At 70.3% G+C, this 230686-nt stretch carries 174 protein-coding genes, 2 tRNA genes and 1 pseudogene (2 of these 177 cut by a window edge); 91 read left to right on the top strand and 86 right to left on the bottom strand.

Annotated features, from left to right (window positions below):
* Both ACX9TP_RS35460 and ACX9TP_RS35455 read right to left on the bottom strand, forming a co-directional pair.
* Nucleotides 1-193: the start of an ARPP-1 family domain-containing protein gene (locus ACX9TP_RS35460; RefSeq protein ID WP_482975074.1), read on the bottom strand. It extends 764 nt beyond the left edge of the window; only the first 193 of its 957 coding nucleotides appear in the window; its start codon is at nt 191-193; its stop codon lies off the left edge, out of view.
* A 125-nt stretch (nt 194-318) separates the two neighbouring features.
* Nucleotides 319-1125: a phosphodiester glycosidase family protein gene (locus ACX9TP_RS35455; protein WP_482975073.1), complete on the bottom strand. Its 807-nt coding sequence runs from the start codon at nt 1123-1125 to the stop codon at nt 319-321.
* Between the two features lie 184 nt (nt 1126-1309).
* On the opposite strand from ACX9TP_RS35455, the gene ACX9TP_RS35450 reads away from it, so the two are divergent.
* On the top strand, nt 1310-3775 hold the full coding sequence (locus ACX9TP_RS35450; RefSeq protein ID WP_482975072.1) for an ABC transporter permease: 2466 nt from the start codon (nt 1310-1312) through the stop codon (nt 3773-3775).
* Nucleotides 3776-3841: 66 nt separating this feature from the next.
* Here ACX9TP_RS35450 and ACX9TP_RS35445 read toward each other — a convergent pair whose 3' ends face one another.
* The 6 genes from ACX9TP_RS35445 to tnpA all read right to left on the bottom strand — a co-directional run bounded on the left by ACX9TP_RS35445 (nt 3842) and on the right by tnpA (nt 10991).
* Nucleotides 3842-4288: a phosphatase domain-containing protein gene (locus ACX9TP_RS35445; RefSeq protein ID WP_482975071.1), complete on the bottom strand. Its 447-nt coding sequence runs from the start codon at nt 4286-4288 to the stop codon at nt 3842-3844.
* A 1696-nt stretch (nt 4289-5984) separates the two neighbouring features.
* The gene (locus tag ACX9TP_RS35440) at nt 5985-7646 is read right to left on the bottom strand and encodes an HNH endonuclease signature motif containing protein (RefSeq protein ID WP_482975070.1); all 1662 of its coding nucleotides are present in this window, start codon (nt 7644-7646) and stop codon (nt 5985-5987) included.
* A 283-nt stretch (nt 7647-7929) separates the two neighbouring features.
* Nucleotides 7930-8379 (bottom strand): restriction endonuclease, encoded by a 450-nt coding sequence (locus tag ACX9TP_RS35435; protein ID WP_482975069.1) that lies wholly within the window; start codon nt 8377-8379, stop codon nt 7930-7932.
* Nucleotides 8380-8510: 131 nt separating this feature from the next.
* Nucleotides 8511-10226, bottom strand: a complete 1716-nt coding sequence (gene tnpC, locus ACX9TP_RS35430; protein WP_482974509.1) for an IS66 family transposase — start codon at nt 10224-10226, stop codon at nt 8511-8513.
* 91 nt (nt 10227-10317) lie between these two features.
* Nucleotides 10318-10659, bottom strand: coding sequence for an IS66 family insertion sequence element accessory protein TnpB (tnpB, locus tag ACX9TP_RS35425; RefSeq protein ID WP_482974510.1), 342 nt, complete (start codon nt 10657-10659; stop codon nt 10318-10320).
* Nucleotides 10656-10991: an IS66 family insertion sequence element accessory protein TnpA gene (gene tnpA / locus ACX9TP_RS35420; RefSeq protein ID WP_482974511.1), complete on the bottom strand. Its 336-nt coding sequence runs from the start codon at nt 10989-10991 to the stop codon at nt 10656-10658. The genes tnpB and tnpA overlap by 4 nt, the downstream gene beginning before the upstream one ends.
* A gap of 499 nt (nt 10992-11490) precedes the next feature.
* Here tnpA and ACX9TP_RS35415 point away from each other — a divergent pair, with 499 nt between their 5' ends.
* Nucleotides 11491-12408: an RluA family pseudouridine synthase gene (locus ACX9TP_RS35415; protein ID WP_482975068.1), complete on the top strand. Its 918-nt coding sequence runs from the start codon at nt 11491-11493 to the stop codon at nt 12406-12408.
* A 159-nt stretch (nt 12409-12567) separates the two neighbouring features.
* Complete coding sequence (locus tag ACX9TP_RS35410; protein WP_482975067.1) at nt 12568-13893, top strand: hypothetical protein; 1326 nt, start codon at nt 12568-12570, stop codon at nt 13891-13893.
* A gap of 65 nt (nt 13894-13958) precedes the next feature.
* Here the strand turns inward: ACX9TP_RS35410 and ACX9TP_RS35405 are convergent, their stop codons facing one another.
* The gene (locus ACX9TP_RS35405) at nt 13959-14795 is read right to left on the bottom strand and encodes a ChaN family lipoprotein (RefSeq protein WP_482975066.1); all 837 of its coding nucleotides are present in this window, start codon (nt 14793-14795) and stop codon (nt 13959-13961) included.
* Nucleotides 14796-15357: 562 nt separating this feature from the next.
* Between ACX9TP_RS35405 and ACX9TP_RS35400 the strand changes: the two genes are divergently transcribed.
* Nucleotides 15358-17901 (top strand): hypothetical protein, encoded by a 2544-nt coding sequence (locus ACX9TP_RS35400; RefSeq protein WP_482975065.1) that lies wholly within the window; start codon nt 15358-15360, stop codon nt 17899-17901.
* A 106-nt stretch (nt 17902-18007) separates the two neighbouring features.
* On the opposite strand, the gene ACX9TP_RS35395 is transcribed toward ACX9TP_RS35400, so the two are convergent.
* On the bottom strand, nt 18008-18493 hold the full coding sequence (locus ACX9TP_RS35395; RefSeq protein ID WP_482975064.1) for a hypothetical protein: 486 nt from the start codon (nt 18491-18493) through the stop codon (nt 18008-18010).
* Between the two features lie 207 nt (nt 18494-18700).
* On the opposite strand from ACX9TP_RS35395, the gene ACX9TP_RS35390 reads away from it, so the two are divergent.
* The 5 genes from ACX9TP_RS35390 (at nt 18701) to ACX9TP_RS35370 (ending at nt 23790) form a co-directional block, all read left to right on the top strand.
* Complete coding sequence (locus tag ACX9TP_RS35390) at nt 18701-19435, top strand: TadE/TadG family type IV pilus assembly protein (RefSeq protein WP_482975063.1); 735 nt, start codon at nt 18701-18703, stop codon at nt 19433-19435.
* Entirely contained in the window at nt 19432-21438 is a 2007-nt protein-coding gene (locus ACX9TP_RS35385) for a hypothetical protein (protein WP_482975062.1), read from the top strand. The genes ACX9TP_RS35390 and ACX9TP_RS35385 overlap by 4 nt, the downstream gene beginning before the upstream one ends.
* A complete protein-coding gene (locus ACX9TP_RS35380; RefSeq protein WP_482975061.1) occupies nt 21438-22511 on the top strand; it encodes a TadE/TadG family type IV pilus assembly protein in 1074 nt (357 codons plus the stop codon). The genes ACX9TP_RS35385 and ACX9TP_RS35380 overlap by 1 nt, the downstream gene beginning before the upstream one ends.
* Nucleotides 22508-23446 carry a hypothetical protein gene (locus ACX9TP_RS35375; protein ID WP_482975060.1) on the top strand — a complete coding sequence of 313 codons (939 nt, stop codon included), beginning with the start codon at nt 22508-22510 and terminating at the stop codon, nt 23444-23446. Before ACX9TP_RS35380 ends, ACX9TP_RS35375 begins: the two co-directional genes overlap by 4 nt.
* A 158-nt stretch (nt 23447-23604) precedes the next feature.
* Nucleotides 23605-23790: a hypothetical protein gene (locus ACX9TP_RS35370; RefSeq protein WP_482975059.1), complete on the top strand. Its 186-nt coding sequence runs from the start codon at nt 23605-23607 to the stop codon at nt 23788-23790.
* Nucleotides 23791-23799: 9 nt separating this feature from the next.
* Here ACX9TP_RS35370 and ACX9TP_RS35365 read toward each other — a convergent pair whose 3' ends face one another.
* From ACX9TP_RS35365 to ACX9TP_RS35340, 6 genes are all read right to left on the bottom strand, one after another.
* The gene (locus tag ACX9TP_RS35365) at nt 23800-25854 is read right to left on the bottom strand and encodes a hypothetical protein (RefSeq protein WP_482975058.1); all 2055 of its coding nucleotides are present in this window, start codon (nt 25852-25854) and stop codon (nt 23800-23802) included.
* Nucleotides 25841-26965, bottom strand: coding sequence for a DUF3142 domain-containing protein (locus tag ACX9TP_RS35360; protein WP_482975057.1), 1125 nt, complete (start codon nt 26963-26965; stop codon nt 25841-25843). Before ACX9TP_RS35360 ends, ACX9TP_RS35365 begins: the two co-directional genes overlap by 14 nt.
* A gap of 164 nt (nt 26966-27129) precedes the next feature.
* Nucleotides 27130-27750 carry a hypothetical protein gene (locus tag ACX9TP_RS35355; protein ID WP_482975056.1) on the bottom strand — a complete coding sequence of 207 codons (621 nt, stop codon included), beginning with the start codon at nt 27748-27750 and terminating at the stop codon, nt 27130-27132.
* A 34-nt stretch (nt 27751-27784) separates the two neighbouring features.
* Complete coding sequence (locus tag ACX9TP_RS35350) at nt 27785-28483, bottom strand: hypothetical protein (protein ID WP_482975055.1); 699 nt, start codon at nt 28481-28483, stop codon at nt 27785-27787.
* 50 nt (nt 28484-28533) lie between these two features.
* Nucleotides 28534-30576 (bottom strand): YgiQ family radical SAM protein, encoded by a 2043-nt coding sequence (locus tag ACX9TP_RS35345; RefSeq protein ID WP_482975054.1) that lies wholly within the window; start codon nt 30574-30576, stop codon nt 28534-28536.
* Between the two features lie 118 nt (nt 30577-30694).
* The gene (locus ACX9TP_RS35340; RefSeq protein ID WP_482975053.1) at nt 30695-31510 is read right to left on the bottom strand and encodes an EcsC family protein; all 816 of its coding nucleotides are present in this window, start codon (nt 31508-31510) and stop codon (nt 30695-30697) included.
* Between the two features lie 204 nt (nt 31511-31714).
* On the opposite strand from ACX9TP_RS35340, the gene ACX9TP_RS35335 reads away from it, so the two are divergent.
* The gene (locus ACX9TP_RS35335; RefSeq protein WP_482975052.1) at nt 31715-35362 is read left to right on the top strand and encodes an AAA family ATPase; all 3648 of its coding nucleotides are present in this window, start codon (nt 31715-31717) and stop codon (nt 35360-35362) included.
* Between the two features lie 10 nt (nt 35363-35372).
* Here the strand turns inward: ACX9TP_RS35335 and ACX9TP_RS35330 are convergent, their stop codons facing one another.
* The 4 genes from ACX9TP_RS35330 to ACX9TP_RS35315 form a co-directional block, all read right to left on the bottom strand.
* Nucleotides 35373-35903: a hypothetical protein gene (locus ACX9TP_RS35330; RefSeq protein WP_482975051.1), complete on the bottom strand. Its 531-nt coding sequence runs from the start codon at nt 35901-35903 to the stop codon at nt 35373-35375.
* A 30-nt stretch (nt 35904-35933) separates the two neighbouring features.
* Nucleotides 35934-38876: a CHAT domain-containing protein gene (locus ACX9TP_RS35325; RefSeq protein WP_482975050.1), complete on the bottom strand. Its 2943-nt coding sequence runs from the start codon at nt 38874-38876 to the stop codon at nt 35934-35936.
* Nucleotides 38873-39451: an RNA polymerase sigma factor gene (locus ACX9TP_RS35320; RefSeq protein ID WP_482975049.1), complete on the bottom strand. Its 579-nt coding sequence runs from the start codon at nt 39449-39451 to the stop codon at nt 38873-38875. Before ACX9TP_RS35320 ends, ACX9TP_RS35325 begins: the two co-directional genes overlap by 4 nt.
* 136 nt (nt 39452-39587) lie before the next feature.
* Nucleotides 39588-40790, bottom strand: coding sequence for an alanyl-tRNA editing protein (locus ACX9TP_RS35315; RefSeq protein WP_482975048.1), 1203 nt, complete (start codon nt 40788-40790; stop codon nt 39588-39590).
* A 147-nt stretch (nt 40791-40937) separates the two neighbouring features.
* Between ACX9TP_RS35315 and ACX9TP_RS35310 the strand changes: the two genes are divergently transcribed.
* Nucleotides 40938-41582, top strand: a complete 645-nt coding sequence (locus tag ACX9TP_RS35310; protein WP_482975047.1) for a DsbA family protein — start codon at nt 40938-40940, stop codon at nt 41580-41582.
* Between the two features lie 46 nt (nt 41583-41628).
* On the opposite strand, the gene ACX9TP_RS35305 is transcribed toward ACX9TP_RS35310, so the two are convergent.
* On the bottom strand, nt 41629-42969 hold the full coding sequence (locus tag ACX9TP_RS35305) for a sensor histidine kinase (RefSeq protein WP_482975046.1): 1341 nt from the start codon (nt 42967-42969) through the stop codon (nt 41629-41631).
* Nucleotides 42966-43661, bottom strand: a complete 696-nt coding sequence (locus ACX9TP_RS35300) for a response regulator (protein ID WP_482975045.1) — start codon at nt 43659-43661, stop codon at nt 42966-42968. Before ACX9TP_RS35300 ends, ACX9TP_RS35305 begins: the two co-directional genes overlap by 4 nt.
* Nucleotides 43662-43931: 270 nt before the next feature.
* Between ACX9TP_RS35300 and ACX9TP_RS35295 the strand changes: the two genes are divergently transcribed.
* From ACX9TP_RS35295 to ACX9TP_RS35275, 5 genes are all read left to right on the top strand, one after another.
* The gene (locus ACX9TP_RS35295) at nt 43932-44174 is read left to right on the top strand and encodes a helix-turn-helix domain-containing protein (protein WP_482975044.1); all 243 of its coding nucleotides are present in this window, start codon (nt 43932-43934) and stop codon (nt 44172-44174) included.
* 61 nt (nt 44175-44235) lie between these two features.
* Nucleotides 44236-45735, top strand: coding sequence for an ABC transporter substrate-binding protein/permease (locus ACX9TP_RS35290; RefSeq protein WP_482975043.1), 1500 nt, complete (start codon nt 44236-44238; stop codon nt 45733-45735).
* Complete coding sequence (locus ACX9TP_RS35285; RefSeq protein ID WP_482975042.1) at nt 45732-46496, top strand: amino acid ABC transporter ATP-binding protein; 765 nt, start codon at nt 45732-45734, stop codon at nt 46494-46496. The genes ACX9TP_RS35290 and ACX9TP_RS35285 overlap by 4 nt, the downstream gene beginning before the upstream one ends.
* A gap of 107 nt (nt 46497-46603) precedes the next feature.
* Nucleotides 46604-47389, top strand: coding sequence for an alpha/beta fold hydrolase (locus ACX9TP_RS35280; protein WP_482975041.1), 786 nt, complete (start codon nt 46604-46606; stop codon nt 47387-47389).
* 245 nt (nt 47390-47634) lie between these two features.
* Nucleotides 47635-48450, top strand: a complete 816-nt coding sequence (locus tag ACX9TP_RS35275) for an SGNH/GDSL hydrolase family protein (protein ID WP_482975040.1) — start codon at nt 47635-47637, stop codon at nt 48448-48450.
* Between the two features lie 78 nt (nt 48451-48528).
* Here ACX9TP_RS35275 and ACX9TP_RS35270 read toward each other — a convergent pair whose 3' ends face one another.
* From ACX9TP_RS35270 to ACX9TP_RS35255, 4 genes are all read right to left on the bottom strand, one after another.
* Nucleotides 48529-49704 carry a tetratricopeptide repeat protein gene (locus ACX9TP_RS35270; RefSeq protein ID WP_482975039.1) on the bottom strand — a complete coding sequence of 392 codons (1176 nt, stop codon included), beginning with the start codon at nt 49702-49704 and terminating at the stop codon, nt 48529-48531.
* A 60-nt stretch (nt 49705-49764) separates the two neighbouring features.
* Nucleotides 49765-50697: a Circumsporozoite protein gene (locus ACX9TP_RS35265; protein ID WP_482975038.1), complete on the bottom strand. Its 933-nt coding sequence runs from the start codon at nt 50695-50697 to the stop codon at nt 49765-49767.
* Nucleotides 50698-50849: 152 nt separating this feature from the next.
* Nucleotides 50850-51731 (bottom strand): GspE/PulE/PilB domain-containing protein, encoded by an 882-nt coding sequence (locus tag ACX9TP_RS35260; RefSeq protein ID WP_482975037.1) that lies wholly within the window; start codon nt 51729-51731, stop codon nt 50850-50852.
* Between the two features lie 88 nt (nt 51732-51819).
* Nucleotides 51820-52188 (bottom strand): Spx/MgsR family RNA polymerase-binding regulatory protein, encoded by a 369-nt coding sequence (locus ACX9TP_RS35255; protein ID WP_482975036.1) that lies wholly within the window; start codon nt 52186-52188, stop codon nt 51820-51822.
* Nucleotides 52189-52247: 59 nt separating this feature from the next.
* Here ACX9TP_RS35255 and ACX9TP_RS35250 point away from each other — a divergent pair, with 59 nt between their 5' ends.
* On the top strand, nt 52248-53588 hold the full coding sequence (locus ACX9TP_RS35250; RefSeq protein WP_482975035.1) for a right-handed parallel beta-helix repeat-containing protein: 1341 nt from the start codon (nt 52248-52250) through the stop codon (nt 53586-53588).
* Nucleotides 53589-53703: 115 nt separating this feature from the next.
* Here the strand turns inward: ACX9TP_RS35250 and ACX9TP_RS35245 are convergent, their stop codons facing one another.
* The gene (locus ACX9TP_RS35245) at nt 53704-54591 is read right to left on the bottom strand and encodes a LysR family transcriptional regulator (protein WP_482975034.1); all 888 of its coding nucleotides are present in this window, start codon (nt 54589-54591) and stop codon (nt 53704-53706) included.
* 212 nt (nt 54592-54803) lie between these two features.
* On the opposite strand from ACX9TP_RS35245, the gene ACX9TP_RS35240 reads away from it, so the two are divergent.
* The 5 genes from ACX9TP_RS35240 to ACX9TP_RS35220 all read left to right on the top strand — a co-directional run bounded on the left by ACX9TP_RS35240 (nt 54804) and on the right by ACX9TP_RS35220 (nt 62317).
* Nucleotides 54804-55562, top strand: coding sequence for an outer membrane beta-barrel protein (locus ACX9TP_RS35240; protein ID WP_482975033.1), 759 nt, complete (start codon nt 54804-54806; stop codon nt 55560-55562).
* Between the two features lie 328 nt (nt 55563-55890).
* Nucleotides 55891-57984, top strand: coding sequence for a vanadium-dependent haloperoxidase (locus ACX9TP_RS35235; protein ID WP_482975032.1), 2094 nt, complete (start codon nt 55891-55893; stop codon nt 57982-57984).
* Nucleotides 57985-58142: 158 nt separating this feature from the next.
* Complete coding sequence (gene rpiA / locus ACX9TP_RS35230) at nt 58143-58856, top strand: ribose-5-phosphate isomerase RpiA (protein ID WP_482975031.1); 714 nt, start codon at nt 58143-58145, stop codon at nt 58854-58856.
* Nucleotides 58857-59405: 549 nt separating this feature from the next.
* Nucleotides 59406-60845: a DUF1592 domain-containing protein gene (locus ACX9TP_RS35225; protein WP_482975030.1), complete on the top strand. Its 1440-nt coding sequence runs from the start codon at nt 59406-59408 to the stop codon at nt 60843-60845.
* 8 nt (nt 60846-60853) lie between these two features.
* Complete coding sequence (locus tag ACX9TP_RS35220) at nt 60854-62317, top strand: DUF1552 domain-containing protein (protein WP_482975029.1); 1464 nt, start codon at nt 60854-60856, stop codon at nt 62315-62317.
* Nucleotides 62318-62354: 37 nt separating this feature from the next.
* Here ACX9TP_RS35220 and ACX9TP_RS35215 read toward each other — a convergent pair whose 3' ends face one another.
* A complete protein-coding gene (locus ACX9TP_RS35215) occupies nt 62355-63386 on the bottom strand; it encodes a metal-dependent hydrolase (RefSeq protein ID WP_482975028.1) in 1032 nt (343 codons plus the stop codon).
* Between the two features lie 129 nt (nt 63387-63515).
* The gene (locus ACX9TP_RS35210) at nt 63516-64826 is read right to left on the bottom strand and encodes a pectin acetylesterase-family hydrolase (protein WP_482975027.1); all 1311 of its coding nucleotides are present in this window, start codon (nt 64824-64826) and stop codon (nt 63516-63518) included.
* Between the two features lie 235 nt (nt 64827-65061).
* Between ACX9TP_RS35210 and ACX9TP_RS35205 the strand changes: the two genes are divergently transcribed.
* Both ACX9TP_RS35205 and ACX9TP_RS35200 read left to right on the top strand, forming a co-directional pair.
* Nucleotides 65062-65721 carry a hypothetical protein gene (locus tag ACX9TP_RS35205; protein WP_482975026.1) on the top strand — a complete coding sequence of 220 codons (660 nt, stop codon included), beginning with the start codon at nt 65062-65064 and terminating at the stop codon, nt 65719-65721.
* 227 nt (nt 65722-65948) lie between these two features.
* Entirely contained in the window at nt 65949-67562 is a 1614-nt protein-coding gene (locus tag ACX9TP_RS35200; RefSeq protein ID WP_482975025.1) for a sensor histidine kinase, read from the top strand.
* Here ACX9TP_RS35200 and ACX9TP_RS35195 read toward each other — a convergent pair.
* Nucleotides 67525-69651: an ATP-binding domain-containing protein gene (locus ACX9TP_RS35195; RefSeq protein WP_482975024.1), complete on the bottom strand. Its 2127-nt coding sequence runs from the start codon at nt 69649-69651 to the stop codon at nt 67525-67527. The two genes, ACX9TP_RS35200 and ACX9TP_RS35195, sit on opposite strands and share 38 nt — an antisense overlap.
* 91 nt (nt 69652-69742) lie before the next feature.
* Here ACX9TP_RS35195 and ACX9TP_RS35190 point away from each other — a divergent pair, with 91 nt between their 5' ends.
* The 10 genes from ACX9TP_RS35190 (at nt 69743) to ACX9TP_RS35145 (ending at nt 80247) form a co-directional block, all read left to right on the top strand.
* Nucleotides 69743-70645: a spermidine synthase gene (locus tag ACX9TP_RS35190; RefSeq protein WP_482975023.1), complete on the top strand. Its 903-nt coding sequence runs from the start codon at nt 69743-69745 to the stop codon at nt 70643-70645.
* 5 nt (nt 70646-70650) lie between these two features.
* On the top strand, nt 70651-71427 hold the full coding sequence (locus ACX9TP_RS35185) for a helix-turn-helix transcriptional regulator (RefSeq protein WP_482975022.1): 777 nt from the start codon (nt 70651-70653) through the stop codon (nt 71425-71427).
* Nucleotides 71428-71492: 65 nt separating this feature from the next.
* On the top strand, nt 71493-71840 hold the full coding sequence (locus ACX9TP_RS35180) for a DUF3703 domain-containing protein (RefSeq protein ID WP_482975021.1): 348 nt from the start codon (nt 71493-71495) through the stop codon (nt 71838-71840).
* A gap of 284 nt (nt 71841-72124) precedes the next feature.
* Nucleotides 72125-72730: a hypothetical protein gene (locus tag ACX9TP_RS35175; protein WP_482975020.1), complete on the top strand. Its 606-nt coding sequence runs from the start codon at nt 72125-72127 to the stop codon at nt 72728-72730.
* Nucleotides 72727-74289, top strand: a complete 1563-nt coding sequence (locus ACX9TP_RS35170; RefSeq protein WP_482975019.1) for a GMC family oxidoreductase N-terminal domain-containing protein — start codon at nt 72727-72729, stop codon at nt 74287-74289. Before ACX9TP_RS35175 ends, ACX9TP_RS35170 begins: the two co-directional genes overlap by 4 nt.
* Before the next feature lie 190 nt (nt 74290-74479).
* Nucleotides 74480-77254 (top strand): M16 family metallopeptidase, encoded by a 2775-nt coding sequence (locus ACX9TP_RS35165; protein WP_482975018.1) that lies wholly within the window; start codon nt 74480-74482, stop codon nt 77252-77254.
* Nucleotides 77255-77381: 127 nt separating this feature from the next.
* Nucleotides 77382-78245, top strand: a complete 864-nt coding sequence (gene ypfJ, locus ACX9TP_RS35160; RefSeq protein ID WP_482975017.1) for a KPN_02809 family neutral zinc metallopeptidase — start codon at nt 77382-77384, stop codon at nt 78243-78245.
* 93 nt (nt 78246-78338) lie between these two features.
* Nucleotides 78339-79250 (top strand): hypothetical protein, encoded by a 912-nt coding sequence (locus ACX9TP_RS35155; protein ID WP_482975016.1) that lies wholly within the window; start codon nt 78339-78341, stop codon nt 79248-79250.
* Nucleotides 79251-79372: 122 nt separating this feature from the next.
* Nucleotides 79373-79504 (top strand): hypothetical protein, encoded by a 132-nt coding sequence (locus ACX9TP_RS35150; RefSeq protein WP_256445442.1) that lies wholly within the window; start codon nt 79373-79375, stop codon nt 79502-79504.
* Entirely contained in the window at nt 79501-80247 is a 747-nt protein-coding gene (locus tag ACX9TP_RS35145) for a helix-turn-helix domain-containing protein (RefSeq protein WP_482975015.1), read from the top strand. Before ACX9TP_RS35150 ends, ACX9TP_RS35145 begins: the two co-directional genes overlap by 4 nt.
* A gap of 10 nt (nt 80248-80257) precedes the next feature.
* Here ACX9TP_RS35145 and ACX9TP_RS35140 read toward each other — a convergent pair whose 3' ends face one another.
* The 3 genes from ACX9TP_RS35140 to ACX9TP_RS35130 all read right to left on the bottom strand — a co-directional run bounded on the left by ACX9TP_RS35140 (nt 80258) and on the right by ACX9TP_RS35130 (nt 82638).
* Nucleotides 80258-80710 carry a hypothetical protein gene (locus ACX9TP_RS35140; RefSeq protein ID WP_482975014.1) on the bottom strand — a complete coding sequence of 151 codons (453 nt, stop codon included), beginning with the start codon at nt 80708-80710 and terminating at the stop codon, nt 80258-80260.
* Between the two features lie 255 nt (nt 80711-80965).
* Nucleotides 80966-81949, bottom strand: coding sequence for a cation diffusion facilitator family transporter (locus tag ACX9TP_RS35135; RefSeq protein ID WP_482975013.1), 984 nt, complete (start codon nt 81947-81949; stop codon nt 80966-80968).
* Complete coding sequence (locus ACX9TP_RS35130; RefSeq protein ID WP_482975012.1) at nt 81946-82638, bottom strand: transporter substrate-binding domain-containing protein; 693 nt, start codon at nt 82636-82638, stop codon at nt 81946-81948. Before ACX9TP_RS35130 ends, ACX9TP_RS35135 begins: the two co-directional genes overlap by 4 nt.
* A 263-nt stretch (nt 82639-82901) precedes the next feature.
* On the opposite strand from ACX9TP_RS35130, the gene ACX9TP_RS35125 reads away from it, so the two are divergent.
* A complete protein-coding gene (locus tag ACX9TP_RS35125; protein ID WP_482982273.1) occupies nt 82902-84191 on the top strand; it encodes an AHH domain-containing protein in 1290 nt (429 codons plus the stop codon).
* Between the two features lie 20 nt (nt 84192-84211).
* Entirely contained in the window at nt 84212-84781 is a 570-nt protein-coding gene (locus tag ACX9TP_RS35120) for an imm11 family protein (RefSeq protein ID WP_482975011.1), read from the top strand.
* Nucleotides 84782-84790: 9 nt separating this feature from the next.
* Here ACX9TP_RS35120 and ACX9TP_RS35115 read toward each other — a convergent pair whose 3' ends face one another.
* Both ACX9TP_RS35115 and ACX9TP_RS35110 read right to left on the bottom strand, forming a co-directional pair.
* A complete protein-coding gene (locus tag ACX9TP_RS35115) occupies nt 84791-85132 on the bottom strand; it encodes a hypothetical protein (protein ID WP_482975010.1) in 342 nt (113 codons plus the stop codon).
* 18 nt (nt 85133-85150) lie between these two features.
* Nucleotides 85151-88876 (bottom strand): VIT domain-containing protein, encoded by a 3726-nt coding sequence (locus ACX9TP_RS35110; RefSeq protein ID WP_482975009.1) that lies wholly within the window; start codon nt 88874-88876, stop codon nt 85151-85153.
* A 158-nt stretch (nt 88877-89034) separates the two neighbouring features.
* Between ACX9TP_RS35110 and ACX9TP_RS35105 the strand changes: the two genes are divergently transcribed.
* Nucleotides 89035-90891, top strand: coding sequence for a glycoside hydrolase family 15 protein (locus ACX9TP_RS35105; RefSeq protein ID WP_482975008.1), 1857 nt, complete (start codon nt 89035-89037; stop codon nt 90889-90891).
* Nucleotides 90892-90911: 20 nt separating this feature from the next.
* On the opposite strand, the gene ACX9TP_RS35100 is transcribed toward ACX9TP_RS35105, so the two are convergent.
* The gene (locus ACX9TP_RS35100) at nt 90912-93020 is read right to left on the bottom strand and encodes a S9 family peptidase (protein ID WP_482975007.1); all 2109 of its coding nucleotides are present in this window, start codon (nt 93018-93020) and stop codon (nt 90912-90914) included.
* A 79-nt stretch (nt 93021-93099) separates the two neighbouring features.
* Entirely contained in the window at nt 93100-93486 is a 387-nt protein-coding gene (locus ACX9TP_RS35095) for a hypothetical protein (protein WP_482975006.1), read from the bottom strand.
* A gap of 64 nt (nt 93487-93550) precedes the next feature.
* On the opposite strand from ACX9TP_RS35095, the gene ACX9TP_RS35090 reads away from it, so the two are divergent.
* Entirely contained in the window at nt 93551-93739 is a 189-nt protein-coding gene (locus ACX9TP_RS35090) for a hypothetical protein (RefSeq protein ID WP_482975005.1), read from the top strand.
* 7 nt (nt 93740-93746) lie between these two features.
* Here ACX9TP_RS35090 and ACX9TP_RS35085 read toward each other — a convergent pair whose 3' ends face one another.
* Complete coding sequence (locus ACX9TP_RS35085; protein ID WP_482975004.1) at nt 93747-95036, bottom strand: MFS transporter; 1290 nt, start codon at nt 95034-95036, stop codon at nt 93747-93749.
* A 348-nt stretch (nt 95037-95384) separates the two neighbouring features.
* Between ACX9TP_RS35085 and ACX9TP_RS35080 the strand changes: the two genes are divergently transcribed.
* From ACX9TP_RS35080 to ACX9TP_RS35040, 9 genes are all read left to right on the top strand, one after another.
* A complete protein-coding gene (locus ACX9TP_RS35080) occupies nt 95385-98291 on the top strand; it encodes a CBM96 family carbohydrate-binding protein (protein WP_482975003.1) in 2907 nt (968 codons plus the stop codon).
* A 239-nt stretch (nt 98292-98530) separates the two neighbouring features.
* Complete coding sequence (locus tag ACX9TP_RS35075) at nt 98531-99394, top strand: 2-oxo acid dehydrogenase subunit E2 (RefSeq protein ID WP_164002269.1); 864 nt, start codon at nt 98531-98533, stop codon at nt 99392-99394.
* A 140-nt stretch (nt 99395-99534) separates the two neighbouring features.
* The gene (locus ACX9TP_RS35070) at nt 99535-100026 is read left to right on the top strand and encodes a GFA family protein (protein WP_482975002.1); all 492 of its coding nucleotides are present in this window, start codon (nt 99535-99537) and stop codon (nt 100024-100026) included.
* Nucleotides 100027-100174: 148 nt separating this feature from the next.
* Entirely contained in the window at nt 100175-100600 is a 426-nt protein-coding gene (locus ACX9TP_RS35065; protein ID WP_482975001.1) for a YciI family protein, read from the top strand.
* Between the two features lie 344 nt (nt 100601-100944).
* Nucleotides 100945-102465: an SDR family oxidoreductase gene (locus ACX9TP_RS35060; RefSeq protein WP_482975000.1), complete on the top strand. Its 1521-nt coding sequence runs from the start codon at nt 100945-100947 to the stop codon at nt 102463-102465.
* Between the two features lie 25 nt (nt 102466-102490).
* Complete coding sequence (locus ACX9TP_RS35055; RefSeq protein WP_482974999.1) at nt 102491-108901, top strand: SDR family NAD(P)-dependent oxidoreductase; 6411 nt, start codon at nt 102491-102493, stop codon at nt 108899-108901.
* 7 nt (nt 108902-108908) lie between these two features.
* Nucleotides 108909-110018, top strand: coding sequence for a fatty acid desaturase family protein (locus ACX9TP_RS35050; protein WP_482974998.1), 1110 nt, complete (start codon nt 108909-108911; stop codon nt 110016-110018).
* Nucleotides 110019-110304: 286 nt separating this feature from the next.
* Nucleotides 110305-110376, top strand: a tRNA-Val gene (locus ACX9TP_RS35045).
* A 7-nt stretch (nt 110377-110383) separates the two neighbouring features.
* Nucleotides 110384-110460: transfer RNA gene (locus tag ACX9TP_RS35040), tRNA-Asp, on the top strand.
* Between the two features lie 46 nt (nt 110461-110506).
* Here ACX9TP_RS35040 and ACX9TP_RS35035 read toward each other — a convergent pair.
* Together ACX9TP_RS35035 and ACX9TP_RS35030 are read right to left on the bottom strand one after the other, a co-directional pair.
* Nucleotides 110507-110872 (bottom strand): annotated as a pseudogene (locus ACX9TP_RS35035) (tyrosine-type recombinase/integrase); the annotation flags it as partial.
* 133 nt (nt 110873-111005) lie between these two features.
* The gene (locus tag ACX9TP_RS35030; RefSeq protein WP_482974997.1) at nt 111006-111872 is read right to left on the bottom strand and encodes an AraC family transcriptional regulator; all 867 of its coding nucleotides are present in this window, start codon (nt 111870-111872) and stop codon (nt 111006-111008) included.
* Nucleotides 111873-111976: 104 nt separating this feature from the next.
* On the opposite strand from ACX9TP_RS35030, the gene ACX9TP_RS35025 reads away from it, so the two are divergent.
* On the top strand, nt 111977-112765 hold the full coding sequence (locus ACX9TP_RS35025) for a glutathione binding-like protein (protein ID WP_482974996.1): 789 nt from the start codon (nt 111977-111979) through the stop codon (nt 112763-112765).
* A gap of 112 nt (nt 112766-112877) precedes the next feature.
* Nucleotides 112878-116981 (top strand): ELWxxDGT repeat protein, encoded by a 4104-nt coding sequence (locus tag ACX9TP_RS35020; protein WP_482974995.1) that lies wholly within the window; start codon nt 112878-112880, stop codon nt 116979-116981.
* Nucleotides 116982-117559: 578 nt separating this feature from the next.
* On the opposite strand, the gene ACX9TP_RS35015 is transcribed toward ACX9TP_RS35020, so the two are convergent.
* The 3 genes from ACX9TP_RS35015 to ACX9TP_RS35005 form a co-directional block, all read right to left on the bottom strand.
* Nucleotides 117560-119014 (bottom strand): DUF4397 domain-containing protein, encoded by a 1455-nt coding sequence (locus ACX9TP_RS35015; protein WP_482974994.1) that lies wholly within the window; start codon nt 119012-119014, stop codon nt 117560-117562.
* A gap of 510 nt (nt 119015-119524) precedes the next feature.
* Nucleotides 119525-122266 (bottom strand): Ig-like domain-containing protein, encoded by a 2742-nt coding sequence (locus tag ACX9TP_RS35010; protein WP_482974993.1) that lies wholly within the window; start codon nt 122264-122266, stop codon nt 119525-119527.
* Nucleotides 122267-122524: 258 nt separating this feature from the next.
* Nucleotides 122525-124648: a phosphatase PAP2 family protein gene (locus tag ACX9TP_RS35005; RefSeq protein ID WP_482974992.1), complete on the bottom strand. Its 2124-nt coding sequence runs from the start codon at nt 124646-124648 to the stop codon at nt 122525-122527.
* 208 nt (nt 124649-124856) lie between these two features.
* Here ACX9TP_RS35005 and ACX9TP_RS35000 point away from each other — a divergent pair, with 208 nt between their 5' ends.
* Nucleotides 124857-125111 carry a hypothetical protein gene (locus ACX9TP_RS35000; RefSeq protein ID WP_482974991.1) on the top strand — a complete coding sequence of 85 codons (255 nt, stop codon included), beginning with the start codon at nt 124857-124859 and terminating at the stop codon, nt 125109-125111.
* A 54-nt stretch (nt 125112-125165) separates the two neighbouring features.
* Here the strand turns inward: ACX9TP_RS35000 and ACX9TP_RS34995 are convergent, their stop codons facing one another.
* Entirely contained in the window at nt 125166-125411 is a 246-nt protein-coding gene (locus ACX9TP_RS34995; protein WP_482974990.1) for a hypothetical protein, read from the bottom strand.
* 76 nt (nt 125412-125487) lie between these two features.
* Nucleotides 125488-125922 carry a hypothetical protein gene (locus ACX9TP_RS34990; RefSeq protein ID WP_482974989.1) on the bottom strand — a complete coding sequence of 145 codons (435 nt, stop codon included), beginning with the start codon at nt 125920-125922 and terminating at the stop codon, nt 125488-125490.
* 272 nt (nt 125923-126194) lie between these two features.
* Between ACX9TP_RS34990 and ACX9TP_RS34985 the strand changes: the two genes are divergently transcribed.
* The gene (locus tag ACX9TP_RS34985; RefSeq protein WP_482974988.1) at nt 126195-126335 is read left to right on the top strand and encodes a hypothetical protein; all 141 of its coding nucleotides are present in this window, start codon (nt 126195-126197) and stop codon (nt 126333-126335) included.
* A gap of 105 nt (nt 126336-126440) precedes the next feature.
* Here the strand turns inward: ACX9TP_RS34985 and ACX9TP_RS34980 are convergent, their stop codons facing one another.
* Together ACX9TP_RS34980 and ACX9TP_RS34975 are read right to left on the bottom strand one after the other, a co-directional pair.
* The gene (locus tag ACX9TP_RS34980) at nt 126441-128861 is read right to left on the bottom strand and encodes an Ig-like domain-containing protein (RefSeq protein WP_482974987.1); all 2421 of its coding nucleotides are present in this window, start codon (nt 128859-128861) and stop codon (nt 126441-126443) included.
* A 503-nt stretch (nt 128862-129364) separates the two neighbouring features.
* A complete protein-coding gene (locus ACX9TP_RS34975) occupies nt 129365-129901 on the bottom strand; it encodes a carboxymuconolactone decarboxylase family protein (RefSeq protein ID WP_482974986.1) in 537 nt (178 codons plus the stop codon).
* Nucleotides 129902-130017: 116 nt separating this feature from the next.
* Here ACX9TP_RS34975 and ACX9TP_RS34970 point away from each other — a divergent pair, with 116 nt between their 5' ends.
* Nucleotides 130018-130584, top strand: coding sequence for a MarR family winged helix-turn-helix transcriptional regulator (locus ACX9TP_RS34970; RefSeq protein WP_482974985.1), 567 nt, complete (start codon nt 130018-130020; stop codon nt 130582-130584).
* Between the two features lie 61 nt (nt 130585-130645).
* On the opposite strand, the gene ACX9TP_RS34965 is transcribed toward ACX9TP_RS34970, so the two are convergent.
* The 4 genes from ACX9TP_RS34965 to ACX9TP_RS34950 form a co-directional block, all read right to left on the bottom strand.
* The gene (locus tag ACX9TP_RS34965; protein ID WP_482974984.1) at nt 130646-131089 is read right to left on the bottom strand and encodes a VOC family protein; all 444 of its coding nucleotides are present in this window, start codon (nt 131087-131089) and stop codon (nt 130646-130648) included.
* Between the two features lie 71 nt (nt 131090-131160).
* Nucleotides 131161-132006, bottom strand: a complete 846-nt coding sequence (locus tag ACX9TP_RS34960; RefSeq protein ID WP_482974983.1) for a DUF6597 domain-containing transcriptional factor — start codon at nt 132004-132006, stop codon at nt 131161-131163.
* Between the two features lie 48 nt (nt 132007-132054).
* Nucleotides 132055-133539 (bottom strand): hypothetical protein, encoded by a 1485-nt coding sequence (locus ACX9TP_RS34955; RefSeq protein WP_482974982.1) that lies wholly within the window; start codon nt 133537-133539, stop codon nt 132055-132057.
* 236 nt (nt 133540-133775) lie between these two features.
* On the bottom strand, nt 133776-134438 hold the full coding sequence (locus tag ACX9TP_RS34950; protein WP_482974981.1) for a TetR/AcrR family transcriptional regulator: 663 nt from the start codon (nt 134436-134438) through the stop codon (nt 133776-133778).
* A gap of 312 nt (nt 134439-134750) precedes the next feature.
* On the opposite strand from ACX9TP_RS34950, the gene ACX9TP_RS34945 reads away from it, so the two are divergent.
* From ACX9TP_RS34945 to ACX9TP_RS34935, 3 genes are all read left to right on the top strand, one after another.
* Nucleotides 134751-136994: an ATP-binding cassette domain-containing protein gene (locus ACX9TP_RS34945; RefSeq protein WP_482974980.1), complete on the top strand. Its 2244-nt coding sequence runs from the start codon at nt 134751-134753 to the stop codon at nt 136992-136994.
* A 107-nt stretch (nt 136995-137101) separates the two neighbouring features.
* Complete coding sequence (locus tag ACX9TP_RS34940; protein ID WP_482974979.1) at nt 137102-137872, top strand: M57 family metalloprotease; 771 nt, start codon at nt 137102-137104, stop codon at nt 137870-137872.
* 221 nt (nt 137873-138093) lie between these two features.
* Nucleotides 138094-138384: a DUF6289 family protein gene (locus tag ACX9TP_RS34935; RefSeq protein WP_482974978.1), complete on the top strand. Its 291-nt coding sequence runs from the start codon at nt 138094-138096 to the stop codon at nt 138382-138384.
* A gap of 90 nt (nt 138385-138474) precedes the next feature.
* Here ACX9TP_RS34935 and ACX9TP_RS34930 read toward each other — a convergent pair whose 3' ends face one another.
* The 11 genes from ACX9TP_RS34930 to ACX9TP_RS34880 form a co-directional block, all read right to left on the bottom strand.
* The gene (locus ACX9TP_RS34930; protein ID WP_482974977.1) at nt 138475-139917 is read right to left on the bottom strand and encodes a serine/threonine protein kinase; all 1443 of its coding nucleotides are present in this window, start codon (nt 139915-139917) and stop codon (nt 138475-138477) included.
* A 120-nt stretch (nt 139918-140037) separates the two neighbouring features.
* The gene (locus tag ACX9TP_RS34925) at nt 140038-140847 is read right to left on the bottom strand and encodes a hypothetical protein (protein ID WP_482974976.1); all 810 of its coding nucleotides are present in this window, start codon (nt 140845-140847) and stop codon (nt 140038-140040) included.
* Nucleotides 140848-140898: 51 nt separating this feature from the next.
* Nucleotides 140899-142530, bottom strand: coding sequence for a HEAT repeat domain-containing protein (locus ACX9TP_RS34920; protein ID WP_482974975.1), 1632 nt, complete (start codon nt 142528-142530; stop codon nt 140899-140901).
* A 395-nt stretch (nt 142531-142925) separates the two neighbouring features.
* Complete coding sequence (locus ACX9TP_RS34915; protein WP_482974974.1) at nt 142926-145427, bottom strand: AAA family ATPase; 2502 nt, start codon at nt 145425-145427, stop codon at nt 142926-142928.
* Nucleotides 145428-145755: 328 nt separating this feature from the next.
* Entirely contained in the window at nt 145756-146016 is a 261-nt protein-coding gene (locus ACX9TP_RS34910; RefSeq protein WP_482974973.1) for a hypothetical protein, read from the bottom strand.
* A 328-nt stretch (nt 146017-146344) separates the two neighbouring features.
* Nucleotides 146345-147217, bottom strand: a complete 873-nt coding sequence (locus ACX9TP_RS34905) for a glycoside hydrolase family 25 protein (RefSeq protein WP_482974972.1) — start codon at nt 147215-147217, stop codon at nt 146345-146347.
* Nucleotides 147218-147228: 11 nt separating this feature from the next.
* Nucleotides 147229-148239: a hypothetical protein gene (locus tag ACX9TP_RS34900; protein WP_482974971.1), complete on the bottom strand. Its 1011-nt coding sequence runs from the start codon at nt 148237-148239 to the stop codon at nt 147229-147231.
* A gap of 328 nt (nt 148240-148567) precedes the next feature.
* Nucleotides 148568-154465, bottom strand: coding sequence for an IPT/TIG domain-containing protein (locus tag ACX9TP_RS34895; RefSeq protein ID WP_482974970.1), 5898 nt, complete (start codon nt 154463-154465; stop codon nt 148568-148570).
* Between the two features lie 6 nt (nt 154466-154471).
* Complete coding sequence (locus tag ACX9TP_RS34890; RefSeq protein WP_482974969.1) at nt 154472-155320, bottom strand: sugar ABC transporter permease; 849 nt, start codon at nt 155318-155320, stop codon at nt 154472-154474.
* On the bottom strand, nt 155317-157485 hold the full coding sequence (locus ACX9TP_RS34885) for an extracellular solute-binding protein (protein ID WP_482974968.1): 2169 nt from the start codon (nt 157483-157485) through the stop codon (nt 155317-155319). Before ACX9TP_RS34885 ends, ACX9TP_RS34890 begins: the two co-directional genes overlap by 4 nt.
* Entirely contained in the window at nt 157482-158570 is a 1089-nt protein-coding gene (locus tag ACX9TP_RS34880) for an ABC transporter ATP-binding protein (protein ID WP_482974967.1), read from the bottom strand. Before ACX9TP_RS34880 ends, ACX9TP_RS34885 begins: the two co-directional genes overlap by 4 nt.
* A gap of 255 nt (nt 158571-158825) precedes the next feature.
* On the opposite strand from ACX9TP_RS34880, the gene ACX9TP_RS34875 reads away from it, so the two are divergent.
* The 4 genes from ACX9TP_RS34875 to hemE are packed head-to-tail and all read left to right on the top strand — an operon-like array spanning nt 158826 to nt 166265.
* Entirely contained in the window at nt 158826-161255 is a 2430-nt protein-coding gene (locus tag ACX9TP_RS34875) for a glycogen debranching protein (RefSeq protein ID WP_482974966.1), read from the top strand.
* A 39-nt stretch (nt 161256-161294) separates the two neighbouring features.
* Nucleotides 161295-162794 (top strand): hypothetical protein, encoded by a 1500-nt coding sequence (locus ACX9TP_RS34870; RefSeq protein WP_482974965.1) that lies wholly within the window; start codon nt 161295-161297, stop codon nt 162792-162794.
* Nucleotides 162785-165163 (top strand): alpha-amylase family glycosyl hydrolase, encoded by a 2379-nt coding sequence (locus tag ACX9TP_RS34865; RefSeq protein ID WP_482974964.1) that lies wholly within the window; start codon nt 162785-162787, stop codon nt 165161-165163. Before ACX9TP_RS34870 ends, ACX9TP_RS34865 begins: the two co-directional genes overlap by 10 nt.
* A gap of 55 nt (nt 165164-165218) precedes the next feature.
* Nucleotides 165219-166265: a uroporphyrinogen decarboxylase gene (hemE, locus tag ACX9TP_RS34860; protein WP_482974963.1), complete on the top strand. Its 1047-nt coding sequence runs from the start codon at nt 165219-165221 to the stop codon at nt 166263-166265.
* 4 nt (nt 166266-166269) lie between these two features.
* On the opposite strand, the gene ACX9TP_RS34855 is transcribed toward hemE, so the two are convergent.
* Nucleotides 166270-166647, bottom strand: a complete 378-nt coding sequence (locus tag ACX9TP_RS34855) for a hypothetical protein (RefSeq protein ID WP_482974962.1) — start codon at nt 166645-166647, stop codon at nt 166270-166272.
* Between the two features lie 179 nt (nt 166648-166826).
* On the opposite strand from ACX9TP_RS34855, the gene ACX9TP_RS34850 reads away from it, so the two are divergent.
* The 5 genes from ACX9TP_RS34850 (at nt 166827) to ACX9TP_RS34830 (ending at nt 173629) form a co-directional block, all read left to right on the top strand.
* Entirely contained in the window at nt 166827-168089 is a 1263-nt protein-coding gene (locus ACX9TP_RS34850; RefSeq protein WP_482974961.1) for a radical SAM protein, read from the top strand.
* A gap of 104 nt (nt 168090-168193) precedes the next feature.
* Nucleotides 168194-169495, top strand: coding sequence for an acetyl-CoA C-acyltransferase FadI (gene fadI, locus ACX9TP_RS34845; protein WP_482974960.1), 1302 nt, complete (start codon nt 168194-168196; stop codon nt 169493-169495).
* Nucleotides 169495-171735, top strand: a complete 2241-nt coding sequence (gene fadJ / locus ACX9TP_RS34840) for a fatty acid oxidation complex subunit alpha FadJ (RefSeq protein ID WP_482974959.1) — start codon at nt 169495-169497, stop codon at nt 171733-171735. The genes fadI and fadJ overlap by 1 nt, the downstream gene beginning before the upstream one ends.
* A 95-nt stretch (nt 171736-171830) precedes the next feature.
* A complete protein-coding gene (locus tag ACX9TP_RS34835) occupies nt 171831-172964 on the top strand; it encodes a mannosyltransferase family protein (protein WP_482974958.1) in 1134 nt (377 codons plus the stop codon).
* On the top strand, nt 172961-173629 hold the full coding sequence (locus ACX9TP_RS34830; protein ID WP_482974957.1) for a class I SAM-dependent methyltransferase: 669 nt from the start codon (nt 172961-172963) through the stop codon (nt 173627-173629). Before ACX9TP_RS34835 ends, ACX9TP_RS34830 begins: the two co-directional genes overlap by 4 nt.
* 6 nt (nt 173630-173635) lie before the next feature.
* Here the strand turns inward: ACX9TP_RS34830 and ACX9TP_RS34825 are convergent, their stop codons facing one another.
* Both ACX9TP_RS34825 and ACX9TP_RS34820 read right to left on the bottom strand, forming a co-directional pair.
* Nucleotides 173636-174484 (bottom strand): ChbG/HpnK family deacetylase, encoded by an 849-nt coding sequence (locus tag ACX9TP_RS34825; RefSeq protein WP_482974956.1) that lies wholly within the window; start codon nt 174482-174484, stop codon nt 173636-173638.
* Nucleotides 174485-174496: 12 nt separating this feature from the next.
* Nucleotides 174497-175291: a glycosyltransferase family 2 protein gene (locus ACX9TP_RS34820; protein ID WP_267860702.1), complete on the bottom strand. Its 795-nt coding sequence runs from the start codon at nt 175289-175291 to the stop codon at nt 174497-174499.
* Nucleotides 175292-175428: 137 nt separating this feature from the next.
* On the opposite strand from ACX9TP_RS34820, the gene ACX9TP_RS34815 reads away from it, so the two are divergent.
* The 3 genes from ACX9TP_RS34815 (at nt 175429) to ACX9TP_RS34805 (ending at nt 179579) form a co-directional block, all read left to right on the top strand.
* Nucleotides 175429-176361: a GGDEF domain-containing response regulator gene (locus ACX9TP_RS34815; protein WP_482974955.1), complete on the top strand. Its 933-nt coding sequence runs from the start codon at nt 175429-175431 to the stop codon at nt 176359-176361.
* A gap of 183 nt (nt 176362-176544) precedes the next feature.
* Nucleotides 176545-178125 (top strand): response regulator, encoded by a 1581-nt coding sequence (locus tag ACX9TP_RS34810; RefSeq protein ID WP_482974954.1) that lies wholly within the window; start codon nt 176545-176547, stop codon nt 178123-178125.
* Nucleotides 178122-179579 (top strand): sigma-54-dependent transcriptional regulator, encoded by a 1458-nt coding sequence (locus tag ACX9TP_RS34805; RefSeq protein ID WP_482974953.1) that lies wholly within the window; start codon nt 178122-178124, stop codon nt 179577-179579. Before ACX9TP_RS34810 ends, ACX9TP_RS34805 begins: the two co-directional genes overlap by 4 nt.
* A gap of 22 nt (nt 179580-179601) precedes the next feature.
* Here ACX9TP_RS34805 and ACX9TP_RS34800 read toward each other — a convergent pair whose 3' ends face one another.
* Entirely contained in the window at nt 179602-180936 is a 1335-nt protein-coding gene (locus tag ACX9TP_RS34800; RefSeq protein WP_482974952.1) for a replication-associated recombination protein A, read from the bottom strand.
* Between the two features lie 114 nt (nt 180937-181050).
* Between ACX9TP_RS34800 and ACX9TP_RS34795 the strand changes: the two genes are divergently transcribed.
* The gene (locus ACX9TP_RS34795) at nt 181051-181896 is read left to right on the top strand and encodes an NAD(+)/NADH kinase (RefSeq protein WP_482974951.1); all 846 of its coding nucleotides are present in this window, start codon (nt 181051-181053) and stop codon (nt 181894-181896) included.
* Between the two features lie 6 nt (nt 181897-181902).
* Complete coding sequence (locus ACX9TP_RS34790) at nt 181903-182676, top strand: YdcF family protein (protein WP_482974950.1); 774 nt, start codon at nt 181903-181905, stop codon at nt 182674-182676.
* Between the two features lie 3 nt (nt 182677-182679).
* Here the strand turns inward: ACX9TP_RS34790 and ACX9TP_RS34785 are convergent, their stop codons facing one another.
* Nucleotides 182680-184299 (bottom strand): bifunctional metallophosphatase/5'-nucleotidase, encoded by a 1620-nt coding sequence (locus tag ACX9TP_RS34785; RefSeq protein ID WP_482974949.1) that lies wholly within the window; start codon nt 184297-184299, stop codon nt 182680-182682.
* A 239-nt stretch (nt 184300-184538) separates the two neighbouring features.
* On the opposite strand from ACX9TP_RS34785, the gene ACX9TP_RS34780 reads away from it, so the two are divergent.
* Nucleotides 184539-186473, top strand: coding sequence for an alpha-amylase family glycosyl hydrolase (locus ACX9TP_RS34780; protein WP_482974948.1), 1935 nt, complete (start codon nt 184539-184541; stop codon nt 186471-186473).
* Nucleotides 186474-186528: 55 nt separating this feature from the next.
* On the opposite strand, the gene ACX9TP_RS34775 is transcribed toward ACX9TP_RS34780, so the two are convergent.
* The 7 genes from ACX9TP_RS34775 to ACX9TP_RS34745 form a co-directional block, all read right to left on the bottom strand.
* Entirely contained in the window at nt 186529-187275 is a 747-nt protein-coding gene (locus ACX9TP_RS34775; RefSeq protein WP_482974947.1) for an MBL fold metallo-hydrolase, read from the bottom strand.
* Nucleotides 187272-187769 (bottom strand): pantetheine-phosphate adenylyltransferase, encoded by a 498-nt coding sequence (gene coaD, locus ACX9TP_RS34770; protein ID WP_482974946.1) that lies wholly within the window; start codon nt 187767-187769, stop codon nt 187272-187274. The genes ACX9TP_RS34775 and coaD overlap by 4 nt, the downstream gene beginning before the upstream one ends.
* On the bottom strand, nt 187766-188980 hold the full coding sequence (locus ACX9TP_RS34765; protein ID WP_482974945.1) for an MFS transporter: 1215 nt from the start codon (nt 188978-188980) through the stop codon (nt 187766-187768). The genes coaD and ACX9TP_RS34765 overlap by 4 nt, the downstream gene beginning before the upstream one ends.
* Nucleotides 188977-189585: a TetR family transcriptional regulator gene (locus ACX9TP_RS34760; protein WP_482974944.1), complete on the bottom strand. Its 609-nt coding sequence runs from the start codon at nt 189583-189585 to the stop codon at nt 188977-188979. Before ACX9TP_RS34760 ends, ACX9TP_RS34765 begins: the two co-directional genes overlap by 4 nt.
* Before the next feature lie 128 nt (nt 189586-189713).
* Complete coding sequence (locus ACX9TP_RS34755; RefSeq protein WP_482974943.1) at nt 189714-190559, bottom strand: alpha/beta fold hydrolase; 846 nt, start codon at nt 190557-190559, stop codon at nt 189714-189716.
* Between the two features lie 115 nt (nt 190560-190674).
* The gene (locus tag ACX9TP_RS34750) at nt 190675-191229 is read right to left on the bottom strand and encodes an adenine phosphoribosyltransferase (protein WP_482974942.1); all 555 of its coding nucleotides are present in this window, start codon (nt 191227-191229) and stop codon (nt 190675-190677) included.
* Nucleotides 191226-192212 (bottom strand): 2-hydroxyacid dehydrogenase, encoded by a 987-nt coding sequence (locus ACX9TP_RS34745; RefSeq protein ID WP_482974941.1) that lies wholly within the window; start codon nt 192210-192212, stop codon nt 191226-191228. Before ACX9TP_RS34745 ends, ACX9TP_RS34750 begins: the two co-directional genes overlap by 4 nt.
* Nucleotides 192213-192357: 145 nt before the next feature.
* Here ACX9TP_RS34745 and ACX9TP_RS34740 point away from each other — a divergent pair, with 145 nt between their 5' ends.
* The 4 genes from ACX9TP_RS34740 to ACX9TP_RS34725 all read left to right on the top strand — a co-directional run bounded on the left by ACX9TP_RS34740 (nt 192358) and on the right by ACX9TP_RS34725 (nt 199512).
* A complete protein-coding gene (locus tag ACX9TP_RS34740; RefSeq protein WP_482974940.1) occupies nt 192358-195615 on the top strand; it encodes a DEAD/DEAH box helicase in 3258 nt (1085 codons plus the stop codon).
* Nucleotides 195616-195759: 144 nt separating this feature from the next.
* Entirely contained in the window at nt 195760-197508 is a 1749-nt protein-coding gene (gene recN, locus ACX9TP_RS34735; protein WP_482974939.1) for a DNA repair protein RecN, read from the top strand.
* 67 nt (nt 197509-197575) lie between these two features.
* Complete coding sequence (locus tag ACX9TP_RS34730) at nt 197576-198373, top strand: Stp1/IreP family PP2C-type Ser/Thr phosphatase (protein WP_482974938.1); 798 nt, start codon at nt 197576-197578, stop codon at nt 198371-198373.
* A gap of 221 nt (nt 198374-198594) precedes the next feature.
* Entirely contained in the window at nt 198595-199512 is a 918-nt protein-coding gene (locus ACX9TP_RS34725) for a M23 family metallopeptidase (protein ID WP_267860721.1), read from the top strand.
* A gap of 105 nt (nt 199513-199617) precedes the next feature.
* Here ACX9TP_RS34725 and ACX9TP_RS34720 read toward each other — a convergent pair whose 3' ends face one another.
* Together ACX9TP_RS34720 and rlmM are read right to left on the bottom strand one after the other, a co-directional pair.
* The gene (locus ACX9TP_RS34720; RefSeq protein ID WP_482974937.1) at nt 199618-200322 is read right to left on the bottom strand and encodes a nucleotidyl cyclase domain-containing protein; all 705 of its coding nucleotides are present in this window, start codon (nt 200320-200322) and stop codon (nt 199618-199620) included.
* Between the two features lie 43 nt (nt 200323-200365).
* Nucleotides 200366-201388: a 23S rRNA (cytidine(2498)-2'-O)-methyltransferase RlmM gene (gene rlmM / locus ACX9TP_RS34715; protein ID WP_482974936.1), complete on the bottom strand. Its 1023-nt coding sequence runs from the start codon at nt 201386-201388 to the stop codon at nt 200366-200368.
* A gap of 554 nt (nt 201389-201942) precedes the next feature.
* On the opposite strand from rlmM, the gene secA reads away from it, so the two are divergent.
* The 6 genes from secA to ACX9TP_RS34685 all read left to right on the top strand — a co-directional run bounded on the left by secA (nt 201943) and on the right by ACX9TP_RS34685 (nt 209834).
* Nucleotides 201943-204774: a preprotein translocase subunit SecA gene (gene secA / locus ACX9TP_RS34710; RefSeq protein ID WP_482974935.1), complete on the top strand. Its 2832-nt coding sequence runs from the start codon at nt 201943-201945 to the stop codon at nt 204772-204774.
* A 373-nt stretch (nt 204775-205147) separates the two neighbouring features.
* Nucleotides 205148-206140, top strand: coding sequence for a 30S ribosomal protein S2 (gene rpsB / locus ACX9TP_RS34705; RefSeq protein ID WP_482974934.1), 993 nt, complete (start codon nt 205148-205150; stop codon nt 206138-206140).
* Nucleotides 206141-206291: 151 nt separating this feature from the next.
* Nucleotides 206292-206945 (top strand): translation elongation factor Ts, encoded by a 654-nt coding sequence (gene tsf, locus ACX9TP_RS34700; RefSeq protein ID WP_482974933.1) that lies wholly within the window; start codon nt 206292-206294, stop codon nt 206943-206945.
* 206 nt (nt 206946-207151) lie between these two features.
* Nucleotides 207152-207904 (top strand): UMP kinase, encoded by a 753-nt coding sequence (gene pyrH, locus ACX9TP_RS34695; protein WP_482974932.1) that lies wholly within the window; start codon nt 207152-207154, stop codon nt 207902-207904.
* A 44-nt stretch (nt 207905-207948) separates the two neighbouring features.
* Nucleotides 207949-208506 carry a ribosome recycling factor gene (gene frr / locus ACX9TP_RS34690; protein WP_206725852.1) on the top strand — a complete coding sequence of 186 codons (558 nt, stop codon included), beginning with the start codon at nt 207949-207951 and terminating at the stop codon, nt 208504-208506.
* Entirely contained in the window at nt 208506-209834 is a 1329-nt protein-coding gene (locus tag ACX9TP_RS34685) for a diguanylate cyclase (protein ID WP_482974931.1), read from the top strand. The genes frr and ACX9TP_RS34685 overlap by 1 nt, the downstream gene beginning before the upstream one ends.
* Here ACX9TP_RS34685 and cyaY read toward each other — a convergent pair.
* The gene (gene cyaY / locus ACX9TP_RS34680) at nt 209822-210154 is read right to left on the bottom strand and encodes an iron donor protein CyaY (RefSeq protein WP_482974930.1); all 333 of its coding nucleotides are present in this window, start codon (nt 210152-210154) and stop codon (nt 209822-209824) included. The genes ACX9TP_RS34685 and cyaY overlap by 13 nt on opposite strands.
* A gap of 13 nt (nt 210155-210167) precedes the next feature.
* Nucleotides 210168-210662, bottom strand: a complete 495-nt coding sequence (locus ACX9TP_RS34675) for a SixA phosphatase family protein (protein ID WP_482974929.1) — start codon at nt 210660-210662, stop codon at nt 210168-210170.
* Nucleotides 210663-210847: 185 nt separating this feature from the next.
* Here ACX9TP_RS34675 and ACX9TP_RS34670 point away from each other — a divergent pair, with 185 nt between their 5' ends.
* Nucleotides 210848-211516, top strand: coding sequence for a hypothetical protein (locus tag ACX9TP_RS34670; protein ID WP_482974928.1), 669 nt, complete (start codon nt 210848-210850; stop codon nt 211514-211516).
* Nucleotides 211517-211540: 24 nt separating this feature from the next.
* Here ACX9TP_RS34670 and ACX9TP_RS34665 read toward each other — a convergent pair whose 3' ends face one another.
* Nucleotides 211541-215320 (bottom strand): FAD-dependent oxidoreductase, encoded by a 3780-nt coding sequence (locus ACX9TP_RS34665; RefSeq protein ID WP_482974927.1) that lies wholly within the window; start codon nt 215318-215320, stop codon nt 211541-211543.
* Nucleotides 215321-215570: 250 nt separating this feature from the next.
* Here ACX9TP_RS34665 and ACX9TP_RS34660 point away from each other — a divergent pair, with 250 nt between their 5' ends.
* Entirely contained in the window at nt 215571-216506 is a 936-nt protein-coding gene (locus tag ACX9TP_RS34660) for a class I SAM-dependent methyltransferase (protein WP_482974926.1), read from the top strand.
* A 12-nt stretch (nt 216507-216518) separates the two neighbouring features.
* Nucleotides 216519-218411 (top strand): hypothetical protein, encoded by a 1893-nt coding sequence (locus tag ACX9TP_RS34655; protein ID WP_482974925.1) that lies wholly within the window; start codon nt 216519-216521, stop codon nt 218409-218411.
* Here ACX9TP_RS34655 and ACX9TP_RS34650 read toward each other — a convergent pair.
* A complete protein-coding gene (locus ACX9TP_RS34650) occupies nt 218389-219228 on the bottom strand; it encodes a glycosyltransferase (protein ID WP_482974924.1) in 840 nt (279 codons plus the stop codon). The genes ACX9TP_RS34655 and ACX9TP_RS34650 overlap by 23 nt on opposite strands.
* 32 nt (nt 219229-219260) lie before the next feature.
* On the bottom strand, nt 219261-219668 hold the full coding sequence (locus ACX9TP_RS34645) for a DUF3253 domain-containing protein (RefSeq protein ID WP_482974923.1): 408 nt from the start codon (nt 219666-219668) through the stop codon (nt 219261-219263).
* Between the two features lie 141 nt (nt 219669-219809).
* Here ACX9TP_RS34645 and ACX9TP_RS34640 point away from each other — a divergent pair, with 141 nt between their 5' ends.
* Genes ACX9TP_RS34640 through ACX9TP_RS34630 form a run of 3 tightly spaced genes read left to right on the top strand, consistent with a single transcriptional unit; the run spans nt 219810 to nt 221802 of the window.
* Nucleotides 219810-220034 (top strand): hypothetical protein, encoded by a 225-nt coding sequence (locus ACX9TP_RS34640; RefSeq protein ID WP_482974922.1) that lies wholly within the window; start codon nt 219810-219812, stop codon nt 220032-220034.
* Nucleotides 220031-221452, top strand: a complete 1422-nt coding sequence (sitA5, locus tag ACX9TP_RS34635; RefSeq protein ID WP_482974921.1) for a SitA5 family polymorphic toxin — start codon at nt 220031-220033, stop codon at nt 221450-221452. The genes ACX9TP_RS34640 and sitA5 overlap by 4 nt, the downstream gene beginning before the upstream one ends.
* Nucleotides 221452-221802 (top strand): DUF2019 domain-containing protein, encoded by a 351-nt coding sequence (locus ACX9TP_RS34630; RefSeq protein WP_482974920.1) that lies wholly within the window; start codon nt 221452-221454, stop codon nt 221800-221802. Before sitA5 ends, ACX9TP_RS34630 begins: the two co-directional genes overlap by 1 nt.
* 73 nt (nt 221803-221875) lie before the next feature.
* Here the strand turns inward: ACX9TP_RS34630 and ACX9TP_RS34625 are convergent, their stop codons facing one another.
* Both ACX9TP_RS34625 and ACX9TP_RS34620 read right to left on the bottom strand, forming a co-directional pair.
* Complete coding sequence (locus ACX9TP_RS34625; protein ID WP_482974919.1) at nt 221876-222754, bottom strand: hypothetical protein; 879 nt, start codon at nt 222752-222754, stop codon at nt 221876-221878.
* Nucleotides 222751-224988: a glycosyltransferase family 4 protein gene (locus ACX9TP_RS34620; protein WP_482974918.1), complete on the bottom strand. Its 2238-nt coding sequence runs from the start codon at nt 224986-224988 to the stop codon at nt 222751-222753. Before ACX9TP_RS34620 ends, ACX9TP_RS34625 begins: the two co-directional genes overlap by 4 nt.
* A 30-nt stretch (nt 224989-225018) precedes the next feature.
* Here ACX9TP_RS34620 and ACX9TP_RS34615 point away from each other — a divergent pair, with 30 nt between their 5' ends.
* A complete protein-coding gene (locus tag ACX9TP_RS34615; protein WP_482974917.1) occupies nt 225019-226122 on the top strand; it encodes a glycosyltransferase family 4 protein in 1104 nt (367 codons plus the stop codon).
* A gap of 28 nt (nt 226123-226150) precedes the next feature.
* The gene (locus ACX9TP_RS34610) at nt 226151-226684 is read left to right on the top strand and encodes a hypothetical protein (RefSeq protein WP_482974916.1); all 534 of its coding nucleotides are present in this window, start codon (nt 226151-226153) and stop codon (nt 226682-226684) included.
* 15 nt (nt 226685-226699) lie between these two features.
* Here the strand turns inward: ACX9TP_RS34610 and ACX9TP_RS34605 are convergent, their stop codons facing one another.
* A complete protein-coding gene (locus ACX9TP_RS34605) occupies nt 226700-227221 on the bottom strand; it encodes an NADAR family protein (RefSeq protein WP_482974915.1) in 522 nt (173 codons plus the stop codon).
* An 83-nt stretch (nt 227222-227304) separates the two neighbouring features.
* On the opposite strand from ACX9TP_RS34605, the gene ACX9TP_RS34600 reads away from it, so the two are divergent.
* The 3 genes from ACX9TP_RS34600 (at nt 227305) to ACX9TP_RS34590 (ending at nt 229927) form a co-directional block, all read left to right on the top strand.
* A complete protein-coding gene (locus tag ACX9TP_RS34600) occupies nt 227305-228030 on the top strand; it encodes a hypothetical protein (RefSeq protein ID WP_482974914.1) in 726 nt (241 codons plus the stop codon).
* A 162-nt stretch (nt 228031-228192) separates the two neighbouring features.
* On the top strand, nt 228193-229344 hold the full coding sequence (locus ACX9TP_RS34595; protein ID WP_482974913.1) for a zinc-dependent alcohol dehydrogenase: 1152 nt from the start codon (nt 228193-228195) through the stop codon (nt 229342-229344).
* Nucleotides 229345-229357: 13 nt separating this feature from the next.
* Nucleotides 229358-229927, top strand: a complete 570-nt coding sequence (locus ACX9TP_RS34590; RefSeq protein WP_482974912.1) for a hypothetical protein — start codon at nt 229358-229360, stop codon at nt 229925-229927.
* Between the two features lie 58 nt (nt 229928-229985).
* Here the strand turns inward: ACX9TP_RS34590 and ACX9TP_RS34585 are convergent, their stop codons facing one another.
* Both ACX9TP_RS34585 and ACX9TP_RS34580 read right to left on the bottom strand, forming a co-directional pair.
* Complete coding sequence (locus ACX9TP_RS34585; RefSeq protein ID WP_482974911.1) at nt 229986-230645, bottom strand: glycosyltransferase family 2 protein; 660 nt, start codon at nt 230643-230645, stop codon at nt 229986-229988.
* Nucleotides 230642-230686 carry the final stretch of a class I SAM-dependent methyltransferase gene (locus ACX9TP_RS34580; RefSeq protein WP_482974910.1) on the bottom strand. The gene runs 444 nt beyond the window's last position, so only the last 45 of its 489 coding nucleotides appear in the window; the start codon falls outside the window, past its right edge; its stop codon occupies nt 230642-230644. Before ACX9TP_RS34580 ends, ACX9TP_RS34585 begins: the two co-directional genes overlap by 4 nt.

Here is a 230686-nt window from a genome sequence, read left to right as displayed (position 1 = left end):
CGGTGTAGTCGTCGTACGGCGGGCCCTTGCGCGTGTGCAGCGGCACCACCGCCAGGTTGTAGGCGAGCACGGGCTGGCCGACCTCGTAGTCGCCCAGGTCCAGGTCAGCGGCGGGGGACTTCTCCTGCGCCAGGGCCAGCGGCGCGGTGAGCAGGGCCACGAGGGCCGAAACGGCGGGCATGCGGAGCTTCATGGGTGGGACGCCTCCTGTGTATGCGGCGTCTCATTGCAAGGCCGCGTGCCAGGGCCCTCCTCCCGGGGGCCCCGGGCGGCGGCGTCACACGGCGTTACGAAGTGCAAAGCCGTGTGACACGGCCTTCAGGGCCGTGGGGCCTCCACGCCGAGCACGTTGGGCAGCGCCCAGTAACGGGTGTTGTCGTCGTTCTCGTTGAAGCCCGTTTCGTAGCTGCCCACCCGGCGCACGGTGCGTCCCGGCGCGGCGACGTGGAGCGACGCCTCCGGGCCGCCCTCCAGGTACATCAGCCGCTTCAGGCCCAGGGGCAGCCGCCGGAGGACCTCGATGAAGTCATGCGTGCGGTAGGGCGAGCGCGCATGGAACATCAGCAGCCGGCCCTGCCCGTCGATGCCGAGCGCGGCGGTGCTCCACTCGCGCGGCTGGGACTGCCACGTGTTGCGCCCCTTGCAGTCCACCATGCGCAGGGACTGGAGCACCGTGCCGTAGCGCGGCAGCAGGGACTGCACGTCGTCACAGGCCGTGTCGAGGAGCTGCACCGGCGGCAGCCCCTTCTCCCGGGGATGCAGCACCAGGAAGGTGCGGTAGTCCTTGCGGCGGGTGGGGTTGAGCTCGCGGCCTTCCGTGCGCGCCTGTCCCACGGGACTGCCGCCCGGATGGAACATGCCCGCGTTGGTGACGGCGATGAGGCCGTGCAGGGCCGCCCACCGCTCCGCCGTCGGCTCCGGCGCGTGGCCCTCCAGCGAGGCACTCAACAGCCGCACCGGCCGGCGCGCCACGTCCACCCGCACCACGGTGACGCGCGAGTCGCCCACCGACGACTTCAAATGGGCATCGAATTCCGCCAGCTCCAGCCCGGGGGCGAGCTTCTCCCACGGGGCGGCGAGGGCGGGCAGGGACAGGCAGACGAGCAGGACGGCGAAACGGCTCATGGCGGGCACCGGAATCCAGCGGGAGAGAGGGTTGCCCCGGCCGGACTGCAAGGCGCGAGCCTCGCGTGTCCGGGAATGGGAAGCGGCTTCCCAGGGGTGAACACGGGCCCCCGGGCGCTTCCGTCTGTTCCCGAGGGGTTGGCGTTGGAATGCGGTGGCTCGGTGATTGCTACCTTGAGCATCCATGCGCGATTTCCTCCAGGAGCTTCGCCACGCGGCGCGGATGCTCGCCAAGCACCCCGGCTTCACCGCAGTGGCCGTGCTCACGCTCGCGCTGGGCATCGCCGCCAACACGGCCATCTTCAGCGTCGCGGACGCGGTGCTCTTCTCGCCGCTGCCCTACGCGGCGCCGGACCGGCTGGTGATGGTGTGGGGGCTGAGTCCGGACCGGGCCCGGCAGACGGTGTCGCCCGCGAACTTCCTCGACTGGCGCGCGCAGGCCGCATCCTTCGACGGGCTGGCCGCCTTTTCCCACGTGCCCTTCAACCTGGCGGGTGACGGCACGCCCGAGGTCGTCCGCGGCGCCAGCGTGTCCGCCAACTTCTTCCAGGTGCTTGGCACCCCGGCGGCGCTCGGGACGACGTTCCTGCCGTCCGCGGAAGGCGCGGGTGCGCCGAACACGGTGGTGCTCGGCCACGGCCTGTGGAAGCGGCGCTTCGGCGGAGACCCTCGCGTGCTCGGCCGCATGCTGCGCCTCAACGACACGAGCTACGAAGTCGTGGGCGTCATGCCGGAGCACTTCGAGTGGCCGACCATCGTCCCCACGCACGCCTCCGCCGCGAACGCCCCGCAGCTCTTCGTGCCCGCCGTCCACCGGGACATCCCGCAGCTGGGCCCGGACACCACGCAGGACACGAGCGCGTGGCGCGACGGCAACTACCTGCGGGTGGTGGGGCGGCTGAAGGCCGGTGTCACGCTGGAGGGCGCAGGGCGGGAGCTGGACACCCTCGCCGCGCGGCTCGCCCGGGAGTACCCGGAGACGAACGCGAAGTCGGGCATCGGGCTGGTGCCTCTGCGGGAGCAGCTTGTCGGCAACGTGCGCTCGGCGCTGTGGGTGCTGCTGGCGGCGGTGGGGCTGGTGCTGGTGATTGCGTGCGCCAACGTCGCCAACCTCTTCCTCGCGCGGGCGTCCGCGCGGCGGCAGGAGCTGACGGTGCGGCTGGCGCTGGGGGCCCGCCGGGGCCAGCTGGTGCGGCAGCTCCTCACGGAGAGCGTGCTGCTGGCGCTGGTGGCGGGGGCGCTCGGGTTGCTGATGGCGCTGTGGGGCATGGACGCGCTGCTCGCGCTCGTGCCTCCGGAGCTGACCCGGCTGGGCGCTGTGGGCCTGGATGGGCGGGTGCTGGCCTTCACGCTGCTGACGTCGCTGGCCACGGGCGTGCTGTTCGGGCTCGTCCCGGCGCTGCAGGCCTCGAGGCCGGACTTGAATGGCGTGCTCCGGCAGGGCGGAGGGGGACGTTTCTCCGGCGCGGGCCAGCGCTCGCGCGGCGCGCTGGTGGTGGGCGAGGTGGCGCTGGCCGTGGTGCTGCTCATCAGCGCCGGGCTGCTCTTGCGCAGCCTCTGGAGCATGCAGGCGGTGGAGCTGGGCTTCCGCCACGACGGAGTGCTCACGTGGAATGTGTCGCTGCCCGCCGCGGAGTACCCGGACGACGCCCGGAAGGCGGCCTTCTTCATGCGGCTCCAGGAGCGCGTGGAGGCGCTGCCCGGCGTGAAGAGCGCGGGCGCGGTGTCGGACCTGCCCTCCAACGGCGCCAACATCTGGCGGCTCATGGACATCGAAGGGCAGCCGCGCCCCGAGGCCGGCGACGAGCGCTCCGTGGGCTTCCAGGTGGTGACGCCCGGCTACTTCCGCACGCTGGGCATTCCGCTGAAGCGGGGACGTGACGTCTCCTCTTCGGACCGCGCGGACACGCAGCAGGTGGTCCTGCTCAACGAGTCCGCTGTGCGCCAGTACTGGCCGGGCCAGGAGCCGCTGGGCCAGCGCATCCGTCTGGGCTCCGAGCCGGATGCCCCGTGGCGCACCGTCGTCGGCGTGGTGGGAGACGTGCGGCAGGGCGGCGCCCTCGAGGAGCCCCGGCCGGAGGTCTACGTCGCGGCCCTCCAGGACCCGTTCCACTTCATCCAGTTCACCGTCCGCGCGGAAGGAGACCCATCACGGCTGGTGGCCGGGGTGCGCGAGGCCGTGGCCGCGCTGGACTCGAACCTGGCCATCTCCCAGGTGCGGACGATGGACGAGGTCGTCGCCTCGGCGATGGCGCGCCCGCGCTTCCTCTCCACGCTGGTGACGCTGTTCGCCGCGCTGGCGCTGCTGCTGGCGGGCGTGGGCCTGTCCGGCGTCATCGCGTACATGGCCCGGCAGCGCACGCACGAGATTGGCATCCGCATGGCCCTGGGCGCGCGGCCCGTGGACGTGCTGCGGCTGGTGGTGGGCAGCGGCATGCGGTTGGCGCTGGCGGGCGTGGGGCTGGGACTGGCGGGGGCGTGGGCGGCCACGCGAGGCATGGCGAGCCAGCTCCACGGCGTGAGCGCCACGGACCCGCTCACCTTCGGCGGACTGGCGCTGGTGGTGATGGCGGTGACGCTGGTGGCCACGTGGCTGCCGGCGCGGCGGGCCACGCGGGTGGACCCGCTGGTGGCCATGCGGAGTGAGTAGCGCGGGGTGATGCGTGTCTTGATGGAGTGCGTGGGCCAGTCCCTGGAGCGCGCTTCTTCGCGGGAATCAGGAAGACGTGCCGTGCTGGAGTGCACCGGCCAGTTCCTTGATCGCGCGCTCCTGTGCCGGTGACAGACGCACGCCGGGGCGCACGCGCTGGATGCGGGCGAGCGCCGTGCGCGCATCCGGAGCCTGTCCCCGGGCGATGAGGAGCGCGGCGGCCATCATGCCCGTGCGGCCGTGGCCCTGCGCACAATGGACGACGTAGAGCGGCGCGGGCAGGGTGGCCAGTTCGCGGAGGACCAGGGCCACGCGCGCCAACGGAAGCGTCGAGGCGTCCAGCACGGGTAGGGACACGTAGCGGCAGGCCGTGCGGATTCCATGTGGCTCGATGAACTCCGAGGTCAGGTCCAGCACGGTGCCGGTGCCGGGAGGCAGTTCACCCGCCAGCAGCTGGCGTCCGACGAGGAGGCCCGGCACCACTTCCGCGTAGGCAGGCTTGCGGGAGAGCATCCGCGCGAGGTGCCAAGTGGCCCGCGTCAGGAGCAGGTAGGGCAGGAGTAAAAGGAGCGCTCCGGGCCGCATCCGTCCATCCGGCTGCTTCCCCGAAGATTCGTGGACCCGCCCCCGCGTAGGCGAGCGCCATCGCTCCGAAGCTCGCGGCCGGCCAGAGCAGGAGCCACCACGGCCCTCAAAGACAGGCCGTGGAGGCCCAAATACCAAAAAGAAAGGGTCCGCAAAGGACCCTGAGTTGTTTCTGCTCTGTGGAGAGTGAAAGCCCCCTGTTCTGCATCTAGGGCAGTTCCTGCTGTCTTCTCAAATTCCACCCCAGACTGGGACCTTGAACATTAGGGGGCGAACCCTGGGGGCACGGGGGAGACTGTAGTCCGCGAGAGTCACGATAGGCCCCGAGAAAATCTTCACAAAAACTCTGGGCAGGTTCCTAGAGGTGATGTTCATCAGAGAGACCTAGCGGTACGGCTCATGCACCGAGGCGGCGCTACGGTGCGCCCAACAAGCCCTTGATGGTTCCGACGCAGCACGGGTGCAATTCCTCACGGCCGATGCGGAGTACGTCGTAGCCGAGAATGAGGTCGCACATGTATGGCTCCGGCATACAGAACAACTTGAGTTGTCTCCAAGGCGGGAACACGCAGGTGGTTATATGGCTGCAGCCCGCATGTCAGATCCCCTGGGTAGGCTCGATAACGGTCACTCATGACCGGCAGTCTCAACCCGGAGTTCCTACCTCATGCCTACCGTCAAGGTCCCCATTCCCATCGAGCCAATGCTAGACTCGGAGGGATTCCTCAGCCGCGAGTGTCCAAACTCGGCCTGTCTCCGCCAGTTCAGGGCACATAACGAAGGGACGCCAGCCCAGAAAACCTATACCTGCCCGTACTGTGCACAGGAGTCTTCTAGTTCCTCATGGTGGACGCAGGAGCAGCTTCAGTTCCAGAAGCAGCTAGCCAAGAACGCTGCGGTGCGATGTTTGATGACATGCTGAAGGGGTTCGACAAGCGGATGACCGAACTGGCGCGTCGCAGCAGGGGAGCCCTGACCTACAAGAAGGGAAGTAGTCCTGCCCGGATGCGCACACCGGCCCCGCCCGCTCACGCTGAGGCTTCGCGCTTGGTGACGCCCTCTTGCCACCCAACAGCACTCCTCAAGGTCACTGATGACTGGCTCGGCCCCATCCACTGCTATGCCTGTGGATCGGCCGTCACAGTCTAGATCACTACCTACATCTCTCGTGATTGCCAAAGGAAGCACATTGGAACAGAAGTTCATGGGCGAGTACGAACACCCAGACTCCAAGAAGAAGTACCCGTACGAGGCAGTATGCAGGTTAGGCGATAGCCATGTGGTGGTCTGGGACGCAATCCTTCTGCACGATGATGGAGAGCGAGAACGTCTGACGGGGGGCGTGCTCGCAATCGTGCCTCCCTACAGCGCGTCCAGATTGGCCGAGTTTGAAGGTCTTGTACATGCGGCAGTCCGCGCGGAGATTGAGTCTGGTATCACTCGGCGGATAGAGCCCCCCTCACGCTGACTTAGCGCCCGTCGCGGTAGGCCTCATTCTTGGCAGACTGCTCCTCGGGCAAGGAGCAAGCAGGAAGCCCCACCGAAACTGGCTCTAAGGCCCGTGTAGTGCCCACTGGAGTAGTGAAGGGCCTTAGCCCATCCAAGCGCAGGTACACGTGCGCCGCTATTCTATTTGCTCCGCGCGCCAACGCGGCACAGTTCCCTTGCCATCGCAGGTCTCGCAGTGCTGACTCTTGTCGCCGCGACAGACAGGGCAGAGAACGTGCTTGTACTGCCAGAGGTCTACTTGGTCGGCTCGCTGGCGCGGTAGTTGGCCTTCGGCACCACATTCCGGGCAGTCGTCTCCGTCATACTGGCCACTGCCTTTGCAGAGTGGGCAATCAATAGTGTCGTATTGACGGAGTTCTACTCGCTCAGCATGGCGACGCTGCATCTGCCCTTCTCCGCCGCACTCCGGGCAGTTGTCTCCGTCGTACCGGCCACTGCCTTTGCAGAGCGGGCAATCGACGGTGTCGTATTGACGGAGTTCTACTCGCTCAGCATGGCGGCGCTGCATCTGCCCCTCGCCACCGCACTCCGGGCAGTTGTCTCCGTCGTACCGGCCACTGCCTTTGCAGAGCGGGCAATCGACGGTGTCGTATTGACGGAGTTCTACTTGCTCAGCATGGCGGCGCTGCACCTGCCCCTCGCCACCGCACTCCGGGCAGTTGTCTCCGTCGTACCGGCCACTGCCTTTGCAGAGCGGGCATCCTACTTCAGAGTAGTCGCTGACATTGACTTCCTCAGCGAAGCGACGCTCCAACTCCCCCGCGCCAGCGCAGACGGGGCAATCCTCGCCATTGAAGTGCTTCTCGCCTTCGCATAGCGGGCATGTGACGTTCTCATATTGCCCAAGGTCAACGTGCTTGGCGTAGTGCTCCCCGACTTCGCGATCCCCGTCGCAAACAGGGCAATCGTTGCCGTGATGGTATCCCTGCCCCTTGCAAAGTGGACAAGGGACGTAGCCTGCTGCAGCGACGAACTCAGTCCGCACTTCCTGAGCCAATTGGAAGGTGGCGGCGAGATCGGCTCCGGAGTTCGCCTTCTCAGCCAGTTTGTCTAGCTGGGGCTTTATCGCGACAAACGCGCTGTAGTTCGAGTCCTTCTTCGAAACAGGGGCCAACTGCGGGATCAGCTTCACGGTGTCTTTGGCAAGCTGCTCTACCGCTTGAGCCTGCTCAGTTGTCGTCGCGCTCTTGAGTTGCTTCTCAAGGGCGGCACACTGCGTTAATAGTGAGTACAATGCTCCACTAGCATCACCTTGCATTCGCCAAAGCTGCTTTTTGTAGGAGGCAAGAGAGCTTTTGAAGTGCACCACAAATTCTTTGTTTTCCTCTGTGGGGCCATATAACTCCTTGTCGTATTTAGTATGATGGTTTGAGCAGAGCCATAGTAAATTCTCAGGATGATTGTTCTTGGATGTGTGAACGGGGTCGAGGTGCGCTGCTTCACATGAGTCCGCGTGCGCGTGGCACATCGCACAATCACCGCCCGCCTCGACCTTGATCTCTTCTCGTATCTTGGTCGGAATATGGGGGCGCGAAGCCTTCGGCGGGACTGGCCAAGGGACCTTCAGCCAATTGTCGAATTCTATTAGCTGAGCACGGTCGAAGAAGAGCAGCCCGTTTTCCTCCTTGGAGATCTGCAACTTCCTTTGTGAGCCGTGCTTCGGAGCATGCTTTGTCAGCCAACGCAGCAACGCTGGGGACAGCCCCACAAGTGCAGCAGCCTCGTACTCATTCAGAAGATCTTGAGATGTAGGAGCGGACGATGTCACGCGCTGCATTTAGGTCCAGCTTCGTATCCATGTCCAGACGGTCTAGGCTTAGAGGGTGTTGGGAATGAGGCCTACTGAGACGGGCTCTTAAAGCCTATGGCCCTGCCCGCATCCAGGCAGCCCCGCCAGGGCCTAGGCGCCCCGCAGGGCCACAATCCACCCGTTCCACTAGGGGAGTAGCCAGCATGCCTTCCGTTGCTCCTGGGGCCTCCCAGGGCCGTCCCTGAGAGCGTAGAGGTATTAGGGTCTGCTAGCAGGCCCAGCCGCACTCTCTACACTGAGCCCTTGCTGCTCAAAGGCCTGGTGTGAAATCGCGGGTAAGATCATCGGCTGGTTCTTCGTCACTTGGCACGGGAGTTGGAGCCAACACCCACTCGCGGAACTCCTTGGGATTGCTGGAGCCAACTACGGCCCATGAACCGAGCGCATAGCGCATGAGGCACACGAGCTTCGGAACGAAGTCGGGTACTCTCTCGGGCGCGGTTGCGCTCCTAGTAAAGTACGTCACCCGGCCGTCGGCCAGTTGTACCAACGCGACACCATGCCTCTTTGCATACGTCACGGCTCCCTTTTGAAAGCCGGAAGTTGAGAAGAGCATGGCCTTGTGGGCGCCTAGATCTTGTGCCTTTGCATGGAGTGTCAGTACCAAATCCCGGTTAATAGGCTTCGTGTGGCACTTGCACTCGATGATGATTTTGATCTGCGCGCCACCGAACACCTCTAACTCGGCAGAAGCGTCCACCTCATATTCATCTTCCCCATCCCTTGCTTTGAGGGTGCGCTTACCAGTTACTTGCAAGGTATCCGCTGCACGAGCCCCGTCTTCCGTGAGCCGGGCGGCCGCATCATCCTGACAGGGTGAACAGGACTCTCTCAGCGCGGCGACGACTGCTCTTCGGACGGGGTCGCGAGCGGCTCAGGCACCGTGAGCTCGCCCACCTCGGCGTCGAGCTCGGCGGCCATGAGGCGGGCTCGCGTGGCGGCCCAGTACTTGGGAGCCAGTTCCAAGTAGCGCTCGCGGGGCCAGTGGGCCAGCACGCGCAAGAGGTCCCTCAGGTAGGCCTCGGGGTCAAGGCGGTGCAGCCGCGCGGTGGCGATGAGAGTGAAGAGGTGGCCAGCGCTCTGGGCATGGTCATCGCTGCCGACAAACAGCCACGCCTTTCTCCCGACGGCAATCCTCCGCAGTTCTCTCTCGGAGCGGTTGTTCTCCAGCAGCAGCCGTCCGTCCTCGAGGAAGCGTCGCAGGGCCTCGTGGTGGCGCACGGCGTAGCCGAGCGCCTTGCGCAACAGCCCGCGCTCGTCCCGCACCTTCTCGTGCTCCGCCTCGGCCCAGCTGAAGAAGGCGTCCACGTGCGGGCGCAGGTGCGCCAGCCGCAGCCGGTGAATCTCCTCCGCGGGCTTGTCCCGCCACGTCGCTTCCAGCTCGAAGATGCGGCCGATGCGCGCCAGGCCCTCGCGAGCCACGACGCTTTTGGCCACCGTCGCCTCCCAGAAACCTCTGCGGCAGTGCGCCCAGCACGCCACCTCGTGTCTCACCTCGGTCTCTCCGTCCGGCGGCGCGTCTTCGACGGGGCGGAAGAGGGCGTCGTAGACGCTCTTCGCGTCGGCCTGCACGTACCCGCTGAAGCCCTTGAAGAGCTCCTGCACCGCGGCGCTCGTCTCGCGCGGCGTGTACTCGAAGAAGACGGCGTCCTTGTCGGCCACCTGCACGAAGTAGTGGCCCCGTCGGCACGCCTGGCGCTGGCCTTCGACGGGCACCGGCAGCACCGCCACGCCCGTGGCATCCGTGGCCATGCAGAAGGCGGTGGCGAGCGCCTCGTCGCGCATGGCGGCCACCACGCTGGTGCCCACCGTCGCCCCCACGTCCTCCATCCACCGGGCCATTGTCCCCCGGTCCACCGGCACCCCGTCACGCGCGAAGCGCTGCTCCAGGCGGAACAGAGGCAGCCCCTCGCAGTACTTCCCAATCACCAGGTGGGCCAAGAGCGACGGCGCGGCCAGGCAGCGGAAGAAGAGCTCCGGGGGCGCCATCGCCGACGCCAGGAAGGCCTCACCGTCGCCGTCGACGGTGCGGTACTTCACCCGGGCGATGACGAGCCGGCGCATGCCGCCCCGCTGCCACGCCAGCTTGCAGCTCTCCTCGAAGCCGATTCGCTCCGCCTTGCCCTGGGCCACCAGCGCGTCGAAGACAGGGTCGGCAATCTCTACCCGCTTCTCTTGCAGCGGCAGGCTTTTCAAATCCCTCCGGCCCTTTGGCTTGCGCTTCTTCGTCTTCGCCCCTGCGTCGCCTGACGCCTCCCCCGAGGCCATGCCCAGCGTGCCGGCCACCTGCTCCAAGGCGCGCAGCTTCTGGGCGAACTCCAGTTCCAACTGCCGCGCGTCCACCCGCTCGGCCTTGGCCACGAAGAGACGTTGCTTGTGCAGCTCCAACTCCAGCCGCAGCCTCTCGTGGGAGGCTTTCAGCACGTCTCGCTCCTGCTCCAACTGCGCCGTGCGCTGCCTCTCGGCGGCCAGGGCTGCCCGCTCCGCCAGCAGGGCCGCCTCCAATTCGGCAATGCGCGCCTGGGTGTCGGACGGGGACTCGTGCATCGGCGGCGGCCTTGTAACCCCTCGCATCGGCGCTGTCGACACCCTCCTACCGGGTAGGGGCCACCGCATCCGCCGCGGGCCCCTGGGCTCCTCAATGCGGGCGAGGGCCTCGGCGCGGCGCCTCGACGCGCAGCCCGTCCAGCAACTCCTCCAGCACATGCTCCTCCACCGCGAGGCTTTGGGCGCCCTCTTCAAGTCCTTGCGGCACCTGGAAGCAGCCGGAGTCCAGGCGCTTGTAGAACAGGCATAACCCCGTGCCGTCGTAGAAGAGCACCTTGAGCGCGGTGCGTCGCTTGCCGAAGAAGACGAAGAGCGCGCCGCTGCGCGTCTGGCGGCCCAGGCGCTCCTCCACCAGCCCCGCCAGCCGCTCGAAGCCCCAACGCAGGTCAATCGGCTCCAGGCCGACGAAGATTTCGACGCCGTGCGGAATCATCGCCCCTCGCTCCGGCCCGCCACACCGAGCGCCTCCAGCACCACCCCCACCGTCGCGACGTCCGCGCCAGGCGGAACCAGGACACGTGCGCCTTGCACTTCGATGATGACCTGGGCGGTCCGCGGCGCGGTCTCGACGGCAGCCGGGGCCGTGACCAGCCGCACCATGGGCAGCACGGCGCTCGCCTCACCGCGCGATGTCTCCGCCAGACGACTGGACCATCGGTACAGCGGGCCCGTCGTGAACTCCTGTCCCTTGCAGTACTCCGCCGCGCTCAACCCGCTGGCGCGCCAGTCCGCAACTCGCTTCCTCCACAGCTCCGCCTTTGCCATGCGCGCCACCCTGCTCGCGCCGGCTCAGCTCTGCCAGACGGGGCTTATGCAGCGGATACCTTGCAAGTTCACCCTTCCACCTGCAGACGTCAGGACGTCCTGGACTTGTCTCTCGTATTCCTCCCAAGAGACCTTGGGATTGAGCTGCGGAAGGGGCGGCATCGCAGAGGGCGTGGTTACGCCTTGTGATGCGTCAGATGGAGGGGTGGAGTTTGCTTCGGGGGCTTTTTCTTGGGGCATATCCGGAAGCGAAGAGGGATAGGTGTTGCCGCAGACCTTCTGGGGAACTTGGAGAGCACCGGTTCTACTGCAACCCATTTGGGTCCTCACGGCCCGCCCTTGCTCCGAGCTGGACGGCCAGGAAGGTCAGCAGCACCGCGGCGGTGGAGAAGACGAGCGGGTACTTCATGGGGACTCGCACCGTACCTCGGTGGACGTCCGGGGATGGGGTCCGCGCGCGGACGTTGACTCGCCGCCCGCGTTGGGGGACGGGTGGGGCATGGCGCAGCAGAAGGTCCAGGTCCCTCGGGAGGCCGCGGGTGAGCGCCTCGACCGCTTCCTCTCGAAGCACGTTCCGGGCTTCACGCCGGAGCGGGCCCGCGCGCTTATCGACTCGGGGGCGGTGCGCATCCGGGGCAAGAAGTGCCAGCCCACGCGCAAGCTGTGGGGCGGAGAGGAAATCGAAATCGAGCGGCCGGAGCCCAGGGCCGCGCCCACTGTCTCCGCCGCCGGGCCCCTGCTGCCGGTGCTCCATGACGATGCGGCCATTGTCATCGTGGACAAGCCGTCCGGGCTCGTCGTGGAGCCGGAGGGGCGCATGGCCTCGGTGGTGGGATTGCTCGCCGCGCAGCGGCCTCCGTTCGACGTGGAGGGACTGGCGCAGCCCGGCGTGGTGCACCGGCTGGACCGCGAGACGAGCGGGTGTCTGGCCTTCGCGCGCACGGATGATGCCGCCGCTGCGATGCTGCGCGCGTTCCAGGAGAAGCAGGTGGACAAGCGCTACCGGACGCTCGTCCTGGGGAATCCGCCCGAGCAGGGCCGGCTGGAGGGGCCGTACTCGAGAGACCCGAAGGACCCGCGCCGCTTCACCACCCGCGTGCCATCCGCGCGCCGCGCCGCGCTCTCGTTCGAGGTGCGGGAGAGATTCCCCGGCGCCGCACTGCTGGAGGTGGACCTGGACACGGGCCGCACGCACCAGATTCGCGTGCAGCTCTCGGAGGCCGGCTTCCCGGTGCTCGGGGACTCGCTCTACGGCACCGAGGAGGTGCGCACCCATCCTGCCGCGCTGGCCCTGGGGCGGCAGGCGCTGCACGCATTCCGTCTGGAGATACCGAGCCCCTCTTCGGGACGGATGGTGCGCGTGGAGGCCCCTCTGCCCGAGGACTTCGAGCGAGCGTTGGCGGTGTTGCGCGGCTGAACGCGGAGGCCGCAGCGCAGCTGCTTGGACGCTGCAGTGCTGATGCCGCCGCGTGCGGTGCGCGTGGACGCGTGAGCGGCTCCGGACGAAGAGGCTCTTCTCCTCTCCCTGGCGCGATTTTCCCCGCGCCCGTGCCACCCTTAGAGTGCGCTTCACGCAATGACCGAGCGCAGCCGGACCCGCATCGCGGCACGGGAAGAGCACTCGTCCGAGGACGTCCGCCGCCGCCTGGAGGGTGGGGCGGAGGTGCTCGACGCCGCCCGTACGCGCCATGCCGCGCTGGAGGCGGTGCTGCGCAGCCGCCGGTGGATGCGCCGCCTGCGCGCGAGTCCGGAGCTGGTGCCCGAGTGGCGCAAGCACGAGTCGGAGGTGGCTGAGGCGCTGGAGCGCGCGAAGCGGCGCGCGCGGGCGGAAGACTGGCCGGAGGACACGCCGGTGTTGAGGACCCTCCGCGAACTGGAGGCGTGCAGGACCCGGCTCGAAGCCCTGGTGCGGCGGCGACTGAAGGCCCTCGCGCCCGTGCCCGAGCCCCCCTCCCTGGAGGCCGGCCTCGCGCGCCTGGATGCCCTGGCGCGGCGCAAGGTGTCACGCACCCCGGCGCCCGGTGAGGTGGTCGTCCTGAAGGGCTGGCAGAACGGGCGGGTCCTCTCCCGGGACTCGCAGCCGTGGAAGCTCCCCCTCTTCCTCCTGAGCTACGTCCTGTATCTCGTCTTGATGTTCCCGCTCGGGCGCCTGATGGGGGAATGGGCGTTGCTGGGGATTGCGGCATTCCTGGTCCTCCCCATCCTCTGGGGAGCGCTCCGCGTCCTGCCGAGGCTCGGGCGCTTCTGGCTGACGCGTGAGCGGCTGGTGTGGAAGCCCGTGCTCGGCGCGGCTGAAGCAATGCCCCTGAGCAGCATTCTCCCGGGAGGCGTCCACCTGGAGCTGGCCACGGGCAGCGTCCGCGTGGACGGGGAGGTCCGGGTCCACATGCACGACCTGCGCGATGCGACCCGTCTGGCGGTGCTCCTCGAGCTGCACCGTCAGCTCCCGCTGCCCGGGGCCGCGCGGGCCGCGAGCCCGGGGCCGTCCTTCATCCTCCCGGGGTCTCTGCAAGGCACGGGTGAATCGTGGGAGAGCGGCCAGGCCATCCTGCGTCCGGAGGGGGTTTCCTTCATTCCTGGTCGCAGCGGTGCCGCGGCGCTCCAGGTTCTCTCGGGGCAGCGCGCGGACCCGTCCGTGACGCTGGACCAGGTGCTGGAGCATCTGAGCGCGCTGCCGGAGGCGGAGTTCGGCGCCCGCGTGGCACGCCTCGCGGATGCCCTGGACGGGGTGAATTGGCCAGCAACGAAGGCGTCTCCCCGGGACGTGAGGTGGGAATGGGACAAGCTCCACGTCACCCGTGACGGGCGCTCGCTGGTGGTCTCCGTGGGCCTCTCCCAGCAGGCCGCCGTGGAGCGCGTGCTGCGCGCCTGGGGCCGCTTCCCCGGCGCGGGCAATGCGTAGGTCAAGAGGTAGATGGCCGCTGTTGCTGACCGAAGAGCATGTCTGCGGTGCCGCCCGTATTCGCCTCAGCGCTGGCGCTGCCGCAGCGGGGCGCACGGGTCTTCCTGAGGCGTCGCCGGGGTGAACCACACGTAGTCGAAGGGCAGGGCGCTCGCGGAGAACGAGGCTGCCATGTCCTTCGGCTCGGGAGCCTCGGGAGAGACCTCCAGGAGCCCCACGGAGACCGTCTTCTTCCCAGGCGCGCGGCGCGCCAGGTGCGCGGGCACGCCCCGGTCCGTCCGCGCGTGCCCGTTGCCGGTGATGAGGATGCCTCCTTCGCCGGTGTCCGCCGACAGCAGCCGGTCCGCGAGGTGTGCGTCCCGGGTGCGCTGTGCCTGCACCATGGGCCCGAGCATCTCGGCGGGAAGGTGTCCACAGTGCGCCTGGTCCTGCTCTTCGCGCATGTTCCGGGCGACGTCCTCGGGCAGTGGCCTGTCCAACCCCAGCCGTGCGCGCAGCGTCGCGGGCAGGGCCTCCGGTCCGCGCCTCACGATGTCCCGCACCTGCGTGCGTGGGAGGTTGGCGGCCACCACCGGCAGTCCCGTCTCCAGCCCCGCCGCGAACACCGGCCGGTAGAGCGTCCACTCCGGCCAGCCGCTGTGAGACCAGTCCACAGCGAGCGCCAGTGCATCCGCGTCCTTCGGTGCGCGGGCGAGCGACGCATCCACCGTGGGCTGCTGCTCCACGTCCAGCATCTCGAAGGCCAGTGCCGGCTTGCGCCCGCCGCTCGCCAGCGCCCGCACCAGCTTCGCCTGGAGCCGGTGGTGGTCCGGTTGGTCATGCCGCTCGCCCAGCACCACAAAGCGCGCGCTTCCGAGGGCGCGTAGCAATTCCGCCTCGTCCACGAAGCGGTTGCCTTTCACATCCCAGATGCGCCCGGCGAGCGGGTGCTCGCGGTAGAGCGGCGAGGTCCACCCACCGGGAAACGTTTCGTCTCCGGACAGCGCATCGGGACGCCGGGCGGTCCCGGTCCCCTGGGGAGGCGCCGCCGACGCGGACTCTCCCGGCGCGGGAACTGCCGCCGCAGACGTTCCCGGCGTGGGAGCCGCGGAAGCGGATGTTGCTGGCTCGGAAGCCGTCTGCTCGGGCGCCGCGGCAGCAGTCGCTGTCCCCACCGAGTCATCAGGGCGCGTGGCACCGGAGCGAGCACAGCCAACGACGAGGAGCAGCACCGAGGCAACGAAGTACGTACGCATCACGCCCACCACTCCGCCACAGCGCCGCCGCCGCGTGCCATCCCTTTTGACAGGGAGTGGTCGGCCCAGGACGCCCCGGTGTCCGAGACAGGTGTCCTCGGGGCGCAGCGCGGGTGGACGGACGTCGAGGCCATCGCCGACGGGAGGAACCGCACCCACCCTCGCGGGTGGATTGTCGTCCGACGCCGCTCGCCTGACCTTGCCGCAGTCGTTCCAGAGGGGGAGTCGCATGTATCAGACGGGTGGAGGGGCCGCGCGGGTCGCGCGGTGGGGAGGCGTGTTGCTCGGAGCGCTGCTGTTCGCGTGCGGGCCCGCGCCAGAGGACGGGGACGATGCGCGAGAGGCGACAGTCCCCGGGCCATCGGAAGAAGCAGTGCTCCCGCTGGCGCCGCACGAGAAGCCGGACGACCTGCGAGACGCCGCGGCAAAGAACTCCGGCGTCTCCAACCCCTTCGACGTGAGCCGCCCCTCCCTGAGAAGACAGCCCACCGCCAATGCCGGCGTGGGCGTGGCCTTCGACGGGAAGCAGTACTTCGTCGTCTGGGAGGACGACCGCGACGGCGGAGTCTTCGGCTCCCGGGTGAAGAATGGAAAGCTCCTGGACCCGGCGGGCATCCCCCTCAACCTGGGCACCGGCCTGGAGGGCGGCGAGCCCCGCGTGGCCTGGGACGGAAAGCAGTTCGTCGTCGTCTGGGTGAGCGGCAGCGGCGTCTTCGGCGCGCACGTGGAGTCGGATGGCGACGTGAAGCGCCACTTCATCCTCGCCTCCTCCGACGAGGTGTTCGGCCCCCCGGGCATCTCCTGCACGAAGGGCCTGTGTCTCGTGGCCTATGTCGTCTCCGGTGACGAGGAGGACCTCGTCGTCTTCGACCGGGTGGAGTCCGACGGCGACGTGAGGGACGGCGAAATCCTCTCCGAGCTCCCTGGCTTCGCCTTCCGCCCCGCGGTGGCCTGGGACGGCAAGCAGTTCGCCGTCGTCTGGCACGACAGGCGCGGAGGCGAGGACGCGGAGGACCTCTACGGCGCCCGCGTGAAGAAGGACGGCACCGTGCTGGACCCGGGCGGCGGCGTGCCCATCATCACCCTGCCCGGTGCACAGCGGAACCCGGACCTGACGTGGACCGGAGACCGCTTCCTCCTCGTGTGGCAGGACGACCGTGCCGGCACCGAGGACATCCAAGGTGCCCGCCTTCGACGGGAGCTGACCCTCTACGGGCCCGAGGGCTTCCCCATCTCCACCGGCCCCGGTGACCAGACGCTGCCCCACGTGGCGCCCAGCGGAAGCAAGTCGCTCGTCGTCTGGGACGACACGCGGATGGGGCCCCACCGGGTGCGAGGCGCCCGCGTGGGGGATGACGGCGTCGTGTGGGACGTCGCGGGCTTCACCATCTCCTCCGGCGACCAGGAGGAGGAGCTCCAGCCGGCGGTGGCGGTGGGAGACCACCAGTTCTTCGTCGCCTACGCGGGCGCGGAGTCGGGCACGCCGCTCTACGGGCCGCACCACATCCTGGGCACCCGCGTGCAGCACGACAAGACGGTGAAGGACTCGCCCGCGCTGCTCTTCACCCGCTCCGCGTTTCCCCAGGACCAGGCCGCTGCCGCGGAAGGCGGAGGCGTCTACCTGACGGTCTGGCGCGAGGTGCGCGACGGCGTGTCACGGCTGCTGGGCGCCCGTGTGCGCCCCGACGGCCGCGTGCTCGACGTGCCCTTCTCCTTCCCCGCGGGTCCGGACGCGCGCGAGCCCGCGGTGGCATGGGATGGCGACGTCTGGATGGTGGTCTGGGAGGAGGGCGACGAGTTCGGCGGTGGCACGGGCATCGACATCCGAGGCGCCCGGGTGAGCGGCTCGGGCGTGGTGCTGGACGCCGCCAGCCTGGACATCGCCAGCCTGCCGGATGACCAGTACCAGCCCGCGATTGCCTCCAACACGGATGACTTCTTCGTCGTCTGGACGGACCGGCGCGGCGCCTTCTTCGGCAACGTCTCCGACATCGTCGGCACCCGGGTGAGCTCCAGCGGCGTGGTGCTGGACCCCGGCGGCATCCCCATCTCCAGCGTCCCCTTCACCCAGCGGACGCCCTCCGTGGTGGCCACCGGGGACCTGCGCTACCTCGTCGCGTGGGTGCACATCGATTTCATCTCCGTACCCGCCGAAACGGAGCGCAGCATCCGCGGCGCGCGCGTGGACGCGGATGGCAACGTGCTGGACCTGCCAGAGCGCCTCTTCGCGGAAGGGCCGGCCTACACCGCGCCGCCCGGGCTCGCGTGGGACGGCACGAACACGCTGGTGGCCTGGACGAGCGAACCGGAAGGCAGCTTCGGCGCCCCGGGGCCGGCGGTGCTGGCCGTCCGGGTGGATGCCGACGGTGACGTCCTGGAGGCCATGCCCCGCGTCGTCGCCACCGGCGGCGGCAGCAACCGCCTCAACGTCACCGCGACGTTCGACGGGACGGACTTCTGGCTGGCGTGGGAGCAGCAGACCGACGTGCCGTCCTTCCCGGCGCTGGTGTTCCGCTCCGACGTGTACGGCGCACGCGTGCGCAGCAACGGCACCGTGAGGGACGCGGGCGGCAGGGTCATCGCCGCGCACCAGCCCGAGCCCGAGTCCGCGCCTGTGCTCGTCTCCGCCCTGGGCGGACGCGTGGCCGTCTTCTACACGGAGTTCGTTACCGAAGAGGACGTGATGAACCTGCGCATCCAGGGGCGCGTGCTCAGCGGGTTGGGCGCGTCCGCCATGGAGGTGGGGACACCCGCGCCCGCCGCGGCGCGCTGACGGCGTGAAACCCCGGCCCCACCGCGCGACGTGGGGCCGGAAGCACCGAAGGGCCCGTGGCTTCTCGCCTTCACGGCGGAGCACGCGGGCCCTTCGGGCGTGCGGGCTACTTCGCGTCCACCACCAGCACCGTCCACCGGTCCGTGGAGTGGTCGATGCGCACGTTGGCGGCACCGGCCTCCTGGAGCTGCTGCACGATGCCCTCCAGGAAGGTGAGGTGCTCCTTGGGCGCGTCCACGAAGATGTGTTTCGAGCCGGTGCCCTTCGCCTTGGGCTTCTTCGACGGAGCACCGGCAGCGCCGTTGAGCGCCTCCGGGGTGGCGACGGCCTTGAGCCGGGCCGCGGCGTCGTCCTCGGCGGCGGCCTCCGGCGCGCTCTCCGGCTCCTCGGCGGCGGGCGCGGGTGCGCCGGCCTCGGCCTCCTCCTCGGCCTGCTCGCGCAGCTGGTTGAAGGTCTTCAGGTTGATGGCCGCACCGAACTTCGACTTGAAGGACTCCAGCGCCTCCTTGGTGCTGATGTCCGGCTGCTGGCGGAAGAGTTCGAGCAGGTAGGCGTGGCGCTCCTGGGTCTGCTCCTGGGAAGTCCTCGGCATCGTCTTCAAGCTCCTCAAGAATGTTGCGAAACGGAAAGGCGGCGCACCCTAACCGAGCGTTCAGGTGGACGAAAGGTGGGGCCGTGTCGGCCACCTGACCGATGCCTTCCTTCGAATCTGGCAAGCTATCCCTGTATTCTTGCTTTCTAAGGTGTGTCGGGTTTGCTGCCGGAGCGTGACGGAGCGGACTCGGGGTGAGGCTCCGCCATGCGACGAAGCAACAGGCGCGACGGTGAGCGGGGGCAGGCCGCGGTGGAGACGGCCATCGTCCTGCCGATGATGGTGTTCCTGCTGCTGGGCACGCTGCAGATGAGCCTGGCGCACCAGGCGCGGCTCTTGAACGAGTACGCGGCCTTCAAGGTGGCGCGGGCGGCGAGCGTGTACCGGCTGGACTGCAAGCCGATGGTGCGCGCGGCGCTGATGGCGCTGATTCCGTCGATGAGCCGCACGGGCGTGAATCCGGACCTGCGCGCGCGCTTCACCGGCGTGGCGCGGCAGGTGCTGGGCGACAACCGGCCGCCGGGGTTCCGCTTCAACGGGCCAGGCGCCATTCCCCTGGTGCAGGTGGACTACTGGGTGAGCGACTTCAAGCGCAACGAGTCGTTCGACCTGCAGCTCGAGCCATGGCAGCGGCCGATGAAGGTCCACGTGCGGCTGGCCTACTTCTACGAGTACCGCATCCCCTTCGCGGGGTGGATCATCAGCCGGGTGTGGCTCGCGTCGCAGACGGGCCGGCAGTGGGCGACGGGGGCGGACCCGATAACGCCGGTGCGGCGGTGGGCGCGCCGGGTGACGCCGGCGGCGGAGCGCAGCCCGGACTGGGCCGTCGCGCAGCGCGGAATCGACCAGGGCTACTTCACGGTGCCGCTGGTCTCCACGTGGTCCATGCGGATGATGAGCGACCCGCTCCCGGACGTGGACCTGGAGGGGCAATGCCCGTGAGCGGACCCCGTTCCCGCCAGGCGCGGCGCGCGCGGGGCCAGTCCCTGGTGCTGGCCGTGCTGCTGATGCTGGTGGTGGTGGTGACGTCGTTCCTGACGTTCTCCATCGGCGCGCGCACGCGGCGGAAGATTCAGCTCCAGGCGCTGGCGGACACCACGGCGTACAGCCTGGCGGTGGCCGAGGCGCGCGCCTTCAACTTCTACGCGTGGAGCAACCGCGCGCTGGTGGCGCACCACGTGAGCATCCTCTCGGTGCACGCGCACCAGAGCTACTTCAGCTTCTACGAGGACATGCTCGGGGCCACGGGCGACAACTTCGACAAGATGGCCGAGCCGTACCGCGCCCCCTGCCGGCGAGGCTCGCGCCGGGCGTGCGAGACGCAGCAGCGGCTGGAGCGCATCCGGGACATCTACCTCTACAGCTACTTCGACCCGGCGGTGGAGTTCCCGGTGCCGTACTACTGCCGCTACACCAACGGCCTGGAGTCCTGCCAGGTGGACGGCGACTGCCAGCGGGGCGAGACGTGCGAGGACATGGACGTCCACCGCAAGCGCGGCGCCATCTGGTTCCACAAGGAGTGGCACGCCAAGGACAACAGCAACAGCTGCTTCCAGCTGGTGCAGGGCTCGCGCAGCCACTTCAAGAAGGTGGAGTACATCCGCTCGCGCCAGCTGATGGTGGAAGCCCAGCTGAAGATGATGATGACGGGCAACGAGGATGACGCCCGGCTGGTGGACGCCAACCAGCAGCAGGTGCTGGAGGCGAACACCGGGCAGCACGAGGCGCCGCTGCAGGGCTTCATGTACCGGCAGCCCGACGCGCAGCTGTCGCTCGCGGATGCCATGGTGAAGCTCACCGGCCCGGAGCTCGTCGCGAAGGAGAGCGCGGGGCGGCTGTCGCTGGGCTACTACCAGCGCGCGGTGAACAACGGCATGGAGCTGCGGCGGCACCGGGACTACGACGAGGTGCTGGCCGCCACGCGCTACCCGTCCTTCATCACCCAGCGGGACAGGACGTCGGACGACGAGGCGCTGCCCGCGGATCCGAACTGGGTGCGGCTGAACCGCGCGGCGCGGCGGGCGGGGCGCAACCACGGGACGCCCTTCACGGAGGTGAGCACCGCGGGCACCGCGCGCATGGTGAAGGTGGGCTCCAACGACGAGGACCCGGGCTCGCGCAACGGGAGCGACCCGGGGGAGACCCCGGGCTTCCCCGGCAGCTACAACCCCACCTTGCGGCCGTGGGCCGGACGCGAGCTGGCGGACGCCGCCCACCGGGGCCGCCACGGCGAGCCGTACGGCGCGGGTGAGGGCGACGGCGCGCTGGCGGAGGACCACGGCGTGGTGCGGAGCACCTATACGCTCGACTCCGGTGGGCAGCTGCGGCACACCACCCTCATCCGCCCCGGCCGCAACGGCGTGTGGGCGGACCCGCATGACCACGACGTGGACCGGCGGGGCGGACGGGTGCACAGCAACCACATCTTCCACGGCGACCTGATGGCGGTGGCCGGCCACGGCACGGGGTTCGGCGACTGCGACGGCCCGGACTGTGAGCGCAACCTCCGGCGGGGCCTGTACCGCGGGCACATGCGCTACCGGCTGGGCACGGACGACGCGCTGTGGAACATGCCGCGCACGGTGACGCTCATCACCCGGCCCTCGGGAGAGGCGCAGCGGATGCCGTGGGACTTCGACTTCCAGGCGCAGCTTCCCGGGCCGGTCCGGTTCACCACGCTGAACGCGCCAGGGGACGTGGCCTCGGGGCGCACCATGGCGGCGCTCGCCAGCGGGCTCGTCTACTTCCACAAGCCGCGCCTGCTCTACGGCGGGGGCACCGATGAGGAGTACGTCGAGCCGCCCAACCTGTGGAACCCCTTCTGGCGCGCGAAGCTCCACGCGGTGAGGCAGCCGGACGCCATCGCCGCCACGGCGGGAGGCGTCCACGACGCCACCCACCATGTGCTCACGGACCTGTATCGCTGGAACGCGGTGAACTACTGATGGCCACCTTCCGCTCGCGCACCTCCCGCAGGGCTCGCGGCGCCGCCACGGTGGAGCTGGCGCTGTCGCTGATGCTGCTCGTCCCCGTGCTGCTGTACGCCATCTACGCGGGGGAGGCCTTCCTCGCGGCGACACGGGCCCAGGAGGCGGAAATCTCCGCGGGCTGGGACATGACGGCGTACCGGATGCACGACTACATCACCGGCTACCGAGGGGGCCCGCGCGCGCAGTACGGCGACGGCGCGTCCGACACCCAGCGCCAGGTGGCCGCGACGGTGCCCCCGCGCGTGGCCCGGGAGCTGGGCGGCCTGGACAGCTACCGCCGGAACAACACCGCGCCCGCCGAGCGGAACCTCCTGTTGTCGCAGCAGCGGCTGCAGGGGCTCACCTGCCAGCCCTTCAACGTGCAGGGCATCTACCCGCTGCTCACCTTCGAAGGCATTCCGAACGGCGTGCGCGAGTACCTGCACCGGGGCAGCTACATGGCCTGCCGGGCGCGGGTGAACTTCCGCTCGCCCTACATGCCGCAGACGCTGCGGGATGGCTTCCACTCCCAGGTGGACCTGATTCACACCAGCCTGCGCGACGGCTTCACGCTGTGTGGCCTGGGGCGCTCGCTGCGCGGCTGCGAGCCCGGCGGGGGCTTCCTCGTGCTCACCGACGACTGGGGGCTGGAGGACGCGATGGAGAGCCCGGTGGCGCACTGGTGGTACGCCGACAACTGGGGCTATGCGAACGTGGGCAACTCCATCTACCACCGCGCCCCGGAGCCGGTGGTGGACGGGCACGGCTTCGAGGGCGGGGAGGGCGGCAAGCAGGTGCGCTTCGCCATGGACTTCCTCCTGGACACGCAGAAGGACTACGGCGACACGTCCGACTTCAAGTTCGGCTTCCGCAATCCCTCCTCGAAGCTGCAGAGGTTCCGGGTGGAGGGCGGGGGCATGGACGAGGGCCACCTGACGCCGTGGGACGACGGGGAGGGCGGCTTCCTGGGCGGCGAGCAGGTGGAGCGCGCGCGGCGCCACTACCTGGGGCACCCCGACGAGAACTACAACGCGGCCTATCTGCAATGAGCACCCCGTCTCCCAAGCTCAGGCGGATGCTGCTCGCCGTGGGGCTCGTGGCCAGCGCGGTGCTGGGCAGCGCACTGGGCCGCGCATACCAGGAACCTGCCGACGCTCCCTCCGCGCCTGAAGCGGCGGTGGACGCGGAGGAGATGGCGGAGGCGTTGGATTTGGAGCTGCCTCCAGCGCCACGGCGGGCCCGGCCGGACGCGGGGGCGGTGGCCACGTCCCCGGGCCGGGTGCGGCGCACGGGACAGGCGGCGCTCCGCTCCCGGATGCCGCTGCCGCCGCGCGCGGGAGCGCTGGTGTCCATCGGCCGCCAGCTGGACGCGCATGGGGTGCCCATGAACCTGGCGGCCTTCGAGACGGATGCGCCGGCGCGGGACGTGCTGGCCTTCTACGCGCGCCACTTCGAGTCGAAGGGCTGGCCGTACTCGGACGTGCCGGGAGCGCGGGAGCAGGTGCCCTACCGCGCGCTGAGCGCGACGCTGGTGGAGGAGGGCCTCCAGCTCACGGTGATGGTGATGCCGCACGACGATGACCGTGGGAACACCGTGGTGCTGGGGCTGGCGGACATGGAGGCGTGGGACGATGCCGCGCACGCGGAGGACACGGGAGACCTGCCCGTGTACCCGGGCACGCACCCCATGGCGGTGCGCTCGACCGGGGAGGGGCGCTCGGACTTGACGGTGAGCTTCGACACCGGTGATGCGCCCGCCACGGTGGAGGCGTTCTACCGGCGTGCCATGGCCGAGCGCGGCTACACCGAGGTCCCCGACGACGAGCTGCCCGCGGACTTCTCCGGGCCCGCGCGCCTGCTGCGCTTCGCCGGGCGGCAGGGCGGGATGTGGACCCTGGCCGTGTCCTCGGCCGAAGAGTCGCGAGGCACCGCCGTCACCGCTCAGGGCAGCGGACCCGACACGGTACCGGAGGGCAGGCCATGACGCCGACGCCGCGTCGCAGGGCCTCGCCGCGCGGTCAGGCCACTCAGCCGCGCCGCGGAGGCACTCCTGGGGGGCAGGCGATGCGGCCGCGTCGTGGAGCCGCGTCGCGCGGTCAGGCCACTCAGCCGCGCCGCGGAGGCACTCCTGGTGGTCAGGCGATGCGGCCGCGTCGCGGAGCCGCGTCGCGCGGTCAGGCGATGGTGGAGTACGCGCTCATCGTCACCCTGCTCATGGTGGGCACGGTGGTGGGCTTCGTGGGCTGGCCCTTCACCCGCCGGCTCTTCGAGGCGCTCCAGTCCTACGTGGACCTGTTCTTCTACGCGCTCAACCTCGCGGTGGGGTGAGGCGCGGCCTCAGGCCGGCTTGCGCTTGCGGCGCCGCAGGAGCGCGGCCCCCAGCGCCACCGGAATCAGCACCCCACCGCCCAGCGCCGCCAGCGTGCGGCGGCGCAGTCCCTTCCAGTTGAAGGACAGGGTCGGCTGCTGCGCTCGCGCCCGCTCGAAGTCCGGCTCCGGGCACTCATGGCCGAAGGACATCCATTCCCCGTCCTTGAGGTTGGCGCCGTTCTTCACATAGGTGCGCCACAGTCGCTGGACCCGCTCCGGCTCGGTGCTCGCGGTGTAGCGCGCCGCCCTGCAGAGCAGCACCGCGTAGGCCTGGCTGCGCTTGGGCAGCAGCTCCGCGGCCTGCTCGGCGAGGTCCGCCGCGGTGGAGCGGTAGTGGAAGCGCACCGCGTGCGGCGGCGCGTGGGCCTTCAGCCGCTGCTGCTCGGCCTCCGTGACGAGGGGCAGCTCCGCCATCTTCTTCCGCGTCTCCTCGACGTGGGGCGGCAGCTCGCCGTACTCGCCCTGGTCACCCATGTCGTACATTCCTTCGACCTGGGCCCAGTCCGGCGCGGCCTCGGTGCCCAGTACCTCCATGCCCACCGTGCGCGCGAGCCGCGAGGCGTCGTAGAGCGCCCGGGCCCGGTCCACCGCGTCGTCCGTCGCATCCGCGCGCTCGCGGGCCTCCACGTACTGCCGCGCGGGCTGCTCGAACTTCGTGCCAATGAAGTACTCCAGCGCCTTCGCGCCCGCGCCGTCGCGCAGGAGCCGCCGGCCGAGCAGCAGGCGCAGGCGCGCCTTCAGGGAGGTCGTCCCTTCGCGGACCTCGTCGTCCCAGCCCCAGATGAAGACTCGCGCGAGCTCGGGCCCGCACCGCTCCTCGTGAATGGAGGCGATGAAGCGCTGGAGCTCCTCCACCGTGAGCACGCGCTCGGCCACATAGGCGAGGTCCGGCCAGGAGCAGCTCGCCAACAGCCGCTCCGCGGACTGCGAGAAGTCGCCGCGCGTCAGCGCGAGCAGGGCGCGCTCGCCTTCCGCGCGCGTGCGGGGACGCAGGGTGCCGAGGGGCGACTCCCCGGCCCAGTCCTCCGCTTCCGGCAGCCCCTCCACGGCCTTCGCGAGGTGCTGCTCCGCCGTCGTCAGCTCTCCCCGGCGCAGCGCGAGCTTCGCCTTCACCCAGGCGGACAGCGGCGTGGGCTCCTGCCCGGCGAAGCGCTCCGCCAGGTCGAAGCGGCCCATGCTCCACGCTGCCGCCGCGAGCCGGTCCGCGCCCTCGGGCCCGGGCACGGCCGCGAGCGCCTCCAGCACGTTCCGCACCTGGCCCTCTCCGGCTTCGTCCTCCCACAGCCACTCCCGCCCGCGCGTCCAGACGTAGGTCGCCATCAGCCGCCAGGCCACCGGGTCCTTCAGGGCCTCGCGCAACCGGGCGTCGTCCCGGCGCAGGGCCCGCGCCACCAGGAGCAGGGACGTGTTCCCGCTGGAGCTGCCGTGAGCCGCCTGCTCCGCGTAGAGCCGGATGGCGCCCGCGTCATCTCCCTGCTGGAGCAGCAGGCGCGCCTCTTCACCGAGGCTCGCCACCGCCAGCCCCAGCGGGTCGTCGAAGCCCTGGCGGGCCAGCTCGCGCACCTCCGCGAAGCGGGGCCGCGCCTCGTGCTCCAGGCCCGCGCCCGCCGTGCGTGCCAGCATGAACGCGGCGAAGGTGGAGAAGTGGCGGCGCTCCTCCGCGGGCAGCGCGAGCACGTCCAGGAAGCGGGCGCGCGCCTTCTCGTAGTCCCCGGCATGGAAGGCCTTCGCGCCCGCGGCGTACAGCGCCGTCTCCCGGGCCCCGCCGCCCTCTCGCGCGCCCCGGGGCTCGCCCTGCTCGTCCGCGTCCTCCACGAACTCCATCACCTGGAAGGTGTCCGCGGGCTTCGGCAACAGCCGCCCGGCCTCGAGCGAGAAGGCACCCTCCGGCAACTGCGCGAGGGTGCCGGCCCTGTCGCTCAGCAGCTCGGGAGGGAAGTCGGGGCCGCACGCGCGCGCATCGCGCAGGGGCGCGAGCAGCATCAGGACGACCAGGGACGCGAAGAGGCTACGGCACGACAAGCGACACCTCGGTTCCCCGCACGAAGCCGACGACACGGCGCTCGCCGGCGCGCAGGCGGGGAGGCGTGCGCGCCACGAGGGAGGCCCCGTGCGGGGCATAGCCGCCCACGCCGTCCAGGACCTCCAGGTTTCCAGAAAGGGTGAGGCGCACGGGCGCATCCGCGTCCACGCGGCCGGTGTTCTCGATGACGATGTCCCGCGTCCCGCCGCCCACGTCCACCAGCCGGGGCGTGAAGCTCGGAGTCAGCGGCTCGCCGCGCACCACGGCCTCCAGCGTGGACGGGCTCCACGCATCCGGGTCGCCCCGGTGGCCGAGCCGGAACCAGATGACGCCCGTCACCCCGCGCACGGGCCGCTCGCGCAGCAGGGCCACGAAGCGCGAGACGTCGCGGGGCTCCGCGGACAGGCGCGTCCCGTCCTTCAGCCGCACGCGATAGGTGGGCACGGCGACGCGGAAGGCGCGGCCCGTGGCCCTGGACCAGGACTCGACGAAGCCCCGCGCTTCCTCCGGCGTGAAGAGCGTGGGCGCGCGCACCGCGTGGACCTGGAGGACGACGTCGTCGGGGATGGAGGCCAGCCGCTCCACTTCCGGCGACGCGGCCCAGGTGGGCAGGGCGGTGATGGAGAGCTTCAAGTCGGGCACGAGCGCCCGCTCACGCTCCAGCCAGTCCGCATAGCCGGTCAGCGCGGAGGTGGCGCAGTCATGGTCCACCTCGATGCCACGGACGCGGACTCCCCGGGCCTTCCAGGCACGGGCGTGCGTGGCGACCTCCGCCAGGGAGACGCCGTCGAGCGGCGCCGTGCCGTCCACCCGCAGCACCGCCACCACCTCCCGGCCGGAGCGGGCCAGGGCGTCCACGTCCACCGCCACGTCCACCGGTGTGCGACGGGCGCCGGAGCGCTCACGCGCGAGGACGCGAAGGGCACCGAATTCCGCGGGCGCCCGGGTGAGGGCGTCGCCCAACTCGGGGCTCCAGTCCCGCTGCCACACGTAGGCTTCGTGGGTGAGGGGGGCGGGAGTCCCGCGCGAGCAGGCGAGGCCGTGCGCGAGCAGCAGCACGCAGGCCCAGGCCAGGGAGTGGCGCCGTCGGAGCTGCTCGCGAGAGGTCATGGCCGGGGAGCCGCCCACCGTGGCGCGGAAGCCGCGTCACGGAAGCGGGAGGTGTGGTGCCATGGTGCCACACCCCGATGACTTCTGTTCCGCCATGGCATTGCCTGGCCGGCTGCTCCGGCCACGGCGGGTGCTGCCTTCGGTTTGAGTGCGTAGCACCGCGCTCAGTTCGGAGGCGGCGCCGCGCTGTGGTCGCAGTGCAGCAGCGGCTGCGGGTCGAAGCAGGTGAAGACGTCGTTGTCATCGATGCGGCACACCCCGTCCGGGGTGCTGGCGCACTGCACCTGCGTGCGCGTGGCCTTGCAGTCATAGCCGCAGCTCACCGTTTCGGACGCATTGAGGCAGCGGGGCCGGGCGGTGTCCGCGCCATACTGGTGGATGACGCTCTCCGGCGGGTCCCAGCAGACGAGCCGTGCGAAGTGCGTGGTGCACACCCCATAGGGCGTGTTGTTGCAGGCCACCTCGCCCTGGAAGAGCCGGCAGTTGTAGCCACACGCCACCTGGCCCCGGCTCTCCTTGCACTCGGGCTTCGCGCTCGAGTCCGGCGGGTGGTGGATGACGACGCGCGGCGGGTCCCAGCAGTGCACCCGGCCGGCCAATACCTGGCACACCCCGTAGGGCGTCCGGGCACAGGCCGTGCCCGCGTTGCTGGTCTTGCACTGGTACCCGCACACCGTCCTTCCCTGGGAAGACACACATTCGGGCGGTGGAGCGCGCGGCGGGGACGCCTTGGGAGCCTCCACGGGGGTGGAGGCCAACCACAACATCGCGAGCAGGGAGAGCATGGTGAGCCCCCCGACGAAATGGACGGGAAATTATTCACATGTGGGGCGGAATGACGAAGCGCCCGTCCTTCCCGAGGGGAAGCCGGGTGACGCGGCGCTGCCGGATGTCGAGGTACAGCTCCTTCCCCTTCGGGAAGAGTGTCACCGACGGGACGATGAGCTGGTGTTCCGGGGGGCTGCCCAATGCAATCCACATGCGATTGCCATCCGTGCCCAGTGTCACCCACCGCGCCTGCGGCCCATCCGGCGTCACCGACATCTCCATCCGCACCAGGAGGATGGCCAGCTTCCCATCCGGAGCGGTCCACGTATCGGCGAGCGACAGGCCCACCGGCGACGACTGCCAGGTGGACCAGGTGTTCACCACGCAGAAGCCGCCCGCGTGTGGGCGTGCCACCACCAGCGAGCCACCTCCCTCCGGGCCTCGGGTGCTGTGCTCCATCAAACCGAAGAGCTGCACCGGCCCCGCCGCGAGCGCCAGCTCCTGCTGGAAGGCCGGCTTCACCGCGTCGTTGGGTTTGAACCCGAGGTGCTCGAAGGTGAGCGCGGGCACCCAGGTCCGTGCGGCCAGCTCCGGCCGGAAGCCCAGCTCCAGGTTCAGCTCATCGGGGATGCTGTCCGGACAGGTGGGCTTCGGTGCCTGGGCCTGCTTCGACGCCGCGGGGTTCGACAGCGCGGCGCATCCACCCATCAGCCCCAACACACAGCCGAGCCCCAGCACCCTGCTGCTCACGTGACGCATCCACCCTCCCGGAAAAGAGGGTGGCGAGCATGCCACCTGCGTCAGCGGGTACCAGGGCCGGGGCCCCCGGGTCGGCGCGCACCGGGACGTCCGGGGCCGCTCCCTCCGGGACGGGGGCCGGAGTGCTGCCGGGGCGCCGGGGACCTCGGCTCGCGCGGGCCGTCCTCGTCGTCCCGCTGCTCGGCGCGCTGGCGGCGGGCGGCCTCGGCGGGTGTCTCCGGCGGCACCAGCGCATGCGGGCCCCGGCCGATGAGGTCGTCGCGGCCGGCCTGCTTCAGCGCCTCGCGCGCCAGCGGCCACTGCTCCGGGTTCCAGTAGAGCAGCAGCGCCTTCTGCAGCTTCTTCTCGCGCAGACCCTGGGCCGTGTACACGGGCTCCATCTTCAGCGGGTCCATGCCCGAGTAGTACATGGCGGTGGCCATGGCCATGGGCGTGGGGATGAAGTCCTGCACCTGGCGGGGCCGCTTCCCGTTCTTCTTCAGCCACAGCGCCAGCTCCACCATGTCCTCCAGCGTGGAGCCCGGGTGGCCGCTGATGAAGTAGGGGATGTCGTACTGCTCCTTGCCGGCCTCCTCGCTCGCGCAGGCGAACATGTTCTGGAAGCGCTCGAAGCTTTCGATGCCCGGCTTCTTCATCTTCTCCAGCACGCGCTTGGACACGTGCTCGGGAGCGACGGACAGCTGCCCGCCCACGTGGTGCGCGGCCAATTCCTTCACGTACTCCGGCGAGCGCTCCGCCAGGTCGTACCGCACGCCGCTGGCGATGAAGACGTGCTTGACGCCGTCCTCCTTGCGCACGTCCTGCATCAGGCTGATGAGCGGCCCGTGGTCCGTCTGGAGGTTTTCACAGACGCCCGGGTGGACGCAGGACAGCTTGCGGCACCGCTTCTCGATGTCCTCGCTCTTGCACTTGAGCTTGTACATGTTGGCGGTGGGGCCACCGAGGTCCGTAATCGTCCCCCGGAAGTCGCCCATGCGCCGCAGCGCGCGGACCTCGCGCAGCACGCTCTCCGCCGAGCGGCTCTGGATGACGCGGCCCTCGTGCTCCGTAATCGAGCAGAAGGTGCAGCCGCCGAAGCACCCGCGCATCAGCACGATGGAGTGCTTCACCGTCTCGTACGCGGGGATGCCCTCGTCCTTGTAGAGGGGGTGCGGGACGCGGTTGAAGGGCAAGTCGTACAGCTCGTCCATCGCCACCGAGCGCCCCTCGGCGCCGGCCTCGCCCACGCCGTCCTCCAGCGGGAGCGCGGGCGGGTTCATGTAGATGGCGCGGTTGCCGTGGCGCTGCGCGAGCGGCCGCGCGTTGCCCGGGTTGGTCTCCATCTGGAAGTCGCGGCTCATCACCGCGAAGGCCTGCTTGTCCGCGATGACCGTCTCGTACGGGGGCAGCACCACCGTCTTGCGGTCCGCGGCGCGCTTCGCCGGGTCCGCCTCGTGGGCGCGCATCTCCTCGTCGCTGATGGTGTACGCGGTGCCGCGCACGTCGCGGATGTCCTGGATGCGCTCGCCGCGGCGCATCCGGTCCGCCACCTCCATGATGGGGCGCTCGCCCATGCCGAAGACGAGCAGGTCCGCCTTGGAGTCGAAGAGGATGGAGCGGCGCACCTTGTCGCTCCAGTAGTCGTAGTGGGCGATGCGGCGGAGGCTGGCCTCGATGCCGCCCAGGATGATGGGCACCTCGGGGTAGGCCTCGCGGCAGCGCTGCGCGTAGACGATGGTGGCGCGGTCCGGCCGGCAGTTGGTGCGGCCCCCGGGGCTGTACTGGTCCTCGGAGCGGTTCTTCTTCTGGGCCGTCAGCCGGTTGAGCATCGAGTCCAGGTTGCCGGCGGCCACCCCGAAGAAGAGGCGCGGCGGGCCCAGGGCCTTGAAGGGCTCGGCCGAGTGCCAGTCCGGCTGGGGGATGAGCCCCACCTTGAAGCCCCGCCCTTCGAGGAAGCGGGCGATGAGCACCGGGCCAAAGGCCGGGTGGTCCACGTACGCGTCCCCCGTGACGATGATGATGTCGCACTGCTCCCAGCCCCGGGCCTGCATGTCGGCTCGGGTGATGGGCAGGAAGGGGTGGGCGTAGCGGCTCGGTGGGGGCATGGCGGTCAATCGGCTGCGAGTGGCTCTCCCCTAAACACTCCCAGGCCGCGGAAGCAAACCCGGCGTGGATGTGGGTGTCCTCGGCAGCGGACGCCATGCCCCTTTGCCGGGCAGCCGGTCAGGCCGTGCCGGACTTGCGGGTCCGGGGCTTCGCCGGGGCCTTGGCGGCCTTGGCCGGGGCCTTCTTCGGGGCTTTGGCGGCCTTCGCGGGAGCCTTGGCTGCCTTCCGAGGCTCCGCCGGGGCCTTGGCGGCCTTCGCGCTCCGGGGCGGGGACAGTTCGCGGCGCTTCTTCAATTCGCCCATGCAGCGCTCTCCCACGCGGTTGGTGAGCACCTTGTTCATGGACGAGCCCACGGCGATGCCCACCAGCGGCAGCGCGCGCAGCAGGCCCTTGGACACGGACAGGAGCGCAATCTTCGTCATCACGCTCACGAGCATCTTGGAGGCCTCGCGCGGCGCGTACTTCCAGAAGGCGATGCCCTGCGTCTCCGCGAGGTCGGCCACCGTGCCGCGCTCCCGCTTCGCGTCGTAGGTGCTCACCGAGGCGAGGAGGAACGCGAGCTGCCGTTCATGCTCGCCGGTGATGTCGTAGCCGTAGAGGTGGCTGAGCACGAGGGCCATCTCCACCTCGAACTTGAGCATGAAGCACATGTCCGCGAGCGTCCCGCCCAGCGCGGCCACCATCGTGCCGGCGCCTGGCACCAGGGCGGGGAGGGCGGCCAGTCCTCCGGAGACGGCGGAGCGGTTGGAGAAGTGGCGCACCACCTCCAGCGCCGCGGCGTCCCGCGTGGAGTCCTCGTCGGGCAGGCCCTTCCGTCGCGCCTTCTCCAGCTGCTGGTTCGACAGCGCGATGAGGCTGTCGGTGTCCGAGAGAATGCGCTCGACGGCCGTGAGGAGCTTGCGTCCCTGCTCCTGGTCCTCGACTTCCTTCATGGGAGTCCCCCTGTGTGCCTGACGGTCCGGGCTGCACACCCGGGCTCTCACACGACGCTGGCGGACGCCTGTCGCGGCTGTCAAGTCACGCACCGTGTGCACGGAGTGTGCCCGGGGGCGGACGCATTGACGTGGATCCATGCCTCCCCTACCTTCGCGCCCCCTGTGCCCGGCGAAGGGCCGAGGGAGTCCGAAGCCTTCCCGATGACGCACCGGATGCACGAGGCCGCCGAGGAGCGCGAAGCGCCGTCGACGGGCGACTCCAGCCGCGAGCTGCACGTCGAATACGACGATGCGCCCGTGGACGGCGCGGCCTTGCACTCCCGAGGCATGTCCCGCAAGCGGCTCGCGGAAGCGGAGGCGCTGGGACGCGGAGCGGCGGTGGCGTACCCGTCCGTCGACGCACCTCGCAACCGGCTCGCGGAAGCGGAGGCGCTGGGACGCGGTGAGGTGCCTTCGTCCCCGTCCGACAGTCCCCCGGCGCCCCCTTCGCTGAATCCGCAGCTTGTCCTGGCGCGGCTGCGAAGGGGCACGGCGGCCCCGGCGACGGTGGATCCGGACGACGTGCCCGTGGTGGACCTCGCCGCGCCCGCGGAGGCAACGAAGGCCGAGCGCGAGGCCATGCAGGCCACGGTGTCTGCGGGCAAGCGCCGCGAGGCGTGGACGCCCCCCGCGTACCTTCCGGAGGACCTGCGCGAGGCGCTCATGGCCGAGCGCAGTCAGTACCGCGCCCAGTTGCTGCAGGACGTGCGCGAGGTGAGCCTCCAGTCGCCCGCCGTCCTCTCGCTCATCCCCCGGCCGGCGGCGGACCCGGACTGGTCGGGCGGCTCCATCCTCGGCTTCCACGGCGAGGAGTGCGTCTTCGGTGGCGACGTCGTCCACCTGGACTTCGAGTCCGGTCGCGTCTTCGCGTCACCCGGGCATGGTGACGACGTGGACCGCCGCGCCCTGTCCGCGGAGCGCTGGTGCTACCGGCCCTATGACTTCGCGGAGGCGCTGTGCAAGGCCGCCTCGGCGTACGAGGAGCGGCAGCCCGCGCTCACCCAGGCCCTGCGCCGCGCCAGCGGCGAGGAGACCCCGCCCGAGCTCCAGCCGAAGGATGCGGAGCGGCTGCCGGTGGACCGGCTGTGGAGCCAGCCCTGGGGCTGCATCTGGGGCCCGCCGGGCACGGGCAAGACGACGGCCGTCGCGGACCTCATCGCCCGCAGCCTCCGCGCCTTCCCCAACGAGCGCATCCTCGCGGTGGCGCCCACCAACCGCGCCGCCGACGAATTGGTGATGCGCGTCAGCGCGCTGCTGGAGCGCGAGCCGATTCCCCTGCGCCCCCTGCGCAGCATCTTCCGCGGCGGCACCGGCGCGAGCGACGCGCTGGCGAAGCTGCCCACCGTCATCGTCGAGGACAGCCAGAAGGGCGGGAAGCTCCGCGCGAGCATCGACGAGCGCGAGCGGGAGCTCATGCTCCAGCGCGTGCGGGGCGGCCCCGCGCATGAGCTGGCGAAGCTCCAGGCGGAGCTGCGCGGCCTGCGCGGCAAGGTGAAGGACCCCACGCTCAAGGAGGCGGAGAAGGGCGACTGTCCGCTGATGGTGCTCACCGTGCACCGTGCCCTGCGGCTGGTGTCGGAGCTGGAGGGGAAGCAGACCTTCTCCCGGCTGGTGGTGGACGAGGCCGGCATGGTGACCCGGGCCGCCACCGCGCTGATGGCGCCGCTGGCGGAGCGGGTGACGCTCGCCGGAGACCCGAAGCAGATTGGCCCGGTGAGCCGCGCCGCGGAGGGCGCCGGGAAGGACACGCAGAAGTGGCTGCGCGCCAGCGGCCTGTCGCACCTGGAGGACGCGGTGAGGGACGCGGGGCGGCCGGACGTGCTGCTGCTGCGCACCCAGCACCGCATGCACCCGGACATCGCCCGGGTGGTGAGCCACTTCTGCTACGGCGGCGCCCTGGAGGACGGCGACATCGTCAAGGCTCGCGCGGAGCGGCCGGCCCCGGTGGCCGCCTTCGCCAGCACGCGCGCCGGCTGGGTGGTGCTGGACAGCCTCACGCGCGACGCGCGCCGCCTGACGCACGGGCGAGGGGAGACGGGCTCCGGCTACCAGCGCGAGCTGTCCGCGAATCTCGCCGTGTCCCTCGCGCGCGAGGCGGTGCGCTCGGGCTTGAGCGTGCTGTGTGTCACGCCGTACCGCGCGCAGGCCGCGCTGCTGCGCCGGCTGGGGAACTCCGCCGGCCTGCGCGGGGACGTGTTCAGCGCGTCCACCATCCACCGCCAGCAGGGGACCCAGTACGACGTGGTGCTGGTGGACACCGTGGCGGGAGGCCGGCCGTTTCCTCCGCACACGCTGGTGCCCATGCTCAACGTGGCCGCCAGCCGCGCGCGGGACTACCTGCTCGTGCTGTCCTCGCGCGACGAGGCGCGGGCCGCCACCATTCCGCAGCGCTTCCTCGCGCTGCTGCCGCGCCTGCGCGTGCTCTCCAGCGAGCCCCTGCGCCTGGAGCCGCTGCCGCTCCCGCAGAAGCCGCCGCCTCCTCCTCCGCCCGCGCCCGTCCCGCCCGCCAGCCTGGGCGGCGAAATCGAGGGTGCGCGTCCGGCCCGGCCGCTCTTCTCACATGAGCAGGTGTCCCTCTTCGAGCGGCGCTTCGACGACGGGCACCACCTGGTGCGCGGCGTGGCGGGCAGCGGCAAGACGTACGTGCTGGCGCACTGGGTGGCGCGCTACCTGCTGGAGCACGAGGAGGCGCAGGTGCTGGTCTCCTTCTTCAACCGGGCGCTGGTGCCGCTGGTGGACAAGCTGCTCACCGAGGCGCTGGTGCAGCGCGCGGGCCGCGAGCGGGTGCGCACGCTGCGCTCGCGGGTGACGGTGCGGCACGTGGGCGCGCTGCGCCGCCCGGAGCCCGGCAGCTTCGACGCCGTCTTCGTGGACGAGGCGCAGGACATGGACGCGAAGGCGCTGGCCACGCTCTACGGCCTCGTGCGCCCGTACCCGCTGCCGGACGGCCGGCAGGTGCGCTGCTTCCAGTTGTTCATGGACGACTCGCAGAACGTCTACGGGCAGATTCCCATCGACGCGCTGAAGGAGCAGCTCCCTGAGGGGCTGTCCTTCCGGGGCCGCACCCGCGTGCTGAAGGAGACGTTCCGCGCCACGCGCGACATCCTCGACGTGGCCTTCAACGTGGTGCTGGACCCGCTGCGCCAGCACCAGGCCGGCGAGCCCGGCATGCGCGAGTACATGAAGGTGGGCGAACTGGCCCGCGAGGGGCTCCTCTGGCTTCCGGAGGAGACGCTGGAAGGACTCTTCCGCGTCCAGTCCACCGAGCGCGGCGGCGTGCTGCCCTCGGTGCGCGGCTTCGCGTCCGGCGCCAGCGAGGCGCGGCAGGTGGCGAAGGAGATTGCGCGCCTCATCCGCGAGGAGGGGGTGCACCCGGGCGACATCCTGGTGGTGGCGCCCGTCATGCCCTCTCAATACACGGAGGCGCTCCAGCGCGCGGGAGTGCCCGCGGAGGCGTATGGCGGCAAGGGGGGCCGGGACGTGACGGACTTCCGCGTGAGCGGGGTGGACCACGTGCGCGCCACCACCGTCTTCTCATGCAAGGGGCACGAGTGCCCCATCGTCTTCTTCGCGGGGCTGGACGCGCTGGACACCGTGGAGAACTGGATGGCCGGCGCCCGGGAGCGCGCGCCCCGGGAGCTCGAGCGCATCCGCCGCGCCATGTTCTACGTGGGCTCCACCCGCGCCATGAAGCGGCAGTACCTCACGGGCGTGCGCGGCGCGCGCTTCCTCCGCGTGGCCGCGCACTACGTGACGACGCTCGCGGGGCTCGTCCCCTCCGCGCCCGGTGCCGAGGGCGCGAAGGAGTAGAGGCCCGGGCCTACCGGGGCGCCTGCTGGACGCCCTGGGTTCCCAGGTTGACGCCGGTGACGTGCGCCGCCTCGAGGAGGTTCACGGCGACCTGCGTGACGAACTTCTCCGTCAGCGCGAGGCGCGTCTTGTAATCCGAGGCCTTGAGGGGGTTGGGGTCGCCCGTCGTCTCATGCTTCGGGTCTGACGCGTACACGAGGCACCCGGGCTCGTCCTTCGTCTCCGGAGTCTCGGGGCACGGAACCTGGACGGCGGTGCTCACCGTCTGGGTGGAGACCGCTGCCTGCGCCGCCATGGACTGGGACTCCTGCTGCTGCTGAGCCCGTCTTCCGTCCTGCCGGTCGATGACGCGCCCGGCGCGGGGGTCCACGACGAACGTGGAGATGCGGCTGGGGTCGGTGACGTCCTGCAGGGTGACGCGGACGAGCGTCCCGGCGGGGATGTCTCGCGAGGGCTCCCATTCCGACTCCGGCGGGCGGTTGTTGCGCCAGCAGGCCGACAACGCGAGCAGGCAGGACAGTGGCAGGAGGAGTTTCTTCATGACGGTGTGGGCTCTGGTTGGGAGGTGGGACTATTCGAAGAGCAGCACCTGCTGCACCCACGTGCTGCCGCGGTGCCGCAGCCAGGACTGACGCTCATCCCGGAGCGCTTCGGCGGCGGACGCTCCGGACCGGATGCGCGCCAGCACCGGGTCGAAGAAGGCCGAGGCCTCCGCGTCGGGAATCTCCTGCGTGGCCGCGAGGACGGCCCGGGCGCCCGACTCGATGAAGGCCATGGGCAGCCCGAAGTTCTCATGGATGTACGCGCTGGTGTGCGCGGCGTAGCAGGCGGCGAGCACGACCACGGGGCTCCCGCGCAGCCGCTGCCCGCGCAGGTCCTCCGTGGTGAGCGCGAAGCGCCCCGTGTCACCCGTGGGAGAGAGCACGAGCACGGACGCATCCGCCACGCCGGGGTCGATGATGCCGTGCGCGTGGACCTGCACCTCCGTCGCGTCCCGCATCGCCTCCAGGACGCGGACGGGGGTGGCCGCCGAGCCGCGCAGCACGGTGAGCCGCGCGTCCTCGGGGCCCGGGGCGCTCCAGGAGCGCAGCGCGGGCAGGCGCAGCGACGCGGGGGCCCGCACATCGGTGACGACCAGCCGGCGCTCCTCGGGCTGGGTGGCCCGGGGCGCCGACGGAGGCCCGACGCGGTAGGCCCAGGCCAGCTCGGAGGGCAGCAGGCCCGCGCGGCCCTGGACGGGGGGACGCGCCAGGACGTCGACGCTCGGACAGGCGCGCAGCGCCTCCACCATGCTCACCGGCACCAGCCCCTCGATGCCGTCCAGGGGCGTCTTGCGGCCCGCGTCGTAGTGTCCGGTGACGCGGCCGGTGGCATCGCGCGCCACCACGAAGGTGCGCTCGTCGTCCACCGTGACGCCCAGCACGCACCGCTCCGGCGCGGACAGGCCACGCTCCTCCGCGAAGAGGGCGAGTCCCTGCTCCAGCTCACCGTGCCGGCCCGCGTCGAGGATGAGGGAGGTGTAGCTGTAGACGTGGGCCTTGCGGGCGCCCACGTCGGAGGCCAGGTGCTTCGCGGCTTCGTCCACCGTCTGGCGCAGCAGCTGCTGTCCCCGCGCGCGGTCCTGCTCGATGAAGTAGCGGCCCTCGAAGTGCCTCAGCATGGCCAGGTCTCCCGCGTCCAGGCCGCCGGAGGCGCGCAGCGAGGCCAGGCCGTCGACGAGCTGCTGGGTGTCCCCGGGCTGGTGCTGGTCCGTGCGGGCCAGCTCCGCGAGCAGGGAGATGCGGGCCATGCTGGGGCTCTGGCCGCAGCGTGAGGCCCGGTCCAGCTGCTGGCGCGCGCCCGCGAAGTCCAGGGCGCGGTGGTGGGCGATGGCCAGGTTGGTGAGGGCCACCTCCGAGTCGGCGCAGCTCTCGGGCGTCTGGGCCAGGAGCTCCTCCAGGTACGCCCGTGCCAGCACCAGGTCGTTGCGCGCCCGCGCCACCTGTCCCAGGTCCTGCAGGAGGTTGCGCTGCGTGCCCCACTCCTGGCTGCCGCGCGCCAGCTCCATGGCCTCGAGGAAGTGCGCGCTGGCCTCGACGAGGCGGCTCAGGCGCACGTTCACCAGGCCCAGCTCGCGCATCATCATCATGCAGCGGTAGAGCTGCCTCCCGTCCTTCCGGCAGGAGCGCACCGCCGCCTCGAGCCGCTCCTCGGCGGCATAGGGTTCCTCGCGCAGGGCCTCCGCCTTCGCCTGTCGCTCTTCCACGAGCAGCGCGAACCACGGGTCCCTCGTGCCCAGCGCCAGCGCGCGGTACTCATCCATGTGCTCCCGCGCGTCCGTGTACGCCAGCGCCCCCAAGAGCATGTCCTCCTGGCGGGCCTCGCGCAGCCGCACGAGGAAGGCCTCCAGCGCCGCGCCCTTCAGCGCACCCCGGGTGAGCCGGATGTAGTCCCGGGCGAGAGGCCCGCGGACGGAGAAGTCCTGCCGGGCGGCGCGGCGCAGGGCGTCCTCCAGGTGGGTGCCCCCCTGCTTCTCGTCCAGCTTCTCGGCCAGGGGGCGCAGGGCCTCCACGCGCTCGGCGGAGTCCGCGGTGCGCAGGGCGATGTAGATGCACACCCGCGCCAGGCCGGGCAGGGCGTCCGCCTGTGCGAGGGAGAGGGGCGCGCCGCCCTCCGCCATGCGCTGGCAGTCCTGCCGTGCGCCCTTCCAGTCCTTGCGCTCCGCCTCCGCCGCTCTTCGCAGCTCGAGGGCCTTCTGGGCCGCCTCTTCGCTCCAGCCAGGCTCCTTCAGCGCGGCCACCTGCTCGAAGGACTCCGCCGCCTGGTGCGGCAGGCCGAGCGCCCGGAAGCACAGCCCCCGGTTCCAGAGGGCCTGCGGGTGCTGGGGCCGTGCCTTCAGCGCACGCTCCAGCAGTTGCAGCGCCTCATGCCAGTCCTGCCGCTGCATGGCGAGCACGGCGAGGTCCGAGTCCAGGTCCGGCGAGGGAGGCAGCGTGCCCAGGTGCGCGGAGGCCTGGCCCACGTCTCCCCGCAGGAGGAAGGCCATGGCGACGCCGCGGTGGTCCCCGGCCTTCTCCAGTTGCGCCATCTCCCGCATCGGCAGCGGCCGCGGTGTCGGACCCTCGCTGCGCATCACCTCGTGGGGCCGGTGCCGGTCGGCGCCCGGATGCGTCAGCCGCGCCTCCAACGAGCGCGTGGGCGCCTGGGCGAGCCACAGCGCATTCGCGTCCGGCTGGGAGTCCGCGCGCGATACCAGCACCAGCGTGGCCAGGCCCGCGGCCAGCGTCAGGGGCACCATCATCAGCCACGTCTTGCGACGCCAGGAGGGCGGCGAGGGGGTGACGAGGTGGCCCATCGCGGGCGCCGCACCGGCGTCATTCACCGCGTCGTCGGCGAGCAGCTCCATGGCAAGGAGCTCCTTCATTCGCGACTCGCACGTGACGCAGCGGGTGAGGTGGTGGCGGAAGTTCTCCGCGTCCACGGGCGGCAGCTCCCCGTCGACGAAGCGCTCCAGCCTCTCACAGAGCTCGCTCATGACTCGACCCGGCCCTCGCGCGGCACATCGCCGGGCGTGAGCAGCTCCCGCAGGGCCTGCCGGGCCTCGGAGAGCCACCGGCCCACAGTGCCTTCCGGGGCGCGCAGCTGCTGGGCAATGGCCCGGTAGCGCAGCCCGGAGGCATGCAGCCGGTACGCCTCGCGCAGGTGCGCGGGCCGGAGCTGCTCAATCGCCCGCAGGAAGTCGGCGCTCGTCACGCGCTCCCACAGCTCGGCCGGCTCCGGCTCGCCCGTCACGTCATCCTGGACCACGCGCAGCGCCGGCGCGCCCAGGACTTCGGTGCGCCGCCGCCGGCAATGGTCCAGGAACCGATTGCTCAGCGTGGTGCTCAGCCACACGCTCACCGCGCCCGCGTTCTCGCCCACCAGCTTGTCGAAATGGCGGTACGCGCGCTCCAACGTCTCCTGCACGAGGTCCTCCGGATCAATGCCTCCCCCGGCACAGAGACGCCGGGCGACCCGCAACAGGCCCGGGCGCCTTGAGCGCGCGAATTCTTCGAACTGGCGGTGCAGCCCTGCCTCCATCGTCGCGCCGCCCCCTCCTCCCCTCGTCATCTGTCGTTCCACGCGTGGAGCGCCCCCTGCGCACGGGGGAGAACGTGCGCGGGGAATTCCCTTCGGTGGAATCGTATAGCACGGCGTGTCAGGAAGCCGGGCTGTCCTGACTCACTGGGAAGACGGGGATGTGGGCTCAGGTCGGCAGGGAGGCCACGAGCGCCGGCCAGTCGGTGCCGGGCGGGAGGCGTCCCTCGGCATGTTCGGGGCGGCCGCCGCCCCGGCCTCCGGCGGCCTCGGCGGCGCGCTTGAGGAAGGCGCCGCACCCGAAGGTGGAGCTGGCGCCGCGGGCGATGAGGACGGGCATGCCCTCCGGGAGGCGGCCGGCGAGCAGCACCACGGCCTCCGGCCGGGACGTGAGGCGCGCGGCCACGGCGCGCAACTGCTCCGGCCCGGCGCCGTCGAGCACCGCCACCACGCGCTTGTCCGCGGACGCGTCCAGGGCGGCGGCGAGCTCCCCGGCGGTGTGCTCGGCCAGCTTCGCGCGCGCGGCGCCCAGGGCCTCGCGGGCCTCGGTCAATTCGCGGCGCAGCTTGTCCACGGCGGTGGGCACCTCCGGCACGCCGCAGGTGAAGGCCCGGGCCATGGCGCGCAGGGTGCCGGCCTCCTCCCACAGCTCGCGCCGGGCGCGCGGGCCCGCGGAGAAGAGGACGCGGCCCTTGCCCTTGTAGCGCTCCACGCCCAGCACCCGTACCAGGCCCACCTGGCCGGTGCGCGTGCAGTGGGTGCCGCCGCAGGGGGACACGTCGAAGTCGCCAATCTGGATGACACGGATGTTGTCCGTCACCTTGGGAGCCCGGCGCAGCGGCAGCGCGGCCAGCTCCTCCGGCGTGGGGAAGAAGGCGCGGATGGGCACGTCATCGTCGATGATGGCGTTGACGCGTGCCTCCGCCTCGGCCACCTGCCGCTCGTCCAGCGTGTCCTGGTCCGTGTCGATGGTGCACAGCGACTCGCCCAGGCGGGAGGACACGGTGGCGGCGCCGGCCACGTCCACCAGCGCGCGCGACAGCATGTGCTGGCCGGTGTGCAGCGCCATGTTCGCGCGGCGGCGCGCCTTGTCCACCTCGCCCGTCAGCTCGGTGCCGGGCACGGGGAGCGCAGTGCCCGCCGGGGCATCCACCAGGTGGTGGACGGTGCCGGCGTCATCCACCTGCACGTCCTTCACGGGCAGCCCGCCGAGCACGCCACGGTCGCCCATCTGCCCGCCGGCCTCCGGGTAGAAGGCGGTGCGCTCGAGCACGAGGGAGGGGGCGCCGCCCCAATTCCCATGCGCGACGACGCGGGCGGTGAAGTGGTGGAGGAAGGGGTCTGCGTAGTAGAGGCGCTCGGTGGTGGACATGACGCCGGAAGGGATAACACGGGCGCGCTGAAACTCCCGCCGCGCTCCTGTCACTCCCTGGGGCGCGGGCCACGAAGCCCCGCGCCGCCGGCCTCCCCAGCGGGAGGCCCGGCGCCCGATTCCCAACCATCCGAAAGAGGTCTTCCCATGAAGCTCGTGGTCACCACCGCCATGGCCGCTGGCGCCCTGCTGGCGCTCTCCCTCCCCGCGTTCGCTGGCGACAAGCACTGTGACAAGGAGTGTCCGAAGGCGCATGCCCACGCCGAGAGCAAGCCCATTGCCGCCACGCCCCGCGCGGATGCCCCGTCCATTGGCGCCCGCGATGCGCGGGTGACGGTGGAGGTGTGGTCGGACTTCGAGTGCCCCTATTGCGCCAAGGGCGCCGCCATCATCGACGGGCTGCGCGAGAAGTACGGCAACCAGGTGCGCATCGTCTTCCGCCACTCCCCGCTGCCCATGCACGACAACGCGAAGCTCGCCGCCGTGGCTTCCATGGCCGCGAACGAGCAGGGCAAGTTCTGGGAGATGCATGACGTGCTCTTCGACAACCAGCGCTCGCTGGACCGTGCGTCACTGGAGGGCTACGCCAAGGGGCTGGGCCTGGACCTCGGCCGCTTCCGCCAGGCGCTCGACAGCGCCACGCTGGCCAACTACGTCGACGCGGACAGGGTGGAGGCGCAGAAGCGTGGCGTCACCGGTACGCCCACCTTCTTCATCAACGGCAAGCCGGTGATGGGCGCCCGCCCGCTGGCGGACTTCACCCAGCTCGTCGACGCCGAGCTGAAGCGCTGAGCACGGCGCACCGAGGGGCCCGGGCGCACGGTGGCCGCGCCCGGCCTCAGGTGGTGTCCGGGAGGGGCCGGGTGAACTCGGAGGGGGCGGAGAGCCCCAGCTCCAGCGGGGGAATCCGCGGCAGGTGGATGGTGAACGTCGTGCCCTTGCCGGGGGCGGTGTCCACGTGGATGCGCCCGCGGTGCGAGGTGACGATGCCATGCACCACGGCCATGCCCATGCCCGTGCCCTCGCCCGCGGGCTTGGTGGTGAAGAAGGGCTCGAACAGCTTCGCGCGCACCTCGGGCGTCATGCCCATGCCGCTGTCGCGCACCTCCAGCACGGCCTCCTCGCCCTCCATCCGCGTGGACAGGAAGATGCGCCCGCCGTCCGGCATGGCCTGGGCCGCGTTCATCAGCAGGTTGACCACCACCTGGGCGACCTGTCCCGGATGGCCGAACAGGTGTGGCAGGTCCTTGAGCTCCACGGCGACGTCGCACTGGGGGCCCAGCTGCCCGCGGGCGATGCGCAGCGCGACGGCCACCTCCTGGTTGAGGTCGTACTCCTCCATGGCCTCCGGGTCCCCGCGCGCGAAGCGGCGCAGGTCCGCGACGATGGCCGTCACCCGGCGGATGCCGTCCAGCGTGGCGGGCAGCACGTCGTCCACGTACTCGTGCAGCTCCGGCGGCAGCTGCCGGCACGCGCGCAGGTCCAGCAGCAGTGAGTTGACGTTGCTCTTCACGTAGCTCATCGGGTTGTTGATTTCGTGAGCCACGCCGGCCGCCATCATGCCCAGGCTGGACAGGCGCTCCTGCTCGCGGGAGCGCTGGTGGGCCCGGTCGAGCTTCAGGTGCGCCTGCGCCAGCTCCTCATGCTGCTGCGCCAGGCTGCGCAGCGCCTGGTGGGTGAGGAAGACGCGGCCCTCGGAGATGAAGTAGACGAGCAGCGACGCGAGCACGAAGCAGGCGGGCACCATGGGCGGGCACCCGTCCAGCAGGGCCACGCCCGCCACCAGCGCCAGCATCCACCCCAGGCGCCGGCGCGCGCCCGGGTCCGCGAAGCGGTCCACCCAGAGGGCGTTGAGCGGCAGGTACAGCCACATGGGCAGCGCCCAGTCGCTGGCGAGGCCGTAGACGATGGTGGCTCCCATGTTCATCAAGAACCGCACGGACTCCGCGGTGCGGGTGTGCTGGGAGAAGAAGCGGCGCGCCAGCACCATGTTGGTGCCCGTCACCAGCGCGAACGCCACCGTCACCACCGCGATGCGCCGCCACTGGCCCCAGAGGGCGTGGACGAGCAGCAGGTGGATGAGGATGCAGGCCCCCAGGGTGACGTGCTTGAGGCGGGTGTTCACCCACTTCGCATCGGCCTCGGGGTCGACGGGACTGAGGGACTGCCGCTGCCTCATGCGTTGCCTACACCGGGCCGCTCCGACGGCTGCGCCTCCTCCGCGCGCACCGGCAGCTCCAGCCGCAGCCGCTGGGGGCCACCCACCTCGGCGACGAAGGACAGCCGGCCGCCGTAGCGCTCCAGCAGGCCGCCCACCATCTTCAGGCTGTCCGCGGCCAGCACGCCGGCGAAGCGCTCGATGATGGACAGGGCCTGCTCCGCGGGGAAGGCCGGGTCCGACATCTGCACCTTCAGCACCATGGCGGCGTCGGACATGCCCACCTCCGCGCTCACGCCCGGCGGGGCCGCGCGGAAGGGCGCGTACAGCTGCGCCATCGTCTCGCGCTGGCGGAGCAGGGCCTTGAGGTACGTCACCAGCTCCGCGTCGTCCCACGGCTTGCTGATGAAGCGGCAGATTTCTCCGTCGTTCACCGACGCCACCACCGACTTGAAGTCCGCGTAGCCGGAGATGATGAGGCGCAGGGCGAGGGGATGGCTGCGCTTGACGCGCTGGAGCAGCTCGCTGCCGGTCATCCCCGGCATCCGGAAGTCCGTCAGGACGATGTCCGGGCTGAACTCCTTGAGCCGCTCCAGGGCCTCGCTCCCGTTGAAGGCGACCTGGACGTCGAAGCCCTCTCTCCGGAACAGCCGCCGCAGCGCGTGCGCCACCTGCGGTTCGTCGTCCACCACCAGCAGCTTGAAAGCTTCCATGACAGCGTCGGCTCCTCTGCGGCGCACTGTAACGGAGGCCCACGCGAATTGCCCTGGGTCCGTGACGGTGTCGCCGGGTCACTCTCGCATCTGCGACAGGGTGGGATTCAGCTCTCGGCCTTCCGAGCCCGTCCGGATGGAGAGGAGGCAGGAAGGCGCGGGGCGCTCCAGGGCCACGGTGTAGGTTCCCCTTCCCGAGGAGACCTCGAAGGGTGCCTGACAGCCGGAGAACCTCTGGGGTAGAACCTACGGTGTCAAAGGATGGTGTGGATGGACGAGACAGTGGGGATTCACGTCGGGAGCGGGCTGCGCACCGCGCGGCTGCGCGCGGGACTGACCCAGGCCGAGGTCGCGGAGGCGGCCCTGCTTCCTCCGGAGGCCTATGTGCGCATGGAGCGCGGGAAGCTGCTTCCCACCGTCGACACGCTCGTCGCGCTGTGCCGTGCGCTGCGCCTCAGCGCCGGGTGGCTGCGGCGAGATTCCGTGAGGACCACGCGCCCCGACCGCCGCTGACGTTCCGGCAGCGCGCTGGATGCCGGGCGGTACTTCGCCTATGTCGAGGGCCGGCATCCCCATGCGAGAGCTCCTGCCCCGGGCGCGAAGGCCCGCTTCCCTCTGGACCTGTGCGGTGGCGCTCCTGGCGCTCACCCTGCTGTCATGTGGCGCGAAGGAGGCCTCGGGGCTGGAGCGCGTCCGGCGCGCGGGCGTGCTGCGCTGGGGCGCGGACGCGCAGGGCGGAGAGCCCTACGCCATGGAGGACCCGGACGTGCCGGGCCGCATGCGCGGCTTCGAGGTGGAGCTGGCGGACGCCCTCGCGCGCGAGCTGGGCGTGCGCGCGCAGTTCGTCCAGAACGACTGGTCCAGCCTCATCCCCTCGCTGGAGCGGGGCTCGTTCGACGTGGCGCTCAACGGGATTGAAATCACCCCCGCCCGCACCGGCCGCATCCTCTTCACGCGCCCCTACTTCGTCTTCAACCTGCGGCTGCTGGCGCGCAAGGACGACGCGAGCGTCACCCAGCTGGAGTCGCTGAAGGGCCGGCGCGTGGGCACGCTCGCCAACTCCCAGGCGTGGGAGTCGCTCCTGCGCGTCGGGGCGCAGGCGGTGCCTTACGAGGGCGTGGAGGAGCCCTACATCGACCTGGAGCAGGGGCGGGTGGAGGGCGTGCTGATGGACGACCTCATCGCCCAGCGCTATGGCCAGCCGCGTCCCGGCCTGCGCGTGGTGGGTGACGTCGGCGAGGGCTACTACGCCATCGCCGTGCGGCCCGGCGAGGAGGACCTCCGCGCGGCGCTGGACGAGGCGCTCGTGCGCGTCGCCCGCTCGGGCGAGCTGCGCGCCATCTTCCGGCGCTGGGGCATCGACAGCGCCGCGCAGCAGCGCATGGTGGACTGGACGGACGCGCAGACGCGCGAGGTGCTCGCGGACACGCGCACCACGCACCTGGGCTGGGGGCAGCTCGTGCTGTTCCTCCAGGCCTCCCTCGTCACCCTGCTGGTGTCCGTGGGCGCCATGGCGCTCGCCATTCCCCTGGGCGTGGGGCTGGCGCTGGTGCGGCTGTACGGGCCCGCCTGGGCCGGCCGGCTGGCCACCGCCTATGTGGAGCTGTTCCGGGGGACCCCGGTGCTGCTGCAGCTCTATGTCCTCTACTACGGGCTCGCGGGCGTGCTGCGGCTGGACGCGCTCTCCGCGGCGGTGCTCGGGCTGGGGTTGAACTACGCGGCCTACGAGGCGGAGGTGTACCGCGCGGGCGTGCTGGCGGTGCCCAGAGGGCAGCTCGAGGCGGCCCTGTCGCTGGGCATGCCCCTGCGGCTGGCGCTGCGGCGGGTCATCATGCCGCAGGCGTTCCGGGTGGCGCTGCCGGGCGTCACCAACGACTTCATCGCGCTGCTCAAGGACAGCTCGCTGGTGTCGGTCATCTCCGTGGTGGAGCTGACCAAGCGGATGACGATTACCGCGGTGGACGTGCGCAGCTGGCTGCTGCCCGGAGCGCTGTGCGCGCTGCTGTACCTGGCGATGAGCTACCCCCTGTCCCGCCTGGCCCGGCGGCTGGAAGCGAGGCTTGCGCGCGGATGATTGAAGTGAAGGAGCTGTGCAAGCGCTACGAGGGCCGCACCGTGCTGGACGGCATCAGCGCGGCCTTCGGCCCCGGCGAGGTGGTGGCGCTGGTGGGCCCCTCGGGCGGCGGCAAGAGCACGCTCTTGCGGTGCCTCAACGGGCTGGAGCCCTTCGACGGCGGCACGGTGCGCGTGGGCGACGACGTGCTGGAGCCGGGCGACGCGCGCGCCCAGGGCGAGCGGCTGTGGCGCATCCGCCGCCGCGTGGGCTTCGTCTTCCAGCAGTGGCACCTGTTCGCGCACCGCACGGCGCTGGGCAACGTGACGGAGGCGCCCGTCCACGTGAAGGGCCTGGGCCGCGAGGAGGCCGCGGAGCAGGGCAGGGCGCTGCTGGCGAAGGTGGGGCTGTCCCACCGTGAGGGCGCCTACCCCTCCGAGCTGTCCGGCGGTGAGCAGCAGCGGGTGGCCATCGCCCGCGCGCTGGCGATGGAGCCGGAGGTGCTGCTGCTGGACGAGCCCACCAGCGCGTTGGACCCGGAGCGCGTCGGCGAGCTGGTGGACCTGCTGGCGCGGCTGCGCGGGGACGGGCTCACCCTGGTGGCGGTGACGCACGAGATGCGCTTCGCGCGCGAGCTGGCCTCGCGGATGCTGGTGTTGCATGGCGGGCGCATCATCGAGGAGGGCCCCCCCTCCCGGGTGCTCGCCAGTCCACAACACGCGCGCACCCGGGCCTTCCTCGGCCTGGACCGCGTGGCCGGCCTTCCACCCCTCGGGTCCTGAGGCCGGCGGACGGGTTGCGCCTGCCCGCCCGCGGTGCATGCTGACGGGTGGGCCGGGCAGAACCGGCGCGCTCGCGGTGTTCCTGGCCGCGTCCGCGAGGGAATGACATGCGTCGAGAGGTGCAGCTCACGGAGTTGGGGTGGGGCAGGGGGCCGAGGGTGCTCCTGCTTCCCGGGTTGGGGGCGCGAGGCTCCGGCTTCCGTGCGCTCGCCGAGCAACTCACTCCCATGGTCCGTCCCGTCCTGGTCGAGTACCCGGAGGGCGGGCATGCGGCCTGTGGCGCGGGTACCCTGGCGCGGCAGGTCCTCCAGGCCGCGGGGCACATCGACGCGGTGGTGGCCAGCTCCTTCGGGGGCATGGTGGCGGCGCACCTGGCGGCGGCCGGCGCGGCGCGGGGCGTGGCCTTCCTGGGCTCTTTCACCCGGCCTTCCCAGCTGGGCGCGCGCGGGCGGGTCATCGGGATGATGGGGCCCATCGCCCTGTGGGGCAGGCCCGGCATCGTCGCGGCGGGGCTGGCCGCGTGGAGGCCGGTGTCGCTCGACCGGGTCGCCGAGGTGGTGCCCACCACGAAGGTGGAGCGCAGCACGACGTGGCACCGCGCCCTGGCCATTGGCGACGAGGCGCCGCCGCCGGAGCTGCGCAGGCTTTCCGTCTCCTGTGTGTGCATCCAGGGGGACCGCGACGTGCTCGTGCCGCCGTCCACGCTGGAGCGGCTGGCCGCGTCGCTCCCGTCGGGGACGCCCCGGCACCTGCTGCGCGGCGCGGGCCATGTGCCCTACTTCACCCACCCCGAGGAGTGCGCCCGGCTGATGCGGCCCTGGCTGGAGGCGCTGACGCCCGCACAGCCCCTCACCGCACCCGCGTGGCCACGCGCGGCCGGCGGTGCCGCCTGATTCGCGACGCGTGGGCGGCCGGCACGGAGTGAGGCAACGGGGGCCGCCCCACCCGGTGGCCGGCAGCCCCGGAAGGAACCTTCATTCCACGAGTCCACTGCCCGAAGGGGTGGGGCGGAGTGCGGGTCCGCCCGCGTCGTGGAGGCGTCAGGCCGCCCGGCCCTTCACCCACCGTGTGCCACCCGCGCCACGCACCGGAAGGGGGATGTACCTGACCGCGTCCGGCCGGTAGCGTTCGGCCGGCAATGCGGAACCGTCTCGCTCGCGCGCTCACCCTCGTCCCCCTGCTCCTCGCCGCTCCCGTGCTGGCCGCGTCCGAACCGGATGCTGGCGCGCCACGCGAGGCGCTACACGCCGCGCCCGTGTTGCCGGCGTCTCCTCCAGCCGTGAGCCCGTCGCCCCCGGCGGCGGAGCGCTCGCACACCGTGCTGCTGCTGGGCGACAGCCTCATCGCCACCGGCTTTGGCGAGTACCTGCAAGCGCGGCTGGAGGCGCACCCGCGCATCCGCACCGCCCGGCGCGCGAAGTCCTCCACCGGGCTGGCCCGCCCGGACTTCTTCGACTGGATGGCGGTGGGACAGCAGGAGGTGCAGCGCCACCAGCCGGACGTCGTGGTGGTCATCATCGGGGGCAACGACGGGCAGTCGCTCAAGGACGGGAAGGGCGGCAAGCCCATCCACTGGGGCCGCCCCGAGTGGGAGGAGGCCTACCGCCAGCGGCTGGAGGACTTCGTGAAGGTCCTCTCCGCGCCGGGCCGGAAGATTGTCTGGCTGGAGCTGCCGGCCACCGGGCGCAAGCGCTTCGAGCAGAAGCTGACGCTCATCCGCGGCCTCCAGCGAGAGGTCGTCTCCTCTCACCAGGACGCCCTGCACCTGGAGACTCGCCCCTTCTTCACGGACGCGAAGGGGCGCGCCCTCGTCCAGACCCGCGTCGAGGGCTTCCGCAAGCCGATGCGCCTGCGCATGGAGGACGGCGTCCACTTCACCGTCGCGGGCGGCCGCTACTTCGCCAGCAAGGTGTACCCCGAGGTGCTGGGCCTGCTGGGCCTGGCGCCGGGGTAGCGCTTCACGCGCCCGTGTCCCCCGAGGTGCTGGGCCTGCAGGGCCCTCGCGCCGGGGTAGCGCCTCACGCGCCCGGCGTCACTTCGAGCCGAGCGCCGCGACGAGCCGGTCCGCCTGCTCGCGGATGTGGCGGTCGGCGCTGGCCTGGGCGCGCTGCGCGTGCGTGCGTGCCCGGGCCGCGTCGCTGTCCGCGAGGGCGAGCGCCATGTTGAGGTGCAGGCCCGCGTCGTCGGGGTGCGCCTTCAGGGCCTCGGTGAGCACCGCGCGGGCGCTGGCGGCGCCGCCGGGCTTCGACAGGTGCAGCACGGCGAGGTCATTGGCCGCCCCCACGTCGGAGGGCTCGGTGGCGAGGGCCGCCTCGAGGAGCTTCTGCGCCTCCGCGTCGTCTCCCAGCCGGCGCCGCACCTTGGCCAGCGCCACCCGCACCGGGGTGGAGTCCGGGGCCTTCACCAGCGCCTCGCGGAGGATGCGGTCGGCGTCCTCGTTCTTCCCGGCGACGAAGGCGGACAGGCCGTGGAGGTAGATGGCGTCCGCGCTCTCGGGCAGCTGCAGGCGCAGCTCGATGGCCGCGCGTATGGCCGCGTCGGGGGCGCCTGCGAAGAGGCACAGCGAGGCGAACTCGCGGAACAGCGACGCCTCCCTGGGCGCGCGGAGGATGGCCTGCCGCAGCGTCACCAGCGCCGCGCCCACATGGCCCTGGAGCACCTGCACGCGCGAGGCGAGCAGCAGCGGCAGGTGCTCGGTGCGGGTGGCCTCGGCGGCCTCCTGGTAGCGCTTCAGCGCCGCGTCCAGCTGGCGCTCGCCCTGGAGCGCCTGGCCCAGGTACGTCAGCGTCTGGGCGTTGCCGGGCTGCATGGAAAGGGCCCGCTCCAGCGCGGGCACCGCGGCGGCGTACTGCTCGTGCGCGAGCAGGGCCCGGCCGTGGTTGAGCACTTCGAAGTAGCCGGCCTTCGGCTGGGCGGCGAGCGCCTCGAGCAGCTCCAGCGCCCGCGCATCCCCCTTCTCGGCGTCGAGCCGGGCCACGTGGCTGAGCGCCTCGGGGTGGGTGGGGTGCTGGGCGATGAGCTGCTGGAGCACGGCGCGCGCGGCGGGCTCGTCATGCTGCGCGAGGCGCAGGCGTGCGAGCCCCAGCAGCGCGCTGGCATCCTTCGGGTCCTGGGAGATTGCGCGCTCGAACTCGCGGGCCGCCTCCTTGAGGAGGCCCTGCTTCATGAGGCGCGCGGCGGAGGATGCGAGCTTGGAGACGGCGGCCATGTCCACGCAGTCTAGCCCAGCCCCGTGAGGGGCCGGGCCTTTCCTGCCGGGGGGCGCTGCCTAGAAGACGGAGTTCCAGGCGTCGCTGGCCGCGTTGCCGATACCGCTGGCCACGTCGCCCAGGGCGCCGACCGCGCCGGAGAACACGTCGCCGGCCGCGTCCACCACCGCGCCGCCTGCGTTGATGGCGCCCTCGGCCACGTTCTCCAGAATCTCGCCGCCCGCCGCGGCGGCCGTCTCACCCACGGCCTTGAGCACGTTGCCGGGGTTGACGGAGCCTTCAATCTCTACGCCGAGGCCCAGACCCGCGGTGGCCTCCACGCCCACGTCGAACTCCAGGTTGCCGCCATTCAGGCCGATGTCGGCGTGGGCGTCACCGCTCACACCCGCGCTGGCGCTGGCGGTGATGCTGCCGGACGCGAGGGTGTCGCCCTCGTGCTTCAGCTCGATGGAGCCCGTGAGGCTCGCCTGCGCGCCGGCGAAGCCCGAGGCCGCGGCGTTGATGGACACGTTTCCATCCGTGCCCACGTGCAGGTCCAGGTTGATGTGCCCGTCGGCGCCGATGCGGCCCATCGCCTCGAGGTCCAGCTCCACCGAGTACTGCTCGCCGGCAACCTCGAACTCCACCGTCTTGCTGGCCCCGGCACCCGCCTCCACCGCCGTGGCGTCGATGTCCACGTCGAGGCTCACGTCGATACCGGACAGGCCGATGTCCGCGTCCACCCGCGCGTCCGCCGTCAGCGACGGCCCCTGCGCGTAGGCCCGCGTCTCGATGCCACCGGGGCCGGTGCCGCTCGTCTCCGCGCGGGCGCCGCCGGCCTGGAAGCTGGACTGGCCGCTCACGAGGTTGCTGCGAGGCCCTTCCACCGAGCCCTGCGCCTGCGTGTCCACGCGCGGGTTGCGCGCACCCTGCGGCTGGGCCGGGGGCTCGCGGCGCACCGGCGGCGGCGGGGGCGGAGGCGGGCGGCGGGTTCCGATGGGCGAGTAGGACATGGGGGGCTCCGGCGAGATGACACCGGGTGCCCGTGTGGGCACCCTTTGGTTCTCATTCTCCGAGAGCGCGGCCAGGAGTTGCTGGGTCCCCTCGCTTTTTTGTGGGTTTCGAGCTGCGGGCCTGGGCGGAGGTGGGTGTTTGGCCTGGTGCGTCAGTGGGACTGGGGCGCGGAGTCCGGCCCCCCGGGCAGGCCGGAGGTGCTGCCGTCCGGGCGGAGCCGGCGGATGGCGCGCAGCAGGAGCTGCTCGTCACGCGGGTTGGCCAGGAAGCCGCGCGCCCCGAGCTGCCGCGCCCGCTCGAAGCCCTCGTCGTCCGAGGTGCCGTGGACGATGAGCGAGCCGGCGATGCGCACCTCTCCGGCCAGCAGCCCCTCCATGGCCTGGATGGGGGCGAGCACGACGTCGTTGGGCCCGGTGTGCAGCACCTCCAGCGGCGTGGCCACCTTGGCGGAGATGCCGTGCCGCGCGAGCTGCCGGGAGATGAGGACGGCGGTGACGGGCGGCCAGCCGTAGAGCAGCAGGGGGCCACCGGGGGCCGGGGTGGGGCCGGCGGGGGGCTCGGCGGGCTCTTCGATGCCGTAGAGCGCGGCCAGCGCGCGCGCAATCGCCGGGTCCGACGCGACATGCGCCTCGACGCGGGGCTTGCCGGACACGGCGCGCACGGCGTCCACGGCTTCGAGCGACACCGGGGCGGGCAGGGCGATGTGGAGCACCTCGCGCTCGCCCTGCTCCAGCTGCACCATTTCAACGCGGAGCGGGACGGCGCGGTACTGCCGGGCGATGCGGGAGGGGATGAGAGAGGCCACGGCGCGTTCGGGCAGCGCGTGCTCCAGGTCCACGGCCTCCACGCCGAGCTGGGCGGCCAGGCCGCGCAGGACGTCGGCCTCGGTGCAGACGCCCTCGCGCACCAGCGCGCGGCCGAGCGGCACGTGGGTCTCGAAATGATGTACCAGCCCCACCCGGAGCTGGGCGCGGTTGAGCACGCCCAGTTCCAGGAGAATCTCCCCGAGCGGACGTCGCGCGCCGGTCTCCATGAAGCAAAGGAGTCTTCACTCCAGGTCCCAACGCGCGAGGGACGACACGCCGGGCGCCTGCTCCCTCGCCCGCTCCCACGGCGTGCCCTCAGCGGGCGCCGTCGAAGACCCGGGCGTACGCGTCCGGCTGGAAGCCGACGAGGACGGTGCTCGCGGTGACGAGCACCGGCCGCTTGACGAGCTTTCCGTCGGCGGCCAGCCAGGACACCAGCTCCGCGTCGGACGCGGCGTCCACCTTCGCCTTCCCCAACGCGCGGTAGCTCTGGCCGCTGGTGTTGAGCCACTTGCGGACGGACACGCCGCTGCGGGGAATCCACTGCCCCAGCTCCGCCACGGTGGGCGGCGCATCAACGATGGGGCGCACCTGGTGCGGGACACCGTGCGCCTCCAACCATTTCAGGGCCTTCCTGCACGTGTCACAGCCGGAGTACGTCAGGACGAGGACTTCGTTCGCCATGGGGTGCCGCTTCTAACAGAGGTTGGCGGGCTTCGAGCGGCGTGTTAGCGCGGCGGGACATGCGCTCCCTCGTCCCGCCCCGCTGGAAGCTGTCCCTTCCGCTCCTCGTCGTGGGTCTGCTCACCGCCGCCTGTTCGTCCGGTCCGGAAGCGAAGCCTCCGACGGTGGTGCAGGAGGAGGAGGACGCGGGCGCCGTCATGCCAGGGACGGATGCGGGCGGTGACGCGGGGACGGCGGACGGAGGCTGGGACGCGGGCACGTCGGATGGCGGCTCGGACGCGGGGCCCGTCATCCCCGTGCCGGCGGATGGCGGCACCGTCGTCACCGGCACGCTGTCGGGCCGGCTCACGGAGGCGGGCTCTCCGTACCGCGTCGTCGGGGATGCCAATGGTGTCGTCACCATTCCCAAGGGCCAGGTCCTCACGGTGGAGCCGGGCGTCATCCTCGACTTCCGCGGTCGCCCGGAGGTGACGGAGGCAGACGTGGATGCCGCCACGCCGGAGAGCGTGATGAACCACCAGAAGGGCCGGGTGGAGGTGCGGGTCTTCGGCGCCATCCACGTCCAGGGCACGGCGCAGAAGCCGGTGCTGCTCACGTCCACCAATCCGTACGGCTGGTGGGGGATGAACTTCCAGGGCCCCAACTCCGTGGGCGACGGCCACCCCCGCTTCGAGCACATGGTCTTCGAGAAGGTGCGCAAGAACCAGTACAACGGTGACCGCGACTGGACCCGCGGTGCGCTGTGGGCCTTCTACCCGGGCCCGGTGACGATTTCCCACTCGGTGTTCCGCGACAACGTGGCGTCCGCGCACTGCGCCGCGCTGGACCTGATGTACACCGACGGCTCTCGAATCGAGGACACCCTCTTCGAGGACAACCGCGTCATCGACATCGACCGCTTCGGGCAGCCGGGCACCTATGCCATGTCCGGTGGCGGAGCCGTGTGCATCACCCACGGCCGCAACTCGGTGGTGCGTGGCAGCACCTTCCGCGACAACGGCGTGGAGGCGTACCGCGGCTACCTCACCACGGAGCTGGTGCCCCGGCCGCTCCTCACGATGCCCAACCCGCAGAACATCGTCGACCTGGGCGGCGGCGGCGCCATCCACTACTTCCAGCCCGACAACGACCTGCTGGAGAACAACCTCTTCGAGGGCAACTTCGTGGTCCAGGGCCCCGGCTCGGCCATCTACGTGGAGCACCTGGGCGCGCGGGCCGTCACGCTGAAGGGCAACCGCTTCGTGAACAACCGGGGCGGCGCGGGAGGCGTCATCGTCTGCAACCGGGGCTCCGGCACCGCGGACCTGGTGCTGGCCACCGACAACGTCTTCACGGGCAACACGCTCGACGGGCAGCCCGCGTCCAACGTGACGGGCGGCTGCGGCACCGTCGCGCAGTAGCGCGCCGCCGCGCGCTCGCACCTGTCACGTCGCCCGCGCGCCCGTTACGCCGTTCGCGCACCTGTCACGCCTCCCGCGCGCCCGTTACGCCGCCCGCGCGCCCGTCACGTCGCCCTCACGACTCCGGCTCCGCGCCCGTGAGGAACTGCACCACGCGTCGGGCCGCGCGGCCCGGCTTCACGCTGGCGCGGTGGTACAGCTGCGGGTGGAACACGTGCGTGGCGCCCCGGGCCAGCTTCAGCGCCTTGAGCTCACCCCGGCGCAGCTCGCGCGCGGCCAGGTGCTCCGGCAGCCAGCCGTAGCCCAGCCCCTCCAGGATGGCGGCCTTCTTCGCGGCGAAGTCGTTGAGGTGCACCGTGGAGCGCGTCTCCAGCACACCGGTGCTCAGCTGCAGCCGGGGGTCCGAGCCGCGCACGGTGATGACCAGGTGCTCCGCCAGCTCCTCGTCCTTCAAGAGCCCGCGCCGCTTCGCCAGCGGGTGCCCGCGGTGGGCCACCAGCACCGCCTTCAGCTCCGGCAGCTTGTAGCCGCGCAGGCCCGGCAGCGTGGGCGGCAGCACGGACACCATCAGGTCCGCCTCCTCGCGCACGAAGGCCGCCTCCACGCCGGCGAGGAACTCCGCGGACACATGGAAGCGCGTGCCGGCCTCTTCCGCGCGCAGCTCCTTCACCACGCGCAGCAGGGGCTCGGCGGGGAAGATGCCGTCGAAGACGATGCGCAGCGACGGCTCCCAGCCGGCGCGAATCTCCGCGCACGCGGCCTCCAGCTCCCGCTCCGCCGCCAGCAGCTTGCGGCAGTGCTCCAGCACCCGCTCGCCCGCAGGCGTCAGCCGGGTGCGGTAGCCGCGCCTGTCCAGCAGCGTCAGCTCCGTCTGCTCCTCCAGCGTGCGCAGCGCGTACAGCACCGCGGTGTGTCCCTTGTGCAGGGCCCCCGCCGCCGCCGCGAAGGTGCCATGGCGGGCAAGGGCATCCAGCGCGCGGGCCTGCTCCAGGGTGACGTTCATGCGGACATTGTCTGCGCCCCTGACAGCCTCGCGCATCGGTTTGTCAATTTTCCATCCAGGGTCGAATACATCGCGCGAAGGCGGAAATCCCAGACAAACGCCACTGAGTTGCCCCCAGGTCCTGAATGACCGCTCATGTCACGACGCAGCGCACCTTACGCGAGTGGTGCAGGCTGTCATAAAGTGAAAGCTCACTTGTTGGGAGGGGATATATGACGGGAAGGCTGTTCAAGGCCCTTGCGGTAGCGACCACGCTCTTTTCCTCGGCTGCGATGGCGGAGGAGGTCGCGACGACGGGCTCCAGCGTCAAGAGTGGGCTGGAGCTCACCGTCGGGGTCGGCTTCCAGGCCGGCGCGGGCTACGTCTACAAGAACGGCCCGCGAGCTGACGGGACGGTCGGCGATGTGAAGCTCAGCGACGTCGCCAACGGTGGCCTCGCGGTCCTGCTGGACGTGGGTTATCGCATCAACCCGAACTGGTACATCGGTGCCTTCGGCCAGTACACGAAGGTGCTGACCAAGAACAACCCGTTCTCGTGCCCTGATACGTTCGACTGCGCGACCAGCTCGCTTCGCCTCGGTCCGAACGTGCAGTACCACTTCTCGCCCGAAGCCACCTTCGACCCCTTCGTGGGCCTGGGCTTCGGCATCGTCCTCCTGAACTCCACCATCGAGGGCTCGGCCCCCACGCCCGTGCCCGGCGCCAACGTGGCCCTGGATATCGACAGCAAGATCCGCGGCCCGGAGTTCGTGAACGTCACCGTCGGCGGCAAGTGGCGGCTGACCAACTCCCTGTCCTTCGGCCCGTACCTCACCGGCACCTACGCTCGCTACACCGTGCGCGCCGGCACCACGACGACGACCCTGCCCCCCGCGCTGGGTGGAACCACCACCGAGACGAACCTGGCCCCCGTGGATGACGGCCCGTACGGCCTCATCATCCTGGGCCTCCGCGGCACCTTCAACCTGTAGTCGTCCGGACCGGGGCCGCGCCTTCCGCGCGGCCCCGGTGGTGACACGCAAGCCCCCCGCTTCCGTGTCACCTGCCCGAAAGGCCCGCGAACCCGCGCTCCTGGCCCCGCCAGTCCCGAGCGCTTCGTGGCCGCAACGGGGTTGCAATCTTCTCCCGATGGCGTGACGGCCCGGTGGCATGCGTTGGCTGGCTGACGCTCGCTCGGGGCTTCCCGCGGTTCGCGTGCGATGCGCGGCGCACCGCTTCGTCTCCTCAGTGCCCGGGCCCCACCACGTGCCTTTCATCCTCGATGGCCCGGGTACCCCCATCACCGAGGAGCGCCCCACCATGACGATGAAGACTCCGACTCTCAGCGTGCCGCTGCTGCTGGCACTGTTGGCGCCGGCCGCCCAGGCGCAGAACGTCGCCCGGGCGGACCAGGCGAAGCAGCTTCGCGTGGACGCCGCGACATTCCAGCGCAACCAGCCGCTGCCCGTGCACCAGAACAACGGGGACGAGACGCTGTACCCCACCCGCTTCGCCAACTACTCGAAGGGCCTGTCACACAACGCGTTGGGAGAGCCCAACGTCACCACGTACGACGCGTGGGTCCAGGCGCTGCTCGCCAGCGGCAACACGGAGGGCATTCCCCTGGGCGGAGACCGCAAGTGGGTCAACCCGCAGGCGGGCTTCTCCTTCGCGCTGGAGGGCGCGGACCCGCAGGCCGTCACCATGGTTCCGGCGCCCACCTTCACCAGCGACGAGGTGTCGGGGGAGCTGGACGAGCTGTACTGGATGTCGCTCGTGCGCGACGTGCGCTTCGACCAGTACGCCACCGACGCCACCATCGCCCAGGCGGCCACGCGCCTGAGCGCGGTGCGCGAGTACCGCGGCGCCCGCAATCTCTCCACCGGCCTGGTGACGCCCGCCGTCATCTTCCGCGCGGACCTGCCCGGCGCCACCCAGGGCCCGTGGCTGTCGCAGTTCCTGCTCAAGGACATCCCCTTCACCACCGGGCCGCTGGCCATCTCCACGGACACCAACCCGGCGTCGGGCGTGGAGCCCACCGGCCTCCAGGTCATCAACCAGCGCAACCTCACCCGTCCCGCCGGGGATGACCGCGTCACGGCCTACGCCGAGTGGCTCAACATCCAGAACGGCGTCAGCCCGGCGGACCCGGTGGACACGCTGCAGGACTACGACTCGCAGCGCCGCTACATCCGCAACGGCCGCGACCTGGCGGAGTACGTCCACGCCGACTACCCCAGCAACGCGCCGCTGGCCGCCGCGCTGCTGCTGGCCCGCCAGACGGACTTCCTGAGCAACGGCAAGTATGACCCGGACCCCAAGGCGTCCGCGGCGGGGCATGACGTCCTCAATCCCTACCGGAGCTACGCGACGCAGGACCCGTTCGTCACCTTCGGCAACAGTGATGCACAGACGCTGGTGGGCCTGGTCACCAACACCGTGCTGCGCGCGCAGTGGTTCCAGAAGTGGCAGGTGCACCGGCGCCTGCGCCCGGAGGAGTACGGCGGCCGCGTCCACAACACGCTGACGGGCGCGCGCACCTACCCGGTGCCCGCGGAGCTGCTGGCCTCACCGGTGCTGCCGCTGGTGCTGGCGCGCACCGCCACGCTCAACGGGGGCACGGGCACGTACCTGCTGCCCCAGGCCTTCCCGGAAGGCAGCCCCACGCACCCGGCCTACGCGTCGGGCCACTCCACGTACATCGGCGCGGGCGTGGCCATGCTCAAGGCCTTCTACAACGACGCGCCCATCATCAACCCCCAGACTCCAGACTCCACGGGCACGTCGCTGGTGGCCTACGGCGGCGGCCCGCTGATGATGTTCGACGAGCTGGACAAGCTGGCCTCCAACATCGGCGTGGGGCGCCTCTTCGCGGGTGTGCACTGGCGCAGCGACCATGACCACGCCTCGCGCCTGGGCGAGCTGTCCGCGTACCGCACGCTGGTGGACTGGACGCGCCTGTACCCGGAGACCTTCGTGGGCTTCCAGGCGCGCCCCTTCCTCGCGGAGAACCCGCTGCTCATCAACCCGCAGACGGTGCTGCCCAACGCCGTCAGCAAGGTGCTGACCTTCTCGCTGGTGAATGCCTCCACGGGCGTCGTCATCCGCACGCTCGTCAACGGCTCGCTCGTGGACCTGAGCGACCTGGCGGCCCAGGGCCACACCTCCCTGGACATCCGCGCCGACGTGACGCCGGCCAACGTGGTGCAGAGCGTGCGCTTCTACTACGACAACGTCCCCTCCGAGATTGACAACACCGCCAACTACGAGATTGGCGACCAGGAGGACACCAACGGCCGCATCTTCTCGCTCATCGCCGGCACCCACGTGCTGCGCGCGCTGCCCTTCTCCGGGGACAACGCGGCCGGGCTGACGGGCGTGCCGCTCACCATCCGCTTCACCGTACAGAACTGAGCCGTCGCGGGCCGGGCGCCCTCCGTTCTGGGAGGGCCTCCGGCCCGTGCGCCCGTCCCCGGCGGGGCATCTCCAGGGCGTCGAGTGTCGGGCCCTTCACGCGGCGATGCCCCGCCCGGCGTCTCCCTCCCGCCGCGGGGAGGAGTAGCCTCCCGCGCATGAGCCACTCGGTGGTCGACGACACCTCCCGGTTGAAGCGCGAGGCCGCCACGTGGGCGGTGGATACGTTCTTCCGCGCGGGCATGCGGGTGGGCCTCGGCACGGGCAGCACCGCCGTGTTCGCCGTGCACCGGCTGGCGGAGCTGCGCGCGCAGGGGCAGCTCCTGGACGTGCTCGGCGTGCCCACCTCGCGCGAAACGGAAGCGCAGGCGCGCGCGCTGGGCGTGCCCCTCACCACGCTGGAGGAGCACCCGGACCTGGACGTCACCGTGGACGGCGCGGACGAGGTGGCTCCGGACCTGTCCCTCATCAAGGGCGGGGGCGGGGCGCTGCTGCGCGAGAAGATTGTCGCGCAGGCCAGCCGGCGCGTGGTCATCGTCGTGGACGCGTCCAAGCTGTCGCCGAAGCTCGGCACGCTCTGGCCCCTGCCGGTGGAGGTGCTGCCCTTCGGCTGGCGCTCGCAGGCGCTCTTCCTGGAGTCGCTCGGCGCCAGCGTCACCCCGCGGCGCGACGCGCGCGGCGAGCCCTTCCTCACGGACCAGGGCAACCGCGTGCTCGACTGCCGCTTCGGCCCCATCGACAACCCCGGGGAGCTCGCCGTGCGCCTGGGCTCGCGCGCGGGCGTGGTGGGCCACGGCCTGTTCCTCGGGCTGACGACGGACCTCGTGGTGGCCGGCGCCCAAGGCGTGGAGCACCGCGCCCGTCCGGCCTGACGCCGTCGCCCCGCGGCGCGCGCGTGCTCGCCCCCCTGCCCACCGAGCCAGTCATCCGCGCGGGCCTCCGGATGCGCGGAGCCTGGTGGTAGTTTCGCGCGCGTCGTGGCCGTGCGCGGGTGCTTCGCCTGCTGCCACTTCGCGGGTGGAAGTGGGTGGCTGTGGGGCGCAGGAACTCCGCAAATCTTGGACTCCAAGAAGAAGACCGGTCGCTTTCGTCCGCCGAGGCGAAACGCGCCAGTGGAACTGCAACGCGAGTGGCATTTGCACGCGGTCACGAAATCCTCACCAGTCGTGACGGAGTGAACGGTTAAAGTTGTCAACGCGCCAGCGCTCCAGAGGGGGTTTTCTGGGAGTCGTTGGTACGAGGGTGCCTTTCGTATGCGAATCATCCGTTTCTGCATTCCCGCGGCGCTGCTGCTGGCGGCCGCATCCTGCTCCGGCGACGAACCTGGAACCGAGAAGGAGCCTCCGGAGGTATCGGAAGCGTCTTCGGCGCGAGTGCGCCGCCTGACGCGGGTGGAGTACGACAACAGCCTCGCCGCCGTCGTGCCGGGGATATCTTCGCTGAGCGGCACCTTCGCCCCGGAAGACACCATCCTCGGCTTCAGCACGCACGACCGGCTCCAGGTGACGTCGCTGCTGGCGGACCAGGTGGACAACGCCGCGCTGACCGCGGCCCAGTTCGCGAAGAATCAGCTGAAGATTCACACCAGGTGCCCGGCGGACGCGAACGAGGAGAAGTGCACGACGGACATCCTGTTCGACGTGGCCAGCCGCGCCTTCCGCCGGCCCCTCACGACGGAGGACAGGGCGGAGTTGCTCGCCTTCTGGAAGGACGTCCGGAAGACGGCGGACCCGGAGACCGCGCACCGCATCTTCCTGCAGGGCCTCTTCGCGTCGGCCTCCTTCCTCTACCGCACGGAGCTGGGCGAGCAGGGTGAGTCCGGCAACCAGGTGGTGCGGATGACGCCGCACGAGGTCGCCTCGGCGCTCTCCTTCGCCATCACCGCCGCCCCGCCCGACGCGGCCTTGCTCGCCGCCGCGGAGGCCGGGGAGCTCAAGACGGCGGAGCAGCGTGAGGCGCACGCGCGCCGCCTGCTGGCCACCCCCGCCGCGCAGAAGCGCCTCGCCCACTTCATCCGCGAGTGGCTGGGCATCACCGGCCTGGCCAACCTCAACAAGAACAACCAGGTCTTCCCGGCCTTCAGCGCGGCGTTCAAGGACTCCAGCCAGGCCGAGACGCGGGCCTTCATCGACCACGTGATTGCCAACGAGGGCGGCTCCGTGAAGGAGCTGCTCAGCGCGAACTACACCTTCGCCGACGGCCGCATGTCGCAGTTCTACGGCACCACGAGCACGCCCAACGGCACGACTGGCAGGGTGCCGCTGCCGGCCGACCGCGCGGGTATCCTCACCCAGGCCAGCGTGCTGGCGACCTACGCCCTCTTCGACTCCAGCTCGCCCATCCGCCGCGGCAAGTTCGTCCTCACGCGCCTGCTGTGCCGCGACATCCCGCCCCCGCCGGCCACCATCGTCATCATCCCCCCCGCGCCCGCCGCGGACTCCACCACCCGCGCCCGCTTCGCCGCGCACACCGACAACCCCGCCTGCGCCGGCTGCCACCGGAGCATCGACCCCATCGGCTTCGGCTTCGAGAACTTCGACGGCCTGGGCAAGGCCCGCACGACGGAGAACGGCATCGCCATCGACGCCAAGGGCTCGGTGGACTACTCCACCGGCATCTTCCCCTTCACCGGCGGTGGCGAGCTGGCGCGCTCGCTCGCCACCAGCGAGGACGTGGCCGACTGCGTGCCCCTGCAGCTGTTCCGTTACGCCATGGGACGTGAAGAGGACACCGTCGACGAGCAGCTGCTCGCCGACATGCGTTCGGCCTTCAAGGCCAACCCGCGGCTCCAGCTGGGGGATGCGCTCGTCAGCCTCGTGCGCTCTCCCTACTTCACCCACCGGCGCACCCTTTCTCCGTGAGTCGCCCCATGCTCCGCCAACTCTCCCGTCGAAACCTGCTCAAGCTCCTGGGTGGCTCGGCCGCGGCGCTCCCGCTGGCCAACCTGCTCGGCACCTCCGACGCGCACGCGCAGACCACCGCGCCGCCGCTGCGCTTCGTCGCCATCTTCACGCCCCACGGGTGCCTTCCGGAGTTCTGGAACCCGCAGAGCACCGGCGCCACCGAGGCGGACTTCACGCTCGACTTCGCCAACTCCATGCTGCTGCCGCTCCAGCCGCACAAGTCCAAGCTGCTGGTGGTGGACGGCCTGGACTACCGCGTGCTGTACGAGCACGGCCTGACGGGCCACGAGGGCGCGCCCGTCACCTTCCTCACCGGCAGCAAGGTCAACACCGCCAGCGGTGACGACCTGCCGGAGAGCGCCTCGCTGGACCAGGTGCTGGGCAACGCCATCGGCGGCAGCACCAAGTTCCGCTCCATCCAGCTCAACGCCTGGGAGCAGTTCGGCGGCCAGCACGTCTACAACAGCATCAGCTTCACGGCGAACGGCTCGCGCGTGCCCTTCGAGCGCGACCCGGCCGCCGTGTACCAGCGCCTCTTCGGCAACGCGCCGCCGCCCGCCGCGGACCCGGCCGAGGCCGACCGGCTCATCGCACGCCGCAAGAGCCTGCTCGGCTTCCTCACCAAGGACGCGACGCGCCTTCGCGACAGGCTCGCGGGCGAGGAGCGCCAGAAGCTGGAGGCACACCTGGAGGCGCTCGCGGACATCGAGCGGCGCATCGGCTCGCTGAGCACCTCGCCCGGCCCGGCGCCCACCCCCGTGCCCTCCACGGAGGCGTGCAGCACCGGCGTCGTGCCGCCGCAGTACGGCCTGGACCAGCTGGGCAACCTCGCCCGGCTGCCCGAGCTGACGAAGCTGCACCTGGACATGATTACCCGCGCCTTCGCGTGCGACTTCACGCGGGTGGCGACCATCACCATCGGCGCGCCGTCCATGCCGTGGGTCACCGCCGCGGACGGGAGCAGGATTACCGAGGACGTGCACAACGACCTGGCGCACCGCCTGGACGTCACCACGGAGCCGCTGCGCACCCAGATTCGCACCAAGATGGTGGCGGTGCAGCGCTGGTACGCGGAGCAGGTGGCGTACCTCATGACGCAGCTGGCCTCCATCCAGGAGGGGAGCGGCACCGCCCTGGACAACACCATCATCCTCTGGGGCAACGAGCTGGGTGACGCCGCCGGCCACATGAATGTGCGCGTGCCCACCGTGCTCGCGGGTGGCGCGGGCGGCCGCTTCCGCATGGGCCGCTTCATCCGCGCGCGGCCCGCGGGCTCCAACCCGCTGTCCGGCTGGTCCGGCCCGGGCACGCCGCTGCCGGGCGCCGTGGCGCACAACAAGCTGCTGGTCTCCATCGCCCAGGCCTTCGGGGTGAACGTCAATACCTTCGGCCACCCGGACTACACCGGTCCGCTGGCCGGGCTGACCTGAGCCACGCCTCCGTGTGTCGGGGCCCTGGCGGAAGGAGTCACTCCTTCCGCTGGGGCCTCGTCGTTTCCGCGTCCGGGCCCCGCCACCGGCGCAGCAGCTCGCTTGCGCTGCCGCCGCGCTCCAGCCGTGTCTCCGCCACGTGGTCCTCCGCGTCCAGCCGGATGACGAAGCCCAGCGTGGGCTCGCCGCGCAGGTGGTAGCGCAAGTCCGAGATGCGCACCTCGCGTCCTCCGCCTTCGACGGGCGCCACCGTGACGACGGGAAAGCGGGCCCACGCGAGCGCCTCGCGCACCGGCCCCACCGCGCGCACGTCCGGGGGAAGCACGTCCACGGATGACTCCACCCGGCGCGCCTCGCGGGGTGCACCGGCCAGGGGCACCTCGCCCGCGGCGAGCACACCGCCCGGAAGCGTGGCCACGTACCGCCAGGTGCCCACGGAGAAGGGCAGGGGGAAGACGCGCACGGACCAGGCCGCCGCGTAGGCCGCCTCCACCCGCCGCGTCAGCACGCCCCAGGCCGCCACGCGCGCCCCCACGTAGCCGGCGGCCAGCGCCAGGCCCACCAGCAGCGCCCGGCGCCACGCCGCGCGCCGCCGCCGCCACGCCACCACGGCGCCCACCAGCAGCGGCAGCGTCACCCAGGGGTCCACCACCATCGTCCAGTCAAGGCTCAGGCGGGTGTCGGAGAATGGCAGCAGCAGCCGCGTGCCCCAGCCCGTCCACAAGTCGGGCAGCAGGTGCGCGAAGAGGACGGACGCGAGGCTGGCGAGGAAGACGGGGCGGGGCCTCGAGCCCCGGAAGACGGTGCACGCGGCCAGCGTGGCCCCGAACGCCACCACCGGGCTGAAGAGGAGCGAATGGGAGAGCCCCCGGTGCGCCTGGAGGGCCACCGTCACCGCGTCCCCGCGCGCCAGCAGCGTGTCCAGGTCCGGCAGCTCCGAGGCGAGCACGGCGCCCAGCAGCACCGCGCGGTCCGTGGGCGAGGCGCGCTCGCCCGTGCCGGGGCGCACGTCGGGCCTGCGCAGCGCGCCGAGGGCGAGCCCCAGCAGCCCGTGGGTGAGGTTGTCCATGGCGGGGCCCTCGTCTACCGCCCCCTCGCGAGCAACGCCAGGGCCGGCCCCTGAAACGACGAAGCGGGACGCCCGGCCCGAAGCCCGGCGTCCCGCTCCTTCAGACAGCTTCCGTCGCGACGACGGGGACTACCCGCCCAGCGCGCCGTTGATGAGCGGCGCGACAATCTGCATGCCGGGGTCCTCGTCGTTGTACTTGTTCGCCGGCTCGTAGATGCGGATGCGCTGGTTCTCGTTGATCCACCGCGAGAGGAACTTGTCCATGCCCACGAACTCGCTGTAGCACTTGTACGTCTGCGACTGCGGGAACTCGAGGTACTCGTACCAGTACCGCTTCTTCTCCATCTTCTGGCAGGCGTGCGCACCCATGAAGGTGATGATGGTGCTGCAGTGGCTGGCGTTGATGGGGCGGCTGTGGGGGATGAAGTAGCTGAAGTTGTTGTAGAGGTTCAGCTCCTGCACCAGCCGGTCCTGGTCCACCTTCCAGTAGCTGTGGATGGACTCCTTGTCGTTGGGCGTCTTGAAGCGCTCATAGGAGAAGCGCGAGTAGTTGTAGTCGCGCGTGTAGCCCGTGTACGCGAGCTGGTCGTTGGGGAACTCCTGCGCCACCATCTTGTTGATGGTGCCGAAGTCGTTGATGTTGAACGTGGCCGGCAGCAGCGAGAAGACCGAGTCCAGGTTCCACGACGAGCGGATCTTGTCGTGCAGCGGGCGCGAGAGGGAGGTGGAGTTCGGCGCCATGAAGATGGGGCCGGAGTCATTGAGCAGGTAGCCGCGCGCGGGGTTGATGGCCTTGCGCACGAAGTAGTAGCCGGCCGACGTCGCCGTGCCGCCCGCGCTGTAGCCCGTCATCAGGAGCTTCTGCACGCCGGTGAACTGCGTGCGCGCCCAGTTCGCCGCCGCAATCGTGTTGGTGTAGCCGGAGTGGTGCCAGGTCAGCGGCGGGTTCTGCCCCGTGGCGTCCACGTAGGTCTTCACGTTGTTGCCGATGTGCACGTCACCCGTGCAGTACGGCATGTAGACGATGTTCCAGTCCTTGGTGACCAGGTCCGTGCGGCTGCGCAGCGGCAGGCCCGGGTCGGCGCCGTTGACGATGGGCGACACGTACTTCGCCGTGAACTGGGTGATGTAGTCGTCGCTGATGCCGTTGGGGTTGGCCGCGCCCAGCACGCCCGCGCGCCCGCTGCACGTCTCGAAGTCCCAGCACGCGCCGCCGCCCTCGAGCATGAAGAGCAGGTTGGGCGAGCTGGTGCGGCGCACGAAGAACTTGTACTGCGAGCCGTTGCCGCACTTCGTCCCGGGCAACTCCACCTTCTCCCAGTTGTAGTTGTTACCGCCGTCCACGAGCACGCTGACGATGGAGGAGACGATGACCTCCGCGCGGGCCATGCCAGGCACCAGCGCTGCGGCCATGAGACAGGCCAGGAGTAGGCGCTTCATTCAGGAACCTCCGGGTTTGGTGGGAATTCCTGTCTATACAATGCAATTGCAACAGAGTCAGGCCCTTTGTGGCTGATTCATGTTTCATGGGCGACAGGGCTCGTGATGCGTCGCGGCAAATGCGAGGGCCGATTCGTTACGCGGCGCGGCAGATAGTCAGGTTTGCCAGGTGCGCGCGGCGCGCGGTATTCGGGTCTGCATGGCCGAGAATGCTCGCTGGAAGGGCCTCCCATGGGTGGTTGCCACGGGAGCCGTCGTGGGGCTCGTCGTCCTGCTCTGGGTGCTCCTGGCGCGCCCGGAAGCCTCCAGCCCTCCGGAGGCGGGGACCCCGGCGGCTGCGCCGGTGCCTGCGTCACCCGTGGCGGCGCCCGCGCCGGCGGCGACTCCGTCCGCGCCCGTGGCCGCGCAGCCGGGTGGGGGGACGGTGTCGCCCTACCTGCCCCAGCCTCCGTCCGTGCCGTCCGGCGACGACGCGCCCCAGTTTCATCCCGTGGACCTGCAGGCGCTGCGCGCGAAGCTCCCGGACAACGTCTACTGGACGCTGGGCGCGCCCACGGAGGACCCGGAGGTGCTCCAGCGGCGCGACGAGGAGACGCGGCGCTGGAATGACGTCTACGGCAAGGTGCTGTCGGGCATGGCCACCGAGGAGGAGGTCCGCCAGTACTACGCGCACCGCCGCCAGGTGTCCGAGGACATGGTGACCTTCGCGAGCACGGTGCTCGCGGACTATGGCGACCGGCTCCCCGAGCAGGAGCGGGGCCTGTACGAGCTGAGCATCGACATGCACCGCACGCGGCTGTCCGAGCTGCCCCGCCAGGAGCAGGAGGCGCTTGCCCGCCGCCTGGAGCAGGAGCAGCGCCGCGAGGCCTGGCGCCAGGGGCAACAGCGGCCCTGAGCGCGGACGCCCCGCCGGGTGACGGCCCGGCCGGCTGCTCACACCCTTGCCGGCCCGGCCCGCGAGTGTTGGGTGTCGAGCACATGTCCGGCTGGCTGGAGTGGGGCGTGCGGGACGGAAGTGTTAAGCGAAAGAACACGAACGCCGTGGCCCGCCCCTTCATCCAACGCGTGGAACATCCCCTGTCCGACCAGGGCCTAGCCAGCGCCGACTCCCCCGGGGCGGACATGGCGGGCATCGACACCGTCCTCCTCGACCAGCTCCCGGAGAGTGTCGCCGTCTGCGATGCGGACGCGGTGTGCCTGTACGTCAACCCCGCCATGGAGCGGGCCTTCGGCAGGCCCCGGGCGGACCTGCGGGGCCGCGTGCTGTGGGAGTGCTACCCGGACGTGCTGGGCGAAGGGTTCCAGGAGCGCTTCCACCGGGTGGCCCAGACGGGCCAGGCCGAGGAGTTCGAGTGCCACTTCGCGGCCCGGGAGCGCTGGTTCGTGAAGCGCCTCTTCCGGGGCCACGGGCGCGTCTATGTCTTCTCGCGGGAGATTACGGCCGAGAAGAAGCAGGAGGCGACGCTCCGGGGGCTGTACGACGAGACGCGGCGCGCGCAGCGCCACGCGGCCTTCCTCGCGCAGGCCAGCGCGGTGCTGACGTCGTCGCTGGACCACGACCAGATCCTCCAGCGCATGGCCCACCTGGCCATCCCCACGCTGGCGGACGGGTGCGCCGTGGACGTGCCCGGGCAGGACGGAGAGGTCCGTCGCGTCGCCGTGGCCCATGTGCGTCCGGGCATGGTGGAGCGCACCCAGGCCTTCCACGCCCGCTACCCCATCCGCATGGACGACGCGGGCGGTATCGGCCGGGTGCTGCGCGAGGGCGTCACGGAGTTCGTCCCGGAGCTGCCGCCCCTGTACGCGACGGAGCTGGCCGGCGACGCGGAGCGCCTCCGCGCCACGGAGGCGCTGGGCGTCCGGACGTTCATCTCCGTCCCGTTGATCAGCCGCGGCAAGGTGCTGGGGGCGCTCACGCTCGTCAACACCGAGTCCGGGCGGCGGTACACGCAGGCGGACGTGCGGCTCGCGGAGGACCTGGCCCGGCGCGCGGCCGCGTCGCTGGACAACGGGCGGCTCTACATGGAGGCGCAGGACGCCATCCGCGCGCGCGACACGTTCCTCTCCGTCGCGTCGCACGAGCTGAACACGCCCCTCACCTCGCTCACCCTCAACGTCCAGGCGCTGCGCAGGGACTTGGACGCGCGCGCTCCCGCCGCGCCGGACGCCCTGTCCACGAAGGTGGTGGCGGTGCAGCGGCAGTTGTCGCGCCTGTCGAGCCTGGTGCGTGAGCTGCTGGACGTGTCCCGCATCACCGCCGGCCGGCTGCGGCTGGAGCGCGAGGAGCTGGACCTGGCCGCGCTCGCGCGGGAGATGGTGCCGCGCTTCTCGGAAGACCTGGCGCGGGCGGGGTGCGAGCTGCGCCTGGACGCCCCGGGCCCCGCGCGGGGCCACTGGGACCGGCTGCGGCTGGAGCAGGTGCTGCAGAACCTGCTGTCCAACGCCATCAAGTACGGCCGGGGCCGCCCCATCGAGGTGCGGGTGGGCGCGGACGCGGAGCGGGCCTGGCTGACGGTGCGCGACGAGGGCATGGGCATCGCCCCGGAAGGGCAGGCGCGCCTGTTCCAGCGCTTCGAGCGGCTCGCCAGCGAGCGGCACTATGGCGGGCTGGGCCTGGGCCTCTGGATTGTGAAGCAGATTGTCGACGCGCTCGAGGGCCGCATCCTCGTGGAGAGCGCGCCCGGCCAGGGCTCCACCTTCACCGTGGAGCTGCCGCGCCAGCAGCGTCCGGGATGAGGTGGCTGCGCACGCCGGAGGACACCACCCAGAGCTGGTGGGACGTGCGCGTAATCGCCACGTGCAGGCGGCGGCGCGACTCGTCGTCCATGGGGTAGGCCCGCGCCGTCACGTCCGGGAGGATGACGTAGTCGAACTCCAGGCCCTTCACGCTGCCCACGTCGGTGACGTCCACGCCGGGCTCGAAGGTGAACTCGCCGTCGCTCACCCGGCGGGCCCAGGGCAGGTCGGCCACGACGCGGTAGACGGCCTCCGCGGACTCCGGGCTGCTGGCGATGACGCCCACCGACGCGTGGGGCTCGCGTGAGACGAGGTCCCTCAGCGCCTCACCGATGAAGAGCTGCGCCTGGGCCTCGTCCGGGAAGTGGTGGAAGCCCACCGGTGCGCCCGGGCGGCCCGCGTGCGCGGACGGTTCCGGGGCCTGGGTGCCCAGCACCTGCCGCGCCAGCTCCACCACCGGCCGCGGGCAGCGGTAGGACACCTGGAGCCGGCAGGTGGCGGCGTCGCGGATGTTCAGCTCGTTGAGGACGGCGGGCCACCCCGCGAAGCCGGCGTCCGTCTGCTGCATCTCGTCTCCGGCCAGCGTGCAGCTCTTGCCCTTGCCCAGCAGGCGCCCCACGACGAACAGCTCGAAGAGGGAGAAGTCCTCCGCCTCGTCGAGCACGACGTGCGCCAGCCGCTCCAGGCCCAGCGAGGTGTGCTGCGCCTTGAGGAACATCAGGATGGGCAGGTCGTCCAGGTCCACCGTGCCGGCCATGGCGTACGGCGTGTCGTCTTCAATCGCCTTCCCGTCCACGGTGACGAGCCGGTCCGGGTCGGTGATGTCCTTCAGCTCCCTGGCGAGCGGCGTGGCGTGCTGGAGGCGCGTGTGCTCCATCACCTCGTCGATGGCGGTGCGCGGCAGCTCGCCGTGGGCGGCGTTGACCACGGTGTCCAGGAAGCGCCGGTCGAAGTACGCGTCCGCCAGCCGCTTGCGCAGCCGCTCCAGCGTCACGCCGGCGGACGTCTTCGGCACGCCGATGCGGGCGGCCAGCGCGCGCCGCAGGGCGGGGTGGCGCTTGAGGCGCGACACCAGCGGCGGCGTGTCGTGCCACAGCTTGATGCCGGGCAAATCAAAGGCCTGCTTCGCCGTCGCCAGCAGCCAGGCGTCGCGCGTCTGCACGGCCACGCCGCCCAGTCCGAGCGGCGCCAGCAGGCGGCGGGACAGCCGGGCCAGGCCCTCCTCGGGGACGATGAGCTTCATCCGGGACTGGGGGTACGTCTGGGCGTCGTCGAAGGCAATCTTCGCCAGCCGGTGCAGGGCCACCGTCGTCTTCCCGCTGCCGGCGCTGCCCAGCACGAGCAGCGGCCGGTCCGGTCCGGTGCTGACGGCCTCGTACTGCTCCGAGTCCAGCAGCGCGGTGACGCCGAAGGCATCCTCGCTGCGCCGGGCGCCCTTGCCGGTGCCGAGGAACTCCGGCCGCGCGGCGGTGCCCGCGCCGCCCGACTGCAGCGTGGCGACGTCGAGCCCCACGCTGTGCCACTCGCCGTCCGGGGCGCGCTCCAGCACCAGCGTGCCGGAGATGATGCGCGTCAGCACGCCACGCTCGATGATGACGAGCCGGCGCGTCTGCACGGTGCCCTCCGCGAGCCGCTCGCCGAAGTACTCCTCGTAGGCATCGCCCTCCTCGTAGCAATAGAAGACGCGGGCCACGGGGGCGAAGCGCCAGTCGATGACGCGCACGCCGGCGCTCACGTCCGCGAAGGTGGTGCGGCCCAGGAGGTAGTCGCGGGGGCCGCCCGCGCCGTCCAGGCGCAGGTGCGCGAAGTAGGGGGCCTGGGAGTCCGGCAGGCGTGCGGTCTCCTGGCGCTCCATGAGGGAGCGCGCCTGGTTCATCTGTGCGAAGAGGTGCGGCAGGTCCGCGACGGCGGCGGTGGCCACGTCGTCGCGCAGCACCTGGAGCTGGGCGACCAGTCCCTGGGTGTCCGTCCCGCGGCCGGCCTTGCGCCGGGCTGCCTCCAGCGTGGCCTGCACGCGGGCGAGCAGTGCCTCCTCCTCGGCGATGATTTCGCGGGCGCCTTCCGGAAGGTTGCCATGGGGGTGGCTCATGCGCGGCAAGGTGAACCCTGGCGGCGTGCAGGTCAACCCGTTGTTCTTCCTGGGAAAGTTGCTACTTTAGGGGTGGCCGGAAGGAGCGCACATGCGGCGCATCACGCCTCGACTGGTGCTGGCGATGTGGGCGCTGCTGGCGTGCACCGCCGCCAGTCCCCGCACCGTCCTCTACGAGAAACAGTCGCCCTACACCTTCATCGCCGTGACGGAGGACGGTGAGGGCCTGCGGTATCTCCAGTTCGACCGGACCGGCTCGCTGCAGAGCGTGGTGCGGCCGGGGCATCCGTTGGCGCTCGAGCTGCCCTACACGCGGGTGTCGATGGTGGGGCTGGCCTTCGTGCCGGAGCCCAGGCGCATCCTGGTGGTGGGCCTGGGCGGCGGGGCGATGCCGATGTTCCTTCGCGCGGTGGTGCCCGGGGCCCACATCGACGTGGTGGACATCGACCCGGACGTGGTGGACGTGGCGAAGCGCTACTTCGGCTTCCGCGAGGATGACCACCTGCGCGCGCACGTCGCGGACGGGCGGCGCTTCGTGGAGACGAAGGGGCCGCCGTACGACCTCATCTTCCTGGACGCGTACGGCCCGGACAACATCCCCGAGCACCTGGCCACGGTGGAGTTCCTCACGGCGGTGCGGGCGCGGCTGGCGAAGGGGGGCGCGGTGGTGGGCAACGTCTGGGAGGACCCGCCCAATGCGCGCTTCGACGCGATGGTGCGCACGTGGCGGGCGGGCTTCACGCGGCTGTACACGTTCGACGTGCGGGGCAGCGGCAATCGCATCCTCGTGGGGCTGGCACGCCCGGAGAAGCAGTCGCGCGCGTCGCTGGAGTCCCGGGCGGAGAAGCTGGAGCGCGCGAAGTCCGTACCGTTCGACCTGAGCGCGCTGGTGGCGGAGGGCTACGAGGACGCAACGGAGCGCAAGCTTCGTGGCGAGGTCCTGAAGGACGCGGACCTTCCGAAGCCGGCCTCGGCTCCGGTACCCACGCCCTGAGCCCCGTGAGCAGGACCCACACCTGGAAGGGGCTGCTCTTCTTCGGACCCCGGCGCTTGCTGTACGCCGGGCCGCTCGGTGAGACGCGCCCGCACACGCACCACACCTTCCAGGTCCTCGTGTCGCTCGGCGAGCCGGTGTCGCTGAAGGACGCCCATCAGCAGATGGTCACCTGCCAGGCGGCCGTGACTCCGCCCGATGTCGAGCACACCATCGTCAGTCCCGGGTCGGCCGTGGTCATCCTGCACGTGAATCCGGATGACCTGGTGGGCCGCCAGCTGCGCACGCTGGGCATCGGCCCGGACGCGGAGGCGTGGCGGCGCGCGGGAGCGCCCCTGCTCACCGTGGGCACGAAGTCCCTGCCAGGGCGCTGGGCCGACGCGGAGCTCCTCGTGCACTCCCTGCTGCAAGCCCTGAGTGCCGACACGCGACAGGCCCCGCCGGCCCACCCCGCCGTGAAGAAGCTCCTGCGCCTCTTGCCGGACCTGCTGGAAGAGGACGTGCGCCTGTCCGCCCTCGCTTCCCGGGTGGGGCTCTCCGAGGGGCGGCTGTCGCACCTGTTCGGCCAGGAGGTGGGACTGCCCTTGCGGCCCTACATCCTCTGGCTGCGCCTGCAGCGCGCCGCGGGGTACCTCCAGCGAGGGGCCTCACTCACGCAGGCGGCGCATGCCGCGGGCTTCACCGACAGCGCGCACCTCAGCCATGCCTTTCGCCGCACCTTCGGGCTCTCCCCGTCGGAGATTGCAGGCGTGGTGGACTGGGTCCTCCCGCCTCCGGAGTAGCGAGTTCTTACAAGCCCGCGGACACCTCCCCGCGCGAGGGTGGCGTCACCCACGAGGAGGAAGTCATGCCCATGAAGCCGAAGCTGCGCGCCGCCCTGGAGGCGGAGCTGCGCGAGGCCGTCGAGGCCGAGGCTCGCAAGGAGATGCCGCGCGCCTGGCGCCACCTGGAGCGGGCGCACGTGTTGAGCCAGGCCCACGCGGGGCCGCATGTCCGCGTGCACTGCCGGATGTTCGCCTTCGGGTGGCGGCGCCGCGACGCGCGCGAGCTGCTGGGGCAGTTCGCGCGAATCCTCGTCGCCGGGCCGGGCTCGTGGCTGGGCCGGGCGCCGCTCGGCAACACCGGCGGCGCCAACGTGGGCATCCTCACGCCCATGCCCATCCCGGAGGACTTGCGGGCGCTGCTGGACGCGTGAGGGCGGCGTCAGCCGGCCACGGCGCGGGCGCGGGGGCGTGGAGCCCCCGGGCGAGTGTCACCTGCAGGGGCCCTGCGCACCGCCACCTGTCCGGACTGGGACGGGCGCGGTAGGCTCCGGCCCGATGTGCCGATGTCTCCGCGCACCTCGTGCTCGCGACGTCCACCGCGCTCACGGAGACACCGGACGTTTCGCCGCGCCCGGGCATCCCGACACCTCCACCTCGTATCGACGCGCGGACCCACGAGTCGAGCAATCCCGCGGTCGCGGAAGCGGAGGATGGAATGGACGTGTCGATGACCCGCCGGGGGCTCCTCAAGCGCGGGCTCTTCGGGGGCGCCCTGCTGGCGCTGGGCGGCAGCGCCCTGCTGGCCTCGCGCGAGGGACTGTTGCTGCCTCCTCCTCCGGAGGGGCTCCAGGTGCTGGGCCCGCGCGAGTACGCCACGCTCCAGGCGCTGGCGCGGCGGGCCTTCCCGGGGCGCCCGGGCTGGCCGGACGCGGACACGGCGCGCGTGGCCTTCACGGCGGACGGGCTGCTCGCGCGCGGGGACCCCTCCGTGGCGAAGGAGGTGAGGGAGCTGCTGGGCCTCTTCGACAACGCGCTCGCCGGCTTCCTCTTCAACGGGAGCATCACGCCCTTCTCGCGGCTGTCTCCCGACGCGCAGGACGCGGCCTTCGAGGACTGGCGCACCTCGCGACTGCTGCTGCGGCGCACGGGGCACCATGCGCTGCGCACGCTGGTCTACAGCGCCTATTACCTCCATCCGGCGGCGGTGGCGGCCGCGGGCTACGCGGTCCCCGAGGGCTTCCATGATGCGAGCGCGGTGCCCTGGAAGGGCGAGGGCCCCCGCCCCGCGCCGCTGACGCAGAAGGAGGGCTCCACGCCATGAGCGGCCGAATCTTCACCGGAGACGAGCTCACCGAGGACCGCACCATCACCTGTGACGTGTGCGTCGTGGGCAGCGGCGCGGGCGGCGGCGTGCTGGGGCACGAGCTGGCGCGGCGCGGCCTGGACGTGGTGATGCTGGAGGAGGGCAGCTACCGCACCCGCCGCGACTTCGACATGAAGGAGTCCACGGCGTACTCCACCCTGTACCAGGAGCTGGCCAACCGGGCGACGGATGACCTGGCCATCAGCATCCTCCAGGGCCGCGCCGTGGGCGGGGGCACCACCGTCAACTGGTGCGCCAGCTTCCGCACGCCGCCGGAAATCCTCCACCGCTGGCGCGACCTCCACGGCGTGCAGGGGCTGGACGAGCACACGCTGGCCCCGCACTGGGACTGGCTGGAGGAGCGGCTGCACATCCGCGACTGGCCCATCGAGCGGGCCAACCGCAACAACCAGCTCTTGTGGGAGGGGTTGGGGAAGCTCGGCTACAGCCGGGGCACGGTGAAGCGCAACGTGAAGAACTGCGCGGCCCTGGGCGCCTGCGGGCTGGGCTGCCCCACGGACGCGAAGCAGTCCACGCTGGTGACACTGATTCCGGACGCGGTGGAGCAGGGGATGCGCCTGTTCGCCAACGTCAGCGCGCGCAAGCTGGAAGTGGAGGGCATGCGCGTGGTGGCGGTGCACGCGGACGTGCTGGACCCGCGCACGGACCGGCCCACGGGTCGGCGGCTCACGGTGAAGCCGAAGGTGACGGCGGTGTGCGGCGGGGCCATCAACTCGCCGGCGCTGCTGTTGCGCAGCGGGCTCACGGCGCGGGGGCTCGTGGGCAAGCGCTTCTTCCTGCACCCGGTGGTCATCTCCACCGCCCGCTTCCGCGAGCGGGTGGAGGCCTTCTACGGCGCGCCCCTCACCGTCTACTCGCGCCAGTTCATCGACCGGGGGCCGGGGAAGCTGGGCTGGCTCATCGAGGTGCCTCCCATCCACCCCGTCCTCGCCTCGGTGACGCTGCCGGGCTTCGGCGCCGCGCATCAGGACCTGATGGCTCAATTGCCGTATGCCAATGCGGTCATCTCCATCACCCTGGACGGCGTGCACCCCGGGGACGAGGGCGGCACGGTAGGGCTGCGCGGCGAGGGCGAGTACACGCGGCTGAAGGTGGACTACCCGCTCACCGACTTCCATTGGGAGGGCTTCCGCGAGGCGCTGAAGGTGGCCGCGCGCCTGCAATTCGCAGCGGGCGCGGAGCAGGTGATCAGCCCGCACTCGTCGCCGGTGGTGATGCACGGCGAGAAGGACGTGGCGCTGCTGGACCGGGCCCCCTACGCGCCGCTGTTGTGCCGCGTGGCCAGCGCGCACCAGATGGGTGGCTGCGCCATGGGTGGCAGCCCGAAGACGAGCGTGGTGGACAGCACGCTGCGCTACTGGGACGCGGACAACCTCTTCGTGGTGGACGGCTCGGTGTTCCCCACCGCGCTGGGCGTCAACCCCATGGAGACCATCCTCGGCCTCGCGCGCTGGGGCAGCCAGCACGTCGCCAACGCCGTGGGCGGACGCGCCTGAGACTCCGGGCCTCTTGGCCTGGACCTCCTGTCGGTGCTATTCGCGCGCACCATGTCTGTCCTTGGCGCTGAAGCCTGAGCATTTGTCAGGATTTGCCGTCCTCGGCGGGCTGAAGCGAATCATTGTCACCCGGGGGAGGCATGGGGCCGTTTGGACCCGTCATGCGGCCTCCGGGCTCCGCCGGAGCACCATGCATACCCGACGCCGTCGCCAGTCCCGTCAGCCCCGTGCCATCACGGGGGCCCTCGTCCTGCTCACCCTGCTGCTGGGGGCGTGCACCACGCTGCCTCCCCGGGGGCAGGTGATGATGCGCGACGTGTCCTTCCCGCTGCGCGACTTCCGCATGGCCTCGGGGCTGCGTGTGGTGGTGGAGGAGGACCGCCGCTCGCCGGTGGTGGCGGTGGTGGCCGTCGTCGGCGCGGGCGGCTCCAGTGACCCGAGCGGCAAGGAGGGCCTGGCGCACGTGGTGGAGCACCTGGTCTTCCGCTCCCGTCACGCGGGCGGCCCGTCCATCCAGACGCGGCTGGAGGCGGCGGGCGTGGGCCACTCCAACGCGTCCACCAGCCTGGACTACACCGCCTACGAGGCGCTTGCGACTCGCGAGGCCCTGCCTGCGCTGCTGAAGATGCACGGCCAGTGGCTGGCCTCGCCCGTCGCGGGCATCACCCCGGAGGTGTTCTCGGTGGAGCGCGAGGTGGTGCGCAACGAATTGCGCCAGCGCAACGAGACGGGCTACGTGGGGCAGGTCTTCAGCTGGGTGAAGGCGGCCGCCTTCCCGGAGGGCCACCCCTACGCGCGCCCCGTCATCGGCACGCACTCGACGTTGACCGCGCTCACGCTGGCGGACGCGCAGCGCTTCGCGCGCGCCCACTACCGGCCGGACAACGTGACGCTGGTCATCTCCGGCGACGTGGACCTCGCCGCCGTGGAGCCGCTGCTGCGTGAGAGCCTCCCCGCCGCGTGGGTGGGCTCCGGCGCGCCGCTGGCCGTGGAGCCGCGCCTGTCCGCGAAGGTGGCCGAGCCTCCGACGACGCCCGAGCCGAAGTCGATGCCGGCGTACGAGGCGGCGGTGCCGACGCCGGAGCTGTACCTGTCCTGGGTGCTGCCGCGCGGCTTCGACGAGGCGGGCGCCGCGCAGGAGTTCGTCCGCGCCAGCCTTGCCCGGAACCTCTGGGGCGCGGTGCGCAACGACGGTGACATCGCCGGCATTGCCACGGACCTGGTGCCCGGCACGCGTGCGTCGCTGCTGGTGGTGCGGGTGCAGCTCAGCCGGGGAGACCACCCCCAGCGCTCGGCGGAGAAGGTCCTGGACCAGGTCCTCCAGGCCTGGTCCGGCGTCGGGCAGGAAGTGCAGGCCGCGGAGGCCGCGCAGGTGCTCGGCAAGGAGGCCGACTTCCAGGCCACGCGCCGCGGCGTCGTCACCGGCATGGTGTTGGAGTCGGAGGACCTCCTGTCGCGCACCCTGAGCCGCGCGCTGCTCACCCACTTCACGCTCGACGTGCGCTCGTACACGCGCTCGCAGATGGCGCTGATGGCGCTCGGCGGCAGCCAGGTGACGGACTTCGCGTACACGTGGCTTCAGCGGGACAGGGCGCGCATCATCTTCGTGCGCCCCGGTGAGAGTGGCACGACGGTGGCCGAGTCCGGCCCCGCGCAGCTGCAGGCCCAGCCCGAGCCCGCGCTGCCCGTGGAGCGCGCCACGCCGTCCATGGTGACGGCCCTCTCCGCGCCGGTGCACGTGCTCAAGCTGGACAACGGCATGGAGGTGCTGCTCGCCCCGCGCCCGGGCCTGCCGGTGGTGCGGGTGGGCGCCGCCATGGGGGGTGGCTCCGCGTACGGGGCGAAGCCCGGCGTGGCGGACCTGATGGGCTGGGGCGCGTTCCGCGAGTCCTGGTTCGAGGGCCGTCCCAGCGACTGGGGCCTGCACGACTCCGCGTCACTGGAACGCGACCACGTCCGCGTCGCGCTGTCCGGCACCGCCGGCAACCTGGGCAACATCCTGGCGATGCTGGCCGAGCAGCTCTCCACCACGCGCACGTCCGAGTACGTCGTGCGTCAGCTGCGCGAGCAGGTCCTGCCGTGGCGCGACGCGGTGGATGGTCGCCCCGAGGTGCAGGCGCACCGCGCGCTGCTGCGCGCGCTCTATGGCACGCACCCCTACGCCCACGAGGCGACGGGCGCGGAGATGGCCCAGGTGTCCTGGTCGGAGGCCCAGGACTGGATTGAGGACGTGTACCGGCCCGGCAACACGGTGGTGGTCATCGCGGGCGAGTTCGACATGAAGGAAGTGGAGGCCCTGGCGCGCAAGTACCTCGGTGGCTGGAGCCGGGGGGCGCCCCGGCCGGTGGACGTGGCGGCGGCGCCGGCACTGCCCGCGCCCTCCGCGCGTCCCAACACCCTGTTCACCTCGCGCCCGGGCGCCACCCAGGGCCAGGTCCACATGGCGTGCCGGCTGCCGGCGGCCACGCCAGAGGCCGAGGCGCGCTACTCGATGATGGCGGAGCTGATGTCGGTGCAGGCCTGGCACGACATGCGCTCCCAGCGCGGCGCGTCCTACGGCTTCCACGCCAGCACCTGGCTGGGGCGCGGCGGGGCGGCGCACCTGATGGTGCAGGGGATGGTGGACGCCCGTCGCATGAGCGAGGGCGTGGGCTCGGTGCGCCAGGCCCTCGCCGCGTTCGCGAAGACGGTGTCGGCCAGTGATTTGGAGCAGGCCCGCTCGAGGCTGCTCGCGCGTCAGGCGGTGTCCTTCACCTCCACGTCGGCCTGGGTGGACGCACTGCTGGACGCGCGCGTGCGGGGCTTCACGCCCGACGCGCTGGCACAGCGGCCCGCGCACCTCCAGGCGGTGACGTCCGAGGCGCTCCAGCGCGAGTTCGCCGGCTGCCTCGAGCGACTGGTGGTGGCCGTCACGGCCGACGAGGGCCAGGGCAAGGCCGCGCTGCAGGCCCTGTCGCAGCCGTAGCCACCGCCGCGCCCGCCTCCTCGCCTGGTGTCCGTTCATCCTGGCGAGGGGGTGAGGGGGCGGCCGCTACACCCTGGAGGACTGCCTACCTTCCCGCCAACGAGGAATCTTCAGGAGGGGTGGCCGCATGAGATGGCAGGGGGGACGTCGCAGCTCGAACATCGAGGACCGGCGGGGCAGTGGCCTGGGCCGTCCGCTGGCGGTAGGCGGTGGAGCCGCCTCCATCGTGGTGGCCCTGCTGGTGATGCTGCTCGGTGGAGACCCCTCGGACGTGCTGAACGGCGGGGGGCAGGCGCCGTCCGCGGGGACTGGCGGCTCCGGGCAGGCGGTGGACCCGCGGCAGGACGAGATGAAGGATTTCGTGGCCGTCATCCTGGCGGACACCGAGGACACCTGGCCCGGCCTCCTGGAGCCCGTGGGCGTGACGTACCAGCAGCCGCGCCTGGTGCTCTTCTCGGACATGGTGCAGTCCGCGTGCGGCACGCAGGACGCCGCGGTGGGGCCCTTCTATTGCCCGCCGGACCAGCGCGTGTACCTGGACCTCAACTTCTTCGACGAGCTGGACCGCCGCTTCGGCGCCCCGGGTGACTTCGCGCAGGCCTACGTGGTGGCGCACGAGGTGGGGCACCACGTGCAGAACCTCCTGGGCATCTCCGACCAGGTCCACTCGCAGCGCAGCCGCATGTCCGAGCGCGATGCCAACGCCCTGTCCGTGCTGACCGAGCTGCAGGCGGACTGCTTCGCCGGCATCTGGGCCCACCACGCGCAGAAGCAGCGCAAGGTGCTGGAGGAGGGCGACGTGGAGGAGGGCCTGGGCGCGGCGACGGCCATCGGCGACGACACGCTCCAGCGCCGCGCCCAGGGCCGCGTCGTCCCCGAGTCCTTCACCCACGGCTCCTCCGCGCAGCGCGTGCAGTGGTTCCGCCGGGGCCTGGAGCAGGGCACGCTGCAGGCGTGTGACACCTTCAACGCCGGCACGCGGGGCCGCTAGAGCCCCCGGGGCGGATGGCGTTTTCCTCCCCCTCCAGGCTTGAATGGCGGGTTGCGGACCTCGAAACCGCACCCACCACGCCGGGAGGGGGACATGTCAGCACCCAGGACCCTGTTGTCCGCGGCTCTCGCCGCCAGCCTCCTCTTCGCCCCCGGCGCGGACGCGCGCTTCGGCAAGCGCACCTCGTCGGACTCCTCGAAGGAGAAGCCCCACGAGGCCACCGCCATCGGCGCCGACGATGACGACGACGACGACGAGGAGGACGACGACGACGCGCCCGCGAAGTCGCAGGACATCCAGCCGTCGGACTCGGACGGCGGCGGGTGCTGTGGCGGGGGGGCGAACAGCCTCGGGGAGGAAATCGTGGGAGGCCTGTTCCGGCTGCTGCTGGAGGGGCTCATCTACGCAGTCGCCACCCACGGCACGCACCTGGACGGGGAGCCGAGTCCCGACTCGGAGGTGGCCCGGGAGCGCCGGCATGCCGCGCCACTGTCCATGCGCATGGGCGTGCAGGGCGTGTTGCCGGGAGAAGGCGCGAGCGCCCTGGATTTGTTCTTCGGCCTGGAGGAGCGGCGCCTCGGCGTGGTGGCGAACGTGGTCCGGCTGGCGCTGCCCACCGACGACGGGACGGAGGGGATGGACCGGCTCACGCTGGTGGAGGCGCACGTGAGCCATGCGCTCTACGTCCACCCGCGGGCCCGCGTCCGCGCCGAGGCGGGCGTGAGCACTGCGCGGGCGCCGGACGTCACCCTGGTGGGGCCCAGCGTGGCCGTCTCCGTCGAGGCCTGCCTGCTGGGGCCGCTGGACGTGGAGGCCCGCGCGCAGCTCACGCCGCTGCCCTACCGGCAGGTCGACGGCACGGCGGGCCTCGCGCTGCACCTGGGCGGCTTCGTGATGCGCGGGGGCTGGCGCGGCCTCTTCCTGGACGACCTGGGCGTGGTGGACGGCATCTCCCACCAGGACCGCCTGCACGGCCCCTACCTCGGCATGGGCTTCGCCTTCTGAGCGTCCCCTCGGGGGCTTCGCGGGAGGGGTGCGCTTTCCGTTGCCTTGACGGTTCGTCCGCCATAACAGATATTCCAGTCATCCGTTTTGACGGAAATCCGTCCGGTAACAAAGAGGCCCCCATGAGCGCAGCCGTCATCGACCTGCAGGACTTCCGCAAGAAGCGCGAGGCCGAGCAGTGTCAGATGATGCGCCCCGCGCCCGTGCGCCCCTGGATGCCCGTCTGGGTGTGGGTAGTAGTCTGGCCGGTATGAAGTCGGTTCGGGAGAACACGGGTCGGCGGGGCTCGGGCGCATCGGAGCGCAGGCGTCGCGAAGCGCGGGAGCCCGGCGTGGAGTCCACGCCACCCGCCGAGCCGGCGCCCCCTTCCCCGGATGCCTCCGCCGACACGGAGAAGGCGTGGTCCTACGAGGTCGCGCACCCCGACACGGACCAGGACCTGGCGCCCGTCGTGGGGAAGAACCTGCGCCGGCTGCGCAGCCAGCGCGGCCTGTCGCTGGAGCGGCTGGCGAAGGCCTCCGGCGTCAGCCGGGCCATGCTGGGGCAGATTGAGCTGGGGCAGAGCGCGCCCACCATCAACGTGCTGTGGAAGATTGCCCGCGCGCTGGACCTGCCGTTCTCCGCGCTCATCAGCATGACGGGCGGCGCGGGCACGCGGCTGATGCGGGCGCGGGAGGCCAAGCGGCTCACCTCGCACGACGGGCGCTTCGTGTCCCGGGCGCTCTTCCCGTTCGACGAGCCCCGGCGCGTGGAGTTCTACGAGCTGCAGCTCAAGGGCCACGGCGAGGAGCGCGCCGAGCCGCATCCTCCGGGCACGCTGGAGAACCTCATCGTCACGCGGGGCACGCTGGAGATGGAGGTCGGAACGGAGCGCCACCTGCTCGCCGCGGGTGACGCCATCCTGTTCGAGGCCGACAAGCCCCACGTCTACCGCAACGTGGGGCCGGACGACGTGCAGATGTACCTGGTGATGACGTACGCCGAGGAAGTCGGCTGAGGCGCGCGGGCTAGCGGGCCGTGCCCATCATCATCGGCATGCCGTTGCACATCATCATCACCGGCGCGCCCATGGTCATCATGGCGTTCATGGCGTCACAGCACTCCTTCACCATCGCCATGTCCTGACCTTCCATCGGCATCATCTTGCACACCATGCCGTCCTTGCCCATCTCACACGTCATCCGGACCATCATCGGCGCCATCTGACGCATCATCATGGGCATCATCATCGGCATCCCCATGCCCATGGGGTTCATGCCCATGCCGCCCATCATCATCGGGTTCATCGGCATGCCCATCATCATCGGGTTCGTCGGCATGCCCATGCCCATCATCGGGTTCATGCCCATGCCGCCCATCATCATCGGGTTCATCGGCATGCCCATCATCATCGGGTTCATGCCCATCATCGGCATGGAGGGGGCGGAGTTCGTCTGCATCGGGGTTGGGGCGGCCATCATGAAAGCTCCAGGTTCGGGTGGGCGAGGGGTGGGTGCGTACGGCAGTGCCCATGGAATAGAGACTCGCGTCCGCGCGCGGAATGTGACGGGAGGGCATGCGTGCGTTTTCGTCCGAGGCAGCGGAGGACCGGCTCGCCGTGACGGACGCGCTGCCGTGTGGAGCGGACGGCTCTCCGCTGGCGCGGAGGAAGTGTCCTCCGTGTCACTCCGGTGTGGGTGACGGCCTCCGCTGGGATTCGGACAGCGGCCTCGTCCTCAGGTGAGGCGCTCCACGGGGACGAGCAACACCTCGCGCAGCCGCCAGTCCAGGCGCTTGAGGTCCTCGGCGGCGCGGGCGAGGCGGGAGACGAGCTCCGGCCCGTGCTCGCGCGGCACCAGCCGCACGTCCGCGCAGAACACGTGGCCGTCCTCGCGCACGCGCACCTGGGCGGCCTCCACCCACTCCAGGCCGCACAGGGCTTCCTGGAGCTGGTGGGGGAGGGCCTCGTGGTGCTTTGCGTCGAGCGTGCGTGGGGCCCGGTCCATCAGGTCTCCCAGCGCGGTGCGCAGGTGCTTCTGTCCGTCCCAGGCGATGTCCACGGCGATGACGCCGCCGGCCAGGGCGTCCGCCCACCACCAGCCCAGGCCGATGCCCAGCACGCCGAGGATGGCGGCGGCGGCGGTGAGCCAGTCCGCCTTGTTCATCATCGCGTCGGCGTGCAGCACCTTGTCGTGGAGCGAATTGGCCAGCGGCAGCTTGGCTCGGCCGAGGAGGACGGAAGGCACGCCGGTCCACAGCAGGGCGGCAATCATGAGCCAGCCCATCCAGACGGTATGTCCGAACAGCTGCACGCTGCCAATGGATGGGTGCTCGGCGCGGACGAGCTTGAGCGAGGACTCGACGAGGAGCCACAGCCCCATGGACAGCAGCGTGACGGAGCCGACGAGGTAGGCCACGGTGGTGGCGCGGCGGTAGCCGTAGGGGTACTCGGCGGTGGCCTTGCGGTGGGCGACGCGGCTGCCGATGAGGAAGGACACGGGCGGGATGAGGCTGAGCAGGTCCTCCAGCCACGCGGCCTTCATCGCCTGGGAAGAGCCGAGCGTGAGGTAGACGAAGGTGATGGCGGTCGCGAGGTAGATGAGCGAGCCCACCTCCAGGCGCTGGGCGCGCTTGAGGACGCGCTTCTTCTCATCCGGCAGGTCCTGCCAGTCCGTCGGGTGGCCCGGATGGGTGCGGAGCTTCTTCGGAAGCAGGCTCATGGCCGTGCGTCCTCCGGAGCGCCAGGCATGGGGCCCGAGCGTGCGAGCGCGAGCAGTCCCTGCCGGATGTCGTCAGCGTGTTCGCTGACGAAGCGGTCCACGGTGAGCAGCCAGCGGTTTTCTCCGGAGGGGACGACCCAGATCCACTTCTCCTCGCGCAGGGGCTTGCCGCCAGGGACGTAGCCCCAGCCCTCCAGCTGCCAGTCCCACGCGGCGCGCAGGCCGGGTGCCTGGTGGAGTTGGGCGGCCTCGTGGACGTGGGCGCCTTCCTTCTCCAGCAGGGGACCGGCGACGCTGCCGGGGGCGACGGCCACGGAGGCGCCCTGGAGCTTCTCGGGCACGGACTGTCCGCGGGGTGCGCCCGTGAGCAGGCGCGTGGTGAGGAAGGGCCGTCCCGCGCCCAGCTCCTTCACCCAGGGTGACTTCGCGGACACGCCGCCTACCACGAGGTCCAGCGCGCGTTCCTTGAGGCCATGCACCAGCTCGGACTCGGGAGCCACCGTCCAGGCGACGCGCGCGCCGAGCCGGGCGGCGAGCTGCTCCACGGCTTCGACTTCGGGGCCGGCGGGCTGGCCGTTCTGGAGATAGGCCCAGGGCTCATGTCGCACGAGCCCGGCGCGCAGGATGCGTTCGTGCTGGATGCGCTCCTGGGTGCCTTCGGTGTCTCGCGGCAGGCCGCAGGCACCCATGCCGAGCACGAACAGGCTGGCTGCGAGCGCAACCGGCCTGAGCCTTTGTTGCCTCGTCCGTTGCAACGCGCTGTCCCTCCTCCTGTGCGCGGGTTGTTTCCGCGCGCTGTGCCCCTTGAGGTTGGGCACGTGACAAGCAGGGCGCCAGGAGGGTGGGGAATGCACTGTGCCCCCTTGGGTGTGGGGCTGCTCGCCTGCTTGGAATGTTGCGGCCATTGATTCTGGTTAATCTGGTTTGTACGGGTTGGGCCTATTCTGGCCGCATGCACGGGAGAATCTGGTGGGTGCTCGCATGGCTCCCCCTGGTGGTGGGCTGCGCCAGCACGCGTGTGGTGCGCCTCGATACGGGGGAGGGCCAGGTGGTGGAGCACGTGCCACGCATGTCAGGTGGCGCAGTCGACGTGAGCGAGGGCGATTTCGAGGAGGCGCTCGCGCGGCTGGTATTGGAGGTGCCGCTGTCTCTGCGCTCGACGGATGCAGGGTGGCTGGTACGTGCCTCGGCCCGAGGCCGCCATGTGGACAAGGCGCTGCAGGCGGCGCTGCGAAAGGGTTACGGCCGCTGGTGCCAGGCGCATGAGGGCCCCGGTGACTGCCTCTCGTTGTTGGAAGATGGCCTGGGCTTCAGCTCGACGGACAAGCTGAAGCTGGCGGTGGGCCTGTCACTGGACCCGATGCACGAGAGCATCGCGGACGCGGTGGAGCGCACCCTCAACCCGACCTTCTTCAAGACGGTGGTGGTGTCGGCGCTGGTGACGTGGGCGCTCCTGGCGGCCAATCCCGAGCCGGTGTTCACCAAGGCCGCCGCGACGGTGTCCATGCTGGTGCTGGCGTACGTGGGGATGGATTCCTTCCTCGCCATCGTGAAGGCCTGTCGCGAGCTGGCGCTCGCCGTGGACAACGCCACCACCTTCCAGGAGTTGGAGGAGGCCGGGATGCGCTTCGGCCAGGTGGTGGGCACCGAGGGCGCGCGCGTCTTCGTGATGGCGGTGGCACTGGTGGCGGGCAAGGGCGTGGTGGGCGGCGGCACATGGCTGGCCTCGCGACTGCCCCTGTTGCCGGGCTTCGGTGAAGCGGCGGCACTGAGCGCGTCACGGTTCGGCGTGAAGCTGCTGGCAGTCGAGCAGGTGAGCGCGGTGGCGGTGGTGGAGGGCGGGGTCGCCATCACGCTGGCACCCGGAGCGGTGGCCATGGTGGCCATGGGCGCGGGTGGCATCCAGGGGGACCCGGACGGGACGGTGCATCACATCTGCACGGACAAGAACACCGTGTCGGACGCAGAGGGTGGGCCGTGGACGCCGCTCTTCAGGGACGTCTTCAAGAAGGCCGACATGTCACTGAAGGACGACCCCGCGAACCTGATACGTATCCGGGGGCATGAGGGGCCTCACCCCAGGGCGTATCACGAGGAAGTCTTTCGGAGGGTGGCGGACGCGACGCGCAACTGTCGCGGTGTGGCGGGTTGTCGGGAGGCATTGACGGTTGAGCTTCAACGCATCGCGCGTGAGCTCACGACGCAAGGCAGTAGGTTGCGTCGGCTGCTCACGGATGACTGACGGATAGAGGGGCTAGCCCCATGCGCTACTTCGAATTGGACCAGGAACTCTACATCTCCGGGCGCTGGTATCTGGGCTGCCCCATTGATGGCCAAGGCCAGGAGGTCGGCAGTTGGCTCTTCCTGGAAGGCAAGCCGGTGTCCGTGCAGGAGCCTCTCAAGGTTGGGTTCTCGCAACCAGGCAAGCAGCTCGACTTCTCCCTTGCGGACGCGGGATCTGTCCCGGTCGTCCATTCCAAGATCGCCGCCGTGCTCACGTCCCTGGCCCCTGGAGACATCCAGACCTGGCCCATCCAGGTGGAAGGCCAGCCTGAGCCCTATGTCCTCATCAACGCCACGCGCCTGGTGGACTGCATCGACGACGAGGCCTCGGAGCACGTGGAGCGCTGGATACCAGAGGACGAAAACGACCAGCCCGAGCGTGCCGGCGAGTATCGCAACGTCGTCGGCATGCGCATCGACAAGGCACGTGTAGATGGCACGAAGGTCTTCCGCCCGTGGGGTTGGACCATCGTCCTCGTCGTCACCGAGGACATCAAAGAGGCCCTGGAGCGCACCGGCGCCACGGGCATGCGGTTCACGGAAGTTTGAGCGCCGCGCTCAGGGAATCCGTCCCTTCACCTTCCACCACAGCAGCCCGATGAACGACTCCGGCAGCGGCTCGGGAGGCGTCATCGCCTCCTCCTCGTCCTCCCGCCGTGTCGCCGGAGGCAGGGCCCGCCGGGGCGCGGGCAGTGGCAGCGGCTCCGCGCTGTGCAGTCCCCGCTCCGCCCGCTCCAGCGCTTCGGAGAAGGACCTCCGCCCGGCCTCACGCGCGTTGATGGCCGAGACCCCGGACACCCGCTCCGGGGCATGGATGCGGGGAACGGCATCCGCGCCCTCGACACGGCGGATGCCCTTCACACCTCCGATGGGCCCTCGCGACTTCCGTCCGTAGCTCATCGCGGACCTTCCTCCACCTCACTGCGGTGACTGCGTGGACACCGTGTCCTTCGAGCGCGCCACCAGCTCCTCGCGGCGCAGTAGCAGGCGCGCGTTGTCCTTCGGCAGGATGCGGAGCTGGAAGCGCCGCCGGTTCGAGTCCGCCTCACCGAACACGCCCCGGTCGCTCACCAGCAACAGCGCCGTGGGCACCACGAACCGCGATGAACGGTTGCCGTAGTAGTGCACCACCACGTGGTACGGCCCCGGCGCCGCCTTGCCCGTCTGGTACAACTCCGGCCCCAGGCCATCGGTGATGTCCCAGTACAGCTTCCCGCCCAGCCGCGTCTCCTTGTGCTGGTAGAAGCACTTCTCGCCGTTCGGCTCGATGACCCACAGGTCGATGTCCGTGCTGTCCGAGTTCCAGTGCGTCGTGAGCTGGTAGTCCATGGGCGCCAGGGAGATGAGCCCGGACACGTCCTCGTCGTCGTACTTGCCCGGCTTCTCGGACAGCTCTTTGAGTCGGGCCCGCAGCACGTCGGCCACGCCCTCCGCGCGCGGGTGGCGCACCAGCGACCACAGCATCCGCGCGTAGTGGTACGACGCCACCACGCGCAGCTCGGACGTGTGCCGCGCCCAGCTCCGCGCGAGGACGATTTCATAGTTCCGCGCCGCCTCCGCGTACCGGCCCGCCGCGTCCAGCGCGAGCGCCTCCTCCAGGAAGGCCTGTCCCTCGAACGGGCGGTTGAGCCGCACGTGCTCGAACAGCTCCGCCGCCGCGGGGTACTGCCCCATGGCCAGCAGCCCGTAGCCCACCAGCCGCAGCGCCTCCGCGTCCTTCGGGCGCAGCTCCACCGGAGAGGACAGCGCCCGCACCGCCCCCCACGTGTCACCCGAGAAGGCCCGCTTGCGCGCCACCGCCTCGTACACCATGACGTCGTCCCGGTTGGCACGGCGGGCCTGCCGGTACGCCAGCTCCGCCTGGAGCCGCTCCTCGCCACCGGCGTAGGGGGCCTCGCGCAAGGGCTGGCGCTTCAGCAGCGCGGACAGCGCCGTCCGCTTCTCCGTCAGCCCGCGCACGACGTCCTGCCCGGACTTGCGTACCTCGTCCATCGCGATGCCCTGGAGCTTGTCCCTCCGCTGGTCCTCCTCCTTGCGGCGCAGGGCCTCCAGGTCGTTCAGCTCCACGCGCTCGTCGCGGATGGCATAGCGCGTGTAGTCACCCTCGGACTCCAGCACGAGCATGGACGCGCGGGCGTTGGCCAGCCGGTAGTGCTGGCTGAGCGCCACCACCATCCGATCCAACCGCTCGTCGTCCAGGGACACCAGCCGCGCGACGAACAGCTCCGCCCACGCGCGGGGGGCGAAGGGGCTGTCGACGTCACGGGGCAGGGGGACGCGCAGGACGCGCTCCTCGCCATTGGCGCGCGTCACCACCTCCAGCTCGGCGGCGCCGTCCTCGGGCAGCCGTCCGGCCACCTGCAGCTCCTGCCCGGGGAAGACGAGGTGCGGCCGTCCCGCGACCACCAGGTCCTTCGCCGCCGCGCCCTTCACCTCCACACGCTCCAGCACCACGGCGGCGGCGCGGTGCGCCCGGGCCGCCGCCTCCACCTCGGAGCCGGACAGCACGTTCACCACCCGGCCGCCGCTGGCGCGGGCCAGCGCGTCGAACAGCTCCGCATTCACGGCGGCCTCGCCGAAGCGGTACGTCACCCAGCGCAGTGACTCGGCGCTGGAGTGCCGGGAGATGAGCGACTCCACGTTGCTCTGTCCCCAGGTGGCGTTGCCGTCGGACAGGAGGAAGGCCGTCACCTTCCCGCCGGGCTGCGAGGGCTTCAGCCACTCGCCGCCAGCGCGGTCCAGCTCCGTCAGCGCGCCGTCCACGTGGGAGGCGCCTTCCAGGAAGACGCGCTCCAGCTCGGAGAAGGTCTCCTTCCGGTGGCCGGCATCATTGGTGCGCCAGCCCGTCCCGTGCAGCCAGCGCGGGCGCACGTCGAAGAGGAGGACGGCGTACTCCTGGAGTGTCGTGTCCTTCTCCAGCAGGGCGCGCAGGGTGGCGGCCTGGAGCGCCCACGCGTTGCCGTCCTCGATGGACAGCGACGTGTCCACCACCAGCACCGCGCGCCCGGTGGGAGGCCCTTCCGCCTCCGAGGTGAGCCGCGCCGGCAGCCGCACGCGCGCGTGGAACGCCTGGCCCGGCAGGCCCGCCACGTCGCGGCCCACGAGCACGTCCGCCTCCGGGTGCTTCGGGGTGAGCGCCGCCGCGAGCGCCCCGTCCCCCTGCAGCTTCGCGAAGTCATACGTCCGCCACGGGCCCAGGGTGCGCGGCGCGGCGCCCTCGGGCTGTACCGTCACGGTCTCCGCCTGGCGCGGGTCCACGTGGAGTCGCGCGGAGACCTGCATGTCCTTGCCGGCGCCCGCAGGCAGCGGCCACGTGTAGCGCAGGTTCTTCCCGTCGAAGAGGAGCGTCTGCTCGTAGGCGATGACCACGCGCTTGAGCGACCTCGGCGGCAGGGGGAAGACGCGGGCGCTGAAGGTGGAGGCGCCCGCCCACTCCAGCAGCGCCGGGTCCACGTTGCGGCGGACAATCTCCTCATAGACTTCCCGGGCGCGCTTCTGCTCGACGACGCGGGCCTCCTGCCGCTCGCCCCAGGAGCGCTTCGCACCCTTCGGGCTGGGCGGCGCGGAGGCCCCCAGCTCCTCCACGCGCGCCGAGTCGTCACCCAGCGGCGGCAGCAGGTCCGGGGACTGGAAGAGGGAGGGCGTGTTGACGGAGACCGCGCCGGAGTAGAGCGCGAAGCCGGCCACGGCCGCGCCGCCGGGGAGCGGGTAGTAGAAGGTGCCTTCGAGGCTGCGGTTCGTGTCGTTCTCGAAGAGGTGGTCCACCACGGTGCGGGCGCGGGCGCCCTGGATGTACGTCACCACCCGGACGGCGCGCGTCTTGAGCGGCTGGTAGCGGCCGGCCTCGTCCATGACGAGCACCTTCGCCGCGCGGGGCGCCGCCTCCACCTTGGGCAGCACGGGGGTGGGGAGGTCCTCGGCCCCATCAGCAGAGTCCTTCGACGGCTTCGCCGCGGCGCCTCCCGCACTCCCGCCCTTGATGATCTGGATGACCTCCCGGCGCTTCTGCTCGAGCACCCGGGGCCTTGGCGCGCCCGTGGATGCAGGCCGCTCCGCCACTGCCCCGCCGAGCGTCCCCCCCAGGACGCCGCCCACCACGCCCCCGACGACTCCTCCTTGGACGCCACCCTCGATTGCCTCCTCCGCGGGGGCTTCGGCCGTGGGGGAGGGCGGATGCGGGGCGGCCTCTGCTACCGCGAGGTCGTCCCGAACCTCGCCCTCGTCGCGCTCCGGGTCGGGCTGGCTCTCACGCACGGCCTCGAGGCGCGTCTGCCGTTCCCGCTCGGCGAGCGCGGCGTTGCGCCGCTGGTCCTCGCGCTCCCGTTCGGAGAGCGCCGCGCGAAGCCGCTCCTCCTCGGCCTCCTGCCCGGAGCGGAGCAGCTTCGCTATCTGCTCCTCGCTGAGCACCTGCGGGTCGGCCACGGAGTCGCGCAGCTCCGCGAGGTCGACCGCGCCCGGGTCTGGCTGCCCCGGCACCGTGGTCGGCGCCAGGAGCCCGGCCTTCTCGAAGGGGGGCGTCAGCGCGGCCCGGGCAGGCGCCTCGGGTTCCGGTGCGGCGGGAGGCGTCGACGACGAGCCACGGTTGCAGCCCGCCACGACGAGGCACGTCAGCAGCACGGCGGTAGAGAGGCGCGTGAGGTGCATGGTGGAGGACGTTAGCCCAACGCACTTCGCCCCGTCGCCTGCCCCCCGGGCGTGCACTCCAGTCCCGGTCCGCGCGCCCGGTGGTGCTTGTGACCCGGGCCTCGAATCCCAACCGTGAGCAGGCAGGGAACTCCAACGAGGGGACGGCACCGCACCGCATGAGCACACTCTCCATCAGCGACTACGCCCTGCTGTCGGACTGCCGCACGGCGGCCCTGGTGAGTCGGATGGGCTCGGTGGACTGGCTCTGCTTCCCCCGCTTCGACGGGCCCTCCGTCTTCGCCAGGCTGCTCGACGCGAAGGCGGGCCACTTCTCGCTGCGCCCCGAGGGCGAGGCCCGGGCCACGCGCCGCTACCGCGAGCAGACGCTCGTGCTGGAGACCACCTTCCACACGCCGACGGGCACCGTGGTGCTGAGGGACGCCCTGGCGATGGGCAGCCACGAGCGCGGGCACGAGATGGGCCGCGCCTCGCCCGGGGTGCTGCTGCGCCACGTCACGTGCACGCAGGGGGAGGTCACGCTCGCGCTCGAGCTGAGCGCCCGGCCGGAGTACGGCCTCATCTCCCCGTCCCTCCGTCCGAAGGACGGCGGCGTGGAGTGCCGGGGCGGGGCGGAGGCGCTGCTGCTGGCCTCGGCGGTGCCGCTGCGCCTGGAGGGCTCGGACGTGCGCGCCACCTTCACCCTGCGCGCCGGCGAGTCCACCGGCTTCGCGGTGCAGCACCAGCTCTCGTGGTCGGAGCCGGTGGCGCTGTGGACGCAGGAGAAGATTGCCTGGCGCCTGGAGGACACGGCGGAGACGTGGCGCTCCTGGGCTGACGAGCACCAGAGCTACGAGGGCCCGTGGCGTGAGCTCGTCCACCACAGCGGCCGGGTGTTGCAGGGGCTGACCTTCCAGCCCACGGGCGCCGTCATCGCCGCGCCCACCACGTCGCTGCCGGAGGAGCTGGGCGGCGTGCGCAACTGGGACTACCGCTACACGTGGATGCGCGACGCCAGCTTCGTCCTGGACGCGCTGTGGGTGGCAGCCTGTCCGGACGAGGCGGAGCGCTACTTCCAGTTCCTCGCGGAGGCGGCGCAGTCGCAGCTCGCCAGCGGCCAGGAGCTGCAGGCCATGTTCGGCGTCGGCGGCGAGCATGACCTCACCGAGCGCAAGCTGTGCCACCTGTCCGGCTGGCGCGGCAGCACGCCGGTGCGCGTGGGCAACGACGCCTGGAAGCAGCGCCAGCTCGACGTCTATGGCGAGCTGCTGTGCTCCGTGGGCCGGCTGGAGGACATGCTGGAGAAGACGGACGGCACCTTCCGCCGCTTCCTCGTGGACGCAGCGGACATGGCTGCGAAGCGGTGGAAGGAGAAGGACCAGGGCCTCTGGGAGATGCGCTGCGAGCCGCGCCACTACGTCCATTCGAAGCTGATGTGCTGGGTGGCGCTGGACAGGGCCATCTGCCTGGCGGAGCGGCTGGAGGCGGGGGAGCACGTGGAGCGCTGGCGCCGCACGCGCGATGACATCCGCCAGGCATTGCTGGAGGAGGGCTGGAACGAGAAGGTGGGCGCCTTCACGCAGGCGTTCGGCTCGGAGGTGCTGGACGCCGCGTGCCTGATGATTCCCATCGTCGGCTTCCTGCCCGCGGACGACCCCCGCGTGCGCTCCACCGTGCGGGCCATCCAGGCGCACCTCACGGACCGCAATGGGCTCGTCCACCGCTACCGCATGGACGACGGCGTGGAAGGTGGGGAGGGCGCATTCCTCCTGTGCACCTTCTGGCTCGCGCAGGTGCAGGCGATGGCGGGCGAGCTGGAGGCGGCCACCGTCACCTTCACCCGCGCCGCGTCCTTCGCCAACGACGTGGGCCTGCTGGCGGAGGAGGTGGATGAGGAGCGGCGGGTGGTGCTCGGCAACTACCCGCAGGCCTTCAGCCACGTGGGGCTGGTGAACGCGGCCTGGGCCATCTCCCAGGCGCGTGAGCGCCCCGGCCGAACCGATGATTCGGCCGAGGCGGCGCCCGCCGCGGGCTGAGCGCTCCGGAAGGCGGCCGGCTACCTCGCGCCCACCTTGCCGGTGGGCGCAGTGTGGGCTTCCAGGAAGCGGGCCGCACGGGAGAGGAACTCGATGAGGTTCTCCCTGCGCGCGAGCGAGTGGCCCTCGTTGTCGGACACCATGTACTCGACGGGCACCTTGCGCTCGCGCAGGGCGCGGACGATGAGGTCCGACTCGCTGCGCGGCACGCGCGGGTCATTGGCCCCGGCGTAGACGAAGAGCGGGTCGACGATGCGGTCCACGTCCTTGAGCGGGGAGATGGACTCCATGAAGGCGGCGTCCTTGTCCGGGTCGCCGAACTCCACCAGGAAGATTTCTCGGATGAAGCCGCTGGTGGTGGCCATGAACGTCTTCAGGTCCGCCACGCCGAACAGGTCCACGCCCGCGCGCCACAGGTCCGGCATGCGGGTGAGCCCCACCAGCACCGTGTAGCCGCCATAGCTGCCGCCGAAGACGATGACGCGCTCCGGGTCCGCCCAGGGCTGGGACGCCGCCCACCGGCCGGTCGCCTCGATGTCCTTGAACGCCGCCAGGCGCGCCGGCCCGTTGTCGCCCTCCTCGAAGGCGCGGCCGAAGCCGCTGGAGCCGCGCACGTTGGGCTCCACCCACGCGTAGCCCTGGGACAGGAAGAACGCGGTGATGGGGGACCAGCGGATCTGCGAGCTGCCGGAAGGCCCGCCGTGGTAGCTGACGATGACGGGCAGCTTCCCGGTGCGCTGCTTCGGCAGGTAGACGTTGATGGGCAACTCCAGCCCGTCGTGCGCGCGGACGGAGGTGATGCTCACGTCGGCGGCGGGCACCTCCTTCAGGGACGGGCGCGGCTCGCGACGCAGCGGCGACACCTTGCCCGTCTTCGTGTCCACCACCCAGACGTCGGTGGGCGTGGTGGGCGTGGACCGGGTGACGGTGAGGCGCCGGCCGTCCTCGGAGAAGCGGCCCAGGCTGCCCTGGCCCAGCGGCAGGGAGATGCGGGCACGGGGCTTCAGCGTGCGCCCATCCAGCAGCCGCACCTCGCTCCGGTTGCCCGCCCGCACCGAGAGGCCGACGAGGCCGCCTGTCCTGGAGACCTCGACAGTGTCAATCATCGCGGTGGTGGGGGCCGTCTCCACGTACCGCGCCTTCTCCTCGCCGCTCTCCGCGTCCAGCGCCAGCAGCCACGCCTGCTCACCGCCGCCGTCGGTGGCCAGGTACACCGTCTTCCCGTCCGGGGAGAAGCGGGCGTCGAAGACGGTCACCTTGCCCTCGCGCGGGTAGAGCGGCCGCGTCTGGCCGGACGCGAGGTCCACGCGCACGAGGTAGTTCTCCGAGCCCGACGGGTAGCGCACGTAGAGGCCCGCCTTGCCGTCCCGGCTCACGTCGGTGAGGAAGCCCGGCAGGTCGTCGCGGTACACCGCCCGGGACGCGCCGCCGGAGACGGGCACCGCGTACACCGTGGTCTGCGCCGCGTTCATGGGCCGGCCGCTGAAGTACACGGTGTCCGGCGCCAGGTCGGGCAGGAGCGCGTTGTCGCGGTTGAGCTTCTCGCCCGCGGTGAGCTCCACCGGCGCGGAGCCGTCCAACCCCACCTTCCAGATGGACCAGTTCTCGTCGGCGCCGGTGTCGGAGAGGAACACCAGCGAGCGGCCATCTGGCGTCGTCGTGAGCTGTGCCACGCGCTCGCCCCACTCGAAGAGGCGCTTCGCGGGCGCGTCGGGACGCCGGGCGTCGGCCACGTAGACCTGGGGCAGGCCGTCGCGGCTGGAGATGAAGAGGGCCTGCTTGCCGTCGCGGGTGAGCTGGGGCTCGATGTTGACGAAGGCGTCCACCAGCGGCGTCGCCTTGCGCGCCAGGTCGGCGATGCGCGCCGCGTCCGCACCGGCGGGCACGTCCGGCATCACCTTGTCCGGCTTCACCTCCGCGTTCGCGGGAGCGGGGGCTCCGGACGTCGCGGGGCCCGCGCTGGCCTGCGCTCCATCCGCGGGGGCGGCACCCGGCATGCCCGTCGCGCCAGCCGGGGTGGTGGCGTCCGGCGCGGTGGCGGTGGGAGTGGCTTCCGGCGGCGGCTGCGGCTGCGGAGAGCTCGCGCAGGCAGTGAGCAGCGTGACGAGTGCGAACAGGAAGGAGCGCATGGCGCGGCAAGCTACAGCGCCGCGCAGGGGACTCCATTTTGGCATGCCGGCGTCTGTCAGGCCCCGTACAGGGCGCCGCTCAATCCAGGTAGCCCCAGCGGTCCTCCTCGAGGACGTAGAAGGGGCGGCCGAAGGGAATCACCTCCGTCCAGCCCAGCACGTGCCGCGTCGAGTCGCCGTTCGGCTCGTAGGTGAAGCCGAAGTGCGGTCCGTCGTACTTCGCGCGGGGGAGCTGCGGCAGGAAGTCGGGGACCAGCTCCGCCAGCGTGGCGGGGAACCGGCCGTGCTTCGCCTGGAAGGCCCGGCAGGCGGTAATGAGGACGTCCGCGTTCTTCCGGGCCCGCTCGCTCCCGGCACGGTCGGGCCGGAGGATGACGTACACCGTCATCAGCCCGCTCGCGATGTTCCCCACCAGCTGGCCCGTGGCGGCGAGGAGCCGGTGGACGGCTCCCTTCTTCGTGGACATGCGTGCCTCCGGCGCGAGTCCTCATCTTCCCATGGCTGACTATCTTCGCTGAAGGGAGGACCGCATGCCGGACATCGACGAAGGCCGGCGCATGGGCGAGCCAGAAGAGGACCTGCTGGAGCGCCAGGGCGCCTATGTGGAAGAAGAGCCCGGCCACACGCCGGGCTGTGCCGAGGGAGATGACGAGGAGGCGCCGCAACGGGCGCATCCCTGGCCGGACCCGGACAAGACGCCGGGGCGTGCGGAGGGCTGAGCGCGGCTCAGCTCTCCCGGGGGCCGGTGCGCTCCGCCGCGATGTCCATCCCCGTGGCCACCTCCGGGATGATGCCCAGTCGCTGGTAGATGGGGCGCACGTGCTCGCGCAGGCCCGGCAGCTTCGTGCGGAACCACGCGGCGCCCAGCAGGCACATGGCGCCGCCGATGGCGAGCGTCCGCGGCGCGCCCAGGTGCGTGGCCAGCACCCCCGCCAGGAGGCTCCCGAAGGGCGCGGTGCCCATGAACGCCATGGCGTAGAAGCTCATCACCCGGCCGCGCATCCGCTCCTCGACGATGGTCTGCAGCACGGTGTTGCTGGACGCCGTCGTCACCATCATCCCGAAGCCGCAGACCACCATGGTCACCATCGACAGGGCCAGGTACCGCGACGCGGAGAACGCCATGAGCCCCGCCCCGAAGAGCAGGGTGGTGGTGAAGATGACGCCGCCCAGCCCTCGCACGGAGCGCCGGGACGCCAGGAACACCGCGCCCGTCAGCGCGCCCAGGCCGGCCGCCGCCATCAGGAAGCCCAGCGTGTCGGGCCCGCCGTGCAGCACCTGGGACGCCATCACCGGCATCAGGGTGGTGAGGGGCATCCCCATCAGGCTCACCACGGCGATGAGCCCCAGCAGGGTGCGGATGGGCGGGAAGTGGAAGGCGTGCTGGAAGCCCTCCTTCAACTCCGTGAGGACATGCTGCGGGCCCTGCGTGCGGGGGCGCGGGGTGAGGCGCATGGCCAGCAGCGAGGCAATCACCGCCAGGTAGCTGAACGCGTCGATGAGGAAGCAGCCGCCCTCGCCCACGGTGGCGATGAGCGCGCCGGCCACGGACGGCCCCAGCAGCCGCGCTCCGTTGAAGATGGACGAGTTGAGGGCGATGGCGTTGGGCAGGTCCGCGCGGTCCTCCACCATCTCCACCACGAAGGACTGCCGCGCCGGCATGTCGAAGGCGTTGACGAATCCCTGGAACACCATCAGCGCGCCGACGTGCCACACGGCGATGTGGCCGCTGAGCGCCAGCACCGCGAGCGCGAGCGACTGGAGCATCGCCAGCACCTGCGTCACCACCAGCACCCGGTGCCGGTTCCACCGGTCCACCAGGACGCCCGCGAGGGGGCCCAGGAGGAAGGTGGGAATCTGCCCGCAGAAGCCGATGACCCCCAGGAGCAGCGCCGAGCCGGTGAGCCGGTACACCAGCCAGGCGGTCGCCACCCGCGTGAGCCACGTGCCGATGAGCGACACGCTCTGCCCCACGAAGAAGAGCCGGTAGTTGCGGGAGCCCAGGGCCCGGAGCACGAATCTCCAGCCTGCGCGTGGGCGCGGCGCCCCGGATGCTTGCTCCTCCATGACTAAGCGCCTGCTCCTTCCCGGATGTCCGCGTGACGGGCGCCTGCCGCGCGGCGTGCTGCCGGAAACCTGGGCACCGGAGGACGGGAGCCGCCATCGCCTGTCTGGAGGGCAGGCAGCCGTGGCTCCGCCGGCCGCCGCTCCTTCGCCGGGCTGGCGCACCTGTTGCTCACCTGCCGCTTCCGTGGGGCCAGAGGGAGGAAGCGTGTGAGAAGGTGGACAGGCGCGGTGGTGGGGTGGGGCATGGGTGTGGCGCTGGCGCTCCTCGCAGGGTGCGGCACAACCCAAGGCGAGGCAATGGATTCCACAACGGAGGCGGAAGGCCCGGGTACGAAGGGGGCGCCGCTGACGACGCAGACGGTGACGGTGGCGGCCGCCGCGGATGCGCACGTGGTGGCGACGGCGCCGACGACGAGCTACGGCTCCTCGCCCACGCTGGAGGTGGACCTCTCGCCCGAGTCCCAGGCCTATTTCAAGTTCCTGGTGCCAGATTTGCCGGGGACGGTGACGTCGGCGCGGCTGCGCCTGTACGCGGTGGACGGCTCCTCCAACGGGCCCTCCGTGTATGACCCGCCGGGCGTCCGCAGCTGGAACGAGACGGTGACGTGGAACACCCGCCCGACGTGGGACAACGGCTGGGTCGTCGCGAGCGCGGGGCCCGTGGCCAGCGGCACGTGGATGGAGCTGGATGTCTCGAGCATGTACGTCCACGAGGGCGGCTGGCTCGAAATCTACATGTCCGCAGACAGCACGGACGGCGTGACGCTGGCCTCCAGCGAGCACCCGGACACGACGCTCCGCCCGCAGCTCGTCCTCACGGTGGAGTCCGCCGAGGACAATCCGACGCCGGCCCCTCCGCCGCTCCGGGTGTCCGGCGCGCCGGTGGGCTTCTCGCCGAGCGCGGACACGTACGTCTCCGCGGACAGTCCGACGTCCGCCAGCGGCGGCGCCTCCGCGTCGCTGCTCGCGGACAACTCGCCTCAGCAGGAGGTGCACCTGCGCTTCGCGGTGCAGGGGCTGACGGAGACCGTGCAGCGCGCGGTGCTGCGCGTGCACGCCAGCGCCGGCACGGATGACGGCCCGGCCGTGTACGCGACGCAGGGGAGCTGGAGCGAGACCAGCGTCACCTGGAACACCCGCCCCGCGAAGGTGGGCACGGCGCTGGACGACTCGCAGGCCATCGCCGCGGGCACCTACGTGGACTACGACGTGACGGACCTGGTGCGCGGCAACGGCGACTACACGCTCGGGCTCTACGGGACCTCCACCGACGGGGTGACGTTCCTCTCGCGCGAGAGCGCGGACACCGCACGCCGCCCGAGGCTCCTCGTCTGGGCGGGCGCTCCCCGGGCCGCGCCCACGGACGCATGCCTGACGCGCACGGAGCTGTTCTCCACCGAGAGGGGCCCTGCACAGGACACGTACGTCGGCGAGGACACGCCGGACATGAAGCTCCACCACCAGGCGGCGCTGCGGGTGGACTCGGAGCCGCGCGCGGAGAGCTTCCTCGACTTCAATGTGGAGCTGGGCGCCGGCCAGGTACGCCGCGTGCTGCTGCGCATGTACTCGGTGGACGGGACGGGCAATGGGCCGCGGCTGTTTCGCGCGGCGCCCTTCGACGCGGCGGCGACGGACTGGAACCACCGCCCGGCGGTGACGGGAAGCGCCCTCGGTGATTTGGGCGCCGTCGCCCGGGACTCGTGGGTGGAGTACGACGTGACGGACGTGGTGACGGCGTCCGGCCGCTACACCTTCGCGCTGCTGCCGGACAGCACGGACGGCGCGCGCTTCGTCTCCTCGGAGGCGCAGGAGAAGGGCATCATCGGCGGCGCGCCCCGGCTCGTCGTCGTCTACGAGACGGACGCGTTCTGCTCGTACCGGGGCACGCAGCCCTCGGGCACCACCGCGTGGGCGCGCCAGTGGGGCGGCCCGCTCGCGGAGCACTCCGTGCACCTCGCTCCGGCGCCGGACGGGGGCTTCGCGGCCCTGAGCACGCTGGAGCAGACGCCGGACGCTCCCGGCTCCGCCGAGCAGACGGACGTCATCACCCTGCACCGCGCGGACGGGAGCGTGGCGTGGACGCGCTCCTTCACCCAGGCGGGGGTGCAGCTGAGCCGGGTGGCGGTGACGGCGCTGGGCAACGTCCTGGTGGCGGGCAGCTACACCGGGGCGCCGGACCTGGGGAAGGGGGCGCTTGCGCAGGGCTCGGGCATGGTGGTGGTGAAGCTTACGCCGTCGGGCGCGGTGGACTGGACGCGCGGCTTCACGGCGTGGTTCGACACCGGTGACGGGCGCGAGGACAACCCGATGACCGTGTATGACCTGGCCACGGACGCGCACGGCAGCGCCATCGTCGTGGGCACATTCTGGGGCTACACGGACTTCGGCGCTGGCCCGGTGTACTCGGGCAAGGCCTTCCCGTACGACGACACGTACCCGAACTCCTTCGTGCTGAAGCTCCAGTGGGACGGCGCGCACCTCTGGTCCCACGTGCTGGTGGGCAGCGGCCTGCGAGGGACGCAGGCGTCGAGCGTCGCCGTGGATGCCGCGGAGAACGTCACCGTCGGTGGCTGGTCCGGGGGCGACACGGACTTCGGCGCGGGCCCCATCCCCGGGCGTGGGCCCTTCGTGGCGAGGTGGACGGCGGCCGGTGCGCACGCCTGGTCCCGCGTCCTCCCCGTCCAGTGGAGCGGTCTGACGGGCGTGGGCGTGCTGCCCGACGGCCGCGTCGCGTTCGCCGCCAACTTCGGCGGCCGCTTCACGTTCGCCGGCCAGCAGTACGCCAGCAGCGACCCGGATGACTACGAGGGCGGGCCGCGCGACGGCGTGCTGGGGCTGCTCTCCAGCACGGGCGCGGACCTCGCGCTGCGCCAGTTCCCCCGGCGGTCCTTCGGAGACTTCGTCGTGGATGCGGCGGGCACCCTCCTCACCTCGCAGCGGGACGGGGGGGGCGAGCTCGGGCTGGGGCCGGTGGGCTGGGAGCTTCCGGACTCATCCGCTCCGACGCTGGCGGCGTTCGGCGCGGACCTGGGGACGCGCTGGGTGCGTGTCTTCGATGCAGGGGTCCGCTCGCTCCAGCTCGCGGCCACGCAGGACGGCGTCGTGGCGTCCGGGGACTTCACAGGCCCGTTCGAGCTGGATGGCACCTGGTACACGCCGCAGTCGCGGCGCTCGGACCTGGTGCGCTTCAAGCTGAAGCCGTAGTCAGCAGGACTGCGCGGGGCCGGGCATCGGCGGCCCCGCGCGCGGGCTCATCCCCAGGCGATGGCGGGGGCGCAGGTGGCCTCGCCCTTCAGCTGGCGGTTGTGGCGCGGGCCATCCGTGGCGCAGTGCGTCGAGCGAGGGCAGGCGGGCAGGCACCGGGGACCACCTTCCCTTTGGAGGGGTGAAGCCGCGACACTGCGCCTCCACCGCGAAGCCGTTCCGAAGGAGGGACTGCGGCCATGGCGCACCTGGAGTTGATTCCGAAGCGTGACCTGTCGAGCTTCCGCAAGCTGGCGATTGGAAGCTGGAAGACGGCGTACGACCCCACCGTCTACGGGACGCTGACCGTGCGCATGGACAAGGCGATGGCGTACATCGAGGCCTTCCGCCAGCGCACCGGCGTGCGGCTCACGGTGACGCACCTGGTGGCCAAGGCGATGGGCGAGGCGCTGCGCCGCTGCCCGGACGCCAACGCCATCCTCCGCTACAACCGCATCTACCTGCGCCAGCGGGTGACGCTCTCCACGCTGGTGGTCCAGACGGACGGCGGCAAGGTGGACCTCACCTCGGCGCGCATCGAGGACGCGGACAAGAAGAGCCTGCGCGAGATTGCAGGGGATTTGGAGGAGGCGGTGCGCCGCGTGCGCGAGCGCCGCGACGTGGCGCTGGAGAAGGGGAAGGGGACCATCCAGAAGATTCCCTACCTCTTCCTCAACACCTTCACCTGGCTGCTGTCCTTCTTCATGTACACGCTGAACCTGGACCTGAGCCGGTTCGGCATGCCGAAGGACGCGTTCGGCTCGGCCATCATCACCAACGTGGGCTCGCTGGGGCTGGACACGGCGTACGTGCCGCTGGCGCCGTACACCCGCGTGCCCATCTTCGTCGCGCCCGGCGCGGTGAAGGAGGTGCCGGTGGTGGAGGACGGCAAGGTGGTGCCGGGCAAGGTGATGAACATCAACGCCACCTTCGACCACCGCTTCATCGACGGGTTCCATGCGGGCGTGCTCGCCAACACCCTGCGGGAGATGCTGGAGAACCCCTTCGAGAGCTTCGACGCGCTCCCGGAGGCCGCCGAGGCCCCCGTGGCCGCGGTGGGATAGGCGGACAGGCAGGCGTAGAAGCCCCACCGACTCGCAGCTGGCCACCGTCACCGGCAACGCCACGGACGGTTATGTGGCGACGCTGACAGTGGCCATCGAAGTCCAGGCTGCGAGCGGCCCGGGCGTGCTCAGGTGCGCCCATGAAACTCGAGGGTTCCTGCCACTGCCGTGGGGTGCGCTTCACCGTGGAGACGAAGCACCCCCAGCCGTTCATGCGTTGCTACTGCTCCATCTGCCGCAAGACGCAGGGCGGCGGGGGCTACGCCATCAACCTGTCGGGTGACGCGGACTCGCTCGAGGTGCGCGGCAAGCAGCACCTGAAGGTGTACCGCGCCAGCATCAAGAACCCGGAGGACGAGCGGGCGCACAAGAGCACGGGCCAGCGCAACTTCTGCGGGCGGTGCGGCTCGGCGCTCTGGCTCTATGACCCGACGTGGCCGGAGCTCATCCACCCGTTCGCCTCCGCCATCGACACGCCCCTGCCGGTGCCGCCCGAGCTCGTGCACATCATGCTCGAGTTCAAGCCCGGCTGGGTCCCGGTCCACGCCAGCAAGGGGGACAAGAAGTTCAAGCGCTATCCCAAGGAGTCCATCGCGCAGTGGCACCAGCGCCACGGCGTGGAGGCTGACTGAGCGAGCAGGCGCTGGGCCCAAGGGATTTCAGGTGGTTGGCGGCACCGCCACGGAAAATAAATGCCGTGTCGAATTCGCCAGCGCTCGTTCGACGCATGGATAGAAGGCGGGGTGGCACTTCCGCCGCGAATCCACAGGAGCGACGACGATGCGATTCATGGTCATCATGTACCCGGGCCCCGCCGCCGAGACTGGCGCCCTGCCCGACGAGAAGATCCTGGCGGAGATGGGGAAGTTCAACGAGGAGCTGGTGAAGGCGGGCGTGCTCCTGGGCGGCGAGGGGCTTCAGCCCACCGCCAAGGGCGCGCGCATCCGCTTCCCCGCGGGCGGCAAGCCCACCGTGAGCGACGGCCCTTTCAGCGAGGCGAAGGAAATCGTCGGCGGCTTCTGGATGATTCAGGTGAAGTCGAAGCAGGAAGCCATCGAGTGGATGAAGCGCTGCCCCACCACCGGCGGCGAGATGCTCGAGCTGCGCCAGGTGTTCGAGGCGGAGGACTTCGCCCCCAGCGACCCGACGGGTGAGCTGCGTGCGGCGGAGGAGCGCCTGCGCGAGCAGGTGGCCGCGAAGAAGTAGTCGTCGCACGAGCAGTCGCGTGCCCGCACGTCCGGGCACGCGGTCACCCTCGAGATAGGTCCGATACCCGGTGGGCACACGCCCTCCCGGGATGTCTGTCATTGCCCGTGGCGTCTGTGACGCGCGCCCCCACGCGAGGGCCGTCCCGGAGTCACGAGCGTGTCTCATTCGACGCGGAAGCCCACCGCGCGCGCCATGGCCGCGCACACGTGAGCTGATTTGTCACACGTGTGTCCTGACAGGGCTGCCTTCCGTACGTCGAAAAACAGCTCAATCAGGGCGTGTCAGACCCCTGGTGCATTCATCACCGCGCAGCTCGAACAACGACGACGACGAAGGCACAAATGTCCTCACATCCATTTCAGCAGAGCGCTGGTGCGGCGGCGAAGGTCCTGGAGCAGATTCGCCACTGTGCTGCTTCCGTAACCCGATATCCCATTGACATCCTCACGGCGGATGCACAGCTCGAGGACGAGCTCGGCATCGACTCGGTGAAGCTCGCCGAGATTGCCGCCGTCGTCGGGCGTGAGTTCAACATTCCCCCGGAGCGGCTGCCCCGGGGAGGGAAGGCCCGGACGCTCGGCGCGATTGCGGAGATGGTGACGGGGTTGCTCGCGAGCTCGTCTCCCGCGCAGGCACCCACGCCCGTCGTGCAGGCCCCCGCGCCTGTCGCGACGCCTGCTTCCGGCCCGCGGGCCCTGCCGGACCTGGAGGCGCGGGTGCGCGCCGTGTTCGCCCGGGTGACGCGCTATCCCGAGGAGCTGCTGACGCTGGATGCGGACCTGGAGGACGAGCTCGGCATCGACTCCGTGAAGCAGGCGGAGGTCCTGGCGGTGCTCGTCAAGGAGCTCGGCCTGGCGAAGGGGCCGACGCCGTCCCAGCGGCTGAGGACCCTCGCGGCCATCTGCGAAGCCGCCCGGGCGCAGGGGGCCACGCAGGCCGCGCCCCAGGCGCAGGCGGTGGCACCGCCGCGCGAGACGCGCGCACCGGCGCCCGCCACGCTCCAGCCCGTCCTTCCCTTCGCGGGGAAGATTGCCCTCGTCACGGGCTCGGGGAAGGGCATCGGCAAGGTCATCGCCATGCGCCTCGCCCGGGCCGGTGCGACGGTGGTGGTGAACTCGTTCCACTCGCGGGAGGAGGGCGAGCGGACCGCGCAGGAGATTCTCGCGGAGGGCGGCAAGGCGCTGCACCTGTGGGGCTCCGTTGCCCAGGAGGAGCACCTGGAGCGGATGTTCGCCGCCATCGCGGACCAGCTCGGCGGGCTCGACTTCCTGGTGTGCAACGCGTCCAACGGGCTCATCGGGCCGTTCGACCGGATTACGCCACGTGACTGGGACAAGGCGTTCCGGACCTGCATCACCGGCACCTACGAGTGCGCCATGCGCGCGCGGCCGCTGATGGCCCGGCGGGGCGGCGGCAGCATCGTCACGATGTCCACCTCCATGTCCCAGCGCTACATGCACGACCTGGGCTGCCAGGGCGTGGTGAAGGCGGGCGTCGAGTCCCTCACGCGCTACCTGGCCGCGGAGCTGGCCCCCGAGGGCATCCGCACCAACTGCGTGTCCGCGGGGCCGGTGCACGGGGAGCTGCTCGGGATGTTCCCCGACGCGGCGGGGCGCGTGGCGCGCTGGGAGGCGGCCACGCCCGGCGGGCAGCTGTGCACCGCGGACGACGTCGCGGACGTGACGGAGCTGTTGTTGGGCGCGAAGACGCAGCGGGTGAACGGGGCCATCTGGGTGGTGGATGCCGGGCTCTCGGGGACGGTGGACGGGCTGTTGCCGGACGCGGCCGCGAAGGAGTCACACCCGGGTCACCGTCACACGAATGGTCACGACGTGCGGGCGCTCCTCGCCCTCGATTCCTGAGCCTTCCTCCACTGGAGCCCCTGCCATGAGATTCTTCGCCGTTCCGTACGACATCCACTTCGACGACACGATGGCGTACGGGAGCCATCACTTCCTCACCAACTTCAAGTTCCAGTGTGCCGGCCGCGAGCACCTGCTCTTCGGCCCGCACTTCTTCGACGTGCCGGAGCTGCGGCGCGACTTCGAGCAGGTGCTGCTGCTCACCTACGAAGGCTACTCGCGCAACCTGGCTCCGGCGGTGCTGGGAGACAGGCTGGTGGTGCTGACGTCGGTCGAGGAGCGGGGCGAGGTCTCCGTGCGCTTCTGCTTCCGGACCCTGAAGAGCGACGGCACTCCGGTGGCCTGCGGGTACCAGACCGTCCTGTGCGCTGACAGGGCGGGGGCCCTCCGTGCGTTCCCCGACGCCTTCCGGCGCTGCTTCGAGGCGATGCCGAGCATCCACGAGCCCGAGGCCGCGCGGAGCTTCCGGGAGCGCGCGCTGCTCGGGGGCAATGCCGTCAACGAGCTGTTCTCGGAGCCCATCCGGCAGCTGGCGAGGACGCTCCTGGCGGACCCCGCCTCGCTCGGTGCCTCGAAGCTGGTGGACATGGAGCCGGGGCTCTCGCCGAAGCCGGCGAGCGAGCCGCGACTGCCGCCCGGCTCCACCGCCTTCCTGTTCGCGGGGCAGGGGACGTTCCAGCCCGAGCTCTTCGTCCGGCTGAAGGCGCTGCACCCGGAGCTGCGGGACGAGCTCGCGGGCGTCGCGGCCGCGAGCCAGGCCATCGGGCTCGACGCGGCGCCGCTGCTCGCGGCCCGGGATGCCGACGACGTCACTCGGGCGCTCGAGCGCGCGCCCCAGCTCGACCAGCTCGGCATCTTCCTGTCCGGCGTGCTCGGTGCCCGGTGGCTGCGGAGCCAGGGCGTGCGTCCGGACGTGTTCGTGGGGCACAGCTTCGGTGAAATCGCCGCGATGACGGCGGCGGGGGCGCTGGACCTGCGCACGGGCGCCGAGGTGGTCTGCCAGCGCATCCGGGCGCTGCGCACGGTGCCGGATGACTTCGGGACGCTCGCGGCCGTCGCGCTCGGCGAGGCGGAGACGGCCCGGGCCATCGCGGACAGTGGTGCGGGGAGCCTGGAGCTGGCTGGCCGAAACCACGCCCGACAGACCGTGGTCGCGGGCCCGCGCGCGGAGCTGGAGCGGCTCCGTGTGCTGCTGGAGGGACGGGGGCAGGGGTTCACCTTCATCTCCAGCCGCTACCCCTTCCACCACCGGGGCCTGAAGCCGGCGGCGGAGGCGTTCCGCGCCGCGCTCGCGGGCGTGCCCATGCGCCCGCCGCAGGAGCCCCTCTACTCGCCCATCGAGGGGCGCATGTACACGGGCGGGCACGGTGAGCTGGCGAATGCGCTCGCCTCGCACCTGGTGCGCCCGTTCGACTTCCTCGGCGCGGTGGAGACGCTGTCTCGCGCGGGCTGCACCCGCTTCGTGGACTGCGGGACGGATGGGCGGCTGACGCGCATCGTCCAGCGAATCCTTCCGAAGGACGCGCCTGTCGAGCTGGCGACTGTCGCGGGCGTGCTCCCCGCTGGAGCGCCGCCGACGGTGTCCGAGGCTGCTCCCGGTGAGACGCCCGCGATTGCCGTGGTGTCCCTGGGGTGCATGCTCCCGGGCGGCGCGAAGGACCCGGAGGCGTACTGGCAGAACATCCGTCAGGGCATCAGCGGCATCGTCGACCAGGGCCAGCTCCACCCGGAGCTGGTGACGGACTTCGCGGGCCCCGCGGGCACGCCGGACCGGACGTATACGCTGCTCTCGGGAATGGTGCGGGACGCGGACCTCGTCGCACCCGCCGGGCTCGAGCCGGAGCGCTTCCGGGGGTATGTGCGGGAGCAGAAGCTGCTGGCCATCGCGCTCGCGCAGGCCATGCGCGGCCTGGAGGCGACGTCCATCTATTCCGCGGGACGCATCCAGTGCCTGCTCGGCTCCACCGCGGATGGGTCGGCCGAGTATGACGCCGCGCTGTGCCTGGAGGCCGGCGAGGCCCTGCTGCGCGCGAAGGGCGCGGGGCACTCGGACGTCGCGGTCCTGGCTCGTGCGGCGCGGGACGCGCTGGGAGTCGAGGCCCGCTCCGCCGACCTGGCGCCGCACCCGACGCTGCAGGCGGTGGTGACGGATGTGGTGGGACGCGGTGTCTCCACGATGCTGCTCGACGCGGCCTGTGCGTCCTCGCTCTACGCCATCGCACTGGGGATGAAGACGCTGGAGTCGGGCGAGGCGGACCTCGTCCTGGCGGGAGGTGTCTTCTCTCCAGGTCCGGGGAACAGCTGTCTGTTCTCCCAGTTCAAAGGGCTCTCGGCGAAGGGGAGCCGGCCCTTCGACGAGCGGGCGGATGGCGTCATCTTCGGAGAGGGCGCGGGCGTGGTCGGCCTGATGCGCCTGTCGGACGCAGCCGCCGCCGGCCTTCATGTGCACGCCATCATCCGGGGGGCGGGGCTCTCCAGTGACGGGCGGAGCAGCTCGGCGAACGTCCCGCGCTCGGAGGGGCAGGTGGCCGCGATGGAGGCGTGCTACGCGGCGGCCCACGTCGAGCCCACGAGCATCCAGTACCTCGAGGCGCACGGGACGGCCACGCCTGCCGGGGATGCCACCGAGCTCAAGTCCATTGCGCGGATGTTCGGCGGCAAGCGGAGCGGCCTCCAGCTCGCCAGCGTCAAGGCGCTGATTGGCCATGTCGGCTGGGCGGCGGGGGCGGCCTCGGTCATCAAGCTGTGCAAGGCGCTGGAGCACCGGCTCTTCCCGAAGCAGTCCAACTTCGACCAGCCGGGAGCCGAGCTGCGCGCGCTCGGGCCGGACTTCGAGGTGAGCACGCGCGAGCAGCCGTGGCCGGAGAACGGTGCGCACCCCCGTCGAGCCGCGACCAGCGGTTTCGGCTTCGGCGGCACGAATGCGCACCTGGTCCTCGAGGAGTACCGGGGCGGTGCGCCCGCCCGCCAGGCGGGGCTCCGTCCCGCCGCCATGAGCGAGCTGGTGGTGGTGGCCGCGGAAGGGTTGTTCCCGGATGCGCGAGGCGTTCCGGTGCCGGGCGCGCCCGCGGAGACGGGAGCGCGCTTCGACCCACGGGCCATCCGGCTCCCCTCGTCGGTCCGCCTGTTGCCGGACATCGCCGAGGACATGGATGCGACGCAGACGCTCGGGCTCGTCGTCGCGAGCGCGCTCGTCCAGAAGCTCGGCGCTTTCGACACGCTGCGCTCGGGCACGGCCCTGGTGCTCGGGCTCGAAGGGAAGACCCGCCGTGGCGTGGAGGCCACGCAGCGCGTGCTGGCCTCCTCCACGCGGCGCAAGCTGCGCGAGCTCGCCCGGCGCGCACCGGAGCATGCCGCGGTCCTGCCCCTGGCGGACCGTCTTCACGAGGTGGTGACGGACTCCCTGCGTCCCTCGGGCGCGTACACGCTGCAGGGGATGATGCCCAACGTCACGCCGGGCCGCATCGCGGGGGCGCTCGACCTCAAGGGCCCCAACTTCGTGGTGGACGCGGGAGGCGCCTCGCTGGCCGCGGCGCTCCGGGCCGCGCGGGGTGTGCTGGAGAGCGGATTCGAGTTGGTGCTCGTGGGGAGCACGCACGTCCTCCGGCCGGGTGAAGCGCCAGGCGCGTCCCAGCCGGACGAAGGGGGCGCGATGCTGGCGGTCACCACCGCCGAGACGGCGTCGCGGCGGGGTCTGAAGCCGCTGTGTCGTCTCCGGATGTCGGTCGACGCACAGGAGCACGGAGGAGCCCACCTGGAGCTTCCGCCCCACTCGGCACGGGAGGGGCTGGAGGTCCTCCGGTCGGTGCAGGCCGCCGGGGAGGGCCGCGCCACCACGCTGCGCTTCCACCCGGACGCCGCGACGGGGACCCGGCTCGACCTCCAACTGTTGCCGGTGGAGGGCGACCGCGCCGCTGTCTCCCAGCCGGAGGAAGTCCATGCGTCAGAGCCGTCGCGTGATGGCGCGGCGTCCATGCCTGCTGCTTCCGAAGCGTCGAGCGGCTTCGACCATGCGGCGGCCATCCGCTACCACGCGCCGGTGCTCGTCGAGCGCCCCGCGCGGCTGACGCGGACCGCGCACCTGCGGGGCCGGCGCGTGCTGTTCATCGCCCAGGATGAGGCCCTGGCCCGCGAGCTCGCGTCGCAGGCCGTCACGCTCTGCGGACCCGAGTACCGCATCCTCTGCGCCGGAGGCTCCGGACAGGAGGGCCGCGTCCACCGCGTCGACCTCACCCGTGAGGAGACGGCGGAGGCGGGCCTCGAAGCGCTCGGCTTCGAGCCGCAGGTCATCCTCGCGGTGTGCTGGCTGGAGCCCGGCGCGGGCGAGTCCGAGGTGGTCTCGGACACGGCCCTGCGGCACGAGGCGCTGGAACTGCTCTTCCTCGCCGCGCGGCGCGTCTACGAGCGACTGGCGGCGGGCGAGGTCGAGCTGGCGAGCCTGTGCATCGGCGGTGTCGGGCCGCGCCGGACGCTCCACCCGGTGACGGGCTTGTTCGCCGGGATGCTGAAGTCCATCGGCCGCGAAGTCCCCGCGCGCAATGTCCGCGCCATCTCCACCTCGCCGCTCTCTCTGACGGCCGCACTCGAAGTCGTCGCCACCGAGCTCGGCTCCGAGGAGGAAGCGGGGCCGTCGGTCGAGGTCTGCTTCGACGGACCGCGCCGCTGCGTCCGTCGGCTGCGACCCACGGACGTCACGGCCGAGCCCGCGCCCACGCTCGACGCTCACTCGGTGGTCCTGCTCACGGGAGGCGGGAGAGGGGTGACGGCGGTCCTCGCCGGAGCGCTCCTGAAGCGGTTCGGCTGCAAGGTCATCCTCGTGGGCCGGAGCGACCCGGCGGAGGCCCCCGAGCAGGTGCTCCAGGCACGCGATGAGGACCTCCCGCGCCTGGAGCGGGAGTTCTATGCCTCCGAGCTGGCTGGCAACCGCACCGCGCGGATGCCCGAATTGCGCAAGCGCTTCGAGCGATACCTGGCCGCGCGCGAGCTGCGGGCCACGCTGGAGGGACTCGCGAGGCTGCCCGGTCAGATGCTCTACCGGTCCGCGGACGTCACCCGTCCCGAGGACGTGGAGCGGGTGATGCAGGAGCTCGTCCAGGTCCACGGGCGGCTGGACCTGGTGGTCCACGGCGCCGGCACGCAGACCTCCAAGAAGCTCAACCGTCGGCGGCTCGCGGAGCTGCGGACGAACCTGGACACCAAGCTGCTCGGGCTGCGGAACCTCCGCGACGCCTGCGCGAGCCGCTTCGCGAGGCCGGTGCCCTTCCATGTCCTCACCTCCGCCTTCAGCTTCATCGGCAACGACGGGCAGGCGGACTACGGGGCGGCCAACGAGGCGCTGGACCGGCTCTGCGCCTGGGTGAGCGACGCCAGCCAGGAGGTCCGCTGGTGCAGTGTGGGCTGGCTGGCCTGGGACGGCATCGGGATGACGCGCGGCTCCGAGTACAAGGTGCTCGGCGCCAGCCGCCAGCTGCGCGGGATTCGCGCCGAGGAGGGGGAGGCCCTCTTCCTCCAGCTCGTCGACGGACGGCCGCGCGAGCCCATCAACGTGCAGCTCACCGACAGCGAGCGCGCGTTCTACGGGCTGGAGCTGCTGCCCACGGCCCGGCCCACCCGGCGGGAGCTGGTGGTGGACGCGGCGAACCTCCCCTGCCTCGAAGACCACCTCGTCCGTGGAACCCCGACGCTGCCCGGGGCCTGGGCGTTGGACCTGATGCTCCAGGCGGCGCTCGGTGACGGACGGCCGGAGCTGCGCACCGTCACCATCGAGGACGTCCGGTTCTCACGCTTCATCCGCGTCAGGCCCGGCGGACGGCAGGCCCTGCGCGCCGAGTGCACCCCCGTGGCCGACGAGCCCAGGCGCCTCTGCGTGCAGGTCAAGCTGACGGGTGACATCGTCCATGCGTCCGGAGTGGTGCTCGAAAAGGACCTCGTCTACGCCGAGGCCCGCTTCACCCTGACGGCCGAGCCACCCCGGGGCACTCCGCAGCTGGACGCGGCCACGTCGTCGGGAGGCGGGCTCTCCGTGCAGGACCCGCACTGCGCCGCCGGGTCCCCCATCGAGCTGCGGAAGATGTTCGACTGCCTGGAGGAAATCAGGCTCGAGCGGACGGCCCGCTTCGCGAAGCTCGGTGTTCCGCTGGAGCAGGCGGGGCGCAGTGTCCCCGCGCTCGCGCTGGACGCGGCGTGGCGGCTGAGCGCCATGCACGCGGACGGCGTGTCCGGTGCCGTGTTCGCGCCCATTCAGCTGCAGCGGGCCACGTTCGACCGGGGCCTGGTGGAAGGGAAGGGGAGCGGGCGGCTGCTCCAGCTCAACCTGAAGGCCCTCGCTCCTCGCGTGGAGGGAGACCTCGTTCAATGCGGCAGCGTCGCGGCCATCGACGATGCGGGACGGCTCCGGATGGTCATCGAGGGCGGCCTGGCCCGCCCCATGGCGTGAGGCAACCATGAGCTCCTCCATTCCTTCGACAGATTCGATTCCCGTCGATGACTTCCGGAAGCTCCGCACCGAATTGCGGCGTGCGATGCCTCCGGAGGCCTTCAAGCCCCAGCCGATGCGAGGCTTCATCGCGCTCGCCCTCGTGCCGGTGATGGTGGCCATGGCGTGGGCGGCGGCGAGTGGGCGGCTGCCCTGGTGGGCCTGCCTCCTCATCTCGTTCGCGCTCGGGCAGATGCTCATCACCGTCGGCTTCGCCGCGCACGAGGCGCTGCACCACTCGGTGTTCCGGAGCAGGGGGCTCGAGGACGTCCTCGGGTGGGTTGGCTTCAGCCCGTTCCTGGTGACGCCCGGCACGTGGCGCGCGTGGCATGTCCAGGCGCACCACAGCGCCGCGAACATCCACGTGAGGGACCCGGACATCCTCCCGCGCCAGCACGAGTGGCGGACCCAGTGGTTCTCCCGCGTGGTCCACGCGCTGTCGCCGGGCTCGGGCACGTGGCTGAGCTACATCAGCTTCACCTTCTTCTTCACGGCGCAGGGGCAGGCCTTCCTGTGGCACTACAGCGGCCAGCCCCAGCTCGAGAAGGTGCGCATGAACCGCTTCCGGGAGCGGGTCTTCACCGTGCTCCTCGCGCTGGGCTGGGGCGCGCTGGGCTGGGCCATGGGGCTGGAGGGGGCGTTCTACGCGCTCATCCTCCCGCACCTCTTCGGCAACATCACGCTGATGGTCTACATCGCCACCAACCACTGGCTGCAGCCGGCGTCCGAGAGCGTGGACAACCCCTTCGTGAACACGGCCAGCGTGGACACGCACCCGGTGATGGACCTCATCCACTGGAACTTCAGCTACCACCAGGAGCACCACATCTTCCCGGCGATGAGCCCGAAGTTCGCGCCGCTCCTGCGCGAGCACCTCCGGGTCCTCAACCCGGAGGCGTCCATCGTCTATCCGCACCTGCGCGCCCTGCGCATGTTGTTCCGGCGGCCGGCGCTGTACGCCGCGGATGGGCACACGCTCGTGGGCCCGGAAGGGACGCCCTCGGTGTCCACGGTGGACCTCCGCCGGAGGCTGGAGGGGCCGGGGGCGGTGCGCGTGGAGGCTCGGGGTACGGGCTGATGCGTCCACGGACCTGGCCACCCATGCTCACCTCGCGCCCATGGCTAGAAGTGAAGTCCGCTCAGCCTGGGAGTGCTCCGCCCACGCGTCTTCTGCCCCCTCATGGGACTGACGAAACCCTGGTCGCGTCGGCCTCTGGGCGGGCAGTCAGGCCACGGCCCGTCCGGGCGTCTTCACTCTACGAATGAGGCTCGGAGGAATGATCAGGGCCGCGAAAACGTATGCTTGACAGTGGGGAGCACGCTCTATAAAAGCCCCCCTCGTTGCAGCGCGGCGGACGCCTTCGGGGCGGATAGCTCAGCGGTAGAGCGTCGCCCTTACAAGGCGAGGGTCACAGGTTCAATCCCTGTTCCGCCCATGGTTGTGGGGAGTTAGTTCAGTTGGTTAGAACGCCGGCCTGTCACGCCGGAGGCCACGGGTTCAAGTCCCGTACTCCTCGCCATTGAGAGCCCAGCAATCCTCCGGGGTTGCTGGGCTTTTCTTTTTTCTCAGCCTCCTGATGTGACCCCAGTGTCCCCTCCGGCGTCGGAGGCCGGAGCGGCGTGAAGCTGGAGGGGCACCGGCCGGTCGAGCTGCTGCACCGCGCTCTCCCGGGCCTCCGACGCGAGGTGGGCGTAGCGCATCGTCATTTCGATGGTGGCGTGGCCCATCAGCTCCTGGATGACCTCGAGTGGGACATCCCGCCTGGCGAGGTGGCTGCCGTAGGTGTGGCGCAGGTCGTGCCAGGTGATGCGCCCCTGCTCGCGGCTGATGCCCGCCCGGCCCACCGCCCGCGATAGCCGGTGCTCCGTCATGCTCGCGGTGAGCGGCTGGCCGTCCGGCTGGCAGAATACGCAGGGGTCGCGCAGGTGCCGGCGATGTGGCCCCAGATGCGCGTCCGAGCCGTGCCAGGACGCCCTCCCACCAGGGGCCTGTCAGCTATACAAAAACGACCGGAGAGAGGCCGTGCATCTCGGGCACGACCTGCTGAACGGTCCGGAACAGCGCTCAACCTGCTGGGAGGTCGTGTTTCGGCGATGCGCCGAACTTGCGCGTGTAATCCCGGCTGAACTGTGCGGCGCTCTCGTAGCCGACTTCGAATGCCGCCGCGGAAACCGTGAGCGTGCCGGCGCGCAACAGGCGGCGGGCCTCGAGCAGTTGCAGGCCCTTTCGATACTGAAGCGGTGATGACGCCGTGATTGCCTTGAAGTGCTTGTGGAACGAAGACGCGCTCATCCCGACGCTGCGCGCGAGCTTGGGGATCTCTACGGGCGCTCGAAAGTCACGCCGCAGCTGTGCGATTGCTCGTGTGATCGCGCTGGCGTGGCTGTCATGGCGGAGCAGGTCGCGCAGCATGCCGCCGAACGGCGCCGTCGCGAGCCGGTAGTGGAGCTCGCGCGAGACGAGCGGCCCCAGCACCGCCGCATCCATCCGCGCACCCGCGAGTGCGAGATAGCGATGGAGCGCGTCGACGAGCCTGGCATCGCAGGGTTGGACCGAGAGCGAGCGCGGCTGCGCGGCGGAGGGAAGCGACTCGGCCATTGCCTCGTAAAGGTCTCGCAGCGTGTCCAGCTCCACATCGAAGAGCAGCGCGAGGTATGGAGCTTTCGTGACGCGTGCGATGACCGGCAGGTCGTGACTGACGAGCAGGCACTCGCCAGCGTCCATCGGAAACGAATCGGCTCCCAGTACCGTTTCTTTTCGTCCCTGGAGGACGAGGATGATGACCGGCTCGTAGATGGCGGCTTCGAACGATGTCGGCTGGTGGTGCCGGAGGATGCCGAGGTTCTTCAGCGGTCGCACGTACTGGCTCTCGCGGCCATTCGGGCGAGGGAGCTGGCGCGCAGCGAGCTCGGCGAGATCCGCGAGGTTCATGCGGCGAGCGTAGCACCCTCGCTTTTGTCTCCGGCGAGAGGAACGAGCAAGAAGCAGAGAGGTACAGGCAAGCATCCCGCGACGTGCAGCCGTACGTTGAGCTCATGACGAACAACCTGCTGACCGTGCATCACCTCGGGCGCTCCCAGTCGGAGCGGATTGTCTGGCTTTGCGAAGAACTCGAGCTCGAATATGAGCTGAAGCGGTATGCGCGCCGAAAGGACAACAAGCTGGCGCCGCCGGAATACAAGGCGCTGCACCCGATGGGGACGGCGCCAATCATCACCGATGGGCAATTGGTGCTCGGAGAATCCGGGGCAATTTCCGAATATCTGATTGCCACCCATGGCAACGGACGGCTCGCGGTGAAGCGCGGCCAGCCAGGATTCGCCGACTATCTCTACTGGTTCCACTTCGCCAACGGGACCTTGCAGCCGGTCGTCATGCAGGTGAGGTATCTGGAGCGCGTCGATCCGTCCGAGAAGAACGCGCCGCTGCAGGCGGCGAAGGAGCGGTTCAACCTGGTCTTCTCCACAGTGGAGAAGCGTCTGGGTGAGGCGCCCTATCTCGCGGGTCCGGAGCTGACGGCGGCGGACATCATGATGGTGTTCTCGCTGACCACCATGCGGCTGTTCAAGCCGTACAGTCTCTCGCCATGGCCGAACATCCTGGCCTATCTGCAGCGGATTGGCGCGCGCCCCGCGTATCAGCGCGCGATGCAGAAGGCGGATCCGGACATGACGCCGTTGTTGGAGGCCACTCCATCAATCGGTCGACGCAACAGGAGCTGCCCGTCGATAGGAGCTGTGCATGCCGAAGAGGCGCCAGGGCTTTTCTGCGGAGCAGAGGGCCGAAATTTGGACGCGGTGGAAGGCCGGGCAGTCGCTGAGTGACATCAGCCGGGCTCTCGGCCGTGTCGCCGGGACGACATGCCCCTGGGACACCGGGTACACTCCGCCCGCCATCGAGCGGGCTGGCATCCGCGCATCCGCTGTACGAGGGGACATGGAACACCTGGGGAACTTCCAACGGCGGCGGCTCTGGCTCGCCCTCACGCTGGCCCTGGCGGGCGGTTGCGCGGAGCCGGCGCCCCCGGAGCGCAAGAGCCCGCCCGGCACGTCCGCCTCCGCGCTCGAAGTCACGGGGCCCGTGCTCGTCGCGGACCCGCCCGCCCCGCGGTCCCTCAACTCGACCAGCAGCGCTCCGTCCGGTTTCACCGCCCTGGGCAAGTCGGTCCTTTTCGCCGCGCAGGAGGCCGGCAGCGGGCGCGAGCTCTGGTCGACGGATGGCACCAGGGCCGGTACCAGGCTCGTCCGGGACATCCGGCCCGGCCTCCAGAACTCGGGCCCCGCCGACCTCATCGGCCTGGGAGGGCTCGTCCTCTTCACCGCCCATGACGACAGCCGGGGGCGCGAGCTGTGGCGGACCGACGGGACCGCGGAGGGCACCGTGGTCCTCAAGGACATCCACCCCGGCCCGGGCGCTTCCAACCCCGGCCACTTCAGGCTCTTCAACGGCTTTCTCTATTTCTCCGCGACGAGCGGCGGCGCCGGGCAGGGCGTCGAGCTGTGGCGGACCGATGGCACCTCCACGGGCACGGTGCTCGTGAAGGACATCGTCCCGGGCCCCGGCAGCGGTGCCCCGGAGTGGCTCACCGTCGTGGGCAACCAGCTCTTCTTCACCGCCACCACGCCGGACACGGGCCGCGAGCTGTGGAAGAGCGATGGCACCTCCACGGGCACGGTGCTCGCCGTGGACCTCGCCCCGGGCCCCGCGGACGCAAGCCCCATCTCGCTGGTCGGCGTGGGCAACCGGGTCTTCTTCGTCGGCACCGAGCCCTCGGCCGGCCGCGCGCTCTGGAGCAGCGACGGCACCGTGGAGGGCACCCGGCTCGCCCATGACCCGAAGCCGAGCGACCCGTACGGCGAAATCATCGGGACGCTCACGGAGATGGACGGGAAGGTCTACTTCCCGTCGACGGGCCAGACCGGTGGCGACCCTGCCGGCCTGGAGCTGTGGGCAAGCGATGGAACCTCGGCCTGGCTGGTGAAGGACATCCTTCCCGGCGTCAAGGGCAGCTTTCCGAACGAGCTCGTGGCCGTGGGGAAGACGCTCTACTTCGCCGCGCAAGAGGACAGCACCGGCGCCGAGCTCTGGAAGAGCGACGGCACGACGGCGGGCACGCAGCGCGTGGCCGACCTCCGGCCGGGCTGGAGCGGCTCCCTGCCCCTGAAGCTGACCCACCTCAACGGCATGCTCTACTTCGTCGCGGACGACGGCACCTCGGGCCGCGAGCTGTGGAGGAGCGACGGCAGCGTCATCCAGCAGGTGAGGGACGTGAGTCCGGGGGCGCGCAGCTCCGACCCCGAGGGGATGGCCGCCGTCGGCTCCCGCATCTACTTCTCCGCGAACGATGGCACCTGGGGCATCGAGCCGTGGTGGACCGACGGCACGAGCGCCAACACGTCCCTGCTGGCCGACCTCTACGTCGCGACCAGCGACTCGGAGCCGCGGGACCTCACGGTGTTCCGTGATGAGCTCTACTTCACCGCGGAGACGGTGGATTTCGGCCGTGAGCCCTGGGTGACGGGTGTCTCCGGAACCCGGCCCCTCCTGGACATCATTCCAGGCCTGCAGGGCTCCACCCCCGGCCCCTTCGTCGAGCTGAATGGCGCCCTGTTCTTCTCGGCCCACACCAGCTTCGCCGGCCAGGAGCTGTGGACGAGCGATGGCTCCGGCGCGGGGACCCGGCTCCTCAAGGACATCCGTCCGGGCACCCACAACTCCGGCGCTCCCTCGGCCCTGAAGGGGGTGGGGGGCCGGCTCTACTTCGTCGCGAACGACGGCCAGACGGGCAACGAGCCGTGGACGAGTGACGGCACCCCCGAGGGGACCGGGCTCCTCAAGGACATCCGGGCCGCGAGCGGGTGGAGCATCTCCTCGAAGCAGGGCTTCGTCGGGTTCCAGGACCGCGCCTTCTTCGAGGCCTCGAGCGGCCCGGGCACCGCCGCCGTGGGCCTGTGGGGGACGGATGGAACGACGGACGGAACGGTGCTCGTCCGGGGCGTCGAGCCCTTCTTCGAGCGCGCCTCCGCCGTCACGTCCGGCGCCTTCTACTTCCCCGGTACGTCGAGCGGGATGAGCGACATGGAGCTGTGGAAGAGTGACGGCACCACCGCCGGCACCCAGCTCGTGAAGAACATCCACCCGGAGGGCTCCAGCCACCCGGATGACTTCGTGGTGATGGATGACGTGCTGTACTTCACCGCCACCCAGACCGGCACGGGCCGCGGGCTATGGCGCAGTGATGGCACGGAGGCCGGCACCCGGGAGGTGATGAACCTTCCCCTGGAAGGGACGGGCATCCAGCCGCGGCAGCTCACGGTGGCCAACCGCGTCCTGTTCTTCCAGGCGTTCGACTGGCAGGCGGGCTACGAGCTGTGGCGGAGCGACGGCACGCGGGAGGGCACCTGGCGCGTGAAGGACCTCCACCCCGGCGCTGTCGGAGGCATGGCGGACGAGCCGATGCTCACCCTGGAGCCGGAAGGGCTGGTGGTGTTCACCGCCTCGGACGGCAGCTCGGGCATGGAGCCTTGGGTTTCGGACGGCACCGAGGAGGGGACGCAGCGCCTCGCGGACATCGCTGCCGGGGCCTACTCGTCCAACCCGCGACTGCTCACGCGCAAGGGGCGCGAGCTGTACTTCGTCGCCAACGACGGCACGACCGGCTTCGAGCTGTGGCGCCTGGGGTTCACCCTCCCTGCGGACACCACGCCGCCCACCGTCACCTGTCCGGCCCCGCTGAGCGCGGAGGCCCAGAGCGCGGAGGGCTCCGAGGTGAGCTATCCGGCGGCGACCGTCAGCGACAACACGCCAGGCAGGCCCGTGCTGGTCTACAGCCAGGCCTCGGAGACGGTGTTCCCGCTGGGGACGACGCGCGTGACGGCCACGGCGACGGATGCATACGGCAACACGTCCTCGTGTTCCTTCACCGTGACGGTGGAGGACACCGTGCCGCCCACGCTGAGCTGCCCGGCGGATGTCACGGCCGAGGCCACCGACAGCAGGGGGGCCGTCGTGAGCTACCCGGCCGCGACTGTCTCGGATGCCAGCGAGACGCAGGTCACCTCCAGCCACGCGTCGGGGTCGCTGTTCCCGCCAGGCACCACGGCCGTCACCGTCACCGCGACGGATTCGGGCGGGCGGACGGGCACGTGCAGCTTCAACGTCACCGTGCGGGACGCCGCGAAGCCGGAGGTGACGTGTCCCACGAGCGTCACCGTCGAGGCCACCAGCGCCTCGGGCGCCACGGTCAGCTACCCGCCCGCGACGGTCTCCGAGACGACGAATCCGCCGGTGACGCTGGACTACAGCCAGGCTTCCGGGACGGTGTTCCCGCTGGGCGTGACGACGGTCACCGTCACCGCGACGGATGCGGTGGGCAACCGCTCCACGTGCGGCTTCTCGGTGACGGTGCGCGACACCACGGCCCCGGCCGTGGGCTGCGCGGCGGACCTCACCGTGGAGGCCGAGGGCGCCGACGGTGCCTCCGTCGCCTTCGAGCTCGCCCAGCCGCTGGACGCCGTCACCCGCGCGCCGTCGGTGTCGTCCAGTCACGCCTCCGGCAGCCGCTTCCCGGCAGGTACGACGGTCGTCACCGTGACGGCGCGAGACGACGCCGACAACGGCGCGTCCTGCACCTTCTCCATCACCGTGCGGGACACCACGGCGCCCACGCTCGTCTGCCCCGCGGACCTGACGGCCGTGCTCGGTGACGCCGAGGGCGTGGCCGTCACCTTCAGCGCCACGGCCACCGACGGGGTGACGGCCTCGCCGGAAGTAACGTACAGCCACGCGCCCGGCAGCCTCTTCCCGCAGGGCACCACGCCCGTGACGGTGACGGCAAAGGACGGGGCGGGCCTCACGGCCGAGTGCTCCTTCCAGGTGACGGTGCGCAAGCCCGTTTCCGTGCCAGCACCTGAGGAGGCAGAGGCTCGCGGCTTCGGGTGCTCGACGGGCGCTTCGGGCGGAAGCGGCCCGGGCACCTGGCTCCTGCTGCTGGGCGGCGTCCTCTGGTTCCAGCGGCGCACGCGCTCCCGCGTGCACTGAGCCATCGCTGTCAGGGAGCGGAGCTCGGCGGCGGTCGCCCGCCGAGCTCTCCGGGGCACAGGCTCCCACCTCCCGCGTGCGGGCCATCGGTGTGAGCCACGATGACCCTCAAGGTGCCGTAGCGGCCGGGGCTTCGGATGGCCCTCGTGCCGGGGCCCACCTCGCACCTGCCGTGGGCAAGCCCAGGTGCTCCCCAATCGCCCGCACCTCGGGGGCCCCTTCACGTACGCCAAGAGCCTCGAGCCTGTCTCCACACCTCACGCAGGCGAACACGTCGAAGTCGAACGCTCTCCTGAGCACCTCGGTGAAAGTCCACTCGCGGTGTCCTCTGCGGCATCCGCTCCTTCCTGGCCGCTGCCTCGAGCCCCGTGCTCGCCTCCTCCGCACCTGCTTGTGGGAGCAGAAGTGGCCGCAGTCTGGCGCCTGGAGCGAAGACGCCGTGGAACCTGCGCCCTGCCAGCGAGGCCCGGGCCCGATTCCGCGCGCTTGCGCGGACGCACGGCCCGGGTGTCAACGCCGTACACAGCGCGCCGCACATGGCGTGGACGGGGCGGCCTCGCGGGCCGCCCCGCCCGGAGCTACGGCTGCGGCTGCACCGGCTGGACTTCCCAGGGCGTCTCGGAGGTGTCCACCACGAGGAGCTGGAAGCCGGGCTGGTTGTTGCCGGAGGGCGTCAGGACGCCGGCGGCCACCGCGAACACGCCGTCGCCGATGAAGGGCGTCGAGTCCAGGCTGAACTGGGCGATGGGCGTGCGGTCCGAGGCGCCTGCGGGCACCACGCCCAGGTCCACCGTGTCGGGTGGAAGCGGCAGGCCCTCGGGCGGCGTGGCCTGGGAGAAGGCCAGGTTGCTCACGGGCGCGCCGGCCGGCACGGTGCCGTCCTCGCCCACCGGGCCCGCGTCCACTGGTGGTGCGCCCGGAGCCGCGTGCACCACCCGCACCCTCGCGGAGGCGGGGTCCTCCACGAAGGCCTCCGCGAAGGGCAGCAGCGTGAAGCCCGGCGCGCCGCTCTCGGGGGCGAGGAAGCCGGAGGCCACCACGAGGTAGCGCTCGCCCGCGACGAGCTCCGGCGTGCCGCTGCTGGCGGCGGGAGCGCCGGACGGGCGGTTGCCTCCGGGCGCGGCGGCGAAGAAGTCCAGCGTGTACGTCCCCGGCGGCACCTGGATGGGCTCGGACAGGTCGCCGAAGGACAGCTCATCGGCCAGCTCGGTGTCACCCGCGAAGATGTCCACCTCCGGCGCGTCCGGCGACGCGTGCAGCGCGTACACCACCGGGTTCTGCCGAATGAGCGGCAGCCCGCCCTCCGGCCCCGCCGCCACCAGGACGAAGCCCTGCTCCTCGCGAGGCTTGCGCTCCAGCAGGCCGGTGGCCACCACGAAGACCTCCACACCCTCGGGCAGCGGTGGCACGGTGAAGGCCGTCACCGACTCATCCTCATCTCCGGCGGTGATGCCCACCTGCAGGGCCGTGCCCGCCGGGACGAGCACGCCGGTCTCGCCCGTGTCCGAGAAGCGCTCCAGGTCGTCCACCTCCACGGAGCCGTCATTGCCCAGGTCGATGCCCACCGTGGGCGCGTCCGGCGAGGCATGGACGATGCGCACGTGGGCCTGTCCGGCCTGGTCCTCTCCGAAGTCCTCGCGCAGCGCCAGCACGCGGAACGTCTCGTCGGTGTCATCTTCATTCAGCAGGCCCGCGGCGATGACCGTCACCTGCCCTCCCTGCGTCAGAGTGAGCGTGTCCGAGGTGAAGACCGGAGGGGTTTCGGGCGGCGCGCCCGCGGGACGGATGTCCATCGCGACGTCGCCGGCCTCCAGGTCGAGGTACGCCGTCGTGGTGCCATACGCCACGTTGGTGACCAGCGGTGTCGTGCTGCCCGCCGCATAGATGTCCACAGCGGGAGCGTCCGGAGACGCGTGGATGACGCGCAGCCGCGCGCCCTGTTGCGGCCGCTCCTCCGGCGGAGGCGGGGGGTTGTCGTCATCGTCATCGCAGCCCGGTGCGAGCACGGTGAGACCCGCCATCAGTACGGCCATCCATGGCTTCCAACGCGTTCGGTGCATCATGTGTCCCCCTCGGGTGAGGCCCGCCCGCCAAGCGCGGGGGGCTCGTTCTGGCGGAGGCTAGGGAGGCAGGTTCGCGCCTGGAGGGGGGACCCGGGGGCCCCTTGCGTGATGGCTCGCGACGCTGTGCGGAGGTGCGCCGTGCAATCGGGCGCGGCACCGTGTGCTCGAGGGTCGTGTGTCCTCGGAGAGACACCCCGCGCGGCCGGGGCTCGTCAGGACGGCGGCCCGGCCTCGCGGGGTGGGATCAGCGCTCCAGCCCCAGCAGCAGACCCGGGCCCAGGTCCAGCGGCGGCCGTCATCCACGCGCACGCCATCCAGGTCCAGCCCCAGTGCTCCGCGCAGCGCGAAGTCTCCCGCCTTCCGTGTGCCGGGACCAAAGACAGACAGGGTCCCGGCGCACTCCCAGGAGGGCTCACGCGGCCGGTGAATGTTCGACACACACCGGACAGGCAGCCCGTACTGACGTCCCAATGACGGGCGCTACTTCACCGACACGTCATCCACCCGGAAGACGGTGATGAGCGAGCCACTCTGGTAGGTGCTGAAGCGCAGCCGCACCGTCCGTCCCGCGTACGAGGCCAGGCTGTAGGAGTACTGCACGTAGCCGCTTCCCTTGTGGAGGTTGCTGCGGCTCGCCAGCGTCGCAATCACCGAGCCCGAGGTGTCCACGAGCTCCACGAAGAGCCGGTCACTGTGGAAGACGGTCGTGGTCTCGCTGCTGGTGATGTACAGCCAGAAGGACAGCGTCGGCGCGCTGCCGGCCGGGAGGAAGAAGGACTGCTCGGCGCCGCCAAACAACCCGGCGGCACGACCCAGCTCCAGGTTGCCGGTGCCGCCGTGCGGCGTGGAGCCGCTGGTCATCCAGAAGGCCTGGCCGCTCAGCGTCCACGGACTGGAAGAGCCCTCGAAACCTCCGTTGAGGACGAGGTCATTGGTCACCGTCACGGTGACGCCCGAGGAGGTGGTGGCATTGCCCGAGGTGTCGAAGGCCTTGCTCGTCAGCGTGTAGCTCCCGTTGGCGACGGTGGTGGTGTCCCACGTCACGCTGTACGGCGCGGTGTCGTCCGAGCCCAGCAGCGTGGCGCCCCGGTAGAGCTCCACCCTGGCCACCGCCACGTTGTCGGACGCGCTCGCGGACACGGTGACGCCGCCGCTCAGCGTGGCCCCGGCCAAGGGGGCGGTGACGCTGGTGGTGGGCGGGGTGAAGTCGTTGTTCACCGTGACGTTGACGGCCGCGGAGGTGGTGGTGTTGCGTGCCGCGTCGTAGGCCTTCGCGGTGAGCGTGTACGCGCCATTGGCCACGGTGCGCGTGTCCCACGTCACGCTGTATGGCGCGGAGGCGTCCGTCGCGATGAGGGTGCTGCCCCGGTAGAGCTCCACGCGGGTGACACCCACGTTGTCCGTCGCAGCCGCCGTCAGCGTGACGGTGCCGAGCAGCACGGCGCCCGGGGCGGGCGCGGTGATGGCGACGGTGGGGGGCACCGTTTCATTGGCCACCGTGACGGCCACGCTGGCGGAGTCCGTCACGTTGCCCGTGGTGTCGATGGCCTTCGCGGTGAGCGTGTACGCGCCATTGGCCACCAGCGTCGTGTCCCAGCTCAGGCTGTAGGGAGCGTAGGCGTCGGAGCCCAGCAACGTGGTGCCCTGGTAAAACTCGACGCGAGCCACGCCCACGTTGTCGGACGCGGTCGCCGTCAGGGTGGCCGTCAGGCTCAGCACGGTCCCCGCCGTGGGCGAGGTGAGGCTGACGGTGGGCGGCGTGAGGTCGTTGTCCACGGTGATGCTCACGCTCGTGGACGTGGCCTGGCCCGCGGCATCCCGGGCGGTGGCCGACACCGTGTGGGCGCCATTGGCCACCGACGCGGTGTTCCAGGAGAGCGTGTAGAAGGTCGGGTCCGAGGTGGGAGAGGGCTGGGAGGCAGTGCCGATGAGGGCGCCGTCCACATAGAGCTGCACCGAGGTGACGTTCACGTTGTCGGACGCGCTGACGGCCAGGGTGTAGCTCTGCTTGATGGTGGACCCGGCGGAGGGGAACAGCATCGTGCACGTGGGAGGTGTCGTGTCCGGCCCGTCCTTGATGATTTCCGCGCTGTTCAGCGCAGAGCCGGAGGAGGCCCCTCCGGCCACGAGGACCCGCGGCGGCGTGCCGGTCAGCAGCGTGGCGGAGTGCGCGCTGCGCCCGGTGTGCATCGAGCCGAAGGTGCTCCAGGTGTCGGTGGCGATGTCGTAGGTCTCGACGGAGGACAGGTTGCTGATGCCGGAGCTGCCGCTGCCGCCCACCGCGAGGATGCGCGTGGAGTCGAGGGAGACCAGCGCGAATTCGGAGCGGCCCTGCGCCATCGGGTTGATGGTCTGGGAGGTCTGCGTCGCCGGGTTGTAGATTTCCGCGGAGCTCAGCGTCCCCCAGCCGCCCGCTCCGAGGATGCGTCCGTCGGGAAGCCCCACGAAGCCCGCCTGATGGCGGCTGGCGTTGAGCGAGCCCGCCGTGCTGAAGGTGTTCGTCCCGGGGGCGAACAGCTCCACCCGGGTGGAGACATCCGTGGTGCCGGAGAAGGCCTGCCCGCCCAGTACCGCCACCCGGCCATCCGGCAGCAGAATGGTTGAGGCGCCCATCCGCGCGGCGGACAAGCCCGAGCCCGCGTAGGTCCACGTGCCCGTGGCGGGGTCATAGAGCTCCGCCGACGCGAGGTAGGTGTCGTTGAGGTTGTAGAGGCCGCCCACGACGAGCACCTTGCCGTTGTTCAGCTTCACGGCCGCGTGGTAGCGGCGGCGCTGGTTGAGCGAGCCGGTCGCCGTCCAGGTGCCCGTGGCCGGGTTGTAGATTTCCGCGCTGGAGTGGTTGGTGGAGCTGTTGTTGCCGCCCATGACGAGGACGCGGCCATCGTCGAGCAGCACGGCGCGGTGCATGGTGCGCGCGGCACTCATGGAGCCCGTGGCCGTCCAGGTGCCCGTGGCCGGGTTGTAGAGAGAGGCCGAGCTGTACGCGCCGGTCGACGTCTCACCGCCGGCCACGAGCACCCTCCCGTCCGCGAGCCGCGTAGCGGTGTGGTTCCAGCGGCCCGCAGGCAGGTTGCCCGTCCACTCGATGACCTCCTGCAGCGCTTCGCCCATGGGCGCCGACCCGGACTGCGCTCCGCCCTGCTCCGAACCACAGCCAGCGCTCAGCGCCACGAGTGTGAGCAGCCACAGTGATACAAATTGTTTCGCTTTGATGACGTGCATGGTGTCTCCGGCCCGTTGCTCTACCGCTCGCGCAATATTCGCGAGCGGTGAGAGGTCACCTCGGTGCGAGCCGTGTGCCAGTGCTCCTTCAGACGGGAAACGCTCGAAAAAGAGGGGGCTCCCGTCCAGATTGGATAGCCCGCGCGCTCCAGATTGGAGCGGAGTGCGCCATCTTGGCTCAGGCCACGGCGGTAGGCCCCCACCGCCCCGCGAGACGCTGAACGTCGGCTCAATCGCGATGAGTCGCAGCGTCTTCCGCTACTCTTGGATGACGACGGCGACGGAGAGTGGCACGCCTCCAACGTTGCCTGCGCCCGCTGCGCTGAAGGGCGTGGCCTTCAGGGTCAGGCTTCCCCGAAAGGTCTTGAGCGACTGTGAGTCATTCACGTCGTTGACAAGGTCATACGGCCAGGTGTTCCGGACGCGGACCTGGTCCCAGTAATCGAAGCGCACGCTGCCCACGGCTTGCGGATAGGTGGTGGCACGCACGGCGAAGTTGGCATGGCCCTGCGCCGCCAGGTCGCTCAGGTCGATGACGGCGTGGTTGTAGAGGGGCGCATACCCGGGGATGGGCTGCCCCGTGTCCGCGTTGATGAGCATGAGGCCCTCCACGCGGCTCACCGTATTGGGCAGCGCCGGGCTGGTGGCATTGACGGTCAGCGTGTTGCCACCGAGCGTGCGCACCTTGAAGCCCTGGAAGGGCGTGCCGTCCGGCAGCCGCTCCGGGTACAGCCGCGCCCAGTCCTGGAGCGTGCGCAGCGCGTACAGCTCGCCAAGACGCACCCCGTTGTCGTGGTCGCTGCGGTAGTGCACGCCCGCGAAGAGCCGCGCCATGCCCACGTTGGAGGCCAGCTTGTCCAGCTCGTTGAACATCGTCAGCGTCCCGGCGTACGGCAGCAGCGCCGTGCCTTCGGTATTGGGCACCTGCGGGTTGATGATGGGGAAGTCCGCGTAGAAGGCCTTGAGCACCGTGACGCCCGCGCCGATGTACGTGGAGTGGCCGGAGGCATAGGCCGGGTGGAGGGGGCTGCCCTCGGGGAAGGTCTGCGGCAGCAGGTACGTGCCCGGGCCCAGGTTGCGCGCGGCATTCTTCTGCGCGTTGCGCAGGAAGATCTCCGGCAGCACCGGTGAGCTCAGCAGCTCGGCGGCCACCGGGTAGTTGACCCCGTTGACGAGGCGGTTGTGGATTCGGCCGCCGTACTCCTCGGGGCGCAGCCGCCGGTGCACCTGCCACTTCTGGAACCATTGCGCGCGCAGCACCGTGTTCGTCACCAGCGTCGTCACCGACTGCGCGTCGCTGTTGCCGAACGTCACGAAGGCTTCCTGCTTCTGGTAGACGCGGTAGGGGTTGTTCTCGTCCTCCGCGCGAGGCGAGGACTTGGGGTCCGGGTCGTACCGGCCATCCGGCAGGAAGTCGCCCTGCCGCGCCAGGATGAGCGCCGCGTTGAGGCTGGCCTGGAGCGGGTAGTCGAAGTGCACCCACTCGGCCAGGTCGCGCCCGCTGCGGATGTAGCGGCGCACCGGGTCGAAGTCCTCCAGCGTGTCGGTGGGGTCCACCGGGCTCTTGCCATTCTGGATGTCCAGCCACTCGTTGTAGCCGGTGACGCGGTCGTCTCCGGCGAGGCGGGTCCAGATGCGCTGCTCGACGGGCTGGTGGGCCGTGGGCTCCACGCCGGACGGGGGCGGGTTGATGTCCGTCGTCGTGTCCAGCGGGCCACCGCCGTATGGGAGCGTCTTGAGCAGGAATTGCGAGACGTACGGGCCCTCCAGCGCGCCGGGCGTGTCCGCGCGGAAGATGAGCCGGGCTATCACCGCGCCAGTGCCTCGCCGGGCGCCGCGGTAGAAGCGCAGGTTGCCAATATTCGCGGCTGCCCCATCGGTCCGGGTGTCGCCACCGTACTGGTCGAAGCGCACGTCGCGGTTCAGGGCCATCCAGTACAGCTCGGCCATCTCCGAAGCGGCCTCGTCACTGGTGAAGTCGGGCGCGGGCCCCATGGTGATGGCCTGCGGGTCCGCACCTTCCAGCGTGAAGGAGAAGCCTGCCTGCGGGTTGACCAGGCGGCGCTCGCCTCCGAGCACCACCGCCTCCAGCTGCGCGGGGTTGCCGGTGAGCAGCGCGGCCAGCAGCGCGTCGAACGGCGCCGGCACCGGCTCGCCCAGGCTGTCGTGCGGCAGGCCCTTGGAGTAGACGGCCCAGCGCCCGAAGTCGTTCTGGTCGTTGTTGTTGACGGGGACGGGCAGCGGCTGGGCGCGCTGGAAGTCCGCGGCGTCGACGCGGACCTGCCGCGCCTGGTCGGCCCGTGCCGTGTTGGGGACCTGCGCCCACGCTGCTGGTGCCAGCAGTGCAAGCAGTAACGGGGGGAAAGCAGCTTGGACTCTCATGGGTGGCTCCTCGGTGGAGAGCAGAACCCAGGCATCCGCACGGGTGCGAAGGGCGAGCGGAAGACCCGGGTGGCGCTGTCTACCGATTCCCTCCACACCCTCGCCTTCCAGGGTTGCTCATTGCCCGGCTCCCGACAGACGCGGCATGAGGGACGCGACAGTCGGGCCAGGGGAGTGACCACCGCTGGATGTTCACTGCGCTGCCCGCGTGGAGTTGGCGCACTTCGGCGCGGGTGCGCGGCTGTGCACGGAAGGACGCGCCAGCTTCGCGCTGGACCTCTCCGGCCACGTGCGGCGACGCGCGCTGGAGCTGCCCGCCGCGCTCCGCCCGGACGTCTGGCGCAACTCCCGGGGAGAACAGCAGGTGGAGCGCGCCAGCGGCGCCGTGGAGACCACCGCCTTCGAGGACCCGTGCGCCGAATCCCTCGCACCTCTGTGCACCAATGCCTCCCTTGTCTTGTAAAAGGGCCTTCCCGCGAGCTCGCGCCGGCTCAACCCGGCGCGGAAGGCTCGGCGGTCAGGCCACATGGACGGCACTCAGCGCTCCGCCCACCGCGACGCCGTACACGTCGTTCCCGGTGACGGTGACGGTCTGCAACGAGGGGAACGAGAGCGTCCATACGGAGATGCTGCTGTTGCTGTCCCAGTACAAAGGAGCCATCCGCTGGTCGGCGGGATGGGACAGGGTGACCTGGAGGTACGCCCCCATCGTCGTCATCAGCCGCGGGTAGCGGCCATTGGCGACGAAGATGTACGGGCGCACCGTGCCCGTCGCGGCTGTTCAGCTTTTCGTGCCCCAGCCGTGAAGTGGAGGCCCAGGTGGCGGGGCAACGAGGTCCTCATCGGTCAATGATGGGGGGACCTTCGTACGCCCCCGACCGCTCGAACTCCGCTACCAGTTGCTGAAACTCCTCGAAGCGAGACCAGGTGCGAAGGTGCTGTCGATGAAAATGGAGATAGTTGAACGGGTACAGTGGCGAGGACTTGTCGTCCGTCAAGAACTCGGTGTTGTACCAATCTTCGTGGATCTCCTCCCCGCAGGCGACGCAGATTGCGGGACAATCGCGCACCAGTCGATGCCGCTCCTCGCTTCTGCGAAGAGCCTCCTCACGAAGCGGGTGTGCCGCGAAGCACTCCGCATGGAATCGGCCATCGGACAAAGCAAATAGCGGGTCTCGCTGGTTCACTACAAAATGCGGCAGCGCTGCGCCGGGCGTTCCATCAATGGGCTTGCGACAGATACCGCACGGCATTCCTGGGATGAAAATACCCACGGTCGTCTCCTGTTGCGCGAAAGAACTGCTCCGTGCTCAGCCCTGACTGACCTGTCCGCTGAAGAATCGGGCCAGGGTGCCCGCTCCGGCTGGAGCGCATGTCCTGGCAGCGGTGCCAGGACGTCCATCAGGTTACTACGGAGGAGCAGGCAATTGCCCGGGGAGCGCCGTCTGCGCTGAACGTGGGAGGGGCCCTGACTCCTCCCTGACACCGCGCGGATGGGCCGACGCTTCCGTTGGGCGTCCGGCGGGGCTACCGCCCAGCGCGGCATTTGCTGGTACTCACCGGCGAGAAGTACACGCGGAAGTACTTCATCACCGGCGCCCCGCGCGGCCCCGACGGGCAGCAAGTGCTGCTGCTCCAGCCCGAGCCCACGTGGTCCTTCTCGCCGAACGTGGAGAGCGAGGTCTAGGTGAGGAAGTAGCCCTGGTGCACCCGGAGGCTCAGGAAGTCGTCGGCTCGAACGGGCCCGCGCCGCGGCGGCCAGGGACGTGCCGACTCCTGCCTGAAGCGCCCGTCAGGGCTGACTCTGGGGCGTGAAGCTCCAGTCGAAGTTGAAGTCCAGGTATGAGTAGGTCTTCGCGAAGCGTCCGTCGGGCAGGACGGTGGGCGGATTCAGGTACACGCCGTTCTTCGCGTCATTGGTGGTGAGCAGCCCTCCCGTGACGCTGTAGTGGGGGCTCTGGCAGTCCTTGCCGGTGACCGTCTCGGCGACGCTCGAGTTGTCCACCAGCGCGGCGACGTACGAGCGCGCCGGCTGCTTCAGCCAGGACGTCACCTCGGGGTCGGAGCTGTGCAGCTCGGGGAAGGGGTTCGTCTGCAGGAAGCCGGAGAATGGGGCGAGCACGAAGCTGGCGGGGCCGAAGCTGTACGAGCAGGAGCTTTCGCCGTAGGCCACCTCGAAGGTGAAGGAGCCGCTCGGGACCATGAGCAGGTTTGCTCCAACCCGGAGCGTGTCCGGGAACAGCGGGTGCTTGAAGTCCAGCATCGTTGCCGAGGCATCCACCTCGAAGCCCACCGTGGCCACGCCCTTGCGCCCCATCCCCGTCCAGCCCGAATACCTATCCAGGACGGTCACCGACCCCTGCATCTTCCAGCAGCCGATGTTGTTGCGCTTGAGGTACGGCGTGCGGGTGGCCGTCACGCTGCCGCCCGGCTCGGTCTCCGAGTTGCTCAGGATGATGACCAGGTGCTGCGCACGCTGTGTCTTGAGGTCCCTGCAGAGCCCGACGAACTCGTAGTCGGACCAGTCCTCCTCCTGCCACGCGCCAGCGCCGTCCATCCAGAGCGCCTGCACCTTCACGTGCTTGCCCGCCTTCTTCTGCTCGAAGAAGCCGTTGTAGAAGAGCACCGAGCGCGTCGCCGGGTCCTTGAAGTCGAAGTAGTAGACCCGGTGCGAGAGGTTCTTCAGCTCCGACTCCAGGTCTTCCTTCTTCTCCGCCGCGCCGCCCAGGTCGCCGCTGGTGTCCACGCTCTTCACCACCTCTTTCAGGGAGTCCCACGAGGTGAAGGACGCGGGCTTCGCGTCCACCGGAGCCTGGTTCCAGAGCATCTTCCCGAAGAGCGGCCAGTGCTTCTGGAAGCCCCCCGGCAGCACGTTGTCGATGGCCTCCACTCCGGTGTCGACGGACTGCGTCGCCGCGAGGATGCTCTTCACCGTCGCCGGGCCGAGCGTGTTGGCGATGTACTGGAACCAGAGATAGGCGCCGTAGTCGCGCCCCGCGCCGGACAGGCTCGCGCCGCAGTGGCCCGAGGAGCGGTCCTGGAGCGGAAGCTCGGGCGTGCTCAGGTAGCAGCTCGCGAAGTCCTGCTCGAGCTGGAGTGTCTTGCCGTACACGGCGTCGATGGCCCAGTTCGCGACTGCGTCGCGGAGCCACCCGTAGCTCGCCTGGAAGGCCTGCGTCCGGTACGCCCAATGGCTGGCATGCATGAGCTCGTGCGCGGCGGCGGCCTTGAGCTCGTCCGCGGTCAGCGACTCGTCCAGCATGATGAAGACGGAGGACTGATACGGCGCGCCGAACTCGGGAACGGTGAGGCCGCGGAAGTCGACGTTGCGCACGAGGAACACGTCGAGCTTCGGGCTGTTGAGCGCGCAGCCCGTCGAGGTGTCAGGAAGGGGCACGGGGAAGCCGAGCACGTCGAAGAGCCGGGGCCAGATGTCCTTCTCGATGGCCTCCGACACCAGGGCGGCCTTCGCCTTCTGACCGGGGATGGTGAACTGGTACCAGACGTTGACCTTCGCCTGCGTGGAGTTGACGAAGTCCCACCCGTCGCTGCTGGCCTTGCAGGTGGGGCGGCCGTTGCCGAGCCCCTGGCCGCCTCCGGGTGGCGCGAGCCAGCTCGCGCCGTCGGCGGGCGGCACCAGGAACGGGTCCAGCGCGGCCTTCGTCGCGGCGGGCAGCGTGTCGTACTGGTCGATGGCGTCCTGGAGCGCGTCCGTCTCGAAGGCGCCGCTCGCGCGGCCCTTGTACTGGAGCGGCAGGCGCGGGTCATTGAAGGCGGCGTAGACGCGGTAGGTGAGCACCTCGTGCGGCGTGAGGAGCCCCGCCTCGGCGGCCGCGGCGAGGTTCTCATCGGAGCTGTGCATGTCCTCCGATGGGGTGACGACCAGCACCGCCACTGGCGAGCTGGAGACGTCTCCGGCGGAGGCGGTCACCAGGGAGGCGCCCGTGGAGAAGCCCTCCACGCGTCCGTCCTCGACGGACGCCACGGTGGCGTCCGTGCCGGTCCAGGTGAAGCTCACGTCCTTCAGCAGCGTGCCGTCCTCGTCGTACGCGAACGCCGCCAGCGTCAGCCGCTCCCCCACCCAGAGGAAGCCCTCGTCCGGGGTGACGATGATGCGGGCGACCTTCGCGTTGTCGGAGCCGACATCCGGGTCGTCGTCGCCGCCGCCGCTGGAGTCGGAGCAGGCGGCCAGGCCCACCAGGATTGTCAGCACGCATGCTGACCGGAGACACGCCGACGTCGTCATGCCCTGTTGCTTCATCACCGTTCCTTGGAGTGGGCGTCATCGCCACGACCCCGATGCGCGTGCCCGGTCCCTGGCAGATTCCATGCCAGGGACCGCCCGGGGAGATGGAGCCCGGAGGTGCTCGGCCCTGTTGCCGGGAGGACCACGAGGGGGGTGCAACTGTAACCCGCCAGTCCACAGGGCCGGGGCTCCAGCGCGCGAGGACGCCCATCCCATGCACGTGTGCGGGACCGGCGGGTACGCGATGAGCGGCATCCACGTCAGCAACAACCTGTTCAACCGGGCCAGGTCGCTCCGGGCACCGCGAGGACCGCTCGACGAAGAGCGGTCTTCGTCATCCGGGGACGCGCTGGTCGGTGATGCGCGCCAGGTCCAGCATCATCATCCGCGAGGCACCGTGACGGTGCCCAGGTCGTCCGGGCACCTCGGCGCGCGCGGTGCGCGACCGGGTGCCCATTCTCCGGACGCGGTCAGGACACGCGCGGGAAGTCCACCTCGGTGCCGGCCACGACGTTGAGGTAGTTGGTGAGCACGTTCTGCGCGACGGCGGCCACCACCTCCACCAACTCCGCGTCGCCAAGTCCGGCCTTGCGCGCCTGGGCGAGCTGCGGGCCCACGTCGGCCGCGCGCGTACGGGCGATGGCGACGGCCAGGTCCAGGATGGCCTGCTCCTTTGCGTCCGGCGACCGGCCGCTGCGGAAGCCAACCAGCTCATCCGCCTTCACGCCGTGGCCCTTTGCCAGCGCCGTATGGGCGGACAGGCAGTAGGTGCAGTGGTTGAGCTCCGCCACCGCGATGGCGATGGCCTCCTGCGTGCGGGGCGACAGCTTCGCGCCGCCCATCGCATTGAAGTAGCCCGCCACGGCCTCCAGCGCCGCGGGTGAGTGGGCGAAGGTCGCGAACATCTTCGGCACTCCGCCGAACTTCGCCTTCACGGCGGCAAGCGTGGGCTCGGAGGCGGCGGGCGTGTTGGCGGCGGTGACGGGGGCAATGGTGGGAACGGCCATGGAAGGCTCCTGGGACGGCGAGGTCTGTGCGGCGCATCGATTTAGTATCGACTCGATACTAAGTGCGCCCGTGCCCTCGGCTTGTCAAGTCAGTGTCGGCCCGATACCTTTCTCCCATGTCAGCGGACCGCCTCTACGCGCTGTTGGAGCGCATCGGGAACCTGCTCCGGACGGAGGAGCGGGCGGCCGGCCTGAGGCATGGCCTTCAGCCGGTGCACCTGCAGGCGCTGCGCTACCTGGAGTCGTGCAACCGCTACAGCAACACACCCGCTGCGCTGACGGAGTACCTGGGCCTCACCAAGGGCACGGTGTCGCAGACGCTGCTATTGCTCGAGGACAAGGGGCTGTTGAGCAAGGTGGCCAGCACGGAGGACCGCCGCGTCGTCCACCTGCACCTGACGGACGCCGGGCGCGCGGTGCTGCGCGACACGCTGCCGCCCGCGCTCTTCACCCAGGCTTTGCGCGTGCTGCCAGCGGGAGGCGAGGGACTCGAGGAGTCGCTGTCCGGACTGCTGCGCTCGATGCAACTGGCGAACGCCGGGCGCAGCTTCGGCGTGTGCGCTTCCTGCAGGCACTTTCGCCGCGAGAGCCCGAGCCGCTTCCGCTGCGGGCTCACCGAGGAAGCGCTCTCTCGGGAGGAGAGCACGCTGCTGTGCCGGGAGCACGAGGCCGTGGGGGCCTGACGCGCGGCCCGCAGGGCCCCGCCCCCGGATGAGGGGCCCCGGGGTGGCTGGCCCCCTCGTGTCAGGCCTTGTTGAACATCGCCGTGAAGCGCCGCTGCATCTCCTCGGGACTCAGCCGCTCGATTTCGTGGCCGATGTTCCAGTCGTGGCCGAAGGGGTCCTTCACGGTGCCGCCGCGCTCGCCATGGAACTGGTCCTGCGGCGGGCGGACGAGGGTGGCCCCCGCTTCCACGGCGCGGGCGATGAGGGCGTCGGCGTTGTCCACGTGGAGGTGGAGGGTGACGGAGGCGCCTCCCACGCTCAGGGGGCCGAGGATGCCGTACTCGGGATACTCCTCGGAGAGCATCAGCACGCTCCCGCCGAGCTCCAGCTCGCAGTGCCCGATGCGCCCGCCCGGCTCGACGAGGCGGAACTTCTCCTTCGCGCCAAAGGCCGCGACGTAGAACGCAATCGCCCGCTCGGCGCCCTTCACTCGGATGTATGCAAACAGCTCGTGGATGGCCATGGCCGCTTCCTCGTCAATTGCCTGAGTCCCGGTGTGGGGCCCATGCCCTGCCTTGTGCCCCGGCGGCCCGCTCACGTCTTGGACGGATTTGACCTTCCGACTTCGCCAGCCGGGGGGAAAGGGACGTGGTTGGGGTTTCGCGGGCGGAGCGCCCGGTACTGACCCGGCGACAGGCCAGTGAACTCGACGAAGTCGCGGTGGAGGTGCGGCTGGTCGGCATACCCGGCGTCCAGCGCCAGCTCGCTCCAGGGCACCTGGGGCTGGAGGGCGAGCCGTGCGAGCGCGCCCTGGAAGCGCAGCACGCGCGTGTAGACCTTGGGCGGCAGGCCCACGGCCTCGCGGAAGAGTGCGATGAAGCGCCGGTGGCTGTAGCCCGTCGCCTCCACCACGTCCGTCACGCCATGGCCCGCGGCGAACCGTCGCAGCGCCAGTCCCACCGCGGGGTGGATTGCGCCCGGCGAGCCCCGCAGCCGCGCGAGGAGCAATTGCTCCATGAGCACGAGCCTCGCGGGGGCCGAGCGCTCCGCCCACAGCCTCTCGCGCAGGGCCTCCACCTCGCGGCCCCAGACGTCCTCCAGGGGCGTGTGCCTGTCGGCCAGGGTGTGCGCCGGCACGCCCAGCAGCAGGGGCGCGGCCCCGGGCTGGAACTGCACGCCCACGGACTCGACGGGTCGAAGCACCTCGCGGACGTAATGGGAGGCGCGCGCGCCCCCCAGGGGGGTGTGCCCGACGGTTCGCGTCCCGCCGCCTTCGAGCAGGCGCAGGGGACTTCCGGACAGCCGGAAGACGAGGTGCATGGTCCCCGTCGGCAGGACGCGCTCGAGTCCTCCCGCCCCGCCTTCATCCACCCCCTCGGAGGTCCACAGCATCTGGACGAAGGGCTTGAGCGGAGGGCAGGGGGGACGCGCGAGCATCATCGGTCCACCCGAGTGTAGCGTGCCGCATCGCTCCGTGCGGCACCTCCGTCACGTGTACGACTCACGCTCCAGCACGTCCTCGATGTTCAGCCGGGCCGCCGAGTATCCCGCGTCATAGCCCGTCACCAGTCCGTCGAAGTCGTTGTCGTCCTCGAACTCCCTCAGCGCGCCCTGGTACTCGTTGAAGAGCGCCGTGGTCACGCTGGTGTCCGGCGCGTCCGGGTCGTTGATGAGGGCGTTGGTGACGTGACCGATGACCGTCTCCTGGAGCGCGTCGCGCACGACCCCTCCGCCAGGGACAGTCTCGGAGACGATGCCTCCCAGGATTCCGGAGAACTGGTCGCGCACCGCCGCGTTCTCGCTCAGCGTCTCCGCATGCTGGGCCAGGACGATGTCGCTGGCGCCGGTGACTCCCGCCAGCATCCGCCCCAGCTGCCGCGCATACTGCTCACGGTCTCCCGCGTCGGTCGCCGCCTCGATGCGGTCGTGGAAGAAGTCGCGGACGTCCCCGAGGGCCGCCGTCACCGCATCCGTCACCTTGCGCTCGTTGTTGCCGCCCATGGTGAAGTCGGCCGCGTCGGGCGAGAGCAGCGCGCCCGCGAAGAACTTCGAGAGCACGGTGGCGTCGGTTTCGCCGTCCCGGGTGAGCCGGTCGACAAGCTCCGCGGAGTGCTCGGTGAAGAGATTGGCCGCGCCACGGACGAGCTGCTCCTGGTACGCCTCGCCGAGCTCGCTGCGGCCCAGCGACCCGTACAGCTCCTGGGGCAGGGCCTCGGATATCGCGCGGAACGCCTCTTCCCGCTTCGCGGCCGTGTTCAGCCGGGTCTCCCGCAGCGCCTTGGACGAGGTGAAGGCGATGGACGCCGCCAGCCGGTCCGTCTCCGCCGACCCGCCGCCCGCGTCGGCCCGGCGGTCCAGCGCCTGGCCGAGGGCATCGAGCGGTCCGCCCACTTCGCGGGCCCCCGTGCCGAGCGCAATCAGCTGCACCAGTCGCTGTGCCCCCAGGTCCGACTCGTTGGCGTCGGCCAGCTCGAGCAGGTCTTCCCCGTCCATCGCCCCCGACTTGAAGGAGCTGATGAGGGCTTTGGCCAGGTCGCGCTGCTGACCCACCGACAGGTCCTCGTTCTCTCCATAGAAGTAGGTCTGCGTTTCGGGGTTCGCCGCGAGCCGGGCGACCATCTCGTCCTTCTCCGCCTGGGAGAGGTCGGGGTTGTCGAGCTGGGTCTGGAGGTCCGCCGGGCTCAGGACGAAGTCCACGGCCTGGTCGACCCGGGCGTCGTCGACCTCCTGCCCCTTCGCGGCGGGCTGCGCCGTGCCCTGCTCCTTCGCGGCGGGCGCGGCCGCCTCACCGCTGAGCATGGCCCGGGTCCGCTCGGTCTGTGATGGCGCGTCGAAGCCGTCCTGCATCCGCGCCTGCGCCATGCTCGGCTTGGGCTCCGCGGCCGGCTTCTTCGGCTCGGCGGCCCTGGGAGGCTCCGCCGGCTTGCGGGCGACATTGGAGCTGCGGAAAGGGTTCCTGGAGAGCGAAATCATGCGGACCTCCCACGGCGTGAGCTGCTGTGAGAATGGGTACGCAAAATCCCGAAAAGCGGTTACATGTGGCTGCCGGTCGGAAACGAAAAAGGGGAACCCCCTGCAGAGAGTTCCCCAAGAGCGCCATCCGGATGGCGGGCTATTGAAGCAGCGCGTTACCAGGTCCAGACGTAGAGCTTGTGGACGCCGACGGTGCTGCTCGTGTTGCGCACGTAGAGCCGCGCCGCGTCGGGGGGCTATCGTTTCATGCTTGCGCTCTTCGCCTCGATGAACGCCGTCAGGCCATCGAGCACCCGCGCCAGTCCGAAGGCGAAGGCCCCTTCGGGGTCGTGCGCTCCATAGGCCTCACCGGTGGTCTTCCCGACACGCGCCAGCACGGGGTAGGGCGTGAAGTCGAGCGTTTCGAGGAACGGCGCGACGCGGTACCACCACTCCGCGTCTGTCATTCCAGTCACATCCTTGACCATCTTCTCTCGCGCCGCATTGCGTACCGCGCCGTGGACGTAGTCGAGGACCAGCGTGAGGACCCGGTCCATCTCCAGGTCCGTGAGCCCCAGCCCTTCGATGGCACTCAGCGCGATGTCGGCCGACTGGAAGGTGTTCGGGCCCAGCACCGTCCGGTGCGTGGCGAGCTGAATCACCCACGGATGAGCTAGATAGAGCTTGCGATGGTCGGTCGCCACCCGCGTCAGGTTGGCGCGCCACCGTGAAGGCTTGAAGACGGGCCTGTCCTTCAGGACCTCGCCCGCCACGGAATCCAGCATCAGGTCGAGCAGCTCCGCCTTGCCGGGGATATGCGTATAGAACGACATGGGAGAGATGCCGACGGCGTCCGCGACCCGGCGCGTGCTGACGGCCTCGAGCCCTTCGGCATCGGCAATGGCGATGGCCGCGGACACCAGGTCCTCGACACGGGCCTTCGCCTTCGGGCCCCGCCTCGGCGCCTCGGTCCTTCCCCACAGCAACTGCAGGGCTTTCAACGGGTCACCCCGTCCGGAAATCTCGTCGCTCAATCCATACCCCACAATAACTATTTACAGCGTACGGGGTTGTCGTGCTAAACACCGTGCGCCGTACGAAGTTACGGCGTGGCTGAAAAGATGTCGAGCGATTTGATGGCTGTCCGCCCGGGGACGCGATGTGTCCACGGGACGGCGAGTCGTCCGCTCGAGGGCCCGAGAGCGGGGCCTCATTCCGAGGAGAAGGACGCCATGTACGGTTCCATCAGGATTCGTGGAGCGCGCGAGAACAACCTCAAGAACGTCTCGCTGGACATCCCCAAGCGGAAGATCACCGTCTTCACCGGGGTGTCGGGCTCGGGCAAGTCGTCCCTGGTCTTCGGCACCATCGCGGCCGAGAGCCAGCGGCTCATCAACGAGACCTACCCGGCCTTCGTGCAGCAGTTCATGCCGCACTATGGCCAGCCGGATGCGGAGAGCCTGGAGAACCTCTCCGCGGCCATCATCGTCGACCAGCAGCGGCTGGGCGGAAACTCGCGCTCGACGGTCGCCACCGTCACGGATGCGGCGCAGATGCTCCGCGTGGTGTTCTCGCGTCTGGCCGAGCCCCACCTGGGCAGCCCGGGACTCTACTCCTACAACGACCCGCGGGGCCTCTGCGCGGAGTGCGAGGGCATTGGCCAGGTCGCGTCCATGGACATGGACGCCGTCATCGACACCTCCAAATCCCTCAATGAAGGCGCCATCCTTCCCAAGGACTACGCGGTGGACAGCTGGTACTGGGCCATCTACGCGAAGTCCGGCTACTTCGACCTCGACAAGAAGCTGTCCAAGTACTCGAAGGAGGAGCTGGACAAGCTCCTCCATCTGGACGACGGCCGGAAGATAAAGCTCGACAAGATAAACCTCACCTACGAGGGACTGGTCCCCAAGCTGCGCAGGACGCTGGGCGCCAAGGACCCGGAGACCGTGCAGCCGCACGTCCGCGCCGAATACGAGCGCATCTTCACCCGCGCAACCTGTCCTTCCTGCCAGGGCGGGCGGCTCAACCAGGCCGCGCTCGGCAGCCGCATCCGGGGCAAGAACATCGCCGAGTGCTCCGCGATGCAGGTGTCCGACCTCGCCGTGTTCGTCCGCGAGATTGCCGCTCCGTCCGTGGGCCCGATGCTGGAGGCCCTGGCCCACCGGCTCGACAACCTGGTGACCATCGGGCTGGGCTATCTCAGCCTCGACCGCGAGAGCTCGACCCTGTCGGGAGGAGAGAGCCAGCGCGTCAAGATGGTGCGGCACCTGGGTTCCAGCCTCACCGATGTGACATACATCTTCGACGAGCCCAGCGTGGGGCTCCACCCGCACGACGTCGGCCGGCTCGCGGGCCTGATGCAGCAGCTCCGCGACAAGGGCAACACCGTGCTCATCGTCGAGCACAAGCCGGACATGATTGCCATTGCCGACCACGTGGTCGACATGGGACCGAAGGCTGGCAACGGGGGCGGACAGGTCGTCTACGAGGGCTCGTACGAGGGCCTGCTGACCTCGGGCACGCTCACGGGCAACCACATGAAGAAGTACCAGCCCATCAAGAGCGCGCCACGCAAGCCCACGGGGCAACTGCACATCAAGGGCGCCCGCCTCAACAACCTCCAGAACCTCTCCGTCTCGATTCCACGCGGGGCGCTGACCGTCGTGACGGGCGTCGCCGGCTCGGGGAAGTCGTCGCTGATCCAGGGCTGCCTGCCCAGGGCGTACCCGGAGACCATCATCATCGACCAGAACCTGGCCCGTGGCTCGCGCCGCTCCAACACCGCCACGTACACCGGCATCCTCGACAACGTCCGCAAGGCCTTCGCCAAGGCGAACAAGGTGGACGCCGCGCTGTTCTCCGCCAACTCGAAGGGCGCCTGCCCGGACTGCAGCGGGCTGGGGGTCATCTACACGGACCTGGCGCACCTGGACCCGATGGTGACCGTCTGCGAGACATGTGACGGCAAGCGGTTCACCGACGAGGTGCTGGCCCACACGCTGCGTGGCAAGTCCATCAGCGACGTCTACCGGATGTCCATCACCGAAGCCGTGGCCTTCTTCACCGAGCCGGCCATCGCCAGGATTCTCCAGGGGCTGGAGGACGTCGGGCTCGGCTACCTCACACTGGGGCAGCCGCTATCGACGCTCTCGGGCGGCGAGCGCCAACGGCTGAAGCTCGCCGCCGAGCTGGGCCGCTCGGGCAACATCTACGTGCTCGACGAGCCCACCACCGGTCTGCACATGAACGACGTGGACACGCTGATTGGCCTGTTCGACCGGCTGGTGGATGCCGGGTCGACCGTCATCGTCATCGAGCACAACCTCGACGTCGTCTCCCGCGCGGATTGGGTCATCGACCTGGGGCCCGGCGCGGGCCACGAGGGCGGCCGGGTGGTCTTCGAAGGACTTCCCGGGCAGCTCGCCTCACACAAGGGCTCGCTGACCGGAAAGCACATGGCTGCCCGGTCCTGAGTGGGGGCTGGGTGTCTCGAAACACGTCTTTCGTGCTTTGCTGGTCTCCCCACGCTCCCATGGCGGGGGCGTGGGAAGAACCGCTTCAAGACTCGAGGGGCACGACCATGTTCAAGACAGCGGCAGTTCTCGTGGTGAGCTGTGGCGCGTTGCTGGCCGGTTGCGGTACCGACCCGTACGTCGAGAATGAGGAGATCATCGCCAACCTGGTGGAGTCCGGGATTCCGGCCGACGACATCATGGTGGTCGACGGTGCCGTGTACGTGGGCCGCGACGCGCACGTGAGCCTCGAGGCGTCTCGCGAGATGCTCCAGCGCGGCGAGGGGAGTGAGGAGCTGGTGCATACGACGAATCTCGTCGGCACCGCCGTGACGCGCATCTGCGTCAATCCCACCTCCTCGTTCAACAGCTACACCCGGCTCAGCCAGGGGCTCGACATGGCCCTCGCCAACTACAACCAACTGGGGCTGCGCCTCACCTTCGTTCGCGGGCCGAGCACCGGCTGCACCGCGATCATCACCGCGCAGGCCGTGCCCGGCACCGGCGGCTCCTCGGGCTACCCCTCGGGCGGCCGTCCCTATGGGACCATCAACATCGGCACCGGGCTGAACAGCTACAGCGTGGACGTGAACGAGCACGTCATCACCCACGAGCTGGGACACACCATCGGTCTTCGTCACACGGACTACTACGACCGGTCCATCAGCTGCGGCGGTGCCGCCACCAACGAAGGAACCGCTGGCGTGGGGGCCGTCCTCATCCCCGGGACGCCGTCCACGGCCACGCCGGGGGGGTCGATCATGAACAGCTGCTACCCGCCCGATACGAACGGTGAGTTCACCACCTCCGACCGCGTGGGTCTGGGTTACATCTACTGAGCGCTGGCGCTACAGCTTCGTGAGAGCGGACGCAGGGGTTGCGCCGCTCTCCCACCCGGCTGCGCCCGGGCCCATCCGGACGCGCGGCCACTTCGCACCGGTCCGCTGGAGACTCCGGCCTCCGAGAGTGTCGGGCTTCGTGCCGGGGGCGGTGTCCACGGAACGCCAGAATTTGTTATCATTGCACCTGCAACATCGATACTCCACGCAAGGAGCACATCATGGCGCAGTCCCGTTGGGTCATTGCGATTTCCGCGCTGCTGGTCAGCGCTTGCGGTGGACCGGCCATTCAGGAGGCAGAGGAAGGGGAGCCCGCAGCCGCGGTGAGCACGGTGGAGCAGCGGCATGAGGAGCCTGGTGGTGGGACGCGGTATGGTCAGCACCGGACCTATTACAGCAACGCGGCCAAGACGACCTGGGTGGGGGCCTGGCACTACGACTGCGCGGGGTACATCACCCAGTCGGGCCAGGTGACGGCCTACTATACGGACACCACGTTCATCTGCTCGTAGGTGGGGCGGATTCCCGCCGCGTCCGAGGCGCGCCCGCTACCGGGGCTGTGCCTGCATGACGACACCGGGCTGGGCGCCCGCCCGGTGTTTCTATGGACTGTCGTCTCCATCCGCGGGGCCCGAGGTGGGCGGGCGTGGCCTGGTCATGACGGGGATGTAGCAGGCGCCTCTGTATTCAAAAAAGCCGTCCTCATCAGCACAGTTCTTCAGGTCCACGGGCACTTTCGTCCAACAACCGCCGTTGATGGCGACCTGCACGTTGCCCGGACAGCGGCCCCTGCCGTCCGGGCGCCGCTGCCCTGGCAGGGGTTTCGGTGGCACGTCGACCGCGATGGATGCCCATACGGAGGGGGCTCGTTCGGGCGCCCCTGGCGCCGTGAGTACGGAGTCCCCGACGGCCACGGTGCCGGCATCCGTTGACTCTTCCTGCTCCGCGAGGTGAGACGCCTCGGGCTCTCCAGAGTGACTCACGCTCTGATCTCCCCCGACGCTCAGTGCCAGCGCGCCTCCGAGGCCGGCGGCCGCGAACCAGGGCCACCTGCGCATGCGAGGAGGGGGCCGCACCGTGACGCGCTGGATGACGGGGAAGAGGCCCGCGGGCCGCGGCTCTTCTCCGGTGAAGAGCGGCACGTCCGCCTCGCTTCCCGCGCTGTGCGCCGCCTGCTCCAGCGCTTCCGCCACCTCTTGCGCGCTGCCTCGCACCTTGGGGTGCGGCGAGAGCATCCGGGACACCAGCGCGCTCAGCTCCGGGAGGCAGCGGGGGTTGCAGACTCGCGCCGTCCAGCGTCCCAGCTCCTTGGGGCGCCAGAGCCAGTCATCCTCATGCCGCGGGTGCGCTGACGGTGGGTACTTCCCTGTAATGAGTCGATAGGCCGTGACACCCAGGGCGAAGAGGTCATCCGCGGGCCCCGGCGGATATGCGACCGCCGGGAGCTCGCGGGAACCGAAGACGAAGCGCCACGCCTCCGGCGAGCGGTAGGGCGTAGTGCCGGGAGGAAAGAGATGCGAGGTCAGCGTGGCGGCCCCCACGAAGTGTCCGGAGCCGAAGTCCAGGAGGAAGGGCTGCCCGTCCGCGGGCCGGACGCGGACATTGTCACCCTTCACATCGCGGTGGACGCCTCCGGCCGCGTGGGTGGCATCCAGGGCGCGGGCCAGCCGGGCCAGAAGCTGAAGCACCTGCCGCGAAGACGGGCGCTGTGCCTGGGCCCAGTCATAGAGCGGTGCGCCCTCGACCCATTCCATGACGAGCCAGGGATAGGACACGCCTTCCCGGGGCTGCCAGTGGCCATTGTCAATCAGGCGGGGGACGGCGGGGTGATGGATGCGGGAGAGCAGCTCGGCCTCCCGCGCGAAGCGCGCATCCCCAGGGTGCAGGGCCAGCTTGAGGGCCACGGGGTACGCGGACTGCGACTCGGCGAGCTCGGCGCGGTAGACGATGCCGTAGGTGCCCTGGCCGCGCTGCTCCAGCAGACGCCACGGGCCGAGTCGCATCTCGCGGGGAGGGCTCGCCGGATTGAAGTCGTCAGACGCCATGAGGTCTCTCGTGAGGCGGTCCGCACCGCCCACGAGGAGACTACTCGCGAGGTAGTTGAACTCCAACGTCATCCGGCAGGTAGATGGTAGCTCTCCACACCGGACTAAACAGGGAGTCCGTCAACCCACGCCGAGGGCGGCTCGAACAGTCGAGACCCAGTCCACCAGCTCTTCACGCCGAGGGGCCTGGGAGAACAGGGCGTGCAGCCCGGTGAGGCCGGCGCGCTCGAGAATCCGCTTCTCGTTGAAGACCCAGGTGCGTTTCTCGGCGAGCACCGCGTGGGCATTTTCGATGGTGGCCTTCGCCGCCTGTCCCATCGCACCCACCACATCGCCCCGCTCAGCCCGCATCCGCGCGTGCTCCATGGTGAACGCACAGGCGAACCGCCACCGCGACTGCGCCATCTCCGCCAACGGGGCCGGGTAGCTCGCCCTTTCCGGGAGCGAGCCGTGGAGGACACGGCCCACCGCGAGCTCCGCGCGCAGCATGCATGTGGGACACCCCGCGACGTACCCGAGGAGCGCATCGATTTCGAAGTGGCCGCTCTCCGCGCGCTCACTCCAGTGCTCGACGGCGTCAAGGTCGCGGAGGAGCACGTCGACCTTGGTGCCATCATCCAGGACCAGCCATGCGCCGCCGTTCATGAGGCGCCCCCAGGCGCCAGGAGGGTGCACCGTCCCCCTCTCACTCAACCGGGCTGTGTCCAGCGTGCCCCGGTAATAGACGCCGAGGTCCCAGTCACTGCGGGCGTCCATGCTGCCCTCCGCGCGGGAACCCCCGAGCGCCACGGCGCACGCCCCGGGCATGTCGATGAGCGACTCGACGAGGTTCTGGATGGGAGCGGGGAGGGGGATTGGGCCGCGCGGGCTCATGGTCATGACCATACTGTCGAGCCGGCCGACCGTGGCTTCTTCGTGATTCCCCTTCATTCCAACTGGTGGGTTGAAGCCACGGACCTCCGCAGCCTCTCGAGTTGAGGCCTACAACGCCCGGTGACGCTGCCTGCCCCATTCGGACCAGGGCGGGGGCACGTCCTCGGCGGGGCGCCCCTCCTGTCGCGCCAGGTGGTACTCCAACTCCTGGTCGATTCGCTTCGCGCAGCAGCCTCGCAGCGCGGCATCGAGCAACGTGGAGAGGTCCTCGGTCGTTCCCAGTCGCGAGAGGGCCCAGGCCGCTTCGTCCTCGCCTGGGTGGTAACTCCCAGGCGCCTCTGCCGGCGCCTCCGCGAGCACCAGCTTCAGCACGGGCCGGCTGGCTTCGGCGTCCACCAGGCCGAGCCAGCGAACCGCCTCCTGGCGCATTCTTTCCGACTCGGATGCATTGAGGGACGTCTGTCTCAGCAGCGGGAGCCACTCGCGCCGGCCTTCCCGGGCGAGGCACGCGGCCGCGCGGAGGCGCACTTGCTCGTGGCTCGCGTGGACCAGCGAGGTGAGCCGGTCGCACCAGCCGGCGCCCGACTCGCCCAGGGAGAACAGTCCCTCCAGCGCAAGGGCCCGGGCCTCGTCGTCCTCGCCTCGCAGCGCGGCCAGGAACAGCGGGCGGTCCGCTAGCTCGGGCTTCTGCGCCGCGCACTGGAGGACGAAGCGCACGAGGGGCGCGTTGTCGGGATACCTCGCAGCGACGAGAGCCCAGCGGACCGTCATGGCGCGGTCGTGGTCGAAGAGGCGGTCCAGAAGCGCGCACCGCACCCCGTCGGTGATGTCGAAGTCGCAGAGCAGCGAACAGAGGACCGGACGCGCCTCCCGCCATTCCACCAGCAGGTCCATGGCCCGGGAGAGGCCATGCGGGCTCTCCTTGAATCGATAGGTCACCTTCTGGGCAACGCTCTCGTCGCGCACGATGTAGCGGAGGCGGCGCAGCAGCGCGTCCTGTCCAACGCAGTCGAGCAGGTCAGGAAGTGGCTGCAGGAGGACCCTGGCGGCTGGCTTCTGGTGCGCGACGCCGAAGATTCTCGCCTGTTCTTCCAGAGGCAGATTGCGGAATTCGGCTGGGTCCAGTTCCTCACCCACCGAGTCGCGAACCCAATCCATGAGGAGCGCCCAGGCCTCCGAGCGTTCACGGTGGGCCACCGCCACGCGGAGGTTGGCTCTGCGGCCCCAGCACTCGTCCTTCGCAAGCTCGAAGCGGTCGTGCTGGAACCAGTGCGAGTAGAGCCATTCGACGAGCCGTGGAGACAACGGCGTGCGCCGCGCGGACGCGAGCACGCTCGCGCGCTCCCGTATCGAGGCCTGTTGCAGCAACCCCTCGGCGGCCTCCCTGCCGCTTTCCGTCCGCGCCAGGGTGAGGACCTCTTCCAGGGGAGGGCAGCAACAAGGGCAGTAATTGAGCGTCGGAAGTTGCTCGACGACACGGCGGAGCTCCGGGCCGGGGAGTGGAGCGCCGTGTTTCACGATGGCTCGTAGCGCCTGGACCCGGGTATCGATGTGCTCCCGGTCGTCGAGTACCACCGCGAGCAGGGGCGAGGAGTGCTCAGCTCCGCCAAAGATGCCGAGCAGGCGGATGACCCGGCGTCGAAGGGCGACGCATTCCAGAGGCACCGTTTGGAGGAGGGACAGCAGTTGCGCGCGGATGTTCTCGCGCGAGGACCACACCAGGCTGGGGGATGCGGGCAATCCAGACGCCAGGTTGGGACCGGCTGGCGAGACCGGCTGCATGGATGCAGGGACTGGCACACAAGGTAGCGAGTCCGGAGCCCCGCCGCAACCCGGGCACGGGTGTTGAGCCCAAGCAGTCATGGTGCTCCACAGTCTTACGTCTGACAGGCGGCACGCACGCCTCCTCCGTACCTGCTTGGGGGGCCAGAAATGGCCGCGGTTTGGCGCGGCGGTCTCAACCGGTGAATCACCACCCGCAGCAGTTGCTCCACCTCACCTTGCGTGGGCGGGAGCAATGGCGCGAAGCGCACACCGCCTTGTCGCGGCCCGAGGACGCCGTCCGGTACCCGTGAGTGGACGTGCGGCGTTACCTGCAACGCCGAGCGTCGTTGGGCGGAAGAAGAGATGCCAACTCAGTCTTCCTCGAAGGAGGGAGCTTGGCCCGTAGGAATGGTGCTCAGCCCCAGAGTTTCCGGGGAGAATCCCTCAAGCTCGTCTTTTCGTACGACCCCGACGACTTGCGCCGCGAAGTGGATCCGATCCGTCTTGCGAATCTCGAAATGACCGCGGTCGCCCCAGTTCGTGTCCGGGTTGTCCGCGGAAATCTCTCCGCGCCATGTTCCGTCCGGGCGGATGGAAATCCTGACGCGTTTCATGGTGTACGATTTTTGATCGATGTAGTCATTCGCCGCCAGTACATAGATACCATCGTTCTCGATGATCCCCGGGAGCGCGGCGTTGAACTGGATGTCGGGCGAGTGCACGGGCTCCAAGAAGACGCCATCGAGGAATTTGAGCGCTACGATGTCGTTGTCCTGCAGGGTGTCCGCCATGGATGCGCCTGTGACGATGGCGAATGCGTCGATTCTTGTTCCTCCCAGGGGCTGCCGGGATGCATCAGAATCTGGACGGGGAGCGAAGTTCGGGCCTGCTGCGACGCGAAACAGTTGCTCCACACGTCTAGCTGACTGGATTGCCTCATTCGGGACCTTGAGTTCCTTGAGCTTTCCCCTGAGGTTTCGCCGATGGGGCCTTTGGACCCGCGGAATGGATGTGTGCTCAGAGGCTGAAGGCACGGCTTCCGGCTTCAGTTCCGAGACCGTTCGACCGAGCGCGAACTCAAAGAAGGCGATGAGCCGCGCGTTGAGTTCTGGAGCCTCATGGATTGTCTTCGTGGCGGTCCACGGTTTATCGCTCTGCCATGACTTACCGAAGATGAACTCTTCGAAGTTCGGCTTATGCGAGAGGCTCTGGTCATTTCCCGATAGAAGCTGCTCGATCTGTGCGTTGGCCAGGTTGGCCAGGTCCCCCTCATCCAGGTCGTAGATGACGCGATAGTTGATGTCGAAGGCGTTGAGCACCTTCTGGAATGCGGGGATGGTCCATTTGCCTCGGCAGTTGATGACGGTGACCGCGCGCCTCGCCATGAGGTACTTGGACCAGCTGATTTCTCCTGCCGCGACGAGCTTCCTGGCGACTGCTTCGATTGCCGCGATTTCGCAGTCTCCCTCGACAAGGCAGACCTGCTCCGAGAAGAAGGCCTCGTTGACAGCGGGGTCGAAGGTCAGAAGCATCCGGAGTCGCGCGCGCTGCTCTTTATCAGTGGCGGTCTGGTCGAACACGTCACTGGTGCGTTGTTTGGCTACAGGAGACGCTGTCTTCTTCCTCAAGATGACAATGCCGTCGTGACGATCGGCAAGGTCCAGGAAGACGGGGGAGTGCGTTGTGCAGATGACCTGCCCGACCCCGCTTCGGGAGATTCTCAGCAGCGTGTCGCGCATCCTTCGGCACATTCCAGGGTGCAGGTAGATTTCGGGCTCTTCAATCAGGAATAGCATGGGGTGCTGTTCACGCGAGGTGCTCTTCCTGAGCTGCTCAGCGTACAACTGGAGAAGCGCCAGCACGATGGAGCGTTGAGCTCCGTGGCCTTGATGGTCTGGTCGTGTCGACAGCTCACCATCAAGGACCCTGAACTCGGTTCTGCTCGCGAGGTCTGACATCACATCCGGAGCGTTGAACCTGAGTTCGGCGCCAATGTTGATGAGATCCTTGAACTTCGCGGTGATTTGCTCCTCGATGGACGTTACGATTCGATGTTTGCCCTCTGTGGCGAAAAGGTCTTGGAGCTCTGTCGCCGCAGATTTGAACCGGATGACCCGCTCATGATTGGCGAGCTGCTGGTCGAAGAGGGAGTTCACGATTTTTCGAATCGATGATTGTTTTTCTCCCACGTCTGCTTCTTCGCTGGTTTCGCGAAGTGCTGGAACATAGATGACGCTGGGCAGGATGGCTTCGAGGTGAGGCGCGCTGCTTCCCTGATAGACCGACCAAGTTTCTTGAGGGTGTACCTCAAGAAGGGGAGAGTTGATCTTCCGGGCGGCCTCGATCAACAGGTCCAGGGAGGGCTTGGGGGAGGAAGTCTCCTTGGCGACAAGCTCGATAATGGGCTTCCAGCGCTCGTCCGCCTCAAGGGTCTTGAGGGTCTTCTTGCCAGACCACCCCGTCAGCTGGAACGTCGGTGGGCGGTTGGGATTGTATGACCAGTTCTCTGAGACAGTTCCCGCTGTCTTCCAGATCCTCTTGAGTCGGTACTTTTCCCGTCCGCCTTCTGTGAAAGTGTTCCCCAGTAGAGCGGGGGACTTCCTGTCGCTCTCATTGAGTTGATCGAACTCCAGCTCGATCTCGATGGGGCCGTTGCCTGGATCGATGCCTGGAAATTGCTCGGAGATTGACTTCGAGTTCGCCGTGCAAGCGAGGCGTATGGCTTCGAGGATGGATGATTTTCCTGCGTTGTTCTCTCCGACAATGGAGAGGAAGTCGGCCGAGCCCTGTCGCTGCTCGTCCTTTTGAGGGATTAGCAGTTCGATTGTCTTGATGGACTTGAAGTTCCTGATGACCACCCGGTCCAGTCTCATGGGATTGTTCCTTGGGGTTGCGGGACGCCTGAGAACTCTTGCGAGCGATCCAGGTGCTTGGCTTCGTGGCCGACGTTTGCCCGTGACCTTCTCTGCAACGCGAGAGGTTACCCATGGTCATCGTGGAGGCCATACCCCTTGAGGGGGATGGTGAACTGAGGGCGCACAATCTACGGGGGCGGTGATTCGCCTCCTGCAGTGGAATAGCGGGAGGGGGCCTGGTGTCGCAGGGACACGGACCCCGGTGCTTCACGTCAGGCGCTGATGCCCACGCCAATCGGGCAACTGACGCCCGGGCTCCCGACGTCGCAGCGCCGTCCGGGTTCTTCTACAGGTACTGCTGGTGGCAGGCCTCGGCGCAATAGAAGGCCGGCGCCGGCAGGATTTCCGTCGTGATGTCGCCCTGGCCCTTTGCGTTCAGCGCCGAAGTTACCTGCAACGCCGAGCCAAAGAACTGGATGAAAGACACGGCCCCGACCTGCCCACCGCGTAGACCCTGCCGTCGTGCCTTCCGACGCTGCAGGTCGAACAGCGCGCGCGGGCACACGGTGAGGACGTTCGAGCGCAGTCCCACGTCCTTGCGCAGCACCCACCGCACCCCGGTGCGGAAAGGACATCGTCCACTGGCGGTAGGGCGCGTGCGGCAGCACCCGCTCCACCAGGTGCGCCGCCGACACCTGCGCCCGCTGCGCGTTTACAGGCGAGAGACACCCCTATCCCCTTGCAAGAAAAGACGACAAGCAGCTCGTCCTTGCAACTCTCGCAGCGCTCCCGCGCGCCAGCACCCCGCACTCCAAAAAAGAAGGGCCCCGAACCTAAAGGTTCCGGGCCCTTCGTCTTTTCAGCGCCCGGCGTAACGGCCTTCCTTGCACGGCAGGGGGCCTCCGTCTTCCCGACGCGCCGGGAACAGGCCGGGGCTAATTCGCCTGCGCGGTTGCGAAGAGGCCCTGGAGCTCCTCCGCGGTGCCGTTGAAGTAGCTCTGGTCGACCTGCCCGTCGATGCCCTCCACCTGGCCCTTCTCCGTGAACTGCCAGAAATGCCAGCGCTTCCACCCCTTGGGGAGCCGGGGCTCGGCCTGGTTCGTGTACGCGGCGAGCCAGAGCGGGTGGTCCTCGAAGTACGGGTGGTCGCAGAAGCTGCCGCTCCACGTCACGTGGTTCGTGTAGATCATCGGCTTGCGGCCGAGCTGCTTCTCCACTCCCTGGGAGAACTGCTGGAGCATTCCCGCGAGCTGCGCGCAGGTGAAGCCGTCGTACTCCTGCTTGAACTGCTCCACGTCCACGACGGGAGGCAGCTCACCGGGGTCGGGCTTGAGGTGTTGCGTGAAGTTGGCCACCTGCTTGTCCACGTCCTCCTTCGGATGGAAGAAGTGGTAGGCGCCCCGGGGAAGCCCCGCCTTCCTGGCCCCGCTCCAGTGCGTCTTGAAGCGCGGGTCCACCCCGCCCGTCGTCTCCGTCGCCTTCACGAAGACGAATGCGGCCGTTCCCTTGACCGCGTCCCACTTCACCGTCGGCTGATAGCGGGAGACGTCGATTCCCTGCACCCGGGCCTTCTCCGCCAGGCCCTTCGCGGGCTCGGCGGCGGGCGCGGCGACAGGAGCAGCCGCGGCCTGCGCCACGACGGGAGGGGGCGCCGCTTCGGGAGCCTTCGCTTCCGGAGCCGGTGCCACGGAGGGCGCCTGCGCCTCCAGGGGCTCGCGCGCGGGGGCGCTCGGTGAGGTGCAGGCCGTAAGCACCAGGGTGCTCAGCATCAGGCCCAGGGGGCGCGTCATGGGGTTCCACAGGGACATGGTCGTTCTCCTCAGTAGATGACGAAGTTGAGGGTGAGGTTGGGACGGACGCGCGTCGTGCCGCCCAGGGGAAGGTGGACTCCGCCACCCAGGGCCACGCCCAACTGCTTTCCGCGGACGGTCGGGCTGTAGGTGACAAAGGCGTCCCCGCCGCTACCCTCCAGGGAGTCGAAGTCGGAGGAGAGCCCTCCCGCCAGGCCGACGTCTCCCAGTCGCACCACGCTGGCCGAAGCGCCGAAGCGCAGCAGGTGCTCCGAGCGGAACGAGGTCCCCATGGTGGCCATCCACCCCGGGCCCCACTTCATCCACCCGTCGCGCGGCGGCCCCTCCTGGGGAGGATTGGCGTAGGTGAAGTTCGCATCCACCAGGTGGGCTTCCGCCAGCTCGCGATACTGCCCCGCCGTCTGGACGTCGGGAGAGACCTCCATGAGCTGGATGCGCTCCGCCATCAGAGAGCCGTCCTTCTGCTGGACGACGGTGCCCTTCACGCGGAACAGCTGCTTCATCTCCAGGTCCTCGTCGCCCTGGACCCAGATGTCGGGGTCATTGAGGTGGATGCGGCCGTCCTTGTCCGCGAACGCGTAGGAGATGACCGGCTTCGCGGAGGGCGTCGTGTCGCCGGGGCCGGACGGAAGCGAGGGCTCCTCGTGCGCCTCCTCCGTCCCATCCTGCGCGCGCTGCTTCAGCTCGAAGACGGAGTCGGAGAGGCTCTTCACGACGAGGGCGTGGTCGCGGCGGAACTTCTCGAAGTCCGCGTCCCTGGCGGTGAGCAGCGCGTTGTACTTCTTCTCCAGGTCCGCCGGCGTCACCAGCTGGGAGCGCATCATCCCGAGCTGCGCGTTGAAGGCCTCAATCTCCTTCTCGTGCTCGGTGAGGTGGCCCGAGAGCTGGCGCTGGTACTCGGCCTCGCGCTTCTCGAAGTCCGCGTCGCGATAGCGGTGGTAGAGGTACGCGCCGCCCGCGGCAGAGCCGAGCACGAGCAGCGGCACTCCCAACAACCAGCCTGACTTGAGCAGCGACATGGGCATTCCCCCGCGGACCTGGCTTCTCGGGGGAGAAGACCGGGTGCGTGCGCGGGGGTATTGCGGGTCGCATGCCAGCGCCGCGTGCCGCGCCCTTGAGATGGACGGCAGGGCAGCACCTGTGCACCTCCGCCAGCCTCCGCGTCCCGCCAGGACGCGGGCCGTTCATGGAGGGACGCAGGAGGGGCTCATGGGTGAGCCGTTACCCGCACGAGCGCCCGGTGGCGGGGCTTCGAGTCGGGCCCGGGGGCGCACGGGCGCGCTTCACGTCGCGGGACGGGCCGCCCGAGGAAGGGAATCCCGGGCGGCCACGAGTCCAGCGCTGCGCTCAGGGGCCGGTGACGGTGCCCAGGTTCTCGCCGGAGAAGCCGTCGCCGAACCTGCCGCCACCGCCCCGGTCGTTCCGGTCGCCGTAGCAGTACGCCCCGCCGTTGAGCGAGTACCGGTAGACGTAGGACGTGCCGGTGGGTACGGCCGGCAGGTCCAGGGAGAACTGGTCGTTGCCGCCTTCATCACTCAGGAACGGCGCTGCGACCCACGTCCACCCGGAGACGCCCGGGTCGCTGCTCGCGTTGCCATAACCGAGCTCCGCGACGATGCCCGCGCCCGCGCCACCCTGGTTGGTGACGCCATCCTCGTACACCTGCGCGTAGACGGTTCGGGCTCCACCGGTGTCTCCCGTGCTGATGGAGAACGGCCACTGCAGGTTGCAGTAGTCGATGTCCGTGTGCTTGCCCACGGTGAGGGCATGCTGCTGGCCCATCGTGTAGCCGCCCACGTCGTTGCCGTCCTTGTCGCAATACGTCCACGTGGAGCCGTCCGTCGTGTAGCGCAGGCTCACCGCGCGGTTGCCCTCGTAGGCCGGGTTGACGGTCGTGCTGAACTCGTCCGTGTCCGCCTCGCCTGACGCTTCGCCCGTGTACGGCGCGACCTTCCAGGTGAAGGCCGCCGGATTCGCCGAGGCATCCACGTCGATGGCCCCCACGCCCACCTGCACCTGGAGGTTGCCAGCAGGGGCGCCCGAGCCGTCGGTGACACCGGCGATGCGCACGCGGCCCGTGGCCGTGACGGCGTCACCGCTGCCCACGGTGGTGCCGCTCACGCTCAGCAGACGGCAGGCCGCGAGGGGAGCGGGAGGCGCCTCGACCGTCAGCGTGCCCGTCCTCGTCGCATCGAAGTCCGCGGCGCTGATGCCGCCGTCCGCGTCGCAGTAGAGGAACGCACCGCCATTGGCCTGGAAGCGGTAGGCGAAGCGGTAGCTGCCCGCCACTCCCGGGTTGGGCAGGGTGGCGTCGTACTCGTCGTTGTTGCCGATGTCGCCCTTGAACTGGGCCGCCGACCAGCTCCAGCTGGCGGAGGTGGTCGGGTCCTCGCCCGCCGGTCCCCAGCCGAGCTGGGCGACGACTCCGGCGCCCGCGCCCGTTCCGGCCGTCACACCGTCCACCCAGACCTGCCCGACCACCTTCCGGTCGGCGGGCGCGTTCGCGATGTACGTCACCGACTCCGGCGTGCTGCTCCCATCCGGTCCCAGCTTGCAGTAGCCGATGACCTTGGGCACCACGACCTCACCGGTGACACGGAGCGTACCCAGCTGGTTCAGCTCGAAGTCCTGGCCGTCGTCGTCAACGCCGTTGCCGTCGCACACGCGCAACGGACCGCCGTTGGCGCTGAAGCGCACCGCGTAGCGGTACTCGCCATTGATGCCGGGGTTGGGCAGCACGGCCCTGAACTCATCGTTGACCTCGAACATGTCCTGGTTCCACGCCAGGTTCGTGGACCAGTTCCAATTCACCGAGGTGGTCGGGTCCTCGTCCGCGGGACCCCAGCCGAGCTGGCCGGAGAGACCCAGCCCTGCCCCCGGCTGGTCCGTCACGCCCGGCATGTAGACCTGGGCGTGCACGATCTTCAGTCCCGACGTCTGCGTCGTCGTGAGGTAGTCGATGGTCTCCGGCGCCTTCTGGTCCTCGCCCAGCTTGCACCACGTCACCCGGGGCTTCGGCACCTCGGTGGCCACGGTGAGGGTGCCCAGCTTCGCCAGGCTGAAGGTCAGGTTGCCCTCGGTGCTGTCGTTGACGCCGTCAGAGTCGCAGTAGCGGTGCGCGCCGCCATTGACCTGGAAGCGGTAGGCGAAGCTGTAGCTGCCCGTCACGCCCGGGTTGGGCAGCGTGACTTCGTACTCGTCGTTGTCGAAGAGGTCTCTCTTGTACGGAGCATTCGTCCAGCTCCATCCCAAGCCGCTCGTCGGGTCCGAGCCCGCGGGGCCCCAGCCGAGCTGAGCCACGACTCCGGCGCCCGCGCCCGTCCCGGCCGTCACCCCATCCACCCAGACCTGCGCCACCACCTTCCGGTCGCCCGTCGCGGTCGTGGCGTACGTCACCGTCTCCGGCGTGGCGTTCCCGTCCGGCCCCAGCTTGCAGTAGCCGACGACCCTGGGCACCACGACTTCACCGGTGACGTTGAGCGTGCCCAGTTGGTCCAGCTCGAAGTCCTGGCCGCCGTCGGCGACACCGTTGCCGTCACACACCCGCACCGGGCCGCCGTTGGCGGCGAAGCGCACCGCGTAGCGGTACTCGCCATTCACGCCGGGGTTGGGGAGCGTGCCCTTCCACTCGTCGTTGACGGTGAAGTTGTCCTTGTTCCACGCCAGGGGCGTGGTCCAGTTCCACAGCGCCGAGGTGCGCGGGTCCTCGTTCGCGGGACCCCAGCCGAGCTGGCCGGTGAGGCCCGGGCCCGCGCCCACCTTGTCCGTCACGCCCGGCATGTAGACCTGGGCGAACACCGTCTTCAGGCTGGACGTCTGCGTGGTCAGGTAGTTGATGGTCTCCGGCGCCTTCTGGTCCTCGCCCAGCTTGCACCACACCACCGGCGGCTTCGGCGCCGGCTCGCTGGCCACGGTAAGGGTGCCCAGCTTCGCCAGGCTGAAGGTCAGTTCGCCCTCGGTGCTGTCGTTGACGCCGTCCGCGTCGCACACGCGCCAGGTGTTCTCGCTGACGCTGAAGCGGAAGGCGAAGCGGTAGTTGCCCTCGGTGCGCGGGTTGGGCAGTTCCGCCTCCCACTCGTCGTTGTTGCCGCGCTCCGTCCTGTACGTGGCGTCGACCCAGATCCACGCCTCGGAGCTGCGCGGGTCCGAGTCCGCCGGGCCGTAGCCCAGCTGCGCCGTCAGCCCCTCCCCGGGGCCTGTGCCAGCGGTGATGCCCGCCGCGTACACCTGGCCCAGAACCTTGGTCAGCAACGTGTCCCCGGGCCTGTAGCGCACATCCGGGTTGGCGGTGCTCCCGTCCTGGCCCAGCTTGCAGTAGTCCACCCGCGGCCGCGAGATGAACACCCGCCGAATCATCAGCGCCGACAGGCCGTTGGCGCTGCCGTCGCCATCCGCCATCACCCACGTCTGTCCCGCGTCGATGGAGAAGCGCAGGGTGACGGCCCACTCGCGGTTCTCGCCACCCACCGGCGGTGCCAGCTGCACGGTGCCCTTGTAGATGTCCGCCTCGCCGCTGGCCGAGTCCGTGTCGTACGTGGCCTCGGCCCAGGTGTAGCTCTGCGGGCTGAGCACGTCCGAGCCGCCCGCGGCGAAGCCCACCTGCGCGCGCACGCCGCTGCCCTGGCCCGCACCGCGGGTGCGCCCCGTCACGAGGACGGAGGCCTGCACGGTGACGCTCACCGGCTGCCCGTTGCTCACCAGCTGGGTGTTGCCGTTGAGCACCTCGGCCTGGTCGATGCCCGAGGTCACCTCGCTCACGTTGAGCGTGCCCACCTTCGTGGCGTCGAAGTCCGTGGCGCTGCTGCCGCCGTCCGCGTCGCAGTAGAGGAACGCGCCGCCATTCACCTGGAAGCGGTACGCGAAGCGGGAGGTGCCCACCACGCCCGGGTTGGGCAGGGTGGCCTCGTACTCGTCGTTGTTGCCCACCTCGCCCTTGTAGGAAGCCGTGGTCGTCCAGCTCCACTGGTTGGCGTTGGTCGGATCCACGCCCGCCGGGCCCGTGCCGAGCTGGGCGACGACGCCGGTGCCCGCGCCGGCTCCGGCCGTCACGCCCTCCACGAACACCTGGCCCACGACCTTGCGGTCGGCCGTCATGCCGGGGGTGTACGTCACCGTCTCCGGCGTGTTGTTCCCGTCCGGCCCCAGCTTGCAGTAGCCGACGGTGCTGGGCGGCGCGACCACGGTCAGCCCACCCAGCTTCGTCGGGTCGAAGTCCGTGGCGCTGCTGCCGCCGTCCGCGTCGCAGTAGAGGAACGCGCCGCCATTCACCTGGAAGCGGTACGCGAAGCGGGAGGTGCCCGTCACGCCCGGGTTGGGCAGGGTGGCTTCGTACTCGTCGTTGTTGTCGCCGATGTCGCCCTTGTATTCGGCCGCCGTCGACCAATTCCAGTTCGCGGAGCTGTCCGGGTCCTCGCCCGTGGGTCCCCAGCCAAGCTGGGCCACGACGTTGTCACCCTTGCCCGGCATGGTCGTCACGCTCTGCACGTACACCTGGCCCAGCACCTTGCGCGAAGCCGGCGCGGTGGTGGTGTACGTCACCGTCTCCGGCGTGTTGTTCCCGTCCGGCCCCAGCTTGCAGTAGCCGATGACCTTGGGAGCGACGATTTCGCCCGTGACGTTGAGCGTGCCCAGCTGGTCCAGCTCGAAGTCCTGGCCGCCGTCGTCGACGCCGTTGCCGTCACACACCCGCACCGGGCCACCGTTGGCGGCGAAGCGCACCGCGTAGCGGTACTCGCCATTCACGCCGGGGTTGGGGAGCGTGCCCTTCCACTCGTCGTTGACGGTGAAGTTGTCCTTGTTCCACGCCAGGGGCGTGGTCCAGTTCCACAGCGCCGAGGTGCGCGGGTCCTCGTTCGCGGGACCCCAGCCGAGCTGGCCGGTGAGGCCCGGGCCCGCGCCCACCTTGTCCGTCACACCCGGCATGTAGACCTGGGCGAACACCGTCTTCTGCCCGGACGTCTGCGTGGTCAGGTAGTTGATGGTCTCCGGCGCCTTCTGGTCCTCGCCAATCTTGCACCAGCCCACCTGCGGCTTCGGCGGCTCGTTGCCCACGGTGAGGGTGCCCAGCTTGCCCAGGCTGAAGGCCAGGCTGCCCTCGGCGCTGTCGTTGACGCCGTCCGCGTCACACACGCGCCAGGCGTTCTCGCTGATGCTGAAGCGGAAGGCGATGCGGTACGTGCCCTCGGTGCCCGGGTTGGGCAGGTCCGCCTCCCACTCGTCGTTGTTGCCGTGCTCCGCCTTGTACGTGGCGTTGATCCACGTCCACGCGGCGGAGTCGCGCGGGTCCGAGTCCGCCGGGCCGTAGCCCAGCTGCGCCACCAGGCCCGAGCCCCCGCCGGCGCCCTGGGTGATGCCCGCCGCGTACACCTGGCCGGCCACCTTGATGAGCGTCGTTTCCGTCGGCTTGTAGAACAGCTCCGGGTTGGCGCCGTTCCCGTCCGGGCCCAGCTTGCAGTAGTCCACCCGCGGCCGGGCAATGAACACCCGCCGCATCATCTGCGCGGTGACGCCGTTGGCGATGCCGTCGCCGTCCGCCATCACCCACGTCTTCCCGCCGTCGATGGAGAAGCGGAGGGTGACGACCCACTCGCGGTTCTCGCCGCCAATCGGCGGCTGCAGGAGCACGTTGCCCTTGTAGACGTCCGCCTCGCCGCTGTCCGAGTCCGTCTCGTAGGTGGCCGCCTCCCACGTGTAGCTGTCCATCTTGAGCAGCTCCGAGTCGCCCGGAGCGAAGCCCACCTCGGCGCGCACGCCGCCGGCCTGGCCCACGCCGCGCGTGAGGCCGGCCACGGTGATGGCGCCCTTCACGGTGACGCCCACCGGCTGCCCGCCGCTCACCGCGTCGGTGTTGCCGTTGAGCACCTCGGCCTGGTCGATGTTGGGCGCCGGCGGGCCCTCGTAGGTGAAGCCCTTCACCAGCACGCCGTAGGCGCCATCCGGGTTCACCACCCGCACGTCCAGCCGCGCCGACGTGGACGTGGGCGTGTAGCCGTAGATGCGGAAGGCGTTGACCACCACCGTGCGCTGCAGCTCCAGGTCACCCAGGAACACCTTCGCGCCGTCCTGGAAGCCGGAGCCATAGACGTTGAGGAGGGTGTTGCCGGCGATGGGGCCGCCCGTGGGCTGGATTTCGCGCACGGTGGGCGGCGTCAGCTCGGGCGGGGTGCCTCCATCGGAGTCATCACCACACGCCACGGCGAGCAACGGCAATACGAGCAGCAGGGTCCTGAGACAACGAGACGACATCGGCCATCACCCCTTGACGCCGCCAGCGGTGAGGCCGCCGACGAGGTGCTTCTGGAGAGCGAAGAACAAAGCCATGACCGGCGCGGAAATCACGAGTGCACCGGCGGCGAACTTGCCCCACTCCACCTTGTATTCGCCCACGTACCGCTGGAGGGCGACGGGCAGGGTGAAGCGGGTCGGGTCATTGAGCAGCGTGGCGGCGAGGATGAATTCGTTCCACGCCGTCATGAAGGAAAACAGCGCCGTCACGGCCAGCGCGGGGCGGGCCAGCGGCAGCACCACCTTGATGAACACCTGGGTGGGAGAGGCCCCGTCCATCACCGCCGCCTCCTCCAGCTCCCGCGGCAGCGTGTCGAAGTAGCCCTTCAGGTTCCAGATGCAGAAGGGCAGGGCGGTGGTGGCGTACACGAGGACGAGCCCCGTGAGGCTGTCCAGCAGCTGGAGCTTCTCGAGGATGCTGTAGATGGGCACCAGCATCAGCGTCGCCGGGAACATCTGCGTAATCAGCAGCATCTGCATTCCGCCTTCCTTGCCGGGGAAGCGGAAGCGGGACAGCGCGTACGCCGAGGACACCGCCAGCGCCAGGCCCACCAGCGTGGTGGCCCCGGACACGGCGAGGCTCGACAGCAGCTGCCGGCCGAACAGCCAGCGCCCGGCGGCGTCCGTGCCCAGCAGCACCTCGCGGAAGTGCTCCAGGGTGACAGTCTCAGGGAAGGGGTTGACGGTGAGCGTGAGGCTGTCCACCGGGGACAGCGCCATCTTCACCACCCACAGCACCGGGTACAGCGTCACCATGCACGTGAGCATCAGCCCGGCGTGGATGGCCGCCAGCTTCAGCTTCGAAGGGCGGTTCATCCCATCACCTCCGAGGACGCGCGCATCAGTCGCTTGGTGAAGCCCGACCAGGCCAGCAGCACCAGGAAGATGAGGACCGAGTACGCCGCGGCGAAGCCGTACTGCTGGTTGCGCTGGAACGCCCAGCGGAAGGCCTCGGACACGAGGATGTCCGTGCCGCCGCCCGGCTCACCGCCGGAGACCAGGTAGATGATGTTGAACATGTTGAACGTCCACACGCTGCCCAGGATGATGGCGGGCAGCATGGCCGGACGGAGCAGCGGCAGGGTGATGTGCCGGAACTGCGTCCACTTGCTCGCGCCGTCCACCTCCGCCGCCTCGTAGAGCTCCTGGGGGATGGACTGGAGCGCGCCCAGGCCCACCACCATCATGAAGGGGAAGCCCAGCCAGGTGTTGGTGGCCACGTTGGCCGCGAAGGCGGTGGAGAACTTGGTGAACCAGCTCACCGGCTCCAGCCCCAGCGCCACCAGCAGGCCGTTGATGGCGCCGAACTGCTGGTGGAACATGCCCTTCCACATCAGCGCGGTGATGTAGTTGGGCACCGCCCACGGGATGATGAGCAGCACCCGGTACACGCCCTTGAGCTTCAGGAGCGGGTCCTTGAGCAGCAGCGCCAGGAACAGGCCGATGCTCACGTGGAGCACCACGTTGACGAAGGCCCAGAGCAGCGTCACCGCCAGCGTGAAGTAGAAGGACAGCGGCTCGGTGATGCTGTAGCCGCGGCTGGCCAGGATGTCGATGAAGTTGGCCAGGCCCACGAAGGAGTACTGGCCCGGCTCGTAGTGGAAGAGCGACAGGCTCAGGCCCACCACGAAGGGGATGAACACCAGCACCAGGATGCCGGCCCCCGCTGGGGCGATGTACTTCGCCGCCAGCGCCACGTCCGGGTAGCGCCGCTTGAAGGACAGCACCGGCGCGGGCCGGCGCATCACCCACACCGTGCCGCCCAGCGCCATGACGCCCATCAGCCCCAGCCAGGGCAGGGGGCTGGCGTCGGGGGGGCGCTCGCGGTGCAGCGCGCGGTAGCGGCGGTCCGCCAGCGCGCCCGCGTCCTGGGGCTCGGTGCCGCCCTGGAGCACCGCGCGCAGCGCGAGCTTCATGGGCTCCCACACCCGGAGCATCTCCAGGGTGTTGGGCATGGGCGTGGCGTTCTTCGCCGCCTCGCGGAAGGAGGAGATGAGCACGTCGTCCTTCACCGCCGGCAGCTGGTAGGCGGCCACGTCCGCCGGAATCTGCCGGCCCACGGTGGTGCGCACGAGCGAGGCCTCGCCCGTGGACAGGAAGCGCGCCAGGGACTGCGCCTGCTCGGCGTGCTTCGACTGGGACGACACGAAGGCCGCCTCCACGCCGAGGAAGGGCTTGAGGGGGATGCCCGTCTCGCTCACCACCGGCAGCGCCACCACGCGGTAGCTCACGTTCGGCGCCACCTCGCCCGCGAACCAGGGGCCGCTGATGACCATGGCCGCGCGGTCGTCGTTGAAGAGGCTCTTCACCAGCGCGCCGGTGATTTCCTGCGGGATGAAGCGGTCGTCCTGCAGCTTCTTCACGAAGGCCAGCGAGCGCGCCATGCCCTCCGTGTTGAAGCTCGCCTTGCCGGACGCGTCGAACAGCTCGCCGCCGAAGCCGAAGAGGAAGGGCGCGTGGAAGTAGAAGTCGCCATTCTCGTAGGCGAGCCCGAAGCGGCCCGCGCTCGCGTCCGACAGGGCCGGCAGCAGGGCCAGCAGCTCCGCGGTGGTGGTGGGCGGGGTGGGCACCAGCTTCGTGTTGACGTAGAGCGCCAGCGACTTCAGCGACATGGGATAGCCGTACACCTGGCCATCCACCTCCAGCGCCTCCACGGCGTTGGGGAAGTAGTCGCCGCGCGCCAGCGTGCTCGCGGGGGCCAGCAGGTGCTGGGCGTGGAAGTTGCGCAGCCGCTCGTGGTTGAAGATGAAGACGTCCGGGCCCGCGCCGTGCGGAATCCCGTTGGTCAGCTTGTCGCCGTAGGCGTTGTAGGGCACCGCGAGCAATTCCACGGGGACGCCCGTCGTCGCGGTGAACCGCTGCGTCACCTGGAGCAGCGCTTCCTCCTCGCCGCCGCGGTACGCGTGCCACAGCTTCAGGGGCGCCGCCGCCTGTGCGCTCCACGCCGTGGCGAGGAGCACGAGCGCCAGCAGCCGCGTCACGAGGCCACCTCCACCGAGTCGCGGTCCGCCGGGTGGCGCAGCGCGCGCGCCCCGTCCTCGCTGAAGACGTGCAGCGAGTCCGAGACGGGCGCCAGCGACACCTTGTCCCCGACGGTGACGTTCATCCCCTTGTCGAAGCGCGCCGCCACCGGCCCCGCCTCCGTGCTGAGGAAGGCGTACCCGTCGAAGCCCAGCCGCTCCACCGCGTCCACCGTGCCCGCCAGCGGCCCCTGTGCCGCGACGCGCAGGTCCTGGGGACGCAGGCCCACCAGCACCTTCCCGGTGTCCGCCGGCACGTCCACGGGGCAGGGCAGGGTGAAGCCCCTGCCCGCGAAGCCCGCGCCCTCGCGCCGGGCCTCCAGGAAGTTCATGGCCGGGGAGCCGAGAAACCCCGCCACGAAGCGGTTCGCCGGGCGGTTGTAGAGCTCCAGCGGCGGCCCCACCTGCTGGAGGATGCCCGCGTTGAAGACGGCCACGCGGGTGGCCAGCGTCATCGCCTCCACCTGGTCGTGGGTGACGTAGATCATCGTGGCGCCCAGCCGCCGGTGCAGCCGCGCCAGTTCGCCGCGCATCTGCACGCGCAGGGCGGTGTCCAGGTTGGACAGGGGCTCGTCGAAGAGGAACACCTTGGGGCGCCGGACGATGGCGCGGCCCATGGCCACGCGCTGGCGTTGGCCACCGGACAGTGCCTTGGGCTTGCGGTCCAGCAGGTGGCTCAATTCCAGCATGCCGGCCACTTCCTGCACCCGCGAGGCAATCTCCGCCTCCGGGAACTTCCGCAGCGTCAGGCCGAAGGCCAGGTTCTCCCGCACCGTCATGTGCGGGTAGAGCGCGTACGACTGGAACACCATCGCCACGTCGCGATCACGCGGGGGGACGTCGTTCACCCGCGCCCCGCCAATCTTCACTTCACCCGAGTCCACCTGCTCCAGCCCCGCGATGAGGCGCAGCAGGGTGGTCTTCCCACAGCCGGAAGGCCCCACCATGACGAGGAATTCGCCTTCCCTCACCTGAAGGTCCACGCCCTTCACGATGAGGTTCTGGCCAAACGACTTCTTGATCCCGCTCAGGATGACTTCGGACAAGACGCGCTCGGAAAATGTGTGGGGAGAACGGCGGCGAACCTTACCCTTCCGGCGTCATTTTCCTCAAACCCACGGGGTTGGGCGCAGTGCGTCATGCGAATGGCACCCATCCAGGCGAGGATGCGGGCCGTATCGGTCTTCCGGGGGGCTGCCTTGTCAGCCCCGGAAGCCGCTTGTTATGGAAGCGTGGTTCGTTCCCGGGCCGAAGTCCGTCCGGAATGTCGAGGGCAGCCTACCCGTATGAGCACTCCCCGTATGACCCGCCTGAAGGGCGCGGCCCTGGCCAGCGTCCTGTTCGCCTTCGGCTGCAGTGAGAGCGACTACGTCCGGCTCTACCACAGCGAGGCGCGGGCCCCGAGCTACTCGGTGGAGGACGTGGAGAGCCTGCGGCACATGGGCGCCACCTTCGTGGACCGCGGCGTCAACTTCGCCCTCTACTCGGAGAACGCCACCCGGCTGGAGCTGTTGCTCTTCGACGACCCGGAGGTGACCCGCCCCACGCGCACGTACGAGATGACGCGCTACGGGGACGTGTGGAACGTCTACGTGGAGGGCGTGGGGCTGGGCCAGCACTACGGCTTCCGCGCGTGGGGACCCAACTGGGAGTATGACCCCGCGTGGTTCCCCGGCTCCATCCACGGGTTCAAGTCGGACGTGGACGTCTACGGCAACCGCTTCAACCCGAACAAGCTCCTGACGGACCCGTACTCGAAGGCGCTCCACCGCGACCACGACTGGGGCAAGGGCAGCACCGCCAGTGGCCCGGCCCGCACGGAGGTGACGTACGCGGCGTCGGCCAAGAGCGTCATCGTCCAGAGCGGCTATCAGTGGGGCGAGGCGGAGCGGCAGTGGCGCGCCAACCGCCAGGACGAGAACTGGAAGGGCCACTCGTGGAACGACCTCATCGTCTACGAGGTCCACGCCAAGGGCTTCACCGCGGACCCCGCCAGCGGCGTGCGCTTCCCGGGCACCTACCGCGGCATGGGCGAGAAGGCGGACTACTTCAAGGACCTGGGCATCACCGCCGTGGAGCTGCTGCCCATCCACGAGAAGCCGCTGGACGGTGGCTACTGGGGCTACCAGACCATCAACTTCTTCGCGCCCGAGGTGTCCTACGCGGCCATGAAGCGGCCGCACGAGGTCATCGACGAGTTCAAGTGGATGGTGGAGGAGCTGCACAAGCGCGGCATCGAGGTGATTGTCGACGTGGTCTACAACCACACCGGCGAGGGCGGCCTGTGGCGCGAGAAGCTGGAGACGGACGACGTCCTGCCCGGTGAGCCGCTGGAGTCGCTGGACCCCACGGAGACCGCGGGCCTCTACTCGTTCCGCGGCATCGACAACCAGGCGTACTACGCGCTCAACCCGGACCGCCGCACGTACTGGAACAACACCGGCGTGGGCAACCAGACGCGGCCCAACCACCGGCCCATGCGCAAGCTCACCATCGACAGCCTCCGCTTCTACGCGGAGGAGCTGCACGTGGACGGCTTCCGCTTCGACCTGGCGCCCATCCTGGGAGAGCGCGACGGCGACTTCAACCGCTGGGACGACCCGCGCAACACGGTGCTCCAGGAGATTGTCGACGACCCGGTCCTCCAGAAGTACAACACCCGCATCATCGCCGAGCCCTGGAGCGCGGGCGGCTGGTACTGCCTGCCCATGGGCGAGTTCCCCAACTCGCTCACCCAGCCCGGCAATGGCTGGTACGAGTGGAACGGGCGCTTCCGCGACTGGTGGCGCAACTTCATCAACCGGGACGACTGGAAGCTCAGCTCCAACGACGGCTCGCTGTGCGGCCGCCCCGGCTCGTCCGACGGCGCCTTCCTGATGTACGGCAGCAAGGAGTGGTACGAGCGCAACGGCCGCCGTCCCTACCACTCGATGAACTTCATCACCGTGCACGACGGCTTCACCATGTACGACCTGTTCGCGTACGAGGAGAAGCAGAACCGGTGCGGCCCGCTCAACCCGGTGTGCTGCGACACGCCCAACAGCCCCTTCTGCGACAAGGTGAGCGGCGAGGACCACAACCGCTCGCGCAACTGGGGCGCGGTGGGGGACCCCCGCGGGGAGAGCATGCGCCGGCAGATGATGCGCAATGCCTTCATGTCGATGATGATCAGCCACGGCACGCCGATGATTCTCGGCGGCGACGAGTGGATGCGCACGCAGCTGGGCAACAACAACGCCTACTCCACGCGCTCGGACAACCCCTTCAACTGGTACCAGTGGGGCGCGTACCTGGCGCGTGACGAGCGGCACCGGATGTACGAGTTCGTCAAGGCCTCCATCCGCCTGCGCAAGGAGCACGCCTATGCCTTCGCCCCGTCGGACTACGGCAAGGGCGCGCCGCTGGCCTGGAAGAGCGCCCAGAACACCGAGGCGGTCTGGGACAGCAAGCAGCTGATGATCCACTACTACGACGCGTCCTTCGGGCCGGAGCTGGTGGTGCTCATCAACATGGAGCCCCGCGCGGTGGAGTTCACCCTGCCGCAGGTGCCGGGCCGCACGTGGAAGCGGCTCATCGACACCCAGGCCTACTTCGACAGCGCCGAGTACCTCTCGGCCACGGGGCTGGGCAGCCGCGTCACCGGCAACTCGTGGCTGGACGCGCCGTCGCCGGTGACGGGCACGACGTACGGCGTCCCGGAGCGCACCATCGTCGTCCTGCGCGCGGAGTAGGGCAGGCAGCCAGAGGTGCGCTATAAGCGGGGCCCGCCCATGCGAGTCCCGCCCGCGCGCCTCGGCGCATTCCTGCTGCTCCTCCTCAGCCCGCTCCTGGCCCTGGCCGACGCTCCCCGAGACCGTTTCGGGGCCGCGGGTTACTTCCGCATCATGACCCGCCCGGACTTCTCGGGCGGCTCCGGTCAGCTGGGCTACTACTGGCTCTACGGCCGGCTCCTCAACGAGAGCCCCTACGGCGAGCTCAACCTGAAGCTGGACGTGCTCCAGGCGGCGCCGGGCAGCGACGAGGTCTGGGCGGAGGTGCACACGCGCTTCTCCGGCACCTCGTTCCGCTCCTCGGACCCGGGCAACGGCTCGTTCGTCAACTTCCGCGCGGACTACCTCTTCGTGCGCGCCGGCAACATCCTGCTCGACAGGGTGACGTGGCAGCTGGGCACGCTCGAGAACCGCTGGAACGACCTGCACATCTACGACCAGCGGCCCGGCACGCTGCTCTTCAACACGGTGGGCCTGTCCGGCACGTACCAGGCGGACCGCTACGACGTGCTGCTGGCGGTGGGTGACAGCGGCTACTCGCTGCGGCCGCAGAAGTACAACACCGTGCTCACCGGCGCGGCGCACTTCCGCTACCGGCTGATTCCCGGGCACCTGGAGGCCGGCGTGCGCGCGCAGCTGGGCTACGAGCCCTCCGTGCGCGGCAACCGCAACGCGCTCTACGCGTCGCCCGGCATCAACTACGAGGACTACGTCCGGCGGCAGGTGGTGCAGCGCTACTTCGAGGCCAACCCCGGCCTGGAGGACCTGGTGCCGGACCTGAACCCGCGCAGCGCGGTGTCCTATATGGCCGCCGGCTACCTGGGCTTCGGCAACGTGGGGCCGCTCATCTGGGACAACTTCTACGTCACCTTCGAGCGCAAGCACCCGGACCAGTCGTACACGGAGAACTTCCGGGGCCGCGACTGGACGGTCTACGTCGCGGACCAGACGGACCAGCGCTACGAGGCGAACCTCGGCAACGAGGCGTACATCAAGATCATCCCGGACAAGCTGGAGGCGCTCTGGGGCGTCTGGGTGGGCTACGCCTTCAACGAGGACAACGCCATCAAGCCGGGCGAGGACGACCGCTTCATCGCCTCCACGGTGCTGCGGCTCCAGTACTTCCTCACCGACCGCGTCCACCTGCTGGCGGAGACGAGCATCGCCCGGGAGAAGAGCCAGAACGGCAACCTCTTCCGCAACCACGTGGACTCGGTGTTCACCAACACGGGCGGCATGCCGGACGCGCGCGGGCTGGAGTTCGGTGACAGCGACACGCGCGACACGTGGCAGGGCAAGGTGGGCGTGGTGCTCAACCCCACGGGCAAGGGCATCTACGCGCGCCCCAGCCTGCGCCTGCTCTACGGCATCCAGTACTCCTCGCAGCACGCGGCGTTCGGCAATTCCTTCGTGGATAGCCTGGACCAGTACAACCTGTACGTCGGCCCCGAGCGCCACTGGCACTCGGTGGTCGCCATCGAGGCCGAAGGATGGTTCTGAGACAGCGGTGGGCCCTGGCGGCCCTCTTCTTCGTGCTGGGCGTGGCCGGATGCCTCCAGCGCTCGGCCCCGCCCGTGCTGGCGCCCAACGGCACGGTGGTGGCGGTGGCCTACATCCGCGACGACAAGCTCAAGCGCGGCGTCGTGGCGGACGTGCCCGAGGCCGTGAAGCTGCGCGTGGCGGAGGCGCTGGCGAAGCGCAACCTGCAGGTGCAGGTGGTGCCCTACGAGCAGTACGCGGCCGAGTTCGCGAAGGTGACGGACTCGCAGCGCCGCTACGCGATGCTGACGGCCCAGGCGCCCAACGCGCCGCTGTACCTGCTGGTGGAGACGCGGGTCTCCTTCTTCGGCGAGGTGAGCGGCCGCTTCTCCTGGGAAATCTACGTCCGCACGACGGCGGGGCGCGCCAACTCCACCATGGAGCCGAGCAGCGTCAGCCAGGACTACAGCGCCGCGCTCCAGTACGACCAGCAGCGGGAAAATGACGCGCAGGTGGAGGTGTCGCGGCAGATTGCGAGCCAGTCCGCGGGCCTGTTCGACTCGTTCCTCGCCTCGCCGCTGCTGGTGCCGGTGACGGACGGCGGTTCGGGCCTGGTGCCCGGCCTGAGCGCTCCGGCCGGCGAGGGGATTGCGCCCGGGACGAGCACGCCGAGCGAGCCGCCGAAGCCTCCGGAGGGCGGCGTGCCGGACGGCGGCACGTCGTGGGTGCCGCCCGCGGGGGACGCCATCTACTTCGTGATGGTGGACCGCTTCGCCAATGGCGACGCGCGCAATGACGGGAAGGTGGACCTGAAGGATGCGCAGGCGTTCCACGGGGGCGACCTGCAGGGTGTCATCTCGCGGTTGGACGGGCTGAAGCAGCTCGGTGTCCGCACGGTGTGGCTTTCACCCGTCTTCCAGATGCGGACGGAGAAGTTCTACGGGTACGGCGCCTTCCACGGCTACTGGGTCGAGGACTTCGGGAAGGTGGAGCCGCGCTTCGGTGACGAGGCGCTGCTGACGAAGCTGGCGGAGGAGCTGCGCCGCCGGGACATGCGGCTGGTGCTGGACGTGGTGCTCAACCACGTGGGCCCGGAGACGCGGCTGGTGCGCGAGAAGCCCCAGTGGTTCCACGGCCTGGGGCCCATCGACAACTGGAGCGACACGCGCGAGCTGGTGATGCGCGACGTGCACGGGCTGCCGGACCTGGCGGTGGAGAAGGAGGAGGTCTACCAGCACCTGCTGGCGCACTCGCGGCGGTGGGTGGACGCGGTGAAGCCCGCGGGCTTCCGGCTGGACGCGGTGAAGCACATGCCGCTGAAGTTCTGGGCCCGCTACAACGACGACGTGCGGGCCCATGCGGGCAAGGACTTCCTGCTGCTGGGGGAGATGCTGGACGGGGACCCGGTGCTGCTGGCGGACACGATGGCGAAGGGGCACTTCGGGACGATGTTCGACTTCCCGCTGGCCTTCGCGCTGGTGGACGTCTTCTGCCGGGACAGGTCGCCCTCGCACCTGGGCGCGGTGCTCTCCAATGACAGGCTGTACCCGGCGCCGGGCTCGCTGGTGACGCTGGTGGACAACCACGACCTGCCGCGGGTGATGAGCGAGTGCGGCGAGGACGTGGAGCGGGTGAAGCGGGCCCTGGCGGTGCAGCTCACCGCGCGCGGGGTGCCGGCGCTCACGTACGGGACGGAGGAGGGGCTGACGGGGAAGAAGGAGCCGGAGAACCGCGGGGACATGCGCTTCACGCAGAATCATCCGCTGCGCGGCTGGATTGCGAAGCTGCTGGAGCTGCGGCGGGGCAGTGAGGCCCTCCAGGGTGGCGAGACGCTCGTGCTCGCCGCCCGGGAGGACCTCTTTGCCTACGCCCGTGTGACTCCGGACGAGGCCGTGGTGATTGCCGTGAATCGTGGGAAGGGGCCCGTGGACGTGGCGCTGCCGGCGGGGCTTACGGGGGCACGCGTTTCCGAGCTGCTCGCGGGGGCCGGGCTGCCGGGCACGGGTTCCGTCGCGGTGCCGCCCGGCCCGGTGACGCTGCTGCGGCTGAAGCCGCGCGAGGCCGGCGGCTTCGGCGCGCTGGTGACGCAGGCCCGGACGCGCTGGCGGGGCCAGGGCGAGCGGCGCACGGTGGTCATCACGACGGACGACACCACGGCGCGACTGGTGGGCAGCGGGCCGGAGCTGGGCGGCTGGAAGCCGGAGCGCTCGCTGCGTCCGGAATCGGGCGGATTCACGCTGTCGCTGCCCGTGGGGGCCGTGTTCGAGTACAAGCTCGTGCGCGACGGCACCCCGGGGAAGTTCGACTGGGAGGGCGGGGACAACCGCCTGTTGTTCGTGCCCGAAGGCCGCGAGCCCCTGCGCCTGAAGCTGGCGTGGGGCAAGCGCTGAAGGACATCCTCCACTTGCCCCCTCGCCACGAGCGGGGCCGACACCGAGGCCCGAAGTGAACGACCGACTCCTCCGCGCTGCGCGCCGCCAGCCCACCGACACGACGCCCGTGTGGCTGATGCGCCAGGCCGGCCGCTACCTGCCCGAGTACCGGGCCATCCGCGGCAACATCGCCTTCCTGGACCTGTGCAAGCACCCGGACCTGGCGGCCGAGGTGACGGTGCAGCCGGTGACGCGCCTGGGCGTGGACGCGGCCATCATCTTCTCGGACATCCTCATCCCCGTGGAGGCGATGGGGATTGTGCTGGAGCTGGGCGACAAGGGGCCGCACTTCCCCAACCCGGTGCGCACCGCGGCGGACATCGACAAGCTCGGCGTGCCGGACCCGGTGCAGGGCACGGGCTTCGTGGCCGAGGCCATCCGCCGCACGCGCAAGGCGCTGAACGACTCGGTGCCCGTCATCGGCTTCGCGGGCGCGCCCTTCACGCTGGCCGCGTACATGGTCGAGGGCGGCGGCTCGAAGAGCTACATCCTCATCAAGCGGCTGATGTTCGAGCAGCCGGAGTTGGCGCACCGCCTCTTCGGGAAGCTCACGGACACGCTGATTCCGTACCTCAAGATGCAGGTGGAGGCGGGCGCGAGCATCGTCCAGATTTTCGACTCGTGGGGCGGCGAGCTGTCGCCGTGGGACTACGAGCGCTTCTGCATTCCGTACCTGAAGCGGATGGTGTCCGAGCTGAAGGCCACGGGCGTGCCCGTCATCGTGTTCGGCGTGGGCATGTCCACGCACCTGCCGCTCCTGAAGAGCACGGGCGCGGACGTGGTGGGGCTGGACTGGACGATGCCCATGGACGAGGGCCGCAAGGTGCTGGGCCCGGACGTGGCGGTGCAGGGCAACCTGGACCCGCTGCACCTGTTCCTGCCGCGCGAGGAGCTGGACGGGCGCGTGAGGGACATCCTCCAGCGCGCCGGGCCCGTGGGGCACATCTTCAACCTGGGCCACGGCATCCTTCCGCCCACGGACCCCGACTCCGCGAAGTTCCTCGTGGACGCCGTGCACAAGCACGGCGTCGCACTGAGGCAGGGGACGCTGGGGAAGTAGCGGCTCAGCCGCCGGTGCCGGCGTCTCCCAGGGTGCCGGCATCACCCCCGGTGCCGGCGTCTCCCAGGGTGCCGGCATCCACGGGAATGCAGCTCAGGCTTCCGCCGTCCAGGCTGCCCGCATCCATGCCGCCATCCGTCAGGTCGCACTCCGGCAGGTCTTCGATGCAGTCGTACGTGCCGTCGTCGCACGGCGGCATGCCGTAGCAGGCCATCAACGTGAGGCCGACCGCGCTGGCCCCTGCGAGCGTCCACAGCGAGGCCACCCAGGACATCGCCAGGCGCGTGGGGCCCCCGTCGAGCGGGTGGCTGCAGTGCAGGCACGCCCGGGCGGTGGGCGGGTTGAATCCCTGGCAGGACGGACAGCCGGACAGCTGGGGCACGGAAGACATCCTTGTCGGAGTGGGGTGTGAGGCCGGTGGTGACAGTGCAGGGCGCATGCCCGAGGTAAGTGCCAGAAGTCCCGAGCATCGCGTCAATCGCCGCGTGCTGGCCCGGGCGCGGGCCTGACACCGGTGTCACGGGTGCTGGCACCGGGGCGCGTCCGTTAGGCTCGGTGCGCATGGTGAATCGGCGCATCGACGTGAGCCCCACGGACTACCACCCCGCCTACGTGGTGTGGGAGCTGACCCTCGCGTGCGACCAGCCCTGCACGCACTGCGGCTCACGGGCCGGCACCGCGCGGGCGGGGGAGCTGGGCACGGAGGAGGCGCTCGGGGTGGTGGCCCAGCTCGCGGCGATGCGCGCGCGGGAGGTGGTGCTCATCGGCGGGGAGGCGTACCTGCACCCGGGGTTCCTGCGCATCATCCAGGCGTTGAAGGCCGCGGGCATCCGTCCGGGCCTGACGACGGGCGGGCGCGGCGTCACCGCGGAGCTGGCCTCGGAGATGGCGCGCGCGGGGCTGTACGCCGCGTCGGTGAGCATCGACGGGCTGGAGCCCACGCACGACATCATGCGCGCGGCCCGGGGCAGCTTCGCCTCCGCCACCGCGGCGCTGGGCTACCTGAAGGCCGCGGGCGTGCGCACCGCCGCGAACACCAACCTCAACCGGCTCAACCAGGGCGACCTGGAGCCGCTCTATGCGCACCTGAAGGCGCAGGGCATTGGCGCGTGGCAGGTGCAGATTACGGCGCCGCTCGGGCGCGCGGCGGACCGGCCCGATTTGCTGCTGCAGCCGTGGGACTTGATGGACCTGATGCCGCGCATCGCCCGGCTGAAGGAGCAGGCGCGGGCAGACCGCATCACCGTGATGCCGGGGAACAACCTGGGCTACTTCGGGCCGGAGGAGGCGCTGCTGCGCTCGGTGCACGCGGGCGGGAGAGACCACTGGCGGGGCTGTCAGGCGGGCCGCTACGTGATGGGCATCGAGTCGAATGGCGCGGTGAAGGGCTGCCCCTCGCTCCAGACGGCGCACTACGTGGGCGGAAACCTGCGCGAGCAGTCGCTGGAGCGCATCTGGAAGGACACGCCCGAGCTCGCCTTCACGCGGACTCGCACGGTGGACGACTTGTGGGGCTTCTGCCGCACGTGCCCCTTCGCGGAGACGTGCATGGCGGGGTGCAGCTTCACGGCGCATGCGCTGTTCGGACGGCCGGGCAACAACCCCTACTGTCACTTCCGCGCGAAGACGCGCGCGGCGGAAGGGACGCGGGAGCGACTCGTGCCGAAGGCGCCCGCTCCGGGCCGGCCGTTCGACAACGGCCTGTTCGAAATCATCGAGGAGCCCTTCGACGCGCCGGACCCCAAGCCCCAGCTGGCGCGCGAGTACGTGAAGACGAAGCGCTGGCCGAAGCCCGCCCCGCCTCCGGACGGGCGGGCAGGCTGAGCCTTCCGCCCACCTGTTGACTCTAGAATCAATGGACGATTGACGCGCTGCATTGTCGGCCGTTAGATGGGCCCCACTCGACGTCGCAGAAGGGTGAGGCACACATGGCAAACGAGAAGCGCAAGGGCCACCCGAGGGTGGCCATCGTCCGCGGTTTGCGGACCCCGTTCGTGAAGGCGGGCTCGGTCTTCTCCGGGCTCACCGCGCTGGACCTCGGCCGCATGGTGGTCCAGGAGCTCGTCCAGCGGACGGAGCTGGACCCGAACACCATCGACCAGGTGGTCTTCGGCCAGGTCATCCCCACGCTGACGGCCCCGTCCATCGCCCGCGAGGTGGTCATCGCCGCGGGCCTGCCGAAGAAGATCGAGGCCTTCACCGTGGCGCGCGCCTGCGCCACGTCCATCCAGGCCATGACGACGGCCGCCAACGCGATTGCCGTGGGCGAGGCGGACATCATCATCGCCGGTGGCACCGAGTGCATGTCGGACGCCCCCATCTTCACCAGCCGGCCGCTGGCCCACGCGCTGGTGGCCGCGTCCAAGGGGCGCTCGCTGCCGGAGAAGCTCAAGCCCTTCCAGAAGCTCAAGGGCAAGGACCTGATTCCCGTGCCCCCCGCCATCGCCGAGTACTCCACCGGCATGACGATGGGCGAGAGCGCGGAGAAGATGGCCAAGGAGAACGGCATCTCCCGCGAGGAGCAGGACCGCATCGCCTACCACTCGCACCGCAACGCCGCGCGCGCGTGGAAGGACGGCCTCTTCGACGACGAGGTCATGCACGTCGCCGTGCCGCCGAAGTACGAGCAGATTGCCGCGAAGGACAACATCGTCCGCGACGACACCAGCGTGGAGGCGCTCGGCCAGCTCAAGCCGGTGTTCGACCGGAAGTACGGCACGATTACCGCCGGCAACGCCTCGCCCCTCACCGACGGCGCCGCGGCGCTGCTGCTCATGAGCGAGGAGCGCGCGAAGGCCCTGGGCTATGAGCCGCTGGGCTACCTGCGCGCGCACGCCTACGCCGCGACGGACCCGGGCGACCAGCTCCTGCAGGGCCCCGTGTACGCGGTGCCCACCGCGCTCAAGCGCGCGGGCCTCACGCTGGCGGACATCGACCTGGTGGAGATGCACGAGGCGTTCGCCGCCCAGGTGGCGAGCAACCTCCAGGCGCTGGCGTCCAAGGAGTTCGCGAAGAAGGCGGGCTGGAGCGCGCCGGTGGGCGAGGTGGACCGCGAGCGGCTCAACGTGACGGGCGGCTCCATCGCCATCGGTCATCCCTTCGGGGCCACGGGGGCGCGCATCGTCACCCAGGCCCTCAACGAGCTGAAGCGTCGGAACAAGAACACGGTGCTGTGCACCGTCTGCGCCGCCGGTGGCCTGGGTGCCGCCGTGGTCCTGGAGCGTGCGTGATGGCCATCAAACTCGAAGAGCTCGAGGTGAAGCAGGGCTTCCACTACCAGGTGGAGGACGGGGTCGCCGTCATCACGTACGACCTGCCGGACTCGCCCGTGAATACGCTGTCGCCCGAGACGGGCGAGGCCTTCACCCGCCTGATGACGCGCGCGGAGGGAGCTCCCGAGGTGAAGGCCGTGGTCTTCATCTCCGGCAAGAAGGACAACTTCGTCGCCGGGGCGAAGATTGACTTCCTGCAGACGCTCAAGACGGCGGAGGAGGCCACCGCCATCAGCCGCAACGGCCAGGAGGGCTTCGACCGGCTGGACGCCTTCCCCAAGCCCGTCGTCGCGGCCATCCACGGCTCGTGTCTCGGCGGCGGCCTGGAGTGGGCGCTGGCGTGTGACTACCGCATCGTCACGGACAGCCCCAAGACGTCGCTGGGCCTGCCCGAGACACAGCTGGGCCTGATTCCCGGCGCCGGCGGCACCCAGCGGCTGCCCGCGCTCATCGGCGTGCAGGCGGCGCTGGACCTCATCCTCACCGGCAAGAGCCTCAAGCCCTCCAAGGCGAAGAAGCTGGGCGTGGTGGATGAAGTCGTGCCGGTGCCGCTCTTGCGCAGGCTCGCCGTGCAGCGCGCGAAGGAGCTGGCCGAGGGCACGCTGAAGGTGGAGCGCACGCGCGGCCAGGGCTTCAAGTCCGTGGTCTCCGGCGGCAAGGCGAAGGGCCTGGCGGGCTTCTTCCAGGGCCTGGCCAACAAGGAGCTGTGGGCGGAAGTGGCCCTGGAGGACAACCCGCTCGGCCGCAAGCTCGTGTTCGACGAGGCGCGCAAGCAGCTGCTCAAGAAAACGCGCGGCCACTACCCGGCGCAGGAGAAGGCGCTCCAGGTGATTCGCACGGGCCTGGAGTCCGGACACAAGGCGGGCCAGGAGGCCGAGGCGAAGGCGTTCGGCGAGCTGGTGATGTCGGACGTCTCCAAGCGGCTGGTGGAAATCTTCTTCGCCACGACGGCGCTGAAGAAGGAGAACGGCACGGCCAACCCCAGCGTGAAGCCGCGCGAGGTGAAGAAGGTGGCGGTGCTGGGCGGCGGCCTCATGGGCGGCGGCATCGCCTACGTGGCCAGCACGCTGCAGGGCGTGCCGGTGCGGGTGAAGGACAAGGACGACGCGGGCGTGGGCCGCGCGCTCAAGCAGGTGCAGTCCATCCTGGATGAGCGCACGAAGAAGCGCTCGCTGACGCAGCGCGAGGCGGCGGCGAAGATGGCGCTCGTCACCGCGGGCACGGACTACAGCGGCTTCAAGTCCGCGGACCTCGTCATCGAGGCGGTGTTCGAGGACCTGAAGCTCAAGCACCGCATCATCGCCGAGGTGGAGGCCGTCACCGGCGACCACTGCATCTTCGCGTCCAACACCTCCAGCATCCCGATTACGGAGCTGGCGAAGGGCAGCCGCCGGCCGTCGCAGGTCATCGGGATGCACTACTTCAGCCCGGTGAACAAGATGCCGCTGCTGGAGATCATCACCCACCCGGGCACCGCCGAGTGGGTGACGGCCACCTGCGTGGAGGTGGGCCGCAAGCAGGGCAAGACGGTCATCGTCGTCAACGACGGGCCGGGCTTCTACACCTCGCGCATCCTCGCGCCGTACATGAACGAGGCGGCACACCTCCTGGCGGAGGGCGCGGACATCGCGGAGCTGGACCGGGCGCTGGTGGACTTCGGCTTCCCCGTGGGGCCGATGACGCTCCTCGACGAGGTGGGCATCGACGTGGCGCAGAAGGTGGGCCCCATCATGGAGGCCGCGTTCGGCAAGCGCATGGCGGCGCCCAGGGCGCTGGAGAACGTCATCACCGACGGCCGGCTGGGCCGCAAGACGCAGAAGGGCTTCTACCTGTACGAGGACGGGAAGAAGAAGGAGGTGGACACCTCCGTCTACGCCTTGCTGCCGCACGGCAAGGAGCGCAAGTCGTTCGACCGCGAGGAGATGGCGGAGCGGCTGGTGCTGCAGATGGTGAACGAGGCCGTGCGCTGCATGGGCGAGGGCATCCTCCGCAGCGCGCGTGACGGCGACGTGGGCGCCATCTTCGGCCTGGGCTTCCCGCCGTTCCTGGGCGGCCCGCTGCGCTACGTGGACAGCCGCGGCCCCGCCGAGGTGCTGCGCAAGCTGGAGCACTTCCACGACAAGCTCGGGGAGCGGTTCACCCCCGCGCCGCACCTCGTGGAGATGGTGAAGGCGGGCAAGACGTTCTACCCGCGCTGACCGTCGCGAAAGGGCCTCACCGGCTCGGGGGCCCGCGTCTTCGCGGGCTCCCGGGCTTGACCGGGGCGGCGTTCTGGACCAAGCCTGCCGGCCGCATGGCCCGCTCCGCGTCCCGCACCATCCTCCTCGTCACCCTCGTCGCCGTGGTGCTGTGCAGCGCCGCCGCCGGGATGGGGGCCCATCGCTACTTCCACAAGAACAAGCAGAACCCCGTCGTTCGCGTGGACGAGTACGTCACCATGGGCTGGGTGGCGTGGGACTCGAGCTGGTACATGCGGATTGCCCAGGAGGGCTACCAGTTCACGGAGGGCCAGCAGAGCTCGGTGGCCTTCTTCCCGCTCTACCCGCTGGTCATCCGCGCCGTGCAGACGCTGGGGCCGGACGTGTACCAGTCCGGCGTCCTCATCACCCTGTTGTGCGGCCCGCTGGCGCTGCTGCTCTTCACCTTCTGGGCGCGCGGCCTCACGGACGAGGCCACCGCGCTGCGCGCCGGCCTGCTGATGGCCTGCTACCCCTTCACGTTCTATTTCTACGGCGCCATGTACTCGGACGCGCTGTTCGTCCTGCTGGTGATTGCCGCCTTCCTGCTGCTGGAGCGCGGGCTGCTCTTGCCTGCGGTGCTGGTGGCGGCGGTGGCCACGGCGGCACGGCCGGTGGCGCCCGCGGTGGTGCTGGGCCTGCTGGTGCGCCGGCTGGAGTGGAAGCACGCGCGCGGCGAGAAGTGGACCGCCGTGGACTTCCTCCCGGTGCTCGCGGGGCTGGGCTTCGGTTGCTACATGCTCTTTCTCTGGCACAAGTTCGGAGACCCCTTCGCCTTCGTGAAGGTGCAGGGCGCTCCCGGCTGGGAGCAGCAGCCCGGCTGGCGCTCGTGGCTGAAGGTGAGCTGGTTCGAGCGCGTCATCCTCCATCCCACCGACAAGCGCGAGGCGTTCCGTCTGGCCGCGCATGCCTTCTTCACGCTGCTGGCGCTGGCGCTGGTGTGGCCCACGCGGAAGCTCTTGGGGTGGGGCTACGCCGTCTACGTGCTGGCGATTGTCGGCCTGCCCGCGTGGTCCACGAAAGACTTCATGGGTATGGGGCGCTACCTGCTGTCGTCGTTCCCTGTGTTCCTCACCGCCGCGATGCTGTTGCGCCAGCGGCCATTGCTGCTGCGGGGCGCGCTCACGGTGGGCGCAATCTCCGTGGTCGTTCTCTCGTGGGCCTTTGGCGCCGATTATTACATCTCATGAGCGCACTCCTCGAGCAGGCCCTCGCCCTCTACGCCTCGCTGCCCGCAGCGGAGCGCTTCCACGTCCATGCGCGCGCGTCGTCCGCCCCCCTGCTGGCCGTGACGTCGCGGATTCCGGCCGGCACCGTGGCGGACATCGGCTGTGGGCATGGGCTGCTGTCCGCGCTGCTGGCCCTGGCGGACCCGCGCCGCATCGTGCACGGCGTGGACCCGGACCCGCGCAAGGTGGCGTGGGCACAGCGGGCGCTCGCGGGGCTGCCCAACGTGAAAATCGCGGAGGGCACCGTGGAGGAGACGCTGGCCCGGGAGGCTCGTGGCGACTTCGACGCGGCGGTGGTGTGCGACGTGCTGTACCTGCTGCCCGAGTCGAAGTGGCCTGCCTTCCTCCGCACCGTGCACGGGCTGCTCAAGCCCGGTGGGCGCTTCCTGCTGAAGGAGGTGGAGGGCGACGGCTCCTGGAAGCACCGCAAGGCGCTGTTGCAGGAGTGGGTGATGGTGTCGCTGCTCGGGCGCACGAAGGCCAGCGGCGGCATGGCGCTCAAGCCGCGCGCGGAGATGACGCAGCTGCTGAAGGACGCGGGCTTCGGCGTGCTCGAGGTGGTGGACCTGGGCCGCGGCTACACCACGCCGCACGTGCTCTACGTCGCGGAGGCGTGGCTGCCGTAGGGGCGGCTACACGGCCGCGGCGAGGCTGCCGTACGTGTGCAGCGCGATGCCGCGCTCGCGCAACACGGCCTTCACTCGCGGGCTCGTGAGCGCGTCCAATTCCGCCTGCCAGCCGTAGCGCCAGGCAGGGTCCTCCGGCACGTGGGGCGCGCCTTCACCCGGATGGCAGCCAATCTCGAAGTCACCCGCCGGCAGCGCCTCCAGCGCGTCCAGCAGCGCACGCTCGTCCAGCCGGCCCGCCTCGAATACGCCGCCCGCGCTCACCCGGCGCACGCCCGGCGTCCTCCACGGCGGCACGCGTGCGAGCACGGCCAGGATGGACGCCTTCACCGCCGGCCCCGGCGCCCGCAGCCACCGCGCCCTCGGCAGGGCATCCGGCCACCGCAAGGGCAGCCGCTCTCGCGCCGCCAGCGCCTCCACCACGCCGCGCACCCCGGGCAGCAGGTGCAGGTGCTGGTGCCCATCCAGGTGGTCCACCGCCACGCCCAGCTCCCGCGCGCGCTTCAGCTGCGCGGCCAGCTCCACCTCCACCTCTTCACGCCGCACGGCCCCGGCGAGCCACGCCTTCGCGAAGTCCGCCCAGCTCCCGCGCATTCGCCCGCCCGGCGCCACCGAGGGCACCGCATGCACGGGCGCCGCCGGAGCCAGCCGGGTGGACAGCGCCAGGTGCAGGCCCACCGCCAGCCCCTGCTCCCGAGCGCGCGCGGCGGCCTCGGGCGCCGTGGGGCCCGTGGCCAGCAGGGTGGCGCTGGTGACGATGCCTTCGCGATGCGCCCGGAGGATGCCCGCGTCCAGTGAGGGGTGCAGCCCCAGGTCGTCCGCGTTCACCACCAGGCGCGTGAGGGAGCGCGCCACGTTGCGAAGCCCTCAGCCCCGCGCCGCGCGGCCCGTGGGCGGCACCGCGTGGAGCTGCTGCACCGACGGCGGCAGCCGCACCGGCTGCACCGGCGGCTGCGGCGAGCGCGTCTGCGGGTACAGCCGCACCAGCTCCTTCACCATCTTCACGATGACGGAAGGCGAGGCCAGCGTGGAGATGCCCCGCGTGCGCGGGAAGTAGTCCACGCCCATCTGGAACACGCGGAAGCCCTTGCGGATGGCCTTCACCACCAGCTCCGCGTCGATGAACGAGCCCTGGCTGTGCAGCTCCATGGACTCCAGCACCCGCCGGTGCATCACCTTGAAGCTGAAGTTGACGTCCTTGATCTGGATGTCGAACAGCGCGCGGATGAGCAGGTTGTAGACGAACGAGTAGACGATGCGCTTGGGGCCCTCGCTCGTGCGGTCGAACCGGAAGGCGCAAATCATGTCCGCCTCCAGGTACTCCATCAGGTGCAGGGAGCGCTCCAGCTCCCGCATGTCCCACGGCAGGTCCACGTCCGAGTAGACGACGATGTCCTTCGTCGACGCCGCCAGCCCCGTGCGCATCGCCCCGCCCAGCTTGAGATTGACCGGGTGGTGGATGACCCGCAGCTGGGGCACCTTCTGCGCCAGCGCCTCGCAGATTTCGCGCGTCCGGTCCGTGGAGGCGTCGTTGACGATGATGATTTCGAAGTCGTCCGTCAGCTTGGGGAGTACGTCCAGGGCGCGGCTCACGGCCCGCTCGACGTAGTCCTCCTCGTTCCATGCGGGAAAGAAGAGGCTGATACTGGGGTACTTGCCCACGGAAGACCTCGCTCGACGGAGAAACGTGAGGGGGTGAACGCGCTCGGTACCAGAGCACCTCACTCAAATCAACGAGAGGGGGTCGCACTCCTACTTACTGGCGTGATACCGTATGAGCATCAATTTGCGGGGACACTGTGAACTCCAGGCCCTACACCCTGCTCGTGGTGGATGACTCGCAGTCAACGCTGCCCCGGCTGGCCCGAGCCCTGGGTCCGGAGGACTTCGCGCTCCGGCTGGCACCGCACGGGCCGGACATCCCCCGGTTGGCCCGGGGGACGTCGCTGGTGGTGCTCTGCCCGGGGGAGGACGCCGCGGGGACGCTCACGCTCCTGGACCGGCTGATACCCCCGGATGGCGGGCAGGGGACGCCCGTCCTGGTGCTGGCCCCCCCGGCGCCGCGCAGCACCTGGCTGGAGGCGCTCCGCCGGGGTGCTGAGGTCGTTCTTGACCCATGGGACCCCGAGGAACTGGTCGCCCGGGTGCGCCGCTGCCTGTCCGCGCAGGCCCGGCTGGAGGCGCTCGCCTCGCAGGTCGGTGAGCTGCAGCGGCTGTCGTCGACGGACGGCCTCACGGGCGTCCACAACCACCGGCACTTCCAGGAGCGGCTGCGCGAGGAGTTCCGCCGCGCCCAGCGCTACGACGACGCGCTGTCGCTCATCCTCCTGGACCTGGACCACTTCAAGGACGTCAACGACAGGTTCGGCCACTCGGCCGGAGACGGCGTGCTGCGCGAGGTGGCCGCGGCCCTCCAGCGCGGCGTGCGCGAGACGGACCTGGTGGCCCGCTACGGAGGGGAGGAGTTCGCGGTGCTGCTGCCGCGCACCCACCTCACCGGGGCCCTCACCGTGGCGGAGCGCGTGCGCCGCGAGCTGTGCGCCCTGCGTCTGGGCGCCGAGGGAAACCTGCGCGTGACGGCCTCGCTCGGCGTCTCCAGCTTCCCCCACCGCTCCGTCCTCTCCCCGGAGCAGCTGCTGCTCACCGCCGACGAGGCCCTCTACCGGGCCAAGCACGAGGGCAGAGATCGCATCTGCCTGCACGCCCAGCTCCCCCCTTTTCCGACCCCCTAGTTGCCCGGCGACTGACCCCGGGTCAAAGACCCTGGGTCTCTATTGACCCGTTTGATGGGGGAGGGTCTACTCTGACTCACGCACTCTTGAGTCGCGAGAGAGTTAACTCTCGTGATTCCAGGAGTTTACTGCGCAACGGCCTCTGGCAGGGCCATTGCAATTGTCGTGAGGCAGAAAGAATCCATGGGTCCCCAAGCCGCACAGCTCTCGAAGCAGGACGCAGCGCCCCGCGGGCGGCTGCTGCTGGTGGACGACGAGGAGAACATCCTCAAGTCCATCCGCCGGGTGCTCCGCCGGGGGGACTGGGACATTGAAACGGCGACGGACGCCGAGCAGGGGCTGAGGACGCTGCAGCAGTTCCGCCCCGAGGTGGTCATCTCCGACTTCCGGATGCCGGGGATGAACGGGGTGGAGTTCCTCACCCAGGTGAAGCAGCAGGAGCCGCGCGCCCAGCGCATCATGCTGACGGGCCAGGCGGACCAGCAGGCGATTGAAGAGGCCATCAACCGCTCGGAAATCTTCCGCTTCATCTCCAAGCCGTGGAACGACAGCCACCTGGTGCTGACGGTGAAGAGCGCCTTCGAGCAGTACGCGCTCCAGACGGAGAACGAGCGGCTGCACCAGATGACGCAGGCGCAGAACGCCGAGCTCAAGCTGCTCAACGCGGACCTGGAGGAGCGCGTCGCCCAGCGCACGCGCATGCTCAGCCAGGCCAAGCGCGAGTGGGAGCTGTCCTTCGACTGCATGGAGACGCCGCTGTGCGTGGTGCGCGCGCGCGACTTCGCCGTGCGCCGCGCCAACCTCGCGTATGCCCGCGTCGCCGGCCGCTCGATTGAGGAGATTCCCTCCGAGACGGCCTGCTACCGCTACCTCTTCGGCCGCAACGAGCCGTGCACGGGCTGCCCGCTGCCGGCGGCGGTGGAGAGCGGCAAGGGCGCGCGCGGCGAGGTGCAGCAGTCGGGCCGCACCTACGTGGTGTCCGCGTACCCGATGGCGGGCGACGACCGGGTGGTGTGCACCTACCGGGACGTCACCGAGGAGCAGTCGATTACGCGCCGCCTCATCGAGACGGAGAAGATGGCCGCGGTGGGCCAGCTCGCCGGCGGTGTGGCGCACGAAATCAACAACCCGCTGGGCGGCATCCTCGCCTTCGCGCAGCTCATGTCGCGCGACGCGGGCCGCACCGCCCCGGACCTCGAGTCGCTCAAGCTGATTGAAGAGAGCGCGCTGCGCTGCAAGCGGATTGTGGAGAGCCTCCTCAAGTTCAGCCGCCACAGCCGCGTGGAGGACCGGCGGCTGTTCGACTTGTCCAAGTGCGTGGAGGACGCGGCGGTGCTCTTCCGCGCGCAGCTCAAGTCGACGCCCCGGGTGGAGCTGTCGCTGGGGCTGACGGAGGGGCTGCCCAAGGTGTACGGCGACCCCGGCCAGCTCGCGCAGGTGGTGCTCAACCTCTTGCAGAACGGCCTCCAGGCGCTGCCCTCTCCCGAAGGCCGCCTGTCCCTGGTGACGGGCCGCGAGGGGGACCGCTGCTACTTCGCCGTGGCCGACACCGGCAGCGGCATCGAAGAGCGCCACCTGCCGCGCATCTTCGAGCCGTCCTTCACGACCAAGGCCCCCGGTGAAGGCACCGGCCTGGGGCTGTCCATCGCCTACCGCATCGTCCAGGACCACGGGGGCAGCTTCCACGTGGACACCCAGGTCAACGCGGGCTCCCGCTTCACCGTCTTCCTGCCCATTCCCCTGCAGCTCGAGAGGTTGCCGTGATTCCAGTCAAGCGCGCCAAAGTCCTCGTCGTGGATGATGACTCGGTCGTCCTCAAGGCCGTGACGCAGATTCTCCAGCGCGAGGGCCACCCGGTGGTGGCCATTGACGATGCGGTGGAGGGCCTGACGGCGGCCAAGGACCCGTCCATCGACGTGGTCGTCCTCGACATCAAGATGCCCAACCTGTCCGGCATGGACCTGCTCCGCGGAATCAAGGCGGACCGTCCGGACGTGGAGGTCATCATGATGACGGCCTTCGCCACCGTGGAGACGGCGGTGGAGGCGGTGAAGGCGGGCGCGTACGACTACCTCACCAAGCCCTTCGAGAACATCGACGAGGTGAGCCTCACGGTGGCCAAGGCGGCCGAGCGCAAGGCGCTCAAGGACCGCACCCGCGCGCTGGAGGAGGCGCTCACCGCGCGCAGCCAGTTCGAGGACCTCATCGGCCAGTCCACGCAGATGCGCTCCGTCTTCAAGCTGGTGGAGACGGTGAGCCACTCCACGGCCACCGTCCTCATCCAGGGCGAGAGCGGCACGGGCAAGGAGCTGGTGGCGCGCGCCATCCACTACCGCAGCTCGCGCAAGGACAAGCCCTTCGTCGCCGTCAACTGCTCGGCGCTGACGGAGACGCTGCTGGAGAGCGAGCTGTTCGGCCACGTGAAGGGCAGCTTCACCGGCGCCACCGGCAACAAGAAGGGCCTCTTCGAGGCGGCCGACGGCGGCACCATCTTCCTGGACGAGATTGGCGACGTGCCCCCCGCCACCCAGGTGCGCCTGCTGCGCGTGCTGCAGGAGGGTGAGGTGAAGCGCGTGGGCGCCAACGAGCCCGTCAAGGTGGACGTGCGCGTCATCGCCGCCACCCACGTGGACCTGTCCCGCGCCAAGGAGCAGGGCAAGTTCCGCGAGGACCTCTTCTACCGCCTGAACGTCATCACCATTGATTTGCCGCCCCTGCGCGACCGCCCCGAGGACGTGCCGCTGCTCGCGCACCACTTCCTCAAGGTGTACTCGGGCAAGGCGGACAAGAAGGTGACGGGCATCTCCCCGCGCGCCATGGAGGCCCTCACCTGCAACCGGTGGACGGGCAACGTGCGCGAGCTGGAGAACGTCATCGAGCGTGCGGTGGTGCTGACGGCCAACGACATCATCGACGTGGAGGACTTGCCGCCCGGGTTCCAGGCCGCGCCGCAGGCCGACTCGACGGTGGAGGTGTTCAGCCTGGCGCACCTGCCGTACGCCCAGGCCAAGCGCCTGGCGATGCGCGCCTTCGAGCGCCGCTACCTCTCCGCGCTGCTGGAGAAGAACAACCAGAACGTCTCCAGCGCCGCGCGCGCGGCGGGCGTGGACCGCTCCAACTTCCGCCGCCTGCTGAAGCAGTACGAGGTGGCCGGCCGCTCCATGAAGCCGCGCGCGCCCAAGGGCGACGAGGCCGAGGCGCTGGAAGTCGCGTCCTGAAGTCCCCCTGAGGAGGGCGTCTTCAGCCCTCCTCGCCCGGCTCGCGGGGCTTGCGCTCCGCGAGCTGGCGCTGAATCGCCTCGTAGCGGTCCGTCAGCTCCGCCTCCTCGCCGTTGCGGGTGGGGGTGTAGAAGCGGCGGGCGCGCAGGGCCTCCGGCAGGTAGTCCTCGGGGACGTAGTTGCCCTCGAAGTTGTGGGGGTACTTGTAGCCGCCCCCGTACCCCAGTGACTTCATCAGCTTCGTGGGCGCGTTGCGCAGGTGCAGGGGCACCGGCAGCGCGCCTTCTGCTTTCACGGCCTCGCGCGCGGCCATGTACGCGGTAATCACCGTGTTCGCCTTGGGCGCCAGCGCCAGGTACGTCACCGCCTGCGTCATGGGCAGGGTGCCCTCGGGCAGGCCCATGAGCTGGAAGGCGTGCAGCGCGTCCACCGCCACGCCCAGCGCGCGCGGGTCCGCGTTGCCGATGTCCTCCGACGCGAAGATGACCATGCGCCGGAGGATGAAGACGGGGTCTTCCCCCGCCTCCAGCATCCGCACCATCCAGTACAGCGCCGCGTCCACATCGCTGCCGCGCATGGATTTGATGAAGGCGCTGATGACGTTGTAGTGCTCCTCGCCGCCCTTGTCGTAAAGCAGCATCTTCTGCTGCAGGGCCTCCTCCGCGGAAGCGCGGTCCACGTGGGTGCCGCCGTGGGCCGCGGCCACCTCCAGTGCGGTGAGGGCCTTGCGCGCGTCGCCGCCGGCCGTGCTGGCGAGGAAGTCCAGGGCCTCGTCGTCCACCGTCACGCGCCCGCCCAGGCCGCGCTCGTCCACCAGGGCGCGGCGGAGCAGGGGAATGAGCTCGTCCTCCTCCAGCCCGCGCAGGGTGACGACGCGGCAGCGGGACAGGAGCGCGGCGTTGACCTCGAAGGAGGGGTTCTCCGTGGTGGCGCCGATGAGCGTCAGCGTGCCCTTCTCCACGTGGGGCAGGAGCGCGTCCTGCTGGGCCTTGTTGAAGCGGTGGATTTCGTCCACGAAGAGGAAGGTGCGCTTGCGGTGCAGCTTCCACCTGTCCTGCGCGCGGGCCACCGTCTCGCGGATGTCCTTCACGCCGGAGAGGACGGCGGACACCGACTCGAAGGCGGCGCCGGTGGAGCGGGCGACGATTTGCGCCAGCGTCGTCTTGCCGGTGCCGGGCGGGCCCCAGAGGATGAGGCTGGGCACCTTGTCGGCCTCAATCGCGCGGCGCAGGAAGCGGCCCTCGCCGGTGACGTGCTCCTGGCCCACGAACTCGGAGAGCGAGCGGGGGCGCATGCGCTCGGCCAGGGGCGCCTGGCTGGCCTGGTCCTTCTGGCCGGCATGTTCGAAGAGGTCCATGGGCCCTGAAAATAGCGACCTGGGAGCCTACGTGCCGGGTCCTGTGTCGGCGGGCGGGCACCTCGGCATTTCAGGGGAGCGCCGGGACGCCCGGCTGGACTAGAACCCACGCGCGTGCAGACCCTGGCAATCGTCGCGAAGAAGGACAAGCCCGAGGCGGCCGCGCTGGCGGCTCAAATCCGCGAGCGCTACCCGCAGCTGACCATCCTCGGGGACCGCTCCCTGGCGCATGTGCTGGGCTGGCCACGGGTAGAGGACCGGGAGCTGGCGGCCCGGGCGGACCTGGTGGTGGTGCTCGGCGGTGACGGCACCCTCATCTACGCGGCCCGGATGCTGGGCGGGCGCGGGGTGCCCATCCTCGGCGTCAACCTGGGCAGCCTCGGCTTCATGACGGAGGTGCCCGTGGAGGAGCTCTTCACCACCCTGGACGGGGTGCTGACGGGGCGCTTCCAGGTGGACTCGCGGATGAAGCTCACCTGCCGGCTCATCCGCGGCGGGCGCACGCTCATCGAGGACGAAATCCTCAACGACGTGGTCATCAACAAGGGCGCGCTGGCGCGCATCGCCGACCACGAGACGTCCATCGATGGGGTGCCGATTACGACGTACAAGGCGGACGGCGTCATCCTCGCCACGCCCACCGGCTCCACGGCGTACTCGCTGTCCGCGGGTGGGCCCATCGTCCACCCGTCGGTGGACTGCACGGTGCTGTCGCCCATCTGCTCGCACGCGCTCACCCAGCGCTCCATCGTCGTGCCGGCGGACCGGGTCATCCGCATCACGCTGCGCAGCGAGACGGCGGACACGTACCTCACGCTGGATGGGCAGACGGGCCACGGGCTGCAAGGCGGAGACTGCATCGAGGTGGTGCGCTCGCCCAACCGTGTCAACCTGGTGCGCAACCCGAGGGTGGCCTACTTCTCCATCCTCCGGCAGAAGCTCCACTGGGGAGAGCGCTGAAGCGCCGTGTTCCTCTTCCTCTCGAAGGTGCTCGACATCTTCCTGGCGCCGCTGTCCTGGGCGCTGCTGTTCCTGCTGGCAGGGGCGCTGCTGCGCAAGCGGGCGCGGACGGCACGGCTGCTCACCGCGCTGGGGCTCCTGGTGCTCTACGCCTTTTCCACGGAGCCGGTGTCCTCGGCGCTGATGCGGGCGACGGAGGCGGGCGCCGTGTCCACCTTCCGTCCCGACGTGACGTATGACGCCGTCATCGTCCTGGGCGGCGGGTTGGACCCGATGGCCACCGAGCGCTCCGGCCGGCCCGAGTACAACGCCGCCCCCGAGCGCCTGCTGCGCGGCTTCGAGCTCTTGCGCGAGGGGAGGGCGCAAAGGGTGCTCATCTCCGGAGGCTCGTTGGATCCGAGACCCCAGGCGGTGGTGGAGGCGGACGTGCTGTCGAAGCAGCTCCAGGTGTGGGGCATTCCGGCGGAGCGCATCTTCACCGAGGGCCGCAGCCGCAACACGCGGGAGAACGCGCTGGGCTCCGAGCGCATCATCCGCGAGCAGGGGTGGAAGACGCTGCTCCTGGTGACGAGCGCCGCGCACATGCCGCGCGCGGCCGGCTGCTTCGCCGCGGTGGGCCTGCGGCCGGCCACGCTGCCGGTGGACATCCGCACGTCGTCCACGCCCCTGCGGCGGATGAGCTGGATGCCCCGCGCGGGCAACCTCAACCAGAGCACGGACGCGCTGCGCGAGCTGGCCGGGCGCGTCGTCTACGAGCGGCGTGGGTGGGCGGTACGCTGAGCGCTACTTGCCCGGCTGCGCCGGCCGGCGAGCGTCCTTCGTCGGGGGAGCGGCACTGACGCGGGCAATCCGGCCGTCGCCCTTCGCGCGCGGTGCGGGCCTGCCGGTGCGGAACGCCTCGGCCAGCACGTCCAATGGGGTGCGCCCGTCCTTCAGCGCGGGGGTGGTGGGCTGGCCCTTCAGCACCTCGTAGCCGTCCTTGCCGCTGGCGAGGAAGCTCAGCGTGGCGAGCCGGTACGTGGCTTCCGCGTCCAGCGGCCTGCCGCCCACCTTCACGTCCACCACGCGCGCTCCAGCGGGGCGTGAGGCGTCGTACGTGAAGCGCAGGCCGGACACCTGCGGGAAGCGGCCGGGCTTCGCGTCCTCGCGGCTCAGGCTGACCCCGTTCTCCAGCGCCGCCCTCAGCGCGGCCCCCTTCACCTCCACCACCACCAGGGCATCCTCGTAAGGGAGGATGGCGTGCAGCTCGCGCCGCGTCACCACGCCCGCCGGCAGCACCGTGTCCGCGCGCAGGGCGCCTCCATTCACTAGGGCCACGTCCGCGCCGGAGGCCGCACGGAAGGCATCCGCGACGAAGGAGCCCAGGTTCGTCTCCCGCGTGCGCACCTCCGACGAGCGCGCCTCCAGCGCCACCGGCGTGCGGCCCACGCGCTCGGAGAGCCGGGCGAACAGCGGCTCATAGGCCTTCATGGCCGCGTTGAACTCCGCGTCCTCCGCCACCTTGCGCGTGACGGGCATCCGCTTCCACGTGGCCCTGCGCAGCACGCCCGTCGTCGCGTCCACGTCCAGCGTGAGCCGGCCCAGTTCCACCGCGTCCGCGGGCACCTTGAAGATGGGCGTCCCGGTGGAGCGGTCCTCCGCGCCCACGTGGTCATGCCCGCCGAGGATGGCGTCCACCTTCACGCACCTGGCAAGCTCACGGTCCTGCTCCAGCGTCAGGTGCGTCAGCCCCACCACCACGCTGGCGCCCGCCTCGCGCAGCTTCGTCACCGCCGCCCGGGACGCCTCGCAATAGTCCCCGAAGTTCGTATCCGGTCCGGCCTTGGAGGACGTCTTCGTCTCCGTCACCACCACGCCGAACAGGCCCAGCTTGATGCCGCCCACCTCGCGCACGTCGTACGCCTTCACGCCCGCGAACAGGTCGCCCGTCTTCGCGTCCGTCACGTTGGCGCCCAGCCAGGTGAAGCGCGACTCCTGGATGCGCTCGCGCAGCGCCTCGTCGCCGAAGTCGAACTCGTGGTTGCCCAGCACCGCGTAGTCCAGGCCGAGCGCGTTCCACGCATCAATCATCTGCCGGCCCTTGAGCGCCTTGCCGTCCACCGTCAGCAGCGACTCCACGGACGGGGAGAGCGTGTCGCCGCCCATCACCGTCAGCACGTCCGGCGTCTCCTTCAGCACCTGCTTGCGCAGCGTGGCCACCCGCGCCAGCCCGCCCCGGCGTCCCTCCTCCACCGGCTGCACCTGGTACACGTCCGCCAGGTGGAGCAGCGTCACCTTCCGCGAGGCGGGGGCGGCCGGTGCGGGGGGCTGCGCGCCCGAGGCCCGGCCCGCCGTCAGCACCAGGGCCAACGCGAGAGGCAGGAGCAGGGCCCCGCGTCGGGCCGGAGCTGTCGTCTTGGTCATCTCGTCTCCAGGGGGCGCCCCCGGGGCGCCGCGCAGTCCGCCGGGAGTAGCGCAGTCGGCTTTCGAACGCGAGCGCACCCGCCTTCACCCCACGTGTGGGACAAGCCCGACGGGGTGAAGATTCTGTGATGTTTGATTCAGTGCGTCACGGTGGAAAGTTACATGAAAGCGACTTCCCGCATTTGCCTGGACTTCACGGCGATTGCTAGGACGCCCGGTAACCAAGGGAGGTCGTCATCATGCGGGACCGCATCAGGTGGAGTGCACTGCTACTGGCCGGGTTGCTGGGCTGTGGCGAACCGGCGCTCGAGACACAGCAGCGCTCCAGTCCGGAGACAGCGCAGGTCGTCCAGCAGATTGCCGCTTCGACGCGCCCCGGCATGGGCGCCTCCATCTATTACGTGAACAACGCGATTGCCGGCACCACGTTCCGCACCTGGGCCCCCCTCGCGCAGAAGGTCTGGGTGAAGGGCGATTTCAGCAGCTGGAACGGCATCGAGCTGAGCAAGGAGTTCGTCAACGGCGTCTGGAACGGCAACTGGTCCGGCGACGTGGCCGCCGGGAGGCCGGGGCACAAGTACAAGTACGTCACGCGCAACCAGTGGGGCGGCGACGCGGAGCACGCGGACCCGCGCGCGGCCTGGCAGGAGAACTCGTCCGGCGCGAGCATCATCTACAACCAGGGTGAGTACTACTGGAACTCGCAGCAGTTCAGCACCCCGGCCTTCAACCAGATGGTCATCTACGAGATGCACATCGGCACGTTCAACGACGCGCCCGGCTTTGGCCCCGGCAACTGGAACAGCGCCATCGCCAAGCTCGACTATCTGCGCGACCTGGGCATCAACATGGTTGAAGTCATGCCGGTGTTCGAGTTCGCCGGTGACTTCTCCTGGGGCTACAACGCGGCCTACCCCTTCGCGCCGGAGAGCGTGTACGGCCACCCCAACGACATGAAGCGCTTCGTGGACGAGGCGCACTACCGCGGCATCGGCGTCATCTTCGACGTGGTGCACAACCACTACGGCCCGAGCGATTTGCCCATGTGGTGCTTCAGCGGCGACTGCCTGGGCTCGGGTGGCGAGTACTTCTACAACGACTGGCGCAAGAACACGCCGTGGGGCGCCACGCGTCCGGACTACGGCCGCGCCGAGGTCCGCGCGTACATCCGCGACTCGATGATGAGCCTGACGCACGCCTACCGCGGCGACGGTCTGCGCTGGGACGCCACCAAGTACATGCGCACCTCGGACGGCAACGACGCCAACTCCATTGGCGATGCCTGGAGGGTGTTCCGCTCCATCAACCGCGAAATCAACGCGGAGCAGCCGTGGAAGATCAGCATCGCGGAGGACTTCGGCGCGGGTGACTCCATCACCAATGACGCCACGTCCGACACGACGGGCGGTGCCGGCTTCGACGCGCAGTGGGCGGGCGAGTTCGTGCACCCCATCCGCAACGCCGTCATCACCCAGTACGACAGCAACCGCGACATGAACGCGGTGAAGAACGCCATCACCCAGACGTTCAGCGGGCGGCACACCGCGCGCATCATCTACACGGAGAGCCACGACGAGGTGGCCAACGGCCATGCCCGCGTGCCGGAGGAGATCTGGCCGGGACAGGCGGGCAGCTGGGCGGCGAAGAAGCGCTCCACGCTGGCGGCGGGCATCACCTTCACCTCGCCCGGCATCCCCCTCATGTTCCAGGGCCAGGAGATTCTGGAGGACGGCTACTTCTCCGACACCGACCCGGTGGACTGGAACAAGCTGAACCACTTCGGCGGCATCAAGACGCTGTACCGCGACCTCATCCGCCTGCGCCGCAACTGGTTCAACAACACCCGCGGCCTGCGCGGCGCCAACGTCAACGTCTACCACACCAACCACACCAACAAGGTGATTGCCTACCACCGCTGGGAGAACGGCGGCCCGGGTGATGACGTGGTCATCGTCGCCAACTTCAGCGGAACGTACTTCGACAACTACACCGTCGGCTTCCCGCGCGGTGGCCTCTGGTACGCGCGCTTCAACAGCGACTGGAACGGGTACTCGCCCGACTTCGGCAACACGGCGACGCTGGACACCAACGCCAACGGCGGCGGCAGGGACGGCCTGCCCAACAGCGGCACCCTCAAGCTCGGGCCCTACTCGCTGGTCATCTTCTCGCAGTAACGCGTGACGGTGGAGCGGGGCGCCCGGCTCATGCTGGAGCGCGGGGCGCCCCCGCTCACACGTGGTAGCGGCGGCCCTGCGCGAGCGGTTCGATGACGCTCGCGCCGGTGTCGAAGTCGTCCGGGTAGTGGATGAGCCGCATCCGGGCGCGCAGCTCGGAGGGCAGCGCCGCCAGCTTCTCGTAGGGCGTGTGCACGCCGTAGTTCGTCTCGTGAATCATCAGGTCCGACTCCGAGAGCCAGTCGATGAGGCCCTCGTCGAAGGCGGTGTCCGCGCTGTAGCCCAGGCACCGGCCCCCCGCGTGGATGCGCAGCGCGGTGGTGGGCACGTGGTGGTACGTCATGCGGCTCTCAATCAGGAACGGCCCGTGCCGCACGGTGGACTCCGTGGAGAGCGGCGTGTGCTCGAAGTAGTCGTCGAAGTGCTTGTCGTTGGGGGCGGCGCCGTGGCGCTCGATGAGGCACTCCATGCCGGCGGCGAGGTGGCCCTCCCAGAGGCGGTCCGCCACGGCGGGGTGGGCGAGCACCTCCAGCTTCTTCTTCAGCACGAAGAAGGAGAAGTAGCCCAGGCCCTCCAGGCCCGACGCGTGGTCCGCGTGCAGGTGGGTGAGGGCCACGGCGCTGACGCGGTCCGCGTCCAGGGGCACGCCGGAGGACTCGGAGGCCTCGCGCATCATCTTCCGGATGGGGTGCGGGCAGTCCACGAGCAGCACCTGCCCGTCGGTCTCGACGGCGATGCACGAGGAGTAGCGCAGGGCGGAGAAGGCGTCACCGACGCCGAGGGTGACGAAGGACAGGCTCATGGCTGGCTCCGGGCAGAGGGTGCGAGGCGTTCTCTCAGCTTGGCCGCGACGGCGGGCGAGCAGAAGGCGGAAACGTCCTCGCCGCGCGCGACGCGCTCCTTCAGTCCGCTGCTGCTCACCTCGGCCAGGTGGGCCTCGGCGGGAAGGAAGAGCGTGGACAGCTCCGGCGCGAGGGCGCGGTTGTTCTGCGCCAATTCCGTCTCGAACTGGGCGTCGGTGGCGCCGCGCACCCCGCGCAAGAGCACGCTGGCGCCAATCTCACGGGCGAAGTCCACGATGAGCCCTTCCGTGCGCGCCACGGTGACGTTGGGGTGCCGCCCCACGGCCTCGCGCACCAGGGCCATGCGCTCGTCGGCGGACAGCAGGGAGTGCTTGTGGGGATTGACGGCCACCACGACGACGACGTGGCCGAAGAGGCGCGCGGCCTGGCGGACGACGGACAGGTGCCCGGCGGTGACGGGGTCGAAGCTGCCGGCGTAGACGGCGATGGTCATGACGACACCTCGGGCGCCGCCCCGGACGACACCGCCGGGGGCGGATGGAAGGTGAGGGCGGCGTAGAGCGTGCCGGCGACACACAGGGCGGCGGACAGGGCGAAGTGCGCGGAGTAGCCGAGGGCGGAGGCGCTGAAGCCGCTCACCGCGGCCGCGGCGCCGGTGGCCAGCACCACCAGCGAGGCCTGCACGGTGTAGTCCGTGGCGGCGTGCTCGGGGCGGCAGGCGTCCATCATCGCGGTGAAGACGGCGGCGGTGGCCATGCCGCTCGCCACGTGCTCCACCGCGCAGACGGCCGTGAGCAGCGGCAGGGACGCGGTGCCGCGCGCGGCGAGGGCGTACAGCAGCACCGCGCCGGCCTGGGTGACGCCGAAGAGGAGCAGCGCGCGGCGCCGGCCCAGCCGCACCACGAGGCCGCCGCCGAGGAGCGCGCCCAGCAGGCCCGCGGTGAAGCCCACGCCGCCGAGCATCCAGCCGATGTCCGTGAGCGTCAGCCCCGAGTCCACGAGGAAGGTGCGCAGCATGCCCGTGGCCAGGGCCTCGCCGGCCTTGTAGACGACGAGCAGGGTGAGCCACGCCGCCGCGCCCGGCCGCCGCAGCCACCAGGACAGGCCGAGGCTCTGCGCGGGTGGGGCTTGCGAAGGGGGCTCGCGGTAGAGGGCGATGGGCACCGTGGCGGCGAGCAGCAGGCCGCCCAGCGCGAGGAACGTGGGGCGCCAGCCCACCGCGTCGAAGACGGCGAGCATCAGCCCGCCGCCGAGAATCATGCCCACGCGGTAGGCGGCCACCTGCACGCCGTTGCCCCAGCCGCGCTCGGCGGGCGCGAGCAGGTCCACCGCGAGCCCGTCCGTGGCCACGTCCTGCGTGGCGGCCAGGAGATTCACGCCCAGCACCGCGGCCATCAGCACCTGGGTGTCCAGACCCGCGGCGGGCACCGCGAGCGACAGGAGCAGCGCCGCGGAGAGGCACTGCAAGGGGAGGATGTAGCCGCGCCGCCGTCCCCACCGCGCCGAGCCATGGCGGTCCATGGGCGGGGCCCAGAGGAACTTGAGCGCCCACGGCAGGGCCAGCAGGTGGGCGAGGCCGATGGCGGGCAGCGACAGGCCCTGCTTTCGCAGCAGCACCGGCAGGGCCTGGGTGAAGAAGCCGAACGGCAGGCCCTGCGACAGGTAGAGGCTGGAGAGCAGCCCCAGCTTCGTCGAGGTCTTCATGCGTCCTCCCGGGCTTCCACCGTGTCCAGCAGCCCCGCGGCCATGCGCTTCACGGTGCCCGCCGCGGAGCCCGGGGGCACCAGGTCCGGGGCGCTCGCGGAGAGCACGAAGTAGCCCTGCACCGCGGCGAAGAGGCCCGCGGCGATGGTGCGCGCCCGGCGCTTGCCCGTCACCGCGGCGACGAGGGACTCCAGCTGCTCCAGGTCCGCGCTCACCACCTTGTCGTAGGCGGCGCGGACCTCGGGCTGGCGGATGGCCTCCGCGCTGATGGTGACCCAGCTCGCCACGGCGGAGGGCGCCGAGTCCCCGCCCGTGGCGAGGAAGGCGTCGATGAAGGCATCCACCTTCGCCCGCGCGTCGTCGCCCTTCACCCGCGCCAGCCGCGTCGTCACCCGGATGCGGGCGCGCGACGCGAGCTGCTCCACCAGCGTGAGCAGAATCTCCTGCTTGTCGCTGAAGTGGTAGTGCACGAGCCCCGGGCTCAGCCCCGCCGCCTTCGCGATTTCACCCACCGAGGCGCGCTCGTAGCCCCGCTCCGCCATGACCCTCAACAGCCCGTCCACAATCTGCTGGCGGCGCTCTTCGGTGTTGGAGGGACGGGGCATGGTGGGCGTGTTTGTTGGTTGTGTGACCAACTTATAAACAGGGGCCGTGAAAACGTCAACCCGACGGCCCGGAGCAGGGCCGTCGGGTGGTCAGGTGGGCGGCGAGGTGGGGCCGCCGGGAATCGGCTTCAGGTGGGCACGGCGCCCGGCGTGACGACGCTGGTGTTGATGTACGTCTCCTGGGCGGAGACGAGCGCTTCGATGCCGGCGGCCACGAGGCTGGGCACCTCGAGCGTGGGGAAGTGGCTGATGGCGGGCAGCTTCATCACGTGGAACCACGGGTTCTGCGCGCCGAAGGCCACCTGCTCCGCGAGGTAGTCATGCGACTCCGGCTGCGAGTACAGGTGCAGCGTCGGGGTGGGCGGGCTCAGTCCGGAGAGGGCCCGCAGCGGCGAGCCCTCGCGGGCGTACGCGGAGGCAATCTCGCGCGCGGCCCGGGCCCACATGTCCTCGCCGAAGCCGCCCATGACCTCGCGGGCGTAGCGGGTGATGTTCGGGTCCTCCACGCCGGCCAGCCACACGTCCAGCAGCCCGTCGCGGGTGCGCATCCACCGCTCGGACATCAGCCCCCGCAGGGCCTCGGTGAAGGCGAGGGGGGGCTCGGAGACAATCCAGTCCATCAGCACCAGCTTCGGGACGCGCTCGGCGCCCAGCTCGCGGCGCAGCTCCAGCGCCCACCAGCCCGCATGGGACATGGCCACGGGCACCACCTGGCGTGCGCCGCTGGCCTCCACCACGGCGAGCAGGTCGTCGAGCACGGTGGCGCTGTCGAAGTCGGTGCCGCCGCTCCCGGACTCCCCGTGGCCGCGCAGGTCCACAGAGAGCACCCGCCGCCGCGCGGATGCCCGGGGCAGCAGCATCCGGAAGACGTCCCGGGTGGTGTTCCAGCCTGGGATGAAGAGCAGCGCGGGGTCTCCCCGGCCCACGTCGTCGTAGTGGATGCGAGCGTCGCCGCTGGTGCGCACCTCGGGCATGGTCGTCCCCTCCGTGGAACGGTGGCTCCTCCAGAGGTGCTCAGGCCCGGCCCGCACGGCAGCAGGCGGGCAGGGGAGGGCGCGGACGCCCGGGGTGCGGTGCCCCGGGGGGGCCTCAGAACGACAGGAGCGACGTCACCTTGTCGGGGCCCAGGCGCTTCACGCCGTCGAGGAAGGCGAGGTGGATGAGGAAGCTGAAGCCCACCAGCTCACCGCCGAGCTTGTGGACGAGCCGCGCGGTGGCCTCCGCCGTGCCGCCGGTGGCGAGCACGTCGTCCACCACGAGCACGCGCTCCCCCTTGTGGAGGGCGTCCTCGTGCATCTCCAGCCCGTCCGCGCCGTACTCCAGCGAGTACTTCTCCACGACGGAGCGGTAGGGCAGCTTGCCCGGCTTGCGCGCGGGGACGAAGCCCGCCTGGAGCGCGAGGGCGATGGGCGCGCCCAGGAGGAAGCCGCGGGCCTCCACGCCCACGACCTTGGTGATGTGCTGCCCGCGGAAGGGGGCGGCCATGGCGTTGATGACGCGGCCGAAGAGGCGCGGGTCCGCCAGCACGGGGGTGATGTCCTTGAAGACGATGCCCGGCTTGGGGAAGTTCGGCACGTCGCGCAGCATGGCGCTCACGTCGGAGACGAGGGTGGTGTCGGTCAGGTGGGTGGCGGGCAGGTTCATGGGAAGAGCTCCGGATTGACGCAGTGAGGAGGCCGCCGTCCTTCGAGCGCGGCCAGCAGGTTGTCCACCGCCATGGAGGCCATGCGGCCCCGGGTGGCATGTGAGGCACTGGCGATGTGCGGCGCCAGCAGCACGTTGGGCAGGGTCATCAGCGGGCTGTCCGTGGGCAGCGGCTCCGGGTCCATGACGTCCAGCGCGGCGCCGCCCAGCCGTCCGTTCCGGAGCGCCTCGATGAGCGCCTCCTGGTCCACCACGCCGCCGCGCGCGGTGTTGACGAGCAGCGCCCCCGGCTTCATCGCCGCCAGCTCCGCGCGCCCCAGCCAGTGCCGCGTCTCGGGAGACAGCGGGACGTGCAGGCTCACCACGTCCGACTCCGCCAGCAGCGTCGCCTTGTCCACGCGCCGCGCGCCCAACTCCGCTTCCAGCGCGGGCCGCGCGTGGCGGCCCACGTACAGCACGCGCATGCCGAAGCCGCGCGCCCGCCTCGCCACCGCCGCGCCGATGGCGCCCAGGCCGACGATGCCCAGCGTGGCGCCGTGGATGTCGGTGCCCAGGAGCAGGGTGGGGCTCCACGTCCGCCACTTCCCGGCGCGGACGAAGGCGTCCGCCTCGGCCACCCGGCGCGCCAGCCCCATCAGCAGGGCGAAGGCGAAGTCCGCGGTGGTGTCCGTCAGCACACCGGGAGTGTGGCCCACTGGAATCCGCCGTGCGGTACAGGCCGGCACGTCGATGTTGTCGTGGCCCACGGCCACGTTGCTCACCGCCCGCAGGCCCGGAGCGGCGGCGAGCAGGCTGGCGTCCACACGGTCTGTCAGCAGGGTGACAAGCCCCTGGGCGAGCGCCGCCTCGGCCAGCAGCGCGTCACGGGAGGGTGGCAGCTCCTCCTCCCAGACGCGCAGGTCCACATGCCTGCCCAGTCGGCCGAGGGCCTCTCCAGGGAGCTGGCGGGTCACGAAGACACGGGGGAGGACGGTCCGGGCCATGGCGCGGGTTGATGCTCTCACAGCCTGATGCCAGCGGGCGGGTTCCGCTGGCCGACGCATCGTTTTTTCCCGTGAGCGTGAGCGCCGTTGGTGTGGTAGTCCAGCGCGTTCCCCGCGGCCATTTGAGCCTGGGGCCTTTCCAGCCGTGCAATCCACCGCCGACATCCGAGACGCCCTCCCTCCTCAGGACACCGTGTGGCTGCGGGCCCTGAAGGCTGAAGTCCAACCCACCACCTTCAAGAAGGGGCGGGAGGTGGCGGAGACGCGCCGCGTCTTCGGCCTCCAGCGAGAAGGCAACCGCATCACCGCGCAGGTCGCCGGTTCGACCGGCGAGCGCTACCAGGTCGCAATGGAGCTGGGGGACGGGAAGGCCACGTCCACCTGCACCTGCCAGTCCTGGAACGTGTACGGGCCGCACTGCAAGCACGTGGTCGCCGCCGCGCTCATCTACGCCGCGCGCTTCCGTCCGCCCGGCCCGCCGCCCCCACGGACGGAGCCCGTGCCTCCTCCGCCCGCCGTGGAGACCCCGGACGTCGCCGCGGCCGACGACGAGCCCCCCGTGGAGCCCGTGTCCCCGCCGGGCATGGACCCGGTGAACCTGCCGGCGCTCGCCAAGGTGGAGAGCTGGCTCGGTCTGTCTTCGCAACCGGATTACGAGTTCTTCTACCGCCTGACGCCCTCCAGCACCGGCAACGGGGGACGGCACTGGGTGGTGGACGTGCGCCGTCAGGACGCGCAGACCAAGGGCCCCATCCACGTCAAGCGCCTGCTCCAGACGGGCGGCCGGATTGCGCCCGCGGACGAGCGCGTCTTCATGATGCTGTCGCGTCATGAGCACCGCTACGACTCGCGCATCGTCCTCTCCGACGAGGACCTGAGCGAGGTGCTGGAGCTGTTGCGCTTCCGCCGCGTCATCTACCGCGGCACGGCGCTCATCAACACGGAAGCGCCCGTGCGCCCGCAGATCCGCCTGGAGTCGCGTCCGGACGGCGCCACCGCGCGCATCGAGCTGCTCTTCCCGGACGGCGCCAGCTACTCCCTCAAGGACGTCATCATCCTGTCGGGGAAGAAGACCTGGGTCATCCAGGCGCAGAACCTCCACGCGGTGGAGCCCGACTTCCCGCCCCGGCTGCTGCGCAAGTGGCTGCTGGAGCCGAGCATGTCCTTCCCGTCCGGACAGCTGGACCGGGTGCTGACCTTCTTCGCGGCGCACCTGCCGCGCTTCCGCATGGCGCTGAAGGCGGACGACATCGACGTGGACGAGTCGGTGGAGCCGCGCTTCATGCTCACGCTGGAGGGCAACCCGGAGAAGGTGAAGGTGCAGCTCGCCGCGCGCTACGGGCAGACCACCGTGCCGGTGTCCCCCACGGCCACGCACCTGGGCTACGCCAGCGGCGTGGGCGCGGACAGCCGCAAGCTGTACCGCCGCCGCGAGGAGCAGGAGCGCGCCGCCGGCAAGCTGCTGCTCGACCTGGGCCTGCGCTTCGAGCCGCAGAGCTCCGTCTTCGACGCCACCGCCGACATCGCGCTGGAGTTCTGGGCGCGCGGCCTGGCGTCGCTCCCCGCCGAGTGGGAGCGCTTCGGCGTGCAGGCCCCCAAGGTGCGCCTGCGTCCCAAGCTCAAGCCGCGCATCCGCGTGGGCATGAGCGGCGTGCAGTGGTTCGACCTGGACGCGGAGTTCGTCACCGATGACCAGGCGGTGGACCTGGGTGCGGTGCGCATGTGGCTGGACTCCGGCCGCAAGTTCGTCCCCCTGAAGGACGGCTCCTTCGCGGAGGCGGACCCCGCCGAAATCAAGCGCGTGGCCGACCTGCTGGAAGAGGCGGGCGCCATGCCGGGCCGCTCCCGCACGCGGCTGCCGCTGCACCAGGCCGTCGCGTTGGACCTGCTCGCGGACCTGGGTGAGTTCACCGAGGTGGAGGCCAAGGCGCGGCAGGCCATGCTGGAGCTGCGCGAGACGGCCGGCGTGCCGAAGGTCGCCGTGCCCGAGGGGCTGCAGGCCACGCTGCGCCACTACCAGGAGGCGGGCCTGTCCTGGCTCTGGTTCCTGCGCCGCCACGGACTGTCCGGCATCCTCGCGGACGACATGGGCCTGGGGAAGACCATCCAGTCGCTGAGCCTCATGCAGAAGGTGGCCAACGACGAGGGGCACAAGCCGTCGCTCGTGGTGGCCCCCACCAGCGTGCTCGCCAACTGGGAGCGCGAGGCCGAGCGCTTCACCCCGGGCCTCAAGGTCATGGTGTGGCACGGCCAGGACCGCAAGGAGCGCGCGGAGGACCTCAAGGGGATGGACCTGGTCCTCACCTCCTACGCCCTGGTCCGTCGGGATTTGGACCAGCTCTCCTCGGTGGGCTTCCGCTACGTCGTCCTGGACGAGGCGCAGAACATCAAGAACGCGGACAGCGCCACCGCGCAGGCGTGCAAGTCGCTGCCGAGCGAGACGCGCCTGGCGCTCACCGGTACGCCGCTGGAGAACCGCCTGTCGGAGCTGTGGAGCATCTTCGACTTCCTGATGCCGGGCTTCCTCGGCAGCGCGGATGGCTTCAGCGACAGGTACGAGCAGCCCATCCAGGTGGCCAACGACGCCACCGCGAAGGACCGGCTGCGCCGCCGCATCCAGCCCTTCATCCTCCGCCGTCTGAAGACGGAGGTGGCCAAGGATTTGCCGCCCAAGACGGAGTCCATCGCCTGGTGCGAGATGGAGCCCGGTCAGGCCGCCCTCTACCGCGAGGTGCTGGAGGAGAGCCGCCGCAAGGTGCACGAGTCGATTGAGAAGGTGGGCTTCAAGCGCAGCCGCGTGTCCATCCTCGCCGCGCTGATGCGCCTGCGGCAGGTGTGCTGCGATCCGCGCCTCCTGAAGATGCCGCCCGGCACGCTGCTGCCGTCCAGCGCCAAGGTGGAGCGCTTCCTCCAGCTGGTGGAGGACCTGGTGGCGGAAGGCCACCGCGCGCTCGTCTTCAGCCAGTTCACGGAGATGCTGGAGCTGCTCAAGCAGGAAGCCGACAAGAAGGGCATGCGCTACCTCTACCTGGACGGCCGGACCAAGGACCGCATGGGCAAGGTGGACGAGTACAACCAGCCCGACGGGCCGCCGCTGTTCTTCATCTCCCTGAAGGCGGGCGGCACCGGCCTCAACCTCACCGCGGCGGACTACGTCATCCACTTCGACCCGTGGTGGAACCCCGCCGTGGAGGACCAGGCCACGGACCGTACGCACCGCATCGGCCAGACGCGCGCGGTCATCAGCTACAAGCTGATTACCCGCGGCACGGTGGAGGAGAAGATCCTCGCGCTCCAGCGCCGCAAGCGCGACCTGGCCGCCGGAGTCCTCGGCAACGACGGCGACGAGTTGGGCCGGACGCTCACCGAGCAGGACATCCAGGAGCTGTTCACCGAAATCTGAGGGGTTGTGAGGTGGGGGCTCCAACGAGCCCCCTCTCCCACCCGCACGCCAGACGTGCGCACGACCCGAACGCCTGTGCAGTGTCAGGGGGACCTGCTAGGGTGTTCAGTCACCAGTGCCGTCGTATGACCACGGAGGGCGCGCGTGCTGCTGGGTCTTCGGATTTCGAACGTGGCGGTGATCGAGGAGGTGGAGGTGGCGTTCGGAGCCGGCCTCACCGTCCTCACGGGTGAGACAGGTGCGGGCAAGTCCATCCTCGTGGATGCGCTGGGCCTGCTGCTGGGTGGGCGGGCCGACGCGGACGTCATCCGTGCCGGCTGCGAGGAGGCGTCCGTCGAGGGCGTCTTCGTTCGCACCCCAGCGTTGGGGCAGCGGCTGGAGGAGCTCGGCCTGCCGGACCTCGGAGAGGAGGTGTTGGTGCGCCGCGTGCTCGGCCGGACGGGCCGGGGCAAGGTGTACGTCAACGGCGCCCTGGTGACGGTGGGCGTCCTGGGGAAGCTCACGCGGGGCGCGGTGGACATCGCCGGCCAGCACGAGCACGTCAGCCTCTTCGATTCGGGCCTGCACCGCGTGCTGCTGGACCGCTATGGCACCCTGGACGAGCCGCTGGCGGCCTACTTCGGCGAGTACACGGCGCTGCGCGAGGTGGACGCGCGCATGGACGCGCTGGGGGGCGACGAGGCCAAGGTGCGCGAGCGCGCCGAGTTCCTGCGCTTCCAGTTGGATGAAATCGAGCGCCTGGACCCCGAGGCGGGCGAGGACGCGCGGCTGGACGCGGAGCGCAAGCGGCTGGGCAGCGCGGAGAAGCTCAAGCGCCACGCGTCCGAGGCGGAGCTGCTCGTCGCGGGCGAGGAACAATCCGCCGTGGAGACGGTGGCCCGCGCGCTCGGGCTGGTGCACGACGCGGTGAAGACGGACGCCACGCTGGCGCCAGTGGCGCAGTCGCTCAGCACCGCGCTGTCGGAATTGGAGGAGGCGCAGCGTCACCTCAACCGCTACGTGGAGGGGCTGGAGTCGGACCCGTCGCGACTGGCGGACGTGGAGGAGCGGCTGGACGCGCTCAAGCGGCTGTGCCGCAAGCACGGCACCCTGCTGGACGGCCTCTTGAAGAAGCGCGGCGAAATCGAGACCGAGCTGGGCACGCTGGAGAACCGGAAGGAAATCCTCGAGGAGCTGGCCGCCGAGCGGCGCCGGGTGGAGGAGCGGGCCCGGAAGGCCGCCGCGGCGCTGTCGCGCAAGCGCGTGGCGAGCGCGGTGGAGTTCTCCGCCCAGGTCCGCGAGGGGCTGGGGGGGCTGGCCATGGGCAAGGCGGCCTTCGAGGTGCGCGTGACGCCGGGCGAGACGCTGCGGCCGGACGGCGCGGACGACGTGGAGTTCTTCTTCAGCGCCAACCCCGGCGAGCCGCCGCGCCCGCTGGCCAAGGTGGCCTCCGGTGGTGAGGCGAGCCGCCTGCTGCTGGCCCTCAAACGTGCGCTGGCCGACAGTGACGGCTGCGGCTGCTACATCCTCGACGAGGCGGACGCGGGCGTCAGCGGCGCGATTGCGGACGTGGTGGGGCGGATGATCAAGGAGGTGAGCAGCCACCGCCAGGTGCTCTGCATCACCCACCTGCCGCAGGTGGCCGCCTATGCGGACGCGCACCTGCTCATCCGCAAGAGCCTCAAGGGCGAGCGCACCGTCTCCGAGGTGGCCGTGCTGGAGGCCGGCATGGAGCGCACCCGCGAGCTGGCGCGGATGATGTCCGGCGTGGAGGTGACGCGCGAGGCGCTCGGGGCCGCCGAGGCCCTGGTGCGCTCCGCCCACCGGGCGCTGGGCACCCCTGCTCCAAGGGCCCGGAGCCGGGAAACCGGCCCGGAGGGTACCCCGCGGGGCAGGCTCCGACGCACTGCGTAGGACCAAGTGAGGGGCAGGTGCATTCGTGTCCTTGCCCCATCCCTGGGCCTCACATAGCATCCCACCTGTGTCCAGCACCGCAGGGCAGACCGCGGCCTCCCGCCTCAAAATTGTCTCCGCAGGCCTGACGGACGTCGGGCGCAAGCGCAATCACAATGAGGACAGCTTCCTTATTGATGACGAGCTGCAGCTCTATGTCGTGGCGGACGGAATGGGCGGTCACGCGGGTGGCGGTACCGCGTCGCGCATTGCCGTCGAGACCATCGACAAGGAGATGCGCCGGGCGCGGGAAGGGAAGGACAACCCCTTCCTCTCCGTGCCCAACCTGCAGGACTCGCCCATCCCCGAGTCGCTCCGCACGGCGGTCGAGAAGGCCTGTCTGGCCATCTTCACCGCCGCGCAGGAGGACGCGCGCCTGTCCGGCATGGGCACCACCGTCATCTCCCTGGTGGTCCGGGACGAGCACGCCTTCTTCGCCCACGTCGGCGACAGTCGCGCGTACCTCATCCGGGGGGACCTCATCCAGCAGATCTCCGAGGACCACTCGCTGGTCAACGAGCAGATCAAGGCCGGGATGATTACCCCCGAGGAGGCCAAGCACTCCCGGTACAAGAACATCATCACCCGCTCCGTCGGTTTCGAGGAGGAGGTGCAGGTGGACGTCATGGGGTTGGTGTCGGAGCCCGGGGACGTCTTCCTCCTCTGCTCGGACGGCCTGGCCAACATGCTCGAGGACCGTGAAATCCACGAGGTGGTGTCCAAGGCCCGGACGCTGGACGAAGTGCCCAAGCACCTCATCGACTTCGCGAACGAGCGGGGCGGGGACGACAACATCACCGTCATCGTGGTGCGCGTGGAGGCTTGAGTCGGCTGCTGTGACGTGCAGTGGCCTTCGACCCTCCCCACGGGTCTGTTGACCTTGATACTCTTCAAGTAAGAATGGTATCTGCCCCAACGTTTCCAGCGGCGGCGAAATGCCGCTGGGCGACGGAGGCAGTCTGGGGAATGGCGGGGGGAGGTGTTGCGCGAGAGCGAGCGACTTAGCTTGTCGCGCCTGAAGTCCCACGCAAAGCAGGGAGCGGTCCCGTGGCGAAAAAGTCCTTCACACTGATGGTGATCCCGGACCACGACGCGCCGGTGAAGCGGTACACCATCCAGCGGTCCTTCCTCATGCAGGTGGGGATGGGGCTGATGTTGGTGGTGGGACTGGCGGCTGGGGCAAGTGTCCACTACTTCCAGGTCGCTGCCGACGCCTCGGAGAACCGCATCCTCCGCGAGGAGAACCTGACGCTCCGCTCGCAGCTGAAGTCGGTGCGCGAGCGCATCGAGCACATCGGCTCCACGCTGGACCGGGTGGAGCGGTTCGACCAGAAGCTCCGCGCGATTACGCTCTTGTCCGACCCGCAGCGCAACCTGGCCATGGGCCCGACGGAGCCCGAGGCGGGCACCACGGCGCCGGCCACCGACACCCAGTTCACCCAGCTGACCACCACGGTGTCGCCCAACGCGCTGCTGGGGCGGCTGGACAAGCTGAGCGCGGAGGCCACCCGCCAGGAGCAGAGCCTCCAGGAGCTGCAGGCGTACTTCCAGGACCAGAAGTCGATGCTGGCCTCCACGCCGTCCGTCTGGCCCGCGCGCGGCTGGGTGACGAGCGACTTCGGGCAGCGGCTGGACCCGTACACCGCGGACCGCGTCATGCACGCCGGTCTCGACATCGCGGCGCCGCACGGCAAGGAGGTCTACTCGCCGTCGGACGGCACGGTGGTCTTCGCCGGCCTCGAGGGTGGGTACGGCAACGTGCTCGTCATCGACCACGGCTACGGCATCAAGACGCGCTACGGCCACCTGTCGAAGATGCTGGTGAAGGCCGGTGACCGGGTGAAGCGCGGGGCGCTCATCGCGGCGGTGGGCAACACCGGCCGCTCCACCGGCCCGCACCTCCACTATGAGGTTCGCGTCAACGGGATTCCCCAGAACCCGCGCAAGTTCATCCTCGAGGAGTAGCGAGGGACTTCGCTCCAGCGCTGGAGCCTCGGGCTCGCGCTGGAGCGGGGAGCGCAGGGCACCTGCTGGCGCTGGAGCCTCGGGCTCGCGCCAGGGCCCGGGCGCTCACAGCGTGCCGGGCGCGGGGACGAAGCCGTCCAGCCGGAGCCGCCGACGCTGCAGTCCGCTCGCGCGTCCGCTGCGCACCATGACGTGGGTGCGCTCCAGCTCGGCCCACACCAGCGGCCCCAGCACCTGCCAGTGCGAGGGCGCGTCCACCGTCAGCTCCAGCAGGCTCACCGTCCAGGCCGGGACATCCGCGTCGGGCGTCCCCTCGGGCAGCACGCGGCGCACGTCGCGCGCGAGCCGCTCCCGGGTGGGGCCGTCCAAATCCTCGCGCACGGTGAGCTGCGAGGTGGGCACCAGCAGCGCGGCAAAGCAGTCCGCGTGCAGGCGCAGCACCCGGGCGCCCGGGTACTGTGCGGCGAGGGACTCGGCCGTGGCGCGCAGCACCGCGTCCCCGGTGGGAAAGCCGAAGCGGGCGTTGACGTGAATCATCCCCTGCACGTCGGCGATGACGGCGCCCACGCGCCACCCGTCATGGTGGGCGTGCGTGGACAAGTCGTATTCCTCCTTGAGGAGGCTGCCCTGGGTGAGGGCAGGGACTTGGAGCGCGCCCGTCTTGGCGTCCGGGTGGCCGCGGCGGGCCTGCTCCGCCTGGAGGAGCACCTCCACGGCGGCCTGTACGGGCGCGTCCCGGTGGCGCTGGAGCACCCACGGGTTCAGGGCGATGAGGGCGGTGGCGGTGGCGTCGTCGAGCGGGTAGGGCATCGCGCCCCTTCTGTAGCGCGTCCCGCGTCGCGGCGCAGGCGCCTTACTTCATGCGGTGGGCCGTCACCGTCACCTCGTCCCGGTCATGGTAGAGCTGCCGGACGGTGAGGCCCTCCCAGGCTCCCTCCTGCGTCAGCGTCTGGCGCACGCGCAGCAGCATGGGGTTCTTGTCCTTCATCGGCAGCTTGATGTTGGCCACCAGGTGGCGGGCCCAGTTGCGCCGGCCCCACTTGGCCAGCAGCTGCGCCACCTCGAGCGGACGCCACGCCATGTCGCAGAAGAGCCAGTCCACCGGCTCCTCGGGGGCGTAGGCGAAGGCGCTCTCCTGCACGTGCTGCACGCGCTTGTTGGCGGCCAGCTCCGGCATCAGCCGCGCCGGGTCCACCGCCACCACCCGCGCCCCGCGCGCCACCAGCCGCTGCGTCCAACCCCCGGGCGCCGCGCCCAGGTCCACGCAGACATCTCCGCGCCCGGGCTCGAAGGCCAGCCCGTCCAGCGCCTCCTCCAGCTTCATGGCCGCCCGCGAGGGGGACTCGCCCGCGCGCTTCATGCGCCGACGCCCGCCGGCCGCCAGCGACAGCGCCTCGCGAGCGGGCACCGCGCCCACCACCGTCAGCCCGTCCGGCGCCACGCACAGCCCCACCAGCACGGCGCCCGCGTCGCGCGCCCGCTGCGCGTCGTCCACCAGGCGCTCCGCCGGGAGTCGTGCGCGCACCGCCGCCTCCAGCGCCTCCGCGGGCGCCGTCAGCGTGTTGCCGCGCGGTGTGTCCGGCGTGAAGGCCTGCACCACCCAGGGCGCTCCGCGAGGCAGCGAGCTCACGGCCTTCACCGCGGCCTCCGCCACCGCGTCGGGCGCGCTCGCCGTCAGCGAGACGAGCACCCGGTAGCCCGCCCGGGCGAAGGCGGGCGACAGGCCGGTGACGGCCTCGCTCTCCACCAGGGCCTCGCCCAGCAGGCGGGGATGGGCGCCGGCCCACTCCAGCTCCTCGTAGAGGTGGGGCTCGAAGCCCGCGCGGCAGGTCCACAGCCAGTGCCCCGGCCGGGCGGCCAGCGTTTGTGCGGGCATGGCGGGGACGCGGGCCCGGGGTGGGACCCGGGGCGCGGGCGGCGCGGCGTGTGCAGGCGGTCCGACACCCGCGTTCGCGCCCTGGGCGCCCCGGGAGCCTGCTCCCTGCGGGCTCCGTGAGCCTGCGCCCTGCGGACCCCGGGCGCCTCCGCCCTGGGGAGGCCGAGAGCCCTGGGGGCCTCGGGAGTCCGTGCCCTGGGCGCCTCGGGAGGACGCCCCTTGAGCGCCGCGGGAGCCCTGGGGGCTTCGGGAGCCCGTGCCCTGGGCGCCCCGGGGGGCAGGCCCCTGACGTCCCCTGGACTGACCCGGCCGGGCGGGACGGCGGGGTTTGCCCGCGGGTGAAGGTCTGCCCTGACCGCGGCGTTGATTTCGTGTGGGGGACATTGCGTGTGCTCGGTTCCGCTTTACTGTGAGCCGCTGCGTGTACGGCGACCGGCCAAGTGGAAGTTTCGGGGGTCGCCCGTGGTTTTCAACCGGTTCTCCCTTACACCTCCTGGGATTTCCCTTCACTCGCCGCCGTCCTTCGAGGATTCTCCGGCGAGAGAGTCGACCGAATGATCGAATGGACGCTGAAGAAACTCATCGGGACCAAGAATGAGCGCGAGCTCAAGAAGGCCCATGGGAAGGTAGCCCGGGTCAACGAGCTCGAGACGCGCATGCGGGCCCTCAAGGACGAGGACTTCGCCGCGGAGACGGCCCGGATGCGGCAGGAAATCCAGAACGGCCGGCCGCTGGACGACCTGCTGTTCGAGGCCTTCGCCCTCACCCGCGAGGCGGCGCGCCGCGTCATCGGCCAGCGCCACTACGACGTGCAGCTCATTGGCGGCATGTTCCTCCACGAGGGCTGCATCGCGGAGATGCGCACCGGTGAAGGCAAGACGCTGACCGCGACGCTGCCCTCGTACCTCAACGCGCTGTCCGGCCGTGGCGTGCACGTGGTGACGGTGAACGACTACCTCGCCCGCCGCGACGCGGAGTGGATGGGGCGCGTCTACAAGTTCCTGGGCATGACCACCGGCTGCGTCCTGCACGAGCTGACGGACAAGCAGCGGCAGGAGGCGTACCGCTCGGACATCACCTACGGGCAGAACAACGAGTTCGGCTTCGACTACCTGCGCGACAACATGAAGTTCCGCTTGCAGGACTACGTCCAGCGCGAGCTGAACTACGCCATCGTCGACGAGGTGGACTCCATCCTCATCGACGAGGCCCGCACGCCGCTCATCATCTCGGGGCCCACCGAGGACAGCACGGACAAGTACTACCGGGTGGACCAGGTCATCCCCGGGATGGTGCCGGACCAGGACTACACCCTGGACGAGAAGCACCGCTCCGTGTCGCTCACCGACGACGGCATCGAGAAGCTGCAGAAGCGGCTGAACGTGGGCAACCTGTACGACCCGGGCGAGATCGAGACGCTCCACCACGTCGAGCAGGCCCTGCGCGCGCACACCCTCTACAAGCGCGACAAGGACTACGTCGTGAAGGAGGGCGAGGTCGTCATCGTCGACGAGTTCACCGGCCGCCAGATGCCGGGGCGCCGCTGGTCCGACGGCCTCCACCAGGCGATTGAAGCCAAGGAGGGCGTGAAGATCGAGAACGAGAACCAGACGCTGGCGACCATCTCGTTCCAGAACTACTTCCGCATGTACTCCAAGCTGTCCGGCATGACGGGCACCGCGGACACCGAGGCGGAGGAGTTCGCGAAGATCTACAACCTCGACGTGCGCGTCATCCCCACCAACCGCGCCAACATCCGCAAGGACCAGCAGGACGTGGTCTACAAGACGGAGCGCGAGAAGTTCGAGGCGGTGGCGGAGCAGATCGCCGAGCTGCACCAGAAGGGGCAGCCGGTGCTGGTGGGCACGGTGTCCATCGCGAAGAGCGAGGTGGTGGGCAACTTCCTCAAGAAGCGCGGCATCCCCCACAACGTCCTCAACGCCAAGCAGCACTCGCGCGAGGCGGACATCGTCGCGCAGGCGGGCCGCAAGGGCGCCGTCACCATCTCCACCAACATGGCCGGCCGCGGCACGGACATCCTCCTGGGCGGCAACGCGGAGGTCCTGGCCAAGGCGGCCATGGGCCCGCCGCCGGAGCCTACCACCACGCCCGCCGTGGAGGGGCAGCCCATCGACCTGACGGGCTACCAGCAGGCGCTGGCGGCCTGGGAGAAGCAGCTCGCCGACACGAAGGCGAAGCTGGAGGAGCAGACGAAGAAGGAGCGCGAGGAGGTGATGGCGGCCGGAGGCCTGTTCATCATCGGCACCGAGCGCCACGAGTCGCGCCGCGTGGACAACCAGCTGCGTGGCCGCGCCGGCCGCCAGGGTGACCCGGGCGCCAGCCGCTTCTTCCTGTCGCTCGAGGACGACCTGATGCGCATCTTCGGGTCCGAGCGCATCCAGGGCCTGATGGAGCGGCTGGGCATGGAGGAGGGCGAGGTCATCGAGCACGTGTGGCTGTCGCGTGCCATCGAAGGCGCCCAGAAGCGGGTCGAGGGCCACAACTTCGACATCCGCAAGAACCTGCTCGAGTACGACGACGTGATGAACCAGCAGCGGCGCACCATCTACAAGCTGCGCCGCCAGGTGCTGGCCGCCGGCGCGGGCGTGCCGCTCATCGAGTACACCGAGGACCCGAAGACGCGCGTGAAGTCGCGCTCCGAGCAGATGGTGAGCTGGGCGGACTTCCGGGAGCTGATCCTGGACTCCATGGAGGACGTCATCGTGTCCCTCACGGACACGTACGCGCCCACCAAGGGCGTGGACGGCTGGGACATGGCGGCGCTCACCCAGGGCGTGAAGGAGACCTTCAACCTGGAGATGGGCTTCGAGGGCGTGGGCAGCCGCGAGGAGCTGCAGGAGCACATCTACAAGGCGGCGGAGAAGGTCTTCCAGGCGCGCGAGGAGGAGTTCGGCGAGAACTTCATGCGCTTCCTCCAGTACAACTACCTGGCGACCATCGACCGGCTCTGGAAGGACCACCTGCTGGCCATGGACCACCTGCGCCAGGGCATCGGCCTGCGCGGCTACGGCCAGAAGGACCCGAAGCAGGAGTACAAGAAGGAGGGCTACCAGGGCTTCATCCAGATGCTCTCCGCCATCAAGGCCCAGTTCGTCACCCAGCTCATGCACGTGCAGCCCCGCTCCGCCTCCAGCGCGGCGGAGGAGGCCGCCCGCATCCAGCGCCAGCTCGCCCAGCAGCAGAAGAAGGCGGTGGAGGGGCGTGGCACGGCGGACGGCAAGCTGGACGAGGCCTCGGTCGCCGCCGCGGCCCGGCCCCAGGCCGCCCGCTCGGACAAGCCCGCCGTGGGCCGCAATGACCCCTGCCCCTGCGGCAGCGGCCGCAAGTACAAGAAGTGCCACGGGGCCGCGGAGGCCAACGTCTAGCCTCCCGCCTCAGGTGGCAGGACGCCGGCGCGGCTGTCGCTCCTTTCTCCGGGGCGGCCACCGCGCCGGTCGTCTTTCCAGGGCCGGGTTGGGGGGCCGGAGACCAGGCGGGCGGGCACGGGCCGTCCGTGACGGTACGGACGGTGCAGTGAAGCTTGCGCCGCCCGGAAGGGTTCTGTTAAGGACCCCCCGCCCCTGGGTATGGGGTCGGGGAGCAGTCGAGCCCCGGTAGCAAGGCAGCAACCACTACACACACGCTCGTGCCGGTCGCCGGTGCCTCCGTGAACGGGCCTCTGCAGAAGAGGCTCCTCTTCACGGTCGTCACGACCGGGCTTCGCGAGCGTGGCGGATCACCAACCGGAGAGAGACTCACATGGAAACGCAGGACACGCAGACGCAGGGCCAGGCGATGGCCGCCGCCAGCGGCATCACGATGAGGCAGCTCCTGGAGGCCGGCGTTCACTTCGGCCACCAGACGAAGCGCTGGAACCCGAAGATGAAGCCCTACATCTTCGGCGCCCGCAACGGCATCTACATCATCGACCTGCAGAAGACGGTGACGATGGCCCGTTCCGCGTTCCGCTTCGTGGCGGACATCACGGCGCGGGGCGGCTCGGTGCTGTTCGTGGGCACCAAGAAGCAGGCGCAGGACGTCATCCGCGAGGAGGCCGCGCGCGCCGGTCAGTTCTTCGTCACCAGCCGCTGGCTGGGCGGCACGCTGACCAACTTCAAGACCATCAAGCAGGGCATCGACCGCCTGAAGACGCTGGAGAAGATGGCCGAGGACGGCACCTTCGAGCGCCTGCCGAAGAAGGAAGTCGCCCAGCTCGAGCGTGAGCGCGAGAAGCTGGAGAAGAACCTGGGCGGCGTGAAGGAGATGTCGAAGCTGCCCCGCTGCGTCTTCGTCATCGACCCGAAGAAGGAGCACATCGCCATCCACGAGGCGAGCCGCCTGGGCATCCCCGTGATTGGCCTGGTGGACACCAACTGCGACCCGGACGGCATCGACTTCGTCATCCCGGGCAACGACGACGCCATCCGCTCCATCAAGCTCTTCACCTCGAAGATCGCCGAGGCCTGCCTCGAGGGCGCCGCGCGTTACCGCGCCTCGGGCGCCGCCGAGCGCGACGAGCAGGAGGAGCGCGAGGGCCGTGACGACCGCGGCGACCGCCGTGACGACCGCCGGGGCCCGCGCCGTGGCGACCGCCGTGACGACCGCGGTGGCCGGGGTGGTGACCGTGGCGGTGACCGCGGCGGCGAGCGCCGTGGCCCCCTCGTGGAGATGAAGGGCGCCCCCGTCGCCGCCGAGCAGCCGGCCGCCGAGGGTGGCGAGGCTGGCGGCGAGACGCCGACGGCGGCCGAGTAGCCGTCCCTTCCTCGCGTTGGTTTCAAGGCGGCCGGGTGGCGCAGCAGCGACCCGGCCGCCCCTGTTTCCCGTGTACCGCAGTACCCCTTTTCAACCCTGATGCTCCGCCCGGCGCCTGGCGCCCATGGAGAGGCGGAGGCTGGAGACGAACATGGCCGAGGTCAGCGCCCAGATGGTGAAGGAGCTCCGCGAGCGGACCGGCGCGGGCATGATGGACTGCAAGAAGGCGCTCGCCGAGAGCGCCGGTGACTTCGCGAAGGCCGAGGAGTGGCTGCGCAAGAAGGGCATCGCCAAGGCGGCCGGCAAGGAAGGCCGCGTGGCGGCCGAGGGCCTCATCGGCACCTACCTCCACGGTGGCCGCATCGGCGTCATCGTCGAGGTCAACTGCGAGACGGACTTCGTCGCCCGCAACCCGGACTTCCAGGAGCTGGTGAAGGACGTGGCCATGCAGGTCGCCGCGGCCAGCCCCAAGTACGTCCGCCGCGAGGAGGTCCCCACGGACAACCTCGACAAGGAGAAGGAAATCCAGCGCGACCTGCTCAAGCAGCAGGGCAAGCCCGAGGCGATGCTGGACAAGATTCTCGTCGGGAAGATGGAGAAGTACTACGAGCAGGTGTGCCTCGTGGACCAGCTCTGGGTGAAGGACGACAAGAAGAAGGTCGGTGAGATGATCACCGAGCGCGCCGCGAAGATTGGCGAGAAGGTCTCCGTGCGCCGCTTCGTCCGGTACGAGGTGGGTGAGGGCATCCAGAAGCAGAAGGACGACCTCGCCGCCGAGGTCGCCAAGACGCTGGGCCAGGCGTAAGTCCCACCGCGCCCCCTCTTCCCGGGGGCTTGCCGTGGAAACCGAGGGCCGCGCGCACGGGCTTCCCCTGGAAGGGGGACCGGGCGGCGCGGCCCTCGTCCTTGCGGGCTCCCCTTCGTCCTTGCGACAGACAGCGGACGATGCGGGCCGGACAGTCCGACTCGGGCGTTGATCAGTCGCGAGGCGGGGGATAGAAGCGAACGCGCATGTCCTCCGACACGACGAGCCCCCTCCGTTACAAGCGCATCCTCCTCAAGCTCTCGGGCGAGGCCCTGATGGGCGAAGGCAAGTACGGCATCCATCCGCCCACCCTGCTCGCCATCGCCGAGGAGGTCATCGAGGTGGCGCAGGCCGGCGTGGAGGTGGCCCTCGTCATCGGCGGCGGCAACATCTTCCGCGGCGTGGCGGGTGCCACCGAGGGCATGGACCGCGCGAGCGCGGACTACATGGGCATGCTGGCCACCTGCATCAACTCCATGGCCATGCAGGACGCGCTGGAGAAGAAGGGCGTCCACACGCGCGTGCTGTCCGCCATCAAGATGGAGCAGATTGCGGAGCCCTACATCCGCCGGCGCGCGGTGCGCCACCTGGAGAAGGGCCGCGTCGTCATCTTCGCCGCGGGCACCGGCAACCCGTACTTCACGACGGACACCGCCGCCTCGCTGCGCGCCATGGAAATCAACGCGCAGGTCATCCTGAAGGCGACGAAGGTGGACGGCATCTACAATGCCGACCCGAAGAAGGACCCCACCGCGCGCCGCTACCGGACGCTGACGTACATGGACGTGCTGCGGCAGAACCTCAATGTGATGGACTCCACGGCCATCTCGCTGTGCATGGACAACAAGCTGCCCCTCATCGTCTTCGACCTGACGGTGCGTGGGAACATCCGCCGCGCGGTGCTGGGGGGCGGGGAGATTGGTACGCTGGTGGGTGGGACGGAGACGGCCTGGGCCTAGTGTCCGGGCGCTCCCCGCCGGCAAGCACTCAAGGAGAGACTGCAATGAGTGGAGACGTCGTCGCCGAACTGAAGACGCGCATCGACAAGTCGCTCGAGGACCTCAAGAGGGAGCTGACGAAGGTGCGCACCGGGCGCGCCAGCATCTCCATCCTGGATGGCATCCGGGTGGACTACTACGGCACGCCCACGCCGCTGTCCGGCGTGGCCAGCGTCAACGCGCCCGAGCCCCGGCTCATCACCATCAAGCCGTGGGAGAAGAGCGTCCTCAAGGAGATTGAAAAGGCGCTGCGCGAGGCGAACCTGGGCATCAACCCCATGAACGACGGGGAGATGATTCGCCTGCCCTTCCCGCCGCTCACCGAGGAGCGCCGCAAGGACATCGCCAAGCAGGTGAAGACGAAGGGTGAGGACCACAAGGTCGCCATCCGCAACGTCCGCCGCGACGCGAACGAGGCGCTCAAGACGCAGCTCAAGGACAAGAAGATCACCGAGGACGACCACAAGCGCATCACCGAGACGGTGCAGAAGCAGACCGACGCGGGCATCGCCCAGGTGGACGACATCGTGAAGAAGAAGGAGAAGGAGGTCATGGAGGTCTGATGGCCTCCGTGCTCCTGGCCGAGCCCTCCGTGCCGGTGGCGGGCGCTCTGCGCCGCTACCTGGAGGGGGCCGGCCACGAAGTCTCCTCGGCGGGCAGCGCGGACGAAGCGCTGCGCGCCGTCCGGGTGCGCCCGCCCGACGTGCTGCTGGCGTCGGGGATGGGCACCCTGGACGGCGAGGCGCTGTGCCGCGCCCTCCGCGCGGACGGGCTCTCCGTCCCAGTGCTGCTGCTGTACCCGCCCACCGAGGAGCACGCGGACGAGCGCGCCGTCGAGGCGGGCGCGGACGGGTGCCTGGTGGGGCCCCTCAAGCGCGCCAACGTGCTGACGTGCGTCGGGCTGCTGATGCAGCGCGAGGAGGCGCGGCGACGGGCGGACTCCGCTCAGGCCGAGGCTCCCGGTACGACGCTCGTGCTCACGCGCGACGACGAGCTGCGCTTTGGAGAGCCCACGCCCGCCGCGGGCTCCGTGCCCTTGCGCGGCGAGGCCCGAAGGCCGGAGGGCGGCCCTCCGGGGACGGACTCCCGCGTGGCCTTTGCCCTGGAGGGCTCGGGCGAGGCCCTGGGCCCGGACGGCCAGGACTCCGTATCCGCCGGAGGGCAGGGTGCGGCCTCCCAGGCCGGCATGGGTGGGGCGTCGACGTCCAGCCGGGGGACGGCCTCCCTGCGCGCGTCGGGGTTCGCCATCACCCCCGTGCCGGGGACGTTGATGACGCTGGAGGTGGAGGGACGTCGCGCCACGCGCTCGGACCTGCCCGCCGTGGAGCCGGAGGGGCGCCGTGTCACGCGCTCGGACCTGCCCTCCGTGGGCGCGTCGCCGTCGTCCTCGCCGGACTTCGAGTTCCTCAAGCGGCTGATGCTGATGGAGGTGAAGCGCAGCCGCCGCTACCGCTACCCCATTGCCCTGCTGCTGGTGGAGCTGGACCGCTACACCGAGCGCATTGCCCCGCTCGCCCCCGCCGCCCGCACGGGCGTGCTGGCCGAGGCGCTGGGGCTGCTGGTGGCGGGCGTGCGCGACATCGACGTGGCGGTGCCCTTCTCCGACAGCCGCTTCGTGGTGTTCCTCCCGCACACGCCGCGCTCAGGGGCCCTCGTCGTGGCCGAGCGCCTGCGCGAGCGGGTGAAGGCCCTGCGGGGGCTGGCGGGCACGAGCGCGTCCGTGGGCGTGGCCGTGTCCGAGCCGCCCGCGGGCAAGGTGCCCGCGTCTGGCGGCGGAGCCCAGGTGAGCTTCGGTGGCCTGCTGAAGGAGGCGGGCGAGGCGCTGCGCCGCGCGCAGGCGTCCGGGGGAGACCGGGTGGAGCCGGCGGGAGGGAAGCCTCAGCCGGGGTAGATGAAGTCCACGCCGCTGATGTCGTGGACCACGTCCGCGACGAAGGTGAGCAGCTCCAGGCCCCGGCCCTTGTCGTCCTGCCAGGTGCTGGTGGCCGCGTCGTACGTGAAGTGGATGCCCTGACCCCGGCCGGCCACCCATATCTGCCGCACGGCGCGCTGGGTGTTGACGATGCACTTCTCGCGGGAGCGGGCGGTGAGCGTCACCATGTCACCGGTGCTCTCGGCCTCGAGGAGGTCCGGGTCGATGGCGTCCGCCGCGGCGAGGATGCGGCGGAACGCGGCGGTGACGAGCTGGTTGTAGCGGGCTTCGTCCATCATGGCCGCGCGGGCCTCACTGGATGACGTCGAGCACCTGCTGGCCAGGGGCCGCGTAGAACAGGAACTTCAGCTGCGGCGTCTCCCCGTCCGAGCGCTCCAGGGCAATCACGGTGCCCGGGTTGACGGGCTTGGGGAAGGACTGCATGCCCAGCAGGTGGGCCGCCAGCGCCCCCATGGAGGGCTGGTGCCCCACGAGCACCAGGTTCTGGTCCGAGTGCTCCGTCAGCACCGGCTCCACCGCGCCCACGGGCATGTCCGGCAGCAGGCACCGGTGCACCTTGAGCAGGCCCTCGTGCTTCGTCTCGATGGAGAGGATCTGCGCCGTCTGCACCGTGCGCACCAGCGGGCTGGTCAGGATGAGACCCACGGGGCCCATGCGCTCCGACAGCGACGCGAAGTGCTGTGACGTCGTGGCGCGGGCCTTCGCGGTGAGCGCGCGCGCCTCGTCGCCGAGACCCTCGGGGATCTCTGCGTCCGCATCGCCGTGCCTAACCAGGAAAATCCTCAAATTCCCTCCACCGCTTTCGACAGGACCGCGGTTCGTACACGAGCGCGGCCGGGTTGGTCAAAGGTAATGCGGCGATTGTTCAGTGGCCGGAACAACCCCGTCGTGTCAGAGAGGGAAGGGCGTCACCGGCTGCCGCGCAAGTGGCGGAAGTTCCCGGTGTCCCCGGCCCGTCTGGAGGAAAACGCATGCGCACCGTGCTGTCGGGACTGTTGGTACTGCTGGCCTTCTCGGCTTGTAAGAAGGAAGAGCCCGTACCCCGCCCGGCACCCGGGGAGGCGGCCGAGCCGGCCACCGGCGTCCCGGCGGAAGGGGAGGCCGAGGTCGGTCCGTACACCGTCACGAAGGAGAAGCTGGACGCGTACGTGGGCTACCAGCGGCGGATGCTGGAGGTGTACGGCCCGCTGCTCAAGGGCCTGCACGGCCTGGGCGCGCTGGTGGACGCGGGCACGCCGGAGGCCATGGCGTCCGCGCGCGCCGGGCTGAAGGTGGTGGAGGCCAAGGCCAAGGCGGAAGCCGAGGCCCGGCAGCAGGCGGGGCTGAGCGAGAATGACGTCAACGGCATCGCCGAGGTGGTGACGGCGGTCATCAGCCAGCGGCAGCTCGGCCGCACGCTCCAGTACGAGGAGGAGCTGAAGAAGCTGGAGGCGCTCCAGGCGAAGCTCCCTCCCGAGCAGCAGGAGGGGCTCGCGGCCCAGGTGGCCTCCATGCGCCGCCAGGTGGAGGCCTTCGAGAAGCTGGCCGACGCGCGCCGCGACTACGGAGACGCCAACGTGGACGTGGTCCTCACCCGCGAGGACGACCTGATGAAGAACTACCAGGAGATGCTCCGGGTCTTCACCGGCACGCGCCGGTGAAGACCCTGGGAGTGCCGCCGTGCCTCAGACGCGCTTGAGGTGCGGCGCCTTCTTGAGGAGCTGCGCCAGGTAGACGTCCGCCACCTTCTCCATGACGGTGTTGCCGCGCAGGCGCTGGTTGAGGTTGACGAAGTCCACCTGGTCCAGCCGCTGGTCCTGGTTGTAGCAGGAGAACACCCACGTCTCCTTGCCGGTGAGCGGGTCCACGTGCCGCTGGAGGCACTGGGCGCAGATCTCCTTCATCATGCACTGCATCGGCGAGTTGATGGAGCCGATGGCCTCGTGGCCGGGCTTGAGGTGCGGCTGGAGCACGCCGTGCCGCGCCTCGGCCACCGCGCGCATCATCCGGTCCGAGCCGATGGCGATGATGCGGTCCACCTCCGACAGGGAGATGACGGGCGCGGGGCCCAGCTTGTTCTCCGCGTAGGCCAGCATGGCCTGCACCACGTTGCCCCGGAACGCCGAGTCCTGCGGGCGCCGCGGGGCAATGGTGTCACCCGTGTCCACGGACCACACAATCTGGTCCGTGCCGGCTTCAATCTCGTCCTGCTTGAAGGAGTCCGACTTCTGCCGGTAGCCGGCGAAGTAGACGACGCGGCAGCCGGCCGCCTTGAGCGAGCGGGCGATGGAGAAGAGCACCGCGTTGCCCAGGCCGCCGCCCACGAGCGCCACCGTCTCGTTGTGGCCGATTTCCGTGGGCGCGCCGGTGGGGCCCATCAGCACCACCTGCTCGCCCGGGGTGAGCGCCGCGCACAGGCGCGAGGACGAGCCCATCTCCAGGACGATGGTGCCCATCAGCCCCTTCTCCTTGTCCACCCACGCGCCGGTGAGGGCCAGGCCCTCCATGGTGAGGCGCATGCCGTCCACCACGGGCGCGTTCCGCTCGAAGTTCTGCAGGCGGTAGAACTGGCCGGGGGAGAAGTGGCTCGCCGCGAAGGGTGCGCGGACGACGACTTCGACAATGGTCGGGGTCAGCCGGTTGACGGCGACGACGGTGGCGGTGAAGGCCTCGTCCAGCTTCGCGAAGTGCGCGGCGCGCTGCTCCTCGCGGCGGGCCTGGGCCAGCTCGTCGGTGAAGTCCATGGCCGCGACTTCCTTCGCGTACAGGCGCGCCACTTCCGGGTGGCCGTCCTTCGCGCTGGCCATGGCCTTCACCACGTTGCCCGCGTAGGTGGGGTGGTTGTCGCCGTAGAAGGAGATGAGGTGGCCGTCCTTCCGGTACGACGTGAAGAAGCCCGCCTTCGCCGCCGGGTCCTCCTTGGCCTTCACGGGCTTCAGCTCGAAGCCGTCCCCGGCCTCCACCACCTCGTGGCCCTGGAAGTACTCCCCGCGCGCGTCGAGCTGGAAGGTGCCCGGGTATTCCTTCTCGTACGTGACGTTGGGGGACGTGCCGGCGGCGACGCACACCGTGCGCGCGGGCAGCTCGAAGAACTGGCCGCTGCCCTTCAGCTTGCCGTCCACCGTCACCATGCGCTCGAAGCGCAGCGCGCGCACCGCACCGGACGCGTCCGGCAGCGCCTCCACCGGGCTCATGCGCTCGATGAAGCGGATGCCCTCCTCGAGCGCCTTCGTCACTTCCTCGTGGTTGAGGCGGTAGGCGGGGGACTCGGTGAGGCCGCGGCGGTAGACGAGGCTCACCCCGCCCCAGCCGCGCACCAGCTTGATGAAGTCCGGGTTGCGCCCCTCGGCCTGCGCCTTCTCGCGCTCGGCGCGCACCGCGCGGCCGTGCTCCAGGAAGGTCTGGTAGGCGGCGCGCTCCTCCGCGTCGAGGCGGGCCAGGACGGCCTCCTCGCCGAGGTCCGCCACCAGCCGCTCGTGGCGGGCGAGCGTCTTCTCCACCTGCACCGGGTAGTACGCCATCAGCTCGGTGGCGGTGTCGATGCCGGTGAGGCCGCCGCCGATGACGATGGCGGGCAGCTGCACCTGGAGGTTGGCCAGCGAGTCCTTCTTGAAGGCGCCGGTGAGCTGGAGCGCCATGAGGAAGTCGCTCGCCTTGCGGATGCCCCGGATGAGGTTGTTCTTCATCCCGATGATGGTGGGGCGGCCCGCGCCGGCGGCGATGGCGATGTGGTCGAAGCCCAGCTCCCACGCGTCGTCAATCGTCAGCGTGCCACCGAAGCGCACGCCGCCGTAGATGCGCAGGCCCTCGCGGCGCGCGAGCGTCAGGTGGATGAGCGTGAGGAAGTTCTTGTCCCAGCGCACGGTGATTCCGTACTCGGACACGCCGCCGAAGCCCTCCAGCACGCGCTCGTCCAGCTCGCTGGTGAGCGCGGACCAGTCGCGGATGGGGCGCATGGCGCGGCCGTTGCGGCCCACCAGCTCGTCGGGGAAGGGCTCAATCTTGAGGCCGTCCACGCCGGTGACGCCGAAGCCCTCGTTGAGCAGGTAGTGCGACAGCGTGTAGCCGGCGGGGCCCAGGCCCACGACGAGCACGTTGCGGCCCACGTAGGGCAGGGCGTACGGGCGGCGGACGTTGAGCGGGTTCCACCGGGTGAGCAGCCCGTAGATTTCGAAGCCCCAGGGCAGGTCCAGCACGTCCGTGAGGGTGGCCGTCTCCGCCAGGGGGATGTTCACCGGCTCCTGCTTCTGGAAGATGCACGCCTTCATGCAGTCATTGCAGATGCGGTGGCCGGTGCCGGGGCACATCGGGTTGTCGAGCGTCACCATGGCCAGCGCGGCCACGGAGTTGCCCTCGCGCTTGAGCAGGTGCGCCTCGGAGATGCGCTCGTCGAGCGGGCACCCGTTGAGCGGAATCCCCAGCGGGTTCTTCTTGAAGCTGTGCCCCTCCGCCACCGGGTCCTTCGCGGGGAAGCCCTTGGAGCACGAGTCCTTCGAGCGCTCGTGGCAGATGACGCAGTAGTCCACCTCGTTCATCACGTCGCGCGGGGTGCCGCGGCGGTCCGTGAGCTTGAAGCCGTCGCGGTGGCGCAGGTGGTGCTCGTCGCCCTCCGTGATTTCGGGCAGCTCCGGGTCCGGGCGCTTGAGCTGGACGAGCTGGTCGAACACCAGCGGCTTGGGAATCCGGTGCGTGGGCCATACGTGGAAGACGTCCTTCGTCTCCGGGTGCAGGGCGCGCGCGTACGTCCAGCGGTCCGCCAGCGCCAGCAGCGCGCGGACGGCCTGCAGCTCCGCGGCGTCGTCGCCGTGGGTGACGAGGCTGGAGCCGAAGGCGTCACGCCCCTCCGGCGTGGACACGAGCCCCTCGCGCAGCGCCGCCCAGCGGGCGCGCATCGCCTCGGCGCGGGGCAGCAGCTCCGCGGGGAGGCTGCCGGCGAACAGCCGCTCCAGGTCCATCAGCGTGAGGACGGACTCGGCCAGGCCGCGCTCCAAATCTCCGGTGGCCAGCGCCTCCGGGAAGCCGAGCTGCATCAAGAGCCGCATGCGCGCGTCCAGCGAGGGGAACTCGGCCAGCGAGGGGCGGTCCGCGGCGCCCTTCTTGAAAACGCGGCGGGTGATGAACTCGCGCTTGAAGTCGAAGAGGGGCAGCTCGCCCTTGAGGCGGCCGGCCAGGCGCTCCAGCTCCGACTCGAGTCGGAAGAGCTTCGCGACGAAGCGCGACACGTGGCGGGACACGCGCACGAGCAGGTCCGACTCGGCGGGGCCGGTGAGGCTCGTCCCCCCGGACTTGCGATAGGCCTCATAGCTCTGGAAGAGCTCGGGCTCGTCCTCGGCGAGCTGCGCGTCGAAGTGCTCCATGAGCCGGCGCAGGCCGCGCGGGCGGTAGAGGTCCTCGAAGGTGAAGCCCGGCAGGCCCAGGGTGAGGGTGGGAGCGGAGTCGGAGGGCAGGTCGGTCAGGGCGCGCATATCACTGAAGGTGTGAGAGGAACCTGGGGGAACGGCTCCCGGGCGGGGCCTATTTCGCGGTCAGTCGCCCGGAATGCAAGCGGGCTCAGCACCGCGCGTGAAGGACGGCGATGGGAGCGATTGGCCCGGCTTCGGTTGTAACGCGTCGGGCCGCGCAAGGCACCTGGGCCCGCGTCATGTCCGGCGTGAGGCGCGTCCCACCCACCTGCCGTGTTGTGGGGGCCCGCCCTCGGGGATACGGTGCGCCGCCATGAAGGAACGCGCCCACCGCCGCCATGCGGAGCCCCACCTCGCCCCGGTGCCCGATGCCTGCTACCTGTGCAAGGCAGCCCGGCTGCGGATGAAGTTCCCCGCCCGCGGCGGCGGGGAGCCCGAGGGCGCGGCGGCCTACAACTGCACTTCCTTCGGCCACCGGAGCCACCCGCCTATCTGGGAATGCGAGGACTGCGGGATGCTCTTCCAGTGGCCCATGCGCTCGGCGCAGGAGCTGCTGTCGGCGTACCAGGGCGTGGAGGACCCGCTGTACGTGGCGGAGAAGGAGAACCGCTACCACACGTTCCGCAAGGTGGTGCGGGCGCTGGGGCCGCCCCTGGGGCGGACGCTGCTCGACGTGGGCGCCTACTGCGGCTACTTCCTGGACGTGGCGCGCGAGGCCGGCTTCCGCCCGGAGGGGCTGGAGCTGTCGCGCTGGGCGGCGGGGCACGCGCGCTCGCTGGGCTTCACCGTGCACGGGGTGCCGCTGGCGGAGCTGGCGGCGCGGGGCGTCCAGTACGACGTGGTGACGCTGTGGGACGTGGTGGAGCACTTCGCGGACCCGCGCGCCGAGCTGGAGGCCGCCTTCAAGCTGGTGCGCCCCGGCGGCCGCATCTACCTGTCCACCATCGACGCGGGCAGCCTCGTGGCCCGGGTGCTGGGGGGCCAGTGGCCGTGGCTGATGGACATGCACCTGTTCTACTTCGGCCGCCGCACCCTGGCGACGCTGCTGGAAGAGGTGGGCTTCCACGTGAAGGACACGCGGACGTACACGCACATCATCTCCGCGGACTACTTGCTGCGGAAGGTGGGCGCGAGCTTCCGTCCCGCGGCGCCGGTGCTGGAGCTGGCGCGGCGCGTGGTGCCGGGGGCGTGGGCCATTCCGTTCAACCTGGGCGACAACATGCTGATGGCCGCCGAGCGGCCAGCCTGACCTTCCTCGTCTATGTCCTCACTTCCGCGGCGGGTGCTCCACCCGCTGGTGCTGCTGGCGTTCTCGCTGCTGTCCGCGTTCCACACCTGGCCGCTGCTGTCGAAGCTGAAGGGCCACGTCGCGGGCGGGCGCGAGGACGTGCTGATGAACATGTGGCACCTCTGGTGGATGCGTCAGGCCACGTGGGTGGAGCCGCAGAACCCCTTCTTCTCGCCCCTCCTGCACTGGCCTTTGGGCGCGGAGCTGTACTGGCACACGCTGTCGCCCGCGAAGACGCTGTGGGGCGTGGTGCTGCTGCCCTTCATGCGCGTGGAGACGGCCTACAACCTGGTCCTCTTCAGCACCTTCGTGCTGACGGGGTACACGGCGTGGCTGCTGCTGGATTACCTCCTGACACGCGCGGGCTTCCCGCCAGAGCTGGCGGCGGTGGCCGCGTTGGCGGGCGCGTGCGTGTTCAACTTCTCGCGCTACCACCTCAGCCACTCGATTGCGCACCTCAACCTGTCCGCGCTGGAGGGCATCCCCCTCTACCTGTTCTTCTTCCTGCGCTGGCTGGACGAGGGCCGGCGGCGGTGGCTCGCGGGCCTGGCGCTGGCCGCGCTCTACACGCTGCTGTGTGACTATTACTACCTGCTCTACATCGCGCTCTTCTCCTTCCTCTGGGTGGTGGCGGAGCGCTGGCGCCGCGGGCCGCTCCTGTCGCTGGACACGCTGAAGGACCCGGGCATGCGCCGGGCGGGCCTGGCGGCGCTGGCGGCGGGCCTGGCATGCGTGCCGCCGGTGGTGCCGCTGCTGATGCACGCTTTCCCCGCGCCGCTGGCCATCCACCACGGGGACTCCGACTACTTCACTGACTTGTACGCCTTCTTCCTCCCGGACACGCTGTCGGGCTGGGCGGAGTCGATGCCGGCGTGGGCCCAGGAGTTCTCCGTGGGCGTGGTGCGCGGGAAGATGGCGAGCAACGCGGAGGAGGCGGGCACCTTCCTCGGGTGGCTCACGCCGCTGCTGGCCGTCTTCGCGCTCTGGCGCGGCGTGCCTGACGGGCGGCGCTGGCTGGGGCTGGGGCTGGGCTTCGCGGTGCTGTCCATGGGCACGGTGCTGAACATCGGCCTCTCCGACAAGGTGTCTCCGTCGGTGCTGCTGCTCGCGGTGACGCTGGTGGTGGGGTGGGCGCCGGCGTGGCGCGGGCGCTCCTGGCACCGGGACGTGGTGGTGCTGCTGGGGCTGTGCACGCTGCTGGCCTCGCTGACGCCGCTCACCTCCTTCGATCAGCCGCTGCGGGTGCAGGTGCCCATGCCCTACGTGGTGTTCAAGCACGTGGTGCCGCTGTTCTCCCGCGGCGGCATGCCGGTGCGCTTCGAGCTGCTCACCACGCTGGCCTTGAGTGTCCTCGTCGCCTTCGCGGCGGCGCACCTGGGGCGCCTGGCGTCCCAGCGCGGCGCGGCGGTGGGCCTGGGCGTGGCGCTGGCCGTGGCGCTGGTGCCGAACGTGGAGTACCTCGGCAAGCCGCTGCCCATGCCGGAGCTGCCGAGGCTGCCGCCGGTGTTCGACGAGATTCGCTTCGCGCCCATGCCGGCGGCCGTCTTCACGGACAACGTGCTGGGGCAGTGGGAGCAGACCTACCACCAGAAGCCGGTGTCCTTCGCGCGCCTGTCACGGCTGCCGGTGCGCGAGGCGGCCATGCTGGAGCAGCGCATCTTCCGCGCGCTGGAGGGGCTCCGCGGGGTGGCGGGGGAGGTGTCCCCGGAGGAGCGCGCGGAGATGCGCCGCTTCCTGAAGGACAACCACTTCCGCTGGTACGTCACGCACTACAACCACCCGATGCGGCACCGCTTCGTGGTGGAGGAGCTGGGCGGGGAGCTGGCGCACCAGGACGGCTACGTCACGGTCTACCGCTTCCCGTGACGCTGGCGGGCAGGGACTCCTGCTCCGAGCGCGGCGCGGGGGCGGGGAGGGACAGTCGCTCCAGCCTCCGTCGGAGCTGGAGCAGGCCCCAGAACATGCGCAGCCCGTCCAGGCCGGGGACGACCTTGGAGCCGCCGAAGTCCTCCCAGTCGATGGGGACTTCCAGCGCGCGGGCGCCCTGACGCTTGAGCAGCGCCAGCAGCTCGATGTCCAGGAGCCAGCGCTCCTCGCGCAGCACGTCCAGCAGCGGGCGCAGCAGGGAGGCGCGGATGAGCTTCACGCCGCACTGGGTGTCGTAGAAGTGCAGGCCGAAGTTGGCGTCCGTCAGCGTGGCGAAGACGCGCCCCTGCAGGTGGCGGTGGAGGTTTCGCACCACGCGGCGGCCGGCCATGAGGATGCGCGAGCCGGCAATCACGTCCGTGTCCCGCCCGACGGTGGAGGCCGCCATCCCCACAAGCCGGTGGAGCTCCTCCGCGCTGATGGCGCCGTCCGCATCCACGAAGCCCAGCCACTCCGCGGCGGGCGAAGCGCCGCGCCAGCCCAGCCGGATGGCCGAGCCCTTGCCCTGGTTGCGGGGGGCGGCCACGTAGGTGAAGCGGTGCTGTGCGCCCTTTTCGGCGAGCCGGGCCCGGGCCTCCTCCACGCACGCGCGCTGGGCCGTGGCGTGCTCGGGGCGGCTGCCGTCGTCCACGACGATGAACTCCACCGGCGGGGCGGGGCGCTCCAGGAAGACGCGCGTCAGCTCCCCCACGAAGCGGGGCAGGCGCTGGCCCTCGTTGTAGGCGGGGATGACCACGCTGATGACAGGCTCGTCCACGCGGCCGGTTTGTCACGCGCCAGGCGGGGTCGTCAATGCGAGCCGTCAGCGCCCGGGGCGGCGGCGGTGCGCAGTCTCAGGCGGATGGGGCCCCGGGCGGTGGACGGGTCCACCACCCGGCCGCCCTGGACGATGTCGAGCACGCCTTGCTGGACGAGCCGGCGGGCGGCCTCCCGCACGGGCTCCATGCGCTCGCGCCAGCCGTCCTCGCCGAGCGCGCGTGCCACCTCGGAGGGACAGAGGGTGGCCCCCCGAGCGCGCGTGGCGAGGAGGTCGAGAATGGTGCTCGCGAGGACGTCCTCGCCGCGCAGCTCCGACTTGCGACTCCGGCACCGGTCCGAGCAGTAGCGCACCGAGTCCCAGTCCCGCTCCCACTTCTTGCGCCAGGTGATGGCGCGGGCGCAGACGGCGCAGGACTTGGGAGGAGGGGAGGAGGCCATGTCGCGACTTCGATGCGCGGCGGCCCGGTGGGATGCGGGCGAGGTCTTCTTGAACCATTTTGCGTACGACACGCCAAGACCGACTCAGAGTGAAGGAGCCGATGCAGGACTGTCATGCTGAACCAGGGGCTGCCAGACTCCATGACCGCGATGAGTCTCTCAGCTCCCTCTCCAGGCCAGCTCGTCACCGGCGTCGTCCCGAGCGTCCTTCCCGCTGGCTCGGATGCTCAGGCCAACCACCTCGTGGACCTTGCCTCCGTCGAGGACGAGGGGCTGAGGGAACAGCTCCGGGGCATGGTGCTGCCTGGGAAGCACGACTCCCCGCTCCTCACCGGCTTCGACCCGGAACGGTGGAACCTGGGATGAGCCCGAGTGCGCAGGTTCGCCGCCAGACCCGGGGCGCGTGCTCCAGGGCGGGGCACCCGGTGCCCCACCGGGTGCTCGTGCTGCTGACCCTCCTGCTCGCTGGCTGTGGTAGCGCCACCCGCTCCGTGCGACTGGACACGGGCGAGGGTAGGCCCATCGTCTTCACCCCGCGCGCCGCCGCCGTGGAGCCGGTGACGCTGGGGACCGGCGACTTCAAGGAGGCCGTCGCGGAGCTGGCTCGTGATGTGCGGCCGTCCTCCAGGCCGATGGAGCACGCGAGGCGCCTGTTCCAGGTCTCCCCCCGGAATGCGTACCGGGGCATGAGGAGGAGCCTGGGGCTCGTGTCGGTGGGGACGGGGGAGGAGGTCCCCCGCGAGGACTTGTCGCTCCTTCCAGTGTCCGGGTCGGACTCCGAGCTGACGCGTGCCTATGGACGGTGGTGCGAGCGAAAGTCGAAGCCCGGCGACTGCCTGCGCCTGCTGGACGAGGACCCCACGCTGCGCGGGGAGGGGCGTTACTCGCTGGCCATGGCCATCGCCCTGGACTCGGTGTGGGACGGGGCGAAGGAGGCGCTGGGGGAGCTGGCGGACCCGGTGGCGGTGCAGGCCACCCTCGTCTCCGGCATGGCCATGTACATGATGCTCTGGGTGCTTCCCGAGCCCGTGTCCAAGGGCCTGGCGGCGGCGCTCACCGTCAGCATGGTGGCTTGGCTCGGGGTGGGCACCGTCTGGGACATCATCCAGGGGTGGATTCATCTCGTGGAGGCGGTGGACCGGGCCGCCTCCTTCGACGAGGTGCGTGAGGCCGGCGAGCGGTACGGCGAGGTGCTGGGCGCCAACGCCGCGCGCATCTTCGTCATGCTGGCCACCGCGAGCCTGGGGCGCACGGCGGGGCTGGCCACGAAGGCGGCGCGCCTGCCCGGCTACGGCCAGGCGGTGGCAGTGGCCGAGGTGCAGGCGGGGGTGCGGCTCGCGGCCGTTTCTCAGGTGGGGTCGGTGGCCCTTGCTTCAGAGGGCTTCACCGTTGCCCTGGCGCCAGGAGCCGTGGCGATGACGGCCTGGGGCGCTGGCGGGTCCACCGCGGGGGCCGGTCTGCCCGGCTATCGCGCCTTCAGGTCCTTCAAGTCGTTCAAGAGCGCCATGGGCCCGGCGGGCAAGGACAAGAACTGGCACCACATCGTCGAGCAGACGGAGGGGAACGTCGAGCGCTTCGGTCCCGAGGCGCTCCACAACACGGAGAACGTCATCCGGCTGGATGCCGGACTCCACACCCACGTGAGCGCGCTCTACTCGTCCATCCGCTTCGACATCACCAGCTCCACCCTGACCGTGCGCAAGTGGCTGAGCACCCAGCCCTACGAGGCGCAACGTGCGTTCGGACTGCGGGCAATCGAAAAAGTTCGCCTGGGCATCTGGTAATGGAGATGGAAACGCTCGTCGAGGAGTTTGCCCGCGGTATCGCCGCGCAGACCGACTGCATCCTCAAGGGGGACGCGAAGACGGGGAACAAGCACGCCAGGCGCGCGCTTGCGGCGTTCAACGAGCTCCGCGAGCAGGGCGATGCGGGACGGGATGCTCTTGCTGTCCTCTTCACCCATCCACGCATGGACGTGCGCGTCACCGCCGCTGCCTTCCTGTTGCGGCACCGGACGGCGGAGGCGAGAAGGGTATTGGAGGAGGCCGCGAAGGGGCAGGGGCTCGCTGCGCTTGGCGCGGCACAGACGCTGAAGAACTGGGAAGCGGGCACCTGGACGCTTGACCCCGCGTAGTCCGGGGGGGCGCCTGATGCCCACGGTTGGAAGACCGGGAGGATGCATTGGAGTGGACCGCGCTCAGCCCGGCCTAACGGCGCTTCCGGCTGCCGCGGCGCTTGTCTCCAGACTTGCGAGGGCGCGAGCCCACCTGCTGTGTCGAGGGGGGCGGCGTCTCGGGCCTGGCCCGGGGAGTGCCCGCTTGCGAGCGAGGCTGCTGCACCTCTCCCGTCCTGGTGTGGCGAGGCTGGGGGAGCACCTGTGCTCCCGTCGCGGTCGGCCGGGCGCGGGTGTCGGGCGTGGACTTCGCCTGGGGGGAGGCCTTCGTAGCGGGAGCGGCCGCCCCACTGCGGGCTGGCTTGGAGGACGTGGCCTGCCGGGGGCGCGAGGTTCGCGCTTCGGGAGCTGGTGCGGGCCTCGCGGCAGCAGCCTCAATGGTGCGTGGAGCTCGCTCCGTGGGCCCGGTCGGCTTCGCGCTCGGCTCGCGCCCGGCTGGGGCCTGCACCTCGGGCGAGGTCTTCGCGACGGAAGGCGCCACCGCCGGCACGGGCCGCTCATCTCCGGGCGGCCTGCCGCCGCCACCCCGGGCCTTCAGCTCCTCCACCTCACGCCGCAGGCGAATGACCTCGGCGGAGAGCTGCGCGTACGAGTCGCGCACGTGCCCGTTGAAGACGCGCTGCCTTCCGAGCGCCTCGTTGATGAACACCTGGCACGACTTGCGGAAGGCCCACTTGGCCACCAGCACGAGCTGGCCCGCGCCGCCCCGGTGCGTGTGCAAGGGCAGCGCGCGCGTGGCGTCCGCGTTCTCCTCCAGCGCGTGCAGGTTGAACGTCAGCGGCTCCACCCGGGGCTCCACGCCCTCGGGGGGCACCTCCAGCGGCTCCGACGTGGGGAGGCCGCGCGTGCGCAGGCGCTCCTCGATTCGGGAGATGAGCTCCCGCGCGGGAATGTCGCGTCCCAGCAGCTTCATTGGCGATTCTCCTCGAGGATGCGCTCCAGCTCCTCACGGTAGGCCGCCACCACCTGTGGCCAGCCCTGCTTCTTCACGTACGCCAGGCCCTTCTTCCCCAGGGGCGCTCGCTGCTCGCCCACCTCGCGCAGGCCCTGGATGAACGACTCCAGGTCCGTGTACGTCCGCCCCGCTCCGCTGCGCTCCACCTGGCCCACCAGCACGTCCGAGCGCCCGTTCACCAGCACCGGCGTGCCCTGCGCGAAGGACTCCAGCGTCAAGAGCGACAGGCTCTCGTACCGGGACGGCACCACCACCGCCAGCGCCCCGGCCAGCGCGTCGTGCTTGTCCTGCTCCTCGATGCGGCCCAGGTAGCGCACGCCCTCGCCGGACAGCTCCATGTTCGTGTCGCCCGCCAGCACCAGGTCCGGCGCGTCCGCGTACCGCTGCTTCAGCGCGCGGTGGTACTCGAGCAATTCCCCCACGCCCTTGCCCGGCTCCTGCCGCCCCACGTAGAGCAGGTAGTGCTTGCGGATGCCGTGCTTCTCGCGGAAGCGCGCGGCGTCCGCGGCGGGCCGGTCCACGCCCACGCCCACCACCCGCGTCCGCGCGTGGTCCGGGAAGTACTTCTCGATGATGGTCAGCTCCTCCGGCGTGAGGCAGAGGAGGGCGCGCGGGCGCTCGAAGACGTCCCGGTACACGCCGAAGCGGATGGGCGACTCGTCGTGCGTGGTGGGCACCAGCAGCGCACGGTCCGCCACCAGCGGCAGGCCCCACACCGTGGGCGCGTAGAGGTACGTGAAGAACAGGTAGCCGTCGTACGCGTCGCGCGTGGTGGCCAGGTGGTTGAGCAGCCCCGGGCACAGCGGGCCCTGCTCCGCCACCCACTGCTCCTCGCGCAGCCGCTCGTGGGGCTTGTCGAACACCTGCCGCGACAGCCCGTTGAAGCCCCGGATGTTGCGCGCCCGCGTCGACGGGAAGCGCAGCACCTGGATGCCGTCCACCTCGTCCGGCCCGGGCGGGAAGACGTTCTCCCAGGACAGGTGGTTCTTCGCGCACGTGGTCAGCACCGTGAGGTCCCAGTGCGGGGCCATGTGCTCGGCCACCTGCGCGGCCAGCTTCTCCGCGCCGCCCGTCACCTCGCCGTAGCGCTGCACCACCAGCGCCACGCGCGGCCGCTTCGGGGCCTTGCGCGGGCGCGGCGCGGGCGGAGTCAGGAATCCGTCCAGCGCGCGCGAGAGGGCGAGCTGCGCGGACGCCGCGGAGAAGTGCTCCAGCCGGCGCGTCTGCCCGGCGATGACGGGCTCGCGCAGGGACAGGTCCTCGCTCAGGTCCACCGCGAGCTCGGCGAGGAAGGCGAAGCGCTTCTGGTCGAAGGCCACCCCCGCGCCGCCGAGAGTCTCCGGCACCGCTGCCGCCGCGTACGCCATCACCGGTACTTCGGCCGCCATGGCCTCGATGAGCGGGACGCCGAAGCCCTCGTGCTCGCTCATGGAGACGAAGACGGACGCGGAGCGGTACGCCGCCACGAGCTGCGCGTGGCTCAGCCGCCCCAGGAAGTGCACGCCGCCCAGGCCCTTCGCTTCACGCTGGAGCGCCTTGAAGTAGCGGCTGCCCGCCTCATACCCGCCCACCATCAACAGCCGCGCCTGGGGCCGCAGCCGCAGCAATTCGCGGTGCAGGGTGAGGAGGTCCTCGAAGCGCTTGTGCGGCATCACCCGGCTGACGCCCAGCAGCACGGGGCCGGGGCCGGAGAGCTGCCGCAGCATCTTCGGGTCCGCGCTGTCGCGGCTGAAGCGCTCCGGCTCGATGAAGAGCGGCACCGTGTGGACGTTGCGGTAGCCCGCCGCGCGCAGCTCCGCGGCGTTGAAGTCCGACACGCCGATGGCCACGTCCGCGAAGGGCGCCATGGCCGCGAGCTGGGCGCGCCCCGCCACCAGCGCATCCGCCAGCGGCAGGCCCGCGTAGAAGCGCGCGGGGCTGATGTTGTGGAACACCACGCCGCGGCGGCAGGGCAGGTGCATGAGCCGGCTGCTCAGCGGCGAGGCGATGCCGTGGTGATAGAGGACCAGGTCTCCGGGCTCGGGCCGCAGCGCGGAGGCGGGACTGGCCAGGCCCTCCAGGCCCGCGCCCACCTCGTCCGCGTACAGCGCGCCCGCGTGGCCCATGCGGCGCAGCAGCAGCTGGAGGTGCAGCGCGGCCTGCCCGGTGGCGTCTCCGGGGACGAAGCTCGGTATCAACTGGTGGATCGCCATGCGCGCCCTGCCTATCACACGAGTCGTGCTATGAGGCGCACCGTGTCCACCGGCCCCATCGCCTTCGACGCGACGCTCTGGGACGAGCCCACCACCGGCATCGGCCTGTACACCCGTTGCCTTGCCTCTGCCCTGGAAGGCCTGGATGTGCGCCTGGAGAAACTGGGCGCGCAGGGCTCCGGCGAGCACCCCCGCGGCGCCTTGGGCCGCACCGCGTGGACGCTCGGCCGGCTGCCCCGGGTGCTCCAGGGCCTGGGTGCGCCGCTCTATCACGCGCACGGCAACTTCAACCTCCCGCTTGCCCGCGTCCCCGGCACCGCCTACGTGCTCACGGTGCATGACCTGATTCCGCTGCTGATGCGGGAGACGGTGTCCACCGCGTTCCGCTGGCAGTTCCGCCTGTGGCTGGCGCGCAGCGTGTCCCTGGCGGACCGCGTGGTGTGCGTGAGCGAGCGCACCCGGGACGACCTGCTGGCCCGCCTCCCCGAGGCCGAGTCGCGCACCGTGGTGGTGCACAACGGCGTGGACCACGTGAATGCGCCGGAGCTCGATGCCACCAGCGTGGACTTCCTGCGCGCGCTGTCGCTGCCGAAGGACTACGTGCTCTACGCGGGCTCGCTGGACGTGCGGAAGAACGTGGACCTGGTGCTGGACGCCATGGAGCGGCTGCGCGAGCGCGGCCGGCCGGTGTCGCTGGTGCTGGCGGGGCAGAGCTGGTTCGGCTCGGGTCGGGTGGAGCAGCGCATCTTCCGGATGCGCTCGGAGGGGCACGACCTGCGCTCGCTCGGCTACCAGGCGGACCCGGTGTTCTACGAGTTGATGCGCCGCGCGGCCGTGTTCGTGTTCCCCTCGCGCTACGAGGGCTTCGGCCTGCCGCCGCTGGAGGCGATGCACCTGGGCACGCCCACCATCGTCTCCACCGCGGGCTCGCTCCCGGAGGTCTGCGGCGACGCGGCCCTGGCGGTGCGGCCGGACGACGCCGAGGGGCTCGCGCAATCCATCGAGCGCCTGCTGAAGTCGCCCGAGGAGCGGCGGGCCCTGGCGGAGAAGGGCCGGGCCCGGGCGGCGAGGTTCACCTGGAAGCGGGCCGCCGAGGCCACCCTGGCGGCGTACGAGGCCGCGCTCCGGCGTTGAGACCGTGACGCGGTCCTGGAGGAGGCGTATGCGAAAGCTGAGCTGGAGTGGCTTCGTGCTGTTCGGTCTGCTCGCCGGGTGCGCGAGCACGCCCGTGAAGGAGGCGCCGTCGGAGCCCGCGACGGAGGAGCACCAGGATGCGGCGGGCGGGGAGGAAGCGGAGGGTGGTATCAAGGACACTCCCTCCGAGGAGGGCCAGGCGCCCGTGCACCCCATCGCCGTGACGGCGAATCCGCAGCCGAAGGACCTCATCCGCGTCGAGGGCCTGCGCATCGACCGGGGCGTGCTGGACGTGAGCGTGTCCCACGGCGGCGGCTGCGAGGAGCACACGTACGCGCTGGTCTGGGACGGCGCCTTCAGCCAGGGCACGGACGGCACGCCGGTGGCGAACCTGGTGCTGGTCCACGACGCCAACGAGGACCGCTGCAAGGCCATGAAGTACGCGACGCCGCGCTTCGACCTGGCGCCCATCACCCAGGCCTTCCAGCGGAAGTTCGGCAAGTCCACCGGCGCGGTGGACCTGGCCCTGCCGGACCAGGCCCCCTTGCGCTACGAGTTCTGAGCGAGAGGTCCGCCCCTACCGCGTGGCGGGGCGGGCCTCGGTGATGCCCTCTGCCACCAGGTCCTCACGCAGCTTCGTGAGCACCTTGCCGAGCAGATTCATACCGCGCCACTTCGACGGGTCCTGGATGCGCGGGTCCTCCGCGCCCAGGCCCACGCCCCAGATGCGGTCCAGGGGGCTGGCCTCCACCAGCTCCGTGCCCTTCGTGGCCAGCAAGGCCTTCAGCAACTCCGCGTTCTGGGTGAACTTCGCGCGGTTGCCCTCGTAGACGATGCGCTCCCGCTCGCGCTCCCACACGGCGGCGTCGAAGTCGCGCACCTTGCGGCCCAGCGCCTTGTGCGTCTTCGGAGAGGCGGAGTTCAGGATGCTCGCCAGCACCTCTGCGTCCCCGAAGAGGCGCGCCTTGCCCGCCATCATGTACTGCTCCGCGCACAGGTAGCGCACGCCCTCCACCACGAAGTCGGACCGGTGCCACTGGGAGAAGGGGGACTCCTCGCGCCAGAAGAAGGTGAACCTGCGCTGCTCCGCTCCGTCCATGTCTCGTGCCTCCTGCTTGGTGTGGAGAGTACACCAACGTTCCACGCGCGCGAGCCTGACACGGGGACTACACTCCCGGCGCGATGAAGCTCTCCGACGCCCAGGCCCTGCTGGAACGCTGCTTCGGCGGCATGGAGGAGGGCGCGCCCCGCCTCCGCGAGCCCGACGACGCGCGCTTCGCGCTCCGCCCCAGCGCCGTCTGGCTGGAGTACCGCTGGTATGCCCATGAGCGCGGGCTCGCCGAGGTGTTCCTCAAGTGGGGCCGCGTCCCGCCCGAGCAGTCCGCCGGGGCGGAGGCGACGGTGCTGCGCATCCACCTGCTCGGCGCCTCGCAGGAGCTGTCTGTGCGGGCGCATCGGGTGCTCGAAGGGGGGACGCCTTCGCGAGAGCGCATCCTCGACCTCTTCGGCGACGACGGGCTGCGCCGCGAGTGTGTCTCCTTCGGCCGGACGAGCGCCACCGTGGAGCATTGGGACTCGCCAGGCCCGAGCCCGCTGCTGGAGGACGCGCGCTTCGAGGCGCTCACCGCGACGCTGGAGGACGCGGACTCCACGAACGAGGAGCGCCACGAGGCCGTGCAGCGGCTCGCCGCCGAGCGCAGCTCGCGTGTGGTGGAGGCGCTCGTCGCGCTGGTGACACGCCGGCCCTCGCTGATGGCGCTGCGCGTGCTGTCGGAGTGGGGCGAGGTCCGCGCCCGTCCCGCGCTCCAGCGCGACCTGGCGGCCGTGCGCCCGGACAATCCCGCGGACCTGTGGGCCCTCACCGCGCTGGACCGTCGGCTGGAGGCCTGGCAGGCGCTGCGCCACTGACCTTGTACCCACGTACAGGAAGCCAGGCGAACGCTTCTTTCATCCCAGACGGCAATGCAGGTGGAATCGCCCTTCCGTGCTGGGAGGGGGCAGGCGCCGTGCGGTGGGCATGTCGCTTGCGGCCCGTTGGCAAGCAGCAGGGGTGTCCCCAGGCTTTCAGCCATGAAAGCTCTGACCTATGAAGGACCGTACCGCGTCGCGGTGCGCGAGAAGCCCGACCCCGTCATCGAGCATCCCCAGGACGGCATCGTCCGCGTGACGAGCGCCGCCATCTGCGGTTCAGACCTCCACCTGCTGCACGGACTCGTCCCCGATACGCGCATCGGGTTCACCTTCGGCCACGAGTTCACCGGCATCGTCGAGGAGGTCGGCCCCCACGCCACCGGCGTGAAGAAGGGCGACCGGGTGATGCTGCCGTTCCAGATTTTCTGCGGCGGCTGTTACTACTGCACCCGCGGCCTCTCCGCGTGCTGCGAGAACACCAATCCCGCCACGGACGCGGGCACGGGCATCTACGGCTACTCGCACACCATGGGCGGCTTTGACGGCGGCCAGGCCGAGTACGTCCGCGTCCCGTTCATCGGCGTGGATGCCGAGAAGATTCCCGACGACGTCGAAGACCTGGACGCCCTGCCGATCACGGACGCGTTCACCACCGGCTATCAGGCCGCGGAGATGTGCGACCTCCGGGGCGGAGAGACGGTGCTGGTGCTCGGGTGCGGCCCCGTGGGCCTGTTCGCGATGTGGTCCGCGTGGGCCATGGGCGCCGGCCGGGTCATCGCCGTGGACCAGGAGGACTACCGCCTGGAGTTCGCGCGGAGCTGGCTGGGAGTGGAGACGCTCAACTTCAAGGACCTGGACCTCGTCACCATCGTGAAGGGCATGACGGAGGGGCGCGGCGCCGACGCCACCATCGATGCGGTGGGCTGTGAGGCCGCGGGCTCGCCGGTGCACCGGGCGATGGGCGTCTACGCGAAGCTGGAGGCCGGCTCGCCGCAGGCCATCAACTTCGCCATCCACGCGACGCGCAAGGCCGGCATCATCTCGCTCATCGGTGCCTATGGCCCTCCGTTCAACGGCGTGGACATTGGCACGTTCATGAACAAGGCGCAGACGATGCGCACCGGCCAGGCCAGCGTGAAGCGCTACATGCCGCACCTGCTGGAGCACGTCCGGGCCGGCCGCATCCGCCCGTCGACCGTCTTCACGCACCGCCTGCCGCTCGAGAAGGCGCCGCACGGCTACCACACGTTCGCCCAGAAGCGCGACGGCTGCATCAAGGTGGCGCTCCTGCCCAACGGAACCCTTCACTAGGACGGAGACCCTGATGAATCGCACGCCAGAAGTGACCACTCCGGAGATGATTCAGCGGCGGTCCGGTTACCAGTCCATGCAGCCCGTGAAGCGCCCCGCGTACTGGGGCGTCGACCTGGACCGCTCCCGTCGGCCGGGTGTCCCCGGCCACATCGAGAACCCGCAGCCGATGGCGAACGCGCGCTTCCCGATTGAGCGCCAGCCCGGGGAGCCCACGGCGCCCATGCACGGGCGCACCAACAAGACGATGCCGCCCGTCTTCGGCACGTCCACCCCGCTGCGCGGAGTGTCCGGCGCCATCCGCAAGCTCGCCTACAGCTACCCGGACCACTACCCGAAGCACTGGCTGCTGAAGATGCTCGGGGACAAGGTGGACTCGTGGGAGTACCACGCGAAGAAGTACCTGCCGTTCGCGCTCCCGCTCGCGGGGCTCGCGTTCCTCGTGTCGTCGCGCGTGTCCGAGTCGCGCGGGGGCGGACGCCGGATGCCGCGGAGCCTGCCCATCACCCGACGCCATGTGGAGACGCGCCGAGGCCACGGGCGAAGGGATTGGGACCTGAGGACGTGGTCGCCCGCGCAGTGACGGGGCCGGTGCACTCCGATGACACGACGAAGGAGGCGCTGGCGCGGCCCGCCGGCGCTCAGCCCTCGTCGTGGATGAACTTGTACTGGTTGCCCTTCACCCGCTCACGCCACACCGACTTGACGGTGGGCACGTCCACCAGCCGGTAGCCCTGCTGGAGCAGCTGGAAGGACTGGTAGATGTCGGAGGACCAGTGGGCGAACTCGCCGTCGGGGTACGGGTACTTCGCCAGCACCTCCGTCCTGCCGGCGAACAGTCCCCCCTGGATGTGGATGCGCGGCAGCGAGTCCGGGAAGCCCAGCTTGGACGGGGGCCCGCTCGTATAGTGGGAGCCGGTGAGGGCCACCTTGCCACTCGCGTCGTTCACCATCGGCTCGAGCAGGTCCCACAGCCACGTCGGGTCCAGCATGCGGCCATGGCTGGCGCAGACGTAGAGCAGGAACGGGTGCGACGCGGCCTGCACGGCCCGGTTGAGCGCCGGGCCGTAGTAGAGATTGCGCCCCTCGCTCCAGAGGTACTTCGCGGGGAAGGTGCCGTTGTCGCGCACTGCCTCGGCCAGCCGGGGCTGCGGCTTCTCGCTGTTGTCGACGACGATGAGCTCCGCGTCCAGGACGGGCCGGTACAGGAGGAGCGACGGCATCAGGTCGCGCATGAGGCGCGTCAGGGCCTGCTCCTCGTTGTGGTAGGCAACCATCACCGCCGTGACGCCGACCTTCACGTCCCGGGCCCCAGCTTCACGGCGAGGGCGTAGATGTCCCC

Source organism: Pyxidicoccus sp. M15 (genome assembly GCF_056858435.1).
This window is presented reverse-complemented; position numbering and strand designations above follow the sequence as displayed.

Bases quoted from the DNA above. Each gene is read 5' to 3' on its own strand.
- ACX9TP_RS35455 (WP_482975073.1), bottom strand. From the start codon at position 1,125: ATGAGCCGTTTCGCCGTCCTGCTCGTCTGCCTGTCCCTGCCCGCCCTC.
- ACX9TP_RS35450 (WP_482975072.1), top strand. From the start codon at position 1,310: ATGCGCGATTTCCTCCAGGAGCTTCGCCACGCGGCGCGGATGCTCGCC.
- ACX9TP_RS35445 (WP_482975071.1), bottom strand. From the start codon at position 4,288: ATGCTCTCCCGCAAGCCTGCCTACGCGGAAGTGGTGCCGGGCCTCCTC.
- ACX9TP_RS35440 (WP_482975070.1), bottom strand. From the start codon at position 7,646: ATGCAGCGCGTGACATCGTCCGCTCCTACATCTCAAGATCTTCTGAAT.
- tnpC (WP_482974509.1), bottom strand. From the start codon at position 10,226: ATGCACGAGTCCCCGTCCGACACCCAGGCGCGCATTGCCGAATTGGAG.
- tnpB (WP_482974510.1), bottom strand. From the start codon at position 10,659: ATGATTCCGCACGGCGTCGAAATCTTCGTCGGCCTGGAGCCGATTGAC.
- tnpA (WP_482974511.1), bottom strand. From the start codon at position 10,991: ATGGCAAAGGCGGAGCTGTGGAGGAAGCGAGTTGCGGACTGGCGCGCC.
- ACX9TP_RS35415 (WP_482975068.1), top strand. From the start codon at position 11,491: ATGGCGCAGCAGAAGGTCCAGGTCCCTCGGGAGGCCGCGGGTGAGCGC.
- ACX9TP_RS35410 (WP_482975067.1), top strand. From the start codon at position 12,568: ATGACCGAGCGCAGCCGGACCCGCATCGCGGCACGGGAAGAGCACTCG.
- ACX9TP_RS35400 (WP_482975065.1), top strand. From the start codon at position 15,358: ATGTATCAGACGGGTGGAGGGGCCGCGCGGGTCGCGCGGTGGGGAGGC.
- ACX9TP_RS35395 (WP_482975064.1), bottom strand. From the start codon at position 18,493: ATGCCGAGGACTTCCCAGGAGCAGACCCAGGAGCGCCACGCCTACCTG.
- ACX9TP_RS35390 (WP_482975063.1), top strand. From the start codon at position 18,701: ATGCGACGAAGCAACAGGCGCGACGGTGAGCGGGGGCAGGCCGCGGTG.
- ACX9TP_RS35380 (WP_482975061.1), top strand. From the start codon at position 21,438: ATGGCCACCTTCCGCTCGCGCACCTCCCGCAGGGCTCGCGGCGCCGCC.
- ACX9TP_RS35375 (WP_482975060.1), top strand. From the start codon at position 22,508: ATGAGCACCCCGTCTCCCAAGCTCAGGCGGATGCTGCTCGCCGTGGGG.
- ACX9TP_RS35370 (WP_482975059.1), top strand. From the start codon at position 23,605: ATGCGGCCGCGTCGCGGAGCCGCGTCGCGCGGTCAGGCGATGGTGGAG.
- ACX9TP_RS35360 (WP_482975057.1), bottom strand. From the start codon at position 26,965: ATGACCTCTCGCGAGCAGCTCCGACGGCGCCACTCCCTGGCCTGGGCC.
- ACX9TP_RS35355 (WP_482975056.1), bottom strand. From the start codon at position 27,750: ATGCTCTCCCTGCTCGCGATGTTGTGGTTGGCCTCCACCCCCGTGGAG.
- ACX9TP_RS35345 (WP_482975054.1), bottom strand. From the start codon at position 30,576: ATGCCCCCACCGAGCCGCTACGCCCACCCCTTCCTGCCCATCACCCGA.
- ACX9TP_RS35340 (WP_482975053.1), bottom strand. From the start codon at position 31,510: ATGAAGGAAGTCGAGGACCAGGAGCAGGGACGCAAGCTCCTCACGGCC.
- ACX9TP_RS35335 (WP_482975052.1), top strand. From the start codon at position 31,715: ATGACGCACCGGATGCACGAGGCCGCCGAGGAGCGCGAAGCGCCGTCG.
- ACX9TP_RS35330 (WP_482975051.1), bottom strand. From the start codon at position 35,903: ATGAAGAAACTCCTCCTGCCACTGTCCTGCCTGCTCGCGTTGTCGGCC.
- ACX9TP_RS35325 (WP_482975050.1), bottom strand. From the start codon at position 38,876: ATGAGCGAGCTCTGTGAGAGGCTGGAGCGCTTCGTCGACGGGGAGCTG.
- ACX9TP_RS35320 (WP_482975049.1), bottom strand. From the start codon at position 39,451: ATGACGAGGGGAGGAGGGGGCGGCGCGACGATGGAGGCAGGGCTGCAC.
- ACX9TP_RS35315 (WP_482975048.1), bottom strand. From the start codon at position 40,790: ATGTCCACCACCGAGCGCCTCTACTACGCAGACCCCTTCCTCCACCAC.
- ACX9TP_RS35310 (WP_482975047.1), top strand. From the start codon at position 40,938: ATGAAGCTCGTGGTCACCACCGCCATGGCCGCTGGCGCCCTGCTGGCG.
- ACX9TP_RS35305 (WP_482975046.1), bottom strand. From the start codon at position 42,969: ATGAGGCAGCGGCAGTCCCTCAGTCCCGTCGACCCCGAGGCCGATGCG.
- ACX9TP_RS35300 (WP_482975045.1), bottom strand. From the start codon at position 43,661: ATGGAAGCTTTCAAGCTGCTGGTGGTGGACGACGAACCGCAGGTGGCG.
- ACX9TP_RS35295 (WP_482975044.1), top strand. From the start codon at position 43,932: ATGGACGAGACAGTGGGGATTCACGTCGGGAGCGGGCTGCGCACCGCG.
- ACX9TP_RS35290 (WP_482975043.1), top strand. From the start codon at position 44,236: ATGCGAGAGCTCCTGCCCCGGGCGCGAAGGCCCGCTTCCCTCTGGACC.
- ACX9TP_RS35285 (WP_482975042.1), top strand. From the start codon at position 45,732: ATGATTGAAGTGAAGGAGCTGTGCAAGCGCTACGAGGGCCGCACCGTG.
- ACX9TP_RS35280 (WP_482975041.1), top strand. From the start codon at position 46,604: ATGCGTCGAGAGGTGCAGCTCACGGAGTTGGGGTGGGGCAGGGGGCCG.
- ACX9TP_RS35275 (WP_482975040.1), top strand. From the start codon at position 47,635: ATGCGGAACCGTCTCGCTCGCGCGCTCACCCTCGTCCCCCTGCTCCTC.
- ACX9TP_RS35270 (WP_482975039.1), bottom strand. From the start codon at position 49,704: ATGGCCGCCGTCTCCAAGCTCGCATCCTCCGCCGCGCGCCTCATGAAG.
- ACX9TP_RS35265 (WP_482975038.1), bottom strand. From the start codon at position 50,697: ATGTCCTACTCGCCCATCGGAACCCGCCGCCCGCCTCCGCCCCCGCCG.
- ACX9TP_RS35260 (WP_482975037.1), bottom strand. From the start codon at position 51,731: ATGGAGACCGGCGCGCGACGTCCGCTCGGGGAGATTCTCCTGGAACTG.
- ACX9TP_RS35255 (WP_482975036.1), bottom strand. From the start codon at position 52,188: ATGGCGAACGAAGTCCTCGTCCTGACGTACTCCGGCTGTGACACGTGC.
- ACX9TP_RS35250 (WP_482975035.1), top strand. From the start codon at position 52,248: ATGCGCTCCCTCGTCCCGCCCCGCTGGAAGCTGTCCCTTCCGCTCCTC.
- ACX9TP_RS35245 (WP_482975034.1), bottom strand. From the start codon at position 54,591: ATGAACGTCACCCTGGAGCAGGCCCGCGCGCTGGATGCCCTTGCCCGC.
- ACX9TP_RS35240 (WP_482975033.1), top strand. From the start codon at position 54,804: ATGACGGGAAGGCTGTTCAAGGCCCTTGCGGTAGCGACCACGCTCTTT.
- ACX9TP_RS35235 (WP_482975032.1), top strand. From the start codon at position 55,891: ATGACGATGAAGACTCCGACTCTCAGCGTGCCGCTGCTGCTGGCACTG.
- rpiA (WP_482975031.1), top strand. From the start codon at position 58,143: ATGAGCCACTCGGTGGTCGACGACACCTCCCGGTTGAAGCGCGAGGCC.
- ACX9TP_RS35220 (WP_482975029.1), top strand. From the start codon at position 60,854: ATGCTCCGCCAACTCTCCCGTCGAAACCTGCTCAAGCTCCTGGGTGGC.
- ACX9TP_RS35215 (WP_482975028.1), bottom strand. From the start codon at position 63,386: ATGGACAACCTCACCCACGGGCTGCTGGGGCTCGCCCTCGGCGCGCTG.
- ACX9TP_RS35210 (WP_482975027.1), bottom strand. From the start codon at position 64,826: ATGAAGCGCCTACTCCTGGCCTGTCTCATGGCCGCAGCGCTGGTGCCT.
- ACX9TP_RS35200 (WP_482975025.1), top strand. From the start codon at position 65,949: ATGGCGGGCATCGACACCGTCCTCCTCGACCAGCTCCCGGAGAGTGTC.
- ACX9TP_RS35195 (WP_482975024.1), bottom strand. From the start codon at position 69,651: ATGAGCCACCCCCATGGCAACCTTCCGGAAGGCGCCCGCGAAATCATC.
- ACX9TP_RS35190 (WP_482975023.1), top strand. From the start codon at position 69,743: ATGCGGCGCATCACGCCTCGACTGGTGCTGGCGATGTGGGCGCTGCTG.
- ACX9TP_RS35180 (WP_482975021.1), top strand. From the start codon at position 71,493: ATGCCCATGAAGCCGAAGCTGCGCGCCGCCCTGGAGGCGGAGCTGCGC.
- ACX9TP_RS35175 (WP_482975020.1), top strand. From the start codon at position 72,125: ATGGACGTGTCGATGACCCGCCGGGGGCTCCTCAAGCGCGGGCTCTTC.
- ACX9TP_RS35170 (WP_482975019.1), top strand. From the start codon at position 72,727: ATGAGCGGCCGAATCTTCACCGGAGACGAGCTCACCGAGGACCGCACC.
- ACX9TP_RS35165 (WP_482975018.1), top strand. From the start codon at position 74,480: ATGCATACCCGACGCCGTCGCCAGTCCCGTCAGCCCCGTGCCATCACG.
- ypfJ (WP_482975017.1), top strand. From the start codon at position 77,382: ATGAGATGGCAGGGGGGACGTCGCAGCTCGAACATCGAGGACCGGCGG.
- ACX9TP_RS35155 (WP_482975016.1), top strand. From the start codon at position 78,339: ATGTCAGCACCCAGGACCCTGTTGTCCGCGGCTCTCGCCGCCAGCCTC.
- ACX9TP_RS35150 (WP_256445442.1), top strand. From the start codon at position 79,373: ATGAGCGCAGCCGTCATCGACCTGCAGGACTTCCGCAAGAAGCGCGAG.
- ACX9TP_RS35145 (WP_482975015.1), top strand. From the start codon at position 79,501: ATGAAGTCGGTTCGGGAGAACACGGGTCGGCGGGGCTCGGGCGCATCG.
- ACX9TP_RS35140 (WP_482975014.1), bottom strand. From the start codon at position 80,710: ATGATGGCCGCCCCAACCCCGATGCAGACGAACTCCGCCCCCTCCATG.
- ACX9TP_RS35135 (WP_482975013.1), bottom strand. From the start codon at position 81,949: ATGAGCCTGCTTCCGAAGAAGCTCCGCACCCATCCGGGCCACCCGACG.
- ACX9TP_RS35130 (WP_482975012.1), bottom strand. From the start codon at position 82,638: ATGGGTGCCTGCGGCCTGCCGCGAGACACCGAAGGCACCCAGGAGCGC.
- ACX9TP_RS35125 (WP_482982273.1), top strand. From the start codon at position 82,902: ATGCACGGGAGAATCTGGTGGGTGCTCGCATGGCTCCCCCTGGTGGTG.
- ACX9TP_RS35120 (WP_482975011.1), top strand. From the start codon at position 84,212: ATGCGCTACTTCGAATTGGACCAGGAACTCTACATCTCCGGGCGCTGG.
- ACX9TP_RS35115 (WP_482975010.1), bottom strand. From the start codon at position 85,132: ATGAGCTACGGACGGAAGTCGCGAGGGCCCATCGGAGGTGTGAAGGGC.
- ACX9TP_RS35110 (WP_482975009.1), bottom strand. From the start codon at position 88,876: ATGCACCTCACGCGCCTCTCTACCGCCGTGCTGCTGACGTGCCTCGTC.
- ACX9TP_RS35105 (WP_482975008.1), top strand. From the start codon at position 89,035: ATGAGCACACTCTCCATCAGCGACTACGCCCTGCTGTCGGACTGCCGC.
- ACX9TP_RS35100 (WP_482975007.1), bottom strand. From the start codon at position 93,020: ATGCGCTCCTTCCTGTTCGCACTCGTCACGCTGCTCACTGCCTGCGCG.
- ACX9TP_RS35095 (WP_482975006.1), bottom strand. From the start codon at position 93,486: ATGTCCACGAAGAAGGGAGCCGTCCACCGGCTCCTCGCCGCCACGGGC.
- ACX9TP_RS35090 (WP_482975005.1), top strand. From the start codon at position 93,551: ATGCCGGACATCGACGAAGGCCGGCGCATGGGCGAGCCAGAAGAGGAC.
- ACX9TP_RS35080 (WP_482975003.1), top strand. From the start codon at position 95,385: ATGGATTCCACAACGGAGGCGGAAGGCCCGGGTACGAAGGGGGCGCCG.
- ACX9TP_RS35075 (WP_164002269.1), top strand. From the start codon at position 98,531: ATGGCGCACCTGGAGTTGATTCCGAAGCGTGACCTGTCGAGCTTCCGC.
- ACX9TP_RS35070 (WP_482975002.1), top strand. From the start codon at position 99,535: ATGAAACTCGAGGGTTCCTGCCACTGCCGTGGGGTGCGCTTCACCGTG.
- ACX9TP_RS35065 (WP_482975001.1), top strand. From the start codon at position 100,175: ATGCGATTCATGGTCATCATGTACCCGGGCCCCGCCGCCGAGACTGGC.
- ACX9TP_RS35060 (WP_482975000.1), top strand. From the start codon at position 100,945: ATGTCCTCACATCCATTTCAGCAGAGCGCTGGTGCGGCGGCGAAGGTC.
- ACX9TP_RS35055 (WP_482974999.1), top strand. From the start codon at position 102,491: ATGAGATTCTTCGCCGTTCCGTACGACATCCACTTCGACGACACGATG.
- ACX9TP_RS35050 (WP_482974998.1), top strand. From the start codon at position 108,909: ATGAGCTCCTCCATTCCTTCGACAGATTCGATTCCCGTCGATGACTTC.
- ACX9TP_RS35030 (WP_482974997.1), bottom strand. From the start codon at position 111,872: ATGAACCTCGCGGATCTCGCCGAGCTCGCTGCGCGCCAGCTCCCTCGC.
- ACX9TP_RS35025 (WP_482974996.1), top strand. From the start codon at position 111,977: ATGACGAACAACCTGCTGACCGTGCATCACCTCGGGCGCTCCCAGTCG.
- ACX9TP_RS35020 (WP_482974995.1), top strand. From the start codon at position 112,878: ATGGAACACCTGGGGAACTTCCAACGGCGGCGGCTCTGGCTCGCCCTC.
- ACX9TP_RS35015 (WP_482974994.1), bottom strand. From the start codon at position 119,014: ATGGCCGTACTGATGGCGGGTCTCACCGTGCTCGCACCGGGCTGCGAT.
- ACX9TP_RS35010 (WP_482974993.1), bottom strand. From the start codon at position 122,266: ATGCACGTCATCAAAGCGAAACAATTTGTATCACTGTGGCTGCTCACA.
- ACX9TP_RS35005 (WP_482974992.1), bottom strand. From the start codon at position 124,648: ATGAGAGTCCAAGCTGCTTTCCCCCCGTTACTGCTTGCACTGCTGGCA.
- ACX9TP_RS34975 (WP_482974986.1), bottom strand. From the start codon at position 129,901: ATGGCCGTTCCCACCATTGCCCCCGTCACCGCCGCCAACACGCCCGCC.
- ACX9TP_RS34970 (WP_482974985.1), top strand. From the start codon at position 130,018: ATGTCAGCGGACCGCCTCTACGCGCTGTTGGAGCGCATCGGGAACCTG.
- ACX9TP_RS34965 (WP_482974984.1), bottom strand. From the start codon at position 131,089: ATGGCCATCCACGAGCTGTTTGCATACATCCGAGTGAAGGGCGCCGAG.
- ACX9TP_RS34960 (WP_482974983.1), bottom strand. From the start codon at position 132,006: ATGATGCTCGCGCGTCCCCCCTGCCCTCCGCTCAAGCCCTTCGTCCAG.
- ACX9TP_RS34955 (WP_482974982.1), bottom strand. From the start codon at position 133,539: ATGATTTCGCTCTCCAGGAACCCTTTCCGCAGCTCCAATGTCGCCCGC.
- ACX9TP_RS34945 (WP_482974980.1), top strand. From the start codon at position 134,751: ATGTACGGTTCCATCAGGATTCGTGGAGCGCGCGAGAACAACCTCAAG.
- ACX9TP_RS34940 (WP_482974979.1), top strand. From the start codon at position 137,102: ATGTTCAAGACAGCGGCAGTTCTCGTGGTGAGCTGTGGCGCGTTGCTG.
- ACX9TP_RS34935 (WP_482974978.1), top strand. From the start codon at position 138,094: ATGGCGCAGTCCCGTTGGGTCATTGCGATTTCCGCGCTGCTGGTCAGC.
- ACX9TP_RS34930 (WP_482974977.1), bottom strand. From the start codon at position 139,917: ATGGCGTCTGACGACTTCAATCCGGCGAGCCCTCCCCGCGAGATGCGA.
- ACX9TP_RS34925 (WP_482974976.1), bottom strand. From the start codon at position 140,847: ATGAAGGGGAATCACGAAGAAGCCACGGTCGGCCGGCTCGACAGTATG.
- ACX9TP_RS34915 (WP_482974974.1), bottom strand. From the start codon at position 145,427: ATGAGACTGGACCGGGTGGTCATCAGGAACTTCAAGTCCATCAAGACA.
- ACX9TP_RS34905 (WP_482974972.1), bottom strand. From the start codon at position 147,217: ATGTCCCTGTGGAACCCCATGACGCGCCCCCTGGGCCTGATGCTGAGC.
- ACX9TP_RS34900 (WP_482974971.1), bottom strand. From the start codon at position 148,239: ATGTCGCTGCTCAAGTCAGGCTGGTTGTTGGGAGTGCCGCTGCTCGTG.
- ACX9TP_RS34895 (WP_482974970.1), bottom strand. From the start codon at position 154,465: ATGTCGTCTCGTTGTCTCAGGACCCTGCTGCTCGTATTGCCGTTGCTC.
- ACX9TP_RS34890 (WP_482974969.1), bottom strand. From the start codon at position 155,320: ATGAACCGCCCTTCGAAGCTGAAGCTGGCGGCCATCCACGCCGGGCTG.
- ACX9TP_RS34875 (WP_482974966.1), top strand. From the start codon at position 158,826: ATGACCCGCCTGAAGGGCGCGGCCCTGGCCAGCGTCCTGTTCGCCTTC.
- ACX9TP_RS34870 (WP_482974965.1), top strand. From the start codon at position 161,295: ATGCGAGTCCCGCCCGCGCGCCTCGGCGCATTCCTGCTGCTCCTCCTC.
- ACX9TP_RS34865 (WP_482974964.1), top strand. From the start codon at position 162,785: ATGGTTCTGAGACAGCGGTGGGCCCTGGCGGCCCTCTTCTTCGTGCTG.
- ACX9TP_RS34850 (WP_482974961.1), top strand. From the start codon at position 166,827: ATGGTGAATCGGCGCATCGACGTGAGCCCCACGGACTACCACCCCGCC.
- fadI (WP_482974960.1), top strand. From the start codon at position 168,194: ATGGCAAACGAGAAGCGCAAGGGCCACCCGAGGGTGGCCATCGTCCGC.
- fadJ (WP_482974959.1), top strand. From the start codon at position 169,495: ATGGCCATCAAACTCGAAGAGCTCGAGGTGAAGCAGGGCTTCCACTAC.
- ACX9TP_RS34835 (WP_482974958.1), top strand. From the start codon at position 171,831: ATGGCCCGCTCCGCGTCCCGCACCATCCTCCTCGTCACCCTCGTCGCC.
- ACX9TP_RS34830 (WP_482974957.1), top strand. From the start codon at position 172,961: ATGAGCGCACTCCTCGAGCAGGCCCTCGCCCTCTACGCCTCGCTGCCC.
- ACX9TP_RS34810 (WP_482974954.1), top strand. From the start codon at position 176,545: ATGGGTCCCCAAGCCGCACAGCTCTCGAAGCAGGACGCAGCGCCCCGC.
- ACX9TP_RS34800 (WP_482974952.1), bottom strand. From the start codon at position 180,936: ATGGACCTCTTCGAACATGCCGGCCAGAAGGACCAGGCCAGCCAGGCG.
- ACX9TP_RS34785 (WP_482974949.1), bottom strand. From the start codon at position 184,299: ATGACCAAGACGACAGCTCCGGCCCGACGCGGGGCCCTGCTCCTGCCT.
- ACX9TP_RS34780 (WP_482974948.1), top strand. From the start codon at position 184,539: ATGCGGGACCGCATCAGGTGGAGTGCACTGCTACTGGCCGGGTTGCTG.
- ACX9TP_RS34775 (WP_482974947.1), bottom strand. From the start codon at position 187,275: ATGAGCCTGTCCTTCGTCACCCTCGGCGTCGGTGACGCCTTCTCCGCC.
- coaD (WP_482974946.1), bottom strand. From the start codon at position 187,769: ATGACCATCGCCGTCTACGCCGGCAGCTTCGACCCCGTCACCGCCGGG.
- ACX9TP_RS34765 (WP_482974945.1), bottom strand. From the start codon at position 188,980: ATGAAGACCTCGACGAAGCTGGGGCTGCTCTCCAGCCTCTACCTGTCG.
- ACX9TP_RS34760 (WP_482974944.1), bottom strand. From the start codon at position 189,585: ATGCCCCGTCCCTCCAACACCGAAGAGCGCCGCCAGCAGATTGTGGAC.
- ACX9TP_RS34755 (WP_482974943.1), bottom strand. From the start codon at position 190,559: ATGCCCGAGGTGCGCACCAGCGGCGACGCTCGCATCCACTACGACGAC.
- ACX9TP_RS34750 (WP_482974942.1), bottom strand. From the start codon at position 191,229: ATGAACCTGCCCGCCACCCACCTGACCGACACCACCCTCGTCTCCGAC.
- ACX9TP_RS34745 (WP_482974941.1), bottom strand. From the start codon at position 192,212: ATGGCCCGGACCGTCCTCCCCCGTGTCTTCGTGACCCGCCAGCTCCCT.
- ACX9TP_RS34720 (WP_482974937.1), bottom strand. From the start codon at position 200,322: ATGCCCTACCCGCTCGACGACGCCACCGCCACCGCCCTCATCGCCCTG.
- rlmM (WP_482974936.1), bottom strand. From the start codon at position 201,388: ATGCCCGCACAAACGCTGGCCGCCCGGCCGGGGCACTGGCTGTGGACC.
- secA (WP_482974935.1), top strand. From the start codon at position 201,943: ATGATCGAATGGACGCTGAAGAAACTCATCGGGACCAAGAATGAGCGC.
- rpsB (WP_482974934.1), top strand. From the start codon at position 205,148: ATGGAAACGCAGGACACGCAGACGCAGGGCCAGGCGATGGCCGCCGCC.
- tsf (WP_482974933.1), top strand. From the start codon at position 206,292: ATGGCCGAGGTCAGCGCCCAGATGGTGAAGGAGCTCCGCGAGCGGACC.
- pyrH (WP_482974932.1), top strand. From the start codon at position 207,152: ATGTCCTCCGACACGACGAGCCCCCTCCGTTACAAGCGCATCCTCCTC.
- frr (WP_206725852.1), top strand. From the start codon at position 207,949: ATGAGTGGAGACGTCGTCGCCGAACTGAAGACGCGCATCGACAAGTCG.
- ACX9TP_RS34685 (WP_482974931.1), top strand. From the start codon at position 208,506: ATGGCCTCCGTGCTCCTGGCCGAGCCCTCCGTGCCGGTGGCGGGCGCT.
- cyaY (WP_482974930.1), bottom strand. From the start codon at position 210,154: ATGATGGACGAAGCCCGCTACAACCAGCTCGTCACCGCCGCGTTCCGC.
- ACX9TP_RS34670 (WP_482974928.1), top strand. From the start codon at position 210,848: ATGCGCACCGTGCTGTCGGGACTGTTGGTACTGCTGGCCTTCTCGGCT.
- ACX9TP_RS34665 (WP_482974927.1), bottom strand. From the start codon at position 215,320: ATGCGCGCCCTGACCGACCTGCCCTCCGACTCCGCTCCCACCCTCACC.
- ACX9TP_RS34660 (WP_482974926.1), top strand. From the start codon at position 215,571: ATGAAGGAACGCGCCCACCGCCGCCATGCGGAGCCCCACCTCGCCCCG.
- ACX9TP_RS34655 (WP_482974925.1), top strand. From the start codon at position 216,519: ATGTCCTCACTTCCGCGGCGGGTGCTCCACCCGCTGGTGCTGCTGGCG.
- ACX9TP_RS34645 (WP_482974923.1), bottom strand. From the start codon at position 219,668: ATGGCCTCCTCCCCTCCTCCCAAGTCCTGCGCCGTCTGCGCCCGCGCC.
- ACX9TP_RS34640 (WP_482974922.1), top strand. From the start codon at position 219,810: ATGACCGCGATGAGTCTCTCAGCTCCCTCTCCAGGCCAGCTCGTCACC.
- sitA5 (WP_482974921.1), top strand. From the start codon at position 220,031: ATGAGCCCGAGTGCGCAGGTTCGCCGCCAGACCCGGGGCGCGTGCTCC.
- ACX9TP_RS34630 (WP_482974920.1), top strand. From the start codon at position 221,452: ATGGAGATGGAAACGCTCGTCGAGGAGTTTGCCCGCGGTATCGCCGCG.
- ACX9TP_RS34625 (WP_482974919.1), bottom strand. From the start codon at position 222,754: ATGAAGCTGCTGGGACGCGACATTCCCGCGCGGGAGCTCATCTCCCGA.
- ACX9TP_RS34620 (WP_482974918.1), bottom strand. From the start codon at position 224,988: ATGGCGATCCACCAGTTGATACCGAGCTTCGTCCCCGGAGACGCCACC.
- ACX9TP_RS34615 (WP_482974917.1), top strand. From the start codon at position 225,019: ATGAGGCGCACCGTGTCCACCGGCCCCATCGCCTTCGACGCGACGCTC.
- ACX9TP_RS34610 (WP_482974916.1), top strand. From the start codon at position 226,151: ATGCGAAAGCTGAGCTGGAGTGGCTTCGTGCTGTTCGGTCTGCTCGCC.
- ACX9TP_RS34605 (WP_482974915.1), bottom strand. From the start codon at position 227,221: ATGGACGGAGCGGAGCAGCGCAGGTTCACCTTCTTCTGGCGCGAGGAG.
- ACX9TP_RS34600 (WP_482974914.1), top strand. From the start codon at position 227,305: ATGAAGCTCTCCGACGCCCAGGCCCTGCTGGAACGCTGCTTCGGCGGC.
- ACX9TP_RS34595 (WP_482974913.1), top strand. From the start codon at position 228,193: ATGAAAGCTCTGACCTATGAAGGACCGTACCGCGTCGCGGTGCGCGAG.
- ACX9TP_RS34590 (WP_482974912.1), top strand. From the start codon at position 229,358: ATGAATCGCACGCCAGAAGTGACCACTCCGGAGATGATTCAGCGGCGG.